General features: G+C 47.7%; 150 protein-coding genes and 1 riboswitch (1 of these 151 running past the window's edge). Of the genes, 23 read left to right on the forward strand and 127 right to left on the reverse strand.

What is annotated here, in order from left to right; all coding sequences use genetic code 11:
- The 67 genes from IEW26_RS21190 to IEW26_RS21520 all read right to left on the reverse strand — a co-directional run.
- Nucleotides 1-567 carry the 5' portion of a 3-oxoacyl-ACP synthase III family protein gene (locus IEW26_RS21190; RefSeq protein WP_188593785.1) on the reverse strand. Its footprint begins 405 nt before the window's first position, so the window shows 567 of its 972 coding nt (coding positions 1-567); its start codon is at nt 565-567; the stop codon falls past the left edge of the window.
- Nucleotides 568-862: 295 nt separating this feature from the next.
- The gene (locus IEW26_RS21195; RefSeq protein ID WP_188593786.1) at nt 863-2,008 is read right to left on the reverse strand and encodes an aminotransferase class I/II-fold pyridoxal phosphate-dependent enzyme; all 1,146 of its coding nucleotides are present in this window, start codon (nt 2,006-2,008) and stop codon (nt 863-865) included.
- Nucleotides 2,009-2,028: 20 nt separating this feature from the next.
- A complete protein-coding gene (locus tag IEW26_RS21200; RefSeq protein ID WP_188593787.1) occupies nt 2,029-2,658 on the reverse strand; it encodes an acetyltransferase in 630 nt (209 codons plus the stop codon).
- 45 nt (nt 2,659-2,703) lie between these two features.
- Entirely contained in the window at nt 2,704-3,846 is a 1,143-nt protein-coding gene (gene neuC, locus IEW26_RS21205) for a UDP-N-acetylglucosamine 2-epimerase (protein ID WP_188593788.1), read from the reverse strand.
- Nucleotides 3,843-4,871: an N-acetylneuraminate synthase gene (gene neuB / locus IEW26_RS21210; protein ID WP_188593789.1), complete on the reverse strand. Its 1,029-nt coding sequence runs from the start codon at nt 4,869-4,871 to the stop codon at nt 3,843-3,845. Before neuB ends, neuC begins: the two co-directional genes overlap by 4 nt.
- A 32-nt stretch (nt 4,872-4,903) precedes the next feature.
- Nucleotides 4,904-5,602 (reverse strand): acylneuraminate cytidylyltransferase family protein, encoded by a 699-nt coding sequence (locus IEW26_RS21215; RefSeq protein WP_188593790.1) that lies wholly within the window; start codon nt 5,600-5,602, stop codon nt 4,904-4,906.
- Nucleotides 5,599-6,618 (reverse strand): UDP-N-acetylglucosamine 4,6-dehydratase family protein, encoded by a 1,020-nt coding sequence (locus IEW26_RS21220; protein WP_188593888.1) that lies wholly within the window; start codon nt 6,616-6,618, stop codon nt 5,599-5,601. Before IEW26_RS21220 ends, IEW26_RS21215 begins: the two co-directional genes overlap by 4 nt.
- Nucleotides 6,619-6,667: 49 nt before the next feature.
- A complete protein-coding gene (locus IEW26_RS21225) occupies nt 6,668-8,446 on the reverse strand; it encodes a motility associated factor glycosyltransferase family protein (RefSeq protein WP_188593889.1) in 1,779 nt (592 codons plus the stop codon).
- A 114-nt stretch (nt 8,447-8,560) separates the two neighbouring features.
- Nucleotides 8,561-8,908: a hypothetical protein gene (locus IEW26_RS21230; protein ID WP_188593791.1), complete on the reverse strand. Its 348-nt coding sequence runs from the start codon at nt 8,906-8,908 to the stop codon at nt 8,561-8,563.
- Nucleotides 8,905-9,288, reverse strand: coding sequence for a flagellar export chaperone FliS (gene fliS / locus IEW26_RS21235; RefSeq protein WP_188593792.1), 384 nt, complete (start codon nt 9,286-9,288; stop codon nt 8,905-8,907). Before fliS ends, IEW26_RS21230 begins: the two co-directional genes overlap by 4 nt.
- Nucleotides 9,289-9,301: 13 nt before the next feature.
- Nucleotides 9,302-10,846 (reverse strand): flagellar filament capping protein FliD, encoded by a 1,545-nt coding sequence (gene fliD / locus IEW26_RS21240; protein ID WP_308423550.1) that lies wholly within the window; start codon nt 10,844-10,846, stop codon nt 9,302-9,304.
- A 16-nt stretch (nt 10,847-10,862) separates the two neighbouring features.
- Nucleotides 10,863-11,237, reverse strand: a complete 375-nt coding sequence (locus IEW26_RS21245; RefSeq protein WP_373288515.1) for a flagellar protein FlaG — start codon at nt 11,235-11,237, stop codon at nt 10,863-10,865.
- Between the two features lie 148 nt (nt 11,238-11,385).
- Complete coding sequence (locus tag IEW26_RS21250) at nt 11,386-12,153, reverse strand: flagellin N-terminal helical domain-containing protein (protein WP_188593793.1); 768 nt, start codon at nt 12,151-12,153, stop codon at nt 11,386-11,388.
- Nucleotides 12,154-12,339: 186 nt separating this feature from the next.
- A complete protein-coding gene (gene csrA, locus IEW26_RS21255) occupies nt 12,340-12,573 on the reverse strand; it encodes a carbon storage regulator CsrA (RefSeq protein ID WP_188593794.1) in 234 nt (77 codons plus the stop codon).
- On the reverse strand, nt 12,573-13,022 hold the full coding sequence (gene fliW / locus IEW26_RS21260; RefSeq protein ID WP_188593795.1) for a flagellar assembly protein FliW: 450 nt from the start codon (nt 13,020-13,022) through the stop codon (nt 12,573-12,575). The genes csrA and fliW overlap by 1 nt, the downstream gene beginning before the upstream one ends.
- An 83-nt stretch (nt 13,023-13,105) precedes the next feature.
- Nucleotides 13,106-14,014 carry a flagellar hook-associated protein FlgL gene (gene flgL / locus IEW26_RS21265; protein WP_188593796.1) on the reverse strand — a complete coding sequence of 303 codons (909 nt, stop codon included), beginning with the start codon at nt 14,012-14,014 and terminating at the stop codon, nt 13,106-13,108.
- A gap of 23 nt (nt 14,015-14,037) precedes the next feature.
- Complete coding sequence (gene flgK / locus IEW26_RS21270; RefSeq protein WP_188593797.1) at nt 14,038-15,600, reverse strand: flagellar hook-associated protein FlgK; 1,563 nt, start codon at nt 15,598-15,600, stop codon at nt 14,038-14,040.
- An 18-nt stretch (nt 15,601-15,618) separates the two neighbouring features.
- A complete protein-coding gene (locus tag IEW26_RS21275) occupies nt 15,619-16,119 on the reverse strand; it encodes a flagellar protein FlgN (RefSeq protein WP_188593798.1) in 501 nt (166 codons plus the stop codon).
- 8 nt (nt 16,120-16,127) lie between these two features.
- Nucleotides 16,128-16,412 (reverse strand): flagellar biosynthesis anti-sigma factor FlgM, encoded by a 285-nt coding sequence (gene flgM, locus IEW26_RS21280; RefSeq protein ID WP_111269103.1) that lies wholly within the window; start codon nt 16,410-16,412, stop codon nt 16,128-16,130.
- Nucleotides 16,413-16,584: 172 nt separating this feature from the next.
- Entirely contained in the window at nt 16,585-16,989 is a 405-nt protein-coding gene (locus IEW26_RS21285) for a TIGR03826 family flagellar region protein (RefSeq protein ID WP_111269102.1), read from the reverse strand.
- Between the two features lie 259 nt (nt 16,990-17,248).
- Complete coding sequence (locus IEW26_RS21290; RefSeq protein ID WP_229729964.1) at nt 17,249-18,187, reverse strand: ComFC family protein; 939 nt, start codon at nt 18,185-18,187, stop codon at nt 17,249-17,251.
- Nucleotides 18,188-18,388: 201 nt separating this feature from the next.
- On the reverse strand, nt 18,389-20,371 hold the full coding sequence (locus IEW26_RS21295; RefSeq protein ID WP_188593800.1) for a helicase-related protein: 1,983 nt from the start codon (nt 20,369-20,371) through the stop codon (nt 18,389-18,391).
- A 569-nt stretch (nt 20,372-20,940) separates the two neighbouring features.
- Complete coding sequence (locus IEW26_RS21300) at nt 20,941-21,339, reverse strand: hypothetical protein (protein WP_188593801.1); 399 nt, start codon at nt 21,337-21,339, stop codon at nt 20,941-20,943.
- A 236-nt stretch (nt 21,340-21,575) separates the two neighbouring features.
- Complete coding sequence (locus IEW26_RS21305) at nt 21,576-22,298, reverse strand: response regulator transcription factor (RefSeq protein ID WP_111269098.1); 723 nt, start codon at nt 22,296-22,298, stop codon at nt 21,576-21,578.
- 4 nt (nt 22,299-22,302) lie between these two features.
- Complete coding sequence (locus IEW26_RS21310; RefSeq protein ID WP_111269097.1) at nt 22,303-23,463, reverse strand: sensor histidine kinase; 1,161 nt, start codon at nt 23,461-23,463, stop codon at nt 22,303-22,305.
- A gap of 47 nt (nt 23,464-23,510) precedes the next feature.
- Nucleotides 23,511-26,234: a stalk domain-containing protein gene (locus IEW26_RS21315; protein WP_188593802.1), complete on the reverse strand. Its 2,724-nt coding sequence runs from the start codon at nt 26,232-26,234 to the stop codon at nt 23,511-23,513.
- Nucleotides 26,235-26,530: 296 nt separating this feature from the next.
- The gene (locus tag IEW26_RS21320) at nt 26,531-30,259 is read right to left on the reverse strand and encodes a SwmB domain-containing protein (RefSeq protein WP_188593803.1); all 3,729 of its coding nucleotides are present in this window, start codon (nt 30,257-30,259) and stop codon (nt 26,531-26,533) included.
- 216 nt (nt 30,260-30,475) lie between these two features.
- A complete protein-coding gene (gene metK / locus IEW26_RS21325) occupies nt 30,476-31,678 on the reverse strand; it encodes a methionine adenosyltransferase (protein ID WP_188593804.1) in 1,203 nt (400 codons plus the stop codon).
- Between the two features lie 255 nt (nt 31,679-31,933).
- Nucleotides 31,934-32,209, reverse strand: coding sequence for an alpha/beta-type small acid-soluble spore protein (locus tag IEW26_RS21330; protein ID WP_188593805.1), 276 nt, complete (start codon nt 32,207-32,209; stop codon nt 31,934-31,936).
- Between the two features lie 137 nt (nt 32,210-32,346).
- Nucleotides 32,347-32,904, reverse strand: a complete 558-nt coding sequence (locus IEW26_RS21335; RefSeq protein WP_188593806.1) for a hypothetical protein — start codon at nt 32,902-32,904, stop codon at nt 32,347-32,349.
- Nucleotides 32,905-33,009: 105 nt separating this feature from the next.
- Nucleotides 33,010-35,286, reverse strand: a complete 2,277-nt coding sequence (locus tag IEW26_RS21340; RefSeq protein WP_188593807.1) for a DUF4352 domain-containing protein — start codon at nt 35,284-35,286, stop codon at nt 33,010-33,012.
- Nucleotides 35,287-35,774: 488 nt separating this feature from the next.
- The gene (locus IEW26_RS21345) at nt 35,775-38,717 is read right to left on the reverse strand and encodes an S-layer homology domain-containing protein (protein ID WP_188593808.1); all 2,943 of its coding nucleotides are present in this window, start codon (nt 38,715-38,717) and stop codon (nt 35,775-35,777) included.
- A 589-nt stretch (nt 38,718-39,306) separates the two neighbouring features.
- Nucleotides 39,307-39,648 carry a hypothetical protein gene (locus IEW26_RS21350; protein ID WP_188593809.1) on the reverse strand — a complete coding sequence of 114 codons (342 nt, stop codon included), beginning with the start codon at nt 39,646-39,648 and terminating at the stop codon, nt 39,307-39,309.
- 205 nt (nt 39,649-39,853) lie between these two features.
- A complete protein-coding gene (locus IEW26_RS21355) occupies nt 39,854-43,738 on the reverse strand; it encodes an S-layer homology domain-containing protein (protein WP_188593810.1) in 3,885 nt (1,294 codons plus the stop codon).
- Between the two features lie 165 nt (nt 43,739-43,903).
- Nucleotides 43,904-45,031, reverse strand: coding sequence for a glycosyltransferase family 4 protein (locus IEW26_RS21360; protein ID WP_111269088.1), 1,128 nt, complete (start codon nt 45,029-45,031; stop codon nt 43,904-43,906).
- Between the two features lie 378 nt (nt 45,032-45,409).
- Nucleotides 45,410-46,168, reverse strand: a complete 759-nt coding sequence (locus tag IEW26_RS21365; RefSeq protein ID WP_188593811.1) for a WecB/TagA/CpsF family glycosyltransferase — start codon at nt 46,166-46,168, stop codon at nt 45,410-45,412.
- Between the two features lie 7 nt (nt 46,169-46,175).
- A complete protein-coding gene (csaB, locus tag IEW26_RS21370) occupies nt 46,176-47,447 on the reverse strand; it encodes a polysaccharide pyruvyl transferase CsaB (protein WP_188593812.1) in 1,272 nt (423 codons plus the stop codon).
- Complete coding sequence (locus tag IEW26_RS21375; protein ID WP_188593813.1) at nt 47,423-49,444, reverse strand: DUF5693 family protein; 2,022 nt, start codon at nt 49,442-49,444, stop codon at nt 47,423-47,425. The genes csaB and IEW26_RS21375 overlap by 25 nt, the downstream gene beginning before the upstream one ends.
- A 193-nt stretch (nt 49,445-49,637) precedes the next feature.
- The gene (locus IEW26_RS21380; RefSeq protein ID WP_188593814.1) at nt 49,638-51,359 is read right to left on the reverse strand and encodes a phospho-sugar mutase; all 1,722 of its coding nucleotides are present in this window, start codon (nt 51,357-51,359) and stop codon (nt 49,638-49,640) included.
- A 77-nt stretch (nt 51,360-51,436) separates the two neighbouring features.
- Nucleotides 51,437-51,868 carry a 3-hydroxyacyl-ACP dehydratase FabZ gene (fabZ, locus tag IEW26_RS21385; protein ID WP_111269083.1) on the reverse strand — a complete coding sequence of 144 codons (432 nt, stop codon included), beginning with the start codon at nt 51,866-51,868 and terminating at the stop codon, nt 51,437-51,439.
- 554 nt (nt 51,869-52,422) lie between these two features.
- Nucleotides 52,423-52,650 (reverse strand): DNA-directed RNA polymerase subunit beta, encoded by a 228-nt coding sequence (locus IEW26_RS21390; RefSeq protein ID WP_188593815.1) that lies wholly within the window; start codon nt 52,648-52,650, stop codon nt 52,423-52,425.
- Between the two features lie 11 nt (nt 52,651-52,661).
- Nucleotides 52,662-53,501 carry a flagellar hook-basal body protein gene (locus tag IEW26_RS21395; RefSeq protein WP_111269082.1) on the reverse strand — a complete coding sequence of 280 codons (840 nt, stop codon included), beginning with the start codon at nt 53,499-53,501 and terminating at the stop codon, nt 52,662-52,664.
- Between the two features lie 81 nt (nt 53,502-53,582).
- Complete coding sequence (locus IEW26_RS21400; protein ID WP_188593816.1) at nt 53,583-54,467, reverse strand: flagellar hook-basal body protein; 885 nt, start codon at nt 54,465-54,467, stop codon at nt 53,583-53,585.
- A 101-nt stretch (nt 54,468-54,568) separates the two neighbouring features.
- A complete protein-coding gene (locus IEW26_RS21405) occupies nt 54,569-55,567 on the reverse strand; it encodes a rod shape-determining protein (RefSeq protein WP_145404427.1) in 999 nt (332 codons plus the stop codon).
- A 220-nt stretch (nt 55,568-55,787) separates the two neighbouring features.
- Nucleotides 55,788-56,075 (reverse strand): sporulation transcriptional regulator SpoIIID, encoded by a 288-nt coding sequence (spoIIID, locus tag IEW26_RS21410; protein ID WP_188593817.1) that lies wholly within the window; start codon nt 56,073-56,075, stop codon nt 55,788-55,790.
- Between the two features lie 171 nt (nt 56,076-56,246).
- Entirely contained in the window at nt 56,247-56,984 is a 738-nt protein-coding gene (gene spoIIQ / locus IEW26_RS21415; RefSeq protein WP_188593818.1) for a stage II sporulation protein SpoIIQ, read from the reverse strand.
- A gap of 391 nt (nt 56,985-57,375) precedes the next feature.
- A complete protein-coding gene (spoIID, locus tag IEW26_RS21420) occupies nt 57,376-58,764 on the reverse strand; it encodes a stage II sporulation protein D (RefSeq protein WP_188593819.1) in 1,389 nt (462 codons plus the stop codon).
- Between the two features lie 524 nt (nt 58,765-59,288).
- Entirely contained in the window at nt 59,289-60,659 is a 1,371-nt protein-coding gene (murA, locus tag IEW26_RS21425; RefSeq protein ID WP_188593820.1) for a UDP-N-acetylglucosamine 1-carboxyvinyltransferase, read from the reverse strand.
- Between the two features lie 523 nt (nt 60,660-61,182).
- A complete protein-coding gene (locus tag IEW26_RS21430) occupies nt 61,183-61,440 on the reverse strand; it encodes a DUF1146 family protein (protein WP_111269076.1) in 258 nt (85 codons plus the stop codon).
- A gap of 693 nt (nt 61,441-62,133) precedes the next feature.
- Nucleotides 62,134-62,538, reverse strand: coding sequence for a F0F1 ATP synthase subunit epsilon (locus IEW26_RS21435; protein ID WP_111269075.1), 405 nt, complete (start codon nt 62,536-62,538; stop codon nt 62,134-62,136).
- A gap of 63 nt (nt 62,539-62,601) precedes the next feature.
- Complete coding sequence (atpD, locus tag IEW26_RS21440) at nt 62,602-64,005, reverse strand: F0F1 ATP synthase subunit beta (protein WP_110895619.1); 1,404 nt, start codon at nt 64,003-64,005, stop codon at nt 62,602-62,604.
- 136 nt (nt 64,006-64,141) lie between these two features.
- Nucleotides 64,142-65,011 (reverse strand): ATP synthase F1 subunit gamma, encoded by an 870-nt coding sequence (gene atpG, locus IEW26_RS21445; protein WP_111269074.1) that lies wholly within the window; start codon nt 65,009-65,011, stop codon nt 64,142-64,144.
- Between the two features lie 162 nt (nt 65,012-65,173).
- Nucleotides 65,174-66,688: a F0F1 ATP synthase subunit alpha gene (gene atpA / locus IEW26_RS21450; RefSeq protein WP_188593821.1), complete on the reverse strand. Its 1,515-nt coding sequence runs from the start codon at nt 66,686-66,688 to the stop codon at nt 65,174-65,176.
- A gap of 16 nt (nt 66,689-66,704) precedes the next feature.
- Complete coding sequence (locus tag IEW26_RS21455; RefSeq protein WP_184185006.1) at nt 66,705-67,253, reverse strand: F0F1 ATP synthase subunit delta; 549 nt, start codon at nt 67,251-67,253, stop codon at nt 66,705-66,707.
- Nucleotides 67,250-67,738: a F0F1 ATP synthase subunit B gene (atpF, locus tag IEW26_RS21460; protein WP_111269071.1), complete on the reverse strand. Its 489-nt coding sequence runs from the start codon at nt 67,736-67,738 to the stop codon at nt 67,250-67,252. Before atpF ends, IEW26_RS21455 begins: the two co-directional genes overlap by 4 nt.
- 114 nt (nt 67,739-67,852) lie before the next feature.
- Nucleotides 67,853-68,077, reverse strand: a complete 225-nt coding sequence (gene atpE, locus IEW26_RS21465; protein WP_110895629.1) for a F0F1 ATP synthase subunit C — start codon at nt 68,075-68,077, stop codon at nt 67,853-67,855.
- A gap of 75 nt (nt 68,078-68,152) precedes the next feature.
- Nucleotides 68,153-68,971, reverse strand: coding sequence for a F0F1 ATP synthase subunit A (gene atpB / locus IEW26_RS21470; RefSeq protein ID WP_111269070.1), 819 nt, complete (start codon nt 68,969-68,971; stop codon nt 68,153-68,155).
- 41 nt (nt 68,972-69,012) lie between these two features.
- Nucleotides 69,013-69,393, reverse strand: coding sequence for an ATP synthase subunit I (locus IEW26_RS21475; RefSeq protein ID WP_145404430.1), 381 nt, complete (start codon nt 69,391-69,393; stop codon nt 69,013-69,015).
- Complete coding sequence (locus IEW26_RS21480; RefSeq protein ID WP_110895634.1) at nt 69,386-69,640, reverse strand: AtpZ/AtpI family protein; 255 nt, start codon at nt 69,638-69,640, stop codon at nt 69,386-69,388. Before IEW26_RS21480 ends, IEW26_RS21475 begins: the two co-directional genes overlap by 8 nt.
- Nucleotides 69,641-69,826: 186 nt before the next feature.
- Nucleotides 69,827-70,984 (reverse strand): non-hydrolyzing UDP-N-acetylglucosamine 2-epimerase, encoded by a 1,158-nt coding sequence (gene wecB / locus IEW26_RS21485; RefSeq protein ID WP_188593822.1) that lies wholly within the window; start codon nt 70,982-70,984, stop codon nt 69,827-69,829.
- Nucleotides 70,985-71,022: 38 nt separating this feature from the next.
- Nucleotides 71,023-71,652 (reverse strand): uracil phosphoribosyltransferase, encoded by a 630-nt coding sequence (gene upp / locus IEW26_RS21490; RefSeq protein WP_017691929.1) that lies wholly within the window; start codon nt 71,650-71,652, stop codon nt 71,023-71,025.
- Between the two features lie 449 nt (nt 71,653-72,101).
- On the reverse strand, nt 72,102-73,349 hold the full coding sequence (gene glyA / locus IEW26_RS21495; protein ID WP_111269067.1) for a serine hydroxymethyltransferase: 1,248 nt from the start codon (nt 73,347-73,349) through the stop codon (nt 72,102-72,104).
- A gap of 218 nt (nt 73,350-73,567) precedes the next feature.
- A complete protein-coding gene (locus IEW26_RS21500; protein ID WP_188593823.1) occupies nt 73,568-74,161 on the reverse strand; it encodes a TIGR01440 family protein in 594 nt (197 codons plus the stop codon).
- Between the two features lie 225 nt (nt 74,162-74,386).
- A riboswitch (ZMP/ZTP riboswitch) is annotated at nt 74,387-74,468 on the reverse strand.
- Nucleotides 74,469-74,564: 96 nt separating this feature from the next.
- Nucleotides 74,565-75,137, reverse strand: coding sequence for a low molecular weight protein arginine phosphatase (locus tag IEW26_RS21505; protein ID WP_145404433.1), 573 nt, complete (start codon nt 75,135-75,137; stop codon nt 74,565-74,567).
- 64 nt (nt 75,138-75,201) lie between these two features.
- Nucleotides 75,202-75,762, reverse strand: coding sequence for a manganese efflux pump MntP (locus tag IEW26_RS21510; protein WP_110895643.1), 561 nt, complete (start codon nt 75,760-75,762; stop codon nt 75,202-75,204).
- Nucleotides 75,763-75,980: 218 nt separating this feature from the next.
- A complete protein-coding gene (locus IEW26_RS21515) occupies nt 75,981-76,295 on the reverse strand; it encodes a hypothetical protein (protein ID WP_188593824.1) in 315 nt (104 codons plus the stop codon).
- 410 nt (nt 76,296-76,705) lie between these two features.
- Nucleotides 76,706-77,965 (reverse strand): L-threonylcarbamoyladenylate synthase, encoded by a 1,260-nt coding sequence (locus IEW26_RS21520; protein WP_229729965.1) that lies wholly within the window; start codon nt 77,963-77,965, stop codon nt 76,706-76,708.
- Between IEW26_RS21520 and IEW26_RS30795 the strand changes: the two genes are divergently transcribed.
- Nucleotides 77,928-78,161 carry a hypothetical protein gene (locus tag IEW26_RS30795; RefSeq protein ID WP_188593825.1) on the forward strand — a complete coding sequence of 78 codons (234 nt, stop codon included), beginning with the start codon at nt 77,928-77,930 and terminating at the stop codon, nt 78,159-78,161. The two genes, IEW26_RS21520 and IEW26_RS30795, sit on opposite strands and share 38 nt — an antisense overlap.
- A 19-nt stretch (nt 78,162-78,180) precedes the next feature.
- Here IEW26_RS30795 and spoIIR read toward each other — a convergent pair whose 3' ends face one another.
- The 20 genes from spoIIR to IEW26_RS21630 form a co-directional block, all read right to left on the reverse strand.
- A complete protein-coding gene (gene spoIIR, locus IEW26_RS21530) occupies nt 78,181-78,840 on the reverse strand; it encodes a stage II sporulation protein R (protein ID WP_188593826.1) in 660 nt (219 codons plus the stop codon).
- A gap of 267 nt (nt 78,841-79,107) precedes the next feature.
- Entirely contained in the window at nt 79,108-80,340 is a 1,233-nt protein-coding gene (locus IEW26_RS21535; RefSeq protein WP_188593827.1) for an FtsW/RodA/SpoVE family cell cycle protein, read from the reverse strand.
- Nucleotides 80,341-80,611: 271 nt separating this feature from the next.
- Nucleotides 80,612-81,841: an FtsW/RodA/SpoVE family cell cycle protein gene (locus tag IEW26_RS21540; RefSeq protein WP_111269059.1), complete on the reverse strand. Its 1,230-nt coding sequence runs from the start codon at nt 81,839-81,841 to the stop codon at nt 80,612-80,614.
- 85 nt (nt 81,842-81,926) lie between these two features.
- Complete coding sequence (prmC, locus tag IEW26_RS21545) at nt 81,927-82,817, reverse strand: peptide chain release factor N(5)-glutamine methyltransferase (RefSeq protein WP_188593892.1); 891 nt, start codon at nt 82,815-82,817, stop codon at nt 81,927-81,929.
- 24 nt (nt 82,818-82,841) lie between these two features.
- The gene (prfA, locus tag IEW26_RS21550) at nt 82,842-83,909 is read right to left on the reverse strand and encodes a peptide chain release factor 1 (RefSeq protein WP_111269058.1); all 1,068 of its coding nucleotides are present in this window, start codon (nt 83,907-83,909) and stop codon (nt 82,842-82,844) included.
- Nucleotides 83,910-84,269: 360 nt separating this feature from the next.
- Nucleotides 84,270-84,878: an SUKH-4 family immunity protein gene (locus IEW26_RS21555; protein ID WP_268237068.1), complete on the reverse strand. Its 609-nt coding sequence runs from the start codon at nt 84,876-84,878 to the stop codon at nt 84,270-84,272.
- A gap of 322 nt (nt 84,879-85,200) precedes the next feature.
- Nucleotides 85,201-86,301, reverse strand: coding sequence for a redox-regulated ATPase YchF (ychF, locus tag IEW26_RS21560; protein WP_111269052.1), 1,101 nt, complete (start codon nt 86,299-86,301; stop codon nt 85,201-85,203).
- 240 nt (nt 86,302-86,541) lie between these two features.
- A complete protein-coding gene (locus IEW26_RS21570) occupies nt 86,542-87,018 on the reverse strand; it encodes a GNAT family N-acetyltransferase (protein WP_188593830.1) in 477 nt (158 codons plus the stop codon).
- A gap of 206 nt (nt 87,019-87,224) precedes the next feature.
- Entirely contained in the window at nt 87,225-87,395 is a 171-nt protein-coding gene (locus IEW26_RS21575) for an aspartyl-phosphate phosphatase Spo0E family protein (RefSeq protein WP_188593831.1), read from the reverse strand.
- A gap of 470 nt (nt 87,396-87,865) precedes the next feature.
- The gene (locus IEW26_RS21580) at nt 87,866-88,003 is read right to left on the reverse strand and encodes a hypothetical protein (protein ID WP_188593832.1); all 138 of its coding nucleotides are present in this window, start codon (nt 88,001-88,003) and stop codon (nt 87,866-87,868) included.
- Between the two features lie 2 nt (nt 88,004-88,005).
- Nucleotides 88,006-89,358, reverse strand: coding sequence for a transcriptional regulator (locus IEW26_RS21585; RefSeq protein ID WP_229729966.1), 1,353 nt, complete (start codon nt 89,356-89,358; stop codon nt 88,006-88,008).
- 1,357 nt (nt 89,359-90,715) lie between these two features.
- Nucleotides 90,716-91,783, reverse strand: coding sequence for a type 2 isopentenyl-diphosphate Delta-isomerase (gene fni / locus IEW26_RS21590; RefSeq protein WP_188593834.1), 1,068 nt, complete (start codon nt 91,781-91,783; stop codon nt 90,716-90,718).
- 476 nt (nt 91,784-92,259) lie between these two features.
- The gene (locus tag IEW26_RS21595) at nt 92,260-93,780 is read right to left on the reverse strand and encodes a phytoene desaturase family protein (protein WP_188593893.1); all 1,521 of its coding nucleotides are present in this window, start codon (nt 93,778-93,780) and stop codon (nt 92,260-92,262) included.
- A 65-nt stretch (nt 93,781-93,845) separates the two neighbouring features.
- Entirely contained in the window at nt 93,846-95,006 is a 1,161-nt protein-coding gene (locus tag IEW26_RS21600; protein ID WP_229729967.1) for a glycosyltransferase family 2 protein, read from the reverse strand.
- 1 nt (nt 95,007) lies between these two features.
- Entirely contained in the window at nt 95,008-95,775 is a 768-nt protein-coding gene (locus IEW26_RS21605) for a lysophospholipid acyltransferase family protein (RefSeq protein WP_188593835.1), read from the reverse strand.
- Nucleotides 95,744-96,511, reverse strand: a complete 768-nt coding sequence (locus tag IEW26_RS21610; protein WP_188593836.1) for a carotenoid biosynthesis protein — start codon at nt 96,509-96,511, stop codon at nt 95,744-95,746. The genes IEW26_RS21605 and IEW26_RS21610 overlap by 32 nt, the downstream gene beginning before the upstream one ends.
- Nucleotides 96,511-97,383 (reverse strand): phytoene/squalene synthase family protein, encoded by an 873-nt coding sequence (locus IEW26_RS21615; RefSeq protein ID WP_188593837.1) that lies wholly within the window; start codon nt 97,381-97,383, stop codon nt 96,511-96,513. The genes IEW26_RS21610 and IEW26_RS21615 overlap by 1 nt, the downstream gene beginning before the upstream one ends.
- Nucleotides 97,380-98,843 (reverse strand): phytoene desaturase family protein, encoded by a 1,464-nt coding sequence (locus IEW26_RS21620; RefSeq protein ID WP_188593838.1) that lies wholly within the window; start codon nt 98,841-98,843, stop codon nt 97,380-97,382. The genes IEW26_RS21615 and IEW26_RS21620 overlap by 4 nt, the downstream gene beginning before the upstream one ends.
- A complete protein-coding gene (locus IEW26_RS21625; protein WP_188593839.1) occupies nt 98,840-100,390 on the reverse strand; it encodes a phytoene desaturase family protein in 1,551 nt (516 codons plus the stop codon). The genes IEW26_RS21620 and IEW26_RS21625 overlap by 4 nt, the downstream gene beginning before the upstream one ends.
- Nucleotides 100,391-100,719: 329 nt before the next feature.
- Nucleotides 100,720-101,631: a MerR family transcriptional regulator gene (locus IEW26_RS21630; RefSeq protein WP_145404446.1), complete on the reverse strand. Its 912-nt coding sequence runs from the start codon at nt 101,629-101,631 to the stop codon at nt 100,720-100,722.
- Nucleotides 101,632-101,833: 202 nt separating this feature from the next.
- Here IEW26_RS21630 and IEW26_RS21635 point away from each other — a divergent pair, with 202 nt between their 5' ends.
- The 7 genes from IEW26_RS21635 to IEW26_RS21665 all read left to right on the forward strand — a co-directional run bounded on the left by IEW26_RS21635 (nt 101,834) and on the right by IEW26_RS21665 (nt 112,682).
- Complete coding sequence (locus tag IEW26_RS21635; RefSeq protein WP_188593840.1) at nt 101,834-103,366, forward strand: phospholipase D family protein; 1,533 nt, start codon at nt 101,834-101,836, stop codon at nt 103,364-103,366.
- A gap of 448 nt (nt 103,367-103,814) precedes the next feature.
- Entirely contained in the window at nt 103,815-104,429 is a 615-nt protein-coding gene (locus IEW26_RS21640) for a TetR/AcrR family transcriptional regulator (protein WP_188593895.1), read from the forward strand.
- A 5-nt stretch (nt 104,430-104,434) separates the two neighbouring features.
- A complete protein-coding gene (locus IEW26_RS21645) occupies nt 104,435-104,791 on the forward strand; it encodes a DMT family transporter (protein WP_188593841.1) in 357 nt (118 codons plus the stop codon).
- Nucleotides 104,791-105,105, forward strand: coding sequence for a DMT family transporter (locus IEW26_RS21650; protein ID WP_111269038.1), 315 nt, complete (start codon nt 104,791-104,793; stop codon nt 105,103-105,105). Before IEW26_RS21645 ends, IEW26_RS21650 begins: the two co-directional genes overlap by 1 nt.
- Nucleotides 105,106-106,376: 1,271 nt before the next feature.
- Nucleotides 106,377-107,324: a TetR/AcrR family transcriptional regulator gene (locus IEW26_RS21655; RefSeq protein ID WP_188593842.1), complete on the forward strand. Its 948-nt coding sequence runs from the start codon at nt 106,377-106,379 to the stop codon at nt 107,322-107,324.
- Between the two features lie 33 nt (nt 107,325-107,357).
- A complete protein-coding gene (locus IEW26_RS21660; RefSeq protein ID WP_188593843.1) occupies nt 107,358-110,639 on the forward strand; it encodes an efflux RND transporter permease subunit in 3,282 nt (1,093 codons plus the stop codon).
- 330 nt (nt 110,640-110,969) lie between these two features.
- Nucleotides 110,970-112,682 carry a PucR family transcriptional regulator gene (locus tag IEW26_RS21665; RefSeq protein WP_229729968.1) on the forward strand — a complete coding sequence of 571 codons (1,713 nt, stop codon included), beginning with the start codon at nt 110,970-110,972 and terminating at the stop codon, nt 112,680-112,682.
- Nucleotides 112,683-112,772: 90 nt separating this feature from the next.
- Here IEW26_RS21665 and IEW26_RS21670 read toward each other — a convergent pair whose 3' ends face one another.
- From IEW26_RS21670 to IEW26_RS21720, 11 genes are all read right to left on the reverse strand, one after another.
- Nucleotides 112,773-113,000 carry a hypothetical protein gene (locus IEW26_RS21670; protein ID WP_188593844.1) on the reverse strand — a complete coding sequence of 76 codons (228 nt, stop codon included), beginning with the start codon at nt 112,998-113,000 and terminating at the stop codon, nt 112,773-112,775.
- Entirely contained in the window at nt 113,000-114,454 is a 1,455-nt protein-coding gene (gene hydA / locus IEW26_RS21675) for a dihydropyrimidinase (protein WP_145404454.1), read from the reverse strand. Before hydA ends, IEW26_RS21670 begins: the two co-directional genes overlap by 1 nt.
- Nucleotides 114,451-115,746 carry an NAD-dependent dihydropyrimidine dehydrogenase subunit PreA gene (gene preA / locus IEW26_RS21680; protein ID WP_145404455.1) on the reverse strand — a complete coding sequence of 432 codons (1,296 nt, stop codon included), beginning with the start codon at nt 115,744-115,746 and terminating at the stop codon, nt 114,451-114,453. The genes hydA and preA overlap by 4 nt, the downstream gene beginning before the upstream one ends.
- A 432-nt stretch (nt 115,747-116,178) precedes the next feature.
- Nucleotides 116,179-117,546: an NAD(P)-dependent oxidoreductase gene (locus IEW26_RS21685; protein WP_188593897.1), complete on the reverse strand. Its 1,368-nt coding sequence runs from the start codon at nt 117,544-117,546 to the stop codon at nt 116,179-116,181.
- Nucleotides 117,547-117,601: 55 nt separating this feature from the next.
- Entirely contained in the window at nt 117,602-118,483 is an 882-nt protein-coding gene (locus IEW26_RS21690; protein ID WP_188593845.1) for a nitrilase-related carbon-nitrogen hydrolase, read from the reverse strand.
- A gap of 7 nt (nt 118,484-118,490) precedes the next feature.
- Complete coding sequence (locus tag IEW26_RS21695; RefSeq protein WP_188593846.1) at nt 118,491-119,756, reverse strand: M20 family metallo-hydrolase; 1,266 nt, start codon at nt 119,754-119,756, stop codon at nt 118,491-118,493.
- Between the two features lie 76 nt (nt 119,757-119,832).
- Nucleotides 119,833-121,212: an aspartate aminotransferase family protein gene (locus IEW26_RS21700; RefSeq protein ID WP_188593847.1), complete on the reverse strand. Its 1,380-nt coding sequence runs from the start codon at nt 121,210-121,212 to the stop codon at nt 119,833-119,835.
- A gap of 82 nt (nt 121,213-121,294) precedes the next feature.
- Nucleotides 121,295-122,356, reverse strand: a complete 1,062-nt coding sequence (locus IEW26_RS21705) for an ABC transporter substrate-binding protein (RefSeq protein ID WP_188593848.1) — start codon at nt 122,354-122,356, stop codon at nt 121,295-121,297.
- A gap of 61 nt (nt 122,357-122,417) precedes the next feature.
- Nucleotides 122,418-123,365 carry an ABC transporter permease gene (locus tag IEW26_RS21710; RefSeq protein ID WP_229729969.1) on the reverse strand — a complete coding sequence of 316 codons (948 nt, stop codon included), beginning with the start codon at nt 123,363-123,365 and terminating at the stop codon, nt 122,418-122,420.
- Nucleotides 123,362-124,174: an ABC transporter permease gene (locus IEW26_RS21715; RefSeq protein ID WP_188593849.1), complete on the reverse strand. Its 813-nt coding sequence runs from the start codon at nt 124,172-124,174 to the stop codon at nt 123,362-123,364. Before IEW26_RS21715 ends, IEW26_RS21710 begins: the two co-directional genes overlap by 4 nt.
- A complete protein-coding gene (locus IEW26_RS21720; RefSeq protein ID WP_188593850.1) occupies nt 124,155-124,997 on the reverse strand; it encodes an ABC transporter ATP-binding protein in 843 nt (280 codons plus the stop codon). Before IEW26_RS21720 ends, IEW26_RS21715 begins: the two co-directional genes overlap by 20 nt.
- A 495-nt stretch (nt 124,998-125,492) precedes the next feature.
- Here IEW26_RS21720 and IEW26_RS21725 point away from each other — a divergent pair, with 495 nt between their 5' ends.
- The 3 genes from IEW26_RS21725 to IEW26_RS30655 all read left to right on the forward strand — a co-directional run bounded on the left by IEW26_RS21725 (nt 125,493) and on the right by IEW26_RS30655 (nt 130,007).
- Nucleotides 125,493-127,706, forward strand: coding sequence for a methyl-accepting chemotaxis protein (locus tag IEW26_RS21725; protein WP_308423553.1), 2,214 nt, complete (start codon nt 125,493-125,495; stop codon nt 127,704-127,706).
- Between the two features lie 133 nt (nt 127,707-127,839).
- Entirely contained in the window at nt 127,840-128,841 is a 1,002-nt protein-coding gene (gene moaA, locus IEW26_RS21730; RefSeq protein ID WP_188593851.1) for a GTP 3',8-cyclase MoaA, read from the forward strand.
- A gap of 329 nt (nt 128,842-129,170) precedes the next feature.
- Nucleotides 129,171-130,007, forward strand: coding sequence for a methyl-accepting chemotaxis protein (locus tag IEW26_RS30655; RefSeq protein WP_111269024.1), 837 nt, complete (start codon nt 129,171-129,173; stop codon nt 130,005-130,007).
- Between the two features lie 18 nt (nt 130,008-130,025).
- Here the strand turns inward: IEW26_RS30655 and IEW26_RS21740 are convergent, their stop codons facing one another.
- Nucleotides 130,026-130,634, reverse strand: a complete 609-nt coding sequence (locus tag IEW26_RS21740) for a LysE/ArgO family amino acid transporter (protein WP_188593852.1) — start codon at nt 130,632-130,634, stop codon at nt 130,026-130,028.
- A 135-nt stretch (nt 130,635-130,769) separates the two neighbouring features.
- Between IEW26_RS21740 and IEW26_RS21745 the strand changes: the two genes are divergently transcribed.
- On the forward strand, nt 130,770-132,287 hold the full coding sequence (locus IEW26_RS21745; protein ID WP_188593853.1) for an aminotransferase-like domain-containing protein: 1,518 nt from the start codon (nt 130,770-130,772) through the stop codon (nt 132,285-132,287).
- Nucleotides 132,288-132,372: 85 nt separating this feature from the next.
- Here IEW26_RS21745 and IEW26_RS21750 read toward each other — a convergent pair whose 3' ends face one another.
- From IEW26_RS21750 to IEW26_RS21775, 6 genes are all read right to left on the reverse strand, one after another.
- Nucleotides 132,373-133,200 (reverse strand): carbohydrate ABC transporter permease, encoded by an 828-nt coding sequence (locus IEW26_RS21750; protein ID WP_145404466.1) that lies wholly within the window; start codon nt 133,198-133,200, stop codon nt 132,373-132,375.
- Entirely contained in the window at nt 133,197-134,081 is an 885-nt protein-coding gene (locus IEW26_RS21755) for a carbohydrate ABC transporter permease (RefSeq protein WP_111269020.1), read from the reverse strand. Before IEW26_RS21755 ends, IEW26_RS21750 begins: the two co-directional genes overlap by 4 nt.
- Before the next feature lie 190 nt (nt 134,082-134,271).
- Complete coding sequence (locus tag IEW26_RS21760) at nt 134,272-135,552, reverse strand: ABC transporter substrate-binding protein (protein ID WP_111269019.1); 1,281 nt, start codon at nt 135,550-135,552, stop codon at nt 134,272-134,274.
- Nucleotides 135,553-135,692: 140 nt separating this feature from the next.
- Entirely contained in the window at nt 135,693-136,793 is a 1,101-nt protein-coding gene (locus IEW26_RS21765) for a response regulator transcription factor (protein WP_188593854.1), read from the reverse strand.
- Nucleotides 136,793-138,583 carry a sensor histidine kinase gene (locus IEW26_RS21770; protein ID WP_188593855.1) on the reverse strand — a complete coding sequence of 597 codons (1,791 nt, stop codon included), beginning with the start codon at nt 138,581-138,583 and terminating at the stop codon, nt 136,793-136,795. Before IEW26_RS21770 ends, IEW26_RS21765 begins: the two co-directional genes overlap by 1 nt.
- 182 nt (nt 138,584-138,765) lie before the next feature.
- Nucleotides 138,766-140,772 (reverse strand): beta-galactosidase, encoded by a 2,007-nt coding sequence (locus tag IEW26_RS21775; protein ID WP_188593856.1) that lies wholly within the window; start codon nt 140,770-140,772, stop codon nt 138,766-138,768.
- Between the two features lie 294 nt (nt 140,773-141,066).
- On the opposite strand from IEW26_RS21775, the gene IEW26_RS21780 reads away from it, so the two are divergent.
- Nucleotides 141,067-142,041 (forward strand): AraC family transcriptional regulator, encoded by a 975-nt coding sequence (locus tag IEW26_RS21780; RefSeq protein ID WP_188593900.1) that lies wholly within the window; start codon nt 141,067-141,069, stop codon nt 142,039-142,041.
- Here the strand turns inward: IEW26_RS21780 and mobA are convergent.
- Entirely contained in the window at nt 142,008-142,700 is a 693-nt protein-coding gene (gene mobA / locus IEW26_RS21785; RefSeq protein WP_188593857.1) for a molybdenum cofactor guanylyltransferase, read from the reverse strand. The two genes, IEW26_RS21780 and mobA, sit on opposite strands and share 34 nt — an antisense overlap.
- A gap of 271 nt (nt 142,701-142,971) precedes the next feature.
- On the opposite strand from mobA, the gene IEW26_RS21790 reads away from it, so the two are divergent.
- Entirely contained in the window at nt 142,972-144,210 is a 1,239-nt protein-coding gene (locus tag IEW26_RS21790) for an MFS transporter (protein WP_188593858.1), read from the forward strand.
- A gap of 1,587 nt (nt 144,211-145,797) precedes the next feature.
- On the opposite strand, the gene IEW26_RS21795 is transcribed toward IEW26_RS21790, so the two are convergent.
- Nucleotides 145,798-147,564 (reverse strand): glutamine--tRNA ligase/YqeY domain fusion protein, encoded by a 1,767-nt coding sequence (locus tag IEW26_RS21795; RefSeq protein ID WP_188593859.1) that lies wholly within the window; start codon nt 147,562-147,564, stop codon nt 145,798-145,800.
- Between the two features lie 274 nt (nt 147,565-147,838).
- On the opposite strand from IEW26_RS21795, the gene IEW26_RS21800 reads away from it, so the two are divergent.
- The 3 genes from IEW26_RS21800 to IEW26_RS21810 all read left to right on the forward strand — a co-directional run bounded on the left by IEW26_RS21800 (nt 147,839) and on the right by IEW26_RS21810 (nt 149,898).
- Entirely contained in the window at nt 147,839-148,096 is a 258-nt protein-coding gene (locus tag IEW26_RS21800; RefSeq protein WP_090924184.1) for a DUF2164 domain-containing protein, read from the forward strand.
- A gap of 34 nt (nt 148,097-148,130) precedes the next feature.
- The gene (locus tag IEW26_RS21805) at nt 148,131-148,679 is read left to right on the forward strand and encodes a GNAT family N-acetyltransferase (protein ID WP_111269012.1); all 549 of its coding nucleotides are present in this window, start codon (nt 148,131-148,133) and stop codon (nt 148,677-148,679) included.
- A 271-nt stretch (nt 148,680-148,950) separates the two neighbouring features.
- The gene (locus IEW26_RS21810; protein ID WP_188593860.1) at nt 148,951-149,898 is read left to right on the forward strand and encodes a hypothetical protein; all 948 of its coding nucleotides are present in this window, start codon (nt 148,951-148,953) and stop codon (nt 149,896-149,898) included.
- Nucleotides 149,899-150,091: 193 nt separating this feature from the next.
- Here the strand turns inward: IEW26_RS21810 and IEW26_RS21815 are convergent, their stop codons facing one another.
- Nucleotides 150,092-150,880: an SDR family oxidoreductase gene (locus tag IEW26_RS21815; protein ID WP_145404473.1), complete on the reverse strand. Its 789-nt coding sequence runs from the start codon at nt 150,878-150,880 to the stop codon at nt 150,092-150,094.
- A gap of 59 nt (nt 150,881-150,939) precedes the next feature.
- The gene (locus IEW26_RS21820; RefSeq protein WP_188593861.1) at nt 150,940-151,437 is read right to left on the reverse strand and encodes a GNAT family N-acetyltransferase; all 498 of its coding nucleotides are present in this window, start codon (nt 151,435-151,437) and stop codon (nt 150,940-150,942) included.
- Between the two features lie 224 nt (nt 151,438-151,661).
- Here IEW26_RS21820 and IEW26_RS21825 point away from each other — a divergent pair, with 224 nt between their 5' ends.
- Nucleotides 151,662-152,879 carry a methyltransferase domain-containing protein gene (locus IEW26_RS21825; protein ID WP_188593862.1) on the forward strand — a complete coding sequence of 406 codons (1,218 nt, stop codon included), beginning with the start codon at nt 151,662-151,664 and terminating at the stop codon, nt 152,877-152,879.
- Nucleotides 152,880-152,927: 48 nt separating this feature from the next.
- On the opposite strand, the gene IEW26_RS21830 is transcribed toward IEW26_RS21825, so the two are convergent.
- The 4 genes from IEW26_RS21830 to IEW26_RS21845 all read right to left on the reverse strand — a co-directional run bounded on the left by IEW26_RS21830 (nt 152,928) and on the right by IEW26_RS21845 (nt 159,872).
- Nucleotides 152,928-153,641: an RloB family protein gene (locus IEW26_RS21830; RefSeq protein WP_229729971.1), complete on the reverse strand. Its 714-nt coding sequence runs from the start codon at nt 153,639-153,641 to the stop codon at nt 152,928-152,930.
- Nucleotides 153,638-155,014: an AAA family ATPase gene (locus IEW26_RS21835; RefSeq protein WP_188593864.1), complete on the reverse strand. Its 1,377-nt coding sequence runs from the start codon at nt 155,012-155,014 to the stop codon at nt 153,638-153,640. The genes IEW26_RS21830 and IEW26_RS21835 overlap by 4 nt, the downstream gene beginning before the upstream one ends.
- Nucleotides 155,015-155,254: 240 nt before the next feature.
- The gene (locus IEW26_RS21840) at nt 155,255-158,650 is read right to left on the reverse strand and encodes a GH36-type glycosyl hydrolase domain-containing protein (RefSeq protein WP_188593865.1); all 3,396 of its coding nucleotides are present in this window, start codon (nt 158,648-158,650) and stop codon (nt 155,255-155,257) included.
- Nucleotides 158,651-158,864: 214 nt separating this feature from the next.
- Nucleotides 158,865-159,872: a LacI family DNA-binding transcriptional regulator gene (locus tag IEW26_RS21845; RefSeq protein WP_188593866.1), complete on the reverse strand. Its 1,008-nt coding sequence runs from the start codon at nt 159,870-159,872 to the stop codon at nt 158,865-158,867.
- A gap of 743 nt (nt 159,873-160,615) precedes the next feature.
- Between IEW26_RS21845 and IEW26_RS21850 the strand changes: the two genes are divergently transcribed.
- Together IEW26_RS21850 and IEW26_RS21855 are read left to right on the forward strand one after the other, a co-directional pair.
- Nucleotides 160,616-162,265 carry a helix-turn-helix domain-containing protein gene (locus IEW26_RS21850; protein WP_145404478.1) on the forward strand — a complete coding sequence of 550 codons (1,650 nt, stop codon included), beginning with the start codon at nt 160,616-160,618 and terminating at the stop codon, nt 162,263-162,265.
- 102 nt (nt 162,266-162,367) lie between these two features.
- Nucleotides 162,368-163,396, forward strand: a complete 1,029-nt coding sequence (locus tag IEW26_RS21855) for an iron-hydroxamate ABC transporter substrate-binding protein (RefSeq protein WP_188593867.1) — start codon at nt 162,368-162,370, stop codon at nt 163,394-163,396.
- Between the two features lie 144 nt (nt 163,397-163,540).
- Here the strand turns inward: IEW26_RS21855 and IEW26_RS21860 are convergent, their stop codons facing one another.
- The 4 genes from IEW26_RS21860 to IEW26_RS21875 all read right to left on the reverse strand — a co-directional run bounded on the left by IEW26_RS21860 (nt 163,541) and on the right by IEW26_RS21875 (nt 169,840).
- Nucleotides 163,541-164,458: a class I SAM-dependent methyltransferase gene (locus tag IEW26_RS21860; protein ID WP_188593868.1), complete on the reverse strand. Its 918-nt coding sequence runs from the start codon at nt 164,456-164,458 to the stop codon at nt 163,541-163,543.
- Between the two features lie 307 nt (nt 164,459-164,765).
- A complete protein-coding gene (locus tag IEW26_RS21865; RefSeq protein ID WP_188593869.1) occupies nt 164,766-166,829 on the reverse strand; it encodes a molybdopterin-containing oxidoreductase family protein in 2,064 nt (687 codons plus the stop codon).
- A 497-nt stretch (nt 166,830-167,326) separates the two neighbouring features.
- Nucleotides 167,327-168,190 (reverse strand): formate/nitrite transporter family protein, encoded by an 864-nt coding sequence (locus IEW26_RS21870; protein WP_145404481.1) that lies wholly within the window; start codon nt 168,188-168,190, stop codon nt 167,327-167,329.
- 288 nt (nt 168,191-168,478) lie between these two features.
- Nucleotides 168,479-169,840, reverse strand: a complete 1,362-nt coding sequence (locus IEW26_RS21875; protein WP_188593870.1) for an FAD-dependent oxidoreductase — start codon at nt 169,838-169,840, stop codon at nt 168,479-168,481.
- 561 nt (nt 169,841-170,401) lie between these two features.
- Here IEW26_RS21875 and pelA point away from each other — a divergent pair.
- A complete protein-coding gene (pelA, locus tag IEW26_RS21880) occupies nt 170,402-171,583 on the forward strand; it encodes a pectate lyase (RefSeq protein ID WP_188593901.1) in 1,182 nt (393 codons plus the stop codon).
- A gap of 135 nt (nt 171,584-171,718) precedes the next feature.
- On the opposite strand, the gene IEW26_RS21885 is transcribed toward pelA, so the two are convergent.
- The 10 genes from IEW26_RS21885 to IEW26_RS21930 form a co-directional block, all read right to left on the reverse strand.
- The gene (locus IEW26_RS21885) at nt 171,719-172,198 is read right to left on the reverse strand and encodes a glutathione peroxidase (RefSeq protein WP_111268999.1); all 480 of its coding nucleotides are present in this window, start codon (nt 172,196-172,198) and stop codon (nt 171,719-171,721) included.
- A 167-nt stretch (nt 172,199-172,365) separates the two neighbouring features.
- Nucleotides 172,366-173,184: a ferric iron reductase gene (locus IEW26_RS21890; protein ID WP_188593871.1), complete on the reverse strand. Its 819-nt coding sequence runs from the start codon at nt 173,182-173,184 to the stop codon at nt 172,366-172,368.
- A 100-nt stretch (nt 173,185-173,284) separates the two neighbouring features.
- Nucleotides 173,285-174,166, reverse strand: coding sequence for an ABC transporter ATP-binding protein (locus tag IEW26_RS21895; RefSeq protein ID WP_188593872.1), 882 nt, complete (start codon nt 174,164-174,166; stop codon nt 173,285-173,287).
- Nucleotides 174,167-174,807: 641 nt separating this feature from the next.
- Complete coding sequence (locus IEW26_RS21900; protein ID WP_188593873.1) at nt 174,808-178,062, reverse strand: GAP1-N2 domain-containing protein; 3,255 nt, start codon at nt 178,060-178,062, stop codon at nt 174,808-174,810.
- Nucleotides 178,059-179,318 carry a TRAFAC clade GTPase domain-containing protein gene (locus tag IEW26_RS21905; RefSeq protein WP_145404486.1) on the reverse strand — a complete coding sequence of 420 codons (1,260 nt, stop codon included), beginning with the start codon at nt 179,316-179,318 and terminating at the stop codon, nt 178,059-178,061. The genes IEW26_RS21900 and IEW26_RS21905 overlap by 4 nt, the downstream gene beginning before the upstream one ends.
- Nucleotides 179,319-179,364: 46 nt before the next feature.
- Complete coding sequence (locus IEW26_RS21910) at nt 179,365-180,063, reverse strand: beta-mannanase (protein WP_188593874.1); 699 nt, start codon at nt 180,061-180,063, stop codon at nt 179,365-179,367.
- 21 nt (nt 180,064-180,084) lie between these two features.
- A complete protein-coding gene (locus IEW26_RS21915) occupies nt 180,085-181,368 on the reverse strand; it encodes a vWA domain-containing protein (protein ID WP_188593875.1) in 1,284 nt (427 codons plus the stop codon).
- A 55-nt stretch (nt 181,369-181,423) separates the two neighbouring features.
- Nucleotides 181,424-183,979: a transcription initiation factor TFIID gene (locus tag IEW26_RS21920; protein WP_373288524.1), complete on the reverse strand. Its 2,556-nt coding sequence runs from the start codon at nt 183,977-183,979 to the stop codon at nt 181,424-181,426.
- A 13-nt stretch (nt 183,980-183,992) separates the two neighbouring features.
- Nucleotides 183,993-187,382: a tubulin-like doman-containing protein gene (locus IEW26_RS21925; RefSeq protein WP_188593876.1), complete on the reverse strand. Its 3,390-nt coding sequence runs from the start codon at nt 187,380-187,382 to the stop codon at nt 183,993-183,995.
- A 322-nt stretch (nt 187,383-187,704) separates the two neighbouring features.
- Nucleotides 187,705-189,498, reverse strand: coding sequence for a vWA domain-containing protein (locus tag IEW26_RS21930; RefSeq protein WP_188593877.1), 1,794 nt, complete (start codon nt 189,496-189,498; stop codon nt 187,705-187,707).
- Nucleotides 189,499-189,766: 268 nt separating this feature from the next.
- On the opposite strand from IEW26_RS21930, the gene IEW26_RS21935 reads away from it, so the two are divergent.
- Entirely contained in the window at nt 189,767-189,916 is a 150-nt protein-coding gene (locus IEW26_RS21935) for a hypothetical protein (RefSeq protein ID WP_188593878.1), read from the forward strand.
- Nucleotides 189,913-190,848, forward strand: coding sequence for a hypothetical protein (locus IEW26_RS21940; RefSeq protein ID WP_188593879.1), 936 nt, complete (start codon nt 189,913-189,915; stop codon nt 190,846-190,848). Before IEW26_RS21935 ends, IEW26_RS21940 begins: the two co-directional genes overlap by 4 nt.
- Nucleotides 190,849-191,806 lie beyond the last annotated feature (958 nt).

Below are 191,806 nucleotides of genomic sequence, written 5' to 3' on the forward strand. Positions count from 1 at the left end.
CTCCGCACCACTTCCATCAGTACCTAGATCAAATTCTTTAATTTGCGAAATTTGACTAGGCGAAATTAGTGTTGCAGCAGCCCCATCTCCAAAAATAGTCACAACACTTTTTTCTTTTGGATTAATATATTTTGAATAAGTCTCTGCTGTAATTAAAAGTATATTTGTTGCTATCTTTGTATTTATTAATGATTTTGCTACAGCTAGTCCATATATAAAAGCTGAACAACCCAAATTAATATCAAGGGCACCAGCAGATTTAGGGATCTTCAATCGATCCTGTAGTATACAGGCTGTAGTTGGAAGATTGTAATCCGGACTTTGTGTGAAAAGAATCACAAAATCTATATCCTTTGGTTCAACTGAATTATTCTCGAACAACCTTTTAGCAGCATAGAAAGCAAGATCAGATACATACTCATCATCAGCAGCAATATGTCTATTTTTAATTCCAGTTTTTTTGTAGATTTTTTCCTCTGTCCAATCCGGAAAGATTTTAACCAGATCGACATTTGAGAGAACTTTTTGAGGAAGATAATATTCGATTGCTTGTATTCCTATATTCACCCCAACTCCTCCTCAGATGTTAACTCGAAAGCAACTAAATTTATCTTCTACTTTAATATCGACAGCTTACAATATTTTGTTTATATATTGTCTTTTATTAAAAATAAATTCATCATTAAAAATTAAAGTGATAATTTGTGTTCTGGAGGTAAAGAGAAAAACTGCATTCTCGTATAGAAACATGCATAAGGCTTAAATAAACAGTTTTCACTTTTCCACGGATAAATTGTCAACTGTATCTGAAACTTATATCAAAACAATCTGAAGCACCTCAAAACTTCACATACAGCTGCAATTATACTGAGATTAGTTTCTTCACTATGTTCGAAATCTCATCTATTTCCAAATCACTCATATTTGTGCCCGAAGGGAGACACAATCCCTGTGCAAAAATGTTGGCTGAAATATCCTCATCTTCAGCATGAGAGTAATAGCTATATTGCTTAAATAAAGGCTGTAAATGCATCGGTTTCCAAATTGGACGCGCTTCAATATTATTTTCTTCCAATACTTTAATTATTTCTACTGGCTCTATCCCAACCTGTTTTGGATCAAGTAACATCGTTGTCAACCAGTGGGTTGACCTTCCGTATGCTTGTTCATCTAATATAGTCACACCTGGAACACTTGCAAGTTCTCTATGGTAATATTCACGAATTTCCCTTTTACGTATAACCCGGTCCTCCAATACTTCCATCTGTCCTCTTCCAATACCAGCAAGTACGTTACTCAGTCGATAGTTATATCCCACTTGACTATGCTGATAGTGTAGCGCTTCATCCCTTGCCTGAGTAGCTAAAAATCTAGCTTTGTTGAGACTTTCAATATCGTCTGAGATCAACATCCCCCCACCTGAGGTTGTTATAATCTTATTCCCGTTAAATGAAAACACGCCAAACTTTCCAATAGACCCACTCATTCGTCCCTTATAGGTAGCTCCCAGTGATTCAGCAGCATCCTCAATAATCGGAACTTCGTATGCATCACATACCTGCTTAATTGGATCATAGTCTGCACTTTGCCCATACAAATTAACCACAATAACCGCTTTTGGTATTCTTCCTTTAGCCGCATAATCCTTCAACGCACGTTCTAATGCTATCGGAGACATGTTCCAACTCGTGGGCTCTGAATCAATGAATACAGGGATAGCTTTCTGATATAGAATTGGATTTGCACTAGCCGCAAATGTCAAAGAGGAACAGAAGACTAAATCCTCTGCTTGTACTTCCAATAGTTCTAAAGCTAAATGGATAGCAGACGTACCTGAGCTTAACGCGACAGCAGCTGTGCTCCCAGCATATTTTGCCACCTCTTTCTCAAAAGCATCGACATTAGGTCCAAGAGGAGCTACCCAATTCGTGACAAAAGCATCGTTAATGTATTTTTGTTCCTTACCACTCATGTGTGGAGAAGCTAAAAAAATACGTTTATGTTTCATCTTCTGTTTCATTCCTAACTTTATTGATTTTTGCTGATCACCTTAGCTGGACAACCGATCGCAGTGACACTGTCGGGGATGTTATGAACTACACAACCACCAGCACCTATGATCACTTCTCTTCCAACTTTAACCTGTGGAATGAGACATGCTCCTATGCCAATGTGTGTATTAGAGCCCACCTCAACTCCTCCAGCTAAATGTACACCTGGCGAAAGATGCACGTAGTCTTTTACGTTACAATCGTGATCTACCGTTGTTCCCGTATTAATAATTACATGCCTTCCTATTCTAGCATCAGCATTAACTACCGAGTTTGCCATAATAACGGTTCCGTCCCCAATACAAGCGTCTGCGCTAATTACAGCACTTGAATGAATAGCTTTCCCAAAAAGAACACCTTTCTGTTCAAAAAAAAATGCGATTTTTTCTCTTATAGAATTTTGACCTATAGCTATTATATATAAAGCATTTATGTGGTTCGTAGCAATTTTATCAAATTGATTAATTCCACCTAGATAAGGAACACCTCTCCACTTCTCTTCAGGCCATTGATCATCCATAACGCCAATAATTTCCGCACCCATAGATCTTAAATTATCGAACACAACCTTCCCATGCCCGCCTGCTCCAAAGATAATGTATCCCAAAAAAGTCCACCTCTGTCCAATAAGACTAATAATGAAGACTCGATATCAGTATGTTATTATTTTTTGAATCAAATGATCACTGCTCTTTATGCTTTTAAGTACATCTACAACCAAATGACTTGTGCCTTCTTTAGCATAAACATTTTTAACTGATGAAACAAAATCCCTGAATTGTTGTGAAGAGGCTTTATCCAAAGCCGATTGAAGTTCTGTATCACTCTCAATAATATCAATCACATTGGAAGAGCGCTCTCTGCGACTTTGACGAGTACCAATATTGATAACAGGAATTTGAAAGGAAGCTGCTTCTATAATTCCCGAAGAAGAGTTCCCAACCAATAATTCAGTATTTTGTAAAATTGACAAATATTCCAACTGATCAAAATTAGTAACTAAATGTACACTTTCTGTATCAGTGAATCGATTATATAGCTTTACTAATGAATCTGATCCTGCATCAGCATTTGGCTTTATACATATAACATCAAATCCACTATTCACCAACACATTTAACATTTTGAGAATCATTCCCAAATCAGTAGATTCTGTAGTAACGGGATGATACGCAAATAATATATATCCATCAGATTTAATTTTAATGTTATATTTATCTAATACTTGCCGATGGCTTGGAAAAGAAGTTTTCATTATGGTCTCTATCCTTGGTGCTCCTACCACATGAACCCTCCAAGAGTCTTCGCCTAACTTTAACAGCCGTTCCCGACTTTGCTCAGTTGCCACTAGGTGAATGTGAGAGAGTTTGCTTATTGCATGACGGATAGATTCATCTATGGTACCAGTAACTTCTCCGCCGTGTAGATGCACTAATGGGACGTTCATATGTGCCGCAACTACTGCCGCCGCAAACATTTCTCCCCGATCCCCCAATACAACGACTACATCTGGCTGAATCGATTCCAAGGCTTGTGTCATTCCTAATATAGCTATTCCTATTGAACGAGACATGTTGCCATGTGTCGAGCCTTGCAAAAGACAGTCCACTTGCGCTGCTATTCGAAATCCATCTTCTTTTATCAGTTCAACGGTATTACCAAATTGAGGAGATAAATGCATACCTGTTACGAGAAGATGTAAATCTAGTGTCTTTTCTTCGTCAATTGCTTTCAGTATAGGATAATATATCCCATAGTCTGCACGAGTCCCGGTAATAACAACTATTTTTTTCATTGAAAATCAGCCCTCGAAAAGAGTTGATCCTCTTTTATATCTCTTAATAGTATCTTACCAATTACATCAGAATAATATTTGGGTGGAATACCGGTTCCAGGACGCTTGATGGCTACATCCTGTTCTTTTATTTGTTCACCAGCCCACATATCTCGCCCCGCTACTAGACTTTTTCGGGCAACAATCTTTGTGCTTTCCTCAGAAGGCATACAACGCTTGACTCCATCCCCCATTGATTTTTCCACAGTACGAATTCCCTTCACAAGAGCAGCAAATTCAGCTGGTTCTAAGGAAGCCTGATGATCCGGTCCAGGAAGAGAACGATCTAATGTAAAATGTTTTTCTATAATCCTAGCACCAATTGCTACAGCAGCAATAGAGACTTCAATCCCTTTTGTATGATCAGAATAACCAATAATTTTTCTAAACTCCTTTTGCATAGCATGAATTGCAAGAAGATTCACATCTTCAATAGGAGCAGGATAATCTGAAGTACAATGAAGTAAAAAAACCTCACTTTTAGTTATAGATTCTAAAGACTCACTGATTTCGCTCATATCTGCCATTCCAGTCGAAAGAATGATGGGAAGCTCGTACTCATCAATCTGTTTCAGGAAAGGAATATTATTCATGTCGCCAGAACTAATTTTAAATGCATCGACTTGGATTGAATTTAGAAACTCAGCACTTTCCTCATCAAAAGGAGTGGACAAAAAGTCAATTCCTCTCAGTTCGCAATAACGCTTAATCTCTACAAAATCTAAATGACTCAGTTCAAGTTGCCGAAGCATATCCAATTGACTTCCTGAATAACCAGTATTACCCTTTTGATAATCTGCTTTTTGAGCATTCTTAGTCACTAGTTTTTTACTGTTAAATGTTTGAAATTTAACTGCATCTGCCCCACACAATAACGCTTGATCAACACATTGAAGCGCTCTATCCAATAATCCGTTATGATTGACTCCGACTTCAGCTATAATGTAGACAGATCCTTCAGAGATCCTTGATTGAAACCTGCTCATAACTTTCCTCCTCCCTCATTACATTGTGCTACTTAGGAAGACTGTATCAGGAATTCAGCCCATTTTAAGTCCAATTCGTTGTCTATATCAACAGACCGTTCCTTTGGCATTAAGTATCCATAATTATTTGAACCAGTCATCGTATTGTGAAGCATTAACAACTCTCTTTTTACAATATATATGGCACCGTTCAATACATACAACTCAGACAAATCTTGTCTTCTAAGATTTTCAGCTTGATCCTTTAAATATGACTCGAGTCTTCCAGAAGTCCATTCTCTCATTAAATAAGGGTGAGTATCACTTACAGTAATGCTTTGTAGCGAATCTCCCTCACTCTTTATAAGCACTTCATAAGCTTCATCAATATCATTTGCATTTCTTAATGGAGAAGTTGGCTGGAGCAGCATGATGTATTCAAATGTTTTGTGCTTCTCCTTCTCATAATAAAGGACAACATGCTTTAAAACATCAATACTCGCCGCCTGATCTGTTGCCAATTCAGCGGGACGCATAAACGGAACATTAGCTCCAGCCAGTTTAGCGACACAGGCTATTTCTTCGCTATCTGTAGAGACCACCAACTCATCAATAAAATGACTATTCAGAGCTGCCTCAATAGTATAGTTAATTAACGGTTTATGATTCAATAATCTTATATTTTTATTAAGTAATCCCTTTGATCCGCCTCTTGCAGGAATCACAGCCAGACATTTCCTTAAATTCTTCATATCCACCTCTTAGAGAAACCTAACCCATTATTCTCAATAAGATGTTTAATTTCAGATGTATGCATTTGTCTTGCTGTTTTTGAGGAATATTCCTGATGAGGAGCTTTTCTAAATCCCGCGTAACTCTGCTCTTGCGTATTAAACAAAGAAGGGATAATATACATATACTCATTTTCCTGAGCTCTCTCTGATTCTTCAAGCGTCATAAGTTCCTCATATAACTTCTCTCCTGGACGAATTCCAGTCTCAATGATTTCACCAAAATACCTTCTGTTTCCGGATTCTTCATAAGAATCTATTAAGCACTTGGCCAAGTCAGCAATTTTAAGGATCGGCATTTTCAAAACAAAAATTTCCCCACCTTGAGAGTGGTTTGCCGCATCTATTACCAATTGGGCTGCTTGAGGTATCGACATCATAAAGCGAGTCATTTCTGAATGAGTAATCGTTACAGGTTTTCCTTCTGCAATCTGATTTCTAAACAGAGGAATAACTGACCCCCTAGACCCCATCACATTACCAAACCTTACACATGCAAATATTGTTCGCTTACTTCCTTTGTAGAAACCTGCTGCAGAAACCAACTTTTCAGACAGCAATTTTGTAGCCCCCATTGTGTTAGTTGGATTAACTACTTTATCAGTGCTTATTGCTATTACCTTCTCAACATTGTGTTCTATGGCTGTCTCAATGATATTCTGTACACCAAAGACATTAGTCTTTACTGCTTCCATAGGATTATACTCGCAAGAAGGAACATGCTTTAGAGCCGCTGCATGAAAGAGGAAGTCTACTCCCTCCATCGCATAACTTAGTCTCTGCTTATCTCTAATATCACCTATTAGATACCTGATATTATCATATTCTTTGAATTCTTGTTGCAACTCAAATTGTTTACTTTCATCCCGACTAAAAATTCGAACTGCTTTTGGTCTATAGCTTAATAAATTTCGTACCAGTTCACTTCCAATAGACCCAGTGCCTCCCGTAACCATCACAACTTTATCAGTAAACATAAATACCTCCGGTTCAATAATATCTGTTATCATGTTGTAGATTACGAACCTAGACACCCTGTATACTATCTATTCTTTTCCCACTTTCCACCAACAGACTTTCCAAGTAGGGAAGTTGTGTTTCCACTTCTGTAAGAATTCCACCCAAATGTTCTCTAATATAGCCGGCTTTAATAATAATGTTCTGCTCAACTACTATTGCAGGTAGCATACGATCAAAATGAGCCAGTTGTAATGGAATTAAGGATTCAAATATCGGGGTGAACCACTCTCTGTTTACAATCCTTCCCCACTTCTCTTCTATATCAAAGATCATATTGTGGCATTTTAAAGGCTTAATTCTACTTAGTCCTTCAATCGTACCAATCAATTTTTGAATTTCTCTAATTTCTGATTTTATAAGAAAAACATCTTTTAATACAAACTCGACTTTTTCTTTTAAAGCCATATATTTTTCATGGTCTACAGTTATTGGGTGATCATTGATCCAAGTTTCAAATAGATTATGCTGTAATATCTTCGCTTTATTGAGATTCTCATGAATCTCTTCTATAGGCTTAAACGGCGCTCCTTCTATAACAGCTCCAAGGCGAGAAGAATTATAGAATTCAACATGATCAAAATATTTGATTAAACTTTCAATAGATTCTTTCATTGACATAAAACTTGCATCTGTGAAGTTCATGCCACCTTGTACATTCTCAACTTGCTTCACAGCTCTTTTCAACATTTCAATTTTAAGATCCTGAGAAAGATGTTCTACTCCATCACTGTAAAGCTTTTGTCCTGGATAAGAGAGATCTTGACCAGCAAATACAATCTGTTCTGCACCTAAAAAAATTGCTGCCTGGATCGCTGTCCCTGCAACAGTCGGTGTAGGCATCATTAATATATCATTTTTACTTTTTTGGAGAAAATATTGAGAAATTTGATCATTTTCCATGATGCTATAAATTTTATTTTCTCCTTTTCGTTCAGAAATCTCATAAAATGACGATGAAGTAAACAGTAGTGTAGGCTGCAGCGTTTTATCACTAGAGAAAATCTTATTATTAACTTCATGCCCATCCATAATAACACATAGGTGTGGCTGGATCCCATGCTTTACCAAAGCCTGTACACTTGAACCTGCAGCAATGATTAGTGCATGTTTTGATACTTTCCTAATCCAATCAATATCTTCTGTTAATGAGGGACCCGACGACACTATAATTGCTGTGTTCCCTTTGAATGTTCCATACATTTTTTCGATAGAGTGTGTAGTCAAGGACTCATGCAGATGATAAAGGTAATTTTGAGTCCATTCGTTTCTAAAACGGTTTTCCACATATTTGTTGGAAGTGTAATCATCTTTATAACTAAGGAATTCTTCCTTGATCTTATGAAGCGTTTCAATCTCATCTTCTAAGTACTTCCTCAGCCCAATAAAAGCAAGTTTTTCCTGCATATAACTACATAACAAATAAAAGAGCGTCTTTATCTGATTATTACCAAGAGAAATCCAATATAGATTCGGGTGATTTAATAATGGGCTAATGTCGTATTCACATACTAGCTTGTTGAAAGAAGCCTCATCTGGCTCGTATATAAATAACCAACGATCCGGGAATTCTTCCAATAGATCTGCAATGCTTAAACCCTGTCCAAAACCATATACAAATATAATTTTTGAGTCCTCTACTATTTCTTTAACTGCTTGTAGCCAAATTTCATCCTTATCAAACAACTCGTATATAATCGGCTCCACTATATTTTCATTATAGTTCTTTGTTTTTTCTGCCACATGAGGAAATCTTTTTTCCAGAACTTCAAGGTTTGCCTGCTTCATAACTCTTCCACCCATCTGCTTATTCTTCATATTTATTATTATCGGCCTATCTTTGTCAATAATGAAGCAAATTAGAAAAAAGCATCGGCATGTAACCGATGCTTTGCTTAACTTTTATTTTCGGTAATCTATAAAGATGCTGCCCGAAGAATAAGATTGTTGATATGCATTCTGCTGTGAACGAATATTCTCTCTTTTCTCCAGCCATTCTGCTGCTTCATTTTTTATTGCTAACATTCGTTCAACGATAACTCCTTCTCCAACGAGCAATTGCTTAATTTCAGCCTTCATGTCATCAGTTAACAACGAGCTATATGAACTCATCTCGTTAACAATGGCCTCTCTTTGTTCAGTATAAGTGAGCAGTTGGTCTTCATCAAATTTAGATAGATTGATGATAGTATGACTAGATAAGAGACTATACTTATTTAGTAAATCTCGTAGTTTTTCAATATCGGTCATAAAGCAAAACCTGCACCTAAAGATTTACTTGCCTCTACCCAAGCTTCTCTTAATTCCTTTAAATGTTCTAATACTTCTTTTGCAGGGGTAACGTTTTTATTCACATTAGATTCAATCAAACGATGTAACATATATTCATATATAGCAACTAGATTATTAGCCAAAGGGTATTCAAAATTTAATGATGAAATTAATTCATGTACGACAGCTTGGGCTTTACATAAATTCCGGTTTGCTAGCTCGTAGTTGTTTTGCTCTATTCCCTCGATCCCTCCTTGGATGAACCGAATTGCTCCATCGTATAACATGATTAGCAATTTGGGTTTGGAAGCAGTCTGAGTCTGAGTTTGTTGATATTTCTGGTATGGAGAGTTAATCAATTTACTATCCTCCTCACATAAAACTGGACAAATTAGAAGATGTACTATTATATTTACTAATAGCCGTTTCCATGGCTGTAAATTTTTTATAGTAGTTTGTTTCTTTCGTGTTTAATTTTGCCGTGAGGTCACTTATACGAATGTCAAGCAACCGTAATGATTCCCCCATAACACTACTCGCATTGAATGATGCAGTAATTTCTGTGCTAACTTTAGAGGTTCCCGCTGTGTTTGCCAAACTATCTAAAGTTTTATTTGATATTTTACGTAATCTAGAGAATATACCATCTGAGGAGTCATATTCATTATTTAAGTAAGAGGAAGAATAGTTTTTACCCAAGTAATCATTAACGATATCTGGATTTTCTTCCAGAGCAGCTCTTAACTTATCGGTATCTAAAATCAATTTTCCTTTTGTTTCATAGGTGCCTGTAGTAATGCCAATATGAGTCATGTTAAGTTCATTTGTTGTCTTGGTTCCATTTTCTAATGTAACAGTTTTATCAAGCTTGACTGTCTGTACAAGGGCAGTTCTCATTTGTGAGATAGCGCCCTCCAAAATACTGTCACGTTTCAGCATTCCACTTTTAGCTTTTTGTTCCCAAAGTTTAACCTCATCATCTGACATATCTTTTTTCTGTTCGCTTGTTAGTGGAGTATATTTTGAATTACGCTCTTCATTAACTTTACCATTCAAGAAAGAAGAAAGTTCGTTATAAGAATCGACAAAATTTTGAACTGTTTCTATGATTTTATCAATATCTTTTGTTACGCCAACTTGTGTAGTTGCACCATTACTTAATGCATTAAGGGTGATGTCAACCCCATTCATATTAAACGTATTTGATGCTTTAGTTACTTCAAGCCCATTGATCTTAACTTTTGCATCATCCCCACCAGCAAGTTGGTTGTTCAGCTTTAATGCTGTAAAGATACTGCCGTTAATCGTTATATCATTGGAACTCAAACCCGTATCTCTACTAGTAATTGACATATTGCCTGTCGCCGAGTCATAGATTGCTGTTACACCTGTTTTTGTATTGGTATTGATTTTTCTCACAAAAGAATCCAGAGTTTCTGTTGCACCATCAATTTCGATATCAACTCCATTCACTTGAACAGTTGATGTCCCGCTAGTGGCAACTCCTGAACCAGTAATATCCGACAATAAAACTTTACCCCAATTACTCTCTGAACCTCCTTTAGTCGGTGCAGATGAGGATTTAGTAGAAGCCGCCTTAGCAAGTAGAAGAACTTCTATTTCCATATTCCCCGCTGCTGTAGCAGATGCTTTGGCGGTTACTGCACTTGTATTCCCACTGATGTTAACTTTTTGAGCGTTAAGTGCACCCAATTTACTAAATGTATCGTTTATTTTGGTTTGTGCGAAAGTGACTAGCTTCACACTTGATTCACGATAACCTTCCCGTTTCCACTCCATCAGTTGCTTATTCTGATTAAGTTTGTTAAGTGGTTGACTTTCTGCGGTCATCAGTTTTTTCACTAATGCGTCGATATCCATTCCCGATGCCATTCCTGTTATTCTTGTTACAGCCACTAGAATAACCTCCTTTTTAAGCTTTTTGATCTACAAGCAGACCAACAAATTCCATCATTTTAGCAGCTACATCTAAAATTTTTTCGGGAGGAACTTCCCTGATTAATTCACCTGTTTCCTTATTTAAAACTTTAATCATGATCGCATGTGTATCTTTATGGACAGAGAATTCCAAGAATCTTTGTGGTCCTTGAATAGCTTGAATAGCTTTATTAAGTTCCTCGATTGCCTTCTCTTGGTCTTGAGTAACAGCTTTTGAACCATACACACCGGTTGATATAGGCATCATACTCTCTGAAATAATCTTGTCTTTTGCATCTACTGTTGGAGATACTGGCAATTGTGAAAAAACCCCTTGAGAAAGCATTCCTGTGGATTTGACTGGCTCCATCGAAATCCTCCATACTTAATAGTTTTTGTATTGACAGTAAAAAAATCGTTACTCTATATATCGGCAATAGATATCAAATATTTTACGATAATTAAAAATAAAAAAAGCCCTGTATACGAAATACAGGGCTTTACAAAACAATTTAAAATTAACGAAGCAAGGAAAGAACACCCTGTGGAGCAGAGTTTGCTTGCGAAAGCATAGATTGAGAAGCTTGCAGCAAGATGTTATTTTTCGACAAAGCAACCATCTCTTTAGCCATGTCTGTATCACGGATACGTGACTCAGATGCAGTCAAGTTCTCGATAGTTGTACCCAGGTTGTTGGAAGTGTACTCCAAACGGTTCTGAACTGCCCCGATTTTAGCACGTTGCTTTGCAACTGATTCAATTGCTTTAGTTGCACTAGCAAGAGTAACACTAGATTTCATACCTTTGAAATCAGTAGTAGCAATACCACTGATAGAAATTTGGAAGCTATCATCATCAGCTTGAATTTTAATGCTTGAAGTGATTTTAATTCCATTGAATTTTGTATTCGATGTGATTGCATCAATTTGCGCGCCCAGTTGACCAAGTTCCATTTTGATATTCGACTTATCGCCTGCTTGGTATGTTTCGTTGCTGCTTTGTACCAACAATTCTTTCATACGAGTCAACATGGAGGATACTTCGTTCATTGCACCTTCAGCTGTTTGCGCAAAAGAGATACCATCTTGAACGTTACGTTGAGCTTGCTCCAAACCGCGGATTTGACCGCGCATTTTCTCGGAGATGGAGAGACCAGCAGCATCATCTGCAGCACGGTTGATACGAAGACCAGAAGACAATTTTTCCATGTTTTTGCTTGCTGCTGTTTGGTTCAGACCCATATTACGGTGTGTGTTAACCGCTGGCAAGTTGTGATTGATAATCATTGTTTATTTCCTCCCTGAAATGGTTATATGCCCACATCCATGTGGTATTAGCGTCTTCACAGGTCGGCCGCCCTGAAGAATTACCGCCTTAATATATATATCGACCCGATGTAATAATTTGTTTATAGTCATCTAGAATTTTTTTTGTTTTTTTATTATTGAATTTAAAAATATACAACTAAAACTCTACTCCGATACTTTACCTAAACCTTGTATCGTTTTCTGTAAGGTTTCCAAATTCATCGCAGCATTTTGATTATTCTGTTCGATAGCTTCAAGAACTTCTTTACGATAGATATCGATCTCCTTTGGAGCTGATATACCGAGTTTCACATTTTCTCCATCCACAGACAGCACAGTCAACACAATATCATCTGAAATAACTATGGATTCACCCTTTTTACGTGTAAGTACCAGCATCAGAAGTCACCGACCTTGTTGAGAGACTGCTTATCGGCCCATAAAGCATGTCTAGTTTTGTAATCTGTATTTTGCAACACAATTTGCTTGCCCACTTTTTTGTATACATTAAATACAATAGGAGCCAGCAAGTTTACGGTTGCACGCTGAATCTCTTCATGAAGCGTGACGATACATCGAACCTGCACATCACTAGAGTCAGTCACACCGAGATCCTCTATGTTTTCAGAAGAGAGTTCAAACTCATAATCTATTTGGAAATCAAACGGATTTACAGTTACAAAAGCTACAGCACTCTCCTCAACCGAACTAAAAAGGCTAAAAACTTCGTCATGCTGTTGCAGATTGAATGTTTTTAAATTCTCAAAACCCGGAATACCTTTCGGAAAAACATAGGTTTCTTTCACTGTATGCTCCTCTGCATTCTCTATTTTGTTTTGCTGGCTCATTTTATTTCCCTCCTGAGTAGAAAAAGCTACGGACTATTCAATGTCCATAGCTTATACATCTAGATTAAATAATTTATAAATAACTACCTCATGAAATCCATTAAAGAAGGTTGCATAATTTGAGCAGAGGACTTCAACGCAGCTTGATAGATCGTTTGAGCTGAAGTGGCCTGAATCATTAGACTAGCCACATCGGCATCCTCTGTTTTGGATTGCAGTGTTGTAAAGTTCAAATCCTGATCTTTCAGACGATTTTGAACAAGTTCAATCCTATTTGTACGTGCGCCAACCTCTGAGAGTGCAGCTTGCATTTTTGTAGAACGTGATTCTATATTTTGCAATTGTTGTTGCACCCCAGTTTGGTCTCCACTATTTAAGGCCAAAGATAAATCATCAATAATTTTAAATATGTTATCTGCATCACCCTTGTTACCGAAAAAATCTGCCCCAGACGTATTAATCTGGAAAGTAACTTCCTGACTAATAGAATACAGAACCCCTTGAGTATCTGTCTCTATATCTGCATAATCCGTCACCGTTCCTGATAGCTCATAGGGAGCTTGATCATACGTTTGACCATTGAAAATAAATTTACCGCGGATTTGAGTATTGCCAATATCCACAAGGTGCTGTTTTAACTGATCCACCTCAAGATTAACGGCTTTAAGATCCGAGTCCGATAAAGTCCCGTTAGAGCCCTGAACGGCCAATTCTTTTAATCTCTTTGCCACATCAAGTGCTTGCTGCATATTCGAATCCGTAGCATCCAGCCAACTGACGGCTGCATCAGTGTTCGACTGATACTGTTCATTCGCGGCCAGTTCTGCACGGTAACGAAGTGCATAGGTTACACCAACGGGATCATCGGAGGGTTTATTAATTTTGCGGCCAGTGGAGATTTGATTAGACATCGTATCCATCCGGTTCAAGTTGCGATTCAGGTTGCTGAGCATTTGTGTACTCATCATGCCTGAGGTTACACGTATAGCCATTAAAGGTTACTCCCTTCTACCTCTTAGCGACCAACTACCCCGGTGCTGTTTATAAGTTTATTTAGCAATTCATCATAAGCTGTCATAAAACGGGCAGCTGCGCTGTATGCATGCTGAAATTTGATCAAGTTACTCATCTCTTCGTCCAGGGACACACCACTCACAGATTGACGATTTAGATCAACCTGCTCGGTCAGAAGCTGAGCATTCTGTGCTTGACGGTTCGCTTCCTGTGTCTGAACACCCAACTGCCCTACAATTGCACCGAAAAAGTCATTCACTGTCGTCGGCTTGGACACAGCAGTTCCAAAATCAAACTTGGCATCTTTTAGACCTGCAAGCGCAAGTGCAAGACTATTATTACCCAGTACTACACTTTCACTCGTCCCCGTCCCGGTCGTACGCATTGAGGTCGCTATTTTGTTGGGATCGTTTTGAATATCTTTACTCAACGTAATATTGCCTGCCGTTATGGTTCCTGCGCCATCTTTAGTGGTGAAGAAGTCTTCCCCTGCTGTTGGGGTATTTCCGCTAAGCGTATAACCAAGTTTGTGTAACCCGTTAATGCCTTGAACAGTCACTTTAATATCCGAGGTTATTGTTCTGTTATTGTTAGCATCTGAATAGGTTACGTTGTTCAGTACTGTATTGTTAGGCAATACAGAACCAGCCGGAATCGTTATTTCGATATCGCCCGTAGCCAGTGTATTTGCTAACTGGTCTAACTGTTTACGATAGTCTGCAACATACTGATCACGCGAGTGAATCATTCCGTATACCTCGCCACCGGTCAGGGTTCCTGCTTGATATGCATTTTCCAAGATGTCTGCAGTAATAGGAGTGACCGTTGCCCCTGTAACTGCAACTTGGCCTGCCAGTGTTACTTGATATCCACTGTCCAGTTCAGTGATCTGGACGCCTGCAATTTTGGAGAGCTGATCCACTGCATAATCGCGTTTATCACGTAAATCATTGGCATTATCTCCAAGCTGCTCAACTTTTACAATATTGTTATTGAGATCGGCAATGGATTGCAGATATGAATTGATTTCCGTTGTTTTCAATGAAACATTGTTAGTCAAATCATTGGAAAGCGCATCCAGTTGAAAACTGATCTGATTCATACCATCTGTTAATGCCAATGTTGTTTCTTTCACAATTTTTCGGTTGGTCACATCTTGTGGGTCTTGACTCAAATCTGACCAGGCGTTCCAAAAATTATTGAGGACTGTTCGAATACCAGTATCCGAAGGTTCATTTATAATCTTCTCGAGTTTTTCCAGAGTACTGTTACGAACGGTCCATCCCCCAAGCGAAGTATTCTCGTTACGAAATTGACCATCCAGAAATGTTTCCCGTACACGTTTAATGGAATTGAATTCCACCCCCGTTCCTAGCTGGCCCGGTGCAGTCGTACGATAAAATGCTACAGCATCAATAGGATCTGCTGCCGTCATATTGACCACTTGGCGTGAATATCCTGGCGTGTTTGCGTTCGCAACATTGTGTCCCGTTGTGTTCAGAGCAGCAGTTTGTGTGAAAAGGCTGCGCTTGGCTGTTTCAATTGAATGAAAGGTTGAAGCCATCGTTGTTTTCCCCCATTATTAACCACGAGTATCAAATAGCCCGGAACGAGCTACACCATAAGATTTCTCTAATGGATTTTGATAGGTGGCTTCTGATTCTGCATGAAATGACATCGTTTCAAGGAAGAAGTCAATATATGAAAGTGACTGCTTAATAAGTTGCTGATTAACTTCGTTTATGTGCTTCACTTGCTGTAATACATCGGTTAAGTCCGATTGAGCTTGATAAAGCCTTTTCTTTTCCTCTGTATCAAAAACCAGTCTCATCAGCTCACTAATTGTCAGATTAAGCTTTGATTTGATTCCTCTTTCTTCAAGAAATTGATGAACAGCCTGCATCCTTTGTTGTTCAATCAACTCAATTTTCTTGGCCAGTTTGGATTCCTGATTAATCAGCGTAATTAAAACGTCCACTTTGTTAGTAACAACTGCTTCCTTCTTTTGTTCACCTAACTGAAGCATTTCAATATGAGCGGCCTGCAACTGTCCCAGTACACTAATTAAAGATTCAACCGCCATGTGTCCTCCTATTGTTCAGGAAAGTTTTTAAAGTATGGTGCTAACTTGTCTGCGAGTTTACTGCTGTCTACCTGATACGTTCCTGAACTGACTTGTTCTTTCAGCTCCTGAATTCGCTGCAATCGTCCCGCATCCTGCGTACGTCCTTGTTCTTCAAGCATTTTCATCGCCTCCGGAGAAATGGATACTTCATCCTTGCGGCGGCTTTTCTTGGTTTCAGCCTGCTGATTGGATTCAACATTCCTCTGATATGAATTGATGGCTCCAATTCGACTCGGTTCATTGATTTTCATTCGAAGTGCACTTCCTTTCAGTTAAAATATGACGATTTACGTTTTTCTTTCTTTATCTTTATGTGTTTAAAACGAGTAGGATAATAAAAAAAACCGATAATCTTTAATAAGTTTATCGGTACGTTCCAAAACATTTGTTATAGCATTATTCGGATTTAAGACCACGTTCCTATTAGTCCCGTAGTTTGTCGACAGCATTGTAGGTTCGTCCGCCTACTTGGTTGTTCTCCTTCTGACCTACTTCACGAGCAGCGCCAGCCAAGTCTTTCGTTAACCGGGTACGGCATGAATCACACATATGTCCCTCTCGAATCAACGTTCCGCATACTTCACAAGGATACATCATATTCGGAGCGTTTTCGATGGAAATACGTCCCTCTCGAATAAACTTGGTAATCGTTTTGATTGAAACTTCTGTTGCATCCGATAATTCCTGTATATTGGCGCCTTTATTCTCGCGCAGATAGTCTACACAGATCTGATATTCCTGCTCCATCTCTTTGATACAATTCGAGCATACATCCCGAAAATTCAATGCGTACAATCTGCCGCAGCGAGGACAATTTCCTAGATTCATCGCCAAAACTCCCCTCTTAATCTCGCTTTCCCGACTAGCTAATACTTATAGATTACCTTATTTTCTCATATGAAGTCCATATAATATTTGCAAACATTAAATGTGGGCTGTTGCGTAGATACGCAATATATTCTATAGCTAAACTCTGATATTGAACTTAAATATTTACGTTGAGAAAAATAATATTTGCGTTTAACTGTATTTTGGAGAAATACGGAGTGAACAGAAAGAATCAAAAAGGGAAAAGTGATCATTAAAATCAAGATCTTGCTAATGTTAGCGTATAAATACGCACCGGGATACCGGCATGATTTGCAGCAGCCAGAATGACCTGCCCGCAAGCTTCCAATGTACTGCCGGTGGTGTAGATGTCGTCAATTAAAAGGATTTGTAAAGCTTTATCGGCATTGTTGATCTGGTTGGATGATCCAGGCACGTGAGAATGATTCATTCCCTTGAAGGATGTTGCGATATGGTGTGGATGAGTTTCTGGGTTTTGAGAACCTGGGCGGCCTTTATCACTCCAAATCTTTGTAATGAGATCAAGCCCTTCAGGATGAATAGAGAAAGCATGTTTCATCGTCTCGAATCGTTCGGCTCGAGACTTGAAGCTTTGTTTCCCAGTGTTGATCTGGCGCTGCAACAGATCAACACCGGGTACCCTGGCGGCGCTGGCAAGCCCCGCTGCCAGCCGCTCCGCCTGATTGAAGCCGCGCTCGGCCAGGCGCTCCTCGCTCACGGGAACATAAGTGAGCGCGTCAGGTCGCCAGAGCGGCTTTGGGGTTCCTTTTCCACATATACGGGTCAGCTCTTCACTCATCGCTTGAAAGGCTTGAATGAGAAGTGCCGTTAGCAGCGGGGCGTAGCGCTCGTGTCCTCTGAATTTATACATGCTAATCCATTCTCTCATTAAGTCATTGTACTGTACCGCACTGCGATTACAGATGAAGGAGCGGCGCTGCATATGCGGACGCACACAGTCGGGGCACCCCACTCCCCGGCCGCAACGCTGGCAGCGAATTGCGCAAATCCACGGAATCTGCTGCACACAGCGCGTACATATCCCCGGATAACGTGACGACAACAGCGCTCGCGTGCCGCAAGTCAGGCAGGAGGAGCCGGGCGGACCGAGCAGTTGGTGGAGTTGTCTGGTTAGCTGCTGCGCACGTTCGAAGAGATGGGAGATGTAGTTCAACATGAAGCATGGCTCCTTTCTTACAATGTAACATCCTAAATATGTAATGACCGTGGTAGTACGATGTTTCATTACAGCTTGAGGAAGAGGCTGCTCATTTTAATGAAAAGATGCATGTTGGCGAAAACACGATTTATTTTGTATGAACGATGATCTGTAGAGAGCCTTTTCGGGTTCAGCTGAGAGTAAGATGAGTTATGATCGTTATTTGGAGACGGGTGGGTGCAGGTAGCCTTTTCGGCGGGCGATGGCATTCATTTTGCGAATCTGGGATACCGCTTTGACTTGAGAACGAGTCCGGCGTGAGGCGGCGAATATAACCCGACCTGCCGGATCATCCAGGGAGCGCCCGGCCCGACCAGCCATCTGCACTAATGAAGCTTCATCAAAGAGCCCGTTGTCTGCATCCAGAATAAACACATCACTGCGAGGTATCGTCACCCCCCGCTCCAGAATGGTGGTCGTTACAAGCAGGCGTATGGAGCGCTCGCGAAAAGCAATGACTTTGGACGCCCGGTCCACGTCCTGGGATGAAGTGCCTTCAATCGAGATATTCGGAAAAGTTCGGCGCATTAATTGAACAAAGGCTTCGATCTGCGCGATTCGTGTTACAAAAACAAACACCTGCGCATCGCGCTCCAGCGAAGAGCGAATGCTGCTCACGATGGGAGCGGGCAGCTGTTTACGCTTGATGCACTGGGCTACGGTTATCATGCGCATTAGCTTGGGGACAGGCAGCGGATGCCGATGGAAACGGACAGGTACCTTGGCATGCGCGAGCTTGCCTAGAGCAGCTTCTCGCTGCAGCCGGGCTGGCGGTGTAGCCGATAAATATACGAAATGTCCATCCGGCTTACAGGAAGCAGCGGCAGCGTGAGCCAGCATGGGATCGTTATGATACGGATAGGCATCCAGCTCGTCAATAATAACCAGATCGAATCCGTGATAAAAGCGCATAAGCTGGTGTGTGGTCGCCAGCGTGAGCTGAGCGTCTTTCCAGCGCTCTGTGCTCCCGCCATAGAGCGTAGCAAGCGAGGTATCCGGGAAAGCCTTCGCCAGGCGCGGAGCCAGCTCCAGCACGACATCCCTGCGCGGTGTAGCGACCAGCGCTTTGCCCCCGTGATCCAGTGTGTGCTGGAGCAGAGGGAATATCATTTCCGTCTTGCCGGCCCCGGTCACGGCCCAGAGCAAGAACCGCCCCGGCCCATCCCCTGCGGGGGGCCGGGACAAAAACGCAAGCGCCGCGGCTGCCGCCGCGCTCTGCGCTGCGCTTAGCCCCCACCGGGCGAGTCCGCCGCCGGTGGGGGCCAGGGCCGTGCCCCGCGGTGCTTCGCCGCGTGCGGGCACGGCCCCTTGCGCTGCACTGCGTAGCAGCAGCGCACAGGCACGGCTGCGCCCCAATGCGAGGCATGCCTCGCAGTAGGCGCACGCCGCCAGGCCGCAGGCAGCGCAGGGCACGCGCTGCCTGGCTTCGCTGCCACAGCGGTGGCAGCGGGGCGCGCTTCGCGCGCGGCCGAGCCACGCGAGCCGGCGGCGCGTGGCAGGCCCTTGGAGGGCGGCTGTCAGCTGCAGCCGCCCATGCAAGCGCGCGAGCTGCGCAGCCGCGCGCCAGCCCCCGGGCGGCATGGCGGGCTCCGCCGCCAGCAGCGCCTCGGCCTCGGCCGCCAGCAATTGGCGGCCGCTCATGCGCTCAGCCAGCAGAGCAGCATACTGCTGCAGCTGAGCCCAATGCTTGGCGGGATAGGCCCTAGGCATCCCGCCCACAATAAACTGTGCAGCAGCACCTCTTCCTTTAACTCCAGTCCCACCACCCCCATCTTCTCTTTCATTACTCCTCCACCCACCTGCCTCACTCCCCTTCTTACCCCAACCGCTCGCTCCCATTGCCACAGCCACAGCTTCTCTCGCCTCAATCTCACCTGAGTCCCGCTCGTATTCGAGCAGCTTTGCGTTCAGACAACTTTGCCACGCCACGACATCCCATTGAGCCATGCCACGCACAGGCACAAACTGCTCCACCAGCCATGCGGCCTGACTTAACGGCAACTGCAAGCTTAGAACCAGCCACTGATGAACCTGCCGACCACTAACACCCTCCAGCCACCACACCACATCGACCCGAATATCAAGAGACAGGATCATGCTCCACTTTTCATCCGTGCGACATACATACAACGCCACCTTCATCTCCCCGACTCCTCCCTCATGCTATCCAAAAACATATCCAGAAACGCAAAAAAAGCACATACTGCCGGCGGCTTCGCCGGAGCATGTGCTTCATGTCCCTGTCGTTTCAAAGATTTGACTCTGACCTCAGTATAACGATAATGCCAATTCATAAGCAACCGTTTACTTCCCAACCCAGACTTTAGGCAGCTGATCTGAGTCGGATTGGATAAAGATGGATTCTACTAACTTCAACCTTCTTAAATTCAATTATATGGATATTTTTCATAGCAGTCAAAGCAACCGATAATTCCAGTCCTATCTTATTTATATAGCTTTAAATTTTTCTTTAAAAATTGCGAAACTTTTTCCAGTTTTATCAGTCTATACTTTTAAGTTAAGACTTCTGACTTCGAAATGCTTCTCGGGCCTTAACTAAAGCAAGATATCCAGTCTTTAACCATAGATTGCAATAAAACCCATATTCAATTTAAAGGCAGACTTGGCTACAATTACAAAAAAAGACTACAGCGTTGCGCTGTAATCTTTCTCCATATGAATTGCATATCAACATCTGCATCATATCATTGTCATGCTTGCCTGAATTCGGCTTCATCACTGGATTTGCGCAGATCAATGAGACGATAACCACCATACACCTGCTTGCTGCGTTCAAGCTCTGCTGGCACAGCCGGAAGATAAGAAAGCTCCAGGCCCTGCTTCTGCATCATCTTCTCAATGATCGTAATCGTCTCTGCATCATGATGATCAGCGACCACCGTTAATGTAAAGCTCTTTCCACGATATAATAATTCCCGGCAAAGTGCTCGAATAATGCCCTCAATCCGTCCTGCCTGATTGGAAGGAATGAGCAGAATCTGCTCGAAGCCTTCGGACTCCGGGCGGGAAATATGGCGCTGGTGCATAACATGAACGGCCATTGCCGCCAGGAAGTATATAAGCAGAATCATAGTCAAATGAGCAACCATGGCAACTGCACCTCCTCGGAAGGTTATGCTCACCCATGGCGAACATCCCTGTATACAGCAGTATATGCTGCGTATTCCGAAGGGTTACAACCAACGCAGGTCCGTGCTCCGATTTGAACAGATGTTCAGCTCACCCTCGCACTTTGTTCATTTGCAGTGATAAAGTCCATCAACCCGCAAACCAATCCAGCTACTGGAAAGGGTGCGAGTGAATACAGATTAAACGAGCAAATACATTAGAGCGTAACCCAGCCATATTTGATGGAGTTGATAACAGCCTGTGTACGGTCGTCCACTTCCATCTTTTGCAGAATGCTGCTGACATGGTTTTTGACCGTTTTTTCACTGATAAACAGGAATTCACCAATCATCTTGTTGCTCTTGCCCTCAGCCATCAGACGCAGCACTTCGGCCTCGCGGCGTGTAAGTGGATTGTTGTCACCCGCCACAAATTTAACGCCGGCTTCCTTCGCAGTGCCTTCACTCATTGCACCTGTTTCGTTCAGATACGTCATGCGGCGAAGCTGCATAATCAGTTTGCCTGTAACTTTAGGGTGAATAAATGCATGTCCTTCATGTACCGAACGAATCGCATTAATCAGTGACTCTGCCTCCATGTCCTTCAGCAAGTACCCGTTTGCCCCTTTACGGAGTGTCTCAAATACATAGCTTTCATCATCATGGATGGACAAAATAATAACCTTTACATCCGGGAACAGCTCACGCAGTTTCTCGGTAGCCTCCACCCCGTTCTCTACAGGCATGTTGATATCCATCAGAACGATATCCGGTTTTTCCTGATTACAGAATTCAAGCACCTGAATGCCATCGCCACACTCACCGATGACCTCAATGTCGTCCTCCATATTCAAAATGCGTTTCAATCCCTCACGGAACAGCTGATGATCATCAGCCAAAAGAACTTTAATTGATGTTTTTCCAGTATCACGGTTTTCCATCCTGCTACTCCTTTCCCTTATCCACGTTAGTCGGGATATGAATGACTATTTTGGTTCCCTGGTTCTCTGCGGATTCAATCTCTATTCTTCCTTCTAACAGTTCAACCCGTTCTCTCATCCCGATCAGACCGAAGTGGTTGTGGTCCTTGCTTTTCTTCGCAAGAAGCTCCGGTTTGAACCCAAGCCCATTGTCCTGTACGACAATTTTGACGAGCTGAGCCTGGTATGTAATTTCTACGACAACATACGTGGGATAAGCATGCTTGGCAGCATTAGACAGACCTTCCTGCACAAGGCGGTAGATTGCAGCCTCCATTGCAGAAGAGAGACGATGTTCCTTGCCTCTTGTTTCAAAAAGCGACCGGATTTTTGTTTTTACTTCAAAATCCTGCACATACTTCCTCAGCGTCGGGATCAGTCCCAGATCATCCAGTGCCATAGGACGCAGATTGAAAATAACTTTTCTCATTTCTTCAAGACTTGAACGAACCTGGCCTTTCAAATCTACTATTTCGGCCTGGACCATCTTAAAATCCTGCTTAATGAGCATTCTTTCTACAATTTCCGTCCTAAGCACTAGATTGGCGAGCATCTGCGCAGGCCCGTCATGAATCTCCCGGGCAATCCGCTTCCGCTCTTCCTCCTGGGCCAAAATAATTTTCAAACCTATCATTTGTCGATTCTTGGCAGACTCGATGATACGGGTCACTTGACCTAACTCGCCTGACAAGTATTCTAGCACAACGCCCATCTGCGAACCAATGGTCTCGGCACGCTCCACAGAAGCCTCCACATTTTTGGCACGCTTCTGCAGATCATCCCGTCGGGCCTTCAGATACATTTCCTTCTCACGATAAATCATCAGATCCAGCTGCAACTGTGTCGCTTTTTCATACGCCTGCTTGATATCATGCTCCGAATAACGGACAAAGTCGCGGCTTACCTCGGTAAGCCGAATCCGGGAACGGCGATAATTCAGCTCCAACTGATCTACTTTCTCGATCGTTTCCGCCGTTTCCTTCAGCACCGACTTTAACTCCTCGTTGAGCGTCTTCAGCTCCTCACGAGTGGAGTCCATGATTTCAAACATTTGATATTTGCTGTTTTCCATGACTTGTATGGCGTTTTTTATGACGCGGTCTATGGCATCGGCTTGTAAATCCACGTTTGTTCGACTCCATTTCTATCGTTTCCGGTATATATCATACCATATCACGATGAGATGGTAACGGTCTTCGTGTTCTGTTCCCATTTTACAGTCAGACCAAGCTGCTCCGAAACAAGTCTGAGAGGGACTAAAGTCCTACCCCCGCTTACGTATGGTGCAACTGATGCGCTCTGTCTTTTGCCATTCAGAACAAACTCTTTCTGACCTACCACCAGATCGATCAGCTTGCTGCCGCGAATTACGGTAATCCGCTGATTTTTACTGTCCCAGCCCGCCTGTCCGCCAAAGGCGTCCAGCACGTGTTTGATGGGCACATATGTTGTTCCATTTTTAATGACTGGTGCTGCATCAATCGCTTTGGTTGTACCATTCACCGTCATCGACTTCTTTCCAAGCACGAGAGAAGCTGTTCCCGTAGGCAATCCGGCTTCGCTGGACTTGGATGGCATCGTGAAGGCAATATTGTCAAATGCCACCGTTCCTGTCATGGCGCGCTCATCCTGCCCCTCTTCCACGTTAACGACATACACACGCTTCAGCTTCGCCGGATAAGCAATGTTCAGCCCATTCAGGTCCACATTCACCTTTTTCCATCCATTCCAGTCAATCGCTTTGGCCAGATCGGCATATACCGTTTTACCCTTAGCATCGGTAAACTCGGCACGCAGCCAGTTCAGGCTCTTGTCACCCATAACATCCATAGACATGGAGGTTGCAGAAGCAGAAACCTCGCGGCCTGTCGAACCGTTCAGCTGAGCGTAAGCGTACATTTTGCCCGTTCCACCTGTCATGTCGTAGCTGAGCTGCAGCACCTTGGAGCCGGCCTTATCACCCGTTCCTGCAACGACTGCAGCTGACCCTGTTACTCCTGCCGCATTCGTTGTGAAATTAATCGGATAGTTCACGCTTTCGAAGTTTTCCCAGATGGTTTCGCTATCTGCTGCCGAGAGCACAACGACCGTGCTGAAGCCATCATAACGACCGATCGCATAACCAACCTGCGCTCCAGCATTCACAGACGATACTGTCAGCTGATCTCCTGCCACCTTGCCTTTGAAGCCTACAAATTCCCAGGCGAGCGAGTCTGCCGGTACAGTTACACTTTGCCCACTCTTCGTTGTCGCGGTCACTGGAATCGAAACTGTCGTACCCGCCTTGAGCGAACCAAGGCCTGATCCTGCCGTCAGAGACGCCAGCTCACTACCGCCCAGCACCGTGACCTTGATGGAGGAGGAAGCGCCGCTGCTTGTAGCTGTCAACGTTGCTGTGCCCGGCTTCACACCTTTAACCGTTCCGTTGCTTACACTTACAATGTTATTGTTGCTTGATTTCCAGGTCAACGGAATATCGCCTGTGGCGATCGGGTTGTAATACGTGTCATACCCTTTTGCCGTATACTTGCCTTCCTGACCCGCAAGCAGTGTCTGACTGCCGCTTACCGCAAAGCCCTTCAGCTTGCCTTCCGGTGCTGTCGAGAATACACCGAGTGTGTTCACCACCTGGCGCTGCTCTGTGCCGTACTCGGTATTAAACGTCAGACTCGCAGATTGCTCCCCGAGCGGACGTGTTACCATCGTCGTTGAGCCGCCGCCGTCCAGATTCATGCCTTTCCACACCCCGATGCTTGTCATAAAAGACTGAAGCTCGGTCAGTGACAAGCCGCTGCTGTTGCTGTTTTTCTCCGCTGCGATGATGTAGACATAACGCCCGTCCTGAGAATAACCTACCGCTGTTCTCGCACGAACGCCGCCAATACCGGACGCAACAATATCCCGTGAGAACGGTGTCGATTGTCCGCCGTTGACGAGAATCGTATGACCGCCGATCATCATCTCCAGATTGCTTGGATCAACCGATTGTCCTGTCGTTTTGGCGACCAGCTTGTAGTCTGCACCCAGTGTCTGACCAACAGACAGATGACTCATTACCCAGGTTGCCGCAGTACCATGTGCCCGCAGAATGTAGCCGTCCTCCGGTACAGTCATATTTAATGCTTTTTTATCCGAAATCTGTGTGATGACCCCGTTCTGTACAAGCACCTCTGTCGGCGTGGTGGATGGATCGTTCGGACGTTTGGTTGACGTCCAGGCAGGTGTATAAATATACATGGAGTTGGCATGGCTGTATGTACCTGAACCCGTCTCAACGGTATAGTCCTCCTTATTTATCCCACGCAGAGCGAAGGTTGAACCATCCTGTGCCTTAATTGTGCCGTCAAACGAATATTCGTCGATCATCGGCTTGCCATCTTTGGTTACGGTGAGGGCATACATGCCCTTCAGCTCTGAAGGTGTGGACACCAATACCCCGTCAGAGACTTGTCCGCCAATCGGCGCGAGTTCCCCGGATACGTTGAAATAATCCCCGTTCACGGCAGCGACTGCACCGTTTTCCTTGGCCATGCCGCCTGTGCTCTGCTTGCTATTCAAATTGCCGCCCTTACCCGTCATCACGTCCAGCTTCACATACGGATTCTGCAAATCCACCTGCACGACATCTGCAAGTACATTGACCTTCGAGCCTGAACGTGTCGTTGTATATCTGTATTTCATGAGCTTCGCACCCGAAGTCAGAATTTCCTCACTCAGCTTGCTTGTATTGGTTGATGCCGCCGCTGCTACAGACTGCCAGGACGTTCCCGACCACATCTGTCCACCCGCACTCATCACCGGTGCAATCCAGATCACACCTGCCAATGTCACGATCGCCCACTTCTTTGCTTTGCTATGCTTTACGTCTTGCAGCTGTTTCCCATGTTTCCCCAGCATGTTCGAACCGTCTCTCCCATCTTGTATATCAATCTTAGATATCACATCTATGCCGCCAGACAGCAATACATAGAGCGACCCCTAGTATACTCTTCTATTAATAGACTGTTTTTTGTGGAAAAAGTTACGCCGAAAGCCAACAATCAGGCATAAATTGGCTATTATTTAATGCATAAGACTCCTATTCTCTGTGTAATCTGCAATCTCCGAGAAAAAGACGCTTCAAGAAATATACATTCTCGAAGCGCCTCCATTTGATAACTAAAGTATAAAGCTATATAACTGACTCTATTGCCTCACAGGTAACCGAGTTTATCCAGAACCCTTTTCAACATAACTGCTGCCTGTGCCCGAGTTGCATTGCCTTGAGGCACAAACGTATTCGTTGTCATACCTTGAATAATGCCTTCCTGTACTGCCTTGGCAACAGAATCCTTGGATTGAATCTTGTTACTATCCTTAAACTTGGACAGCGTTGATGCTGCCGAAGTTTTGAGTACGGTTGGCTGACCTGCATAATCCAAAGCCCTAACCATCATGATGGCCATCTGCTCACGAGTCACGAGGCTATCCGGTTTGAAAGTACCGTCCGTATTCCCCGTGATGATACCTGCTTTAGCTGCTGCACCTATATATGCACCTGATATATCACCATAACGAACATCCTTGAATTGTTGGGCACTAGCATAGTCGCCTGGCAATCCCAACCCTTTTGCCACTAAAGTAGCAAATTCTGCTCGTGATATTTGCTGATCAGGAACATACAAGGTTCCATTTTGTCCGTTGATAATCCATTTCGCAGACAGCTCACTAATGACGTCCTTAGCCCAGTGTGAAGCAGTATCCCGATATGAAACGGGATGAGATGCAGCCACTATAGCCTGATTGCCTTTCAGTTGTCCTGTTATAATAACAGCTCCAGTTGCATTGGAGAAATGATGAGGAATATTAGCCAGAGCTGAAGTACCTTGATCAATGTATACCAGACCCGTAGCCGACCCTGTTGTCGTTGAAGGCAATCTGATTGCAATTGAACTCTTCACCAGTTGTTCTGCACGCTGTCCACTGTAGCCATTATATGCTGATAGATAAACATCCGTAATGTCAGATACTCTTTGTGCTCCGGCGAATGCAAGCATACCGTCCATTGTACCGGAGACAGTTACAGGAATGGATTCAAGTTGAATATAAAAGTATGATGAGCCCGAACCTGCATTCACGCTTTGTGCAATACTGGAAGGATTCAGGTCTGACAAAGCCACTGACCACAGACGATCTCCATATTTCACCCCAATAAATGAAAAACGTTCACGTGAAGCAATTTCTGTTAACGTGTCTATTGGGAATCCTACATAAGCTGATGCTTCTGTGGAAGGAACTTCAAATACGACCATTCGACTTGAATTGTTGCTTAAGCTTGCATATTGAAATGCCTGATTTAACTTGCTAGCATCCACATTAAACTGGCGGGTAGAGCGACTATTGCGCGACTGGGCAGAAGTTGTTGCCGCTGCATCCGTGCTCATGACATACATAGACTGGTTAAAAGCCGATGTGTCCGATACGGTTAGCCATGATGGCAGATTGCCACTTAAACTTCCAGTATTGGTAGTTGAACCGGTGTTTTGAGTTTGACTAATCGATAAAGGTCCAAATGCCTCAACAATGACATTATCAAGTGTACGCAACGGGATTATCCCCGGTGCATAACTTACAGTTCCTGTTTGTCCAATGGTGCCCGAACCGGATAACTTCAGAGTTAGTGTTGTACCAGTTGATGTAGCAGAAACCACACTTACCTGTGAGCCTCCCAACTGTACACCGAATTGAGATGGAGTAAGCATAGTCTGTGACTGCAGAGATTCTCTAAAGGTAATGGTCAATGTATCCCCTTGCAATGCAGCGGATTTCACCATACCATTACCCGCTGTGTAGCTTACAGGAGTTAAGTTGATATAACCAGCGGGATTACCGTTTAAGTCCGTCAGACGCAACGCACCCGGTACATAAGAAAGTGTTACATTCTGGTTCGTACCTACGGCTGAAGCCAAAGTCAGCGTGACTGTTTCATCTTCAATATCCGTGTCGTTTACAAATAAAGGCTTACCATCTACAAGGACAGAATACTGGCTTTTTAACGGTTTGTTGGATGTTCTAAGTGGCTCGTTATAACGGATCCATAACTTCGATCCACTTATTTCGGCACTCTGAAATTCAGGTGCCTTGGTATCGATGCTATTTCGGACATAAAACCCGGTAAATCCGGCAAGAGCTTGTCCACGACTATCTTTTACAGGAGAAGAGCCAGGTACATACGAAACACGAACCACTTCCCCATCAGTAATGGAGCGGCTCAGGTTCAATGTAACCATTGAACTATTAGTTAAGGATATGCTGTTAATTCCTACCGAAGACTGGTTTGCAGTAACACTGAATTGTGACACCGCATTACTGGAGTTAATATATACTGTTTCCGGGTAGTAGAGATTAATTGTACTGTAATATACAGTTCCTTCCCGTGGTTTGGACATGACCGAATCCAGTGTATTTTCCACATCTCGTGCTGCAAACGAAGCAGCCGGGTTCAGCGAATTATCCTGTATTGGACGCAATCCAGGCGTATACCCGATCCGGACAACCTGCCCTACAGCAACACCTGTATCGAGTACGACGTATACGCTATCTCCTGATACGTATGCAGTGCTGACATTGCGTGCTTCCCCATTTACTGTTACCGTGAAGCTGCTTAAAGCCGGATTCGCGCTGAACAAACTTTCATCGTAAGTAAGTCGAATCGTATTGTTACTATACATCTTAGCTGTTTTGAGAACCGGGGCTGTAGTATCTCTGCTAAGCGTCTTAAAGCCCCATGAACTGGTACCTGTCAATCCTGTAAAGAGGTTACCAGCCTTGTCCCTATATACATTTGCAGGAATATCCACATAATAATTTGTGTTGCTTTCCAGAGTACTCTGCGGAACAATTCGCAGTTGTCTATTGTTTGAAGTGCTAATGGTTGTTGTTACGGCAATGGTTCCACCATTGGCCTTTCTCAACGTCGCATTGCCTGGATAATTGGTATCAAGCTCTTTATTAAATGTAACCGTTAGTTCTCCCGTCAAAGGTGCATTCGTCGTGCCGTTCGTTGGGGAAACAGATGATACGGTGAGAGCAGTAGGATCCGAAATGACGCCAAAACCCCACTCGGTCCCGGTAATTCCACTGGTGTCGTTCCCCAGTTCATCCCTTAAAAGACCTTCTGGCATAACAACGTAATATGTGCTGCTACTATTCCAGTTTTTCTCCGGATCAATCACAATGGAATTCGTTCCCAGACCATTAACACGTGGAGAACCTGCATTCACAGGTATTTCCTCATATAATGTAGTCCCTTGAAAAATCTGCAGTTTCCCGGCACCTGCAAAAACCTTTTTACTAAATGTCATTGTTATGTTAGATGAAGGTGATACCTGCATCGCTGCATTCGCGGGAATCTTCTCTACCAATGATGCCGTGCCTACACCTTGTGTATGGAACGTCCATTCTTTGCTCAGTCCATTGAAAGCAGTATTATTCTCATCCGCGTATACAAATGAATTTTTATCAATTTGAACATAATATGTCCCTCCGGGCAGAGGTGCATGATTAATCGTCACTTTTTTCCCTACATTCGGAACATTGGCGTCATCTGGTGTAATGCGAATATTACTTGATTCCGTCGGGTCCACTAAGATAGGTGGAATAACATCCGTATCATCTGACACACGTTTTATTGATATGTATCCACTGGTTGTCCCGGATGCTTTTCGAACAGGTTGGCCAAATTCGAGCTCCAATGGGTCTGCACCATTTACGTTCTTCTCTCCTGTTACAGGTAACGTTGCCGTGACCCCTAACGTAGTTAAGTTATCTGCTGCAAAAGCAGTGTTTTCCACTCCAAGCAGACCTGTTAGCCAACCTTGGGCAGTTAATAGTACGATTAAAAGTCCGATTGTACTCTTCTTGGCCATTCTTTTCAAACGCACCGATTCGTCCCCCTCATCTTATATTTCTTCTCCTGTCTATTGAACAGACCTCATTATGTATGTCGGTTAGAACAAACATTTTATTTAGCCAAAAGGAAATAAAAGGAATATTATTTCATTTATCTCCCCCTACTTAGCCAACAGCCAACTGCTTATATACGCAAAAGCCCCTGATTCCTTATCGGAACCAGGGGCTTTGATCTGTCGCAGTTAAAGTTACAGACCAGCTTGAGCTTTCAACGTATCTGCTTTGTCCACTTGCTCCCAAGGTACATCCAGATCTGTGCGGCCGAAGTGACCGTAAGCAGCCGTTTGTTTGTAAATTGGGCGACGCAGATCCAGCATACGGATAATGCCAGCTGGACGCAGATCGAAGTTGTTACGTACCAACTCAACCAGCTTCTCTTCGCTGACTTTGCCAGTTCCATATGTATCCACGTTGATCGATACCGGATTGGCTACACCAATCGCGTAAGCGAGTTGAATTTCAACTTTGTCTGCAAGACCTGCAGCAACAAGGTTTTTCGCTACGTAGCGAGCCGCATAAGCAGCGGAACGGTCTACTTTTGTCGGATCTTTACCCGAGAACGCTCCACCGCCGTGACGTGCATAACCGCCGTAGGTATCTACGATAATTTTACGTCCAGTCAGTCCTGCATCTCCTTGTGGTCCGCCAATAACGAAACGTCCTGTTGGGTTGATGAAATATTTAGTCTGCTCATCCAGCAATTCAGCCGGAACGACAGGCAGGATAACTTGTTCTTTAATGTCTTTTTGAATCTGCTCAAGGGTAATCTCTTCAGCGTGCTGAGTGGATACCACAATTGTATCGACACGAACCACTTTGTCGCCGTCATATTCGATAGTTACTTGCGTTTTACCGTCCGGACGAAGGTAATCCAGTGTACCGTTTTTACGTACCTCAGCAAGGCGACGAGCAATACGGTGGGACAATGCGATTGGCAATGGCATGAGTTCTGGTGTTTCATTCGTTGCAAACCCAAACATCAGACCTTGGTCACCCGCACCGATATTTTCTGTTTCGCGAGCGACTTGAGCCGGATCACGGTTCTCCAGTGCTGCGTTAACCCCTTGCGCGATATCTGCAGACTGCTCGTTCAGAGAAGTCAGAACGGCGCAAGTATTGTAGTCAAAACCATATTTGGCACGTGTGTACCCGATTTCCTTAACCGTATTACGTACAATGGCCGGAATGTCTACGTATTCAGAAGCTGAACTGATTTCACCGATGACAAGCACTAGGCCTGTAGCCACGGAAACTTCGCACGCTACACGAGCGTTTGGATCATTCGCCAGAAACGCGTCCAATACGGCGTCCGAGATCTGGTCGCAAATCTTATCCGGATGTCCTTCGGTTACAGACTCCGATGTGAATAGATGTCGGCCTTTAACAGACATGAAGTTTCAACCTCCCATAACTAGTAGTATGGCGATTGCCCGAACAAAACATTTACGGTGATTCGTTCACTGTACCCTCGAAAGCTTTCCGGGCGGAATAAGGACGCAGGGTCCGCGGTTACGAAGATAAGGATTTTTCAGGTAATTGCCTTAACAAAAAATCAACCTTTTCCTCTTGGAAAAGGTTGCATACCTCAAATGTCATCTTATCGCATTTGTCAAGCCGTGTCAAACCAAGTGGGATAAAGAAAAATCTTATAATAACTGCTTTTCTGCCTGACGAATCAGCCTTTTCGTAATCTCTCCACCAACCGATCCATTCTCACGGGAAGTCAGATGGCCCCAGCCTTTGTATTGACCGTAGGAATGATCACTTATGGCACCCAATTCAGAACCAAACTCAGTATTTGCGCCAGCAAGTGCACTTTGACCATACCCAACATTCAGACCAAACTCGGCAGCAATCTCATACTTCATCTGATCCAGCATCTGACGACTTTCCGGTACTACTCTGCGGTTGCTTCTAGCCATAATTCCGGCACCTCCGTTAAATTGGTTTGTACAATTATAGAGTGAGCAGGAACCCAGATGGCTAGCCGTATAAATGTTTGTTAGAACTGGTTAATCTACACAAATCAAATGAATAAAAATGCGCATATATGCTTAACCTATTTCAAAGAATATCCGCCGCGAACCATAACCGTTAGGCTGTACTTGTTCCCGTCCAATACCGTTATACCCCGTCCATCCCTTGGAAAAGAGAGCAGGTGATTGGTCGGCGCGGCCTGTCCATTCGTCAGGTCAACCCCGTCCGTCAGATCAGCTACACCATTCGTACCTTCACTGACGATCACAGCCTTGCCGCTGCGTACAATGAATTCCGCGCCAGAGGCACCGATGAGCTGTTGGCCCGGCTTCACGGTAACAATCTCTACTGCATCAGATGCTCCAGATACCACCGGTGGAAGCGATGTATCACCACCTGTGCTGCCTGTCCCTGTAGATCCGCTATTATTGCCTGCGGAGCTTCCCGATCCAGCATTAGTACCGCCGTTTAAAGCCTTTTGAATTTGTTGATCTACATAACTCTTCGTCACAACCGGATCATCCGCTGTGCCTGGTTGAATGGTGCCTGCACCGATAGCTGTGTTGCTGTATACAGATCCAACCCACACCCCAACACCGATAGCAAGCGCAGCCAGAGATACTTTCATATAAGGTTTCATTAATGATTGTACCTTCCCTTCTATAAAACCAATCTACATATATTTGTCGTCATTTTCTATCATATCTTTAATAGAAAGATTTAACAACGATGCTTACTCTATCAATTATTCAGCACCTGGTAGATTGCCGACAGCTGGAACAAAGCCCATCGCCTGTGTTGCCAGTTTAATCCGTTGACCTTGGAACTCATCATATATGGCAATAGTATAAGCTCCACTGCGTCGATCTTCAAAAACAACATCCTCAACGGTCCAATTCAAAAATTTATTGTTTCCTTCCTTCAAATCTTTATCAAGCACAATTTCTTTGTCGAATACTTTACCGGTAGGCTCAATCAGCTGCACAATAAGTTTATGTTCACTTTCTGGCATGTTCATATCGTTATTCCGTACAGCATCATAATTCCATGAAAGGTTTACAGTAGACCCCCCACTAAGAGAAGCTTTAAAATCTCTTGTTTGAAGAGTGAATGGGTAGATCTCAAGATTCTTAATTGTATTTAATGTCGACTCCTGATCGGGCTTTAATTCAAACGAAGCCGCATCAACATATCCTGCACCTGTAGTTGTTCCTTCTTTACCCGTGTCTCCACTTATTGTCTCACCGATCAACAGCTTCATATCAGACACTACCGTTTTTCTAGGGATTTTGGACCACATGGTTACTAATGCAGAATCACCTGGTCCTGCTGGATAATCAATCTGCTTAACCGTTGTTTTATAATACTCACCATTTTTAGATTCGTAATATCCGGTTAATTTGGCAAGGTCAATCTGCCGATCCTCAATATTTTTCACCTGAAGCTCCGTGTACACGATATCAGAAGATGTTCCTGGGTAAATCAGTGTTCTCTTCACTTGGAGTTCGGATTTCTTCCCAGGCGTATTCAACGCATAGTTAGACCCCAACTCTACTTGCGGTATCTGCGGAAGCTGACCAATGTGAGTCAGTCTGATCAATTCAGATGTGTTCTCACCCACAACTTCAGATAGCGCCACTTGCAATTGGGCTACATCCAGATTGGTAGGTAGTGATGTTAACAGATGTACATCAATAGACATGCCTGGTCCAAGCAATCCTGAGTTCTGACTAATTAACAATTGAGTATCTGCTATATCAGCTGAATCTATCGATAACATCCCTTTGAGCTGCGGGAGTTTAAGAGTATTGGTTGAAACATTGCGTAAAGTAACTCTTGCGGATAAAACATCCGCATTATCCCAAGGAAGACGCTGAACAGAATTCCATGTGACACCCAATGTTCCATTTTGAATCTGAAGAGTGCTCTCTGTACCAATAGATTGCTGCATGGAAGTAGCTTTGGGAAGAATGTATGTTCCCGCAGGATACGAGAATTTAATTTCTTTGCTTCCCGTACCCTCGGTGCCCTCAGCTTTTGGTGTATTCATAACCAACTTCAGTGTTCCATCAGCTTCATCATAAGGCAAACTAAATGTCAGACGAATTAAGCGCTCCTCATCTGGTTTCAATTTCAAATTATCCAGTGCCTTGGTGGACAACGGATAATCATTTCCCTTTTTATTTTGAACCGAGAAATCATATTTGGGTACGGCAACTTCCCTTGATCCCGTATTTTTAAATTTGAAGTTGACTGTATAGTAGTTATTACCATGAGTCTGACTGACACTGACATCTCCCACACTCGTAGCCATCTTGCCCTTGTTATCTTCGAGCGTTATGGTATGAACCTTTCCAACCTTAATTTCTGTATTCTGCAACGAGGTTGATTTGGGCATTTGCATAGTGGCAAGTGGAATAACTGATTTCTCAGCTTCATTCTCTTGAACCATAATAAGCTCAGCCCCATCCAGTTTCACCTTCTTGGGAACGGTAGTTATATAATTGATGCTTCTGGACTCTTGAGGCTGTACGCTGTACGTTGTATCGTTTGAATTTAGATTAAGCGGATAACTACTGCCACCCTTTGTTCTCAGAACCCACTTCACATTAGGATTTTCCAGTCCTTTATAACCAACGTTATGCAGATTAATTTTAACACTTGCATAGTTGGATGTGTCCGAGGCAGAGAATGTCTGTAGACCCTGGACTTTAATTTTCACCGGAATATCATTGATCCGTACCTTTTTGACTGTATTCACTGGGGTAGCCACTGTATACGAGTCAGGAATATTGATTTTCCCTAGAATGCTTTCATAATTGGGCTTGCTGAAGTCCCATTTAACAATTTCAAAATTCAGATTGCTGAGCTGCACGTTTTTGCCAACAGTCGTCACATATGTAACGGATAGAGTAGAGCCAGCTGCAACACTCTTTTTCTCTGCATCTTGCGTCAGCAATTTGGAAGTATAACTTGTTCCACTTTTACTTCTAACCTTTGTCCAGTAATCGACCAGCTGCAAGCTTTTTTTCTCATTGTTCGTATACGTGAGGGTGTACGTAATCAGCTTGCCTTCGTCTTGAGTCAGAACATTGACATCCGTAATTCTAACACTGCTTTTTGATGATAGCTTGACAACCGGAACATTAGATAACGTCTTGACAGCCTTTTGAGTTTGGGATGTGTTATTAGGTGTTGCGGCTTGAACCATTGGAACATTGTTAATCCAAGCGGCTTGAGTCAACCCCAGTACGGTAGTTGCAACAATGACCTTCTTCAGTTTATTTTTCACTTGAAACCTCCATACATAGATTTCCATAATACATATATTATAGACGAATAATATGTATAGGAAGTTTCAAAGATATTACTATTTACTTTTAGAAGATTCAGTAGATAATGTTATCTTGATGGAATTTGTTATTTGCTCAAGATAATCTTCTAAGTGTTCTCTTATATAGAAAAAAGGTCCCGCGAAATCGCGGGACCTTTTCTTTAAGTTCTTTTTAATTAAGGAGCAACAGGTGCTGTGATTGTGCTGTTTTGAGCAGCAAATGTGATTGTGCCCAGAGCGTTATCATTTTTATCTGTTACTGCTTTAGCAGAACTGTTTGTGGAACCATTGAATTTCAATGAAACAATTGCGTTTCCGTTATCTGCTTGTGCAGCAGAAGCTGTGGCAGTTACAACAATTTTATTAGTTCCATTAATTGTGACAGTTTTAATGTCAACTTCATCAGAACCGATGTTCAGAGTGAACAAATCTGTAATGAATGAAGGATTTACTTTTGTAGATCCAACTACTTCTTCAGACAATGTGATAGTCGCAGTATAGTCATTACCTACTTTTGTGAATTGACCACTCACAAATGTTGGTGCAACACCATCTTTAACTGGAATTGGAGTATCGATAGCTTTGATTTTGTTACCATAAGCGTCTTGAGTGTAAGTCGAAACTGTAGATACGGTTACACCAGCTACATTCACTGGAATTGCATTGTCGGCAAATTTCAACAACAATGTTTTGTTATTGTCAGCCAGTGTGTAAGAAGTTGGTTGAGAAGCAACACCAGATACGGAGAAATCACTCAAGTTAACGTTGGACAAAGCAGCATCAAACTTGATTTTGATTTCTTTGCGACTAGTAGCGTATACATCGCCAGTCACACCGATAGTAGAACCACTCAGAGCATCTCCAACAGTAAAGCTTCCGTTATTGAAGTATTTGCCTTCGGAATCTTTGATGTAGCTTGCAGTTACTTCAACTTTACCAGTCCAATCGAATCCAGCAGGAATAGTTCCAGTTACTGCGATTCGTACAGTGTTGGTAGAGATCAAGTTAATGTCATTGTTTTCTTTAGCGATTTGGAAAGAGCGTCCAGCGTTGTCTTTTACGATGTACTTAGCTGCTTCCAGCGCATTACCTTCGCCAGTTGTTGCCAACGTTTTGTTGAACTGAACGAAAATGTAGTTCGGCTTAGCGCTAGACACATCAGCCCATACGCGGGATACTTTACCATTTTGAGCAGTATTAGCGTTCAGAGTTGCAGTGTAAGGCAACAATACGTTACCAACATATGCATTATCTACCACGCCTGATACAGTCAATGTATAAGTTGCGTCAGAAGACAAGCTGCTACCCAAGTTTACAACAACAGTTTTATTGTTGTCTGTGTATACTGGTTTAACAACTGGGTGTCCATCTCCATCAATTCCTGCGATGGAAGGCACTTTACCTTCAGAGTTTTTCAAAACATAGTTGGAAGCATCAGTTGCAGATTCCAATTTCAGAGATTTGCTGAACTGGAACTTAGCATAGTAATTTCCGTTTTCAACATAGAAATCAGTACTTACAACAGTAGGACGAACAGTATCCAATGTTGGAGTCACTTTAGCGTCTACAGAAGCAGAGTTGTTGCTGTAGTCACTTACAGAAGCCAAGTGGATTGTGTTCTCAGTGTAGTTCAACGGGTTATTGAACTTCAAAGTTACTTTATTGTCGTTGATTTCGATGGATTGAGCACTGTTACCAGATACGTTTGCATATGCACTTGCAACGCTCTTAACAGTTTCATCGAATTCAACTGTAACTTCTTTCAAGTCGTTAGATTTAACAGAAACAACTTGTGGAGCAGCTGTATCTTCAGTAGCAGTGAATTTACTTTCTACTGGAACGATAGTCAGACCTGAGAAGTCTTTAACATCGCTAACACGCAGAGTGTGTTCACCAGCAGTCAGGTCTGTAGTTACGATAGCCGTGTTAGGGTATACGTACTTAACAGAAGCTGCAATCACGTTGTTGTCAACGCGGAAAGAAGTAGCGTTAACTGTAGATTGTTGAACTGGCTCACTGAATACTACTTTGAAAGCTTTAGTTCCCAGAGCTTTAACTTCTTTAACTTCCGGAACTGCTACATCAAGTGGAGTAAACTCTACTTTTTGTGTAAATGTTTTAGTTCCATCAGCGTTTTTAACGTTGTTGATTTGCAGGCTAGTTGCTCTTTGGTTAGTCAGAGCAGAAGAGTTTGCATCAACCAACAAAGTTACAGTTGTTTTGTCATCGGAAAGTGTTGCACTTTTGAAAGTAATGCCGCTAACAACATAGTTATTAGTGCTTTCAGCAGTTGCTGGATCTACAGTACCGTCGAACTTAACAGTGATTTCTTTCAAGTTTGTAGCAGATACAGAAGATACTGCTTGAGCTACTGTAGTTACATAAGTAACTTTTTCAGTGAACTCTTTATCTTTGTAAGTAAATTTCACTTCAGTCTCTTTGTTAGCTTCAAGAGCTTTATCCAAAGTTACTTTAACGGATTCACCGTCGCTCATTTTGAAAGTAACAACTTTACCAGCTTCAGTTACATCGTAAGAAGCAACTTTCAGGCTTTGCTCTTGATCAACTGCATAAGCAGCGCCTACGAGCAATTCGCGGGAAGCATTGGACTGGAAGTTCAGGCTGGAATCAACCAATCCTGCATTGATTGCCGCTTGAACATAACCTTTAGCCCATGCGGATGCTGTGTTGTTAGTTTCAGTTGGAACTTCAAGGTCAAGTGCACGAGTCAAGATGGTAGCCATCTCTTCGATTGTTACTTTACCGTTGAAATCGAAGATTTTTTTCTCAGTGTTTTTACCTTCCATGATGCCTGCAGCTGTTACTGCTTCGATGAAAGGAGCAGCCCAGTTTTTAGCATTGTAGTTTTTGTCAGTGTAAGAATATACACCAGTAATTTCTTTCAGACCAAGCAATTTAGTGATAACTTTAGCGAACTCAGCGCGAGTCATCTCTTTGTTCAGACCAGCTGTACCATCTGGATAACCATTGAAGATACCTTTTGCTTTCAATGCATCAAACTGTTGTTGTGGTGTAGTAGCTGTATCACCAAATGCTACAGATGCAAACATCGAGAATGCCATTGCTGTAGACAAAGCTACGGATAAAATTTTCTTCATAACCTTTTTTTCTCCTCCTTGGGCGTTCATAACATGGGAATTTTCTTTAATAGTTTCGCTCGTGTTCCTCATATATTGTTGCACCCCCTTTCCAGAGTCCTGAGCAAGTTAATATAAATGATGTCTGTGAGCTTATCACAGAAACTTGTAAACTAGCTTAATTTTAGAATCATACGAAAATAGAGTAGTTTCCTAATCCTACCTAACGTATTATACAATGGGTTCCTCTCGCCGTAAAGCAATTTTTTCTAATAAATAGACAAGATTCTTCACGAGGTCATTCTTGGTAAGAGGCCCAATGTTTTTGACTCTACATCTTAAACGCAGTAAATTTCAAAAAGTTGCGGGTTCTTCAAAAAAAGTTTTGAACTTATTTATGTATTGATACAGTGCGGGTAATTTATAGGGTCCAAAACCTTGAATCAGTACTATTGTGGTGGTCATGTCAATTTTTCAATTGTGTCTGAATTGATGCGAACGTTTATTTATACCCGCTCAGCCTATACATGAAGCGACAAATTGTCCCATAAGAAAAATAAAAGGCATTCCTTAAGGAATGCCTTCGTACCCAGTTATTTCTATATAACGCTTAGCGAATTTTCATCGCAAGATCGATAATTTGAGCACGCATCTCTGGATCACTATTCAGTCTCAAATACATATCATCAATTGGTTGTCTGTTTTCACGGTACGTCTTTTCATGCTTCATGGTGGTGTGAGACCATTCAATCAGTTCATTCTCAGCCAAAACCAAGTTGTTATATGCGTCATGGAAGCCAGTCGTTTGCACGAGTCCTTCCATCACTTCCTGAGTAACTTCCTGCGTTTTGCGTGTATCTTCTATTTTCTTTTCCAAAATGACTGCCTGCTTCTCGAACTGTGTCTTTGCTTTCATGTAGCCCAACTGGGCCTTCGAATAAATCGGTTTCATTAGCTAACTTCACCCTCTAGATCATTGTGTATTTACCGTTATTGTATCTTAAACTCTAACAAATTACAAAAATAGTTATTGGTAAAAAACAGTTTTCTACTATTATAAATAGTATTCTTTATCAATTCCTTAGCAGTCAAAAAGACCCGCCCCTTTAGCACAAGGGACAGGTCCTTCCAATAATGCATAAATGAACTTTGATGAACTAGCTCAAGTTTTTAGGGAATACTTTGGTGCTTTTCTTGAGCAATTCAACAGCAATTTTACCCGCTTCTGCACGAGTCAAATTACCTTTTGGATTGAAATTGTATTGTGGCTTCTTCTGGCCGGCAACCGTTACAGCTGCTCCTTCCATGATTTTAGCCTTCGATACCGCCATGATGGATGGACCTGCATATTTCTCAATGCTGCCTGAATCCAAAAATGCCTTAGCAAGTGAAGCATCCAGCTTACTATCATTCGTTGCCAATTTAAGCTTCAGAGCACGAGCAATCATGACTGCTGCTTGTTCACGAGTCAGCGGTTGATCCGGTCCAAACACACCGTCTGTCAGACCCGTTACAATTCCTGCTCTTGCCGCTGTTTCAATACGGTCATAATCCCATGTCGCAGAACGCGCACCTGGTACGAGATCCACGAAAGTACGATTATTGTCCGAGTTAATCGGCAAATTAAGACCTTTAACCAGTAGTGTCGCGAACTCTCCACGTGTTGTTTGATCATCTGTACCGAATTGCTCAAAACGCAAGTTGTTCATAAATCCTTTGGAATAGAGGCCATTCAAAATATTACGGGCCCAATTATGATTCGTTATGTCATTATAGCTGCGACTCAACTTCATTACTTTATAGTAGCCAAATTCATCAAATGGCACAGTAACCGTATGTGCTTTGGTATCAACCTCACCACCTATATTTTCCCACTGACGAGTCGCTGTATACCGATATACAGTAATTGTAGAACCAGCTTCGTCTACCACGTTAGAATCAAAAGCCAGCGTAAGAGTTCCCCGCTGTGATGGTGTTATTTTGCGCTCTGTAGGTGTCTGAGGATTACCAAACAACCCTTCTACGGAGTAAGGCGTCAATCCATCCGTTGGAGCTGCATACGTAGCTGAGCCCAGATCTCCCGACTCACCCAAGCCACCATTAATCCAGTAGATTTCGGAGATTTTCCCAAAGTTACTAGATGCACTTGTTGATCCAAAGTTAAGCAAGTACTCATCCGGAATACTCCAAGCCGGTGCACCACTATCTTCGCCAGTTCCAGGGAAGCCAATAATGTTACCATAGTCATTGCGGCGTTCTACAATCCCCGTAGTCGGGTCAGCAATACCGAATAGAAGTTTCGTATCAGGATAGTACTTCGTAATACCTCGCGTACTGGTGCTTTGCATTACAGTACCTTTCGGGAAACTGAGTTGAAGTCCCTTATTGAATACTGTATATTTGGTTGCCACCTTCGGTGCCATGTACTGAGCATCTACACCTACAGTACCTGTGTAGAACACTTCAATGGTATCCGTGTTACTTGTACCAGCACGTGTGATTGTGATTTTGATTTTATTTCCTTTATCTTGTTTCAATCCTACATAGTCATATACAAAACGGTTTTCTCCCAAATCTGTACGTTTTACAGCAGGATCTTTACCAATAAGGACTTCTGTTGCCCCCTCTGCTTCAATGTCAAAGTGAACAAAGTTTTTATTGACCACAATTTGCTTGCCAACGGTTGGTTGTGGAGACAGAATGCGATAGGAACTCACTTCTCTGACTATCTCCAGTTTTTGCGATGTCTTCGCTCCGGTCTCGTTGATTAGCTCCAAGGTGTAGACATATGTTCCTGGTGCATCTGCAACCAAATCCTGAACACGCATAATAAAGTCTTTTTGATCACCTGCGAAATCATAAGTGTAGCGTTCACCGGCAAATGTGACCACGGCATTATCTACTGAGTTAACTGGCAAGTCAACTGACAGAATATTTTTGGTTCCCATATTCAAATTCATTTTGACTGCACCGCTACCGCGCAGAACCAAATCGTAGTTTTTTAAACTAGTCGTGTACTTACTATCATTGTAAATAAAGTCAGGTGTCAGATTGAAAATCTGTGCAAGCTGAGGGTTGTCCGCGCTGAATTCTTTTGGCGGAAAACTAGGACGATCTTTTCCCACAGCAGGCTGGAAGTTAACAATTGTAGAAACATTATTATCAATAACATAAATCCGTAGCTCTTTACGAATTTCACGTGCTTGGCCTTTATCATCCTTACCTGTACCTGTCAAAATGATTCTGTTTTCCCCAAAGACCAAAGGTCCGTCCTTTAAAGAAATATTTAGTTTGAAATTGAAGGCGCCAGTAGTTTTATCTAACCAGGTAGAATCAAGATTCTCTGTAGTATTAGTTGATTTAACTTTTGCACCGTTAGCAAACACTTCTGCAACAAAATAATTACTATTGATTGTGTCCTCGAAGTCAATATATTGTCCTTTGACTGCAAGTGTATTTCCATTTCCGGAATCCACATTATACGTTTGACCATCAGTCAGATTTTCAACATAAATATAATTTTTGGATGCATAAGAAATCGTAACGTCTTTATAAGCTGTAGAACTATCGTAGTTAAAGCGAACGGTTTGGTTACCGTTCTTTAATCCAACCACTTTGAAGATATAACTAGTATCTGAAACTGTGGCCACATAGTTAACCGTAATTCCGCTTGTCCCCAGTGGAAGGTAATTGGCTTTCAATCCTGTCTGCGGATTAGCTGGTTTACCGTTTGTATTGACCAAGATGTAGAAGTCACCAGAGTCCACTTTCGCACCGTTCAATGATTCACCAGTCGGGAGATTGTCGGTACCACTTCCACTATAACCCTTGAGGTACTTCAGATCAGTGATTACCGTTTGACCTTTCATGTACTGGAAATCCATGCGTTTGCTTATAGTCTTTGTTCCGTAAGTCACGGATAATGTATGATTCTGATCTTGCAAAACCACGCCAGCAGTATCTTTGTTAAAGTTTACAGCGTCGATATCAAAGGAAACTAACCAATATGAAGGCGTGTTATCTTTTAAGCTCGGAATAAAAATTTCTTCAGTAAAGATAGGCGTCTCTTTTGTTGTGTTGTTATCTACGTAAATTTCTGCACCTTCACTAAACTTGTTTTTGTTTACTTCATCATAAGGAATCAACATCTGTACATGCACCTTGGCTTTGTCCGTATCTTCCGTAAATACAGGCTCGACACCAAGTAAACTTTGTGCATTCCTACTGGAATCCAACAGGTCCAATTTCACGATTGGGTTCTTTTCATCATAGTAAAATAATGAATAGTTGAACGTTAGTGTGTCAGAACCATTTTGTACAACCAGTTTCAGATCATTCACACCTGGATTCAGCTTAAGCTGCGGTGAGAAGAAAGAATAATCTTGTAGAAGCTGTGTTGCCAAAGCTTGGCCATTATTAACAGATACCGTCACTTTCGTAGCATTTACAGCTTTACCTTGAAGCGTAATCTCGTCTTTATTTACTACAATTTGAGTTCCTTCATTAAGGTCCAGGTTATCTGTCCCACCGAGAACTTGCAACTTTTCTACGTAAGGTACTTGGTCAAACAAGATATAAAACGTCTCAGAACGTTCATTCTGTCCTTGTGCACCCGTAAATGTGATGCGGTTCATACCCGGATAAAGGGTGACATTTGCCTTGAAACGATTATCCGGTCTATCTGTATCTAACGTTACTACTGCTGGAGCAACACGTGCAGGATCTTCTACCCAACGATTTGTGCTTTGGTCCCAGTTCAACAATTGAATGTTTGCACCCAGTGTTGAACCCGTTACTTTGGTGTACGTACCAGTAATCGTTTGTTGGGCATCTGTTACTTTATATACTTTATCTCGTGTTATCTGATTAGCCCCTGTTGTCAATGTTAAATCAACCGTATTTCTGAATTCGGAAATATCGGGAGTAAAATAACTCGTCTGTTTGTCTGCCGCCGATGCGACTGGTGACAAGCCTGCCGGTATCAACGATACAATCAGTGCCACCATCATAAGCCAAATCATCGGCTTCTTCGTACGCTGCATGCAATCATCTCTCCTCTTTTTAAGTCAGTTACCGTTATTTATCGGCAAATAGGTTCCAATTATTTAGTAAAAATCTCAATAAAAACAAAAAAAGCCTTATCCACACGGGATAAGACTTGGGGCTGAAATGATATTCAACAATAGCAGTAATCATTATGAATGTATTTAAGATTTCGAACGGGTCTGCGGGTTCAGCTTGACGCGCATACGCATCAGGAAGTTGATGACCGGCTTTCTCGTTTTGCTCACGAGACCGATGACCTCCGCGCCCACTTGCAGGAAAAACATCATGATACAGATGACAACAAAGGTCACCCAGTTAGCTTCAAACATCGCTGCGGAGGACTGGATAATCGCCAGTACACCGAAGAAAGCAGCAATTCCGTAAATGATCAGCACCGTCTGACGGTGGCTGAATCCAAGCTCACGCAAGCAGTGATGCAAGTGACCTTTATCCGGTGAGAAGATCGGCTTCCGTTGTACCGCACGACGAATAATGGCAAAGAGCGTATCCGACAGCGGCACGCCGATAATGATCAGCGGTGTAATGAAGGACACCACGGCAATCTGTTTGAATCCGAGCATCGACAGCATAGCCAGAGAGAAACCAAGGAATAACGAGCCCGTATCCCCCATGAAAATTTTGGCCGGGTGGAAATTAAAGAACAGGAATCCGATAATGCTGCCAAGCAGCACCAGACACATCAGAGCAATCATCGTATTGCCCATCAGGAAAGACATCACTGCAATTGTACCAATGGCAATACCAGACACGCCAGCAGCCAGACCATCCAGTCCGTCAATCAGGTTAATGGCATTCGTTACCCCGACAATCCATAGAATTGTCAGCGGAATCGATACCCACGTTTCAAGGGAAGAATACGCATCCTGGAACGGAATGTTCACGAAGTCTACGCGGATGTTAAAACCGAACACAACAACTGACGCAGCTACAATCTGGCCAAGCAGCTTGACTTTGGCTGACAATTCAAAGCGGTCATCCAGTGCACCAATCAATACAATGATGGTACCCCCGATCAGAAATGCACTGACAAAGCTCATATCCCTGGTCGTAAACCATGAGGATACAAATGGAAGCAGCGCTGCAACCGTAACGATAAATGCCAGATAAATCCCGAGACCGCCAAGACGAGGCATAATCCGGGTGTGCACCTTACGTGCGTTTGGCTTATCCATAGCACCGATGCGGACTGCGAACTTTTTGACAAGTGGTGTCAGAGCTAAAGCAAGTCCCATTGACACAAGAAATCCAATGATAAAGATCGCTACCATTTGAACATTCGACCCCCAATTATAATACCGTACAAAAATTATAAATCCCCTGATCTCTTTTTCTTTCTATATATAAAAAAATGTTGTTTGTCACTATTGATGAAAATCCCTGTTGCACTTTTAACGGAGAGGGCAGAAATAACCTGTAGAAGCGCAGCTCGCATTTATCAACGAATTTCATCCTTGAACAAGGATAAATAGAAATTTGGGGATAAGGGCGATCAGAAGGTTATTCTGACATCGGAGTGGTTATGTGCAACAAATCCGGTTTTCATGGAGTGGCACACGTGTGCCGGAATGAATTATACGCTGATCACCTGTGAAAAGCTATCTTCAATTTCTAGCAAAAACACGCAATTATCTCGCAATTACCTGTTTTTAACGGGCTTTTGTCACGTTTTCTTTGTCCCGCATCACTTTCAGAGCGAATTTCGGGAGCGCAAGCATACGTCCAGCCCGGCTAGGCTCACGAAGCAAACGATAAAACCATTCCAGTCTCAGCTTTTGAAACAGCTTGGGTGCCCGTTTCATTTTGCCTGAGATGATATCAAAGCTGCCGCCAACCCCCATGGTGACAGGAACCTGCAGCTCATGCTTGTATTTGTGAATCCAGGGTTCTTGCGTATCCGCCCCGCGAGCGACGAATAACAGATCCGGTGCAGCCTGCCGAATAGAAGCGACAACCTGCTCATCCTCGGCCGGACCAAAGAAACCGTCTCGATAACCCACAATACGAATAGCCGGATACTGCTGTTGTAACCGATCTGCGGTAGCTTGAATCACCTCAGATGTGGAGCCAAGCAAGTACACGCCCCATCGATAGTTTTCTCCAACTCGCAGCAATTCATGTAAAAGATCAAACCCCGGTACCCGCTCGGCTACAGGTTCACCGCAATAATTGGCAGCCCACACCACGCCGGTTCCGTCTGGAACAATCATCTCGGCATCCTGCATGACCTGCATCATCGCCGGATTTTCCAGTGCGGCCATGACCATAATCGGATTGGCTGTAATGATCTGATGCGGCTGTTTGGACAGCACTGCTTGCTCAAGCACCTCGACCGTTTCTTTCATCGTTAACTTGGAAAAAGGAATACCATAGATCGAAACGGTAGGAATAGATCCCGTCTGACTCATTGTTATCTCATCCTTTGCGGCCTAAATAGGTAATAATTTGCTTTGCAGGCTCTCTGGCCTCCTGCTTCAACGCCGTAATGCGATCCTCATGCTGCTTCAGCCATTGGGAACGCTGGTCCAACAATCCGGCTACCTGCTCGGCAAGCTTGTCGCCATCCAGTGAGCCGGTATCTCCCGCTGGTTCGCTCTCCAGTCGAAGCAGGAACTGATCGATCTTGGGATCATATGAAATGCCGACTGGCAGAACGTACTGGGAAGCGGCGTAGATCAGACTGTGCAATCTCATACCGATCATGAGATCACACCGGCTCACTTCCTCCAGCATCAGTTGAGGATCGGTAAGGTCCTCTGTGATACTGATCTCACTGCCTTTACGGGTTATATCACCGAGCATCTCCATAATAAAACGCGAGGCCTGCACATCATCAGGCAGATGAAATGGCAGGAAGCGCAGATGTACTGCCTTCCTGGCAGCCAGCTTCTTCAATCCGGCAGCAATAGCCGTCAGCTCCTTGCGATCCGCTTCCCAGAAACGAACGGACACACCGATCACTGGAAGCTTGACATGTTTCGTCTCTGATGTATCCGAGCCTACTTGCTGCCGCTCCAACGTAATATTAGCGTCAACATCTACACCAGAAGCATCATGGGCAACCACAGTGCTGTTACCACCATCAGCAGCAGTTGCATCTACAGTATTAGAAGTAATATTTCCTCCAACACTTTGTACAAAAGCTTTCTCCGGTAACGGCAGCCCCATCACCGGATCAGGCACAACATGAATTTGATTCCACTTCAGCCCAAGTCTGCGTAAATAATCTGCGGACTGCTCATCTCGTACCGATACGTAGGTACAGGACTTGAATACCGATTTGATCATCGGATTAAATATTTTACGGTTCACAGGGCCAATGCCCTGAGCATAGATAAATGTAGGCTTTTTCAACCACTGAGCCAGCTTGATCACACCCAGATAATAAGGGATGGACTTCAAACCCGTTGCATCCTGAAGCAGACTGCCTCCGCCGCTGATGAGTCCATCACTCTCCTTGAGCGCTTCACGAACTTCCTTTAGCTTCATTCGGTGTACCGCACGAACGCCATACATAGAGGTTGTCCATGCAGGGTCGACCGAGAGCACAATCGGTTCAATCGTCACATTGGATCGCTGACTCTCTTCCTCCAATGCGGTCAGGATGGACTTCAGTACAGCCTCATCTCCGCTATTGCGAAATCCGTAGTACCCTGAAATGACTAGCTTTTTAGTAGTGGGGACCATTTTTTCCAACATCCTTCCGCGACTTGCCACACACCCACAGCAATGATACCAATGATCAAGCCAAGTCCGAGTCCCATCACACCGCGAATCAGTGACAGTACAGCCGGTGTATGAATATGCGCAAATGTATCCACCATAGACAGTTGACCCATCGTAGCGATAATCAGCGCAAAGATGACTTTACGGTATTTTAAAGCGGCGAACACGCCAACGATAAACAGTGGGTGTCCAAGTACAAATTCTTTAAATCTCGGCCGAACACCAAAGGTATCCTCCAGCGTTGTACGCAGGAACATCTCAAATGGCGTAACCGAACCGGAGTTGCCTGTACGGCTCAAATAATAATATCCAACAACAGCAGCAACAAGTGCCAGTATCACCATAATGACGGTAATTGGCATACGGAGCAAATCCTTGATCTGTTTCACGGAGATTGAACCGGAGCCGCGATAGAACACAATATAGAGTGCTACCAGCCCGATCGGGGCAAAGTGCAGCAGGCTCACACCACGGAACTGGTTAATTACCAGACTGTACGTAATGTTATTCAACAAAGCAATCACAAAAGGTACAGCTACGAATGTAAGAATTGAAGTTCTTACATACAGAATAATCGTCTGTTTCAAACGGCGACCCGCAGAAGCATCCGGTTGACGAAGCTGCTGCGCATTAACAGTGCGAACCGCGAGTACCATTGCAATGGTTGGTGCAGCAATCGCCGCCAGCAAGGCAATCGCCTGCTCTAACAGCGTTGGCTTCAGCAGGAACAGACCTGCGCTGCCCACCAATCCAAGAAGGAATACAGCAATCGTGATTACAGGTACAAAATAAGAAACCATGAGTGATATTAAAGCGATAGCCCCAATAAGCGCAACCAGCTTCGCATACCGCTGAATGGACGAATCCTTCACCGTGAATGCTTCGGCTTGTCCGAGCTCAAAGCCATGCTTGGCCATACGCTCAACGGCATGTCCCGGCTCGCCCAGACTGTTGATCAGATTTTCGATCGGATCTGTGATCGCCGCTTTGGCCGTATTCCGGCTTGGTGAAGCATTCAAATAAATCATACGAATGTTGCGATCCTTCGTTGCCAGCACGAAACGATCGGCAATTGTATCCACCGTCAGATTCGCATCTGCATCACTTAACGAGTACAGACGAGCTACGTTGTAATCAATTTTGTAAGCCAGCGTCTGGAATCCAGCCTGCGGTTTCTTGAGATTTTCAATAGCAGCCAGACCGATATGATGTTTGTTCAGCAGTTCAGCAAACTGATCCAGACTTTTCATCTCTGCATTATCATTGTACCCTTTGACCGCATCTCCATCAAACAGAATACGTGTCACACCATTCTCTTCAAAGAAGGTAAGCAAACGTTCCATGGATTGCTGATTGTATGGCACACTGTCCGAGATACGGGGTAAAATATGAAAACCTTTATCACGTAGCATTTTCACTGCAACCGGATCGGGCTGCATCGGCTGCATGTTCGCATTCTCCGGCGGTGTCTGTAATATTAAGCCGCTGCGGCCTTCGAATTCCCAAGCTTCAACAGGAATCTGACGCTCAGCGAACGTTTGTTCAATGATAGGGGTGTAAGTCTTTGCGTTCTCTTCCGACGTGAACAACACGTACGTATAGTTCGCATTGGGAGGAATGTTGCTTTTCGTCATATTCGCAATATCCTGACCAGAGTACACCATTAAGCGGCGTGTTTTCTTGAGCTCGTCCAGCGTGCTCTCAAAAACAGCCATCGTTGTCACGCCAGCCTCTTTGAGCCGCGCTGCTTGTTGATCAATAAAATCCTGGGGATGAGCCTGATAAGCTGAAATATCCAGCAGTCCTCGATAATTGAAGACCAGCTCCACTTTATTCGCAGAAGATTCCGTCTGCACCCGATCACGGATGACAGGAATGGATGCTACCAAACCGATAATAACGATGAGCCACAACCACTTGCGGGAAGCATTATTCCATAAAAGCCATTTTTGACGCACTACATGTACCTCCTCAGTTGTTGGAACCAAAACTTGTTTTTGCATGCCCCGAAGGGATTAGTCTCAGCATGTGTTAACATGCGCTCTTATATGCCAGCATACCTGCTCTTTTATTTCAAAGAAAAGCCCCTCCGCCAACCAACCTTACGGTGCGGAGAGGCCTTCTCATCTTTTTATTGCAACACAATCGATTTTATTGTGCGTCTACACGGGACATCACGGCTGATGCCAGACGCTCCACTCTGCCCTCAGCATCCTCCAGGCTCTCGCCACGTACTGCAAAGTAAACTTTGATCTTAGGCTCTGTACCGGAAGGACGCAAGCAGAACCAGGAACCGTCTGCCAGAATGAACTTCAGTACATTCTCTTTAGGAAGACCGTCCAGACCCAGGGAGTAATCCAGTACATCCTGAACAGCGATACCGGCCACTTCCTGTGGCGGATTGCTGCGCCAGTCCGTCATTTTCGCCTGAATCTGCGCTACGCCGTCTTTGCCTTTGAGTGTACGGGACTCCAGCTTCTCCAGGAAGTAGCCAAACTGGCTGTACAGCTCCTGCAGCACATCATAGAGTGTTTTGCCCTGGCTTTTGTAATAAGCAGCCGCTTCAGCAATCAGCATCGAAGCAAGGACAGCGTCCTTGTCACGGGCATAATTGCCGGAGAGGTAGCCATAGCTCTCTTCATATCCGAAGAGGAAGGTATGACTTCCGGTGGCTTCGAACTGGTTCATTTTTTCACCGATATATTTAAAGCCTGTCAGGGTGTTCATCACTTCTGCACCGTAATGCTGAGCGATCACTGCCCCCATCTCACTGGTTACAATTGTTTTGATTACCGCACCGTTGCTAGGCAGCGTACCTGTCTCCTGCAGACGACTTAGCAGATAATGTACCATAATCGCACCAGACTGGTTGCCAGACAAGACGAAATATTTGCCATCCTTGTCCTTCACAACCGCACCCATGCGGTCTGCATCCGGGTCTGTACCGATCAGAATGTCTGCACCGACAGACTCACCCAGCTTCATCGCCAGTGTGAACGCCTCGCGCTCTTCCGGGTTCGGGGATTTTACTGTGGAAAATTCAGCATCCGGCTGCTCCTGCTCGGCAACGATGTACAGCTGCTCGAATCCAATCTGCTCCAGTACGCGGCGAACCGGGAGGTTGCCTGTGCCGTGCAGCGGGGTATATACGATTTTGAAATCACGGCCGATGCCGGATTGAATCAGTTCACGGCTCAAACTGCGAGCTGCCACCGTGTCGATAAAGGCCTGATCTTCTGCTTCACCGAGCCAGATCAACAGCCCTTGTGCCTCTGCCTCTTCGCGGGTCAGCTTTTTCACATCAGTAAGAGAAGGAACCTCTTGAATATATTGAATAACCTTCTCTGCTTCATGCGGAACCAGCTGACCGCCTTGGTGGTTGTATACTTTGTATCCATTGTACTCTGGCGGGTTATGGCTCGCCGTCACAACGATCCCCCCTGTTGCTTGCAGATGGCGCACGCTAAAGGAGAGCTGCGGTGTGGAACGCAGGGATGGATACAGTTTGGCTACAATACCGTTCGCTGCCAGTACAAGCGCTGCATCCAGCGAGAATTCAGGTGAGAAGTGACGGGAATCGTGAGCGATGACCACCGAAGGTTTGCCTTCCTTGTCCCCATGCTGCTCCAGCAAATACCGGGCAAAGCCTTGTGTCGCACGACCGACCGTATATTTGTTCATCCGGTTGCTGCCGGCACCAATCACACCGCGTAATCCACCTGTTCCAAACTCCAGGTTTCTGTAGAAACGCTCTTCCAGCTCTTTCGGTTGATCCTTCAGATCACGAAGCTCCTGTTTCGTTGCTTCGTCAATAGAAGCATCCTCCAACCATTGCTGTAGTGTCTCGGCTGCTGCTGCGCTTAACTGTTCCATATCCAATAAGCCCCTTCCGTCTATAAGAAATTCTGTAATCAGCTTAGCTGTTCTGCATGTTCATAAGTAGAACTAGATCAGCTTGGGTCTGACAGTGCAAACATGATTTCGCCTTCAGCGACGATTTTGTCATCTACGCGAGCTGTCGCTTGACCTTTGCCAATCGAGCCCTTCAGACGTGTGATCTCCACCTCAAGAATCAACGTATCTCCAGGCACAACTTGTCCACGGAAACGGAAGTTATCCAGTCCCGCCAAAAAGCCGATTTTGCCTTTGTTTGCTTCCAGATTGAGCATTGCTGCCGCACCAACCTGAGCCAAAGCTTCGGTGATCAATACACCTGGCATTACCGGGTATTCAGGGAAATGTCCTACGAAGAACGGTTCATTGATCGTTACATTTTTCAAACCTACAGCACGCTTGCCATCCTCCATCTCCAGAATGCGGTCCACCAGCAGGAAAGGCGGGCGATGCGGAATAATGGATTGGATTTGTTTGATATCTAGCACAATATAATCTCCTCTCGGGGTGTTTATACGAGGGCTCTCCATCATGCAATAATGTAATGCACAATAGAGTCGTTCCGGGAATGGATCGTTCCTTCGATCGCTGTTGTCCCCGAATTTTCTATGATCCATTTTTCAATGGTCAAAATTCGGTGACAAAGGCGAACGCTTCGCTTCTTTTGAACGATTCCTTTCCCTCCACTTACTGTAGTGCAAAAACCATTAACATTGCATGATCAAGTCGATCCTCATATAAGTGGTTTTCATTTTCATTTTGGTTTTTCGTTTTCATTTTTAATTGTATGAAATGTGGTTTAAAGGTTAACAATAGTTATATCCTTCATGACTGCAGTAGTGAAGGTTGAGATAAGGGGTCTCTCTTCGCGATGACAGCAAGTCTTTCGCAGGGGAGGCCTCTTCTGACGTTAAACGTCACCCTCTGTCATACTCTTCTCAACATCAACACATCGGCTCTTCTCAACATCAATCATTATACTGTTTTCAACACCAAAAAGAAAACTCCTGCCTGCGCAGGAGTTTTCGCTGAACTCGTTATCTTATGGAGCAAATACCAGATCATAGACATGCTTCCAGGTACTCCATTGCCATACGGAACCGATATCCTGTTTGCCCAGTACCACATATCCAGCGACCATTCCGCCAGCGAGGGCAAGAACAAGCAGAATCGGAATCAGGAACCATCTTGCGATGCGCCACCAGCTCTTCGTTTTCTTCTTGACTTCCTTCGGTTCCGGCTTGCTGTTCTGCTGCTGTGTTTCTGTCATCCCATTCACCTTTATGCTCTCATATTATTGGCAAGACCCGCCATGGAATCACTGGATGTCAGCGCCCGTGCCGCCAGTTGGTATGTCCGCTGTCCTTGCATGAGGAGTGCCATCTCCTGCGTCAAATCTACATTAGACTGTTCAAGGAATCCTGTGCGAATCGCTGCCTGAGGCTCACGTGTCGCCGCATTAGCCCCGAACACATCATCCTCGGTTAACCCTGCGTCGAGTCCAAACAAATTATCTGACAGCTGTACCAGCCCATCAGGACGTTCCACATCCACCATTTGCAGTTGTCCAGTAATGACAGCGTTAGCCGCACTACCCTGACGCACCAGCAAATTGCCTTTCTCATCAAAAGCAACCGTGCTGTCCTTAGGCGCCGTAATCGGCTGTCCTTGACGATTGAGCGCGAAGTAACCTTGGTCATTCACCAGCACCATCTGGTCCGGGGCATTAGGATTGGCTTTTGGACGCATATCTGGTACAAAATGAAACGCGCCCTGACGTGTCCACACCTTCTGTCCATTGGCCTCCACAGCAAACAATGCATCCCCTTCAATCGCCAGATCTGTCGGATTGCCTGTTTCCTTCATGCTTCCCTGGGACATATCTCTGGTGAGATTAACCAGACGGGCACCAAAGCCCAGGTTATATCCCATTGGCGTCGAGCGTCCATCCTGCTTGTACTTGTCATCCTGCTGCTGCACACGCGTCAGCGCATCCTCAAAACTTGCCTGCTTGCTTTTATAGCCTGCCGTATTCACATTGGCAATATTATCGGAAATGACATCCAGTCGCTGCTGAATCGCGGTCATGGACACCTTGGCACTAATCATGGAATTGTTCATGCGATCGTCTAACCTCCCGGTATGCTTCGCTAAGGGCAAGCAGCCCATCGCTATACATATATATCAATAAGCTGCGATTCGTTATACACGGCCAACTTCATTAACGGCTTTATCCAGACTGCGGTCGTAGAATTGAACCACCTTCTGGTTGGCTTCATAAGCACGGAATGCGGCGTTCATGTCAACAGTTGCCTGAGAAGCATCTACATTCGAGCCTTCCAGATACCCCTGTTGAATCCGCACAACATCGGTAGCGCCCATGCCCCGTGCAGTTGCACCAGCATCTTCATTCAGGCTAAAGTTACCATCCCCCTGACGAACCAGCTGGTTCGGCTGGTCGATAATGTTGATGCCCAGCGTCACCGCTGTCGGTGCACCCGTAGCAGCATCAAGAAGGCGGCCCTGCTCATCCACTTTAAATTGCTCCACAGCGCCTGTCAATACAATCGGCTGACCATTACTATCCAGCACTTGAGCTCCAGTTGAGCTGAGCAACTGTCCTGTTCCGTTCACATCGAAGTGACCATCACGTGTATAACGTGTGTCGCCGTTCGCATCCCGAACCGTAAAATATGCCTGTGGCTGATAGATTACGGTTCCGTCTGCCCTTACGAATTTACCTGAAGCATCAAATTGTATTGGCTCTCTTGTCTGCGGATCATTCACACTCAGATTCGAGGAGATCGCAAAATCACTTTTGCGCTTCGTTTCCATAAGAGCACCCTGAACATTCATTGACAAGCTTTCTTCGGCAAACACACCCGAGTTCAGCTTGCCGAGCCGCTTCGTGGGCAGATTGGCATCAGCGCCCATCAACGTAATGAGCATTTCCGGGAATGCACGGTTTACACTATTCACCTGTTTATATCCCGTTGTGTTCATATTGACGATATTTTGTGTTGCTGTGTCATGGCGGCGCTGCTCTGTAATCATTCCCGCAGCAGCAGTGTACAGACCTCTTAACATGAATGAACCCCTCTCCTCAAACGCCTCGCCTGCATCGCAGACCGCTGTTTGTCCGTTCTGTTCACCCGAAAGTGAACCTGCCTGCTTTTTATATCGGCAAACTAGAACTTTTTCTTAACGACTTGATCCAAATTATTCAACATAATGCCTGTGCCTTTCACGACACAATGCATGGGGTCCTCTGCAACCCATACCGGTACATGCAGTTCATTCGATAACAGCTCGTCCAGTCCGTTCAGCAATGCTCCTCCACCCGTCAGAACAACCCCGCGGTCAATAATATCCGCAGACAGCTCAGGCGGTGTGCGTTCCAATACGGACTTGGCCGCAGCGATAATAGATTGCACGGAATCCCATAGCGCTTCCTGTATTTCACTTGCCGACACGGTTACGGTCACAGGCAGACCTGTTACCATATCACGACCGCGAATGTCCATCTCGGCCTTGTGTGCAGCCGCATTCACGGTACCAACCGCGATTTTGATATCCTCTGCTGTGCGTTCCCCGATCATGAGCTTGTATTTTGCTTTGATAAACTTGGTAATTGCTTCGTCGAACTTGTCCCCTGCGACTTTAATAGAAGAGGCGGTGACTACGTCGCCCATAGACAGGACTGCAACGTCAGTCGTTCCGCCGCCGATATCCACGACCATATTGCCGCTCGGCTGAAAAATATCCATTCCCGCGCCGATGGCTGCCGCTTTCGGCTCTTCTTCCAGAAATACTTCTTTGGCACCGCTGCGCTCGGCCGCTTCACGGATGGCCTTCTGCTCTACGGAAGTAATATTCGTAGGTGCACAGATCAAAATTCGCGGATGGCTGTACCAGCTTCTTGCCCCTACACGATTAATGAAATGTCTCAGCATCGCTTCCGTAATTTCGAAGTCCGCAATAACGCCGTCGCGCAGCGGTCTGATGGCAACAATGTTACCCGGCGTACGCCCTACCATCCGACGCGCCTCTTCCCCGACAGCAAGGACCCGCTTCGTATCGCTTTCAATGGTCACGACGGAAGGTTCATTGAGCACAACTCCGCTTCCTTTCACGTGAATAAGCACGTTCGCCGTGCCAAGATCAATACCGATATCCTTGCTTAACATAAAAGAGCCCCCAAAGTGATATTATTTGGTCAGCGTATCCTGTGAAAAAGAGTCTCTTATCACGTCACCGCTCGTTCGACAAAGTGCAACATATATATGTAAAAATCGGGCTGATAAGATGTCATAATTCGATCCTGTACCAGCTTTTAACATATCATACTTCAGGGGAGGGATTCAATCCATGCTGTGAGCTTTTTGGCCTAGTTCTTGAAGAATATGCTTATGATTTAGCGGAAGCCAGCACCTCACGTTTTTTACTACTCGTTTTTTTGTACTTGATTTTGGTCGCCTCCCCGCCCCGCAAATGACGGATGGACTTGTGATACTCGAGAATGTGTTTGACCTGGTCAGCAAGATCAGGGTTAATTTCCGGTAAACGCTCCGTCAGATCCTTATGCACAGTGCTCTTTGATACGCCGAACTCTTTGGCAATGGTACGGACCGTATTTCTCGTCTCAACAATGCAGCGACCAATTTTGATGGTCCGTTCCTTGATGTAATCGTGCACGCTCCCGCCTCCCTACTGTGTGGATAGTTTGGTACATTATATGAGGAGCATGCCTATATATTCGCGGTTTAAAGGTGTGACAAGCTTCGAAGGTCCCATAATTTTCTGAAAAGCATAAAAAAAGCAGAGGCTATTCACCTCTGCTCATGCGATTGCTGCGGTAAAAATCATTTATTTTTCCGGAAGATATCCTTGCGGGTTCACGGGCTGACCATCTTCGTACACTTCAAAGTGAAGGTGGTTCCCCAGGTTTTTGCCAAGCTCACTCACACCAGCAGATGCAATAGCATCCCCTTGCTTCACTTCATCGTCCTGTTTTACTTTGACGTCGGCAAGGCTTTGGTATACCGTTTTCAGGTTGTCGCCGTGCGTAATTTCCACCACTTGACCTGTGAGCGGGTTCTGCTCAACACGTGTAACTTTTCCGCTGAGTGCTGCTTTGACTTCAAATGTCTTGTTATCACCACGAGCCAGATCCACACCTGTGTTTGGAATAAATGTGTCATTGTACTGTACCATTGCCGCCTCGTGCTCCTCGCTGGAAGCTTCGTTGTCATAGAATGGCTTCACAACTGAAATTTCGGACGGGGTCGATACGGGCCATACGAAGTTTTCCGACTTTGCAACCACTTCTACACTTTCCTCGCCGCCAGTTGTCGTACCCTCGGTGCTCGCTGCGCCTGTTTCTACTACTTCTTTAGCAGAGTCCGGGTTGAGCGCTTTGTCGCCTGTTCCCTGATAGACCCACACTAGAGTTAGTATAATGCCTGCTGCTGCGATGTAAACTGCCGGGAAAACCCAACGTTTGGACATTGCTTTTCTCCATGAAGAGGGCTGAGCTGCCGGTACTCCCTGCGTTGTTTTAGGAGTTTCTTCTTGGATTTTTTTTTTGTTGTTTTGTTCATTCATCTTGATCACCTCAGTAACAAGTGTTACCGGGTGCAACTCTTTTATACACGCGCGACTCTAAAAATTTTCACACTGCTTTCAAAGAGTGCTATATATTTGATTAGTTAGTACGGGCGCCGCTCCGAGGCCAGAAAACCTTTCGACTGCTGCACACGAATCTTCGAAAGCTCGTTATCCGTTCACCCGAGCCATTGTAACGAATCTCAGAAGCTCTATTTCATCATTTCCCACAACTTTCGTATTGTAACGGTTCTGAGAGACTCTATTTACACTAATAGGCTGTCGTTACGCCTTAGATGATCAACTTTTTTAAAAATAGCGTTTCTGGAGATCGTTAGCTTGGGAAATATACGTTCAGGGCCGATATAAGGCTTCTACGAATCGTTAGCCTCTACTTTGAGGCCAGCATTCTGGATGCCTGTCCGAAGGAGATTCCCGTGTAATAATGTTTTAAAATCTCGGTAGCCGTGTGTCCCTCCTGCGCCATGCCATTTGCACCCCACTGACTCATGCCGACCCCATGACCGTATCCATACGTGGTGATCTGAACTTCGTCACCTTCTACCTTCCAGCTGAACTGGCTGGATCTCAATCCGAGCAGCTTGCGAACTTCCGGGCCGCTAAATGTTTCGCCTGCAATCTGTATCTCTTTAATTCGATGCCCCTCTGTAGTAGATAATACCTGCATCCATGACCCGCCCTGCTGTACGCTCGCTGGAACACTATCGACGTTTAACTTCTGCAGAATTTCACTGCGCTTCATCGTAACCGTTTCTTTGAAGCCTGGTGCCAGCTGTTTATCCCACGGACTATCCACACTTTTCAAATATGGAACCACGCTGCCCCACACGTCCTCTGCATTCTCCGTATAACCATTGCTGGTGGAAAAGAAAGAGGCGGTAATCGCCCGTCCTTCATAGGTCATGACGGCATCGCGACTTTCGCGGACAGCCTGCTGCAGCTTCTCCCACTCCTTCTCTTTGCCCAGCCGGGTCCACTCTGCCTTCACCTGATCTGGTGGAATGAACACCTGATGACTTACTGTGTCCGTAACATCTGCCGCACCAGACGGCACTCCGCTTGTATCATTGGCAGCCAGCCTTCTTACTATAAAGGTGCGGGCCGCAATCGCTTGAGCCTTCAATGCTTCCAGCTTGAATTCTGCCGGCATCTCTGCTGCAACAACACCAGTCACATAGTCCTCCAACGGCAGTTTCATCGTTGTATTTGCAGCTGACAGGTATACTCGTACATAGGGCTCAGGATAAGTTGCGGGTACGGCAGGCGCTGGCGTTTTTGTACTTGTTTCTCCTGCGGAGCTTATACTCGAAGGAGAAGGTACAGGATCAACCTGCCCGCCCGCTCGTGGCCAGACCAGAATCACGGGGATTGCCAAAGCCAGCACGAGCAGTACAGATACTGCGGCTGCAGGCTGCCAGCGTCCGGGGTTACGTCCCCATCGCTTGCGACCAAAAGCCCGCATACGGCGCTTTTTTACTTTTTGGAACGCATCTAATTCGATGACAGGTGTATGCACCTGCTGCTCAGCAGCCCTCTGCTTTGTTTCTGCTGCAAGATCATCCTCATTTGGAAGAGACACGATCCCGTAACGGCTTGTCTTCATGCTCTGAACAGTTGACGATCTCTCCTTCACTAGAGCTGGAGCTGGAAGTGGAACGGGCTTGTCTTTCTCAACATGCTTAGCTGGGTTATCTCCCCATTCCTGCATCCCGGATCGCGGGACAACAGGTATCTTCACCTGTACACGAGCTTCTTTCATCTGAGCTAACCCTCCGTTATGCAGCACCGGATTGTGGCCGGTTCTTCTTTGATCTAATCCATAGTTTAAGGTATGAGTTTGCTCGATCTGATAGAACCGGATTTGAGAGAAACGAGGGCTTTGCGGAAGAGATCAGGTGACCCTCGCCATGATATAACAATGCCCGCTAAACATGACTGCAGCGCCCTTTTCCATACTGAATCCCCACTCACTGACACTTCGCGAATGCCCTCTCTTTTCGTTCAGAATCCGTACAGAATGGTATGTTATGCTATTCAAGTTAGGACCAGCTATTAATAGAATCAGGTACTTAGAAGGCGAGCTTTTTTTAGATTTCATTGAAAATCGAACACAAAAAAAGCCAAGCCCGAAGGCTTAGCTTATGACAATTCCAACGTATGCATTTCCTCACGTATCCGCAAGCCACAGCCTGCTGTGGCAATACGAGGTAATACTTCGTTAGCCTTATTATCGTTTGCAGACCAGACCCTTAACTCATGTTAACAGATCAAGTAAACAGGCTTTTACACCCAGGTCGGCTGTATTTTGAACATTGGTGCTTCTTCCTGAACCTTCTCGCTAGGAGCTTTGGAAGCTTCTTTTGAAACTTCTTTGGAAGCATTCAGTTTAGGCTCATCCACCGAAATGCGGTAAATATCTGCGCCCAGACCATTCAGCTTCTCTGCCAAATGTACGTAACCACGGTCGATGTGATGCACACCGCCCACCTCGGTTGTACCTTCAGCTACCAAGCCAGCAATGATCAGAGCAGCCCCTGCACGCAGGTCTGTAGCGGTCACTTTGGCACCCTTCAGCTTGGCATTGCCCGTGATGATAGACGAACGTCCCTCAACTTTGATCTCGGCATTCATCAATTGGAACTCATCAACGTGCATGAAGCGGTTCTCGAACACCGTCTCGGTCACTACGCTGGTTCCTTCAGAAGCAAGCAGCAAAGCCATCATCTGGGATTGCATATCTGTCGGGAAGCCTGGGTATGGTAATGTTTTGACGTCCACTGCTTTGAGAGGACGATCTGCAATTACACGAACACCATTCTCGTCCGGCTCTACGGTTACACCCATCTCTTCCAGCTTGGCAATAACAGAACCCAAGTGGTCGGAAATCGCACCTTCAACATAAACATCTCCACCGGAAATTGCAGCAGCTGCCATATACGTGCCTGCTTCAATGCGATCCGGGATGACCGTATGTTTGACACCAGATAGCTTCTCCACACCTTCGATGCGAATCACACCTGTACCTGCACCACGAACTTTGGCTCCCATTCCGTTAAGGAAGTTAGCCAGATCAACGATCTCAGGTTCCTTGGCAGCATTCTCCAGCACTGTTACACCTTCGGCTAATGTTGCAGCCATCATAATATTTTGAGTGGCACCTACGGAAGCCACATCCAGATAAATTTTTGCACCGCGCAGCCGCCCTTGACTGCGTGCTTCGATATAACCCTGGCCCAAGCTAATCTCGGCTCCCATGGCTTCAAAACCTTTGAGGTGCTGATCAATCGGCCTTGTACCGATCGCACATCCTCCAGGCAGTGAGATTCTGGTTTGACCCAAACGCGTCAACAAAGGCCCCATGACCAGAAAAGACGCCCGCATCTTACTAACCCATTCATACGGGGCTTCACAAGAAGTCAGATTCTCCGCATTCACGGTAATCACTTCGTCCCGGTATGTAACTCCCGCTCCCAGCGATTCCAACACTTTGTTAATCGTCATCACATCGTCTAGAGGAGGTGCGTCAATAATAACGCTTTGTCCTTCTTCCCCTAAGAGAGAGGCAGCGATGATCGGAAGAACAGAATTTTTAGCGCCGCTAACTTTGACACTTCCGGTCAATCTTTTGCCACCGCGGACGATAAATTTGCTCATCATGGTTCCCTCCGCGCTTTTATTCCCTTTTCCTCATTCCGGAATACGTAAGCCCCACTGTGTTAGAAAGGACTGTTGCTGTGTGTGGAATTTCGACATATTCTGGCATGGTTGCTCAGATGTCTGTTCAGAAAAGAATTGGTTTGTATAATTCATGATCAATGATACCATGCGTACTGCTTAACCTGCTTTATGGCTTGTAAAACATCATAAAGGCCATCAAAGCATCGAAACAGACCCATTGGGATGATTTTTAGCCGGTTGCTACCGGGTATCCCGTTTATAACCTGCATAATTAATGAAAAATTGTGAATTCCCTAACTTCCATCATAACATTGTTGAATTGAACGATACAAGCATTTTTACATAAAACATTACAAATTGATCAAAATAAATGTTCACATTTCATTCTTAATTTCTTAGGCCGTCAACTCATACTCTAATTGTTAACACAATTAATCGATGTTATTCGACATTGAGCCGCTTGAAGAACCTAACAGATGATTAACCAACCATCTCAACATTAAAACAAATTTTTCAGCATTTGGGTCCATGACAAGTAGTCAATGACAAAGCCAGCAACGGCATGCCCCAAAATAATGGCAAGCAGCAAATGCAGCAATCTTCCCTGAGCACCTTTTGGTTGTCGGATGACCAAATCCAATTTCAGATTTTGCAGAGCCCACCATGATATCGCTATACATAAAAGGGAGACGACCATTGAGATCAGGCTATTTGTGCTCAACGTCTGGTTCACCTGATTCGCCAGATCATTAACCATACCTTCTTACCTCCACCTCGATTGTTGCAGCGATTCAGCATATCATATGCCAAACACCCATAACATGTTAGTAGATAGAATGTTTGGGGCATGTATGAATGCCGGTTCAGCTGACAGTTATACTCCTGTTTTGAAACATCATTTGCTGACTCTAAGGAATATAGGCTGTTTCACTATCTTTTGTCAATTACATTGATTTCCACTTCAAAAACATTTTAATTTTAATTGATTAGAATTGGGTAACTAAACCGACATAAAAGAACGTTATATCGATATCGATTCTGTCATTTCCTCGGAAATAATTCAACTTTTTATCGTAAAAATGGATCTATATAAGTTGAACTAAAGATTTTACACAGCACACTCCGATGACAGAATAACCTTCCAATCGCTGTTATCCCCAGATTTTTTCCGATCCCCTTTTCCAAAGGAGAAAATCCGGTGACCGCTCCGCTTTTTCAGGTTTTTTCTGTCCTCTCCGTTAACGTGTAAATGAAGAGTTCAACTTATATAGTAGCAGTATTCGCCTATAATTCTTTAGTCCTATATATTATTCATCCTGAGCGATAACGGTGATCGATTAGAACATTTATACTATATAAAGAGGCTTACCTCTAGTCTTCTAATTCATGAGTATCAGCAAAAAAAGTAAAAGAGCCCGGCAGACTGTGCCGCCGGGCTCTATGAATCACATTATTTGCCGTGTACGTTGATCCGGTTAACCGCTTTTTGCAATGCAATCTCTGCACGGCGGTGATCAAAGTGGTCCTGATTGCTTTGGCTGGCAAGCCGGCGTTCTGCCCGCTCTTTGGCCGCACGCGCACGATCCACATCAATGCTTTCCGGGAATTCGGCACTCTCTGCGAGTACAACAACCTTATCTTTGCGGACTTCGATAAAGCCGCCGCCAATGGCAACCTGCTTGCTCTCTTTTCCGTTTTTGATAATGATCGGTGCAATTTTCAATGGGGTTACCATCGGAATATGCCCTGGCAAAATCCCCAGTTCCCCGTCAACTCCGGTTGCGATAATGCTATCCACCTGCTGTGAATAGACAAGACGCTCCGGCGTTACAATCTCCAACAAAAAGGTGCTCAATTCCATCCCTCCTGAAACTATCCGAAGGATAGCTCGCTTCATAAGGACAATCCTGGACTCAGATTATACCAGTGTTTTTGCTTTCTCCACTGCCTCTTCAATTGTACCCACGAAGAGGAATGCTGCTTCCGGCAGATCGTCATGCTTGCCTTCGAGAATCTCTTTAAAGCTGCGCACCGTTTCTTTAACCGGAACGTATTTACCCGGAATACCGTTAAATGCTTCAGCAACGTGGAAAGGCTGGGACAAGAAACGTTGAATTTTACGCGCACGATAAACGAGCGCTCTGTCTTCTTCGCTGAGCTCGTCCATACCCAAGATCGCGATGATATCTTGAAGCTCGTTATAACGGGCCAAGATACGTTTAACGCCTTGAGCAACGTTGTAGTGTTCCTCACCTACAACTTCAGGAGCAAGGATACGGGAGCTGGATGCGAGTGGATCTACCGCTGGGTAAATACCCATCTCGGAGATTTTACGCTCCAGGTTCGTTGTTGCATCCAAGTGAGCAAACGTTGTTGCAGGAGCCGGGTCAGTATAGTCATCCGCAGGTACGTAGATCGCCTGGATGGATGTAACCGATCCTTTTTTCGTAGATGTGATACGCTCTTGCAATTGACCCATCTCTGTAGCCAGCGTAGGCTGGTAACCTACCGCGGAAGGCATACGTCCAAGCAAGGCAGATACTTCTGAACCCGCTTGGGTGAAACGGAAGATGTTATCGATAAAGAGCAACACGTCACGGCCTTCTTCATCACGGAAATATTCCGCCATTGTCAGACCAGTGAGGGCTACACGAAGACGTGCGCCTGGTGGCTCGTTCATTTGTCCGAAGACCATTGCTGTTTTGTTGATAACGCCGGAATCACTCATCTCGTGATACAAGTCGTTACCTTCACGTGTACGCTCACCAACACCGGCAAATACGGAGATACCGCCGTGCTCTTGCGCAATGTTGTTGATCAGTTCCTGAATGGTTACCGTTTTACCTACACCGGCACCACCGAACAGACCGATTTTACCACCCTTGGCATAAGGCGCCAGCAAGTCGATAACTTTGATTCCTGTTTCAAGCATTTCGGCTTGAGTCGTCAATTCATCGAATGAAGGAGCAGAACGGTGAATCGGGTTTTTCACTTCGGTTTTTACTTCACCATTGGTATCAATCGCTTCACCCAGCACGTTAAATACACGGCCCAGTGTAGCTTCACCTACAGGTACAGAGATCGGAGCACCTGTATCCACTGCTTCCAGACCACGTACGAGACCGTCCGTGGAAGACATCGCGATACAGCGAACACGATTGTCACCCAGATGTTTGGAAGCTTCAAGCGTAAGGTCGATTGAAACGCCGCTCTCATTCTGCGTTTTAATCGTAATGGCATTGAGGATTTCCGGCAGACCGCCGCGATCAAACTCGACGTCAACAACCGGACCCATGATGCTCACAACGCGTCCTTTGTTCATCTTAACGTTCCCCTCCTACAAGCCTGCTACTTTTTGCATGAAATGAGTTATCTCATTAAGTGCATTGCAAGCTTTCATATATAAACACGTACATTCATAACCGTTCACAGCTAGTTCTCACCGTATAAAACATCCGTTAACCTTGCGCGTTAGCTCCCGCTACGATCTCCGTGATCTCCTGCGTGATTGCAGCTTGACGAGCCCGGTTATAAGTCAATGACAGTTCATTGATAAGCTTGGACGCATTTTTGGTCGCGTTGCCCATGGCTGTCATTTTCGCACCGAGTTCACTCGCCTTGCCATCCAGAAGAGCTCCATAGATCAACGTTTCCGCATAACGAGGCAAGAGTACCTCAAGCACGGCTTCAGGAGACGGCTCATATTCGTAGCTGGCAGTCAAACCTTCAGAAGCAGATACCTCTGGTGTTTCCATTGGAAGAAGACGTTCCACCGTAGGAATCTGAGTCAATGCATTCACAAAGCGGTTATAGCAAATGAATACTTCATCAAACTCAGCAAGCTCATAACCGTGTACAGCCTCGTGTGCAATGGACTTGATATCTGCAAATTCAGGTGAATCGGACAGGTCAGTTGTATTAGACACCATATCCATCTCACGTCTTCTGAAGTAGTCACGACCTTTACGGCCAATGACGAACAGAGCGTAATCATTTTTGGAGTTATGCTTTTCCTTCAGCGTCTGATTCACCAAACGCAGGATGTTCGCATTGTATCCACCCGCCAGACCACGATCCGATGTAATCACAAGATAAGCTGTCTTTTTCACTGGACGACTTTCGAGCATCGGATGTTTAATGCCTTTTGTGCTTGTTGCAATGCTCGCTACAACCTCTTTCAGTTTCTCTGAATAAGGTCGTGCTGCTTCAGCCTTCTCCTGTGCTTTACGCAGTTTGGCTGCTGCAACCATTTCCATTGCTTTGGTGATCTGCTTTGTACTTTGCACACTTTTAATTTGCCGCTTGATTTCGCGCATGCCTTTTGCCATGATTTCACCACCTTAAAGTTTTGACAAAGTCAAAACTACTTCGTAAGCATATACCGAACTTCGGTAAAACCAAAGCTCTTCGTAAGCTTCTGTAGACTTCAATTGAAATCGCACATGCAGACATGCGGAATCGTATGCCAACTCCGCAGCCGCATTGATCTATTAGTGTGAGGCAGCGAAACTTTTTCTGAACTGCTCAATCGCAGCTTTCAATGCGGTTTCGTTGTCCCCAGTCAAGTCTTTGTTATCCACGATGGATTGAAGGATTTCCGGTTTGGAACTTACCATGAACGCAAGGAATTCACGCTCAAAACGAGTTACATCACCAGTTGGAATCTCATCCAAATATCCTTTAACTGCAGTGTACAAGCTGATAACCTGTTGTTCTACAGGCAGCGGCTGGTTAACACCTTGTTTCAGGATTTCCATCATGCGGGCACCACGATTCAGGCGGGCCTGAGTGGATTTATCCAGGTCAGAACCAAATTGGGAGAACGCCTGCAACTCACGATATTGAGCGAGGTCCAGACGCAGGGAACCTGCAACCTTTTTCATCGCTTTGATCTGTGCAGAACCGCCGACACGAGATACCGAGATACCTACGTTAATCGCTGGACGTTGTCCGGCATTAAAGAGGTCGGACTCCAAGAAGATTTGACCGTCTGTGATGGAGATTACGTTCGTTGGAATGTAAGCAGATACGTCAGAAGCCTGTGTTTCAATGAATGGCAGAGCGGTTAAAGAACCACCACCAAGTTCATCGTTCAGCTTCGCTGCGCGCTCCAGCAAACGGGAGTGCAGATAGAATACGTCACCCGGATAAGCCTCACGGCCCGGAGGACGGCGAAGCAGCAAGGACAATTCACGATATGCTGCCGCTTGTTTGGTCAAGTCATCATATACTACGAGCACGTGCTCGCCTTTGTACATGAAATACTCACCCATGGAGCAGCCGGAATATGGTGCAATGTAAAGCAGTGGTGACGGATCGGAAGCCGATGCCGTTACGACGATCGTATATTCCATCGCACCTCTGCGACGCAGGGTTTCTACGACCTGAGCTACGGTAGATTGCTTCTGACCGATCGCTACATAGATACATTTCATACCGCTGCCTTTTTGGTTCAGGATCGCATCGATTGCGATCGATGTTTTACCTGTTTGACGGTCACCGATGATCAACTCACGTTGACCACGACCGATTGGAACCATTGCGTCAATCGCTTTGATCCCTGTTTGCATCGGCTCATGAACCGATTTACGATCCATAACGCCTGGTGCTTTACCTTCAACCGGACGGAATTCTGTTGTAGCGATTGGCCCTTTTCCATCTACTGGAATACCGAGCGGGTTCACAACGCGACCAATCAATGCTTCACCAACCGGCACCTGCATGATTTGACCTGTACGTTTTACTTGGTCGCCTTCACGGATATCCGAGTAAGGTCCCAGGATAACGACACCGACGTTGCTCTCTTCAACGTTCATGGCAAGACCCATTACACCGCTTGGGAACTCAACCAACTCGTTGGACATGACATTCTCGAGTCCGTATACACGGGCGATCCCGTCACCAACCTCGATAACTGTACCGACTTCGACTACATCGATATCGGTCTTGTATTGTTCGATCTGGCTCTTAATTAATGTACTGATTTCTTCTGGCTTGATACTCAAGTGTCCTCACCCCAATCTACTGTACTCGTCTGTTAAAAGACTGCTCAAGACGTTCCAGCTTGCCAGCCAAGCTGCCGTCATAGATCGTATCGCCAATGGCGACTTTCAATCCGCCCAGCAGAGCAGGATCGACAATGTTCTCGATACGAATCTTTTTATTCACACGGCTTCCGAATTCACGAGCCACCGCTTCTTTTTCTTCTTCGTTCAATGCATATGTCGAGTATACGTGAGCATCGGCAATTCCCAGGGAATCTCCTTCAATCTTCACATAGTCACTCAACAACTCTTCCAGCAACTCGACACGGCCACGCTCAATGAGGAGCTGCACCGTACGCAGGACAGGCTCAGACACTTTGCCATCAAGACTTGCCTGAATCACTGTTTTTTTGGCTTCATCCGAGATATTAGGAGATACGATAAATTTGATAATATCGGCATCACCGGTCAATCCATGGACAACGGCATGAAGTTCCTGTTCAACTTCAAGCACTCGCTGCTGCTCAAGCGCAACCTCAAACAGTGCTTTGGCGTAACGTTTGGCAACAATCGTATCGCGGCTCATTGTCGGCCCCCTACCTCATTGAGGTATTGGTTCACAAGCTCTTCCTGTGCAGGACCGTTCTCAACTTCTTTTTTGATCAGTTTTGAAGCGATCTGTACCGAAGCAGAACCAAGCTCACTGCGAAGTGCCGCAACTGCTTTGTTTTTCTCGCTTTGAATCTCTCTAACCGCATCGTCTTTCAAGCGATTTGCTTCAGATTTAGCATCTGCCAAAATCGTTTCAGCTTGTTTGTTACCTGTTTGTTTGGACTGCTCGATGATATCGTAGGCTTCCTTGCGCGCCTGCTCAAGAGCCTGCTTTTGCTCCTCAACATACGCCATAGCCTGTTCACGAGTCTGCGCAGCCTCATTCATCTGCGTCATTACGAGTTCACGGCGTTTCTCCATGATAGAGAAAAGCGGGCCAAACGCATAACGGCTAAGCAGCCAGTATAAAATAACAAAAGCGATAATCGCCAGAACTGTATTTTCCCATACGAAATTCAATCTGTTCACTCCTTCCTGGAGATATCCTCAGGCTGCACTTCCGAAATATAACGGACGCTACCTAAAAAGAAGGCGCGGAGGGCTGTGGCCTTCCCCGCCAAACCTGCATTAATATTAAGCCGCGCCGTAGAACATGAACGCGAGTACCACACCGATGATCGGCAATACCTCGATCAAACCTACCCCGATAAACATTGTTGTTTGCAGTGTGGATTTCGCTTCTGGTTGACGAGCGATCCCTTCTACTGTTTTGCTGATTACCAAACCGTTACCGATACCTGCGCCAAGTGCGCCCAATCCTGCAACAATTGCTGCTGCCAATAATGCCATTGCTCCCATTTGTATATCCTCCTTAGAATAATCGTAAAATTTTATAGTTCAGTCCTGCAGAGCTAGTCCGTCTGGACTTGAATCTTAATGTTCTTCGTGTGACTCAACCGTTTGTGAAATGTATACCATCATCAATACGGTAAAGACAAAGGCCTGAATCGCACCGATAAAGATACTGAATCCTTGCCAAGCTGTCAGCAACGGAATCGCCGCAATGGCACCGATCCATTTGAACGCCGTCAACTTCATGATGGTGGAGATGAGCACCTCACCAGCGAAGATGTTGGCAAACAAACGCATACCGTGTGTAAGCAATTTGGATGCCGTCTCGACGATATTAATCGGGAAGAACAACCAATGTGGCTGGAAGTAGTGTTTAAGATACGCTTTGGTATTCTTGAACAATCCCAGTCCGTGAGCAATCAAAAACGCGATGATTGCGAGTCCCATTGTGACAGACAAGTCTGCCGTTGGAGATTTCCACCATGCGATTTCAATGTGAGGGTGAGCTTCCGGGTTCTTCTCATGTGCCGTGTTGTAAGCTTCAACTACACTAACAAGCGGCTGTCCCGCGATCTTGGCTTGGTCTGGTTCTGTAATACCAGTCACTACCCCGAAAGGAAGCCCCAGCATATTACCAACAAAAATGAACATAATCATCGTGGTTGCCAGAGTAAGGAAGTGCTGACCTTTCTTCATGTCCATCGTACTTGAGATCAGATTGCGTACAAATTCGATAGCCCATTCCAAAAAGTTCTGCAGCTTACCCGGGTTCTCCACGGACAAGTTTCTTGTTGCCAGCTTACAGATCACAAAGACAATTAAGCTAGTCACCACCAGCATAAGTAATACTGATAAATCCAGTCTGAATCCACCCAAATCAATTATGGGAGCTTCATGCATATTTTTCTCACCCCTTTCTCGCGCGCGATACGGTTCAAATCCTAAACTTCTGTGTTACGGGATAATATAATCCCTATAAAAAGGAGGGAAAATTGTGCAAGAAACAGGCCGCCTACAACCGCATATGTATTGAAGTACTGCGGAAATTGCATCGCCAGAAAAACACCGAGCACTGCAAGCGCTGCTCTTGTCAAAAAACCCAGATTCACCCTTTTCAAATTACCTCCGACCGCATCATCTGCCATAATTCTCACTTTACGTCCCAGATACGAGGCATTAATCCAGCTGATTACAGCACCTAATGCAATTCCAACCCCGATGGTCTGTATAGCGGGAAACAACGCAGCAATCAGAAAACAGATCATGAGGATGGTCAAAATACAAACGGTCATCCATCTGCGATATCTGGCTAGTTCACTCATCACTTTCCCCCATGAATTTTTTAGCAATAAAGTAAATGCTTACTCCACCTGCTGCGAGAAAAAAGAGAACGCTTACGGCGATCCATATTCCGCTTCCTCCGATGGTCTTGTCCAACCACGAGCCTGCGTAATATCCGGCAACAGCGAGCAAAGCAATCTCGATTCCAAAAGCTGTAACGAGCCCCATTGCTTTCCATACCTTATCATCATGGTTACGGGATGAATTTGGTTTGTTCGAATCGGCCATTTTCCACGCCACCCTTGCAATCCCAGTTAATTTTACTGAATGATGAGAGTCTTTGTCAATTGATTGATTTTAGCGTTTTAAAGGGGCAAACGCCGGGTTTATGGACGTTCAAAGCCCATAAACCCGCGTAAACCGTACAGTTTAACTGTATGCTATCCCCTCTATAAATCCAACAGAAAATGTGAATTATTTTTTGAACTTTCTGTGAAATGATTCCGGACGCTCACTATTTACGCCGAAATGGTGCAAAATCGCATTGACAATTCTTTCCGATGCATGTCCATCACCGTATGGGTTGGCGGCCTGGCTCATGCTTGCATATAACGTTTCATCTGTAAGCAGAGCTTTGGTCCGTTCATATACACGCTCCTCGTCGGTCCCTACCAATTCCAGGGTGCCGGCTTCAATGCCTTCCGGGCGTTCTGTTGTATCACGCAATACAAGGACAGGCACACCAAACGAAGGCGCTTCTTCCTGCAAACCGCCTGAATCAGTCAGGATCAAGTGTGTGTGCGGGTAAAAGTTGTGCAAATCCACTACGTCTAGCGGATCGATTAACTGTATACGGGGATGATTCCCCAAAATCGCGTGAGCCGGCTCCTTCACAGCAGGACTAGGATGCACCGGGTACACGATGGCAATATCCTCGAATTCGTCAGCAATACGTTTGACGGCTTGGAAAATGTTGCGGTGAGGCTCGCCCTGAGATTCACGGCGATGAGCAGTCATCAACACCAGGCGTTTGCCTTGTGCCCAATCTAGTACCGGGTGCTTGTAATCCTCCCGTACTGTATATTGAAACACATCTGTTACGGTGTTGCCTGTGACGTAGGTACTAGACTCCGGTTTATTTTCCCTGGCAAGGTTGGAGGCAGACCAATCCGTTGGTGCAAAATGTAAATCTGCCAGAACGCCCGTCAATTGGCGGTTCATCTCCTCCGGATACGGCGACAGCTTGTTCCAAGTCCGCAGTCCGGCTTCCACATGTCCTACCTGAATCTGTTGCAGGAACGCTGCATAGCTGGCTACAAATGTCGTAAGTGTATCACCGTGAACAAGTACAATATCCGGCTTCGCTTCGCGTAAAACCGGCTCCAGGCCGCCAAGGACGCGAATGGTGATCTCGTTCAGTGTCTGACGATCCTTCATGACATCCAGATCATAATCGGGATGAATGTCGAAAACTTCAAGAACCTGATCCAGCATCTGACGGTGCTGCGCAGTTACGCAAACAATCGACTCTATCGACTCGGGATGTTTCTGCAATTCGAGAATCAGCGGAGCCATCTTGATAGCTTCCGGGCGCACCCCGAAAATGGTCATGACTTTAATTTTTTTGGACATTCAAGCAAAGCCCCTTTTCTCATCAGCATGTAATATGCTTATTTGGTTCCGTACAGACGGTCTCCTGCATCGCCCAATCCTGGCACGATATATCCATGGTCATCCAAACGGTCATCCAGTGCTGCCACATAGATATCTACATCCGGGTGAGCATCCTGTACCGCCTTGACACCTTCCGGTGCTGCTACGAGATTCATCATCTTGATCTGAGTGCAGCCGCGTTTTTTGAGCACATCAATGGCTGCGATTGCCGATCCGCCTGTAGCGAGCATCGGGTCAATCACAATCAGCTGACGCTCCGTCACGTCTGTAGGCAGCTTGGTGTAATATTCAACCGGCTGCAGGGTTTCCGGGTCACGGAACAAGCCGACATGTCCAACTTTTGCCGCTGGCAGAAGCTTCACCACACCGTCCAGCATACCGAGTCCTGCACGCAGAATAGGCACCAGTCCAAGCATACGGCCAGAGATGACTTTCCCTTGTGTTGCGGCTACAGGTGTCTGCACGTCAATCGTTTCCAGTTCCACATCTCTTGTAATTTCATAAGCCATCAGCGTGGCTACTTCATCAACCAGTTCACGGAAATCTTTCGTATTCGTACGCATGTCGCGTATAAACGTCAGTTTGTGTTGAATCAGGGGGTGATCACATATTACTAATTTTCCCATTCCTTTGTCCCTCCGGTAATTTCTTCATGTGTTAAGCATTTCCAAATATACCTTGCCGTCATTCACAGGCCCGATAAATCCTGTATATTATATCATCACCCACACCGAATTACACCATCAAAGGGCACCTAATCATTACAGAAAAGCAAATCCTACAAAAACAGGACCGGAAAATGATCCATCCGGTCCTGTTTACTCGTGCTGTTGTGTCACTTGAGAGGTGAAAATGCATGTGAACACTATGGATGCTCCGCAAACCGAATGACCTTCCGATCGCTGTTATCCCCAGAATTCTCTGATCCACTAATTAAATGGTGAAATTCCGGTGATAAAGGCGAGCGCTTCGCTTCTTCAGTTTCTTTCGGTTTGCTCCGTCTGCGTGTTCACAAATTAAACATCTCAAATACAAACAGCACGAGCAATGTTTTTTAGCAGTTGAAGTAACAGTACTAGTATTTAAGGTCAGTGTAGAGCGGGTATTGGTCAGTCAGGGCAGTAACTTCTGCACGTGCCTGATCAAGCGTTGCTGTGTCTTTTGGATTTTTGAGCGTTTTGGCAATGATTTTACCGATGGATACCATCGCCTTCTCATCCATACCGCGGGATGTTGCGGCAGGTGTACCGATACGGATACCGCTGGTGATGAAAGGACTTGTCGGATCAAACGGAATCGCGTTTTTGTTTACGGTAATGCCGATGGAATCGAGCACATGCTCAGCTTCCTTACCCGTGATGTTCACGCTGCGTGTATCGATCAGCATCAAGTGGTTGTCTGTACCGCCGGATACGATGTTCAATCCTTCAGCGATCAATGTTTCCGCCAAAACTTGTGCGTTTTTCACCACGTTTTGTGCATACGTTTTAAACGAAGGCTGCAACGCTTCACCAAATGCTACAGCTTTTGAAGCGATCACGTGCATCAACGGTCCACCTTGGGAGCCCGGGAATACCGCTTTATCAATGGCAGCTGCCCAGGATTTGCGGCACAGGATCATACCGCCACGTGGTCCGCGCAGCGTTTTGTGTGTTGTTGTTGTTACAAAGTGTGCATGCGGAACCGGGTTAGGATGCAATCCAGCTGCAACGAGTCCTGCGATATGCGCCATATCTACCATGAACAGAGCGCCAACATCATTGGCGATGGAAGCCAGCTTTTCAAAATCAATGGTACGCGGATATGCACTTGCACCCGCTACGATCAGACGAGGGCGATGTTTGAAGGCTGCTTTGCGAACTTCATCATAATCAATGAGGAATGTATCTTCCTGTACGCCGTAAGCAACGAAGTTGTACAGCAAGCCGGAAGCGTTAACCGGACTACCATGCGTCAAGTGACCGCCATGCGCCAGGTTCATACCCAGTACCGTGTCACCAGGCTTCAATGCTGCCAGATATACTGCCATGTTCGCTTGCGCACCGGAATGCGGCTGCACGTTGGCATGCTCTGCACCGAACAGCTCTTTCGCACGGTCACGTGCGATATCTTCAACAACATCCACATGCTCACAGCCACCATAGTAACGTTTGCCAGGATATCCTTCAGCGTATTTGTTAGTCAGAACGGAGCCCAGTGCTTCAATTACCGCTTCACTTACGATGTTCTCGGATGCAATCAGCTCGATGTTGTTCTGTTGACGCTTCAATTCAAGATTCATCGCTTCCAGTACTGCAGGGTCATTCTTGCGCAATTGTTCCATGTTTAAATTCCTCCTAAATTATAATGAAGTTATAAAGCGAGCTTTCAGGTTACACGCCTGACTTCGATTGCATCACCATCTTACGATCACTGTTATCCCCGGATTTCTTTGAACCCCTTTTGACAAAGGGGAAATCCGGTGATAAACGTGAACGCTACGCTTCTCCAGATTGGTGTTGCACTCTCCGTTTACGTGTAAACATCTTTTCGCTTTATACGTTAGTCACAGAAAGTAGCATCTGGTTGCTCTTCCATTCGGTATACCGCACGCTCTCCGCCAATCAGCTTCGGACGTGTAAGTGCTGTTGTGACACGCGCCTCACCGATGTATCGAAGTGTTGTACGAAAAGGAACGGCAACATGGCGAAGATGCATGCCAATCATCGTTTCCCCGATATCCAGACCCGCATGAGCCTGAATATGTTCAGCAAGACACGGTTCGGACAATGAACGGTAGGCCGCAGAAGCCATCGATCCGCCAGCCGTAGGCACAGGTACAGCCCCGACTTCCGTTAGTCCAAGCCGATTCAGCAGCGCACGTTCCATTACCAATGCACGGTTCAGGTGTTCGCAGCACTGAAATACGGTGTCGAAACCAAACTCCGTCTGCACCTCGCGAACACCTGCAAGCAGCTGCTGCGCGACATCCACCGCACCGCTGGTGCCGATGCGTTTGCCTGCTACTTCACTTGTGCTTGTGCCAATCACAACGATGTGACCTGGGCCAAGCTTCCCGGCAATTGCCAGTTCACGCAGGATCGATGCGGTTTGCTGCTGCAATCCGGGTTGTTCTGAATCCAATTCAATCGTCATCCCATCGCCTCCCGATAAAATCATGCCCGCTACCTATATAAGTTGAACTAAAGATTTTACACAGTCCACTCCAATGACAAAATAACCTTAACGTGTAAATGAAGAGTTCAGCTTATATAGTAATTGTTTGCTCTACATATGCGCTGCATGGCATTTCAGGTCTATTATAGCGAAAAATCAGATGAAAGACGAAAAAAAGAGCAGTCTGCGGGTAACGCAGAATTGCTCTTTTGCCCAGGCGACCGGCCGTTTGTTTCGGTGCTCCATTGTGGTTGTGCCCACTTCGTCGCCAGTTACACCGAATCCCTGTTTTCCCCTTCATCATAAATCAACGCCACTCTAAAATCAACGATTAATTTACATTCCATGTTCTGTTTCTCTATCGTTCCTCTGTCTGCCTGATTTATTCAAGCTTATCCAGCAGCTTGGATAACGCTGTACGAATCTCTGCCGCCGTAATATTGTAATCGTCCCGACTGCCGCCAAACGGGTCCGAGATGTCAAAGCTCGGGATGCGCTGCCGAATCTCGATTGCACGCTCCCGCTCGGATGCCAGAATTTCCTGTCCCAGTGCCCGCTTCATCTCCAGTGTGGCAAACAGGCTGTCCAATTCCTCCAGGTCATGAAGCACCTGCTCGTCATTTTCGACATACTCCTTCAGCGTATAGGTCTTCTGAACGGAATCGGGAAACACCTGCATGACATGCTGCTTGTGACTCCGGGTTAATGTCAGCACAAGGTCCGCCCACTCGATCAGCTCTGCACTGAGCTGGGTAGATTGTGACGGCCCCTCTGCCTGATGGTCTTTCAAAACCGCTTCAGCATGGCGAGATATCGGCATGCCTGTGGATGCCGCCACACCTGCGGAACGAACATTGACCTGAATGCCGCGTTCGGCCGCAAGTTTACGCAAAAGCCCTTCTGCCATGGGGCTGCGGCACGTGTTACCTGTACATACAAACAAAATATGTTTCATTGTGATAGCCTCCCCATATGATCCAGATGTGATATGCCTATCTTATCGTTCAACCGTTTTATTTTTAAAATATAAACAAAAGTCCAAAGGCAAGCAAGATGGCCCCGCCTACAGCCTCACCGTAATCGCCCAGATTCTGACTTACCCGACGTCCCAGCAGCAGACCCATGATCGACATCAAGCCGCCGCAGAAGCCAAAGGCCAGAATGGTCAGGACCAGATCACTGCTGAACATGCCCAGCGAGACACCAACGGAGAATGAATCCACACTGACACTGAGCGAAAACAAAATAATGCCCAGCATGGACCGATGATCCACCAGCTTGGTCTCCCCTTCGCGAAACGCATTCAGAATCATGTGACCGCCGAGCAGCACCAGCAGACCTCCTGCCGCATAGTTCGTAATATCACCTAGCAAGGAGCTGACATACTTGCCCATGTACATACCAGCCAGCGGCATGATGACATGAAACAGTGCGGTAACGGTGCTGATCTTCAATACATCTCGCAGCCGTATGCCCTTCATGCCAATTCCGATACCCAGCGAGAACGCATCCAGTCCAAGCGCAACCGCCATAATCAGAATGGTTACCAACTGCCCCACATGAGCAGACACATCCCACATTTTCATTCCCCCAAGTCGCATAAAGGTTCTTGTACACGATATGCGGACAAGGACCTAAACATGACCTTTGCGGGGAAACGAAGACAACGGAGAATCCATACGGCCGCTCAGATGAGAAAAATTATTTATCCCACTGTGTAGGCAGTTTTTCATTGGTCTCTTCGAAATCTTCAAAACCGTTAAAATGCTCCAAAGCAGCATGGTAACTATTTATATTTTCAAAGGTAATCTTCCAGATTGTCACTCATCCAATAAAAATCGTTCAGATTTATGGCATGTGTTTTTTTAGCAATCTCCCATGAATCATACGTGGATAACCCAAGAGATTCTAATATTTGATTCGCCCCTTGACGTTCCTTTGGAAAAACACGATCACTCAGCCACAGCCTAATATCTTCCTCATTTGGGGAGGTGTCTTTATTAATATAAAATTGGCCAGAGTTATTACGCTTTAGCTTATACAACCCAAATGGATATCCTGCATCTCCTAATTTAGCAGCTTCAGCTGTCGTTGTGTATTTCTTTCCTTTCATTGAAAATCCCCCGATGACCACTGTCTTGTACTAAGAAAATAAACGTTGGACATGATTATATGTCCTGACAACAAACTGTCTAATGGGATCAGCGCGTTATGAATAATATAATAAAATATAAACACCCATGGCTAGTGCAAGTGCACCACCCTTTACTTGGAGTGCTAACGATCAGGAAAAGCCTTATTCCGGCAATTTTTGGCTTTGAAAAATGCTAACGATTCCCAGAGACGCTATTCTGCTGAAATCAGCTTGATGAGGCTCATTTTTCAAGATGTTGAATGAAATAAGCTTCCTGGAGATCGTTAGATTTCAAATATCCCCGAATCGGGACAAATAAGCTCGCTGGGGATCGTTAGCTTTCCATCTTCTAATTGAGCAGCCAGAAGTGCCAGGGGTGAAGCGGCGGCTCAATCAACCTGGATGAGTTGGTTGCCCGCCGCCTTGAGCAGCCGATTCATGACGGCTGCTCCCAGCCCCTCGCGTGAGCAGGCTTCCGCCACAATATATGTGGCGCCCTGCTCATCGCAGCTGCGCAGCGCGGCGTACAGCCTGCGCGCAGCCTCCTGCAGCTCGCTGGTGCTGCCCAGCGAGAACACGGCATCGGCGCGGTACTGCTCCGCGTGCTCGGCGAACGCCAGCACCGCGGTGCGCTCTCCGCGCTGCGCCGCCTCTGCGAGGGCGGCGCGAGTCCAGGCCGCCACCGCTGCGGGCGGCCCCTCCACCACGCACAGCGCCCCTGCGGGTGCGTAGTGCGTGTACTTCATGCCCGGCGAGCGCGGCGCCGGGCTGTGGCTGTCGCCAGCGGACCCCTCGGCGAGAAGCGCCGGGTCCGTGGCGACACGGGCGGCCACGGCGGACAGCTGTTCCGCCGTGATGCCGCCAGGGCGCAGGATGGTGACGGTCCCGTCGTCACCGGCCTGCACCACAGTGGACTCGACGCCCACCCCGGTGGGGCCGCCGTCCACGATGCCGCCGATGCGGCCATCCAGATCCTCCCGCACATGTGCGGCGAGGGTCGGGCTGGGCCGCCCGGAGCGGTTGGCGCTTGGCGCAGCCACAGGGCAGGCCGCCGCCGCGATCAGTGGCAGAGCCACCGGGTGGTCCGGCATGCGCACGGCCACCGTATCCAGCCCGGCGGTCACCCGCGGGGATACCGCCCCCGGCCTAACCGGCAGCACCAGCGTCAGCGGACCCGGCCAGAAGGCTGCCATCAGCGCTTCCGCTGTCTCATTCACCTCCGTGACCAGTTCATGCAGCTGGTCACGGTGTGCGATATGCACGATCAGCGGATTATCGGACGGCCGTCCTTTGGCGGCAAATACCGCCTCCACCGCTTCCGTGCTGCGCGCATCCGCGCCGAGACCGTAAACCGTCTCGGTCGGGAAGGCTACCGTCTCGCCTTGACGAAGGCAGGCCGCGGCTGCCTGCAAGTCCACAAGCGCCGTCTCACGATCGGCGCTTCCCTTTTTCACATCAGCAATCGGGGAATGCTCTTGTTCTTGTACTACGTCTTGCTCTATGTCTTCCTGGCCCTGCGAGCGCAACAACGCTCTGACATCCCAATAGGCTGTGCGTTGTTTACCCTCATTCGGAGCTGACCCCACATGGCTATGTCTGTCTTCTAACGAGGTGCGTTCAAATTCACTATTCTCATGCTCTCGGTTCATCTATATCATCATCCCTAAACGTCAAGTAGGTTCATTTTCAGTACATATCATTATATCATATCTCCAGCATTTCAGGTTTGGCCTGGTCATGATGCGCCTCTCCCAAACAAACATGAATCAAAAAAAGAAGCCCCCGCACACTGCTGCAAAGCTTCTCCCTTTATTCCGCCTAACACCCTATTTCATGCCCACATAAAAGTATACTATTGACCTTGTTATGAGAACAATCCTGTTACCCAATCCCACAATTTCACAGCCACATCCCAGAGGAAAAATCTCGCTTCAGGCGTCTCCCCCTGCACGGATGCCTTCACCTCTACCGAATCCGCTGCTGCGGCAGAGACTGTGGACGGCTTCGCCAGCGCATCTCCTGTGCTTGCATCAATGAAGCACAGCGGCGGGAACAATACACACCACCAGTTCTGCCCCTTGCCTTCTCCCAGCGTAATGCGCACCGCTTCATAGTCACCCGCAGGGTACACTGTACCCCCATACAGCTTCGTTGGAAAAGGAACCTTACCCAGCTCCACCTGATAATCATAGGTCAGGCCGCGTTGTTTTAATTCTTCTCCCACCCGATTCTCGATCTCGGACAGATGCTCGCGGATCACATGACGTGCCTGCTCCAGGCTTTGCGGGTCATCCAGCTCTCCAACCCATTCTCCCATCTGCGCAACGACAGCATCCCGAATCTCACGTTTCACAAGCTGGTCTCCGGTCGCATCGGAATTCGCCAGAATCCGCAAACGGATCGACTGCTCCGGAATCGCCGCAGCGGCTACAGCCGCATCTGTTTTCTGACCTTCCCACATCATAATGACCATCATAAGACATACAATAATAAGTCCGATTTGCTTCACAATTGGTCTACTCATTCCGTTCTCCCCCTCGGCTCGGTATCCTATCACGGTGCCAACTCTCTCATGTCTATCAGTATGCCCGGTAGAGAAGGAAGTAAACCTGATATACGCACAAATCTATTAAAATTTCATAGAATGTGTCACACCTCAACAACTCGTATAACGAATATCCAAAGAGGCTGTTACACGTTCGCTTCCGAACCTGCCAGCCTCCTTGCTATCCTATCTCAGCTGCGTGTGTGACTAAAAGCCGAAATACTCCAGAATACGTCTATGAATCGTCTAAGATACATCATGACTTTTTCCTTTGCCCTGTGTTACAAGACTCCAGATTCGCTGCATCAGCGATGGTCCTTGTTCCTCCGGCAGCAGTTCATCCTCATCCTCGTCTCCATACAGCTTAATGCTCATCACCAGTCCAATACAGGCCATATTAATCAGCAAAGAAGTCCCCCCGTAACTGATAAAGGGCAGGGTAATGCCAGTTAGCGGCATCAGGCCAAGGAACGCGCCTACATTTTCGAACACCTGATAAAGTAGCATGCCGATAATGCCCACAATGATAATGGGCCCCGCACGATCCTTGCACCCTAGCGCAATCAGCACCATCCGATGGATGAGGATAAAGTACAGCAGAATCAGCAGCGAAGCGCCTACAAAACCGAATTCTTCCGCAATCACCACAAAGATCGAATCTGAATAGGTATACGGCACACGCCCGCTTTGAACAGAGGTTCCTTCCAGAAAACCTTTGCCCGTGATCCCGCCTGATCCGATCGCAAGCCCTGCGTTTTTCGTATGCCACATCGCTTTGGCTGTCGCCTTTTCGGGAACAAGCCACGGATCAATGCGCTCGGCCCAGTGCTCTCTTTTTATTTTTTCCAAAAAGGTAAATACTTCTTCATGGTAGAACGTATAGGATTTGATAAAACCGATTAAAACCGCACCTATTATCGTCACCCCGATGATCGCATGTTTTAGCTTGATGTTCCCGATCCACAAGACAGCCACCAGGATAACCACATACCCCAGTGCATTCCCCAGGTCATTCTGTGCCATGACGAGCGCGAACGGAACAAACGTCCAGCACCCGATCGGCACCACATCCCGCCAAAACCCCAACTCCCCCCGTTTTCGCTTCACGATGAGGTGGGCGAGAAACAGAATTAGAATCATTTTGAACAGCTCGGCCGGTTGAAAAGAAATGCTCTCGCTGATCTTCAGCCAGCCATTTGCGTTATTCACCTTACTTCCCAGCACATTCGCAAGGAAGAGGAAAAGGATGCCTATCCCGTACAGAAGCAATGCATATTTCACGTATAACTTGTAATTGATTAATCCAATGCCGATGACAGCAATAAATCCAGCGATATAGAAATATATCGTTTTCACATGATGGCTATCCAGCTTGGGATCAAAACGTGTTCCGCTGTATACTGCCACCACACTCATAATCATCAGCAACAACAGTACAAACAGAATGACACCATCCAGCTTTTTTACCGTTTTCCACATGATGCTTGAATATCCCCCTAATCCCGCTTTCCATTTTCCAATATAGATCAATATTACCATTGTATCTAATTGAAAGCATGAATGGAAATCCGGGTGAGGGAGGGTGATGAGGATTAAATAAAAATAAAAACCTTGGAGACTCTCTCCAGCAAAGGCAGGAAGGAGCGGTTCCAAGGTTACTATGGATTATTTATTTTACGAACGATTTTTCAGTGATAACTTACGGACATGCCTTACTGTAAATTCAAATGCCGAATGCCAGCCTTCATATTCACTGTTCCGTCTGTTCTTGCTGAGCAGGCTTGCGTCTGAAGAGCTTCATTACGAGTTCCGTAATACTCGGCTGTTCTGCCGATCCCAGAATGTCCTCGTTCTCCTCCGTATGCACCTTGATGCTCATCGCAATACCCATACTGATCATGTTGATCATGATCGAGGTTCCTCCCGAGCTGATAAACGGCAGTGTAATACCTGTCAGCGGCATCAGACCGATGAATGGACCGATGTTTACGAAGATCTGATACAGCAGCATCGCAATGACCCCGACAATCAGATAAGGTCCTGCGCGATCCTTACACTCCAGTGCAATCAGAACCATCCTGTGGATCAGAATGAAATACAGCAGCAGCAGCACCGAGGCCCCGATAAAACCAAACTCTTCTCCAATCTGCACAAAGATCGAGTCCGCATAAGCAAGTGGTACACGGTTCGATTGAATCGTTGTGCCTTCCATATATCCTTTACCTGTGATGCCACCCGAGCCGATCGCAAGCTTGGCATTATACGTCTGCCACAATACGTCTCTCGACGTCTGATCAGGCACCAGCCATGGGTCGAACCGATCCGCCCAGTGCGAACGACCAATGTCTTTCAGAAATTTCACAATTTCATCATGATAGTGAATATACGCCTGAATCCCGCCGACAAAAGCCACGACCGCAATAATAAAGCCGATAAAAGCATGCATAAACTTGATATTGCCAATCCACAGCAGCCCGATGAGGATAATAACATAACTCAAGGCGTTCCCTAGGTCGTTTTGCAGCAGTACAAGCAGCAGCGGCGGCAACACGCAAAGCGAAACCGGAATCACATCACGCCCGAAATACAGCGGCCGATTTTTCTTCCGCGCCAGTAAAGCGGATAAAAAAACGATAAGGCACAGCTTGAATAACTCGGCAGGCTGCAAGCTTACCCCCATGATGGATAGCCAGCCCTTAGCGCCATAATACTCTTTACCAAAAAACATGACAAAGACAAGCAACAGCATGCCTACGCCGTAAATATACAAATAGTTTTTCAGAATAAACTTGTAGTTGACCATGGATAGTGCGAAAAACACGATAAAACCTAAAATATAATAAAGTACCGCACTTTGTGTAAGCCCCCCCAGCTTGGGACGGCCAAACGTTGTGCTATGAATGGACAAAATACTGATGACCATCAGGATCAAAAGTATAAAAACGATGGAGTAGTCGATCTTTTTGAATTTGTGCAGCATGTAATTATGTTCCCCCAAGCATTCAGAAAATCTTCGGCATACCCCATTGTAGAGGATTTCACGGCAAAAAGAAAACTTACGCGCCTTACATTTTTGTCATCTGTTCTGAAAGTCGAACACCCAGAACATGCCGCTCAATTCCGGCAAGATCGGGAACGATTATAATCTCCGGCCAGCGCCCCGCCGATTCCAGCAGCGCCGCCACGTCCCGAGCCTGGCCCATGCCCAGCTCGAAACCAATCACCTGCGGCGGCGCAGGCAGCAGCCGCAGCTGCTCCAGCATGATGCGGTACGGGGCGAGCCCGTCCGGACCGCCATCCAGTGCGAGGCGCGGCTCATGATCGCGCACCTCCTGCTGCAGCCCGGCGATATCGCCCGCCGGGATGTAGGGCGGGTTGGACACCAGGATGTCCAACCGCTCCCCGGCGAACGGGGCCAACAGATCGCCTTCGCGGAAGTCGATCTGTACGCCGTTCGCGGCCGCGTTGCGCGCGGCCACCTGCAGGGCATCCGCCGAGAGGTCCCCGGCGGCCACCTGCCACTGCGGGCGAAGCGAAGCCATCGTTACCGCGATGGCGCCGCTGCCCGTGCCAATATCGACGGCGCGCACCGCTTCGCCGCCGCTGGCAAACACGCGGTCGGCTGCGCGCAGCACAGCTTCGACCAGCAGCTCGGTCTCCGGCCGCGGAATCAGCACGGCCGGCGTGACCTCGAACGGCAGCCCGTAAAATTCCTGGCTGCCGATAATGTACTGCGCCGGCTCACCCGCAGCCTTGCGCGTGACGGCGTCTTCCCAGCGGCTGCGCAGCTCGCCGGGGAACGGCTCCGGCTGCATCATGTAGTACCGGGCGCCATAGACGCCCAGTACGTGCTCCAGCAGCAGCCGGGCATTGTTGTGCGGCTCGTACACGCCGCACTTCTCCAAAAAAGAGGAAGCCTCAACAAAGGCTTCCCGGCAACTCTGCTCCGGCGTCATCACAAACTGCGCGCGCGTCACAGATTATTCTCCTCTTTCCATCATTTCTGCCTGCTGTGCAATCGTCAGTGCAGACAGAATTTCTTCAATCTCCCCGTTCATCACCTGATCCAGCTTGTGCATGGTCAGACCGATGCGGTGATCGGTAACACGGCTTTGCGGGAAGTTGTACGTACGAATCCGCTCACTGCGGTCCCCTGTGCCCACTTTGCTTTTACGTTCTACCGAGATTTTCGCTTCTTCTTCCATACGTTTCATATCAAAGATACGTGTGCGCAGCACTTGCAGCGCTTTTTCCTTGTTGGAGTTCTGCGATTTTCCATCCTGACATGTCGCTACGATACCTGTTGGCACGTGAGTTACCCGCACCGCCGATTTCGTTGTATTAACCGATTGACCGCCCGCACCACTGGAGCAGAACGTATCTACACGAATGTCTTTATCATGAATTTCGATATCAAAATCTTCCGCTTCCGGCATAACCGCAACCGTTGAAGTCGACGTGTGAATCCGTCCGCCGGATTCTGTCGTTGGAATACGCTGCACACGATGTGCACCGCTCTCGTATTTCATTTTGCTGTACGCGCCGCGACCGTTGATCATGAACACAACCTCTTTGAACCCGCCGAGATCGTTCGTATTCACATCCATCAGCTCAACCTTCCAGCCTTGTGCATCCGCATAACGTGTGTACATGCGGTACAAATCAGCCGCAAACAATGCCGCCTCATCTCCGCCAGCCGCACCGCGAATCTCCACAATGACGTTTTTGTCATCATTCGGGTCCTTCGGCAGCATAAGCACACGAATCAGTTCATCCAGCTCTTTCTGGCGAGCAGACAGCTCTTCGATCTCCATCTTGACCATCTCGCGCATCTCGTCATCCAGCTTCTCATTTTGCATTTCCTTCGCCGCTTCCAGATCTTCGCTCACCTGTTTGTACTCATTGTAAGCATCATAGGTCGGCTGAAGATCGGATTGCTCCTTGGAATATTCACGCAGCTTTTTGTTATCACTCGCTACATCCGGGTCACACAAAAGCTCGCTCAGCTTGTCATAACGATCGGCTAACGCCTGCAATTTATCCAACATGTATAGTCACCTCACGTTTTATTTTGTCCATGCACATGTGCATTTCCCTACCGTTCCATTTGCATTTCTATACTTCATTCTTTTCGTACTACATATATCTATAATTCCAAATTCCACAAACCACAGGATTCTCACCAAATCCCCTGACCGCAGCATGTCATTCCAATTTCGTGTTATATGATCGACGTATAACCTCGCTACAACGTCATCAAATCCTTTACTTTTAAAGTGATATAAATAAATCGTCTACCTCCTGAAGCTCCCCGTCCCATCTCAACGATTAGAACGAACAGTTTATCATGGGTATACGACTCTTTATTATAGCATATTCTTATGCTCCTGAACAGCAAGAGTTCACAGCTAGAGCAGGTCATCCTCCAACTGTTCCAGTACAACACTCCACCATGTTTCCTCATCAAGCATACTTACAGGGTCTTTTTCAGTACAAAATAAACGGAGCTGCTTCACCGCTTCATCTTTTTTGAGCTGCTCATTTACCTGGAAACGAGGTTTAATCTCTCCACGTCGAAATGCTTCCAGCTTCGCTCGCGCTTGCTCCAGCGTCATGACACTCGGCTCATCAGGTATGGAATGCTGCTTCACGATGGCCGTGTACCTGCTCAGAAACGTCAGAAACAGGTGCAGGCTGCTGTTCATTACTGCATACTCTTCCGTCTGTACATCTACTCTGTACAGTAAGCCCGTTCCCGATTCCAGTCCGAGCGCAGCCGTATTCTCATCCCACTCATATCCGATGGGCAGCAGCGTTTTGGAATCATCCGATGTCCGTATCAGCTCGCAATCCTGCACAGAATTAAACCTAATCCCAAGTACAGGTTCACCATCCAAGGTGAACTGTGGCAAGCCGGACCTAATCAATAGCTCCTGCGCTTCTTCGGGCAACCCGGCCTTCTCTACAAGCACAGAATCATATCGAACCAATCGGGACGTATTCTCCACTCTTGCCACCTCCTCCGAAGATACTTCTTTCTTTTATTATATCCATCACGGGTAAACAATCCAGTGGAAACGCAAACATATGGGCATAAATATAACCCCTTGCTACAGAATAAAATCCCAAACAAAAACAGCACTATTCTCTGTACCAGAGAGCAGTGCCGTTCTTTACTTTAACCCATACCCGTTTCGAAAAATAATCCCGCTCGAAGCTCCATTATCCCTTTTTAGATCGTGATCTAATCTGGTAATCGGAAGCTTTCAGCTTGTAATTATGTCTCCGTTAACCCGGCGGATTGCATCTTGAAATTTAGACTATAAGTTGAACTTTAGATTACACGTTGAAACGGAAGTGCATAACGTCGCCGTCATTCACCACGTACTCTTTACCTTCGAGACGCAGTTGACCGCGTTCTTTGGCGCCGTTCATGGAGCCTGCTGCAACCAGATCGTCATAGGAAACCACCTCTGCACGGATGAAACCGCGCTCGAAGTCTGTGTGAATGACACCCGCTGCGCCTGGTGCTTTTGTTCCTTTACGGATGGTCCATGCACGAACCTCTTGTACACCTGCTGTAAAGTACGTGTACAGGCCAAGCAGCTTGTAAGCCGCTTTGATGAGCAGGTTCAGACCGGATTCCTGAATACCCAGCTCTTCCAGGAACATTTGTTTATCTTCGCCTTCCAGCTCGGAGATTTCTTCCTCAACCTTCGCGCTGATTGGCACCACTTCTGCATTTTCAGCAGCAGCGAACTCTCTTACTTTTTGCACATATGCATTGTTCGCTACATCACCGATTTCGTCCTCAGCCACGTTGGCAGCATACAGAACCGGCTTCAGCGTAAGCAGGTGCAGATCACGTACGATCAGGCGCTCTTCATCCGACAGCTCCATGCTGCGTGCAGGCATATCTTCATAAAGAACCGCTTTGACTTTCTCCAATACTTCAACTTCTTGAGCAGCCGTTTTGTTGCCGCCCTTCATGTTTTTCTTGGAGCGTTCGATTTTTTTCTCCACACTCTCGATATCAGCCAGAATCAGCTCCAGGTTAATCGTCTGGATGTCACTGATCGGATCGATTTTGCCATCGACGTGGGTGATGTTCTCATCTACGAAGCAGCGTACCACGTGTACAATCGCATCCACTTCACGGATGTGGGCAAGGAACTTGTTGCCCAGACCTTCACCTTTGGAAGCTCCACGCACCAGACCTGCGATATCTACGAATTCAAATGCAGTTGGCACTGTTTTTTTCGGTTCAACCAGTTCTGTCAATTTGTCCAAACGCTCGTCCGGTACTTCGACGATCCCCACGTTCGGGTCAATCGTACAAAACGGATAGTTCGCGGACTCGGCACCTGCTTGTGTAATTGCATTAAACAATGTAGATTTACCAACGTTCGGCAGACCTACGATCCCAGCTTTCAAAGCCATGTATATGACAACTCCTCATTCATTACTTGTTCGGTATGGATAATCCTAACCATTATATATGACAAACCCCAAGGCATCAAGGAACTTCGCCGATTCATCGGCAGTCATTCTGATCTGTAGATCTCCGGTTCCCGCGTCCATGTGAGTATCCCCATCGGGCCATAATGTTTTAAGTCGCTCAATCGGCCTGAATGCATGATCCATTTTTATATAGGATTTACAGGATTAAAGCTTAGCGTTTCAGCCCCTGTTCTCGATCTCTTTATACATCGTCAAATCCGTCACTTCATAGCCCATTTTGCGATACAGGCTGCTTGCCCGCACATTATGTCCAAACACATGCAGACCAATGCGGTCCACCCCAAGACGACGCGCTGTACGTTCAAGTGCTTCCATTGCCTCAGTGCCGTACCCTTTGCCGCGATGTGCTTCTTCCACCACAATATCCAGCAAAAAGGCTTCTTTCCCGCGACGATTTTCCGTAACATTAAACCAGATGTACCCGACAATGCCGTCCACCGGATGCACCAGATTGTACACGTATGCCCCTGGCGTCTCCAAACCTTCTGGCAGATAACGCTCATAAGATTCCTCTGCCCGTTCTTGTGCCTCCTCTGGCGCCCACGTGCCTGCTTCTACCTTTTCCTCTGCAAAATCTGCAATCGAACGACTGTGAAAACTCGCAAATTGCTCCCCGTTCATTGGCAACAGTTCCATGCTGTATTCCTCCTCATCTGGGTGTGATCACTTAGGTGTGATAGGTATGTATAATTAGACAGCTAATTGATCCTGGTCTATTGTACCCTAATTGTACTGTATCCTGTGATGATGTAAGTTAGGCACTTCTCTTTTTTCCATGTCTACTTATGTTAAAATATAAGGGCGAGCGACCGGCCAAAGTTTCTCGCCCAGAGGTCGATGGGTTATTCCATCGGCTTTACCCTTGTAACATGATTATACCGATTAATCAGCTCGTCCAGCACCATGGACTGGTGGATGACCTTAGGGTGAAGAAGGTCGCCGTACTCCGTTTTTAATCGATGGAGTTTCACTCTTGCTTCTTCAATTCGCAGTTTGAGTTCGTCACGATCCATAACATCCCTCCCTGCTGTACCATTTTAGAACACCCTGCTAATTAGCAGAAATTCAAATAAACTCCAACAGCTAACATTTCACTTTTGAAATCATATGAACGTTCTAAACTGTGAATGCAACACAAATAACCCCCTTCGCAGTAGAGAAGTTACTTCTACTCAGGGAGCTACTCAGAAGATTTATAACTCAAGATACTTGCAAACTAACCTCCAAGACCATGACTATTTGTTGTCATTCGGGTATCTGGTTGATTTTCAGTACCTTCTTTTACTGGAGTTGGAACAGTTAGTATAATAACCACACTACATATTGCTATAAGAGAAACTAATTTTTTTTATCATTGAGATTTTGCACCTCACTAATTAGATGTTGATACTGCATTATTAGGGAATCAGATGCATACCTTCGGTTTTTTTCAAATACCTCGGAACATCTAACATCATTCTCAAAATTAGTATTAGGAAAATATTTAACTTCCCATGCCATGACCATTGGTTGTTATAATCACAGGAGGTTGGTTCTCAATAGGAACAATTGGAGGTACAGGAACGATCCCCCCTAAGACAACACTACATAAAAGAATAAAAGGTACCAGCTTTGTCTTCATTATCAGACCTCCTGAATTAATTGACTATATCGCAGTTTAACTTCTTCAAGTGCATAGTCCCTGAATTTCTCAAACTCCTTTATACAATCCAAAATCCCATCTTTATTTCTGATTCTGATTGCAAAATCCAACCCATTTAGAATTGCCTTATAACCTCTATTATACCTTTCCCGCATTAAATAGTATTTTCCTAGATTGATAAGCAAAGCTCCATACTGATCATTCGTATATTGCTCACTGATTTTTCCTATACGGCTATTTTGTTCTTGATCTATTATATAAGGCTCATACTCATTAAGAACAAGATCAATGTTAATATCAAAACGATTTGCTGCAGTTACTATTGCGCATAGTGCAGGGAAAATTTCACTCTCTCTTTTGGATATATAATTTAAATAATATTGTATTACCTCTGTCTTACCAGACATCAATTCGTACAGATAACGATTACCCTCTGCCCATTCCGCGAATTGATGGATGACAACATTCTCCTCTTCTGTAGGATTAGTTACCCAAGTAGCATCGGCATAGGAATCAACAAACTGGAGTGCTTCTCCGTATTCTTCATAAAAATAACAAACTTCTCCTAAAGCCAAGTCTGCATAAAACACATAAAATAGCACCTGTTTTTTTGATGTATGTTCTACAACTTTTGCTTTCTTATTAAGTTCATACTGTATCATTGCTTTTAATTTTAATTGCTCAGCAAACGTCCTAACCTTATCCCATAGGCGCAAGGATGCATAGACATTAATCAGGTCATTTAATCCATCAAGCTGATAAGGCTCGTCTAAACGATCCACAAAAAATTCAAACTGTGTGGCAAGTGCTAGGTTACTCATCTGATCTTTTGAAAGTCCGATCGTAAACAACCGATACTGACTTAGCGCCAACCGTTCCGAATGCTGCATCTTTTCACTCTCAGCTACGCAACGATAGAGAGGTCTAGCTGCTATCAGCCTCCCTTCATGATATAACTGCTCTGCCAATTCAAATAAAAGAGGGGCATAAGACAGATTATCCATAATCAGGTTAACAGCTTCTTCCATATATTCAACCTTGTCAAGTTCCGCACAACGATATAAAAACGGCCTTAATCTTCGCCAATCCGGGCCTGAATGCACAAAACACTCTTGTATGTATAAGTCGTAAAAATAACCTTCCTCTAGCCCCATGCCTTTCGTAATCCGATCTAGTTGCTGCATACCAATGGGGCGGCTCCCATTCAACGTCCCGCTTAACGTACCAGAATTAACACCTGAAATTTCTGAAAATTGATTAAGAGTCATATGGTTTGTTTTCAAAAAAATTTCTAAATGTTCACGTATTGTGGCATTTGAGTTCAACGGGAACACCACCTTCCAATCAAAAATTAAGCAATGGTCAATAAAATCATACTATAAAATTATGTCAATTAGCAATATTTTACTTGTAATTTTTTTACTATTTATAAATATATACTACTGATCAATCTTCAGGTTCATATCGATCCGTTCTGGAGTCCACAATAGGATATCCGTAAGAAATGACAATCCGTCCATTCCACTCAATTTATTCACGATTGATTCAATCAAAAAAGACTTGACTTAGATACTCTAAATAATATTGTAATACGTTACGATCAATGTCAGGAAATGATTACTCTATTACAGATGTGCTTGTGTACAAACCAGAAGCTAAATAAGCTGATTGCACATGTAACAACGAACATGAAAAGTACTCTTTTAAACATAAAAAACACTCAAACCCATCTGAATAGATCAAAGATGGGATTGGGTGTTTTTATCAATTCCACAATACGGAGACAAAAGTATGGAGAATGCTCTGTAGATCTAATCAATACAATCCACACACTCCATACAGAGCGCGACATAAACTACAGACACTTGTTAACCTTGCCAATAGTATTTCAATCCACGCACTCCATACAGAGCGCGACTTTCTTAGGCTCTTTCTCCTTGCGGTTGTGGTGGGCATTTCAATCCACGCACTCCATACAGAGCGCGACATTCTTAGATTGGATTAATGCTTGTGGTGTATCCATATTTCAATCCACGCACTCCATACAGAGCGCGACAGCGAAAACAGACGTAGTAAAGTTGTAAAATCTAATTCGCATGACGTATCTTCTTAATATTATACCAGGCTACTTCGTCGATGGCTTCAGAAATACCCAGTATAATCATAAACCATTGCCAAAAGGTCACAAAAACATCAAATTACAGGTGCGAATCTCCCGGGGAAATCATGTGAGCTTGGGGTTCGCACCACGGAATCCCCTTCTCTAGCACATTCCAATCCTATATTAAACGATCAACGAGTGCCAGATGGACTCCTTAATCTCTAACGATTCCCAAAGACGCTATTTAGCACATTTGAGTCACTTTGAAATTCTAACGATCTCCAGAAGCCTTATTTACTCCAAACACCCCGATTTCAACCGAAATTTCTGCGTTTTTGCCAAAATAGCGCTTCTGTGAATCGTTAGATTTTTAAAAGCCGTTTTAAGGGTGAAATAAGGTTATCTGGAATCGTTAGCGCTTTGGTTGTATGACCCAACCTTTATTTCTCCACTCCGGCTCCTCAACGTCCACAAAATCCCGCTTCTATTATGCTTCGGCAGGCCAGCTGCGCGGCGCCCTACCCCAGTCATCTTCATGCCCCAATCGGCAAGGCGACACCATCACAATACCTCATCTAACTAAACCAATGCTACCGTCGCTCCACCAGACGTTCTGTCTGCTTCACATCTGCAATGCTGCCTGCACCGATGCCAAACATAACCGTGCGCAGCTCGAATTCGACCTGCTCCAGCCGCTCGGATAGTGCTTCGTCGGAGGTGACGGCGGATTCGAGCAGCGAGCGGCCGAAGCCGGCGAGGTCGGCACCCAGAGCGAGCGCTTTGGCGGCGTCCACGCCCGTGTGCAGTCCACCGCTGCCGATCAGCGCCCCATCTGGATTAAGCGCGCGCACGTCCTGAATGCACTCGGCTGTGGGAATGCCCCAGTCGGCAAAGGCTTCCGCTGCCGCCCGGCGTACCGGGTTATTGTTTCGGTACTTCTCAACCTGTACCCAGCTTGTCCCACCCGCGCCAGCCACATCGATGAATGCCACGCCCGCTTCGTACAGGCGCTGTGCCGTCACACCATCGATGCCAAAGCCAACCTCCTTGACGCCAACGGGCACTTCCAGTTCACGGCACAGGCTCTCGATCCGCTGGTACAGACCGCTGAAGTTGGTATTGCCTTCCGGCTGGAACACCTCCTGCAGCGTGTTCAGATGCAGCACGAGCAGATCCGCGCCAGCGATCTCCACGGCACGCTGGAAATCAGCTGTGCTGAAGCCATAGTTCAGCTGAACCGCGCCCAGGTTCGCGATGACCGGGATGTCCGGTGCCCAGCGGCGGACATCGAATGTGCTCGCGAGCTCCGGCTGCTCCACGGCAGCCCGGATCGAGCCTACCCCGAGCGCCCAGCCTCTGGCGTTCGCTACTCGTGCCAGGCGCTCATTGATAGCGCCAGTGGTTTGGCTTCCACCCGTCATCGAGCTGATGAGCAGGGGTGTACGCATTTTTTTGCCAAGGAACGAAGTGTCCAGACACACCTCTTCAAAGTCCAGCTCTGGCAGCGGGTGATGCCGAAATGCAAACTTCTCCAGCCCGTTCGTTATGCCTTCTCCTGCCACATTCTGCTCCAGACAGAGGCGCACGTGCTCCAGCTTCCGTTCTCCCGTTGCCACTTCGGGCAGCAGCCGTTTGCCGGCTCGTTCTTGTTCATTCATGATGTGACCTCCTATGTGAGTATGATGTGTAATTGGCAGGAATGAAAGCAATTTTTGTTTCATATTTCAAGTTTCGTGCTTCACGTTTCATGTTGTTCCATGCTTCATCTTTTCCTGCTGCCTGCCTTACGGATACCTGCTCCGTACTCTTGTTTCTATGTAAACAACTCTATCCAGTATACCGTTCCTGTTCACCTAATGAAAGGATGCTCCAAAACCCCGCGATCTCATCAATGACCTTAATTGGAGTCTCGGAGCAGCAGATTACTTCACTTATTGGAATCTCGAAGCACACTGGTCTACCTTACTGGACTCCTAGGCACTCTGCTTAACCAGATTGGACCCCTGAGTTGCCCCGCAATGCCATACAACAATTACAGCATCCTGATCTGCCTCATGGAGTCCCGGAGCACCCATTTCTTACGGCATCTACTCTACCTGTAACTGCGCATGCGCATGCACCTGCCCGTCTGCTCTTACCTGCCCATCTCCGCTGCAAGCTGCTCACCCACAAGCTGACCGGATAACGTAACAATCGGGGTTCCGCCGCCAGGGTGGGTTGTGCCGCCAACGTACCAGAGTCCCTGAACATCGCTGCTCTGATTGCCCGGACGCATAAAAGTCTGCTTCATTGAATTGGATGAAATCCCGTAGATGGAGCCTTGATGAGCTAATGTATCACGTGCGATCTGCTGCGGTGTATATCGGATCAACACATCTGATTGCTTCAGCCCGCCAATGCCGCGTGACTCCAGCTGCTCCAGCACAAACTCGCCGTAACACTTCTGCTGCTCCTCCCATTTCCAGGCGTTCGAGAGATATGGCGCATTCACAAGAATGAACAGATTGCTCGCTCCCGCAGGAGCCATGCCTGATTCAGAATATCCAGAGTAACAGATATATATCGTTGGATCGGCCGGCATCATGCGGTCACGAAAAATATGCTCGAACTCCGGCTCATACCGCTCCGGGAAAAAGACGGTATGATGCAGCAGCTGACCGTATTGTCTGCGCACTCCGGCAAGGGTAACAAAACCGGAGATGGAAGGCTCATACTTTGCAATGCGGGCATCATTCATACGTTTCCGATGCTCGGGTGCGAGCAGCAGCCGGTTCACACTAAGCACATCACCGTTGGCCACAATTCGGTCAGCCTCCATCAATCCCCGATCCGTATCCACGCCAACGACCTTTCCGTTCCGAACGACAATCTGGTGCACCTCTATACCCGTCATAATCTGCACACCCTTCTCCCTTGCAAGACGGGTCATGCCTTCGATAAGCTGATACGTTCCGCCTTTTACCCCGTAGATGCCTACTTCTGCTTCAACATGACCCATCATTGCAAAAATGGAGGGCGACAGATACGGCGATGATCCTACATATGTGGCATACCGCCCAAACATCGCAAGGGTATGCGGATGGCTGAAATACCTGCGCAGCAGCGTATCCAGCTTGACCGCAGGGCGCACCCGGAGCAGACTGCGCAGCATTTGCAGATTGTATTTGTCGGACGGTTTCAGCAGCAGCTTACCAAGAAAATGGCGATTCGCCTCCATATACAATGACGCAGATTCATCCATAAACGCATCGTAACGCATGGCATCCTGCGGACTGTATGCAGCGATCTGCTCCTTCATCCAGCCACGATCTCTCGACAGATCAACAACCGTGCCGTCTGCAAACACATTCCTTGTCCGCGGCTCCAGCTCATACAGCTGCACGTAATCCTCAATCCGCACGCCAGCCTGATCAAACACCGAGCGAAATGCATCCGGCATCGTAATCGTGCTTGGGCCCCGGTCAAAGTGATACCCGTTCTGCTCGATTTGCTGCAGCTTGCCACCCACATGCTCCTGCCGTTCCAGCATCGTTACACGCAAACCAGCCGAAGCAAGACGGATCGCACAGGACAGGCCTCCGAAGCCTGCACCGATAATAATGACGTCCTGTTTTGAGTTCCCAACTGATGCCGCCTCTCGGTGCCCGTTATGCATTTCTACTCCCGATCCTTCATCTCTCGCATTTGCATTTCCATTCTCGTTCCCCTGTGCATTGTGCATCAGCTATACCGCCTGCCTTTCCATACGTACCCTTTACCAGATCGTCCCGCCTGCCATGAGGCCAGACCGATGGCAATGACACAAGCCATGCTGATCGGTTGAAAAAGTGCGAGCCACCACGGCTGACCTCCGATATGATCGGATACTCGTTTTACAGCCATGCCAAGCAACGTGCCTATAAATCCGTACAGAATGGATGTCTCGTTCCCCGTAAGCAGTCCTATAACCAGCCCTAGCGGCGGCACAATGTACATCATAAAATACATAAACATCGTACCAATTAACAGTGCATCTCTCCGGCCCATGCCTTCGTACATGTTTTTTTTATACCCGTTCCATACCTCTTCACCGTTCTGATACATACGTGTACTCGTTACATCATGCACATCCGCGAGCAACACGGGATGCCCGGCACGTTTGACTGCTTTGGCAAGACTCATGTCGTCCACCAGATGTGCCTGAATGGCAGCATGACCGCCGGATGCTTCATAACTTGTGCGATGAATAAGCAAAAAAGCCCCCGTAGCGGCAACAAACATCGGACTGGCTGACCTGCGTATCATGAAAATAGGCAAATGACTGATGATCGTAAACATCATCATTGGCACGACCAGCTTTTCCATCCAGGTTCTTGCCACCTGATAGGGGAATCCCGTAACCAGACCGCCGCCCTGGGCACACCCGGCCGCCACCATCTGCCTGATTGCATCCGGCTTCACACGAACATCGGCATCGACAAACATAAACCATTCCCCCTGCGCCTCCTGAACCAGACGATGACAGGCATGGGATTTGCCCATCCACCCTGCAGGAAGGTCGGTCCCGTGCAGCAATCGCACACGCGAATCCCGATCAGCAATCGCCTGAACGAGTGAAGCAGTCTCATCTTCAGAGCGGTCGTCGAGCACCAATACTTCCATGCGAAATCCCTTCGTATGACTGGCAAGCACACTTTCTAGACATTCTTCAATATGTAAGCGTTCATTCCTTGCAGGAATCAGAACGGAGACCAGCAGATCGGGCGGCTGTATGCTGCCTCTTTGGAAAGAACGTATTTTGGGCAGACAGGCGGCATTCCATATTGCAAACAACAATTGCACGAGCAGCAATCCGACCAGACACATCCACAGAATTTCAGCTGTACCCACACCTTCATTCATACTATCGGTTCACCCGCCTTCGTGCCTCATCGTATTTTTCACTGGTAGAGCGTGTGCCGCGAATCAAGGGGTACGCGTCCGGCAGACTCCCTTGCCCAAGTCGGATCAAAGCAGCCCTGTGCTCATCCAGCTGTTGTTCCAATACTCGCCCCAGCCGCTCTGCAATCTCTTCACTCTTCCACGCTCTCCAATCTCCCACGATAGGCGAACCCGCCTGCATGGAGATTTCCGGCAAATCATGCTGAACCATGCCATGACATAACGTGACCGGCACGGCGACAGCCTGCGGGAAACGGCGCAGCACAAGTCCAATACCCGGGCGAAACTGAATCGGCCGAGCCTCCTGATGCAGAATTTCACCCTGCGGGAAGAGCCAGACCCTTTTGCCAGCAGCCAGCAGCTCATTCGTGTATTTCAGCGATGTCCGAACCCCAGATGAACTGTCCTTGTTGATGGAATACGCCCCGAGCTTGCGAAAAAAAGCATATTGCCGAAGCTGCTGCTCCTCCATCATCACATAATGATCCCCACGCGAGGTTTGCTTCGCCGCATGATACAGCAGCAATCCGTCCCACCATGAGCTGTGGTTCATGAAATAAACTACCGATTGATCCGGTGCCATAGGCTGCAGCCTGCCGTTTCCATCAAGCACCTGTGGATCAAGCGAGCCCGAAAGCGTAAACGAACGAAAACGTCTGCGCAGCAGATAATAATGATTGTACAGGGTGAATATCCGCTCAAACGCTTTGGATTTTACGGCGCGGATCATACAACCAGCTCCCCTCGGCAAGCAGCACACCTGCAATCGCGATGATGAAGCTGCCTGTGATGCCTTCCTTCAGCGCCAGCACACCGAACAAAAGGATGAACAGCTGATACAGCCATTTCGCTCGAAGGAGCGAGCGGCGATCGTTAGGCACAGCTGGCAGGAAGAGCGAAAGAAATGCCCCCATAATGAACCAGCTAATGTAATTCGTCCATGGTACTCCATAGAATCCGCCTGGGGACTGCCATTCCCAGAACCCTCTCGCATGAGCAACCGGGTCAAGTACCAGATCCAGCACAATCGCCCAAAAGCCTGTCTTGAGTGCACGTACCAGCTTGCCACCCCAGGTCGATCCGCCACCGCTGATCAGCGCTGAATTGCCAACAACGGCGATCCATGCGAACCCAAGCGTCACCGGAACACTGAACAGATGCACGCCAAAGAAGTCGGAGTACGCGTATTCGCCAAAAGGCCAGTGGGTATGTACACCGATCCACTCTACGCCCATGCCCCCAAGCCAGATGATCAATGAAGCAATCCAGAGGTCGGGACGCAGCCACTTGACTGACTGGTCGGACAGAGCAGATCGGTTGGATGGCTGATATATAAGGTCAAGCACGTAAAGTGCATAAAATACAAGGAATAGTCCGTTAGAGAAGGATAACACCTCGGGAACACCAATCGTAAGCATCAGGATGGCTCCAATGGTATACCACACCCAGTACACCCACTGGATCATCAGGATACCGCCATTCGGGAAGCTTGATAAGCCAGCATCGGGTAACGTTTCACAATCGCACCGAGCATCTCCAGTTTCAATTCGTCGCTGACATACGCCCGTTTCGTGTACACATCATAGTCGTTACGCTCTACGGCGTGCAAAATCGTGGAATAGAATGCTGCCGCAAGCTCGATTGAAAATGCACTCTCCACCGGATAGGTGTCCAGACGATCCATGCCGATGCGGAACCAGTTCAGCGCCGCCGACTTCATATCATCGATAATCGCAACAAACCGCTCATCCACCACGCCGTTCTCCCAATCCTGCTCGGAGTACCCGTGCTTCTCCATAATCTCCAGCGGCACGTAGCGGCGCAATCTTGCCCGGTCCTCGCCCACATCACGAATAATGTTGACGATCTGCATGCCTTTACCGAGTGCTATCCCGTTCATCGCCACTTCTGCCCCGTTATCATTACGCAGCACAGGCAGCAGCATCTCGCCGACTGTTCCAGCTACCAGATAACAGTAGTGCTCCAGCTCCTCCATCGTGTCGTAATGGGTCTTCTTCAGGTCACTTAACTGGCCTTCCATCTGACGGAAAAAAGGGCCTTTGTCCAGATGCGGGAAGCTGCTGAACAGCCATCTCAGTGCAGGCCAGATGAAATGTCCCTCTGCCTCCTCCAGACGCTCAAACAAATCATGAATTTCATGTATCGTATATGTCGATTGCTCGGGTTCATCCACACTGTCGTCAATCATGCGGCAAAAGGCATAGATCACATATACCGCCTCGCGGCGCGGACTTGGCAGCCCTTTGAAGGCCTGATAAAAAGACGAGGAGCCCTTCTGCATCAACTCTTCACATCTGCTCAATATTGCTTCATTCATTTTCCCATCTCCTTCATGAGTTGATTGACAGCCATTCGTGCGCCTTGCATAACGATAGGCACGCCGCCACCTGGATGCACCGATGCACCGGCAGCGTATAAGCCTCTGATCTGCGGAAACGGCTTGGGCTGCGGACGGTATACACCCGACTGAAACAGCACAGGTGCAATGCCAAAGCTTCCACCGCCATACAGACCGTCACGCGCTGCGTCAGCAGGGGTCCGTACCTTTTTCCACTGTAACGCTGCACGAAGTCCCGGGAATCCCCGCTGCTCCGCCTCCTCCAGCACACGATCTGCCAGCGCCTCGCTCTGCTCTTCCCAGTTCACGCCTTCAGCATCCGGCACAGGGATGAGAAAATACAGCACACTCTGCCCTGAAGGAGCAGCCGAATCATCCACCGCAACCGGGTTGAACACATAGAACGAAGGATGTGCCGGAATACGCCGCTGCTTGAATACTTCCTTGAGACTTCCATCCAGACTTGGAGGCAGGAAAAACTGGTGTGTCACCGCATCCTCCCAGCGTTTATCTACCCCAGCGTAGACCAGCACACAACCGGAAGAAGGACGATAGGCCTTTCGTCTGCCAGCTGCTTGAGGTGTCTGCCTCAATAGATCGTTCACATGGGGGAAATCCCCATTATAGATCACAGCATCCACATTTTCTGCGCCATCTGCCGTTTCTATACCTGTGCACACGCCACCTTCGATCATCAGGCCGGTAACTTCCGTCTGCAGCTTGATTCTGCCGCCGCGCGAGAGCAGCTCCTGTTCCAGAATAGCGGGCAAAGCGGCATAACCGCCCTTCACCATCCAGATGCCATACTCGTGCTCCGCATAGGGAAGCAAGGAATAGATACCGGGAGTACCGAAGGGTGATCCGCCGATATACAGGCTTTGCAGCGAATACGCATCGAGCAGTTCTTCATGTTCAAAATAATCCCCTACCGCCTTGCGCACACTTTTGTGTGCCCGCAGTCTGCCCATGAGGGACATGAGCGAAGGGGTGAAGAAATCCCTTTTGCGTGGAAACATCTGTTCCAGAAACGCCGCGCGACCTGCAGGAAACAGGGTGTCCATATCCTTCATAAACCGGTTGAATCCATGGCCCTCGCCGGGGAACAGCCGTTCAATCTCTGCCGTTTGCTGATCACGGTCCGTCATCTTGGTCATGACTCGTCCGCTGTGATAGTGCACCCGGTATAAGGGGTCACAGCGCAGAAGCTCAATCTTGGAGCGGTCCACACCCGCCTCTTCGAGAATGCCTAACAGCATCTCCGGCAGCAGTACAATCGTCGGACCCTGATCAATGCGGTAATCGCCTTCCTGTTCAAAAGCAATTCGTCCGCCCACACGGGAACCCCGTTCGTATACCGTAACATCCCATCCCTGACGGTTAAGCAGCAGCGCGGAGGTCAGCCCGCCAATCCCTGCCCCCACAATTGCCGCCCGCTTCATGAGTGCCCTCCGACTTCCGCCGTCTGCACATAGGATGAAGGCTTAGTATGTCTGCGTGCATCCTCTTCCTGAATGAGTCTGACACTGATGCGGGCCGATTCAAAAATCGTCGGTAAACCGCTGCCCGGATGTGTACCTCCACCCACCAGCCATACACGTTCCAATTCCTCGAACTGGTTATGCGGCCTCAGGTACATCATCTGACCCAGATTATGAGCCATGTTGAAGGTTGCACCGCGGTATACATCCAGCTCATTCTGCCAATCCAGCGGCGTAAACAGCTTGCATTCTTCAATGCGGCCACGGATATCAGCCAGCTCTGGAATCGCTTCGAGCCGCTTCAGCATCGCTTCCTGCACTTTCGATCGTTCGGCCTCCCAGTCAATGTCTCCCGTGAGGTTTGGGGTTGGCATCAGCACATAAAGTGCAGATTTTCCTGACGGTGCGAGTGTCGGATCAAGTCTGGATGGGTTATGAACATATAGAGACGGGTCTGCAGACAGTATTTTGTGCTTTGTAATCTCGTCTACATTAACCCGGTAATCCTCTGGAAAATAAATCGAGTGATGCGGCAGGTCAATCTCGCCATCTACACCCAGATAGAGCATGGCTGTGGAGCAGGAATATTTTTTCCGTTTCATTTTCTCAGGGGTGTACTTCTTCAGTACGCCAGGTTCAAACAAATGGTTCACTGCATGGGCAAAATCGGCGTTAACTACAACATGATCGGCTTCAATCCGTTCGCCGTTCTCCAGCAGCACACCTTCAGCCCGGCCATTGCGAACAATAACCTGCTTCACAGGTGTAGCGGTGTGAATCCGTCCGCCATATTCTTCAACGACATCCGCCATGGCCTGGAATACACGATTCACGCCGCCGATCGGATGGAACAATCCGTATTGGTGCTCGATAAACGACAGAATCGTAAACGTGCCCGGACAATCCCAAGCGGACATGCCCAAATATTTGGACTGGAATGTAAATGCCCAGCGCAGGCGTTCATCGGTAAAGTAGCGGGAAAGAATGCCGTAAACCGTATTATTTATATCAAGCTTGGGTAGTGCGGTGATCGCATCTTTGCGCAAATAATCGGTCAGCTTGCCAAACGGACGGCGGAGCAGCGGCATCACTTTGCCAAATTTCACTTCCTCGTCTCGCATGTACCGTAGATAATTCTCTTCATTACCAGGAAAAAGCTCCTTGATCTGTGCTGCTGTCTCTTCGCGATTCCGTGAAGGCTTGAATACCTTGTCTCCAAAGTTCAAAGCGTACAGCGGGGTCAGTTCCTTCATATCCACATAATCCGACAGCTTGCGTCCGACCACATCGAACATTTCTTCAATTAACTGAGGCATCATCAGAAACGTAGCCCCGCGGTCAAACTTGTATTCACCCAGCTCCAGACGGGAAGAACGTCCCCCAATGGCTGGCTGCTTCTCGTAAACATTGACCTCATATCCCTGACCAGACAATAACATGGCTGCGGCAAGCCCGCCTGGACCTGCGCCAATGACAGCTGCACGCTTGCGTTGTTGATTCGGTATCATGCCACTCACCTTTCTATGTAGGGGAACCTCTAGTTCTCGAGCCCCTAACCTACTATTAAACTGTGAAGAAACACTTTAATCGGATAAACCGAAAAACATTATACAAATGTAGTACAAATATTATACGACAAGTAAAACATAAAATGACCGATGGGTCAAATTAATGTTCTTTTTCAATGATTACACAGCAAAAAACATCCCTTGATCATTAGATCAAAGGATGTCCGCTATACATGAATCTATTCTTTTCATTTTCGTTTTATGTTGAATGCGTGTAGAGAGTGTCCCCTGTCTGTTCGCCGGGTGACAGCTCGCGGCTGTTCTGCAAGCTATCCTGTAAAATACTCGCGTTCAATCCATGACTGCCAGTCTCCTGAATCTTCAGGCATAATCCACTCCGGGTATCGTGCATGCTCCGCACGTTCGAACCCTTTGCCACCCAGGACAAATCGCACATGAGGAAACTCCTCGCGAATCCGGTCGATCAGCCGATCACAGGTATCCACCAGTCCAGAGCTGGTAATGGACAGACAAACCAGCTTGATCTTCTGCTCGCGAATAATCGGGAACACACCGTCCTCCGGTGTATTGGCGCCAAGATACAGCACTTCAGCTCCATTTTTGCGCATAAACAAAGAAAAGAGCAGCAAACCGACCTGATGGTGCTCCCCTTCCGGGCACATGGCCAGAACTTTGGGCAGATGCGGATAGATCGGGAACAGATGGAAAAACTGATAAAAACGCTGGGAGATCAGCTGCGTCATGAAATGCTCCTGTGCTACCGTTGCACGCCCTTCCTCCCATGCGTCTCCGACCCGGACCAGGATGGGTACGAGCACATGATAGAACATGCTGTCGTATCCGTACATCGTGAATCCAAAATCAATCAAACCGTTGGCACGCTCGCCCTGAAAATGATAAAGAGAATCATAAATCTGATCGGTCATATGTTCATATGCCTCTTCAGCATTAGGTACTGGAGGCGCTGCAGGCATAGGAATAACAGCTTTAGACCTGCTTTCTTTCTTTTCCTTCAACATGCGTACGGCCTCGGAGATGCTGGTCTGATGCTGATCAATCTGCTGCTTCAGCCAGCGCAGGTCAGCAACATGCTCTTCCGTGTACATGCGGTAACCCGACTCTGTCCGCTCAGGGGTGACTGCATTATACCGATTTTCCCAAGCCCGGAGCGTGACCGCCTGAATGCCAAGCATAGCAGCGACTTGTTTGATGGAATACACATGATTACCTACTTTCTCTCCATGAACGTTCTACAAAAATAATACACTCATTATACACAACGACTTTGCACCTGTCGATTAACGCGCTCCATCTCATCCTGCTGCACCTCTCGTGAGCATTCTTACACATCTCCTGCGTCAACATCGTCATACGTGTGGTAATATACGTCATTCAGCAAGCAAAGAAGGGAGGCATCCATCATTGGTTTCATCGCGCCGCAGCATCTCGGAGCAGCATTCTTCACAACGCAAATTTCCTTACATACGAACAGCTATTGCGCTGCTTATTTTATGGCTCATTGCCGTAATGATCTATCAGACCTACAAGCCGCTGCCGCCAGGTATTTCATACGCAAGTCAGGAGTATCGGGTACAGAACGTGCAGTTTCTGAACGATCTGACCTATCCTTCCTCGGATGGGCAGATGCAGCATGAACAGCAGATTTTCCAGCGTATGCTTCAGGTCGTGAAGGATGCGGAGCAGTTTGTCGTCGTAGATATGTTTCTGTTCAACAACTATCAGCATAAGGGGCAGCATTTTCCACCAGTCAGCCAGCAGTTCACCGATACCCTCATCGCCAAAAAAACAAACAATCCGGATATGAGTATCTGGTTCATTACCGATGAAGTGAATACCAACTATAACGCTGCGCCTAATCCACTGCTGGAGCAGATGAAACAGGCGGGTATCCATGTCGTCATCACGAACCTTGATCCGCTGCGCGATTCTACACCGGTGTATTCTGCGGTCTGGCGTACCTTCTTCCAATGGTTCGGACAATCCGGGAAAGGCTGGATTCCAAATCTGATGGCAACTGATGGCCCGGATGTTACGCTCCGCTCCTATCTTAAACTGCTGAATGTGAAGGCCAATCACCGCAAAGTGGTTGCCAGCGAGAAAACCGCCATCGTCTCCTCAGGCAACATTCACGATGCCAGCGCTTATCATTCCAACATCGGTTTCGAGGTAACCGGACCGGTCATCGGGGATATTATTCAAGCGGAGCAAGCCGTTGTGGATATGTCTGGTGGGGGACAGCTGCCTGTATATGATGCTTCAGCGCAGACCTCCTCTTCCTCTTTCTCTTCTGACTCCTCTCCATTCTCCGAGGCAGCAAAGGAAAGTGAAAGTGAAGGGCCGATTCGTCTGCGATATTTAACCGAGGGTAAAGTCAATGATGCGCTGCTCTATGAGATCAATCAGACTGGCAAAGGCGATACGTTATGGATGGGCATGTTCTACATCGCTTCACCCAAAGTGCTGGAGGCGTTGCTGGATGCATCGAAGCGAGGCACAGACATTCGGCTCGTGCTTGATCCAAACGAAAATGCGTTTGGTCAAGAGAAGATTGGCATTCCCAATCGCCCTGTAGCTGCGGAGCTGCATGACAAATCCAGTGGCAGTATTCAGGTTCGCTGGTATAACACCACCAAGGAGCAGTACCATACCAAGATGATCTACATCGCCAAAGCGACTGGAGATCATATCGTCATAGGCGGTTCAACCAACTTCACTCCCCGGAATCTGAATGACTACAATCTGGAGAATGATATGTGGATTGCCGCACCGGCAGACGCTGCCTTCACGATTGATGTTGCTGATTATTTCAAACGGATATGGGTGAACGAGGATGCAACGTTTACATTGAATCTGGAGGAGTTTCAGGAGAACACTACTTTTCTGAAAGGCATCCTGTACAAACTTCAGCTTATTCTAGGTTTTACTACATTTTGAGTTGTGCATTTTTGAGCTTAGCTTTAATACTCGCTTTGAGCTGTGCATTGTTAAATGAAGGGTTGTTTCACGGACACTCCGATGACAGAACAACCAGTCTAAATTATTTCAGCCTCTTATAGTGAGTTTTGTATATAACATGTATCGACTTCAGAACACATCAATATCAGTGACTTTAGGTCATAACAATAACAACAACTTCAGATCACAAACAGCTACTTCAAATCACAACAGTAGCAGCTACTTCTGGTCAAAACATTAATAACAACTTCAGGTCAAAATATTAATAGCAACTCCAGGTCAAAACATTAAGCAAATACCTTATTAAAACCGTATGTAGTATACATCCGTCTGCTTTCTTCAATTGCGGCGGGTGTATTTTTTATCTTGACAGAGGATGAAATGTGTGAAAAGATGTTCCCTAACGATCGTTAGGAAGGTGAACACAATGACTGCTCATTCCATTCGGGATGCGGCCCTTTATCATTTTGCCAGAGACGGCTATGAAGGGGCTTCATTAAGAGCGATAGCTGATGAGGTTGGAATCAAGAAACCGTCGATATATGCGCATTTCAGTGGGAAAGAGGACTTGTTCATGCGCACGCTTGAGTATGCATTTGATGAGGTACGGCGTCATACGTTGGAGTATTTCCGCGATCAAAACCATCTGCCGCTGGAAGAGCGTCTACGGGGATTGCTGACCTGGTTTGAGCAGGAGTATCAGGCTCATGCTTCTGCCAGATTGATGCTGCGTAACTGTTATTATCCGCCGCCTGATCTGTACAGCCAGGTCATGGATCTGGTTTATCCTTTTCTGGATGGCATGGAGCGTGCATTGTCCAGGCTGTTGCAGCGAGCGATCCGCGAAGAAGATGTTCCGCCGCTTCCCGCCGAGCAGGCAGCGATTGCATTTATGACCTTTCTCGATGGCATTACGGTCGAGATCATATACGGAAGCTCGCGCCGTTACAAGCGAAGACTGGATGCTGCATGGCCTGTCTTTTGGTATGGCGTAAGAAGCTTGAATGAAGTGGCACGTTCTGCTGTGCCAGAAGGAGATTGAACATCATGAACCGCAACTGGTTATACGTTTTTATTGGTGGAATCATTGAGATTGTCTGGGTCAGCGGGCTCAAGCATGCCTCAAATACATGGGAATGGGCTTTGACCGCAGCAGCCATTGTTATTAGCTTTGCGTTAATCATTGCTGCTTCCAACAGGCTGCCCGTTGGTACGGTCTATGCTGTATTTACAGGGATTGGTACCGCCGGCACAGTATTAACCGAGATGCTGCTGTTTGGCGAGCCGTTTCGTCTGGCTAAAATACTGCTGATTGGACTGCTGCTCTGCGGTGTCGTCGGATTAAAGCTCGTGACAGATCAACAGGAAAACAAGGAACCACAAGTTAAAGGAGGTGCCGCATAATGGCTTGGCTCGCGATTGCTGGCGCAGGAATCTGTGAAATTTTTGGCGTCATCGGTATTAACGGGGCTTCTTCTCGCAAAGGGTGGCCATACATCGTTCTGATGCTCGTATCCTTTGTATTCAGCTTCTCGCTGTTATCCTACGCTATGACAGCCATTCCTATGGGCACAGCCTATGCTGTATGGACGGGAATCGGTACGGTGGGAAGCACGGTGACAGGCATGCTGCTGTTCGGTGAACGGAAGGAAGCAAAGCGACTGCTGTTTATCGCCATGATTTTGGTGGCCGCTGTCGGATTGAAGCTGATTACGTAACAGAAAAGCATGAAACCAAACGCTGGAAATCTGAACCGCTTCCGGCGGTTTTGGTGTTTTTTGTATCCTAACGATTCCAGGAAACGCTATTTGGGTGATATGACACGTTTTTAATTTCTAACGATTCCAGGAGACCTTATTTGAGAGATCCGTCAATAAAATCGGTCCTTTTTCTTGTTTTATAGCGAAATAAGGTTTCTGGGAATCGTTACATTTTCAGATGGCTCTAAATCATCAATATAAGCTCATCTGAATTCGTTAGAATATCTGGGTGTGTGAGAAATAATCTTAAATACTCAAGCACAACCACTCTGAATTTTCGGCCGGAACATATCTTCTATGGTATAAGTACATCATTTTATGCCTTCAAAAAACACAATCTCTTCGCATTCAAACACAAAACTTTATGCATCCATGCAACACAAACGGATATACATTCAAGCAAAACTTTATGCATCCACTCAATACAAACCGTATACATTCAAGCAAAACTTCAAGCCCAGCGCTATACAATCGGTCAAGCAAACCAATCTAAACTTTTCAAGTACAACCTCTATAAACGCTCAACGTATACCGACGCCCTCCTCATACATTAAGCCGCAGTTTGCGCACTGCGTGCAGCTCCCAGCACGCTGTTGTGGCTGACCACCCTCGTCATGAAGCAGGAGTTACAGCGGGAAGGAAAGTTACAGTGTTAGGCTAAGTCACAACATAAGGATGAAGTAACAATCGGACAGTGTGACGTGTGAGAAAGAACATGAGTAGCTGTTCACATGAGATTAGGACAATGAGAGAGTTATACAGTAGGTCAAACAGTGAGTTACACAGTAAGTTACACTCTAAGTTACACTCTAAGTTGTACAGCAAGTTATACATAAAAGTGAGTAAATAAAGCACATGATAAATAAGCTCGCCTGATAAACTGTGCCAGAGTTCCAGTTCCTCCCAACCAATATCAAAGGGCCCATGTAGTCGAGCCTTGCCCCTGATCTATTCGCCTGTCCTATCTATTCCCCTAGCTCTTCTATAACAACCCAAGTACAAGATACAGCTTATTCACAGCCTGTAGAATGTACTTTCTTTGCTATTTTCATGCTAGGTTTGCGAATGAGAGCGCATGGATACTAATTGTCTTCACCTACATCTTTCCCCGCATCAGCCCCTCAAAACATAGAGAATTTGTAATCTGTTATTCACATCGTTTATACTAGTTTTGACCACGAAGTCAATTCAAGAACTCAAGAGTTCCCAATGAGGTGAATGTACCCTTAATGAACCCAATTCATGAGATGAACGAAAAGAGAAAGCTGATCATCACCACAGCGCTCAAGCTGTTTTCTGCCAAGGGCAGTGCCGCTACCTCCATGCAGGAAATTGCCGAGTTATGCGGGATGTCTAAAGGCAGCTTATATCTGATGTTCAAATCCAAGGAGGAGCTGGAGGCCAGTACGCTGGAGTATTGTGTGTACGTACTGATGGACGAGATGTCCCAGATCGAGCACGAGGCCAGTCTGACCTCTCGAGAGCGGCTGCACAAGCAGATTGAAGCGTTGCTGACACATGTCGCCGAATTAAAGGAATTTTTACGTGTGCAGATGCGGAGCATGATGATGGATGATGAGCAGCAGCGCAAGGAAAAATGCACTCCTCAGCAAAGAGATATCGAGATTCGCACACTGCATTGGTTCAAAAGCAAACTGGAGGACTTGTACGGCCCAGATATTGAGCCTTATACCATTGATCTCATTATGCTGACGCATGGGCTTTTCCTGTCTTATGTGAAAATCTGGTTTACCGAGATGCCTTCACTGACGGTGAACAAGATGGCATCCAACCTCCTGCAGATGATGGATTATGCAGCAGCAGGTTATCTCCAGCAGCGTCCCGTACCGTTATTTCCGCTTGAGCAGTGGCCAGCCTGGGTTGCGGAAACGCAGCCGGACTCAGCGATACTGCGACATCCCGTCCATATTTTGAAGCAGATGCAGGACATCGCATCCCGGGAGCTTCCCGCGGGACAATCAAGGAATGATGTCCTTGAGACCATTGCCATACTAAGACAAGAGATTATGGAGTTTTCCCCGAGACGAGCCATCATTCTGGGTATGATGCGCAATCTGGAAGGGATCGCGCTGCTTGAACCTATGCACTCCGAGCTTCAGCACATTATGGATACCATGTATAACCGGTTTATCCAGGCTGACTCGTCAAACACATAAACAGGAGACACAGAGAGGAGAAGAAACCAACGTATGAAAGGCATTATTAACTTTTCACTGAACAACAAGTTTGCGATCTGGATTCTCACTATTATCATCTCATTTGCTGGTCTGTACAGCGGAGTTACGATGAAACAGGAGACCATTCCCAACATTAATGTACCGTTTCTGAATGTCACGGCGATTGATCCGGGTGCAGCTCCTGAGGGTATTGTGGAAGATGTCACGAAGCCGCTCGAACAGAAGCTGCGCAATGTCGAAGGTGTCAAAACGATTACCTCTACTTCGATGGAAAATGCAGCATCCATCACACTTGAATTCGATTATGGAACCGATCTGACGAACGCTACAGCAACCGTTCGTGAAGCACTGAACGAGGTACAATTACCGGACAGTGTGCAGAAACCAACCATCTCCAAATTCAGCATTAACTCGTTCCCCGTTGTTTCCCTGAGCTTGTCCGACAAGGACGGCGGTGATCTGGAGGAACTGACACGTCTTGTGGACACGGATATCAAACCCGCACTCGAAGATATTGACGGTGTGGCTCAAGTCCAGGTGTCCGGTCAATATGTCAAAGAAGTACAATTGAAGTTCGATCAAGCCAAGATGGCTGAACTGGGCCTCAGCGAAGATACGGTAGATGGTATTGTTAAAGGCTCGTCTATTCGTGTGCCTCTCGGCCTCTTCGAACTGGATAAATCCCAGAAAGCGGTCGTGGTGGATGGCAACATCATCGGGCTGGATGATCTGAAAAATCTGGCTATTCCTGTTGTGCCAAGCGGGGCTGGAGCTTCTGCAGGCCAAGGTGCCGGACAGGGCGCTGCCGCTCCGCAAGGTACTACAGGCAGCGGAGCCCAGGCAGGTCAAGCTGCTGATCCAACAGCTCAAGCCGGGCAGGGTGCTGCTGGCGCCGCACAAGGCTCCAGCCCTTCAACCGGGCAAACCGGCGGCGGAAACGCTGCTGCTGCGAATCCTTCCGGTGCAGCAGGAGCTGTCAGCACAGCTGGAATTCCAACGATCAAGCTGAGCGATATCGCCAAAATTGAGGTAATCGGTCAAGCCGAGTCCATCTCACGCACCAACGGCAAGGAGTCCATCGGTATTTCGGTGGTCAAATCCAATGATGCCAATACCGTTGATGTCGTTAAAGCAGTGAAGAGCAAAGCCGAAGAACTGCAAAAGCAGTTTAAAAACGCCCAGCTGACCATCCTGCTTGACCAAGGCAAGCCGATTCAGGATTCCGTGAATACGATGCTGGGTAAAGCGGCCTTCGGTGCTTTATTCGCAGTCCTGATTATTTTGCTCTTCCTGCGTAACATTCGTTCAACCATCATCTCCATTATCTCGATTCCGCTTTCCTTGCTGATGGCATTGACAGCACTCAACCTGATGGACATTACATTGAACATGATGACGCTGGGAGCGATGACCGTTGCGATTGGTCGGGTTGTCGATGACTCCATCGTTGTTATCGAGAACATCTATCGCAGGATGACTCTCAAAAACGAGAAGCTTAAAGGCCGTGAGCTGGTTCGTGAAGCCACTCGTGAAATGTTTATTCCGATTCTCTCCTCCACCATTGTTACGATTGCGGTATTCCTGCCGCTAGCACTCGTCAGCGGTATGGTCGGAGAGCTGTTCACACCGTTTGCCTTGACCATGGTATTCGCCCTGCTCGCCTCACTGCTCGTTGCGATCACCATCGTTCCGATGCTGGCACACAGCCTGTTCCGCAAAGGCATCAAGGGTAAACAAAATCATGAGGAGAAACCGGGCAAGCTGGCTGGTGGTTACAAACGCCTGCTCAACTGGACACTCAATCATAAAATCATTACGGTCAGCATTGCGATCCTGCTGCTGGTCGGCAGCTTGTTCCTGTATCCATTCATCGGTGCAAGCTTCCTGCCAGAGCAGAAGGATAAATATGTAACGATTACGTACAGCCCGGAAACAGGCTCACTCCGTGAAGATGTAGAGAAAGAAGCACTGGTGGCTGAAAAATGGCTGCTGAAACAGCCAGGTCTGGAGAAAATGCAATACTCCATCGGCGGTAGCAGCCCGCTCGCCAGCATGGGTGGAGGCGGCGGAAACTCCGCACTCTTCTATATCCAATACAACCAGGATACCAAGGACTTCACCGATGTGAAGAAACAGCTGGTTGAAGGTCTGCAAAAAGAAGTAACCAAAGGCACGTGGAATGAACTCGATATGTCCGGCGGATTCGGCGGCAGCAACCTGAGTCTGTCCATCTACGGCGACAGTGTGGAGCAGTTGAAGCCGGTAGCCGAAGAAGTTTTGAAGCTGGTTCAGGCAGATAAGGACTCTTTTGAAAAAGCGGATACCACAATCTCCGACACGTACGGTCAATACACGCTGGTTGCCGATCAGGAGAAGCTGAGCAAGCTTGGTCTTACAGCAGGCCAACTGGCCATGAAGCTCAGTCCGGTGCGCGAACGTCCAGTGCTCACCGAAGTAGACATTGATAACAAAACGTATAAGGTCTACGTTGAAACTGACAACAAAACATTCAGCAGCATTAAGGATATCGAAAACGAAACCGTGACATCACCCCTGGGCATCCAGGTTCCGATCAAGGATGTGGCCAAAGTGGAGGAAGGCACTTCACCGAACTCCATCATGCGTATTGATGGCAAAGTGGTTGTGCAGGTCACAGCCAACATTCTGGCTTCCGACGTGGCCAAAGCCTCGCAGAACCTGCAAGCAAGCATCGACAAGCTCGACCTGCCAGATGGCGTCGAGGTGAAGTTTGGCGGTACAACCGAGCAAATCAATGATACATTTACACAGCTGGGGCTGGCGATGCTGGCAGCCATTGCGATTGTATACTTCGTGCTTGTTGTAACCTTTGGCGGTGGACTTGCTCCATTTGCAATTCTGTTCTCACTTCCGTTCACCGTGATCGGAATCATGGTTGGTCTATTCATCGCAGGAGGCACGCTCGACGTATCTGCTATGATGGGTGCACTGATGCTGATTGGTATCGTGGTTACGAATGCCATCGTGTTGATCGACCGCGTTATTCACAAAGAAAACGAGGGAATCTCTACGCGTGAGGCACTGCTCGAAGCAGGAGCTACGCGTCTGCGTCCTATCCTGATGACGGCACTGGCTACTATTGGTGCCCTGCTGCCACTCGTCACAGGTCTCGAAGAGAGCGCGGGGATTATCTCCAAAGGGCTGGGCATCACAGTTATCGGTGGTCTGATCAGTTCTACACTGCTCACCCTTGTCATTGTGCCGATTGTGTATGAGTTCCTGATGAAATTTAAAAAGAAAAAAATCGCAGATTAATGTAATTGTCTAATCACAGCACAGCAAAGCTTCAAACGTGCTGGAAAAACAGGCCCTGACGGGCAATGGAATGATGACTGCTTCCATTGCCTGATCAAGGGCCTTTTTTAACATCGATGTAAGAAAAACTTTCATAATTCACTTGAATTTAAGAGACATCACAAAAATATCGAGGTTTTTTGTCATTCAAACTAAAGAATGTAAGGTGTAAGCTCATCAACTGCAAAAGCACGTATACTTATTCTTACAACAGCCTGAATAAAGCATAAGATTGCATGATTGATTGCTATAGCATCAAACAGATGATCATTGGCGAAGGGCGGTGACCAGGTGGAAGAACCTACGCTTCATATCCAGATCAGAGACATGCTGAAACGTCCCGTATTTCGCAAGGCGGAATATGTGGCCAGTGATCGTGCGCTGGAGCGTTATGTGCGCTGGGTACATATTATGGAGGTGCCAGAGATCGGGGATTTGCTCAGTGGAGGAGAATTGATCCTTACAACAGGCATTGGATGGTCTGAAGGCAATCAGAGAGGCTTGTCCTTTCTGCATCAATTGATTACCTGCGGCGCCGCGGGATTATGTATTGAACTGGGGGAGCATACCCGCCCTCAGCTGGAAAGGCTGAAGCAGATCGCCGCTGAAGCCGATTTTCCGCTGATCTGGTTTCATGATCAGGTTCGGTATATTGATATTACTCAAGATCTTCATTTTGCTCTGATCCGCAGTCATCAGCGTATGGTTGCCGAGCTGGACCAGCTCACCACCTCTTTTCATCAGCTGCTGCTGAATGGAGACGGTGTACTGCCGTTACTACGGCTCCTGTCGCGGAATACGGGATATGCCGTAGCTCTGTATCCACTGGAAGGAGAGCCCATTGCAGTACCGTATGTCCCCCCGGAGCAGCTGGAGGCGCGGAGACAGCATGTTTATACGGAAAACCATACGCAACCTAATGAACAGAATTCAGCTGGAGACGCTGCAGCTCAATTCGATATCGGGTCTACCCCGCATTCAGCACATCGAATGAACGGCATCAGCATACCTGTTCAGGCGTTAGAGTATACCTTCGCTGATCTTGTCCTTTTTCCACATCAACCTGAAGACATCGATCTCAACCAACCTCCAGAGACCCGTCCATCTGAAAGTTATGTTATTCAAGCACTGGAGCGCTGTGCTGCTGCCATAGCCCAGGACTGGATGCGCACAAAATATATGGAGGAAAAGCGACGTTACAAGGAGGATATGTGGGTCATCGACTGGTTAAACGGAAGCCATACCACCAAGGAGATTCAGGAGTATCTTTCGGCTGCCGATCCCCGGCTCTGCAAAGCCCAGGCTGCCGTTATTTTATTTGATAGCCATCCAGTCCACAACGACAGTCTCCGACTCCAGAAGCTTTTGATTCAGCGTAATATTGTGGCCCGCTCCATATTTGCCCGAGAGGGCTTCACACTCTACAGCACCGTACTTAACCTTCAAATTATTGTTATCGTAATTGATCCTCAATCAGAAACGCTGCGTAAAAATAAGGTTTGGCACTGCATACAGCAATTAAAACAGCACGAGCAGGAGCAGACCCATCAACTCTTCTCTGGTCTCTTGGGCATTGGTCAGAGCTACTCCGACTTATCCCGTCTGCGGGAGAGTCTGGAATCAGCCAGGGAAACGCTGCGCATCCAGAAGGACATTGGCGTGATGCAGCAGCCTTTCTACAGCAATCTTCACTGTTATCGAATTATCGCGAGTATGAAGCAGAGCGGCAATTTGAATGATTTTATTACCGAATATTTAGGCCCTCTTATCAGATATGACTCAGAGAAAGGCGGCCAGCTGCTCCTTACGCTGAAACAGTACCTGACTCTCTGCTGCTCCAAACAAGAGACAGCCAGTGCGCTGTTTATTGTCAGACAGACGCTGTATCACCGTTTGGACAAAATTGAATCACTTTTGGGAAAAGACTATCTCCTGCCGGAGAAGCGAGTGGCCATGGAGCTTGCGCTATACGCTTACGAGTATATAAACGGACCGCTTTTGTAAGAAGTCTTAGCTTGTCGTAAGACGAGATCGTGTAATAATTCGTGCTGTGTCCTGTAAACGGCAGTGAAGCAGCCCATGTATTGGAATGGATTACGCTCCCCTCCGGGTCTGCAGCTGACGAATCAATATATGACTGAACCACTTGCGACCTGCGGCTGTACCCACATGCTGCTCCACATTCTCCCCCGGGAGATCAGGGTGCTCCCATGTAACATGAGCGCCCTCCAGATGTTCCCGAACCGAGCAGATCCGATACCCCTGTGCCACCAATTGCTCAATCGTGTGCTTCTCTTCCTCAAACGTTTCGCGCTCCGACATCAGCTTCGCCCCCCATTCGATGCAGCCATTGCAGAGAGCTGCTTTCTTGACGGGAGCGGTTCCTGCGCATCGTATTTGCTGCGCTTCACATATTCTCCTGCACCGGATGCCCCGACAAACTGCCGATTCCGTATCACATATTCTCCCCGACACAGCACGGTTACCGGGCAGCCCTGCACCTGCATGCCTTCGAACGCGCTGTAATCCACGTTCATGTGATGGGTTTCTGCCGAAATGACTCTCTTTATGGATGGGTCAAAAATGACGATATCCGCATCCGTACCGACAGCCAGTGTTCCCTTTTGCGGAAATAACCCGAACAGTTTGCTCGCCTTGGTCGAGCACAGATCAACCCACTGATTCAGTGAAATTCGGCCTTTAGCCACTCCCTCCGAGTAGAGAATACTGAGCCGATCCTCAATGACTGGCCCGCCATTCGGAATTTTGCTGAAATCCTGCATACCGAGGTCCTTCTGCCCTTTAAAATTAAACGAGCAGTGGTCCGAGCCGATCGTTTGCAGCTGTCCACTTTTCAACGCATTCCACAGTGCCTCCTGATGTCCCTTCTCCCTTAACGGTGGAGACCAGACATACTTCGCCCCCTCGAAATCGGGTTGATCCATGATGGACTGCTCCAGCGTCAGATACTGTGGACACGTCTCTCCCCAGATTCGATAACCCAGCTCACGCATTCGTGCGATCTGCTCAACCGCTTCCGCGCAAGTGACGTGCACCACGTACAGCTGCGAATCCGCCAGTGCAGCCAAACGGGCGGCACGTCCGGTCGCTTCTCCCTCCAGCATGGAGGGACGAGTCAGCGCATGGTAGATCGGCGCAGTTCGCCCTTCGGCCAGTGCCTGCTTCACAAGCAGGTCAATGACATCTCCATTTTCGGCGTGCACCATGACCAGTGCTCCGTATTCTTTCGCCTTTTGCAGTGTCTGAAAGAGGATCCCATCATCTGCCTGGAACTGGTTTTTGTACGCCATAAATACCTTGAAGGATGACACGCCCTCCTCTTCAATGATCTGCGGGAGCTCCTCCAGCACCTGATCATTCATCTCACCAATCATCAGGTGGAATCCGTAGTCAATGACTGCCTTGCCTCTGGCCTTGTTATGCCATTCCTGCAGCGATTCAGATAAGGGACGGCCCTTCTGGGTCAGACAAAAATCAATGATTGTTGTTGTTCCCCCAAATGCAGCCGCTTGCGTTCCTGTAGCAAAATCATCCGCGGTGACCGTGCCGCCAAACGGCATGTCAAGATGAGTGTGCGGATCAATACCACCTGGTATGACATAACAGCCCGATGCATCAATAACCTCTGTCTGGTCATCCGGCGTTAAGCCTATGCCGATCTGTTCAATTTTTCCCGCCGTAATCAAAAGGTCTGCTTCAAACGTATCCGATGCCGTCACTAATATCCCATTACGAATCAAAGTACGGTTACTCATGAAATCGCCTCCTTGGTTGATTGGTTACGGACGGACTGCAGCACAGCAATCGCCGATTGACGTTCATTCCATGTAACGGGTGCCTGATCCGATGCCAGTTCTACCATCTCGATTGCCCCTTCCACAGGACAGACAATTGAGCACAGATTACAGCCAACGCAGTCCTCCTCCACCACCTCCAGATAAGCGCCTGACGGGTCGGTTAACATGTCAATGCATTGATGGGACGTATCTTCACAAGCAATATGGCATTTGTTGCAGTTGATACAGACATCACGATTGATGCGGGCCACGACCTTGTAATTCAAATCGAGATTGCCCCAATCCGAATATTTGGGTACGGTCCGACCCACCAGCTCCGATACACTGCTGAGTCCCTTTTCGTCCAGATAATCGTTCAGACCGTCAATCATATCCTCCACAATACGGAAGCCATGATGCATGGCCGCCGTACAGACCTGTACCCCCGTTGCACCCATTAGCAAAAATTCCGCGGTATCCCGCCAGTCGGATATACCGCCAATGCCAGATATCGGTACTCCAACCTCGGGATGGCGAGCACACTCCGCTACCATGTTCAGTGCAATAGGCTTCACTGCGGGGCCGCAGTAACCGCCATGCGCTCCCTTGCCACCTACATGCGGCACCGTATTCCACGAATCCAGATCAACTCCAGCTAGAGAATTGATCGTGTTGATGAGCGAGATAGCGTCGGCCCCGCCGCGTACAGCGGCCCGGGCCGTTGCCGTAATATCTGTGATATTCGGCGTTAACTTCACGATGACCGGTGTGGCAGCTACCTCTTTGACCCACATCGTTTGCAGCTCGACCAGATCAGGCTGTTGGCCTGAAGCAGCACCCATGCCGCGTTCAGCCATACCATGTGGGCAGCCAAAGTTCAGCTCCAGACCATCGACCCCGACAGCCTCCACCTTTTTAACGATCTCATGCCACTTCTCCCTCCGCGGCTCAACCATGAGAGAGGCGACGATCGCACGGTCCGGGAAACGCTTCTTGGTCTCGGCAATCTCGCGCAGATTCACTTCCAGCGGACGGTCAGAGATCAACTCGATGTTATTAAAGCCCGCCACACGCTGCCCGCCAAAGTGAACTGCCGCAAAGCGGGAGGAGGTGTTGATAATCGGCTCGCCGAGTGTTTTCCATACCGCACCACCCCAGCCCGCCTCAAACGCACGCTGGACCTGGTATCCCGTATTGGTCGGTGGTGCCGAGGCAAGCCAGAATGGATTAGGCGACTGAATGCCCGCCAGATTAATCGATAAGTCCGCCATATCAATCCCTCCTTGGATAAGAGCTTTATAAGTTCAATGAATTGTGAGTCTCCATCCTAACGATTCCCACAGCGCTTATTTAGCTTGAATACGGCCTTTGAAAATTCTAACGATTCGCAGGAACGCTATTCAGCTGTTTTTGCACGTTTCCAGCCGTATTTCGGCGTTTCGGAATGAAATAAGGCTCGTGAGAATCGTTAGATTTCCCCATGCCCCGTTTTCGCCGTAATAAGCTTTCTGGGGATCGTTAGCCGATCCGGAGCCAATATGAGGTCCCATAGAGATAAGTTTTTGCGAACGTCGTGAGTGTTTACGGAGACCGCCGACATCCGACGTCATTTCAATACACTTGTGTTTTGCACTTGGACCTTATCTCATGCACCTTCCTTACGTCCTCATGACTTTCCTCATGCACGTTCCTCATACACTTCCTTATGCACTCTCCACGGTGCGACCCGGGAGTGCCTTCATGATCGCAGCAGCAGCCAGTTTACCCTGTTGTGCAGCCGAAACCACCATTGCCTCTCCTTGACCCTGACCAAAAACAACATCGCCAGCCGCATACACTTGAGGATGCGAAGTGCGGTACGTATGCGTCTCAACTTCCACAACGCCTCCGTCATGACGCAGCTCAAACGCTTCAATGATTGGCAGCAGCCGATTCTGTCCAATGGCCCGAATGACGGTGTCACATTCAACGGTGAAGGTGGAGCCCTCCACAGCTACAGGCAGCGCCCGTCCGCCGCCAGGCGGTGTTACAAGCTCTATTTTCACACATTCTACGGCACGAACCCGGCCATTCTCATCACCGAGAATACGCTGCGGCATCGTAAACCAACGAAACTCTACACCCTCCTGCTTGGCAAAAGTGTACTCAAACGCATAGGCTGTCATCTGCTGCACCCCGCGCCGATACAACATCTGCACCCGCTCTGCACCCAGCCGCACGGAACAGGTCGCTGCATCCACCGCCGTATTGCCTGCACCAATAACAGCTACGTTCAAGCCATGGAGCGCTGGCGGTACACCTTGCTTGGTCGATTCCACAAGCTCAATGGCATCATACACCCCTTCCAGCGTCTCCCCCTCAATGCCCAGCATCGGAACCGATCCCATGCCACAAGCCAGAATTACAGCCTCGTGCCGCTCCAGGAGCTCCGACGCCGCCATGTCGATGCCAATGCGCACACCATAGCGAATCTGCACGCCCAGCGCTTCCACCTGTTCTACTTCCCACAGCGGAACCTGCTCGGGCAAACGGAAGGATACGATGCCGTAGGTATTCAGCCCGCCGCCTTTTGCCTTGGCTTCATAGATGGTCACTTCATAACCTGCCCTTCCCAGCTCACGTGCTGCCGAGAGTCCGGCAGGTCCTGCACCGACAACAGCAATGCTTCTGCCATTTGCAGGAGCTGCATGGAAAAGAGGTTCATTGCTCTCCCTCGCCCAATCCGTTGCATAACGCTGCAAGTCCCCAATGCGAATCGGCTTTGAAGATTCGTTCAGCACACAAGCACCCTCGCACAGCTCCTCCGTGGGACAGACTCGAGCGCAGCTCGCACCGATTGGATTGGCATCCATGATCGTGCGAGCCGATCCTTTGAGATGCCCGGTTGCTATTTTTTTAATAAAAGAAGGGATATTAATATCGGTGGGGCACGCCTTAATACACGGAGCATCGTAACAATACAAACAGCGGTTGGATTCCTCCATTGCTTCCTTGCCAGTCATTGCCGGTTTCATCTCGACAAAACGAGACTCCCATCCATAATCGGACCCTGCTGCTCCAGAGTGATTCATCAATGTACGCACCTCCTGTAGATTAACGACCTGTATTCACTTTCAGTCAGCCGCACTACAGACTCACCAGCTGCTCATACGTCTCAGGTCTGCGATCCCGATAAAATTGCCACACATTACGCACTTCCCGAATCATCTCCGTATCCATCTCGCCAATAACCACTTCATCCTGGTCCCTGCTGCCTACAGCCACCATGCGTCCCCTCGGGTCCACCAGATACGACTGCCCATAAAATTCACCCATATTCCACGGCGCTTCCACGCCTACACGATTGATTGCCGCTACATAATAACCATTAGCTACTGCATGAGCGGGTTGTTCCAGTTTCCACAAATACTCCGAGGTGCCTGCCACCGTAGCGGACGGATTGAACACAATTTCGGCCCCTGCCAGCCCAAGCAGACGCGCTCCTTCCGGAAAATGGCGATCATAACAGATATACACGCCCACTTTGGCGTAGGCCGTATCAAATACCGGATAACCGAGGTTGCCGGGTTTGAAATAATATTTTTCCCAGAAGCCGTTTGTCCCTTCTCCTGCCTCCACATGGGGAATATGATGCTTGCGATATTTGCCCAGATACGTTCCGTCCGCATCAATGACCGCCGCTGTATTGTAATAGGAAGCAATTCCATCCACCTCGTACACAGGCAAAATAAGGACTACAGCAAGCTCCTTCGCCAGCTCCTGAAAGCGTCTGGTTGTCGGCCCTTCCGGCACCCGCTCTGCCGATGCGTACCATTTGGGTGTTTGTTCTGTGCAAAAGTAAGGTCCGTAGAAAACCTCCTGCAGCCCGATGATCTGCGCCCCTCTCGCCGCTGCCTCACGTACAAGCCTGATGTGCTTCTGAATCGCCGCCTCCTTATGCACTTCAACAGGGGCTTCACCCTCAATGTCATGGGATGCCTGAATCAAACCGATACGAATTACACTCATAACGTCATCACGCCTCCTTTGGTAATATGCACATGCTGCGGATGGTACGGAACAGCACCTCTGTACCCAGCGCAATATCCTCAGGGGAGGAATATTCACTTGGATGATGACTGATGCCATCCTTGCTGCGAACAAAAATCATGCCATAATCGCACACATACGACAGTGCCAATGCATCATGGAACGGGCCGCTCATCAGCTCCGGAAGGGGTAGCTGAATCTCTTCTGCAGCAGAGCGAATGACAGACATGATCGACTCGGCGCAGTATCGAGGCTCACTGTTGGTATCCTCGTTGACGGAATACGTTAGACCATAACGAGAGCTGACCTCGTCCAGCAAAGTCATCAGCTGCGCCTGGAGCCGATTACGGCGCTTCATATCCATATCCCGTAAATCCACCGTAAAGCTAACTTCCTCAGGAATGATATTCCTCGAATCCGGGAACACCCTCAGACTTCCTACCGTACCAACAGTGGGGGCATCCGGGTCCTCACGCACCATATCATCAAAAGCGGCAATCACTTTGGCACTGCCTGCAAGGGCATCATGACGCATAAGCATTGGAACAGAACCCGCATGCCCGGCCATCCCCTTCATCGTTACCGTGAGCCAGAGCGGCCCGGAGATGCCTGTCACCAAACCTACAGGAGCATTCATAGCTTCCAGCACAGGCCCCTGCTCGATATGCAGCTCCAGATAATGCCCGATAGAACCTGGCGAATATGCAGCAGCAGCGAAATCAGCTGGCGAACAGCCGCAGGCCTCCAGTGCCTCCCGCCGAGTCACCCCGTTCTTGTCCTGACGTTCCAGCTCTCCTTCCTCCAGCTGATTCGTAATGCCGCGTGAACCGAACAATCCCTTGTTAAACCGGGCCCCCTCCTCATCACAAAAGGCAATGACCTCAATGGGCATCAGCGGCTGTATGCCTTGCTCAATCAGGGATTGTACAGCCTCCAGCGCACCTAATACACCGATAGCTCCGTCATAACGTCCACCATAAGGCTGGGAGTCGATATGTGAACCGATCATCAGGATCGGCAGAGTTGAATCCATTCCTTCCAGACGACCAATCAGATTGCCAAAAGCATCGATTCGAGTCGAAAGACCCGCCCCTTCCATCCAGGCTCTGACCCGTTTCACCCCCTCCATATCCTCCGGCGTAAGAGCAAGCCTACATACACCTGTATCTGCGATCCTGCCAATCTGCGCGAGCTCCTCAATATGCTGCATCAGCCGCAGCTGATTAATCGATGGGTCGGTTGTTGTCTGCATTCTGCTTCCCTCCTTGCATCAGCTTGTGCGTTTCATATGCTCATCTCATGCTCATCACACTTGATGCCCCCGTCCCCTAATTCTGGTAATCATGCAGACTGCCAAGCGCATTAAACAAGCTGGCTGCGATAAGATCGAGTTCTTCCTCGGTGGTGACAAACGGCGGCGACAGCGTCAAAATATTAGCAAAGCCCGGCACCGTATCTCCATTCTTGCCAATCAATATGCCATCCTGTTTACAATGAGCCAACACCTTCATCACGTTCTCCGCTTTCGCTGGCGAACCGTCCGGCTCAATCAGCTCGATGCCGCAGGCGAATCCGAAGAGACGGATATCACCTACGGGCGGAAGCTGGAGCAGTGGCGCAAGCTTCTCGCCCAGCATGCTGCCCAGCGCCGCTGCCCGGCTAACCAGCTGCTCCCGTTCCAGAATCTCAAGGTTGGCCAGCGCTACCCGGCATGATACCGGGTTACCGCCAAACGTATTCACATGCCGAAAATGACTGTCATCGCCTGGTTCGCGGAATGAATCGTATAAGTCCGATCTTACTGCTGTAGCGGAAAGCGGTGCATACGCACTCGTCATGCCCTTGGCCATCGTAACGATATCCGGCTGCACCCCGTAATTCTGATGGCCGAATTTCTGCCCCGAGCGTCCAAAGCCGCAGATCACCTCATCTACAATGAGCAGCACGCCATATCGCTGGCAGATATCCTGTACGGTACGCATATAATCCGGCGGGGGAACAATCATGCCGCCGCCCGTAATAACCGGCTCCATAATAACGGCAGCCACCGTCTCCGGGCCTTCCCAGCGGATCACCTCTTCATAAATGGCCGCACATTCCAGTCCGCAGCTATCCTTGCTTTTGCCGAACGGACAGCGGTAGCAGTATGGCGGAGGAACATGGGAGAAGCCCACGCCAAGCGGCTCGTATTTGATCTTGCGGGCTGCCTGACCCGTCGCACCAAGTGCCCCCATGGAGTTCCCGTGATATGCCCGGTGACGGGAGATGAACTTGTGACGCGTGGGCTCACCATTCTGATGGTGAAACTGACGGGCTATTTTGAAAGCCACCTCATTCGCGTCCGAGCCGGAGTTGGAGAAAAAAATCCGATACGGCCCTTCGAGCCATTCATTCAGCTTCTCTGCCAGCAAAATGGCGGGTTCATGACTCTGTGTCATTGGAATATAAGCGAGGGTTTTCATCTGTTTATAAGCGCTCTTCGCGATTTCCTCACGTCCGTGCCCTACATTGACACACCATAATCCCGACATCGCATCAAGATAACGCGTGCCCTCCTGATCCGTAATCCAGCTACCCTCTCCGCTAACCGCAATCATCGGATGATCGTTATGAGGTGAGATGTGGTGCCAGACGTACTTGCGATCCTTCTCCAGCCATTCTTCTCTCGTGCCACTCATGGGCTGGGGCTGCTGATTCACAGAACTCATCCGTCTTGCTCCTCTCTGATTGGGTATGAGCATGGCATGGTGCAGTGTTCAATGGTATAAATTATCCTCAATGCACTTGCACTTACTTCACAGCCTCTTCATACACGTTCTTCTCCAGAGCCTCATCCAGATTGGCTGCTTTTTTGATCAATCCATAGTTCAGAGCGATATCGGCTGTGCGGGCAAACGACTCATCCACAAAGCTGCCCACCTGCTTCTCGGTAAAGCCCTCCGGGCGGATCAGCTTTGCAATCTCTGCCAGCATCGTTACCTGATGCTCACGAGTTGTGCTGCCTTCCGTCACATTACTCATGACGATGTCCACCGTCTCATCCTGATGATCAATAGCATAATTCCAGCCTTTCAGGATCGCACGGGTCACTTTGACCGCCATCTCATGATTGCTGTCCACCCAGTCCTTCTTGGCAATCAGCGTATCCTCCAGCATGCCAACTCCGGCATCCTCAATATTGAACACATCCAGATCAGACTCCTTTACGCCGCTTTCGAGCACCACATGATACTCGTTATAGATCGTAGCCGTTGCCACATCCACCTGATCATTGAAAAACTGATCCATCGTAAAGCCCTGCTTGACAAGATTGATATCTTTTTTCGGATCAAGTCCGTTCTTCTCCATAAAAGCAAGCACCTGAAACTGCTGGCTGCCAAACCAGGTGCTGACCTTCTTGCCTTTCACCTGCGCCGGGCTGGTAATTCCTGCAGACTTCTTGGCAATCAGCCGATAACTGCTCTTCTGTGAGATCTGGGCAAGTGAAACGAGGGGCAGACCGTTATCGCGGCTGACCAGCAAACTATCCACTCCTGTAATGCCCACGTCGGCTGCGCCGTTAACTACCTGCTGCTCAATGACGATATCAGGCCCCCCGGGAATAATCTCCGCATCAATGCCTTCCTCTGCAAAAAAACCTTTTTCCTTCGCGGCATAGATTCCGGCAAACTGCGCCTGCGGCACCCATTTGAGCTGAATTTTCACTTTGGTTAATGACGAATTGGCTGCTTCGTTCCCGCCCGAGCTTGCAGCAGCTGGCTGCGATGACGGCTCGGTTGAAGCCGAGCAGGCCGAAAGCAGCAAAATACATAAGACCAGCATCCATAAACCCGGCTTCCACGTTTTGTTCATATACAGAACGACCCCCTGTTTATATATGGAATTTGTTCTTCTAATCCATGAGAATGGCTGCTCAACCATCTGTACGCGTTTGATTCCAGGGAAGCAGTCGTTTCTCCGTGAACACAACCAGCTCATAGAGAACAATGCCAAGCACTGCTGCGATGACGATACAAGCCCAGGCCAGAGGCATGTTAGCCAGTCGAATCTGATCGGAGAGCAAATAACCCAATCCTTGTGAAGCGATAAAGAACTCTCCGACAATCGCTCCGATAATGCTGGTCGACATGTTAATTTTCAATCCCGCAAAGAAAGAAGGCAGGGCATGAGGCAGTCTGAGTTTCCAAAAAAATTGCCTGCGGCTCGCAGCCAGACTATTCAGCAATTCGCCATACTGCGACTGGATCGACGTGAGTCCCTTGAACAGGCTGAACGCCATTGCCGCCATCGTAATAACCGACACCACAGCGATGCGGGACCAGATGCCGTCTCCGAACCAATTGTTCATGATTGGAGCCAGAGCCACAATCGGAACAGCATTGAGCGCAGACAACACAGTGACTGCTGCCCTGCCGCTGTTCGGAAAAAATGACGCTCCTGTGGCAGCCAGCACCCCAAGAAGCGAGCCAATCAGAAAGCCGCCCAGCATCTCGGTTCCGCTGTAAACGGCATAACGGAGCAGCATCTCCGCATTGTCGCGAATGGACAACACAATCGCGGAAGGGACAGGAAGCTGATAAACTTCCAGTGACAGCAGGACGTGAAAGAAGCGCAGCTGCCACAAGGTCAGAAATGCGGCTCCTGCCAACCATGGCAGCAAAGTACGGAAGAGGATGCTGAGCTTGATTCCATAGCCCTCTGTATCCTTCCGAGATCCGTCGATAGGAATAGCCGCATTTGCAGCCTGAACCGACTTTATTCTCACGGGATGCATCATACCCGCTGCGGCTTCAGCAGTTACTCCGGTGCCGGATGCTGTTCCCTCCTCACCTTTTCGTGGCAGTACAGTGCCTTCACTCATGCCGACCCGCCTCCCGTTGACCTGAATTCAGGCTGCCATGGTGTAAGCCAGCGTTCAATCAGGCTGATGAAAAGATAAGAGATCATGCCGATGCCCATGCTAAGCATGATGGTGGCCCAGAACATACCGACTTGTGCATGACCGTAGTACAGTGAACTGACCATCAGTACGCCGAGCCCGTCCGGCGCGCCCATCAACTCCACGACGATCGAGGAGGTCACCGCGAGCGGTGCTGCAATTTTCAAGCCGGAAAACAGCCCTGGCAGCGCCGAAGGGATCAAACATTTCGTGTAATGTGCAGTCCGCGAGGCACCACTCGCCAGCATGAGCTCCAGATGTTCACGGGAGGCACTCTTTAAACCTTTTAACGTATGGATAATAATCGGAAAAAAAGTGACGTAAGCCGCCATCAGAATACGCGCCCAGGCAGCGTTATGAATAATGCCGTAAACAATCGGCGCCAGTCCGATGACCGGGATCATCTGCGAAGATACAACATAAGGGGACAGTGTTCGCTCTAACCAGCCAGCGGCACTCATGAGCAGAGCCAGAAGCAGACCCAGTAACGCTCCTCCAGCGAAACCAAGAGCCGCATTCCCAAAAGTTACTGCGCCCTGTTCTGCCAGCGTGCCTGAATACCGAATAAACGCCTCAAGGACCTGATGAAGATACGGCAGACGGGAAGCAGCCTGCTGAGGAGACATGAACAAATGTAATACCCAGGCTATGCCTTCCCAAAATATAAAAAAAGCACTAATCCAGATCATCATCCAGACACGATAGCCCGGTTTACCCAAACGAAGAAACATTGGATGGATCACGCTCCCTCTGAAAACAGCTGCGAATCGTTGTGATCATCTGATAAAAGGCTTCCGTCTCCCTCAGCTCGCTCTGTCGTTCGGCAGGCAGATGCACGTCATGGATGGAATGCACTTGGCCCGGATGGGCAGAGAGAACAATAATGCGGTCGGATAAAAAAATCGCTTCGGGGATGCTATGGGTGACAAAGAGGAAGGTTTTGCCCGTAGAGCGTTTGATGTCCAACAGCTCCAGCTGCAGCTTTTCCTTGGTGAACTCATCGAGGGCCGAGAAAGGCTCATCCATCAGCAGCAGCGGCGGATCAAGGGCAAGCGCACGTGCGATGGATACACGCTGCTGCATCCCGCCACTAAGCTGCCATGGGTAATGATCCGCGAATCGGGTCAGCCCGACCATTTCCAGCAGTTCACCGCTAATGCGTCGGCACTCCTTCCGTGGGGTACCCAGCAGTTCCATGGGCAGTTCTACATTACGGCGCACGGTACGCCATTCGAAAAGAGCCGGAGTCTGGAAAACGATGCCGAATTGCCTTTGCATTCTTGCTCGCTTCGGCTCCTGCCCTGCAAGCCGAATGCTGCCCGTTGTTGGCTGAAGCAGATCGGCCACTAATCGGAGCAGCGTTGATTTGCCGCAGCCCGAAGGCCCTAATAAAGAGACAAATTCATTGGAATGCACATGAAACGTCACATCGGATAAGGCCGTCACTTGCTGACTCCCGCTGCCAAATACAACGGAGACATGATCCACATCTATGAGCTTGTTTGCGGACGGAATGACGGCTTGGTGGATGGGAGCTGGAGATTGAGAGGTCATAGGCATTCTCCTTTGCGGTATGAGAAGTATTGATACAATTCAGGAGCAAGTGGCAGGTTAAGCTACACGGAAGTAACAGACTTTAGCTTGTTAGGTACTACTATATCGTGTTGGGCAAAAAATACATTATACAAACTGTTTGGAAAATAGGCTGATCCATGTGACATAGTGTAAAACGAGCTTGATTCCGATTCCATTTTCCGTACATTTACTGTAACGTTAAATAACATAAATCTTCCATTCATCAGATATACCTTCTCAACCTATCCCCTCTGTAATCTGCGTATATTCATTTGTATTAATTGATCAAATATTCGGAAAATTTGACATAACCCCTCGTAATCACATGTGATTTCATGTATAACGTTGGATATAGACAGAGAATAGTTCGTAAGCAAGCGTCGGTACTGCTGTAACACCAGGCCTCAATCAAGTTTGAAATCATTGAAAACAAAGCTGTTCAAGGGCTGTTCAAATCCAGATATCGGGGTGGTCATGATGTTTGATTGGCTGGGATGGAAAAAAGGCTTGCCGCTGTGGTGGTCTTATCGGTTGAATGCACACCGTACACATGATGTGGAGCAGATTTTTGAAGGGATTGCCGAAACCAGAAGGCAGTTAATGATGGATTGGGCGAGTGATCAGTGGAACCATCTGGACCGCTTGCTGCATCAGATGGAATCGGTCAGACCCCAGGACGTGAAGCCAGGATCGCCACAGGAAGAGAAGTTGAAAAGTTTGTTTAAAGCGAGTTATGCACGATCACAGGATAGCACTGAATTGTTTATACTGAACGAGCAGCATCAGGTCATATTTTCTACATATCAGAAACATATTGGACAACGTTACACCACTCATGAAAATGCTTCTTTCGAACGTGGCCTAAACCACGTAATAACTGGTGCACCCGGCCAAAAATGCTTGTATGGCCCTTATGCTGATCCACTTACACTGGAGATTGGGCCACGCTCGTCCACATTTCATGACGCCATTACGCTGATGTTCATTGCTCCGATTGTTCATCAAGGCAAATATGCAGGAGCTTTGTGCAGCCGTATTCCCGGTGATGTGCTTGGTGATCTCATTCAGCGTGAGTCAGGACATATCTACCCGGACTCCGGCGATAACTATCTGTTTATGGCTGAATCTGTCCTGCGGCCTGAACTGCAGCCAGGAACAGCCTTGTCCCGAAGCCGGTTCGAGGATCGAACGTTTACCCATGGTGAAAATCTGAAGGATGGCGTAACGACCGACTGGGGCATGGTGTCTGTGCAGGCACATACAGAGCTTGAATTGATGTTCACCGATCCGTCCACAGGACAATTACATCCTGGCGTATCGAAAACGATTCAGAACGGCTCGAATCTGTTTGTTGCCTATCCCGGGTACTCGGACTATCGCCATATCCCTGTTATCGGTAAAGGCATCACCTTTCAGCTTCCGCACTGCCCGGATCGCTGGGGTATGATGTGCGAGGGCGATCTGGAGGAAGTGTACCGCATCCGCAGTATCGGGTGGCGACAATCGAAACAGCATGGCATTTATATTATTTTCTCGGCAATTCTTGCAGCTGCCTTGATTTTTGCCCTGACAGGCAGCGGCTGGAGTGCCGCTGCGATTGCCGGTTTTAATGTTATATTTGGATTCTTTGGCGCATGGCAGCTTCATCGTAAACAATACAGCCGCGTGCACGAAGACCTGGGACGCCTGAGCCAATTCATCCGCATTAATGCGGAGGGCAAGGGAGATCTGACACAGCGTCTGGACACGAATTCCTTTGCCCAGGATGAATCCGGCGAGTTGGCCAAATGGATCAATAACATGATTGATTCGCTCGAAAGCATCATGCTCAAAGTCCAGCGGGCTACGGAGGATGTCATGGATAATCAGTATCTGATGCGCAATTCCACCGAGACAACGCAGGTAACTACAGATCGTGTGAATCTCAAGCTTGGCTCCATGATTCAAGCCATCCGCACCCAGTTGCAGGATCTGGATCAAGCGAAGCAAGCCGCAGACCATATGCGACTGACGCTGCAGCAACTGGAGATGTCGGCTAATGAACAGATCGGCGTGGCCAGACAGGAAGTGGACCGCATCGGTGACAAAATGATTCAAATCTCCGGCGCGGTATCCGATACCAACCAGACGATTCTGTCTTTTCTCGGCACCATGAAGGAAATCTATCGCGCTTTGGCGGTCATTGATGAAATATCTGCACAGACAAATCTGCTTGCATTGAATGCAACGATTGAGGCTGCTCGTGTGGGAGAGCATGGTCGCGGATTCTCCGTCGTCGCCGATGAGATTCGCAAGCTGGCGGACGTCTCCCGCTCTTCCACAGAGGACATACATCACATACTGGATCGAATCTCGGTTGCGGCAAGTGCAGCTTCCAAGCAAATTACCGAGGGAGATCAAGTGCTTGCGGAAGGCACCAGTCTCGTTCAGGCAGCCTCCGAGCTTCTCCAGAAAGCCACAGCCGAAGAAGCAGAGCGTACACAAGTGGTGGATCAGGTCGTATTTCTAATGGAGAATATTGCTGCGATCAGTCACCAGAATCGGGCCACCTCAGCCGAGGTGGAAGCCGAGATGATGGCGTTGATTCGGGATATGATGAAAGTGCAGCAATCCTCTCATGATGTGGAGGCCATCACGATCTTCCTGCAGCAAGTGGTTGGACAGTTCCAGCTGAACCAGCCTGCCTGAATTGCTGTCACCGGACGTCATCATTGACGCGGATTGGAGAAATAGCTAAAATTTGATGCAACTGTTGCTTTCGTAATTGTCGTATCATTTATTATAGAAGATATCCAATCTGAACGTTGAAAGGGTGGTCTGCATGGAACTGCTTCAGGATTCATTTGGCCGAATACATGACTACATCCGTATTTCCGTTACGGACCGCTGCAATCTGCGCTGCGTTTACTGCATGCCCGCGGAAGGCATGGAGTTTGCTCCACATGATGAAATTATGAGTTATGAAGAGATTGCGGAAGTGCTGAAAGTGCTCGCCCCCATGGGCATGCGCAAGGTTCGGCTCACCGGCGGGGAGCCGCTGGTGCGTAAAGACCTGCACAAACTTGTAGGCATGATCTCCGCGATCGACGGCATTGAAGATATTGCTCTGACGACCAATGCGCTACTGCTGGACAAACAGGCACAAGCGTTGAAGGATGCAGGCTTGAATCGTATCAATATCAGTCTCGACTCGCTGCATGCCGACCGCTTCTCCATGATTACACGTGGTGGAGATGTGAATAAGGTGTTAAAAGGCATTGAAGCAGCTACGGCTGTCGGACTTGCACCGATCAAGCTGAATGTCGTGCTTATGAAGGGCATTAATGATGATGAAATCAAGGATTTCATTGCCATGACGATGGATCAGCCGCTGCATGTGCGATTTATTGAATACATGCCCATCGGACACGCCTCCGATTCCTGGCGCAAATCGTATTTGCCGCTGGAGGCCGTAACAGATGTGTGCGCAGAAGCTGGCTGGACGGTGGAGAACACCGAAGGCCCTGCCGGGAACGGTCCATCTCGCAACATGAGAATCAAGGGCTCCCAAGGTACTTTTGGCCTGATCCATCCGGTAAGCGATCACTTTTGTGACAACTGCAACCGGCTGAGGCTGACCGCTGATGGACATATCAAAGCCTGCCTCTACTGGTCGGATGAGTATAATGTTCGCCGCTTCGTGGATGATCCCGATGCCATGGCGGCACTCTTCCTCAAGGCGCTGGGTACGAAACCGAAGAATCATGAAATGGCTCTGGCCCTAGAGAAAAAAATGCAGTCACATACCCCAACCGTGCGGCGTATGTCACAGATCGGCGGATAAAAAAAGAAGGGTTCTCTATATTCGAACGGTAGAAATGTCAGCTGTCCCCAACAGCTCGAGCTGCTGCTTCAAAAACTTAGGAAACAGACTAAAACAGACGAGAATACCACGTTCCCGTCTGTTTTTTTGGCGTTTCTCCCCTTTTAAGGTCAGATATTGCTTGCTCTCTATGAGCAGACATCGATGCACTGCTGCACTAGGATTCAAACGTTTTCAAAAAATATAGTAGACATTATGGTCTGATGGAGTCTAAAATTCAATAATCGTTCTGACGATGTATTATATACGCCCATATGATAAATACACATACACTATAGGAGCTGACCTTATTGAACATTGTAGAAGCACTCGTTGCAGCAAGTCCTTATTTCAAAATTATGTTAAAGGAACACGATATTATGATTGCCGTAACCGATACGGAGAAGTTCTGGTATTACGTTCCCAGCAACGAGCTTGATCTTGGCATCAAAGCCGGTGACCCCATCTCTCTTGAGGACCCTACACTGCGCCGTGCATTAGTGAACGGTGAAACTTCGGCCAATCGAATTGACGCCAAATTCTACGGTACAGCGATCAATTCGGCGGCTACGCCGCTGTATGATGAACATGGAAAGATTGCAGGTACACTTGCTATTGGATTTTCTCTTCAGAATGAAGAAAAGCTGGAGCACTTTACCGAACTGATTACCGGTATCAGTGGCAGATTAACCGATATGGTGCAGACCGTAGCAGCACAGTCCGAGCAGTTAACAGCATCATCCACACAGATTCTGGACAATACCCGTATAGCGGTGCAAAATTCTGGCGAGGTTAACAAGGTCGCCGGATTTATCCGCGAGATTTCAGAACAGACGAATCTGCTCGGTCTGAATGCTGCCATTGAAGCTGCACGAGCTGGCGAGGCAGGCGCAGGCTTCGGTGTCGTGGCAGCCGAGGTACGCAAACTGTCTACTGGAACCAAGGAAGCTACGGTCAACATTGAACGTTCACTCAAGGATGTGCAGACCTCCATTCGTCAGATGGAACAGGAAATCACCTCCATAGCCCAGTCCAGTAATGAACAGGCCGAGCTGGTAACCGAGTTCAGTGAAGTCATTGATCATCTGAATGAAGTGAGCCGTGACCTTAAACTGTTCATTGAATCCATGCTGTTGAAAGCGGAATAAACCCAGCCGCCTGTTCGTCTATGAAGCAAAGAGCTTCCAGCACATCATCAGCGCGAGTCCCACCATAATAAGCGCGGATAAACGGTTCAGTGCGTGCCGAACCCGTCCAGTGTTATCATTGCTGCCAACCAGCCTGCCTGCACCTGCAAGTCCCAGAAACCATACCCAGGATACAGCTGCTGTTGTTAAGGCAAAACAGACACGTTCCATCCCTTTATACTGAAGTGAGCTGGTGCCAATCACAGCCACCGTATCCAGCAAGGCATGAGGGTTGAGCAGGGAAACCGAAGCAGCAAATGTAATTTGACGCAATGCAGACATGGCCTTCGGGGCTTCTTCCCTGGAAGCAGATGACTTCCACAGTCCCCTAGCCATATAGAGTAGAAACAGACTGCCTGCCCCATATAAAGTATTGGTCAGCATCGGCCATTGTAACAAAACAAGGGACAAGCCTCCCACAGCTGCACCAATCAGCAATGTATCACTAATGCTTGCTGTAACAACAGCAGGCATTGCATGCAGATATTTCTTCTGACTCAGCCCTTGATTAAAAATAAATACATTTTGGACACCCAGCGGCAGAATCAGGCCAAAGGCCAGCACCACTGCGTGGATCATGACTTCCATTCCTTCTCATCCCCCTTATCTGTGTCTTCAGAGTAGATGAGACGCAGTCACATGTAACCAGCCACTTGGATGGTAAAGAACCCAACCAAATGATATAGTGTACGGTACGTAAGACATTGGAGGTGAACCTTCCTGATGGGACGTAGCCCTGTTGATCGTTCTTCCAGCATCAGCTGGAAGCCAGACCCTGCACTTGATCTGCCTATGTATCGTCAGATTGAAGCCTATATTCGTCAGAAGATCGCCACAGGGGAATGGTCTGCCGGATATCGCCTTCCTTCTCAGCGAACGCTGGCGGCAGCCATGGGAGTAAACCGAAGTACACTGGTGACTGCCCTGGATAATCTTGCCGCAACAGGGATGATTGAAGGCCGCCACGGTGGTGGGACCTATGTCTCCGGTTCAGGCTGGCACAGCCTTGCGCATACATCACTGCCCAATTGGAGCGAAGCTGCACAGGAGGGCTGGTATTATCCGAATCTGCCTGAGATACAGCAGATTAATCAGGCCGAATTCCGTCCAGGCATTATTCGGCTGGGCACAGGCGAGCTTGCACCTGAGCTCATGCCCAGTGCAGCATTCAACGAAATTCTTCAGAACTTGTCCAGCCGTACCCGGACCCTTAATTATATTGAACCTCAAGGCAGCCTCGAGCTTCGCGAGGCCTTGGCCCTGCACTTGCAAACCAGCGGCATCCAGGCATCGCCGGATTCCATCCTGATTGTATCTGGCTCGCTGCAGGCACTGCATCTGATCTCGGTAGGACTCCTGCCGCGTGGTTCAGCCGTGCTGCTGGAGAAACCCTCGTATCTCTATTCGATTCATGCCTTTCAATCCGCCGGTTTGAAACTGAACGGTATTCCTATGAATGAGGAGGGACTCGATCTCGAGTATCTGGATCGAGCCATCCAGACCGTGAAAAGGGTACGCAGCGAGAACGGGGACGAATCTTTTCCACTGTTGTACACGATCCCAAGCTTCCACAACCCTACAGGGGGTGTAATGAGCAGAGAGCGCCGGGAACAATTAATGTCACTTGCCCGCATCTCCGGCATCTCCATTCTGGAGGATGCTGCTTATCAGGAGCTGTGGCTGGAGCATCCTCCCCCGCCCTCGCTCAAAGCAAACGACCTGGAAGGCCGGGTGCTGCATATGGGCACGCTCTCCAAAGCAGTCAGCCCCGGACTTCGTCTTGGCTGGCTTGTCGGCCCTGTGCCCGTCATTCGCAGACTTGCCGATATCAAAATGCAGACGGATTATGGCACCAGTTCACTAGCTCAGGAAGCAGCGGCATCATGGTTTTCTGACGGGCACCATGCAAGCCACATGGAGCAACTTCGCCCTGAACTTCGTAAACGCAAAGCGTTCATGCTGACGTTATTGCAGCAGCACTTCCACGACATTGCCGATTGGACAACACCGGAAGGCGGCTTCTATATCTGGCTGCGTTTCTCAGCGGAACCGTTATCCATAAGGCGATTATTCCATGACTGTCTGGAGGAAGATGTGCTGATTCACCCGGGTTACCTGTATGACCGGCTTGATGCGAAGCATATCCGCCTCTCGTATGCCTATGCTTCCTTAGATGAGATGGAGCGTGGATTAATCCTTCTTGCGCAAGCGGCGCGCAGGCTGCTGCTGAATCAACCTTAAAACAGCCTTGAACTGAAGGAGCATATCCCCGGTTCAAGGCTGTTAGCATACTGTGAGTTACATTGGAATACCAAATATAAGTTCGTTAACCTTTTACCGCACCCTCCGCAATGCCCTCCATAATGAATTTCTGGAAGAACGCGTAGATCAGAATGACTGGAATCGCCGTCAGAACGAGAGAAGAGAGAATTAAAGGCCACTCCTTGTTGTACTCGCCAAACAGCATGTTCGTGGACAGAATTAACGTATATCTGTTCACATCGGTCAGCATGAGCAGCGGCAGCAGGAAATCGTTCCAGATCCACAGGAAGTCCAGAATTGCAATCGTCACGGTGATTGGCAGCAGCAGCGGGAAAATGATCCGGAAGAACGTCTGGAATTCGTTACAGCCATCAATCTGAGCTGATTCTTCCAATTCACGCGGAATGGACTTCACAAACCCGTGATAGAGGAAGATTGCCATATTTACACCAAGTCCAATATAGATCAAAGCCAGTCCGTATGTGCTGCCCTGTACCCCCATGCCCTTCGCCACTCGCGTCAGCGGGATCATAATAGAATGGAAAGGCACCAGCATGGATGCAACAAACATAAAGAAGATCAGGTTGCTTAATCGACCGGAAGTCCGTGACAGCTTGTAACCCGCCAGAGAAGCGCAGAATACAATTCCCCCGATGCCCAGAATGGACACAATGGCCGAGTTGAGCGAGCTGCCGAGCAGATTGATTTTGTTAAAAGCATCGGTATAGTTCTCCCAGTGCAGTGTTGTCGGAAGAGCGATAAAGGATTGGAACATCTCGCCCTGTGTCTTGAACGAGTTTACCACGGCCATATAGATCGGCAGCATGGCAACCATGGAGCCAAGGATCAGGAACAGTCGAATCAGAACGTTATTTATCCGCCGCATCCTCATGCTTCCACCTCTTTTCTCTTCATGACGGTGATCTGAATGAGTGTAAAGATGAGAACGATGATAAACAGTACAACCGATTTGGCACTTGCGTAACCATACCTGAAGTTGTTGGAGAAGGCCTCTTCATAAATATTCATCGTGATAACTTGAGTCGCCCGGCCAGGTCCGCCGCCTGTCAAACCATAAACCACCTCGAACACTTTAAATGCACCATTCAGCGTCAGAAAGAAACAGATGGTAATGGCATGTGTAATCATTGGCAGGACCACGTTGCGCAGCACTTGAAAAGCGTTGGCTCCGTCAATCACGGCGGCCTCCTTTAGGCTCTGTGGCACGCCTTGCAGCGCTGCCAGATAAATGATCATCATGTAGCCCACACCGTTCCAGAGCGACACGATCAGTATCGAGTAGAAGGAAAACTTCGGATCACCAAGCCATTGCTGGTCGAGAAAAGAAACGGCCAGCTTCTCCGCCAGCTGTGGCAGCACCTGTGAAAAGATAAACGTCCACATAAATGCACTGATGATGGTACTGATCATGTTCGGCATGAAGAACAGCGTTCTAAAAAGGCCTTTACTGCGTGTACGTGTCTCGATGAACACCGCGAGCAGCAGCGCAATGACGTTCTGCAGAACAAGCATAAACACAACATATTTCAGTGTAAACCACAGAGAATTCAGAAAGTCGGGGTCTTCCTTGAACAATTCCACGAAGTTTCCCAGTCCGATAAAGCTGTAGTCACGATTCAACCCGTTCCAGTCGGTCAAGCTGTAGAACATGCCGCTAAAGGTTGGGTACAACAGGAATATTGCATAGATTACAAAGGCTGGCGCTGTAAACGCTAGCAGTGAAAGGTACTTTTTGAACACACTCGTAGCCATAACTTCTCCCCCTTTATACACAGCGGATGAAGGGAACGGGGGAACGAAGATCGTTCAGCCAGCCGTTTCATCTGCCTAGAGACTGCGACGAAATAAAGCACCGCTTGTTTGCCGACAAAGCTCCCGGGTACCGCTCGGGGTACCCGGGAGACTTTATCGACAAATGCGGGTACCGATTTTCTCACGGGTCTTATTTGTTTACTTTATTGTAGGACTTCCACGCCTTGTCGAGTGCATCAATGACCTGCTGTTGATTCAGCTGTCCGGAGTAGTACCCTTGCAGCGCTTTACCAGACTCATCCTTAACGGCTTGAGGGATCGTTGGATCTTGATAAGCTTTGCCTTCGTTCACATATTTCAGTGCATCGTCTACCCACGGGAAGCTCTTGAACGTATGCACTTTGGCCACCGGATTGAACTTGAGCGCTTCGTAGAATGCGCTTGAATCCTTGTCATCCAGGATGTAGTTCACGAAATCGAGTGCAACTTCTTTATTTTTACTTGTAGAGGATACAGCCAGTGAAGTAGACGTACTCAGGTTGATTTTGGTATCGTCCGGGTTGTCGTTCAGCGGCATTGGAGCTACACCGAAATTGATGTCCGGATTGGACTTCAGAATGGTCTCTGCGTACCAAGGTCCTTGAATCCACATCGCAGCTTTGCCAGTTGCGTAAGCCGCTGCGCCGTCATCGGCTCCCACTTCAAGCGCTTTGTCCGTTCCGTTGGCATTCACGAGATCAAATACATCGAACAATGCCTTCATATCCGAGAAGGAAGCTTCGTCCTTGTTCATTTTCTCTACGAAATCCTTGTGCTCCGTCTGTGTCAGTGCCCCTACAGTCAGCGGCAGGAACAGCTGCGGAACCCAGGCCTCTTTGTAAGACAGCTCAAACGGTGTGATTCCGGCAGCCTTCAGCTTCTCTACAACCGCTTTCATTTCTGTCAATGTTGTTGGAACCTCAAGTCCTTGCTCCTTGAAAATATCCTTGTTGTACAGATACCCCCATGATAAGGTTTCCAGCGGAACAGCAACGATTTTGCCGCTTGCATCCGTTACGGATGGTTTCACTGAATCGAGAAGTTTATCTACGAAAGGCTGATCCGACAGGTCTTCCAGATATCCGGCTTTGCTGAATGGAGGAATCTCGTTCACCGCATGCAGAGCGAATACGTCCGGTGCGTCATTGGAGGCCAGTCTTGTTTTCAAAATCTGAGGTGCATTATCTGCCGGCGGCATCTCCAGCTGCACATTCACCTCGATATTTTTGTCCGCTTTTTCCTTGGCTTTGAACTGTTCTATATATTTATCATAATGTTCCTTGAGCCTTGGCTGAGCGATGAATACTTTGAGGTTCACTGTGCTGCCTGCTGCAACTTCTTTTTGTTCATTGTCCGTTCCTGCATTCGAGCCACAGCCCGCCAGCAGAACGCTAACCAGTGCCGCACTTACAACGCTTTTCCATACTTTCATCTCTTATGACCTCCCGGTATGACTGGTTTGTCTTTCATAGGCTCATTATATATCGCAGAATGTAAGCGCTTCATTGGACAAAATTAGACTCTTCCATTGGATTATTTTAAACCTTAATCCAATCATAATCCCCCGAATAATCATTCGGGGGATGGATTAAACTCCTTATGCTGACCTTTGCGCATCTCTCCAGGCGACACACCAAAATGCTTTTTGAACACCCGATAAAAATACGACACATCCTCATATCCTGTCATCTCCGCGATATGTTTGAAGGGAATCTGCTCATCCATCACCCATTCTCTCGCTTTGGTCATTCGAAGCTGCACCACATAATCGGTCACGTTGACGTCATACTCTTTCTTGAATGCTTTGCTCAAATATTCTTTGCTGACAAAGAAGATCTGGGCAAGCTGCTCCAGTGTGATCATCTCCATGCAGTGCTGCTCCATGTACTGCTTTACTTCTTCCAGGTTCAGCTTGTTCTTATATTTGCGCTGTGCAATTAATTGCTCCAGTGCTTGCTCATACGCCTTGGTGATCCATTCTACTGTCTCCCGGATGGATGTGAGCGCTGCTGCTGGCGGAATGGCTGCCTCCTCCAGCCGATCCGACAGTCCATTGGATATACACAGCTCATTCAACAGATTTTGCAGCTCATAGGCAACCCGTCCAAGCTGGCGGGGTCTGCGAAGCTCACTTCGCTCCAGCTTCTGCTCCAGCTGCTGAAACCATTCGCGCAGGCTTGGCAGATTCAGATCGTTAAAGCGCAGACGTGCCTGCTGCTGGAACAGAGAGAACTCGGCCGCAAAGGAAGCCGGATAGGCTTCCCAGGCATCCGGTGCCGAGGCTGCGTTGGCCAGTTCGCGCGTGCATTTGGCTAACGCAGCATTCAGTTCTTCCGGATTTACCGGCTTGAGCAGATAATCTGCTGCACGATACCGCAGCGCATTTTTGGCATAATTAAAATCGTCATACCCGCTCACCACAATAACCTTAATCTCGGGATACTGACTGCTGAGTAGTTGTAACAAGGCTACACCGTCTGCCCCGGGCATGCGCATATCCGTAATTATGAGCTGAGGCTGATGCTCCTTCACCATCTGGATGGCCTGCTCTCCGTCCTCTGCTTCGCCACAAACACTTATGCCCAGCTCGTCCCATTCTCCAAGGTTACGTAGAATATCCCGATTCCACGGCTCATCGTCCACCAGCAGCACTTTATATAACTCCTTATTCACTAGGAATCGCCTCCTGTTTTGCAGGGGATACGTACAATCACTCTGGTCCCCTGTCCATATTCACTCTCCATACGAATACCGTAATCCGCTCCAAAATGCATCACCATCCGTGACGCTGCATTCAGCAGCCCAATGCTTGTGCCTGAGCTCCAGACCCGATCGGTTTGCCGCTTGATGCGCTCCAGTCTGGACTGCATCTCGGTTAGCTTCTCAGGCTCAATCCCCACACCATTATCACAGATTTGAATGGTCACGACACCCTCCGGATCAGCATCGACTTCAATGCCCAATTTCCACTCCCCCGGTTTGTTCTCCAGCCCATGCAGAAATGCATTCTCCACAATAGGCTGCAGCGACAGCTTGGGTATATAACACTCTCGAATCTCTCCGTGAATCTCCAGCTTGTATTCAAGCCGGCTCGCAAAACGCTGCTTCTGAATCAGCATATAATGCTCAAGCTGGTCCAGCTCCGATTGCAGCGGCACAAGACCGTCGGGTGCCCGCACAATGTAACGGAACATCTCGCTCAAAGCGCGAATGACCTTATAGCTGTCAGCCGGCTTCTGCGAATAAACCATGCCGCCGATCATCTGCAGTGTATTTTGCAAAAAATGGGGGTGTATCTGGGATTGCAGTGCTTTGAGTTCAGCGGTCTGTTTCTCCAGGTTCATCATATAGTTGTCCCGAATATGTTCCCGGATACGGCTTGCCATACCGTGCAGGTTTTTCTCCAGCAGGCCAATCTCATCCACCCTGCCGCTGCGCTCCACCTTGCGATCCTTGATGAGCTGGATACCCTTCATGGCGTTCGCCAGCCTGACGATCGGTTTGGAGGTACGCCATGCGACCAGCGCTGCCAAAGCGACAGATACCACGGCAGCCATGCCGCCCACAACAAGTCCATATTTCATCGTTTCCAGCGCACTCTCGTTAATGACATGATCCGGTACAATTTTGATCACACGCAGCCCAGACGGCTCAATATCGTGATAAAAAATATATTCCTTGGCTGTACGTATAAACCCAGCATTATCCTTCGTTTCCGCCAGCAGCTTCAAAGCCTCATCCGATGGCTGAATGGACGGGTTTGGCTGATATATCGGATGTCCCAGGTTATCTCCGATATATACGGTATAATCCCCCCTGCTATCGAGCAGCTCCAGCGTCTGATTGAACTCGGCCCATTTGATCTCCAGACTGATCGCTCCGATCTGGGCCTGATCCTCAAAACGATTCATGCTGCGGGTCATATGAAATTTGGACGAATCCTTAGGATCATTCCTGATGGTAAAATCCCTGTGCTCTGTAAAAAGCTCTTGATATGCTTCCGGGATATCCGTCACTCTCTGAATACGGTAATCCATAGAATTGAAGGTGAACAGCGTGTCCTGCTCCTTCAGGTATAATTCCACCCCGAATACATAATTGCCAGCAGAATAGTATACACTGTTGAGCATATTGAACACGGCCTTCTGTTCATCAAAACGGCTGAAGGCAGGCGCCTCCTGAGTGAGAGCAAGATACTGATGCAACTCATCGCTAATCTGAATGGAATAAATAATATTATTCATGCGGGTAAACTGCTCTCCCAGATAAACCGAGGCCCAGTTCATGTTCACCCGGTTCGTATCCTTGATCTCGGCTTCCATAGAGGAACGTGCATTCTCGGCAGCGACAGCAGTGATGACGATGACCGGCAGCACAGCAACCAATGTCATTGTGAGTATCAGTTTATTGCGAATGCTGCGCTTGAAGGGATCGGTCAACCTGCGGTATAGTTCTTTAAACACAGTGCATCCACTCCTGAGCTAAAATAACACAAACGCCCCAGCATCAAAGCTGAAGGCGCTATGGTCTTGTTATTCTTTTCGGAAAATAAAAGCAATTTTTAAAATCTATTTATATTAAATAAAGTTTTTACACAGTCCACTCCGATGACAGAATAACCTGGAGAGTAGCTATTTATTATCCCCTAGTTCTGCTCGATAATGCATACACCCCACCGCTCCAGCTCAAGCTTCTGATCTGCCGCCACCGAATCTCCAGATAACAGCTCTGTCCCTGCTCCGTGCGGATTATTGAAGGAAACTGGCTCATCCGAATAGTTGAAGTAATAACGGATGGTATGTCCCAGATCATTCACACCTGTCTTGACAATGAGCGGAAAAGCAAGCTCCTGATCTGCTCCCCACACCCCTGCTTCCTTCATCACACGCTCCAGCACCTTGCGAATGACGGCAGCGCTAGTATAACAGCCGACATATGTCGCTTTGCCTTTGCCATAGCTGTTTTGCGTGATTGCGGCATATTCTCCCCAGTGCGGATGATCATACCACGCGAGCACCTCCGCAGTCGTCGGTGTGATCAGCTCCATCCAGGTATGCACCTGATTATGCTCCTCACCTACGCCAAACGGATCATCCCGCAGCGCAACATGCTTCGGCTCGACAAACAGGTTATAGCTGATACCGCATGCCTCGCTGATCAGTCCCGGCTGACGTGTCGAGCGCACTTTAATGTGCTCATTAGCAAAACCGCTTTTGAACGAGTAAACGATATGTCCGCCACCCTGCACGAATTGATTCAATTTTTCCAGAAGTGCGTCCGAAGCTGCATACAGGGCCGGCACCACAAGCACATCATAACCCTCATAGCTTTCCACGGAAGGGTCAATGAGGTCACAGCCAATGTTCATTTTATAGAGCTCATCATACATCCAGCGCACAACGTCGTTATAATTTTTGTCACTGGTGAAGTTGAAGCCAAACCACTTGATGGACGTCAACGCCTCATTGCTAAACAGCACAGCAACACGATTCGTCTTCTTCAGGTTGACAAGCTTTGGACTCAGGCGGGCAAAATCGCGGCCAATCGTCTTCGCTTCGTTATACACCGGATTCGGTTCAAAATCGTGGCTCAGCAGACCTTTCCAATACGTCTCAAACGAGTTGTGCAGCGAGTGCCAATGCCAGTAGGCCACCATGTTAGCCCCGGAAGCCAGATGACTGAATGCCTGCAATCGAAGCTGTCCCGGGTAAGGTACCCAGTGCCAGAATGCCTGCGCTTCGGTCTCCAGAACAAGATAATTGGACTGTTTGGTGGAACGCGCCACATCTCCCCCGAACGAAATTTCAATGCCCGTCAGCTCGTCCTGGGAAGGATGATAAATATCCACACTGGTGATGTCAAAAGGTCGGGATGCCGCAAAATGATCCACATCCCCCTGAATGCCGTACGAATATCCACGCCATTCAAAGTCAAAGTTCTGGGTAACAAACTGTCCTTCCTGTTTGTACTCATTCACAATACCGACCTGCCATGCCAGAAAGTTTGTGACCAGCTGCCGCTGGAACTTCGCAAACTCCGCTCCAAGGCTGCCGTTAATCGTGCCTACTACGGAAGGGAAGTCCTCCCAGCTGTTAATCCGGTTACTCCAATAATCCAGTCCAAACTCTTTATTCAACTCATCCAGTGAACTGAACTTGTTCCGCATATATTTCACAAATTGCAGCTGTACATTGTCCCCCGCCGTGTTGTAATGCTTCGTTTCGTTATCTGTCTGATATCCAATCACTGCCGGATGTTTGCTCACCCGAGAGATTAGCTTGCGAATGATGCGCTCTGCATAAAACAGATACGTAGGGTTTGTAATATCCATAATTTGTCTTGCACCATATTTTCCGGGACCCTGCACGGTGGTTGCCAGAACGTCAGGGTGCTCCTTGACCATCCATGTCGGAACGGCATATGTCGGGGTTCCCACAATAACGTGAAGCCCCGCTGCATGCATGGCATCCAGCACTCGGTCCACCGAGGTGAAATCAAATACGCCGTTCTGCGGCTCATGTGTACTCCAGGTTGATTCCGCAATCCGCACCACATTGATGCCAGCGTCTTTCATCATCTGAATATCCTTGTCCAATCTTTCGTAGGGCATATATTCATCATAGTAGGCTACGCCGTATAATAATTTGTCCATAATGATGTCTCCTTTTCACTGCTTCAGATTTTCTCTGTCCTCTCTGTTCCTGTGTAAATGAGTTATTCAGCTTATATAACGTTGTTGGTTTTAGGTAAGTTGACATATTCCCACCCTTAGTGGTAGCGTTTACATTATTGCCGGTATAGGTGTGTTTTCTGTACATTACCTGTTCATTACACTGCGAACTGCTTCATGATTAGGAAGTCAGCGTTAAACTGATTATAATGAAGTACATGCATAGTGCCGATGGCACAAGGCGAGTATTTTTTACCCTTTTCCGAGGTGAATGTTATGGATATCCGTTCGCAGCTTCGAGAGATGCCGTACCACACACTGGCGCACTGGCTCCCGATCATTGACTGCAACATCAAATTTTATGGTGCTCACAGCCAAGAGGTACCTTGCGGTTGGACAATGCCCGAGGAGACACATCCAGGCTTTGAGATTATTCTGATCATCCAGGGTACGCAGGAAAGCGTGATTCACGGATACACTTATATGGTGGAGGAAGGCTCCATTCTTCTTATTCCGCCCGGGTTCAGACATACAAATCGCTGTATGTCTGCGGAGGGCATGACGTATTTTAGCGCACACTTCAATGTAGATGATCCGGTGTTTACCTTAAAGCTCATGTCCCAGCGCAGCAGAATCTATCCAGCGGGTACAGGAGATAATATGAAAATACGAGCTGTTCTGGAAAGCTGGATGGGCATGATTAATACGGCGGAGGCGTATTCTTCCACCGATAAATTGCTGATGCAGGCTCGCATGTTTGAGCTGTTTGCGTTGCTGTCTCAAGCAGCAGACCATGCTCCCGAGTCCGTTATCTCTGTTGCTTCTGCGCAGGCGCCAGCTCCAACAGCCATGCATTATGCAGGAGCTATCGCCGAGGCGATCAAACAGGCTTTTCACGCCCAGCTTCGAATGAGGGACGGCAATGTAGCCTTGGTTAGAGTAGAGCAGATCATTGCTTCGTTTGGCATCAGTCCAGGATATGGCTTGCAGGTATTTCGCAAGGTATTTGGCATTTCACCGCGAGCATACCTGTCAAATCTGAAGCTGCAGGAAGCCAAAATGCTCATCGAGCAGCCTGACCTGTCTCTCGGAGAGATCGCCTTAAAGCTCGGTTATACTCATTTGTCACATTTCAGCAGACAGTTCAAACGCTGGACGGGTCAGAGCCCCCTGCTTTATCGCAATCAGCATGCCGGGCAACATCATGAACGGGTGTCTCACTCCCCTGAGGAAGAGCCATCTGAATTCTGAAGATGAAGGCGTATATGCTGCAATTGCTCCGGGGTATTCATATTGCTCAATTGCAGCGCAGGCTGCTGAACACCCGCTTGCTCCAGTTCATTGGTTTCAACATACTGGCAGCCGATCTCTTCCAGCCAGCGGACCACACGCAGCTGGTCATGAATCAGGCGCTGCTCCAGCTCAGGCAGTATCCTTCTGTGATATGCCCCGGCAAGCGGATGAATTCGGCCCTCTACACGCGGAACAATAGCATTGCTTGCTGGATAATCGGCTGCAAGCCTCTTCATACCATTGAATAACGAGGTTTGCAGGAGCGGCATATCGCAGGCACTGACCAGATTCCACGCTGTATGGGATGCAGCTAACGCCGCATGGAGTCCCGCGAGAGGCCCTTTCCCGGGATATCGATCCTGTACAAATTCCAAACCTTCGCGGTGGTCCATGGCTCTGTTTGCGGCTCTGTTTGCGCCTTTTTCCGTGGCCCGGTACAACGCTTCGTAGGGACCTGCTGCCACAACAATCCGGGAAACGGCGGGTCTTATTGCCTCCACAATATGCGTCAGTACAGTTGAGCCGTTCAGCTCAAGCAGTGCTTTATGGGTGCCCATTCGGCTGGAATGCCCGCCTGCCAATATAATGCCTGTCAACTGTTCATTTTCATTGATCATAGATAACGGGATCACCTCTTTCCTGCAGGACTAAGGACTATGACTCTCACAATGAGTCAAGCTGTGAATAGCATATGAGTCATACCTAACATTCAAGTTATCATTTTCATCAGGAGTTTTCATTACAAGCCACACATGAATCTGTTACACCTGCACATGGGCCGGGCCCGGCTTCGTTTGGGTGGATCAATCGATAATGCCTATATTCTATACCGTTGAATCCCCTTTCAACAAATGATACAGTGAACAATATGATTCGATTCGGAAAGGAATGGCTCAATTGGACAGATCTGCACCTGTGAGAGGCACATCCTCGCTGGCCTCACTGAAACTATATAATTTTTTCATCTATGGAGCCATTTCCATCTTCGCCGGATTCCTGGGGCTGTATCTTCAAGAGATTGGCATGACCAAACTGGAGATTGGCAGCCTGATGGCAATCGGTCCGTTTGTCTCTCTGTTTGCCAACCCGTTCTGGGGCTTCTGGAGTGATAAATCACGTAATATTCGAATCGTGCTGATGATTATGATGGCAGGCACCTTTGTGCTCGCACAAGGGGTATTTTATGCGCCTACATATATGTGGATTTATGTCGCGATGATATTTTTTTATTTTTTCCAAAGTCCATTATTCGCTCAAACCAACAGCCTGATTCTCGGATATATTGACGGCACAGGACAGAAGTTTGGCACCTTCCGGCTCTGGGGTTCACTGGGCTGGGCTTTGACCGCAGTCGCTGCCGGACCAGTCATCGACCGTTATGGCGTAGGCAGTGTGTCTGTTATTTTTGCTTGTATGATTGGTGCTGCGTTTATGTTCTCGGTAGTTCTTCCAAGGCAGCCTGTTGCCTCCGATACGCCGATTGTTACGTTAAGACGATTTGGCAAGGTCATGTTTAATCCGCATTTTATGGCCTTTATCGGTCTTGGTGTGCTCGTCTCGGTCCCGAATGCCATGAACAGCACCTTTATGTCGCTTTATATTGTAGAGATGGGCGGCGACAAGCAGATGGTCGGCTGGGCGATCTTCACATCCTCCATTCTGGAAGTCGGTGTATTCCTGCTGCTGGATCGACTGCTTAAACGCAAAATGAGCATGCTGCTGGGCTCTCTCATTCTGATCAGTCTACTGTTTGCTTTGCGTTGGCAGCTTATGGCGCTGGCTTCGAGCCCGATGGAGGTTGTGTTTATTCAGCTCATGCACTCGGTCACCTTTGGTGGTTATTTCTATGTGGGCACACAGCTGACCATGTTGTTTATTCCACGTCCCTATCGCTCCTCCGGACAAGCGGTGTATACGATGGCCTGGGGCGGCCTTTCCGGCGTTATTGCCGGCTTCTTCGGCGGCTGGCTCTTTCAGAGCTTCGGGGCCGAGGTGATGTACAACATTGGTGTATTCTTCTCACTTATCGGCGCATTTGGCTTCGGCATCATGTGGCTGTGGAACCGCCATAACGGATATCAACCTACGGTGCTGACGGAAATGGGCAATATGGATGAGGACAGATAATCGTAGGTTGCAGTGGGAAAAATGCAAGCCAGTCTAACGTTTTATTGCAGCGTTCCGATGACAAAAGCACCTTCTGTTCACACTAATTCTACGGTAACGATCCCCCTTCCCACCGATACCGCGTATTCGTTTTGCGGGGATCGGCAGGTTGGGAGGAGCAGACTATATGGCAACCATGTTATACATCATTTTGAGGGGCTAGTTTACTCCACATCGATTTTATGCGCCAGTTTTTTGGGGACGAGCTTACTTCTCGCCGATGTTAAGCACCAGTTTGGGGAACAAGCCTACTTCTCGCTGATATTATGCACCAGGTTGGGGAACAAGCCTACTTCTCGCTGATATTATGCACCAGGTTGGGAAACAAGCCTACTTCTCGCTGATATTATGCACCAGGTTGGGAAACAAGCCTACTTCTTACCGATACCACGCACCATTTTGAGGGATCAGCACACTTAACACTAATTTTATACACCAGTCTTTGGAGACTAGCCACTCCACACTAATGCTTCCCACCAGCTCCGCGGCTAACGATTCCCAGAAGCCTTATTTACGTGTTTTTCAGCCGTTCCACACTCTAACGATTTCCACAGGCCTTATTTCCCCACATGCTCACGAAAAATGCTTGAGAATCCCACTTTTTGAGGAAATAAGCTTCCTACGAATCGTTAGAATTTTGAAAAGCTAAAAAACAGAGGAATAGCGTTCCCTGGATTCGTTAGAATGTTTTACAAAGAGAATGATGAGCTTCCGGCGTGCTGACGTAAGTTGTTGATTGTACATTCGTTAGGTTGTACAGTTTGTTGATTGTATAGGCACTTTTGCTGTGTAGGTGGTTGGTTGTACTTTTGCTTGGTTGCAATAGTTTGTTGTTTATATTGTTGTTTATATTGTTGTTTATATTGTCGTTTGTATTGTTGTTTATATTGTCGTTTGTATTGTTGTTTGTATAGTCGCTTCGTTGTTAATTAGTTGGCATATAGCTAAATAGATAGTTACTTAATGTATAGGTATTTGGCATATAGACTTGGTTGATGGTGATTGTTAAGGACGGTGGATACGGAGAGGTTTGTGCGGCATGAATGGGTTATTCTAAAAGCTAACGAAACGAGATATGTACAGCAGCTACCTAATACGTGATTTCCGAGCTAACTGGATCGTTATAATGGGATGATGGAGGCTAGACTGCAGCATCGCTTTAAGATGGTGACAATGAACGACCACTCGAAGGTTGAACTAGCGTGATCACGAGATGGACAGCAAATAACTAGTTAAAAGCCGCGGTGCTTTTGACAATATATCATGAAAAAAAGGCGTTCCGTCATGATGATGACAATGGAACGCCCCATTTTTATATGCTGCCGAAGAACCTTCTACAGCTTACGCAGTTATACTTTTAATGCTTATACCGGGTTATGTCACTTACACTTTTAACGCTGCTACGCGTTTCAAGGTTTCGCGATTAACATTTTACGCTTCTGCATTTTCAAGCTTTCACGTTTTTACATTTTTACATCTTTACTCTTTTACGCTTATACACTTCTCCGCTCTGTTCCATCTTCTTCTTAGCCTTCAGCTGCCCTTGCCTTATGCCTTTGGCAATTGGAATGAGCTTTTGAGCGATACAACCCGGTTGAATACCGGGCGGCCTGGCTCGGAGTGCTTTGGATCAACACTGAAATAACCGTGACGGAAAAATTGGAACTTGTCCTGTGGTTTCGCTTCTTTCATCTCTTGCTCCACGAAGCCATGAACGATCTCCAGAGAGTTCGGGTTCAGCTGATCCAGGAACGTTTTCTCCGGCTGCTCGACAGTCTCTGCGCCAGCTCCAGTCACATCCGCCTCAATCTCAGCCCCTGCTACAGCAGCTACTACTTCGGCCTCCGCTTCTGGTGCTTCTGCCGAAATCAACGGCTCGTACAGACGGAACTCCGCTGGTACAGCTTGAGTCGCTTCTACCCAGTGGATCGTGCCTTTCACTTTACGTCCTGTAAAGCCACTGCCGCTCTTCGTTTCGACGTCGTATGTGCAATGAATCTCAACGACATTACCGTCCGCATCCTTGATCACGTCATTACATTTAATGAAGTAAGCATGCTTCAGACGAACTTCGTTCCCAGGGAACAAACGGAAATATTTGTTCGGCGGATTTTCCATAAAGTCGTCTTGTTCAATATAAATCTCGCGGGAGAACGGAATTTGACGGTTGCCCATCTCCGGATTTTCCACGTTATTCTCGGCTTCCAGCCATTCCACTTGTCCCTCAGGGTAGTTGGTAATAACTACTTTGAGCGGGTGCAGCACAGCCATCGTACGTGGAGCTTTCAGCTTCAGATCCTCGCGAACAAAGTGCTCCAGCGTTTGCAGATCGATTACACCTTGGCTTTTGGAAATACCTGTCTCGAATACAAAATCACGAATCGCTTCCGGTGTATATCCCCGGCGTCGAAGACCCGAGATCGTTGGCATACGCGGATCATCCCAGCCATCCACATGACCTTCATCCACAAGCAGCTTCAGCTTGCGTTTGCTCGTTACCATCTGGGACAGGTTCAGGCGGCCAAACTCATATTGACGCGGCTGACTTTCCATCTCACACTCGGCGATGACCCAATCATAGAATGGACGTTGATCCTCAAACTCCAGGGAGCATAAGGAGTGAGTCACGCCTTCAATGGCATCTTCGAGCGGATGTGCAAATGCATACATCGGATAGATGCACCATTTGTCACCCGTGTTATGGTGATGTGCGTGAGAGATACGGTAGATCACCGGATCACGCAGGTTGATGTTAGGCGAAGCCATATCAATTTTGGCACGCAGCACCTTTTCACCGTTCTTGAATTCACCTGCACGCATGCGTGTGAACAGATCGAGATTCTCTTCCACCGAACGCTCGCGGTATGGGCTGTTTTTGCCCGGCTCGGTCAGCGTTCCGCGCATTTGACGGATTTCGTCGGCGCTTTGGTCGTCGACGTAGGCTTTACCTTTTTGAATAAGCAGAACCGCACGGTTGTACATCTCATCGAAATAATCCGAGGCAAAACGTTTCTCGTTCCACTCGTATCCGAGCCATTTTACGTCTTCCTGGATGGAGTTCACGTACTCCACGTCTTCCTTCACCGGGTTGGTGTCATCAAAGCGCAGATTTGTCTTGCCGCCAAACTCGCCGCCCAGCGTGAAGTTGATCCAGATCGCCTTCGCATGACCAATATGCAGATAACCGTTCGGTTCCGGTGGAAAACGGGTAATAACTTCCTGGACTTTGCCCGACCGGAGGTCTTCGGTAATGATATTTTTAATAAAGTTAGGTGGGGTTGTGAAACGATTGTCCACGGGTATCAAACCTTTCATGAATGGATTGGAGCTTGCAAATAAAAACAGCAATTCCGGTTGAAATTCCTTAATGACGAAGCCATTTCCTGAAAACATCTTCTTTCATGGAAAGTTTCGTACGCGTTTCATTTAAATATACCTTTAACGGGGAAGGAGTTCAATAAATAACAGCACCAAAATCAGGATCAAGATACACATACCTCCGCTGAAGTTAGGCCTAATACCATTTTGACGAGTTCGCACGAATCATGTAGCATGTTAGTAAAACCAAATTCAAGGGAGGGTTTCCCAAGTGAACGCGCTAAAACTGACCAAAGAACAGCAGGATGAGGCCATTCGCACGATCCAGTCGTATTTTGAAGAGGAACGCGGCGAAGAATTGGGCGATCTGGCAGCATGGGGTGTGCTCGACCTGTTTATGACACAGCTTGCTCCCTACATATATAATCAGGCACTCAGTGACGCACGCACAACGGTAAACCAGCGCATGGCCTCCATGGAGGAAGATCTGTTTGCACTGGAGCGCAAGCTGCCCAGACCTCCCCGTTAATCTACCTATTATATGAAGAAAGAAGGTTGCAATCATGTTTACCTATTCACTTGATGAATATACGGAGCTTCGCCCGCTTCTGATGGAGCACACCAAACCGCTGTTTGAACTGACGGACCGTTCCCGGGATCAGCTCAGGCATTGGCTGCCATGGGTGGACCAGGTGACCGAGATTGAACATACATCGAAATTTATTACAGGCGCGTTAAAACAAACTGCGGAGAACGGCGGTCTCACAGCCGGTATCTGGTTAAAAGGAGAGCTTGCAGGCATCATCGGCTTCCACGAAATCAACTGGACGAACCGCTCGGTGAGCATCGGGTATTGGCTTGGCAAAGGTTTTGAAGGCCAAGGCTTGATGACCAGCGCCTGCCGTGTTCTGGTGGATTACGCACTCGTCACGCTTGACCTGAACCGGGTCGAGATTCGCTGCGCCACCAACAACAAACGCAGCCGTGCTATTCCCGAACGACTCGGCTTTGTGCTTGAAGGTGTCATTCGACAGGTCGAGAAGCTGCCCAAGGGTTATGTGAATCACGCGGTGTACGGCATGTTGCAGCATGAATGGGAACTTTTGCGATAAACCAGGCCTTACATAATGCACATCCACAATCAGATACGATAGAAAAGCTCCATGGCATCGTTTAACATCATTCATAACATCACCCAACGTATCTATAACCTCTCACCTGTGGCGTTTACATTCTTTTCCACAGATGAGGGGTTATTGTGGTTATGAAACCATATTTTACTTCAACCTAAGGTTGTCTTAATCTAAATTTCATGCTTCGCACCTAAGATAGCGTTGTGGTTCTGTAACCACACACTAAACCAAGGAAGAAGGATGATCACGGATGAAGAGAAGTACAACATCAAAGACAGTAAAGGTCACCAGCGCTTTAGCTCTCACGATTGCACTTGGCGGTAGCTTGCTGGCAACTGCTGCGGTTCATGCAGACCCTGCGGCGAAGGCATCCGATGCACTCCAGAACAAAAGCAATGCACCGATTGGTTCCCATACATTAAAACCGACTGGCAAAGCCGAGAGAGGACTTGGGCCTTTCTTCGGCCCTCATGCCGAAGAAGCTCTGTCTGTGCTTGGCTTAACCAAGGATGAATTAAAAGAAGCCCTGCAGGTAGACCAGTCACTTGCTGAAATTGCAGCCGCTCAAAAGGTGGAGACTCAGACCCTCATTGATACACTTGTTGCTGCGGAGAAAGAGGAATTGCAAAAACAACTTGCCAATTCCAATATTACTCAAACACAGTATGATGAACGTTTAGCATCTATTACGGAGCGTATCAGTGAAATGGTAAAAGAAAAGCCTTCCGCGTTACGCGCGAAAAAACCTGAACATGCGGCGCCTGGGCTTGGCTTACCTGGACGGGGATTGGGGCCTGAAGTAGATCGCAACCTGGACAAGCTCGCATCACTGCTGAGTGTAACCACTAATGAACTAACGTCATCACTTAAAAATGGAGATACCCTTGCAGAGATTGCATCTACCCAAAAGGTGAACGTGCAAACCCTTATTAATCAGTTGGTAACCGACAGAGCCTCTGATCTGCAACAAGAGTTGAAGGACGGGAAAATTACACAGGCTCAATACGATGAGCGGGTAGCTGACTTAACCCAACGGATTACAGATCTGGTCAACGGCACTCGGCCATCAGGTGGACCGGAGCATCGCCATGGTTCTCGTTCAAAAGATAGTTCCGGCTCCCCAGTCAAAGCTGGGCCGCAGAAAGACAAAACCGATCAATCCACTGTCACGTCTGAAACGGGCAATGATCCTGCCTGATGTCATCTCATTACAATAAATTTTATGCATTTTAGGCGTGTTACACCGTTGCTCATTAAGAATCGTGCTGGATTAACTATCTGTACTGCATTCTTATTGACATTTAAAATGCATGTCAAGTCCCTCCTTCTCACGCTGTCTGAAGCGGTGAAGGAGGGACTTTTTATTTCATCTGAACTACATGAGCCATTCTTTAGAGAGCCCGTACCATGCCGCCATCTACAATCAGCGAAGCGCCTGTAATGTACGTATTGGCCCCGGACAACAGGAAAAGCACTGCTTTGGCAAATTCCTCCGGCTCACCGTAACGTCCCAGTGGAATTTCTTTGCGGAACTGCTCGGCGATATCCTCTTCACTAACCCCGTTCTGTTCTGCTCTAGCTGAATCCAACTCGCGAATACGATCTGTCGCAATGCGCCCGGGGGCAACGGTGTTGATCAAGATTCCATAAGGAGCAAGCTCTTGAGAGAGCGTTTTGGCAAGACCGAACACCCCGGTACGGAACGTATTCGATAAAATCAGACCCGGAATCGGCTGCTTGACCGAAGTAGAGGCAATGTTGACGATATGACCTCCGTTTGTTTTCATATGCGGAAGCACACCTCGAATCAGCCGGACATAACTCAGCATATTCAATTCAAATGCCTGCTCCCAGTCCTCGTCTGTCAGCGATTCAAACGAACCCGACGGCGGGCCGCCTGAATTGTTCACCAGAATGTCGATCTGACCAAACTGCTCTGCTGTCGTCTGAATAAGTGCTGCGATATCCTCCTTGCGGGTGACGTCGGTTGCGACATACTCCACGCGACCGCCACCACCAAGCGCCAGCAGTTCTTCCTTGACCGCGGCGAGTTTGTCCCCGCTCCGACTGGCCAGCATCACATCGGCACCCTCCAGTGCCAGCTGTGCTGCCACCGCTTTGCCCAGGCCTCGGCTGGAGGCCAGCACCAGTGCTTTTTTACCACGCAGACCCATATCCATTGTTTATTCCTCCCTTATCCCTGTTTCTGCTTGCCCATACACACCATCTGTATCTCAATCTATGCCTGAATAAAATAAGCCATCAAAATATCATCTACATCCTTGCCGCCGATTCGAAATTCAGATACAAGCCTGCCCTCGGTTATAAACCCGCATTGCTCATAGAAAGCGACTGCTCCCGGATTGCTCGACAACACGCGCAGCCTGAGCTTGCGAATACCCTGCTCCAGTGCATGCTGCTTCATCGCTTTCATTAGGGCTGTCGCCACACCGGAACGGCGAAACTCGGGATGAACTGCAATATGAATCTCATATACGTGGCGGTTCACAGGCATACCTGTCGGGGGGTGAAAGCCTACATATCCGCATACCCGGTTCTCCTGAACCGCAATCAATTGATTGCCTGGCGGACAATATTGCAGATACTGCTGTCTGGATCGCCACTGCATCGGTGCAGGCGAGTTGCACGCATTCCAGACCAGCATATCCAGTTCCATCAGTTCATTCGCATCCTTCATCTCGGAAACCCGTATCTTGTACGTATGACTGGTAAGCATGCCGATTCAACCTTTCGTATACTTTCATTAAATATCTCTTTGATTTGCCTCATTCGGTTATCTTTTTCGTGTGCTTTATTCTGTATATATTGTATCATAGCCGCTGCAAGGACTAAAATTTTGCTTGTGCTTGACCAAATCTGAATAAGATGCTTCACCTTGACGTAACGTCAACGTTTATACTAGGACTAGCGATTATCCATAAGGTAAGGAGGTAGAGCGATTTGAACATCAAAGAAGCCGCATCACGATTGGGAATATCGGCAAGAGCCATTCGTTTTTATGAGGAAAAAGGGTTGATTCAGCCTGCCAAGCAGGCTGGTAACGGATATCGTACATATACGGAAAATGATATATGGCGATTGCAGACGATTGCGGCGCTGCGCGAGATTGGTATGTCATTACAGGACATCACCCATGCGCTGGCCGAGATTGATCAAGGCAACCAGCAGGGACTGGAGGAATACCTGGAGCTGCAGCAAGCGGTAATGTATGCACAGTGGGTGGAGCTAAAACGTATGATGGATACGACCCAGCGAATGATTGATCTGAATCGTCAGGACGGATCGCTGGATGTCAGTCATCTGCATGATCTGGCAGGCAGCGCACGTCGTCTGCGGGAGGCACGGCAGAACTGGCATGACCGCTGGAACTATGATAAACAAGCAGCGATCCATGATCAGCGCGTGCAGGCGGAGTGCAGCAACGATGTCAGCGCTAAATCAGGAGACCATGCTGCCCCTTCATCCATAAATGTCCAGACCCAGCCCGCTTCAGCTGCAGATATGCATACTCGACAAGTCAAGATAACGCCACCTGCAAATGCTTCTTTATCCAAAGTACACACTACAGCAGACAAGCCTTTCAATCTGTACCATAATTACGATGAAGCCCTGGAACAAATCGTGCAGTGGATCTCTCCTGTGTCTGGTGAAGCCGGCTTGGATATCGGGACTGGAACGGGCAATCTGGCTGGCAGAATGCTGAATCAGGGTGCAGTCATGACAGGAATCGATCAGTCACGGGAAATGCTGCGAACGTGCCGCCGGAAATATCCGCAGATGCAGGTGAAGCTTGGTAATTTCCTGGCGCTTCCTTTTGCCGATCATTCCTTTGATTTCGTGGTATCGAGCTTTGCCTTCCATCATCTGGGCCCGGATCAGCAGCGGCTCGCGTTGGAGGAAATGCAACGTGTTCTCAAGAACACCGACACGGTTAGAATTTGCCTTACCGACCTTATGTTTACAGATTCTGCGCATCGTAACACTTACAGCAAACACGCCGCCACAAATCGAGATATAGAGCAGCAACGGGCTTTACGCGAGCGCCATTTCCCGTTGCTGGACGAGTTGTGCCGCCGGCTCGATCACCTGGGCTACGAGACCAAGCATGTCCGTCATAATGAGCTGCTGCATACAGTACTTGCAGTTCCGCTACGATAAGACGAATTAAAAAGACGAGACTATAAGCAGACTCTCGTCTTTATCTTGTTATAACAACAACTCTCTGGGATCTTCTCTCATCTTCTCAATCAATCTCCCTACATTTGACCCTATTTCATCTGCCATGCCTTGCACATCTTGTTCTAAGAGCTTCTCTGCTTGTACAGCTCTTTCCACATATATCTTTAATTTTTCGAAGTTCAATGCTGTTTTAGGATTCATTCCCGAAATTTCCGAGAAAATATGACTCGTCCGAGAGTGCACTCTACTAACTTTTTCATTCTTGAGAATATCCTCTTTCTGAGGAATGATGTAGTGGTTAATTGCATCCTCATAATGTAGTATCAACCAAATTTCAAAACAAGGATTAGTAACTGTTAATATATTATCTTCACCAGCTGATTGAACAAATTCCAAATATTTTTCTTTCGTATCAAAACTGTCACGGTCAAAAACAATTACAAATTCATCAATTTCCTCCTCATATAAACCAGACTGCAATAGTTCTTGTTTCTTATTCTGAATTAATTCTAATAGCTTGGACGGGTGACTATAATCCCGAATCTCGCCCTCTTTACTCAAAATTACAATCTCAATCGCATTATTAATTCCTAATTCTTTTCTATTATTGTCTATTCCTCTGAAATATTGCTTTTCTGTATTCTTCCCTTCAAAAATCAAATAATATCTTCGCAAAGGGTCAATATCCATTTCATTGTCATACCTGGTTGTCCATGTTCTCATCTCTCGCAAAGGAGTCATACATCTTCCCTCTCTTCTGCGAAAGTGTAACTTTTTAGAACAGGTATAGCTCCATAACGACCGTCTAAATAAGCTTTGCTTAACTTCTTATCATATCTTTCTTTAAAACGATCCAAGGAATACAAATGAGATATGTTATTTCTATTTCTTTCAACGAACCAGATTTCATCTCTTCGTAAGAGATTCTGATCCATAATGGTTGATTCATGCGTTGTGAAAATAAGCTGAGTGTGATTTTCTTTTAACACTTCAAAAAACAGTTCAATAAATTTGTACGTCAATTTTGGGTGAAGGCTACGCTCCAGCTCATCAATGACATATACTTTGTTTTTTTCATTACTAATTAATAAATCAAGCAAATCAAATAGTCGTCGTGTTCCATCTGATTCTTCATCAAACTCAAAATCACTGAATGACTTCTCCCCGTGCTCCAGCTTCATTGTCGTAATAACAGGTTCCTCACCTGCAACACCTTCAATATTATAAAAGGCATTTCTTGTCCGAAGTGACATCATAGCTCTTTTATTTTTTTCTGAATTTTCAAGTTTTTCTTTGAAATCAGCAAAAATTTGTTCTAGAAGTTTGTTGGGAAGCTTGCTCTGCATCTCCGAAACTGAAATTTCTTCGATTTTAACTTTGGAAATACCTGTGTCAAATAAATCAATAATTTTATTGATTCTTTGGATGCCATCATCCCCATAAAAATACTCGAAATTAGTAAAAGGCTGCTCTGGAAAAATGGTCACAAGATCATCGTCAAACCACTCAAATACATCTTTAAAAAACTCCAGACTCGATCCACGAGTAAACCTTTTGTTCCTGTTCATTTCATTAAGAAATAATTCTGAGGTATTATCCTCAAAGTCCAGCGTATACGTTTTGAATTTCATCAGGTCAATGTCATCTAAAGTCACTCGACTGCCAAGTTCTATACGGTTAATTTCAGTTTCTCTCTCAAAAAGCATATGCTGTATATCCTTACCAGGAACTAATTCATATAACCATTCAGATATAATTTTACGCTCCACTAGACTCATACTGAAACCATATGCATAAAATTTATTATTTTTTAAAATTTCGAATTCAAATGTCGATTGCTTACTCATCCCTTCTGGAACAACTCTGCAGTACATCTTACTTGCTTGTAATGGTACTTTATTTGTTATCACATATTTTGCAAACTTCATCGCTTCGATTAAATTACTCTTCCCTGAAGCATTTGCTCCATAAATCGTGGCAGCTCTTAGTAACGAAACTTTGCCAAATTGAACGGTATGTTCTTTGTTTAATTTTACTTTTTTCGCTGGAATCATATTTAATTCTTGTCTATCAAAAAAAGATTTGAAATTCTCTACACTAAATCGCACTAGCATTTAACTCACTCCTTTTTTAGGAGATAAATGACTCCTACATTTTATTATATACATTTTCACGAGAGATATAATGAGATAATGAGAAAAAATCTCTTCATCACATTATAATTCTAAGTTTTAAGTAATACCATCCTTAAATATGTGGTGGTTAAACAGGAAAATGCCTCTATTCTAAATTTCAACTTCAGAATAGAGGCATTTGCAATTTACGTTTGGTTTATTACTTAATTAGTATAATCCTTACATATAAATATCTACAACGGTGCGCTCAGTCGAGCCGCTTGCCTGCTTGAATGCATCCAGCGAGATGCGTACCCCGCCTTGGCGATAACGGTTCGCTGTACGCTCACCTTGAATGTCTTTGCCATTCACCGTCACGCGGCTGACTGCTCCCTCATTCAGATGATAGATGAATGTTACCGGCTCGCCTGCATATTCGAATTCAAACTGCATGCCGTCCAGCTCAGCTGGCAATACCGGGTCGATGACCAGATTACCGCTTTCCTGACGAATACCCAGTGCATTCGAGATCAGCTGGTTCATGTAGATTCCAGGGCCGCTGGAGTAGATTCTCCATCCGCCTTTCACCTGTACTGTACCTTTGCGAAGCTGGTCAAAATGCTCCTGCGCCTCGTAACGTGTATTAAACTTGCCGTCCGAGCTGCTGAAGTATGCATTGGCTTGGCGAATCTCCGCATTAGGTACAACCTCGCCAATACCTACTGGATTGATCATCGCCAGACCATTCCATACCTGATCCGTCTTGCCGAGCTTCGCCATCGCTTCCACGTAACGGATGTGGGCGTGCACATATTGCAAACCGATCTCACGTCCGAAGTTGGACGCTTGCTCTGCACGTTTGAAGTGTGTGCTCACACCGCCTGCGTATTGAGCAGGACGGTTCATCAGACGTACGCCATCCGGACACAGGAACTGCTCACGAATGAGTGCGTAATGTGCTTCTGCCTGTTCTGCATTCAGCAGCTCACCGATCATGCTGCGTGTCATCGGCAGCAGGCGGTACTGGATGCCCGTCTCCGTGTCTGTCGGATGCAGCATCAGCTTCGCTTGATCGGCTTCTTCCATATATACGAAGCCTGGGATTACATCCGTGCCCAGCATGTAACGGTTGAAGTCCTCGCGGATCCCCTCTGCCAGTGCAGCAAGCTCCTGTGCAAAAGCTTCATCTTTAGCTTTCAATGCTTGTGACAATACATTCACCGATTGATACGTCAGAGCTACCGTCCAGCTGCTCACCATGTACTGCTTGAGCTGTGCATTGGCTGGCTGGAGTGTATCATCCCAGTCTCCGTCTCCGTAGGAGGACAGGAACGTGTCGTGCAGGAAGTGTGCACGGATGTATTCGATCTCTTTTTTCGCGTGCTCCAGTACGGTTGCTGTCTCTTCTGTGAATCCAAAGCTGTGTTTTACTGTATAAGGTACTTTTTCCTCCAAAATCGCATAATCGCGAGTTGCAGTCAGGTAATCTGCCAACACCTTCAGCGGCCATACGATAATATCGCCATGGCTTTCTTCCTGCTGAATGGCAAAGTATTTGTCGAACATGAACCACTGCGGCCAGTTGCCATCGTCCTCGTATTGGTGCGTGTAGACCATTTTGATAATATCGCGGACCTGCTCATATTTCTGAGTAGCCATGAAATACTCCACCGGTCCTTGGCATACATCACGCGTACCCCATGCTGCGCCGCCATATTGCTCCAGACCGTGTGGTACAGAGTAGTGCACCAGCATGTTGTGTGTGTACCACCAGGCAAGCGCGTTGACTTTGAACAAGTCTTCCGCATCCTGGCTCTCGCCGCGAGACAAACGGAAACCGTTCATGACACCTGCAAAGAACTCACGGTACGCCTGCACTTCTTCTTCAAAAGAAAGACTTTGGGCCGCTGCGTCAGCACCTTCAGCCGCCTGATCTTCCAGTACACCCTGAACCTTCAGCGTCCATTCTGCACTCTCCTCCAGGCTCAGTGTGACGAGTGAAGCAGAGCCGCTGCGAACACCGCTGGCAAGCAATGTTTCATCCCCGGCTTGTGCAACAGCACTTTCCACCGTCATACGGTACTCCAGCTCTGGATATGTCCCTGCACTCAGGGATTTAGGATCAGCTTTGAAGATGAGGGTCCTACCATCCTGCGTCATATGCAGTGGATATTCGTACTCGTTCACGTTCATCGTAATCTGGTTCGTCACCAGGTAACGATAGGCTTTTCCACTTGCAGAACGCACATTCATGCGTACTTCTGTAGCATGCGTCGTTGTATAGTTGGTCACGATAAGCGTATCGGACTCCATTTTGTAAATCCAGCGAGCATAGTTAAAACCAATCTCGAACAGGGATGGCATCGTCAGCAGTCGATATTGTCCATCAATCTGCACATAAATGCGTTGCCCAGCTGTCTTCGGCACGTTCAGAGCATTGCGGGCATTACTGATCATTTTGTTAAAGTTGGTGTTGCCGATAACAAGCTGTGAATTGAACATCCCGTACATATACGATGTCGTCGTAATAACCTGCGCTCCCAGCTTTACATTGCCGCCGCTCATGAGAATATGTCCGTGCGGGCGCTCCACCAGCAGTTCTTTGGCTTTCAAAACAATATGCTCGTAAGATTCGGTAAAGAAGGACAACAGTTGATCCCCGCTGCGCTCTTCCTGATGACGATCAGGGTACAGCTGGTCAAGTTCTTCCTGCGTCAGATCGAGTGCAGCCAGCGGCTCACCCAGAGATGAGGAGAGCTTCACTTGTTCCAATACTTCACCCGGCTCTGCGTTCAGCGTCTGGACTTCAATCCATGCATCCGCAACTTCCTCCCCATACTCCAGTGCGGTAATACCTGTCGCATGGTTTGGCTTCGCCAGTCCGTAGAATACAACATGTGCTTCACCGTTCAGCTCCACAAGCTCGGATTGCAACGCCGTATAAGCAAACTCATACTGGTACGTCTCATTCGCCAGGGAAGGACGGCTCAAGCTCTCCGGCTGATTTGTTTCTTTATAAGACAGTCCAAAGAACTGGAATCCGTCCGTGGAGTAACCGACTGCTTTCGTCAGGGAACCCTGCTGCATGTAAGGGAAAGCTCCTGCCTGCGGCTGGTTTTGACGTGAGCATACTACATACCCCTTCGCATCATCCTCAAACACCGTGTGGTCAATATATTGCGACAGATATGCTTCATTGCTGCGTACCGCACCCGGATCAGCCAGTCCGACATCTTGTCCATACACTACATCAACACGCTGCTGCTTCCCTGTAAGCTTCACATCCCAGAACCAGATACCCTGTGATGCAAGCGTAAATATGACCTCATAGTTAATCGCTTCTGCTGCCAGCTTTGGCTGAACGCTGCCCTTCCAGATCAGCTGCCGATCTGCATGGGATTTGCTTCTAGATAACTGACTGTTGGAATGAACGCCAAGCAGCGGGAACGAAGTAATCTCTCCACCCTCATGTACACGCAGGTACAGATTATTCAAAGACCCGTCAATCGGGTTGCTCAGCAATTGATTCAGCATCGTTGTGCCAGAAGTTGCTTGATACAGATCTCCACTGTTTAAAAAAGTAAACGTCACTTCTCCGGCTGCCAGACGAATCGTTTCATTCATGATTGTTGCCATTCTCTCTATCACTCCTTAAATTAGTTTACCACCAAATATCGAAACGTTTCGATACTATTGAAAAAGAATAGGGCTCCCTTAAACCGGTCTTTGCAGCCCCGTCCTAACGATAACCCTCATTCTGCAACTCATCACGTTCACATGCTGATCGCACTTAACCTGTTATGTATCCACGAAGGACGCTAGGCCAAACTGCCTCCCCACCAAGTGAACTTTATTCAGCTGACCCGGCTTCCAGTGAACGCACGGATTCGCGCTCCACCAGATCAATCGTTAACGTATAGGATGGATTCACGTGTTCTCCATTCAGCATCTGGAACAACAGATGTCCAGCCAGTGATCCCGCCTCTTGCTTGGGCTGACGAATCGTGGTCAGCGGCGGACGAACATATTCGGACAGCTGAATATCATCGAAGCCTATAACGGAAATGTCTCCCGGCACCGAGATGCCACTCTCTGCCAAAGCCTTCAGCCCGCCGATTGCCATCTCGTCATTCCCGTAAAATACAGCGGACGGAAGCTCGCCCTGCATGATCATCGTTTTGGTAGCACTGAAGCCGCCCTCGCGAACGAAATTGCCGTTCAGCCGCCACCTGGATTTCTCCTCCAGCCCTGCTTCCCGCATGGCCCGGAGGTATCCTTGATAACGCAGCGCATTATCATAAGAGTTGGCTGGCCCGCTAATATAAGCGATGTTCTCGTGACCGCTTCTAATTAGGTGGCGCGTAGCAAGGTATCCGCCCTGCTCACCATCCACCAGCACGTTCACCAGATGGTCACCGGACAGCTGGCGGTCCATAACGATGATCGGGAAGCGTGTTCCGGCAGATTCCATCAGAATGTCATCGTGAATGTTATGAGCGAGCACAATGGCACCATCCACTCTTTTTTCACGTAGAAAACGTACCGCTGTTGAATCCCGTCCACCCATAGAGCTGCATGCAATCAGATCGTATCCGTTCGTCAGCGCTACATCCTGTACACTGCGAATCAGCTCCGAATAATACGGCCCCGACAGGTCCGTCAGGATGAGTGCGATCGTATTCGTCCGGCTCCGCTTCAGGTCCATGGCAAAGCCATTTTTACGGTAATTCAGTTCCCGTGCAGCCTCAAGCACCTTCGCTTTGGTTTTCGCACTAACCTTGCTGTCCCCATTCAGTGCGTAAGAGGCAGTCGAGAGTGCTACACCCGCCAGCTTAGCCACATCCTTAATCGTTGCCATTCCCCGTTCGCTCCTTCTTGCTTGCTATATAAGTTGAACTAAAGATAATACACAGCCACTCCGATGACAGAATAACCTTCCAATCGCTGTTATCCCCAGATTTTTTGGATTCCCTTCTCCAAAGGGAAAAATCCGGTGATAAAGGCGAAGCTTATGCTTCCGATGCAGCTTTTTTGCAGAAAGCTTTCAGGCGACCTCTTCGCTTTTCAGGTTTTTTCTGTCCTCTCCGTTCACGTGTAAATGAATAGTTCAACTTATATAGTCTGCCGCTCATTATATCTGCATCAGGCAGCATGTATGGCGTATACACCAATACCATGCATACCTGCTCAATGCCTTAGTCATTCCCTTACCCTTTGCAATCGAAACGTTTCGAGGTGTTTCCAAAAAAATAATTCCACCTTGCCATGCCAGTCTACCCGCCTATAAACAGGAGAAACGGTCGCTGCAATAGGCTCGTTCATTATCATGTTCTGCTATGCTCCTAAATCAAGAACACAGTCTATCTGCTATAAACGCTAGATTGAAACGTTTCGACATAATCATTATAGCCGCTGGTGATAGCGATTTCAACCATTTTATCTTATTTTCGCAGAAATAAGTACAATTTTTGATCGATAGTCCACGATGTTTTATTTTTCGTATATACTGCATAATAGTTCAGATTCAACAATTTGACCAGTACAAGAAGAGCAATACTGTATATAGCCCTTCAAGATCATGTTTAAGGAGAAGGTTACGTCATGAAAAACAACCAGCCTACCGATCCAGTCAACGCACAACATCGGCTTTCCTTAACGTACATGGAGCCTGTTCCTGATGCTCCATTCAAGCTGAGACATCTCGTGCAGATTCATGACCGTGAAACGTTTGCCCATATCGAGGAATCATGGAGCAAACTCCATGTATTATACATCATAACTGCAGGTCAGGCACGGCTTATTGGAGCAGATGGAAAACTGACACTAACTGCCGGCTCCGCCTTCATTCGCCGGGCAGGCAGCCTGCTGCAACATGACAGCTATCGGGGTTCCCTGTCGCCAGTACAGGGTATTGCCATCGCTTTTGATTTTACCGATCAACAGCATCGCTGCTGGCCATTCGCGTCCCCAACTCCAATATCCAGCCACCTGATTGTAGACAAGGCAGCAGAACTGGCCAAGGTATGCACGACAGGCCACAATTCAAGTTCGTTCAGAGTGCACATTCTGTTCTATGAACTTCTGGATATGCTACAGGATCAAGTTGCTACTACACCTGAACCAGATCATTTCTGGCTTGATGGTGCGCTCCGCCATATTCATAAGATGTATGCACAACCTTTGACCCGTGAGCAGATGGCTAAGGCCTCTAACGTAAGCCCGGAACATTTTTCGCGGGAATTCAAACGCTATACCGGCCTTACCTTTGTCGAGTATGTATCCCGTTTGAGGATCAGGATGGCTCAAGAACATCTGCTGCTAGGAAGTCCTACATTACAGGAAGTGGCCAGACTGACTGGATATAAAGATTCGTTCTATCTGAGCCGCAAGTTCAAACAAATCGTTGGTGCAGCACCAGCCCATTACCGGAACACCCCGAAGAAAATTGTCTCTCTGACCTTCAACTACACGGCTTCCCTGCTGGCACTGGGCTGTATTCCCCACATAGGAGCCGTTGCGAGCTGGATGGAATCCGGTCTTGATAAGCATGTACAACACCAGATGAAGCAGTATGCCGAGCATGAATTGTTAGCTCATCCGCAGTTGATCGCAGAGGTGAATCCTGACATCATCATCGGCTATGCACCCCATCCGGCTATGGATGAATTACGAATGATTGCCCCTACCATTCTGATGCCGTTTGAAGAACTGGACTGGCAGCAGCAGTTTATCCAGATCGGTAGAATGACGGGACTAGAGTCCAAGGCTCAAGCTATCATTCATCAATATCACCAGCTGGAGCAGGATGCCAATGAGACCTTAGACAACCTGATCGGCGAAAATCGCGGTTCAGCGGTATGTTTGTTCCTGTATGGGGAACAGGGGGCATACGTCTTTGGTCATAGCTGGGGCAGAGCTTCTCATATTCTGTATGAGTCTCTTGGATTTAGCCCCCCGACACGAATGCTCAAGGATGGGCGGTTGCCAAACGGATACATCCATGTGCCGTTATCCGACATTCATCTGTATGCCGCAGATTACATATTTGTGGCCTATCCTGAGGAAGCTGCAGAACAGCAAGCTGTGATTTCAAGAATGAATGAAGAATCATGGAGCACTCTCGCAGCCATTCGTAACGGATATTTATACAGCATTGATGCGGACATGTTCTACGGTTTTGATCCTGTATCCATAATGAAGCAATTAAAAAACATAATGCATCACTTCACATCACATCTGTCTATGCATTAGTGATCATCGTTGTCCATGTACAAATCAGACATCTTCCTCTATGTTATTAATGAGAATAATAATCATTATTATTTATGAACTATACATAGGGGGAATCATTACATGTATGCTGTTAAAAACAGATTTTCCGGCTTGTTGCTCATGCTTGCTATGATTATGATATTGACCGCTTGCAGCAGCGGAGCAGGCGTCCCTGCGGCCAAACAAACGTCGGCATCGGAATCAGGAACTACATCCGGAACTTCCGAAGCCAACACAGAGACGTCATCCGGTTCGGGTTCGTCCGAAGCTACACGAATCTACAAGTCATTAAGCGGGGATGTTGAAATCCCGGCTGAACCCCAACGCATTGTTACAGACATGTACGTAAGTGATCTGCTTGTACTGGGGATCAAGCCCGTTGGTGCTGTCCAATACTATCTGGAGAACCCGTTCTATTCGGACCAGGTAACGGGCATAGAAAGTATTGGTGATCGGAACGCCGTATCCTTGGAAAAGGTTGTTGACTTGAATCCGGATCTGATCATTACCTACTCTAACCAGGCCCAGGAGATTGAGAATTATCAAAAAATTGCTCCTACCGTAGTCATTCCTTACGGTACATTTACGAATGTTCATGATGAAATCCGTGGTTTCGGAGAGCTTATGAACAAATCCGAGGAAGCCGAGGCTTGGCTGAAAACGTACGATGAACGGATGGAAGCCGCTCGCTCCAAAGTAAAGGCAGTCATCCGTCCAGAGGAAACCTTTTCGATCCTTGAAGTATCGGACAAGAGTTTTTATGGATATGGAGACAACTTTGGGCGAGGAGGACAAGCGGTTTACCGCGCTTTGGAACTTACTCCGCTTGAGCGCACCAGAAAAGAACTGATGGGCGATACCCAATGGAAAGAGATTTCACGTGAGGTTGTTGGTGATTATGCAGGCGATCATATTTTCCTGACCGTTGGTGAGAGCAATAAAAATTATCAGGGTGATTCCATCTGGAAGTCCCTGCCTGCGGTGAAAAACAATCAAGTATACGAATTGCAGGAGGACCGGTACTGGTACTTTGATCCGATTGCAATCCAGGGACAAGCTGAAGAATTCGCAGAAATGATTGTAGAGCGCGCTAAACAGAATCGCAAGTAAACTCAGTAGTGAACGTCCAAAGCCCGGAGAGGCTTGCTAGGCCTCCCCGGGCTTTTGGTGTTTTTTTATATGAAAGTATCTGTAACATATAATATATCTGTGTAGCCACTATATAGCGCTGCACCTATGCTGCATAGCCCGGTTTCACTTTTTTACCGCATGAATAAAATGGATGGTTTCGAAAGCAGACAAATGGTCTGTGCGATCTCTGAAGTATCGATGCTGAATATCCCCAGGTGTCAGATGTTCATAGATGAGAAGACCTGCATTCTCCATCAGCTGTTCCATTTCCTTATACGTGAAGCAGGATTGCATCGGCTCTCCGCCCATTTCCGCCATTTTCACCATATGCTCGACCCGATGATATTGACCCTTCTCTTGAAAGAGATGCTCATCTGCGTAATCCAGTACAATAGAGCTTCCAGCAGGCATTTCTGTAAATATATGATACATCAGGCGGGAGATATCGCTCTTGGACAAATAATATGAAACCCCTAGCAGCGTAAACAGGGTTTTCACCTTGTCCAAGCCTGCTGCATCTGTCCAATCTACACTTACCTTATCTCGGGTAAAATCCATAGGTACAAAATGCAGATTCCGTGGAATAACCAGCTTCGCCTGGTGCAGCCGTTCCCTTTTCAATTGTTGTGTGGACGGAAGATCCACCTCGAATACCTCCAGCGTATCCTCCAATTCCGGGTGTCTAACCGCAAATGTATCCATACCCGCACCCAGAATGACCACCTGCTTCAAGCCAAGCGCCGTTTCCTGCAATATGACCTGCTCACTGTAGGCGGCACGAGATAAGGTGATCGGGGCGAGCTGGACTTGGGTGATCCATTTTAACATGCGATCGGATTGACCTCCGAATGTGCGATCCGCATCCGGGTGAAAAAAATGGATACCTTGTGTCATATTTTTACCAATATCCGCTAACTCCTGTGAAGTGATCAGCTCTCTGGCAGCAAAATCATTAAAAATAAGCGGTTCATCATGTTCAACATGGTAGGCTCGGGCAAAAGCTGAAATCAGAGACGTGATGCTGGAAGCTTTCTGGCTCATGACATGTTCCTCCCGTATAAACAAAAATAAGATTCCCCCTGGCCAGGAGAACCTTAGTATATACGGAAACTTTATATATGTAAATTATAGCATATATAAACATTTTTGTCAATCTCATTTTTAGATAGATCAGATACGTTGGACTGTTTTTTTATACTCTATCCATCCATGCCTATCAAGTCATTCTCCCTAGGAGTCCACAAAAGGCTCCCGCATATGTGGCAAGACCAGCAACAGCGGAAGCCTGTAAGTTACAACATATAATATGAATCTATGTTACATCATTAAAATCAGCCTGCGAGCACATTCACTGCCGCTTCACTTCAACAGTGGCCGAGAAAAAGGTAGCCCCATTGCCCATATCCGATAACCGATTGGATGTCAGTGAGTTCGAGCGCTGCTTCTTACCCTCGCCGTCCCACCACAAACCTTGGCTGATGACCGTACCCGGAAGCATCGCGTCTGTCACTTTGGCCGTTAACTCGATACGTCCACGTTCGTTCCATACGACAACAGAATCGCCATCCTGCACCTCACGGCGCGCCGCATCCTCCGGATGCATCTGCAATAATGGCATCTTCTCCATCCGCTGGTGTTTCGCCGAATTGCCAAAGTTGGAATTCAGAAAATTATGGTTCGGCGGTGAGATAAACATCAGTGGATACGCATCAGCGGGTCCCGCCGGATTTTCGCCATCATAGCCTTCAATCAGGTTACAGTAGGTTGGCAGCGGCGGCAATCCCTTTTGTTCCATCTGCTCTGAATACAATTCAATTTTGCCGGATGGTGTTGGCAGGTGCTCCAGGAAGGAGGTGTGTGCCGACATATCAAGCTTCACAAAACGCTGCTGCTTCAAGCGCTCCAACGTTACCCCGTTCATATACGGATTTCCCGTCTCCTGCAATGCACTCTCAATCATCTGCTCCGGCGTTTCGCCAAAAATGTCTGGGTCATATCCCATTGCTTGTCCAAGCAGCGAGAACAGTTCTACATTGCTTTTGCTCTCTCCGATCGCTGCAATAACCGGCTCCTGCAGCTGAACATATTGATGCCAGTAAGAAGTGTACAGATCGGTTGCTTCAAAGGATGAGGTCGCTGGCAGCACAATATCGGCGTACTTCGCCGTATCGGTCATGAACAGATCATGAACGACGGTAAACAAATCCTCTCGTGCAAAACCTCGCTCTACCCGCTCGGTATCCGGTGCTACCACCAGCGGATTGCTGCAATACACCATCAGTGCCCGGATCGGCTGTTCTGACTCCAGCAGTGCTTCTCCAATCCGGTTCATGTTCACCACTCGCGGCTCAGCATGCTTCCGCAAGTCCGGGCGCTCCAGCGCATCGCTATTCGTGCTCGCATAACTGTTGGTGCGCACCGCACCGCCGCCGCGGTTCAGCCACTGCCCTGTTATTGCGGGCAGGCAGGCAATGCTGCGCACGTTCATGCCGCCATTGTCATGATGCTGCAAGCCATTGCCGATATGAATATAAGCGGCCTGAGCACCGCCATACAGCTCAGCCAGCTCCACAATGGTTTCCACAGGTACACCTGTTATACGTGCTACGCGTTCCGGGGTGTAACTGCGCACATGCTCGCGCAGCGCCTCGTGTCCCACGGTATATTTTTGCATAAACGCTTCATCCGTAAGTCCACGCTCAAACAGCACATGCATCAACCCCAGTACCAGCGCACTGTCTGTACCCGGATAGAGCGGAATAAACCAGTCTGCCCATTGCGCCGTCCGGTTGCGGTGTACGTCAATGACTACGATTTTGGCTCCGTTCTTGCGTGCCTTCTCTGCAAGCACAACCTGATGCATGTTCGTACTAACGATATTCCCGCCCCAGACAACAATCAGATCGGCATGCTCCGTATCCTCAGGCAGCGTGCCGCGGTTGGCTCCCATCGTATATTTCCAGCCTGTATTGCCCGCAGCATTACAGATCGTCTGCTCCAGCACACTTGCTCCCAGCGCATTGAAGAAACGCCGATCCATGCCATCCACCCCGAGTATGCCCATATTGCCGTAGAAGCTGTATGGCAGGATGCTCTCGGGTCCATAGGTTGCGGACAGGTCCTTAAACGTTGTCGTAATTTCCTGAATGGCTTCATGCCAGCTGATCCGCTCGAACTTTCCTTCGCCTTTGGCGCCGATCCGTTTCATCGGATATTGAAGACGCTCGGGGTGATATACCCGCTCCGTCATATTTCGAACTTTATTACAGATTGCACCCTTCGTGATCGGATGGTCCGGGTTACCGGTGACCTTTACAATTTTACCGTTCTCTTTATGTAACAGCAGACCACATGTGTCTGGACAATCGAGCGGGCATACCGCTGGAAACACACCATTCTCCTGATCGATCATCTTCTGGCTCCCCCTCTTTCAACAGCTATCCCTATATGATATCCCTTTTGAAGTCATACCGTAAAGAGAACAGGAACAATTCGCCAAATTTTCATGATTTCAACGCTTTTCCTGTCCTTAGTGCGAGCTGCAAAAAAAGTTTTCACCTGTGTGATTCATTCTTGAAATCCGGGGGTAAATTAAAAACAAGGCATTAGGCTAGTGTTTCCCCACTTCCTCCTCATGCCATATCATGGACCACTCCCGAAATTCGCCATGGACAGGTTTCGTTCCCCCGAACCTTGTCATGGCGAATTTATTTTGCGTTATTTTAGGGTAAAACCAAAAAAGATGATCACATCTCATTGCGGACAGGACCCATGGTCACGCCATCCTATGAGATGAATCATCTTTTGTTAAGCTTGCATGTCTGTGTGCCATCCCACATGTTGCTTACCTGCATGTTTGACTGCCTTTCCGCATGCATAGTTTCGTTTCTTGAATGCTCTTCCCTTGAGTTAAGCCTGCTTGCTCCACATACCTCTTGCATCAGCCTCCACAGAGCTGACCGCAGCAGAAGCAGGAGCAGTCGTCTCAGATTTCACTGCCGGCTCTGTCTTGCGCAGATAGACCATCCAGTACGCAGCCCCCACGAATAAAGCTCCGCCTGTCAGATTACCCAGCCACACTGGAATAAAATTCATGACATATTGTCCCCAGGTATAATGACCTTCGAAGATCGCTGCGGGGATCAGGAACATATTCGCTACAACGTGCTGAAAGCCAATGGCGACAAAGGCCATCGTCGGGAACCAGATCCCCAGAATTTTACCGCTCATCGTATCCGCAGCATAGGACAACCACACGGCAAGCGCCACCAGCCAGTTACAGCCAATACCGGATATAAAAGCCTGGAAAAAGCTGTCGTGCAGCTTGTGCCCCGCCATGTCTACCACCTTGGTGAGATACACTCCGTCTGCAGTAAGGCCCAGCACATGACCAAAGAAGAAAGCAACAAACAGTGCACCCAGCAGATTGCCAAGCGTCACCAGCAGCAGGTTCTTCAGCATGCTTCCCGGAGTAATTTTACGAGTAATTGCTGCAAGCGGCACAGCCATCATGTTACCTGTCAGCAGCTCCCCGCCGCCGATCAATACCAGAATGAGCCCCACCGGGAACACCGCTGCTCCTATAAATGTGGCTATGCTGCCCCATTCCGCTGGTGCAGATGCGATAACACGAATATCCAGCAGAAATCCGAGTGCAATGAATGCCCCGGCCAGAAAACCGAGAATCAGCACCGAGGACACCGGATTCTGTGCTTTTTTCATCCCGGTCTGTGCTGTATATTGTGCAACCTCAAGAGGTGTTTTGGCCGCCATAAGTCATCCTCTCCTTTTTCTTCTATCCGTTTCAAAATATAATTTTCTATCTATGTATTTATTGTATATCGACTGTACATAAAACTTTGTGCAAATAATCACAATAATTCGTTGTTCATTATTCAAGAGAAAAAGAAAAGACTGACGGTATTCCCGCCAGCCCTGGTTCTTCATAACTCCATATCCCGATATGGATGGTTCTCTGCTATCTGTTCTACAGCATTAACTTCTTCGTTTGAACTTGACTACCACCTTATTATCTTGCTGCTGTTGCTTGCTGCCCTTGCCTTACACCAACGCTGGTGCTTTAACCTCTACCGGCCGCAAAGCTTGCAAACCTGCAGTGTTCAGGAAGTTCCAAGGTTTGTTGTAATGCGGCTGGAAGAAGAAGTCGATAAACGCCAGCTCATCCACCGTCATGTTGTTCTGAATGCAGACCGAGATCGTGTTGATCGACTGAGTCAGGTCTACTTGAGACATAATCTGTGCACCAACGATGCGACGGGTTGCTTGCTCATAGACCACTTTCAGCAGCAGCTTCTCTGCCGTTGGCATAAATTCGGGGCGATAGCTGTCCTCCAGCACCACCGCTTCCACAATCAAGCCCTCATCGGCGGCCGATGTCTCGGTCATGCCCGTTCCTGCAATGTTTTGTTCATATATTTTAATGCCCGATGTCCCTTGTGTTCCCATATATGGGGTTGTTGGTCGAACCAGATTACGTGCAACGAGTGTACCCATGCGAACCGCATTGGTGGCAAGCGGGATGTAGGAAGCTTTGCCTGTGGGATTGTAATGGATCGCACAGCTGTCTCCTGCTGCAAATACGTCCTTTTGGCTGGTCTGCATATATTTGTCCACGATGATTGCTCCGTTCGGCAGCATATCCACCTGGCCTTTGAGCAGCTCCGTGTTCGGGCGGAACCCGATGCAGAGGATGACCAGATCCGTTTCGAACTCCCCTTTGGACGTGATGACTTTTGTGACTTTGCCGTTCTCGCCGCTAAACTTCTGCACGGTTTGACCCAGAGCAAGTGTGATGCCTTTTTCCGTCAAGGTGTGCTCGATTGCATCCGTGAATTCGGGGTCTAGATATTTGTTCAAAATACGATCCACGCTGTCAATCAGCGTCACTTCCTTGCCGTTCATCTGGAACGCTTCAACCAGTTCAACACCAATATATCCTGCACCCACCACGGTTACCCGTTTGGCGTCTTTTGCTTTTTCGATGATCGTATTGGAGTGATTGTAGTTTTTGCAGAGCAGGATGTTGTCCATCTCAATGCCTTCCAGCTTCGGAACAACTGGCCAAGAACCTGTAGTCACGATCAGCTTGTCAAATGTATCTTCTAATTCTTCCCCGGTTTGCAGATTTTTAGCCCGTAGCTTGTGGCCTTTGGCATCCACTTCGGTAACCTCATGCAGCATTTTGGTCACTACACCGAGGTCTGCCAATTGATTTGGCGAAGAATAGAACAGGCCATCCGGGTCTTTGACCACGCCGCCAACGTAGAGCGCAATGCCACAGGACAGGAAGGAAATATTGTCATTGCGTTCATATACGGTAATGGTTGCATCCGGGTAAAGTTTGGCGGTATTCACGATGGCTGCTGTCCCTGCATGTGTACATCCGATCACGGCGATTTTCATAGGTAGTTCCTCCTTGGAGTATATAAAAATGATGAAAGATAAACGTCATTGTAATCACTGCTTGAGTAGTTGTGAAACATTTCACTATTAACTCGATGGTTTATGTGATTTATTTCACTTTGTACACTCATTATAATGTGATCTTTTTCACATTGCAAGAGATTTAACCAAAATCTTTTTATTTGTCATTTCAAAATTATATCTTGCTGCCTCAATCCTCTTTTTTCAGTATGCTCATTTTTCCCGAATCACAATTCGCTTATGCCCCCCAATATGTTCAATTTTCGCAGGAGTATCCATGTATTCAAGAGCAAATATCCTTTGAAAACCAACCATTAATTAAGCGGACCACATGGCCTGTTATAAAAAATTAAAAAACATTTTGATTAAAAGGTTGATTATAAAATAGTAAGCGCTTACAATATATTAAATCCTTATACTGGATTTTGTGATATATATTTTCCATATCATTTGTTAACTAAACGTTCAGGAGGCGTTCATTTGAAGAACCGTGTATTGTCAGTTCCATTACGAATTGTTCCCGCTGCCCTTTCCTTTGCCATGATGATTACCGGATTTGCTGCTCCTCTCGCCGCTGCGTCCGATGCTTCTACCTCTAATTCCAGTTCTGTTTATGACTCTGCATCAGCTCCAGGCCATATTACTGCGCAGTCCGTAACGATCAAAACCGAGGTGTTACCCAGCTCGAAACTTATGCCTTCCAGTGTGGATGTATCCTCATTGCTTCAGAAATTTAGAGATATTAGCCATTTTGCCACTGGTGACCTTTCCAAAGACACAGCCTTCGCCCTGAATATCGTATCCTGGCAAATGCCTCACGGCGGCTTCTATAAGGATATGGAGAAGCAGTACGCGGCACCTTGGGATGGCGTCACCGCTCGCTCAGGCTGGAAGGACCCGAGTGGGGTGGAGCTCGGAACGTTTGATAACGATGCGACCACATCTGAAATTCGTTTCCTTACCGATATGTATGTCAAAACAGGCAATCCCGTTTTTAAGGAAAGTGTCCGCAAAGCCGTTGATTTTATTCTCGTTTCGCAGTACCCTTCCGGTGGTTGGCCGCAGGTCTACCCTAAACGCAGCAACTACTCTGATGCTGTCACATATAATGACAATGCCATGGTGCAGACGATGCTTCTGCTCGATGATATCACCCAGCGCAAACACGGCTTTGATAACGATATCCTCAGCAATCAGGAACGCAGCAAGCTGAGAACCGCACTGGAGAAAGGCATCAGCTACACGCTCAAAGCTCAAATCGTCAATAACGGTGTGCCAACTGTGTGGTGCGCGCAGCATGACCCTTTGACCTACGAACCGCTCCCCGGCAGAGCTTACGAACTGGCCTCCAAGTCGGGATCAGAGTCAGTTGCAATCACAGCTTTCCTCATGTCCCTGCCCCAGACACCCGAGATCGAACGCGCTGCCAAAGGCGCTCTGAAATGGTTTGATACCGTTCGTGAAGATGGCACCAAATACAACCGGCAAGGACCCGTTTATTTCGAGCCGGATGCCGGCAGTGTCATCTGGTACCGATTCTATAACGTGAACGAGGATGTTCCTTTTTACGCAGACCGGGATGGCAAAAAATATATGAACATTCTCGAAATCAGCGAGGAGCGCAGACACGGCTATTCCTGGGCAGGAAGCTATGCTCGCAACCTTCTCAAGCTGGCCTCCGAGCAAGGATACTACGAGCTCAGTAAGCCGCTTCCCGAATAACTATATTAATGATCCACCCTGCATCATCATCTGCATCCCATCTCAGTGAAAACAAAAAAGCCTGTCCCTCTGTTTACAGAAGGACAGGCTTTTCGTTATGAGTGACCTCACATGTCACACGTTATAACATTCATACTATGCAAGCAGTTGCTCAATAGCAGCACTCATGGACTCTGGAGATTCCTTAGGTTCGATGCGACCAACAACTTCACCCTCGCGGTTCACAAGGAACTTGGTAAAGTTCCATTGGATATCACTCGTTTCACCCACACCAGGCTGCTGCTGCTTCAAATATTGAAACAAAGGATGAGCCCCTTCTCCATTTACATCCACTTTGGCAAAGACCGGGAAGTTCACGCCATAATTGATCTGGCAGAAGGACTCCGCTTCCTCGCTTGTACCCGGCTCCTGTCCACCAAACTGATTGCAAGGGAAACCTAACACAACCAGACCTTGATCACGATAACGGTCATAGAGCTTCTGCAAATCACCGTATTGCGGGGTGAGTCCACATTGACTGGCTGTGTTCGCAATGACGAGCACCTTGCCTTGATACATATCCAGCGGCACTTCCTGATTCGCAGTGGTTACTGCTTTGTATGAATATACGGACATTGCTGATTCCTCCTATGACATGGTTTAATTTTTACATTATTGAAAGGCAATCGAACGATAACTAAAGAAGGCCCTTGGACTATACCCGCCTCTGGTAAATGAAGCTTGAAAAGATACAGCCTGCACCTGTCTTTCATTATAGCCCTGTTCCATGGCATACATCAAATTTACCGGGAAGCCAGAATTGCCTCGTATCGCGTCTGCCGCTCAGCTTTACTCAGCTTGGGACAAGTGTAACAATAATCCTGACCGCCATACACTTTATAATGCAAACAACAGGTTGATTTCATTAACGTCTTTTCCCCGGGTTGATACGGACTGTCAATCTCTACCGGTTTGAATTTCAGCAGGTTTTTACGCAATCCAAGAATGTCTGGCGACATCGTAATCACATGCTCATATCCCTGAACAACGGCTTCACGCTCATGATCTGTAATGTCCATCTGGGTAGCCAGCGTTTTGAACCATCTCAGGATGGATGCAAGCTGCGCCCACATCTGCCCTGTATTTGCCTCGCCAGCCATTGCCACCCCTTCTATTAAAGGCCGGAGCTGGTCTCTGTAATATGATGTGAGCATAACCTGTCTTGCGGCAGAGGCTGCTTCGTTAGAAGCAGATCCACCCTCGTTCGGAGGGGCAGGATGAGCTCGCTCGGTCCGATCTGTCAGTTGAAAAAGGAATGCTGGATATCCGTCCTTGACCACCAGATACAGCCGGATATTGTCCAGAGAGAGATCTAATACCTTATCACACATGGCATTGATATAATGAATGCCCAGCAGCAATCCGCGAACGGAATGCATGAAATACACAGCTGCAGTTTGCAGGCTGTCCGCACGTAAATGCTCGTTATAAGCTGTCAGCATAACTCTAGCCTGCTCAGTGTCACGCAGCGATGCAAGAGATGCCGCGTATACGGCATCTTGAGGAGTACTCATCGTAAAGCGTGCATACTGCTCTAGCCAGGTATAGTTGATGTCGCCCATAATAGCTGAAACCTCCCATGAATGCGAACGAGCCGCGTGCAAACAACGCACAGCGGCTTCATTCTTATAGTAGAGGACACGCAAGGTCCATTTTAATTCATTAACTGCCTGTGGCCTGAACACGATGCTGCTCTGCACGGCCTGCATGCACCATAGCACTGTTCATCACTTTTTCAGGAGTGACAGGTTTCTGACGTTCACCAGCAAGCGCATATGGCAGACAGAGCGGTACATTCGAACGCGGGTCCATGACGATGTCTGCTTCAATATTAAACACTTCACGCAGTACGTCCGAAGTCATCACTTCAACCGGGGAACCTTGTGCAACGGCTGCACCTTTCTTGATGCCAATCATATGCTGCGCGTAACGGGATGCATGGTTCAAATCATGGACAACCATGACAATGGTCCGATTAGCCGTGGCGTTCAGATGCTCCAGCAGTTGTAATACTTCCAGCTGGTGAGCCATATCGAGGAAAGTCGTCGGCTCGTCCAGGAACAGAATATCTGTTTCCTGTGCAAGAGCCATAGCGATCCATGCACGCTGACGCTGTCCACCCGACAGCTGATCAATCGGACGATCATGGAATTCCGTCATGCCCGTCACTTCAATCGCCCATTCAATCATGCGTTTGTCTTCTGCACGCATGGAACCGAATCCTTTTTGATAAGGGAAACGACCATAAGAGACAAGCTCGGTAACAGTCAGACCTTCTGGTGCTGTAGGATTCTGAGGCAGAATCGCAAGCTGCTTGGCAACCTCACGTGTGGATTGCTTATGAATGGACTTGCCGTCAAGTAACACACTTCCTGACTTCGGAGACATAATACGTGCCATCGTCTTCAGAATGGTGGATTTCCCCGAGCCATTAGCTCCAACAAGTGCGGTGATTTTACCTTGGGGAATCTGGATGTTCAGATTCTCAACGATCAGTCTTTCCTCATAAGCGATATCCAGCTTGGACGTCTCCAGACGAAACATGCGATCATCCCTCTCTCATTAATCCCGGTTATGTATTCCGGCTATAGTCACGACAACGAAATTGAAATTATATATTGATGTGATATTCTGCATTTTCCGACGCTTCAATCATTTACATTTCTATATAAATTGAACAAAAGATTTACACAATCCACTCCGATGACAGAACAACCTTCCAATCGCTGTTATCCCCAGATTTTTTTGATTCCTTTTTGCAATGGGAAAATCCGGTGATAAAGGCGAACGCTTCGCTTTTTCAGGTTTTTTCTGCCCTCTCCGTTCGAGTGTAAATAAAAGTTCAACTTATACACGAAAACGATAAATTAACTATACTAAAGATACTGATAATCATTATCACTTGTCAACAGGAAATGCTCTATCTTTTGATAAAATAAGCATTTTTCTAGTCGAATTTGGTGTTCTGCAAGGTAACATGCCACTTATTATATGAGAGTATTTCTCAATGATTCCGTGCTTTTTTTCACTTCGTGAAGTTGTCCTTAATGTGAATCAATTATTTTATGTCTATATTGTGAACAAACGGGGTCATCGGGAGTGATTCTCCGCAGGTTGTGTTTTATTAAAAAAAGATGACCCTGAAACCTGCGCTTCAGGATCACCTCCAGGTACGAATTCTGAATTCAGCTCGGCTCATACATCAAGTCGATTACGATCTTCAAGCCCTGTGCTTCATGCTGAATGCTCACGACATGCTCGGGCTGAACATTTTCCGGCAATGCTATCTGCATGCCATAAGGATACAAACGCTCCGCTTCTGCCGCAGTCAGTGGTTTGAAGCTGCCTGTGCTGCCGCCAGCAGTCTGACCCTCAGACGAACCCTTGTTATCGGTTTCCCCCTGCTTGCCTGCTTCTGCATTACTGCTGCCTTCACCCTTCCCCTGATTGGCCTCAGATTGACCGGCTACGGTTGAATCCGACTTCTGTGTTGAATCATCGCTTGGCTGCTGCGTCCCATCCGTTCCGCTAGTTGTGGAATCAGCAGTATCGGCACCCGCAGCACCTTCACTTGTGCCTGACCCGGATTCATTGCTGCTGCCCGCCGAGCTGTCCGGGGACGATGCGGGATCATTCGTTGTGTCCGGCTTTCCAGCAGCGTTCAAGCTTTGCCACTGATCCGTAACGTCGAATTCCTTCATACTCTGATCATCCATGAGCAGCTGCAGTTTACCGCGTTCAAAAGGAATTCCCCCCGTCTCACTTCGAAAACGGATAACCAATTGGGCCGGAGATGCTGTTCCCTCCTGCTTGGTGGCAGCAACAATGTAAGCTATATAGTCTGGTAGCTGCTCTTCAGGATTAGCCGGAACTGCAGGTTGCTGCTCGGTAGGGGGCTGCGCCTGAGGTTCAGCCTTATTGCTCATCAAGGCATACGATCCACCTGCAATGCCTGCAATGAGAATTAGCAGCAGTCCAAGCCAGCGTTTTTTCTTCCGTCCAGTCAGCATACGCATGAGCGGGGAGGCAAGCTCGGCTTTTGCCCGATCATAGATTGGCTTCATGGCTTTTCCTGCCTTGGCATAATACGGCCTGAATGCTGACTTGGAACGAAACGCTTCCCGGTCATGCGACTTGAAGTAGTTGATGATTGCATCTGCATATCCTTTATGTGCATTGGAAGCACGAACAAACATGCGCTGCGAGCCGGACCATTCAAAGAAGGTATACAGCACTTCTGCTTGACCTGTATGATTGCGTACAAATTCGATCAAACCCGAGTAATCCAGCCGATTGCTTCCACTTCCCCCGCGGTAGAATGCCAAGGGCAGCGCCTCATACGCCGCGGGTCCTGCATGGCTCTGCAGCTCCGCAGCCAACCAGCGGCGAGTCCAGCGCTGAAGCTCATCACGCTCGGCGAGAGAAAGGGCCTCCATGTTTTCTTCGGCCTTGCCATCCCCGCTGAGCCAGGCTCTGGCGGCCAGCATCATATTGGTTCTTGCCGCAACATCAGAGCCCTGACGTGCAGCCCAATCTCTCACCTCATCTCCATGCTGGAGAATATCAATCTGAAGCAGCTGGTCACGATTCACCCGTTCCAGATCCAGGTCCTCAATCATAAAGAGGTTAATCACATAAGCAAGCTTGTCCGCCAGCTTGGTTAACGCCTCCTGATATACGGCGGGTTGTCTGCCAGAAGCTGTGGCAGTTGCATGGTCTGAAGAATGTTCAGGCTGCTGACCCGGTCTCGCTGCTACCTCCGACTGCCCGATATAGCCTGTAATCTCTGGCTCCAGCGCGCTATTCCCGGTAATCCGGTCCAGTACACTAACCCGCTGAAGGGCTTTATTCGCGGATTGAACCGGATCAGGTGCAGAGCACAGCCTTTCTCGCAGCTCGGTACAGGAACGTTCAAGTAACAGGGCCGACTGGATAACAGACGGATGAGCTGTAACCCACCGCTGAACCAGCTCAATGATACCAGCGGCGGTCTCCGTTTGTTTCAGTTGATGATCCAGATACGGTTCGAACAGCAGCTTGGTTAACGAGGCATTGGTCAGCACCTTATCAAAGAAGGCTTGATGCAGCTGTACATCACGATCCAGAATGGCATACAGCTCCTGAACAGCACGCATCCGCTTCTGCACACGCGCATTGTTCACAGCGTAGATAAAATAATCCACAATCCGGATCTTCACCACAGGTGCAGCAACCCGGAAATACTCTCCGATGCGCGAGGCAACCGCTTCCTCGGGTACATTTTCCCGCCGTACGCTGTCCAGCTCCCGGCTGAGCAAGGTCAGAAACAGCTCGTTCAGACGTGAACGCTGCTGCTGTGCACCTTCCGGCTTCAGATACGTCAGCAAACCGCTGAGGACCTCGCTTTTGTTATTCAGATACAAATCCTCCACGCCTTGCTCCAGGCTGTAGAACACGGATAACTCTCCGTAAGCCTCAATGGAAAGGTCACGTCCAGGCTCCATGCCTGCGAGCATCTCATCGGCAAATTCGTAGAATGCCGCTGCCCTTGCCTGATCCTGCATCAGAAACCATGCGAATTCAGCATATGGCAGCTTCGCTACCGAAGCATCCGCATGTGTGACACGGCCAGAGACAAGATCAAAGGTGAAATCCTTCTCCGTGTTCCGATCCTTGGGACGCAGTGTGCCGCGCTCTACAAACTGAACGTGAATACCCTTTTTGGCCTGTGGCTCTTTGGCAAAGGTCATGAAGCCAAGCAGCCGGCGGAACGCATAAGGCAAAGCTCTGTACAGCAGACGCAGCAGCGCCTTGGCGGCTGCCGCCACTTCCTCCGCAGCCACATCAAGCGCAATGTAGACCTTGCGGCGTGCAGCGACAGACTGCATCACAGCATAAAGCATGCGCTTGAACATCGTCTCATCAATCTTCAAGGCGCTCAAAATCTGAACAGGTGCTGTGTTCGTTCCGAATCTTTCTTCGCTGTCTGCAGCTGGCACCGATTTTCCTGCTGTTACAGGCAGCTTGCTTAGCGCTGGAAGCTCTGTTCCCTGCTCGATATCATAGGAGGTGACAAACATCGTATCCAGCCAGTCCACACGCTTTATATACTCTTCCATGCTTGCCGGAGATAAGACGTAATTATGAGCAAAGAAGGCGCTGCGCAGCCCGGTAAAGTCCGCAGCCTGGTACACATTTTGCCCCAGAATCGTCTCGCCGCTCTCCAGATGCAGCATATGCATGGAAGCCGGAAACTTGCTCTCGTCCTTCTCACCCCGGCCTGTCAGCTCCGCAGGAGCATCATAGACGCAGTAGGGATGAAGCACTTTTTTGATAAAAGAAGGGTCCAGCCCCGGCGAAGCCGCCACCGTATCGAACCCCTCTGTTGTACGGAATACCCCGCGCCGCTCTCTCGTGTACATCTGCTGTTCAATGGGCGGAGTGCTGGAGGAACGCATCATCCCACTCTCCCCTCAATGTATTTCAGCTTGTACAGCAGCCATAGGAAGGGCTCGTCCACCCTGATCGGGCTGACCACACCTTGAATTTTCATATCCACCGGATTGCTGCCGAGTGCAGATACAGCGAAATAAGCGGTGTCCTTGAAGTACACATCCATCGTGCCTTTGAACGGACGATCCACCTTCTCGATAAAACGGCGAATCTCCCCGTCGATATTTTCGAACTCGGTCAGGTCAAACCACTCGCGATGCACCATGTTGCGGAACACGTTACTGTTCGATTTGATGTAATCCCCTTCCTCATCCTTGAGGGAGTGCAGCATGTCACTTTTGGTGAGCACAACAGCCGTCGGGATATTGGTCTTGGCCTTGTCCTGATAAGCGATAAAGTCACCGAACAACGTCAGTACCACATCGCGCGGCTCATCATATTTTGGCGTCCATTCTCCGGGCTCGCTGCCGAGATTAATCCGAATTTTGTCCCGAATGGAACGAATCTGAAGCGGGTCCACCATAAACAGAATGCCTGCCGAGTTTTTGATATGCTGTCCGTGCAAGCCCAGATAGTCCTGCTCCACCATACCTTCACCTGCCACGTCAAAAAACACCAGCGTCAGCGGCGCTTTATCCTCGTCCTTGAACACAAACTGGAAAATAAACGGCTCCTGCAGCTTTTCCTTCTGCGTGGAGTCCAGCAGATCACCCCGCTCGAACAGCGGCTCTTCGTAATCGGCACGGAAGCGGCGGCTGATCTCGGCATTCAGCGGCATACACGCAGCATCAAAATGATCGGCTGTATAATGCTGGAGCGTATGAATCAAGGATGTCATATAGACCGATTTACCGACCTGTGATGCCCCGATAATGGATATGATATTGCTCGGGGCCTTGCCCGCCGTTACAGGTAGCTCATTATGACAGTGCGGGCACAAGCGGCGGCGTGTGACTACACCGTAACGATCATTAAGCCCCATCACGATGTTATCCGAATAGATTCGGTGCTCCTCAGGCACGTCATAAGGCGACAATACGGCTTCCATATCAAACACCGTATCCAGCCCAAAGCGCTCCCGGTATCGGTTCAGCTTGGCATCTTCCCCAAGGGCGTAGTCCTCGTCATCGTCACGATGATGTGCCGCACGGAACACCACCTCTTCCGGTGAAAATTTGCTGAAGCAGTACGGACATACGATGTCGTAGAACAACGGCCGCTCCTCCGGCTGCTGTCTCTTCAAAAACCGGCTAAAAAAACTCATAGCCACTCCCCTCCCCATATCTGTGTAATACGATCGTCATGTATGTTCAATCGGATATCAGCCGATAGGCGGCTCCGTATTTCGGGCCGTCCGTGAAGAATAACCTCACATAGTCGTCCTTGGCGACTTCAACTGGCGGCATTTCATTTTTCCCTGGTGCAAAATCACTGACAAACGGATACACCGTACCATCCTCCTTGTTCAGCGGAACCCCTCCCTGCTTGCGAACATAACAGAGCGCTTCCTTAGGCACAGGTACTTCGGCTGTTACGGTCATCAATACCGTCTTGCGTTTCTGAAAAAAGCTGCGCTTATAACGAATGGCAAAGCGGATATCCGCCTTGCCTGCACTTGCAATCCCTTGATTCTCCTCATCCTGCTGACGAATCAGCACAGGTCCGTCCTCCTGCATCAGACACGCATACACGGTATACTGAATTGCGCCAAAACCGGTGATTCGATCCGCATACCCGTTGTTGGCCTTGTATTCCTCTCTCGTATACAGCTTCAGCTTGCCTTGTGTGTGCGAGGACAACTGCTGATGCCCCCTATATGAACTCTCACCGCTGTGATCTTCGCTCTCCCGATCATCGTTCACTTGATTGAGCTCCACACGTTCCACATATACCGCCTCCAGCTGTTCAGGCCACAGCCAGCGAAGCGAGCAGCGTCCATCGTCCACCGCAAGTGTCAGCTTGCGAATCCGGGGAGCCGAGGGATCAGCATCTGCATTCATAAACTGCATATTCCATTGACCTCCCCGATGTTAAAATCCTTTGCTGCGTGTGTCTCTTGGTCGTTGTCCGAAGCCTTCCCCAGAAGAGGTTCCGCTTCCGACCTCCCGGCGTCCCCGGCTTTTGCGTGGTGTATTTTCTTTAATCGGAACAATCCAGGAGAACAGGGTAAGCACCCCTGACAGAATCAGCATTGCCCCCAAACGGACAAAAGCGTCCCCCACGTTGGAGCCGTCCAGCCCCCACTCCAGCAAAAGTCCAGCCAGCAGTCCCGATACGGCACCGCCCACCCCAAAGCTGAGTGCAAGATGACGGTTATCAAACACAAGTCCTAAAGACACGCCGAGAGCCACACCGATCAACAGCAAGGCGGCAACACGGAAGATCGCCAGATATACGCTGTGTTCCATCGCACCCGTACGTTCAGTCACCAGCGTACGCTCATCAATCGTATCGTAAATTTGCTGGAACGCGACATTGAGGCCGCCCGCGTCCGGCACATCATAGTACATGCCGCCGGTTTGCTGGGCAATGCTCTTGAGCAAATCCGTACCCGAAGGGTCTACCAGGCTCAAACCTACCGTATGGATGGCAACCTGTTCCTGTACATACTGCGGCAAAATGTCCGAGATATCTGCATCACTGAATCCATCGGATAACAGAATAACCACAGTACCTCGTTTCGGGTCCTGTTTTCCCTTGATCAGTTCCATGCCTTCTCTAAGCACCGTGTCAAAATTGGTTCCACCCGATGTGGTCACAATGCTGTCGATCTTGCTGTTCACTTCATTTTTGGCGGCTTCGCTGTCCACAGCAATGAATGGCTGCAGCACTTGCGGCTGATCATGGAACGTAATGACCGCCACCTGTTTGTCACTTTCCATCTGATTGATTAAACTCTTCGCCGCTTCAAACCGCCCGTTATTCGGGTCCGTTTCGCTCATGCTGCCTGAGTTGTCGATCATCAGAATGATATCTTTGACCTGCTTCGCCCCGCCCGGATTGATCTGATACAGCAGCTGCAAGCCGAGTCCAACGACCAGCAGCAGCGCCAGTGTTGCAGGCACAAGCAGCTTCCAGGACAGTCCCAGATATCTAAGCTTCCACGAAGAGCCGTTCAAACGCGGCGAGATCATCTCTGCCAGCAAGCAGAACAGTCCTACACTAAGCGCCACTACGCCAAAATATAATCCCATCAGCAGCAGGCGCGGCATCTCCCCGAGCCACTGACGCAGCATAATTTCTCCTGCCGCAAAACCCACCGCTCCGCCAATCAGGCTGAACAGGACCAGGAGAAGATTGATTTTTCGCTGCATGTCTGCATGCATCCTTTCTTAGAACCTGCCAGAAGCAGGCTGACTTGGTTAACCCTTATCGAAGCGGAGACAGCTTCTCCACAAGCTCCGCAGGGTGAAGCTCATAGCCGTTTTCGGTATACGAATCGTAATACACTTTGCCATTGCGGTAGACCATCAGATCCTCCAGATGGAATCCTCCCATCAGATTCAGCTTCTCTACACCGCTGCTGCGTTCCTCATATACGACACCCAGCTTGTAGATTCGCGAGGTCTCCTCGGCATGTGCCGCGTAATCCATGAAGGCACTGTGATGATCGCCAAAAAAGTACTTCTCTTCATAGCGATGCTCCTGCGTATAGTCAAACACTCTGATGCGAACTACAGCCTGCTCTTCCAGTGTGCGGTACAATCTGCGGAACAGATCATCCCGAGTCAGTACATCCCGATCGCGATAAGTAATCGTCACATTGGCCCGCTGCAGCAGCTCTTCCTCAAATGGCAGCCGCAGCGGCTCCGCAGAGAGCAGCAGTGCACGGCAAAGATCCATAAGACGATGCAGCAAGCGGTCACTGCCGATGGCGGCGAGCTGGTTCATATCTCCCATATATCTTTCCTCGAACCATACATCCCGTCCCCGTCTGGCCTCCAGGTCTGCGATCAGTTCTTCCGTCACTTTGCCGTAATACTCCATTACGTTCTGACCGATGTATTCATCGGCAGCAGCAATGCTCTCTTCTGCTGCTGCACGCAACGTACGCTCCAACGCTTCAAGCGAGACCGTAACCTCGCGGCTGAAGCGGTGCAGCTCTTCCATCTCCGAATCGTAGATACGAAGCAGATGCAACTCATGTTCCAGCCGTAACAAGTCGACCTTGGGTACGTATACACGCTCCAGCAGACAATCGATCAGATTGCGTACGTTCTGTTTATCACGGAAAAGCGCTCGCTTGATCGGCTGATCCTCTACCCGCTCCTGCTGCCGCTGCTCCAGCAGCGCACGTGCCGATTCGAGCTGCATTGCCTTGTCCCGAATCAGAGCCAGCAGCGCCTCACGCACACTGCCTGGCTCACCGCCGCTCCATGCAGCCCATTGAAAGTAACCCGCCTCAGGGCGCTCCATATGAGACTGCTCGGCCTGACGACGCAGCGACCCGCTGGAGCTGCGCTCACGAACACGCTCCTGCACCGGACGAACAACGTTATCACGGAAGTAGGCTTCCGCTCCCTCTCCATACAGCGCCTGCTCCGCTTCTCGCAAGGAGAGCGGCTTGAGTTCTGCAAAGCTGCGATTATGCGTCATAATTCCGCTCATGCCGCTGATCAGATCATCCCCTGGCAGCAGACCTTCCACTTTCCGCTCCACCGAAGTCGCATCCAACCCGAAAAAGGCCAGCTTCTCCTTCATGCTCCAATCCGGCTCCTGCTGCATTCGGCCGAGCAGATAGCGGTACAGATGATATAACACGGTGAGTGCAATCGGTTTGTTCGGCCGCCTGATCTCGGCAAAGCCTGCACTTGCATACCCGTGCTGATCGGAGGTGGTGCGGATATTATTTTTGAACGATGTATTGTTGTACGTGTTTGCTCCTGTGCTGTTGATCGCTGCCCGAGCTTCATGCCCCTCATCCTGCTTGCGATTCTTCAGCAGACAGATGCGGCAGATGATCTCCGCATTTTCGATCCAGCCGCCGGGAACACCGGTGCCACGTTCGTTTTTGTCGGACAGCACATACACAAGATCATACAGAGGCGCCGCGGCATGTGTGACTGGAATCGAAATCCCGTCCTCCGTCACCAGCAGGCTGCCGCTGAACGTATAGTCCAGCGACTGCATGTAATCCAGCTCACGCAGAAAGGCAAGCCCTGCTGCGCTCGCATATCCGAAGGATTCCACCTGCTCCATCTCGCTGACCAGTACATGCAGATCGGTCTGCACCGATTTGAAGGACTGTGCCAGAATCGTCTCGGTCAGCTTGGTGATTTCCGGAAGCAGTACATTCAGCGGATCATCTGCCCGGGTGATTACCGTCACATAAATCCGGTCGAAGGATGAATAAAGACGTCCGTATTCAGCAATACGATTGCTTACCCGCCGCATCGTGCGATTCAGTCCAAAGAGTGCCTCCGCCGACTCATGAAAGCTGCGGTGTACGTCCTTGCGCAGCGTTTTGGAAGGCCGCTGTGCCTGATAGGACGAGAGCGGAAGGTGGTGGTATGTCACCTGATCATCATTCGGTGCAGTAGAACTGCCACCTGTCATTTCTTCATATGAAGCATGCTCAGCCGACCTTCGCCCTTCCTTGCGAGATTGCTCCCCGCTTTCTTTTTCCTGCTCTGTGCCGATGTGCACGTAAACTACGCCATCCTCGTTGTCCCACTTCAAGCGATTAATCTGCCTTACGGCAGACACCGCAGGTGCGACCAGATCGCCGACAAACAGAAACAGGGCGGGATAATGGATGCTGCTGCGTCCATCCCCCAGGCTGCCTTGACGCTCTTGTTCAGCAGCATACCGGGCAGCATACTGCTGCAGCTCTCGCTTCAGGTTCGTCGCGGTGTACTTGCCAGCATCTGTCCCGGGCGCCGAATTGTTGTAATTTGCGGCTCCCGCATTGGATCGATCATTCATACGATCAGCCACCTTATTTCAGTCTTCTGCGAATATCGTTCAGCTTCGACGACATCGTTCTGTAGAACTGATAGATGTCTTCCCCGTTTGCCAGTTCAACCCGCTCGTATTCAAGACGATCACGGGATTCCATATACAGCGCGGCCAGATCATCCAGCTTGCTCAGCAGCGGTGTAATATCCTCGGAAGCGGTCAGCTCGTTATCCCGGCGGGAAGCTTTGCGCAGCAGTGTGCTGCGATCCTTCTCGGATAATGCGCGGAAGCTGCCAAACACTTCATATTCTGCGTAGTTGCGGCTCTTCATCAAGTTAGCAAACGGCTCCCATGCATCCTCCTCCGCATCACGGTCGTAGACGTACAGCGCACCCTTTTTAACAATCGTGTTAGTATACAACGCTTCGATGAAGCGGTCATACCACTGCTCTTCGTCCTGGTATTGTGCCAGAATGCCTTCCAGCTCGGCCACTTTGGCGGTGATTGCGTTCATCTTCGCCAGTTCCTCACGTACCCGCGCGATCAGCTGCGGAGAGCGTACAAGATTCTCTTTGGCCATATCTTCATTAATGCTTCCGAAAATATCTTTTACATCCACACGTGGCAAACCTTCGGATTGCAGCCGCTTCAGTTCAATGACAGCCCGCTTTACCTCACCAAGGTTTGGTGTGTTTGATGTAAGACGCATATCGTATGCAGCCAGCTTGGCAGACAAGTCAAACGGTTCTGTCGTTACGATCGCATAGCGGTTGCTCGTATTTTCATCCACCGATTTGGCGATGACGATGCGGTATCCGAGCGCCTGCTCGAATTCACTGCGAACCCTTGCGTTATATTGCTTCACGCGGGCATTCTCGTACACATCTCCCCAGGATTTTTCGGGAATCGGAGACGGCAGATAGGTCCAGTTGTTTTTCTCCGTCTGCACGAGATGGCGTCCAATGCCCTCTTTGTCCAAAATCGTGCGTTCGTAGCTCTCTTCATAAACCTTGAGCGGTGTATATACGAAGAGCGGCACCCCGTTGCGGGTGTTCAGCCAGAAGATCCGGTTCCGCACTTCGCTCTCCTTCACAGTAAAGTGCGATTTGCCCACGGCATTGTTCTGGTAGTTGCGAATGCCTTTTAAGATACCCGGCGCCTGTGCAGGCACGGATACAAATCCCCAGGAAGGGAAATGCAGACTGCCTGTGCTGTTGCTCAGGTTAAATACCGGCACGGCCTCGTCATCCAGCTTGCCTGCGATGAAACGCTCCACGAATTTTTCAACAGATTCGTCTTTCCCGTATTTGATCACCAGGAAATCCTCCATCGAGCGGGTGATCAGGTCGCCAAACTTCTCACTCAGGAAGTCGGAGATCGAGCTGACGATATCAATCTCGTTTTCCTTCACCCACTGGCTCGAATTCTCCAGCAGCTCACGCGAGAAGTCGCGGATCAGATCATCCGTATCCCGTTTGTCCAGCAGCCCGTCCACAACGCTCACAATGTCCGGCACACTTACCACGTTCCAGTAATATGTCTTGTTGCCTTTATGATCCGTCTGCTCTTCGCCGCGTGTTAACAGATCACCGTTCTTGGCAAAGATCGAGCTAAGTGCATTCAGTGTCTCGGTGAATACGTTATAAATGCGGCTGTTTTCCTGGTTCAACAGTTCATACAGGTCTTCATAGAATTCAATCATCTGGTCATTGCGTTCCACATCGGCATGCAGCCAGTACTCGTGAATTTTAGCTTCTATATAAGCATTCTTTTTCTTCTCTTTGGAGACAAAAGCACTCTTCGCATCGCCAAGCTTCTCTTCGGACTGCTCTTGAGCCGCTTCAATATCCCGTGGAATACGGAAGGCATTCTCGCGCAGCGTTTCGATGTACGACTGAATCATTTTCAGTACACAGAAGCCTTTTTCCGTATAAATCAAACGAGATACATAAAATGGTCCCTGTTCAGGATGCAAAAACATACGCCGGATCTGCTCTGTGAATTGACCCGCAATCTCGCCCGGCAGCTGTTTCTTCGCCTTGATGTATTCCTCACGGGCACGTGCCAGGAAGTTCTGCTCCAGCTCTGTATCCATGTTGACGACCTGGGATTTCACAACGTTGCCGTACGATAATCGTTCGCTGTTCTGGTAACCCGGCAGCGGTTCAGGTACACGGGATTCGAAGGCCTTGACCACACTTTCGAGATCGATGCCCAGCTTGCGCGCAAACTTCTCGGTATCCTCCTGATTCGGTGCTTTGGAGAACATGGTGCTCATTTTGTCAAACATCCGGTACGCCAGATACGTGGTCATCTCTTCAATCGGCAGTACAGCAGACGAAGCACCGATGATATTGTAATCATAGTTGGCCGGGTACACCTTGTTCATCTGTGCGATGTTCGTGCGAATGTTGCTGATATAGTCATGAATGGCAAATTCCTCGCCTGACTGCTTCTCTTCGCTGGAGATAAAGTTGGTGATATTCTCCGCGGTGACGTTCATGCAGTAGTCGTAGGCGTTCTCCAGCAGTTTGCCCTCTGTATTCGTAGCCGAGATCAGGTGACACAGGTTAAATGGCGGCAGTGGCGAGTTTACAGTCAAAATATTGCCGTACTTCTGCGTAAACCGCTCACCACGGCTGTCCACGTTCATCCAGTAATCCAGCTCTTTGAGCGCAGCATAACCGTTCTTGCGAATATATTCGCGTGTGTGCTCGCTCAGGCTTTTGTTGGAGAGATTCACATCCGGTGTGAACAAGTAACCGAGCGTATTCACGCGGTCGATACCGGCCGAGCCGTGATCCCGCTCGATGATGCCGCGAACGATATAGGAAATATCGAGGAAGCAACCGCTGCCTGTACCCCCGGATAGACCGGTGAGCAGGAATACCATCAGTTTTTTGTTCGTACCAACGGATAACGTTTTAATCTTTTTATCAATGGCTTGTACCACTTGATTGATCTTTGTAAACAGCAGCAAACGTCCTGCCTGACGCACCCCTGCGGCTCCGTTCATGCCATCTGTAATGCTTAGCTCAGGGGACAGCCAGTCCGTGATATACGGCTCCAGCACACTGCGATTCTGCAAAAGCCCGCCAATCTCGGCATTGGACAGCAGTACAAATTCGTTGATCGGATCAAGTCCGATACCTCTGTATTTCTTCGCCCGATCCTGTTCGTTTGTCTCGAACGCCAGAAATTCAACGTTGTCGGGCTTCTCCATCTTTTTCTTGGACACCGGGTCCTGCGGCAGCTTGAAACGGCGGTTAATCTGGTATTTCAGACGCAGCAACGCGTCAATTCCCGTTCCGCCCAGACCGATAATCAGAATCGGGTTATCAATCGTATCCACTCTGATTTTCTCACTGACAATTCCTCCGCCCAGTGATACATCCAGCTGTTGAATATGTTCTCTAACAATCGGTTTCATTCCATGTCCTCCCTTATTTAAACCAGTTAGGCTACAAACTCATTACACTTGCCACTCCGATGACAGAGCAACCTTCCGATCGCTGTTATCCTCGGATTTTTTTGATTTCCTTTTCTAAAGGGAAAAATCTGAGGAATAGCGTATGCTTCCGTAGCAGCTTTCTTTCAGAAAGCTTTCAGGCGAACGCTCCGCTTCTTCAGGTTTTCTCTGTCCTCTCCGTTCACGTGTAAACAATTAGCCCAACTTATACTGGTATTCCTTTAAATCAAATCATCCATTTAAAACAAATAATCAATTTAAACCAATATACCTAACAATCAATTTACACCAAATATTCGATCAAAATCGTTTTATCCGCCTGTTGCAGCGGGATGCTCAGCCGATCACCGTTCTTCAGTTCAACGCCTGAGCTTGCATCTACTGCACGCCCGGATTTCTCCAGCGTACCTCCTGCGGTATTGCGGATAATCAATCGGTCTACATTGCCAGGTGTGAAAATATATTTCTCGGTTTCCTTCAGCTCAGGGTCAAGCTGCAGCAATTGATGCAGGTGGAATCGGCCCCGGAAGGATGCCAGCTTTTTGTATTGCGGATAAGACTTGTCCCCTGTGTTCTCATCCCGAACCTCAACGATAATCTGACCGACAAAACCGCGGTTTTTGCGTTTCAGCCAGCCCATCAGGAACCAGCCTCCTACCGCCACTACGATCAGGGCGATCACGCCCAGTATGACAGGCACCCAAGGAAACGGCTTGTCATTGGCAGTCGCTGGCGTTGTCGGCTGTGCCTGACTTCCGCCCGTTCCACCTGCGTTAACGATGATCGGTGCACTTTCACGGTAGAAGCTGTCTTCCTCCGCACGAATAATCAATTCATAGTTATGATTGTCAGGCACCTCAAATGTACCAGTAAAACCGGAGCCTGTGTTTTTGAGCGGCTGCTGCTCGGTCTTGCCTGTGTCCTTGTCCTGGACAACCAGCGTGGCCTTCATATCCGCATACAGGTCATTATCCTGTAGCGGCTGTCCACCGTTTTCCAGCCTCGCGGCCAGATCAATCTTGTCGCCTTTCGTATAGGACTTGGTCTTAATTGGGTCCGCAACGAGCTGAAGATCGTAGTTAAACAGCAGGTTGATATCAATGCTGTCTTTCGGAGCCCCTTTAACCCGAAGCTTCCAGTCGCCCTCCTGCGGCTTCAGCAGCTTCACAAGAGAATAGCTTTTGGACGTGGACAGTTTGGCTTCATTGGAATTCAGATTGATGCTCTTGCCGGATGGATCGGTTAACTGCACCTGTACCGGCTTCGAGGACATGATGGAAATATTGGCTTCGAGCACGCTGTCGTTTGGTACGTTCACGGTAACTTCCTGATAACTGCCGTTTGCGGTTACAGAGGGCAGCTTCACCACATTGAGCTTGGCATGATCGGCAAAGATTTCACTTAAAATCTGCGGCAGATCATCCGGTGTATCGGTAATGAATGACTTGCCTCCTGTTTGCTTGGCAAGGTCTGCAAGTGCATTTTTGTTCAGCTTGCCGTCCGCGTTCAAGCCAATCGTGTAAACAGGAATGCCTTTGGCCTGCGCATCTTTGACGGCTTTTGCCAGATCAGCATCGGACTGAGCCTGTGTGCGTCCTTTGCTTTTGTTAAAATCGTTGTTGCCATCGGCCAGCAGCACGATCATCGGTGAATGAGACGGGTCAGCGCCATGGTTCAGGATGTTCATGGCCTCCGCAACGCCTACTGAAATATCGGTGTATGGCCCTCGGCCGAGCTGGTCGATGAAGTCCTTCAGATTGCTTTTGTCTGCATCCGACTGAATTTCCAGCATTGCCTTTTCCCGCTCCACCTGATCGGTGTAAGCAACAATGCCTACTTTATCGCCAACGGTTGGCAGCATATCTATAAACATTTTCATCGCTTCGTTACTGATCTTGTCGCGATCACTTGTATTCATGGAGTTACTGACATCGGCGACCAGCACCGCGTCAATTCCACTTGTCTGCGTCTGAGCCGCTTCCGCTTGGGGAAGCAGGGCTGAAGGCAGCAGCAAGGTCAATAATGCCAGCAGAACCAGAGTTCCGCTGAGCCAGCGTATTTTGCGTGTCCGCAGCATGGGGTGTACTCCTTTACGTTTGAGATTAAAATGGGAATAGTTTATTATAGGCGTCAAGCCTTAAAGAAATCTTAACAGTCTTCTAATAAAATCTGAAAAGCACCCCTATTCTGAGTTACAGTTTTGTAATGTTTGACAAAAATCGACGATTCTAGGTCTTTTGTTGGAACTAATATTCCAACTATGGAAATATGATATAGTTATTGCCACCAAACTGCAATATAACAGCGCTTGGTTTCTCAACTCAAGCCTTGGAAAGGGACGGATTATGGTTACATACGTATGCCTCGCCATATTGTTTCTTTTTGTCGTTATCAAAATGATCACATTCCAGCTGCATCGCCGGAAGCAGGTTTCCCGTGAAGATACGGACCGCACCCTGTACAACATTCTGAATGGCGGGCGTGATGGAGCATGAGCACGAAAAAAGTAGTTTCTATCCGGCCATTTAACCGAACGACATATGCCTTCGAAAAGTTGCACGTATGCAAGCGCTGCGGGCAGTATACTTGCCTCTGGGAAGATCACTGCACCTCATGCGGGCGCAGAACACTTGTTACCATACAAGAGAAAGCAGGTTCCCAGGTAAAACGCCGCATGGTGCGTGATGTTTTGCTGGTTATGCTTATCGGCGCAGCTGCCGTTTATTTCGGTGAGACGCTGGACCAGTCCATGATTGCTGCTACAGTGACGTTGCTGCTGCTCGGCGGCCTGATCTTCTTGCAGCAGCGTGCCTTCCCGATTGAAAAGCTGCGTCAGATGAAACGGATGCTGCAGCTGGACGAGGAAGGCGTGCGGCAGGGCATCAACCGCAACTGGGCCTTGGTTGCCGAAGCCCGCAAAGAGGACGAGGTCCTCGCTTACGAGATGCTGCGCGAGATCGGCTCGCTGGTCAACAATGACCGGATTCGGCTGCAGCAGGTGGCGCTGCTGCAATCGTTTGTCCTGCGCAGCGATATGGATCTTCAGCTCCGGCCCCTACTGCTCCAAAACTTCGAGCGGCTGCTTGCCGAATATATCGGCGAAGTTGCAAGGCTGAAGCCGGAGCTGGTTCGTGAAGACGCGATTCGTTATATCGCGACGTATGAGGTTCACATTTTACAGCTGCATAACGGTATTCAGATTCTGACCGCCGTCGCCGCAGCTGCCGTACGCAAAAGCAAATATATTGAACTGTTTCCCAGCCTGATTACCCGCTACGCCCGTTTTATGCCGAAAGACCGGTTTATGCGACTCTATCACACCATCGAGCGTTATCCAGCCAAAGCACGCGGAGGTCTCGCCGAGTCCGTGGGCCGAGTGTATAACGAGAAGTACCGGGATTCGTATGCCGATGTTCAGGTTCGATGAGCACAGCCGAGGCTGGCAAAATAGAAGCATACTAGGGATGTAAACGGAAGAGTATTAGGTCAAACAAGTGAAATAATGCAAAGTTACTCCCTATATATAGACGGCCTATCACTCCGTAGCCCTGCATCCTTATGATTGTTCCACCCTTAATCATATAAGTTCCAAGCAGAAAACACCCCATCCTTAGGTCTAGGATGAGGTGTTTTGTTACCTAGACCTGAGAATGAGCTATTTTAGTGAAAAAGGGCCTATTGCCACATGATCGTTGTAATCCGGTAATGATTAAACAGTTGCGAGAAAGCGGCTGGCCGGGATGGATAAATAGGCGGAACTTGCGAGATACGTAAGATAGTGGAATCCCTTGAGGATTGGGAAGCACGAAAGGCCGCTGGATGGAGGAGCATACAGGATTTGTTAAGCTTGGGGATGATGTTGGGGGAAGGGGTGCACTGAATTGCTAGGCTTGGAGTTGACGTTGAGGGATGAACGCACAGGATTGCCCGGCTTGGGAGGTCGTTGGGGGGAGGTGCTCTTGGGACTTAATTTCTCTGCGGACGCTAACGAATCCAGAACACCCTATTTGCGCCGAATCGGCCTCCTGAAAATTGTAACGATTCCCAGTAACCTTATTTCTCCAAAATGACCTCATTTCGCCCTCCTTCTGCCCATTATTCGCCAAATAGCGTTCCTACGATTCGTTAAAACCTCAAGTCCCCCAAAAATGCCTAAATAAGGCTTCTGAGAATCGTTAGCACTCCAAAGTTCGTTTGAATGAGGTCCACACTGAATCAATCAGCTTGGGGATGACGTTGAGGAGAGGTGCACACCGAATCACTTGGCTTGGGATGACGTTGAGGGGAGGTCCACACTGAATCGCTCGGCTTGGGAAGACGTTAAGGGGAGGTCCACACTGAATCGCTCGGCTTGGGAAGACGTTAAGGGGAGGTCCACACTGAAT

The organism is Paenibacillus silvae (genome assembly GCF_014639235.1).
In the GTDB taxonomy this organism is placed as follows: Bacteria; Bacillota; Bacilli; order Paenibacillales; family Paenibacillaceae; genus Paenibacillus; species Paenibacillus silvae.

Excerpts from the sequence above, each read along its gene's own strand:
- IEW26_RS21715 (WP_188593849.1), bottom strand. The coding sequence starts at position 124,174 with ATGTTTCTTCGTTTGGGTAAACCGGGCTATCGTGTCTGGATGATGATC.
- IEW26_RS21475 (WP_145404430.1), bottom strand. The coding sequence starts at position 69,393 with ATGAGTGAACTAGCCAGATATCGCAGATGGATGACCGTTTGTATTTTG.
- IEW26_RS21500 (WP_188593823.1), bottom strand. The coding sequence starts at position 74,161 with ATGACGATTGAATTGGATTCAGAACAACCCGGATTGCAGCAGCAAACC.
- IEW26_RS21890 (WP_188593871.1), bottom strand. The coding sequence starts at position 173,184 with ATGGGCGACATCAACTATACCTGGCTAGAGCAGTATGCACGCTTTACG.
- IEW26_RS21250 (WP_188593793.1), bottom strand. The coding sequence starts at position 12,153 with ATGATTATCAATCACAACTTGCCAGCGGTTAACACACACCGTAATATG.
- IEW26_RS21380 (WP_188593814.1), bottom strand. The coding sequence starts at position 51,359 with ATGGAACAGTTAAGCGCAGCAGCAGCCGAGACACTACAGCAATGGTTG.
- IEW26_RS21850 (WP_145404478.1), top strand. The coding sequence starts at position 160,616 with ATGAAAAACAACCAGCCTACCGATCCAGTCAACGCACAACATCGGCTT.
- IEW26_RS21575 (WP_188593831.1), bottom strand. The coding sequence starts at position 87,395 with ATGGATCGTGACGAACTCAAACTGCGAATTGAAGAAGCAAGAGTGAAA.
- IEW26_RS21795 (WP_188593859.1), bottom strand. The coding sequence starts at position 147,564 with ATGAAAGGTTTGATACCCGTGGACAATCGTTTCACAACCCCACCTAAC.
- IEW26_RS21305 (WP_111269098.1), bottom strand. The coding sequence starts at position 22,298 with ATGGAAAACCGTGATACTGGAAAAACATCAATTAAAGTTCTTTTGGCT.
- mobA (WP_188593857.1), bottom strand. The coding sequence starts at position 142,700 with ATGATCAATGAAAATGAACAGTTGACAGGCATTATATTGGCAGGCGGG.
- preA (WP_145404455.1), bottom strand. The coding sequence starts at position 115,746 with ATGGCGGACTTATCGATTAATCTGGCGGGCATTCAGTCGCCTAATCCA.
- neuB (WP_188593789.1), bottom strand. The coding sequence starts at position 4,871 with ATGAGCAGGTTTCAATCAAGGATCTCTGAAGGATCTGTCTACATTATA.
- IEW26_RS21645 (WP_188593841.1), top strand. The coding sequence starts at position 104,435 with ATGAACCGCAACTGGTTATACGTTTTTATTGGTGGAATCATTGAGATT.
- IEW26_RS21400 (WP_188593816.1), bottom strand. The coding sequence starts at position 54,467 with ATGTTAAGAGGTCTGTACACTGCTGCTGCGGGAATGATTACAGAGCAG.
- spoIIQ (WP_188593818.1), bottom strand. The coding sequence starts at position 56,984 with ATGAATGAACAAAACAACAAAAAAAAAATCCAAGAAGAAACTCCTAAA.
- IEW26_RS21885 (WP_111268999.1), bottom strand. The coding sequence starts at position 172,198 with ATGTCCGTATATTCATACAAAGCAGTAACCACTGCGAATCAGGAAGTG.
- atpG (WP_111269074.1), bottom strand. The coding sequence starts at position 65,011 with ATGGCAAAAGGCATGCGCGAAATCAAGCGGCAAATTAAAAGTGTGCAA.
- murA (WP_188593820.1), bottom strand. The coding sequence starts at position 60,659 with ATGAGCAAATTTATCGTCCGCGGTGGCAAAAGATTGACCGGAAGTGTC.
- IEW26_RS21290 (WP_229729964.1), bottom strand. The coding sequence starts at position 18,187 with ATGTTGAACTACATCTCCCATCTCTTCGAACGTGCGCAGCAGCTAACC.
- IEW26_RS21300 (WP_188593801.1), bottom strand. The coding sequence starts at position 21,339 with ATGGTTGCTCATTTGACTATGATTCTGCTTATATACTTCCTGGCGGCA.
- glyA (WP_111269067.1), bottom strand. The coding sequence starts at position 73,349 with ATGGAACAATTGCGCAAGAATGACCCTGCAGTACTGGAAGCGATGAAT.
- IEW26_RS21520 (WP_229729965.1), bottom strand. The coding sequence starts at position 77,965 with ATGAACCGAGAGCATGAGAATAGTGAATTTGAACGCACCTCGTTAGAA.
- IEW26_RS21790 (WP_188593858.1), top strand. The coding sequence starts at position 142,972 with ATGGCTCAATTGGACAGATCTGCACCTGTGAGAGGCACATCCTCGCTG.
- IEW26_RS21600 (WP_229729967.1), bottom strand. The coding sequence starts at position 95,006 with ATGAATGAAGGTGTGGGTACAGCTGAAATTCTGTGGATGTGTCTGGTC.
- metK (WP_188593804.1), bottom strand. The coding sequence starts at position 31,678 with ATGTCTGTTAAAGGCCGACATCTATTCACATCGGAGTCTGTAACCGAA.
- IEW26_RS21580 (WP_188593832.1), bottom strand. The coding sequence starts at position 88,003 with ATGAAGACAAAGCTGGTACCTTTTATTCTTTTATGTAGTGTTGTCTTA.
- IEW26_RS21595 (WP_188593893.1), bottom strand. The coding sequence starts at position 93,780 with ATGCATAACGGGCACCGAGAGGCGGCATCAGTTGGGAACTCAAAACAG.
- IEW26_RS21690 (WP_188593845.1), bottom strand. The coding sequence starts at position 118,483 with ATGAGTGTAATTCGTATCGGTTTGATTCAGGCATCCCATGACATTGAG.
- pelA (WP_188593901.1), top strand. The coding sequence starts at position 170,402 with ATGATGATTACCGGATTTGCTGCTCCTCTCGCCGCTGCGTCCGATGCT.
- IEW26_RS21705 (WP_188593848.1), bottom strand. The coding sequence starts at position 122,356 with ATGAACAAAACGTGGAAGCCGGGTTTATGGATGCTGGTCTTATGTATT.
- atpE (WP_110895629.1), bottom strand. The coding sequence starts at position 68,077 with ATGGGAGCAATGGCATTATTGGCAGCAGCAATTGTTGCAGGATTGGGC.
- IEW26_RS21810 (WP_188593860.1), top strand. The coding sequence starts at position 148,951 with ATGAAGAGAAGTACAACATCAAAGACAGTAAAGGTCACCAGCGCTTTA.
- IEW26_RS21830 (WP_229729971.1), bottom strand. The coding sequence starts at position 153,641 with ATGACTCCTTTGCGAGAGATGAGAACATGGACAACCAGGTATGACAAT.
- IEW26_RS21930 (WP_188593877.1), bottom strand. The coding sequence starts at position 189,498 with ATGCTGCGGACACGCAAAATACGCTGGCTCAGCGGAACTCTGGTTCTG.
- IEW26_RS21540 (WP_111269059.1), bottom strand. The coding sequence starts at position 81,841 with ATGCTGCACAAATTCAAAAAGATCGACTACTCCATCGTTTTTATACTT.
- IEW26_RS21870 (WP_145404481.1), bottom strand. The coding sequence starts at position 168,190 with ATGGCGGCCAAAACACCTCTTGAGGTTGCACAATATACAGCACAGACC.
- IEW26_RS21505 (WP_145404433.1), bottom strand. The coding sequence starts at position 75,137 with ATGAAACATATTTTGTTTGTATGTACAGGTAACACGTGCCGCAGCCCC.
- IEW26_RS21655 (WP_188593842.1), top strand. The coding sequence starts at position 106,377 with ATGAACCCAATTCATGAGATGAACGAAAAGAGAAAGCTGATCATCACC.
- IEW26_RS21815 (WP_145404473.1), bottom strand. The coding sequence starts at position 150,880 with ATGGATATGGGTCTGCGTGGTAAAAAAGCACTGGTGCTGGCCTCCAGC.
- IEW26_RS21430 (WP_111269076.1), bottom strand. The coding sequence starts at position 61,440 with ATGGTTAATGATCTGGCGAATCAGGTGAACCAGACGTTGAGCACAAAT.
- IEW26_RS21350 (WP_188593809.1), bottom strand. The coding sequence starts at position 39,648 with ATGAAACCGATTTATTCGAAGGCCCAGTTGGGCTACATGAAAGCAAAG.
- IEW26_RS21330 (WP_188593805.1), bottom strand. The coding sequence starts at position 32,209 with ATGGCTAGAAGCAACCGCAGAGTAGTACCGGAAAGTCGTCAGATGCTG.
- csrA (WP_188593794.1), bottom strand. The coding sequence starts at position 12,573 with ATGCTGGTACTTACACGTAAAAAGGGTGAATCCATAGTTATTTCAGAT.
- IEW26_RS21775 (WP_188593856.1), bottom strand. The coding sequence starts at position 140,772 with ATGGACAAATTATTATACGGCGTAGCCTACTATGATGAATATATGCCC.
- IEW26_RS21920 (WP_373288524.1), bottom strand. The coding sequence starts at position 183,979 with ATGAATGATCGATCCAATGCGGGAGCCGCAAATTACAACAATTCGGCG.
- IEW26_RS21365 (WP_188593811.1), bottom strand. The coding sequence starts at position 46,168 with ATGAGTCAGACGGGATCTATTCCTACCGTTTCGATCTATGGTATTCCT.
- IEW26_RS21620 (WP_188593838.1), bottom strand. The coding sequence starts at position 98,843 with ATGAAGCGGGCGGCAATTGTGGGGGCAGGGATTGGCGGGCTGACCTCC.
- IEW26_RS21220 (WP_188593888.1), bottom strand. The coding sequence starts at position 6,618 with ATGTTTACTGATAAAGTTGTGATGGTTACGGGAGGCACTGGGTCTATT.
- flgL (WP_188593796.1), bottom strand. The coding sequence starts at position 14,014 with ATGGCTATACGTGTAACCTCAGGCATGATGAGTACACAAATGCTCAGC.
- flgK (WP_188593797.1), bottom strand. The coding sequence starts at position 15,600 with ATGGCTTCAACCTTTCATTCAATTGAAACAGCCAAGCGCAGCCTTTTC.
- IEW26_RS21780 (WP_188593900.1), top strand. The coding sequence starts at position 141,067 with ATGGATATCCGTTCGCAGCTTCGAGAGATGCCGTACCACACACTGGCG.
- IEW26_RS21720 (WP_188593850.1), bottom strand. The coding sequence starts at position 124,997 with ATGACCTCTCAATCTCCAGCTCCCATCCACCAAGCCGTCATTCCGTCC.
- IEW26_RS21335 (WP_188593806.1), bottom strand. The coding sequence starts at position 32,904 with ATGAAACCTTATATGAAAGTATCTCTGGCTGCGCTTGCTATCGGTGTT.
- IEW26_RS21640 (WP_188593895.1), top strand. The coding sequence starts at position 103,815 with ATGACTGCTCATTCCATTCGGGATGCGGCCCTTTATCATTTTGCCAGA.
- IEW26_RS21840 (WP_188593865.1), bottom strand. The coding sequence starts at position 158,650 with ATGGCAACAATCATGAATGAAACGATTCGTCTGGCAGCCGGAGAAGTG.
- IEW26_RS21315 (WP_188593802.1), bottom strand. The coding sequence starts at position 26,234 with ATGCTGGGGAAACATGGGAAACAGCTGCAAGACGTAAAGCATAGCAAA.
- IEW26_RS21940 (WP_188593879.1), top strand. The coding sequence starts at position 189,913 with ATGAGCACGAAAAAAGTAGTTTCTATCCGGCCATTTAACCGAACGACA.
- atpD (WP_110895619.1), bottom strand. The coding sequence starts at position 64,005 with ATGAACAAAGGACGCGTTGTGAGCATCATGGGTCCGGTTGTTGACGTC.
- IEW26_RS21215 (WP_188593790.1), bottom strand. The coding sequence starts at position 5,602 with ATGAAGAATTTAAGGAAATGTCTGGCTGTGATTCCTGCAAGAGGCGGA.
- IEW26_RS21755 (WP_111269020.1), bottom strand. The coding sequence starts at position 134,081 with ATGGCTACGAGTGTGTTCAAAAAGTACCTTTCACTGCTAGCGTTTACA.
- IEW26_RS21845 (WP_188593866.1), bottom strand. The coding sequence starts at position 159,872 with ATGGCAACGATTAAGGATGTGGCTAAGCTGGCGGGTGTAGCACTCTCG.
- upp (WP_017691929.1), bottom strand. The coding sequence starts at position 71,652 with ATGGGAAAATTAGTAATATGTGATCACCCCCTGATTCAACACAAACTG.
- IEW26_RS21750 (WP_145404466.1), bottom strand. The coding sequence starts at position 133,200 with ATGAGGATGCGGCGGATAAATAACGTTCTGATTCGACTGTTCCTGATC.
- IEW26_RS21390 (WP_188593815.1), bottom strand. The coding sequence starts at position 52,650 with ATGACAGAAACACAGCAGCAGAACAGCAAGCCGGAACCGAAGGAAGTC.
- IEW26_RS21625 (WP_188593839.1), bottom strand. The coding sequence starts at position 100,390 with ATGATACCGAATCAACAACGCAAGCGTGCAGCTGTCATTGGCGCAGGT.
- IEW26_RS21360 (WP_111269088.1), bottom strand. The coding sequence starts at position 45,031 with ATGGTAGCGATCTTTATCATTGGATTTCTTGTGTCAATGGGACTTGCT.
- prmC (WP_188593892.1), bottom strand. The coding sequence starts at position 82,817 with ATGACGCCGGAGCAGAGTTGCCGGGAAGCCTTTGTTGAGGCTTCCTCT.
- prfA (WP_111269058.1), bottom strand. The coding sequence starts at position 83,909 with ATGTTGGATAAATTGCAGGCGTTAGCCGATCGTTATGACAAGCTGAGC.
- IEW26_RS21740 (WP_188593852.1), bottom strand. The coding sequence starts at position 130,634 with ATGGAAGTCATGATCCACGCAGTGGTGCTGGCCTTTGGCCTGATTCTG.
- IEW26_RS21225 (WP_188593889.1), bottom strand. The coding sequence starts at position 8,446 with ATGAAGCAGGCAAACCTTGAAGTTCTGGAAAAAAGATTTCCTCATGTG.
- IEW26_RS21455 (WP_184185006.1), bottom strand. The coding sequence starts at position 67,253 with ATGAGCCGCGATACGATTGTTGCCAAACGTTACGCCAAAGCACTGTTT.
- IEW26_RS21865 (WP_188593869.1), bottom strand. The coding sequence starts at position 166,829 with ATGATCGATCAGGAGAATGGTGTGTTTCCAGCGGTATGCCCGCTCGAT.
- csaB (WP_188593812.1), bottom strand. The coding sequence starts at position 47,447 with ATGGTCCCCACTACTAAAAAGCTAGTCATTTCAGGGTACTACGGATTT.
- IEW26_RS21245 (WP_373288515.1), bottom strand. The coding sequence starts at position 11,237 with ATGGAGCCAGTCAAATCCACAGGAATGCTTTCTCAAGGGGTTTTTTCA.
- IEW26_RS21570 (WP_188593830.1), bottom strand. The coding sequence starts at position 87,018 with ATGGAACTGTTGCCAATGAACGGGGAGCAATTTGCGAGTTTTCACAGT.
- IEW26_RS21700 (WP_188593847.1), bottom strand. The coding sequence starts at position 121,212 with ATGAGTTCTGTGAATCAGCAGCCCCAGCCCATGAGTGGCACGAGAGAA.
- IEW26_RS21615 (WP_188593837.1), bottom strand. The coding sequence starts at position 97,383 with ATGAATGAAGCAATATTGAGCAGATGTGAAGAGTTGATGCAGAAGGGC.
- IEW26_RS21910 (WP_188593874.1), bottom strand. The coding sequence starts at position 180,063 with ATGCAGTTTATGAATGCAGATGCTGATCCCTCGGCTCCCCGGATTCGC.
- IEW26_RS21605 (WP_188593835.1), bottom strand. The coding sequence starts at position 95,775 with ATGATCCGCGCCGTAAAATCCAAAGCGTTTGAGCGGATATTCACCCTG.
- IEW26_RS21355 (WP_188593810.1), bottom strand. The coding sequence starts at position 43,738 with ATGCAGCGTACGAAGAAGCCGATGATTTGGCTTATGATGGTGGCACTG.
- IEW26_RS21725 (WP_308423553.1), top strand. The coding sequence starts at position 125,493 with ATGATGTTTGATTGGCTGGGATGGAAAAAAGGCTTGCCGCTGTGGTGG.
- IEW26_RS21895 (WP_188593872.1), bottom strand. The coding sequence starts at position 174,166 with ATGTTTCGTCTGGAGACGTCCAAGCTGGATATCGCTTATGAGGAAAGA.
- IEW26_RS21195 (WP_188593786.1), bottom strand. The coding sequence starts at position 2,008 with ATGAAACATAAACGTATTTTTTTAGCTTCTCCACACATGAGTGGTAAG.
- IEW26_RS21660 (WP_188593843.1), top strand. The coding sequence starts at position 107,358 with ATGAAAGGCATTATTAACTTTTCACTGAACAACAAGTTTGCGATCTGG.
- IEW26_RS21295 (WP_188593800.1), bottom strand. The coding sequence starts at position 20,371 with ATGAAGGTGGCGTTGTATGTATGTCGCACGGATGAAAAGTGGAGCATG.
- IEW26_RS21710 (WP_229729969.1), bottom strand. The coding sequence starts at position 123,365 with ATGAGTGAAGGCACTGTACTGCCACGAAAAGGTGAGGAGGGAACAGCA.
- IEW26_RS21395 (WP_111269082.1), bottom strand. The coding sequence starts at position 53,501 with ATGAACAATTCCATGATTAGTGCCAAGGTGTCCATGACCGCGATTCAG.
- IEW26_RS21670 (WP_188593844.1), bottom strand. The coding sequence starts at position 113,000 with ATGTCGGAGCGCGAAACGTTTGAGGAAGAGAAGCACACGATTGAGCAA.
- wecB (WP_188593822.1), bottom strand. The coding sequence starts at position 70,984 with ATGTCCAAAAAAATTAAAGTCATGACCATTTTCGGGGTGCGCCCGGAA.
- moaA (WP_188593851.1), top strand. The coding sequence starts at position 127,840 with ATGGAACTGCTTCAGGATTCATTTGGCCGAATACATGACTACATCCGT.
- IEW26_RS21760 (WP_111269019.1), bottom strand. The coding sequence starts at position 135,552 with ATGAAAGTATGGAAAAGCGTTGTAAGTGCGGCACTGGTTAGCGTTCTG.
- spoIIR (WP_188593826.1), bottom strand. The coding sequence starts at position 78,840 with ATGAGTAGACCAATTGTGAAGCAAATCGGACTTATTATTGTATGTCTT.
- IEW26_RS21535 (WP_188593827.1), bottom strand. The coding sequence starts at position 80,340 with ATGTGGAAAACGGTAAAAAAGCTGGATGGTGTCATTCTGTTTGTACTG.
- flgM (WP_111269103.1), bottom strand. The coding sequence starts at position 16,412 with ATGAAAATCAATGAACCGAGTCGAATTGGAGCCATCAATTCATATCAG.
- IEW26_RS21820 (WP_188593861.1), bottom strand. The coding sequence starts at position 151,437 with ATGCTTACCAGTCATACGTACAAGATACGGGTTTCCGAGATGAAGGAT.
- IEW26_RS21610 (WP_188593836.1), bottom strand. The coding sequence starts at position 96,511 with ATGATCCAGTGGGTGTACTGGGTGTGGTATACCATTGGAGCCATCCTG.
- IEW26_RS21515 (WP_188593824.1), bottom strand. The coding sequence starts at position 76,295 with ATGAAAGGAAAGAAATACACAACGACAGCTGAAGCTGCTAAATTAGGA.
- IEW26_RS21745 (WP_188593853.1), top strand. The coding sequence starts at position 130,770 with ATGGGACGTAGCCCTGTTGATCGTTCTTCCAGCATCAGCTGGAAGCCA.
- IEW26_RS21275 (WP_188593798.1), bottom strand. The coding sequence starts at position 16,119 with ATGGCGGTTGAATCTTTAATTAGTGTACTGGGACAGTTGCAGGCCGCT.
- IEW26_RS21905 (WP_145404486.1), bottom strand. The coding sequence starts at position 179,318 with ATGAGTTTTTTTAGCCGGTTTTTGAAGAGACAGCAGCCGGAGGAGCGG.
- spoIID (WP_188593819.1), bottom strand. The coding sequence starts at position 58,764 with ATGAAAGAAGCTCGTGTACAGGTGAAGATACCTGTTGTCCCGCGATCC.
- IEW26_RS21695 (WP_188593846.1), bottom strand. The coding sequence starts at position 119,756 with ATGCAGACAACAACCGACCCATCGATTAATCAGCTGCGGCTGATGCAG.
- IEW26_RS21405 (WP_145404427.1), bottom strand. The coding sequence starts at position 55,567 with ATGTTAAGCAAGGATATCGGTATTGATCTTGGCACGGCGAACGTGCTT.
- IEW26_RS21935 (WP_188593878.1), top strand. The coding sequence starts at position 189,767 with ATGGTTACATACGTATGCCTCGCCATATTGTTTCTTTTTGTCGTTATC.
- IEW26_RS21345 (WP_188593808.1), bottom strand. The coding sequence starts at position 38,717 with ATGAAGAAAATTTTATCCGTAGCTTTGTCTACAGCAATGGCATTCTCG.
- neuC (WP_188593788.1), bottom strand. The coding sequence starts at position 3,846 with ATGAAAAAAATAGTTGTTATTACCGGGACTCGTGCAGACTATGGGATA.
- IEW26_RS21875 (WP_188593870.1), bottom strand. The coding sequence starts at position 169,840 with ATGAAAATCGCCGTGATCGGATGTACACATGCAGGGACAGCAGCCATC.
- IEW26_RS21860 (WP_188593868.1), bottom strand. The coding sequence starts at position 164,458 with ATGAGCCAGAAAGCTTCCAGCATCACGTCTCTGATTTCAGCTTTTGCC.
- IEW26_RS21510 (WP_110895643.1), bottom strand. The coding sequence starts at position 75,762 with ATGTGGGATGTGTCTGCTCATGTGGGGCAGTTGGTAACCATTCTGATT.
- IEW26_RS21855 (WP_188593867.1), top strand. The coding sequence starts at position 162,368 with ATGTATGCTGTTAAAAACAGATTTTCCGGCTTGTTGCTCATGCTTGCT.
- IEW26_RS21835 (WP_188593864.1), bottom strand. The coding sequence starts at position 155,014 with ATGCTAGTGCGATTTAGTGTAGAGAATTTCAAATCTTTTTTTGATAGA.
- IEW26_RS21685 (WP_188593897.1), bottom strand. The coding sequence starts at position 117,546 with ATGAATCACTCTGGAGCAGCAGGGTCCGATTATGGATGGGAGTCTCGT.
- IEW26_RS21650 (WP_111269038.1), top strand. The coding sequence starts at position 104,791 with ATGGCTTGGCTCGCGATTGCTGGCGCAGGAATCTGTGAAATTTTTGGC.
- fliW (WP_188593795.1), bottom strand. The coding sequence starts at position 13,022 with ATGAGCCAGCAAAACAAAATAGAGAATGCAGAGGAGCATACAGTGAAA.
- IEW26_RS21230 (WP_188593791.1), bottom strand. The coding sequence starts at position 8,908 with ATGACCGATATTGAAAAACTACGAGATTTACTAAATAAGTATAGTCTC.
- fni (WP_188593834.1), bottom strand. The coding sequence starts at position 91,783 with ATGAATGAACAAGAACGAGCCGGCAAACGGCTGCTGCCCGAAGTGGCA.
- IEW26_RS21900 (WP_188593873.1), bottom strand. The coding sequence starts at position 178,062 with ATGATGCGTTCCTCCAGCACTCCGCCCATTGAACAGCAGATGTACACG.
- IEW26_RS21480 (WP_110895634.1), bottom strand. The coding sequence starts at position 69,640 with ATGGCCGATTCGAACAAACCAAATTCATCCCGTAACCATGATGATAAG.
- IEW26_RS21805 (WP_111269012.1), top strand. The coding sequence starts at position 148,131 with ATGTTTACCTATTCACTTGATGAATATACGGAGCTTCGCCCGCTTCTG.
- ychF (WP_111269052.1), bottom strand. The coding sequence starts at position 86,301 with ATGGCTTTGAAAGCTGGGATCGTAGGTCTGCCGAACGTTGGTAAATCT.
- IEW26_RS21285 (WP_111269102.1), bottom strand. The coding sequence starts at position 16,989 with ATGAATCTAGGAAATTGTCCTCGCTGCGGCAGATTGTACGCATTGAAT.
- IEW26_RS21915 (WP_188593875.1), bottom strand. The coding sequence starts at position 181,368 with ATGCAGCGAAAAATCAATCTTCTCCTGGTCCTGTTCAGCCTGATTGGC.
- hydA (WP_145404454.1), bottom strand. The coding sequence starts at position 114,454 with ATGAGTAACCGTACTTTGATTCGTAATGGGATATTAGTGACGGCATCG.
- IEW26_RS21925 (WP_188593876.1), bottom strand. The coding sequence starts at position 187,382 with ATGAAACCGATTGTTAGAGAACATATTCAACAGCTGGATGTATCACTG.
- atpB (WP_111269070.1), bottom strand. The coding sequence starts at position 68,971 with ATGCATGAAGCTCCCATAATTGATTTGGGTGGATTCAGACTGGATTTA.